The organism is Okeanomitos corallinicola TIOX110 (assembly GCF_038050375.1).
GTDB lineage: Bacteria > Cyanobacteriota > Cyanobacteriia > Cyanobacteriales > Nostocaceae > Okeanomitos > Okeanomitos corallinicola.
This window is the reverse complement of record NZ_CP150886.1, coordinates 1,614,629-1,845,314: the sequence shown is the minus strand read 5'-3', so window position 1 is coordinate 1,845,314 and position 230,686 is coordinate 1,614,629. Positions and strand designations below refer to the sequence as shown.

At 36.7% G+C, this 230,686-nt stretch carries 207 protein-coding genes and 1 CRISPR repeat array (2 of these 208 cut by a window edge); of the genes, 87 read left to right on the top strand and 120 right to left on the bottom strand.

Annotated elements, in window-relative coordinates; genetic code table 11:
• Nucleotides 1-240, top strand: the 3' portion of a protein-coding gene (locus tag WJM97_RS08020; RefSeq protein ID WP_353932518.1) for a tetratricopeptide repeat protein. It extends 2,172 nt beyond the left edge of the window; the window shows 240 of its 2,412 coding nt (coding positions 2,173-2,412); the start codon falls outside the window, past its left edge; the stop codon is at nucleotides 238-240.
• Between the two features lie 468 nt (nucleotides 241-708).
• Here WJM97_RS08020 and WJM97_RS08015 read toward each other — a convergent pair whose 3' ends face one another.
• From WJM97_RS08015 to WJM97_RS07940, 16 genes are all read right to left on the bottom strand, one after another.
• The gene (locus WJM97_RS08015; RefSeq protein ID WP_353932517.1) at nucleotides 709-1,251 is read right to left on the bottom strand and encodes a nucleotidyltransferase family protein; all 543 of its coding nucleotides are present in this window, start codon (nucleotides 1,249-1,251) and stop codon (nucleotides 709-711) included.
• Between the two features lie 22 nt (nucleotides 1,252-1,273).
• Nucleotides 1,274-2,797: a polysaccharide biosynthesis C-terminal domain-containing protein gene (locus WJM97_RS08010; RefSeq protein WP_353932516.1), complete on the bottom strand. Its 1,524-nt coding sequence runs from the start codon at nucleotides 2,795-2,797 to the stop codon at nucleotides 1,274-1,276.
• Nucleotides 2,798-2,860: 63 nt separating this feature from the next.
• Nucleotides 2,861-3,520, bottom strand: a complete 660-nt coding sequence (locus WJM97_RS08005) for an acyltransferase (RefSeq protein ID WP_353932515.1) — start codon at nucleotides 3,518-3,520, stop codon at nucleotides 2,861-2,863.
• A 13-nt stretch (nucleotides 3,521-3,533) separates the two neighbouring features.
• Nucleotides 3,534-4,202, bottom strand: coding sequence for a methyltransferase domain-containing protein (locus WJM97_RS08000; RefSeq protein ID WP_353932514.1), 669 nt, complete (start codon nucleotides 4,200-4,202; stop codon nucleotides 3,534-3,536).
• A 24-nt stretch (nucleotides 4,203-4,226) separates the two neighbouring features.
• Nucleotides 4,227-5,351, bottom strand: a complete 1,125-nt coding sequence (locus tag WJM97_RS07995; RefSeq protein WP_353932513.1) for a glycosyltransferase family 1 protein — start codon at nucleotides 5,349-5,351, stop codon at nucleotides 4,227-4,229.
• 24 nt (nucleotides 5,352-5,375) lie between these two features.
• The gene (locus WJM97_RS07990) at nucleotides 5,376-6,350 is read right to left on the bottom strand and encodes a GDP-mannose 4,6-dehydratase (protein ID WP_353932512.1); all 975 of its coding nucleotides are present in this window, start codon (nucleotides 6,348-6,350) and stop codon (nucleotides 5,376-5,378) included.
• A 9-nt stretch (nucleotides 6,351-6,359) separates the two neighbouring features.
• The gene (locus tag WJM97_RS07985) at nucleotides 6,360-7,523 is read right to left on the bottom strand and encodes a glycosyltransferase family 4 protein (protein WP_353932511.1); all 1,164 of its coding nucleotides are present in this window, start codon (nucleotides 7,521-7,523) and stop codon (nucleotides 6,360-6,362) included.
• Between the two features lie 14 nt (nucleotides 7,524-7,537).
• Nucleotides 7,538-8,329, bottom strand: a complete 792-nt coding sequence (locus WJM97_RS07980; protein WP_353932510.1) for an FkbM family methyltransferase — start codon at nucleotides 8,327-8,329, stop codon at nucleotides 7,538-7,540.
• Between the two features lie 49 nt (nucleotides 8,330-8,378).
• Nucleotides 8,379-9,506 (bottom strand): glycosyltransferase family 4 protein, encoded by a 1,128-nt coding sequence (locus WJM97_RS07975; RefSeq protein WP_353932509.1) that lies wholly within the window; start codon nucleotides 9,504-9,506, stop codon nucleotides 8,379-8,381.
• Complete coding sequence (locus WJM97_RS07970) at nucleotides 9,503-10,870, bottom strand: hypothetical protein (protein ID WP_353932508.1); 1,368 nt, start codon at nucleotides 10,868-10,870, stop codon at nucleotides 9,503-9,505. Before WJM97_RS07970 ends, WJM97_RS07975 begins: the two co-directional genes overlap by 4 nt.
• 174 nt (nucleotides 10,871-11,044) lie before the next feature.
• Nucleotides 11,045-11,713, bottom strand: a complete 669-nt coding sequence (locus tag WJM97_RS07965; RefSeq protein ID WP_353932507.1) for a methyltransferase domain-containing protein — start codon at nucleotides 11,711-11,713, stop codon at nucleotides 11,045-11,047.
• Nucleotides 11,714-11,823: 110 nt separating this feature from the next.
• Complete coding sequence (locus WJM97_RS07960) at nucleotides 11,824-12,573, bottom strand: class I SAM-dependent methyltransferase (protein WP_353932506.1); 750 nt, start codon at nucleotides 12,571-12,573, stop codon at nucleotides 11,824-11,826.
• A gap of 16 nt (nucleotides 12,574-12,589) precedes the next feature.
• On the bottom strand, nucleotides 12,590-13,711 hold the full coding sequence (locus WJM97_RS07955; protein WP_353932505.1) for a glycosyltransferase family 4 protein: 1,122 nt from the start codon (nucleotides 13,709-13,711) through the stop codon (nucleotides 12,590-12,592).
• Complete coding sequence (locus tag WJM97_RS07950) at nucleotides 13,708-14,919, bottom strand: glycosyltransferase (RefSeq protein ID WP_353932504.1); 1,212 nt, start codon at nucleotides 14,917-14,919, stop codon at nucleotides 13,708-13,710. Before WJM97_RS07950 ends, WJM97_RS07955 begins: the two co-directional genes overlap by 4 nt.
• A gap of 145 nt (nucleotides 14,920-15,064) precedes the next feature.
• A complete protein-coding gene (locus WJM97_RS07945; RefSeq protein ID WP_353932503.1) occupies nucleotides 15,065-16,645 on the bottom strand; it encodes a cyanoexosortase A system-associated protein in 1,581 nt (526 codons plus the stop codon).
• A gap of 29 nt (nucleotides 16,646-16,674) precedes the next feature.
• Nucleotides 16,675-17,412 carry an HpsJ family protein gene (locus WJM97_RS07940; protein ID WP_353932502.1) on the bottom strand — a complete coding sequence of 246 codons (738 nt, stop codon included), beginning with the start codon at nucleotides 17,410-17,412 and terminating at the stop codon, nucleotides 16,675-16,677.
• Between the two features lie 395 nt (nucleotides 17,413-17,807).
• Between WJM97_RS07940 and WJM97_RS07935 the strand changes: the two genes are divergently transcribed.
• Nucleotides 17,808-19,895, top strand: coding sequence for a polysaccharide biosynthesis tyrosine autokinase (locus WJM97_RS07935; RefSeq protein WP_353932501.1), 2,088 nt, complete (start codon nucleotides 17,808-17,810; stop codon nucleotides 19,893-19,895).
• Nucleotides 19,896-19,949: 54 nt separating this feature from the next.
• On the opposite strand, the gene WJM97_RS07930 is transcribed toward WJM97_RS07935, so the two are convergent.
• Genes WJM97_RS07930 through WJM97_RS07915 form a run of 4 tightly spaced genes read right to left on the bottom strand, consistent with a single transcriptional unit; the run spans nucleotide 19,950 to nucleotide 24,366 of the window.
• A complete protein-coding gene (locus WJM97_RS07930) occupies nucleotides 19,950-21,137 on the bottom strand; it encodes a glycosyltransferase family 4 protein (protein ID WP_353932500.1) in 1,188 nt (395 codons plus the stop codon).
• A gap of 17 nt (nucleotides 21,138-21,154) precedes the next feature.
• Complete coding sequence (locus tag WJM97_RS07925; protein ID WP_353932499.1) at nucleotides 21,155-22,294, bottom strand: glycosyltransferase; 1,140 nt, start codon at nucleotides 22,292-22,294, stop codon at nucleotides 21,155-21,157.
• The gene (locus tag WJM97_RS07920) at nucleotides 22,291-23,217 is read right to left on the bottom strand and encodes an FkbM family methyltransferase (protein ID WP_353932498.1); all 927 of its coding nucleotides are present in this window, start codon (nucleotides 23,215-23,217) and stop codon (nucleotides 22,291-22,293) included. The genes WJM97_RS07925 and WJM97_RS07920 overlap by 4 nt, the downstream gene beginning before the upstream one ends.
• 6 nt (nucleotides 23,218-23,223) lie before the next feature.
• On the bottom strand, nucleotides 23,224-24,366 hold the full coding sequence (locus tag WJM97_RS07915; RefSeq protein ID WP_353932497.1) for a glycosyltransferase family 4 protein: 1,143 nt from the start codon (nucleotides 24,364-24,366) through the stop codon (nucleotides 23,224-23,226).
• Nucleotides 24,367-24,466: 100 nt separating this feature from the next.
• On the opposite strand from WJM97_RS07915, the gene WJM97_RS07910 reads away from it, so the two are divergent.
• The 3 genes from WJM97_RS07910 to aspS all read left to right on the top strand — a co-directional run bounded on the left by WJM97_RS07910 (nucleotide 24,467) and on the right by aspS (nucleotide 29,111).
• A complete protein-coding gene (locus WJM97_RS07910) occupies nucleotides 24,467-25,558 on the top strand; it encodes a glycosyltransferase family 1 protein (protein WP_353932496.1) in 1,092 nt (363 codons plus the stop codon).
• Between the two features lie 100 nt (nucleotides 25,559-25,658).
• Nucleotides 25,659-27,023, top strand: coding sequence for a tRNA (N6-isopentenyl adenosine(37)-C2)-methylthiotransferase MiaB (gene miaB, locus WJM97_RS07905; RefSeq protein WP_353932495.1), 1,365 nt, complete (start codon nucleotides 25,659-25,661; stop codon nucleotides 27,021-27,023).
• Between the two features lie 294 nt (nucleotides 27,024-27,317).
• Complete coding sequence (aspS, locus tag WJM97_RS07900) at nucleotides 27,318-29,111, top strand: aspartate--tRNA ligase (RefSeq protein WP_353932494.1); 1,794 nt, start codon at nucleotides 27,318-27,320, stop codon at nucleotides 29,109-29,111.
• 51 nt (nucleotides 29,112-29,162) lie between these two features.
• Here aspS and WJM97_RS07895 read toward each other — a convergent pair whose 3' ends face one another.
• The 5 genes from WJM97_RS07895 to aroA form a co-directional block, all read right to left on the bottom strand.
• Nucleotides 29,163-29,396 carry a type II toxin-antitoxin system HicA family toxin gene (locus tag WJM97_RS07895; protein ID WP_353932493.1) on the bottom strand — a complete coding sequence of 78 codons (234 nt, stop codon included), beginning with the start codon at nucleotides 29,394-29,396 and terminating at the stop codon, nucleotides 29,163-29,165.
• Nucleotides 29,393-29,611, bottom strand: a complete 219-nt coding sequence (locus WJM97_RS07890; protein ID WP_353932492.1) for a type II toxin-antitoxin system HicB family antitoxin — start codon at nucleotides 29,609-29,611, stop codon at nucleotides 29,393-29,395. The genes WJM97_RS07895 and WJM97_RS07890 overlap by 4 nt, the downstream gene beginning before the upstream one ends.
• Before the next feature lie 337 nt (nucleotides 29,612-29,948).
• Entirely contained in the window at nucleotides 29,949-31,388 is a 1,440-nt protein-coding gene (locus WJM97_RS07885; RefSeq protein ID WP_353932491.1) for a peptidylprolyl isomerase, read from the bottom strand.
• A 151-nt stretch (nucleotides 31,389-31,539) separates the two neighbouring features.
• The gene (locus WJM97_RS07880; RefSeq protein ID WP_353932490.1) at nucleotides 31,540-36,852 is read right to left on the bottom strand and encodes a tandem-95 repeat protein; all 5,313 of its coding nucleotides are present in this window, start codon (nucleotides 36,850-36,852) and stop codon (nucleotides 31,540-31,542) included.
• Between the two features lie 210 nt (nucleotides 36,853-37,062).
• The gene (gene aroA / locus WJM97_RS07875) at nucleotides 37,063-38,412 is read right to left on the bottom strand and encodes a 3-phosphoshikimate 1-carboxyvinyltransferase (protein ID WP_353932489.1); all 1,350 of its coding nucleotides are present in this window, start codon (nucleotides 38,410-38,412) and stop codon (nucleotides 37,063-37,065) included.
• Between the two features lie 427 nt (nucleotides 38,413-38,839).
• Between aroA and WJM97_RS07870 the strand changes: the two genes are divergently transcribed.
• A complete protein-coding gene (locus WJM97_RS07870; protein ID WP_353932488.1) occupies nucleotides 38,840-39,352 on the top strand; it encodes a hypothetical protein in 513 nt (170 codons plus the stop codon).
• A gap of 221 nt (nucleotides 39,353-39,573) precedes the next feature.
• On the opposite strand, the gene WJM97_RS07865 is transcribed toward WJM97_RS07870, so the two are convergent.
• Nucleotides 39,574-40,437, bottom strand: a complete 864-nt coding sequence (locus WJM97_RS07865; RefSeq protein ID WP_353932487.1) for a TetR/AcrR family transcriptional regulator — start codon at nucleotides 40,435-40,437, stop codon at nucleotides 39,574-39,576.
• A gap of 133 nt (nucleotides 40,438-40,570) precedes the next feature.
• On the opposite strand from WJM97_RS07865, the gene WJM97_RS07860 reads away from it, so the two are divergent.
• The 3 genes from WJM97_RS07860 (at nucleotide 40,571) to WJM97_RS07850 (ending at nucleotide 43,819) form a co-directional block, all read left to right on the top strand.
• Nucleotides 40,571-41,860 carry an ABC exporter membrane fusion protein gene (locus WJM97_RS07860; protein WP_353932486.1) on the top strand — a complete coding sequence of 430 codons (1,290 nt, stop codon included), beginning with the start codon at nucleotides 40,571-40,573 and terminating at the stop codon, nucleotides 41,858-41,860.
• The gene (devC, locus tag WJM97_RS07855; protein WP_353932485.1) at nucleotides 41,857-43,038 is read left to right on the top strand and encodes an ABC transporter permease DevC; all 1,182 of its coding nucleotides are present in this window, start codon (nucleotides 41,857-41,859) and stop codon (nucleotides 43,036-43,038) included. Before WJM97_RS07860 ends, devC begins: the two co-directional genes overlap by 4 nt.
• Nucleotides 43,039-43,102: 64 nt before the next feature.
• Nucleotides 43,103-43,819 carry a DevA family ABC transporter ATP-binding protein gene (locus WJM97_RS07850; RefSeq protein WP_353932484.1) on the top strand — a complete coding sequence of 239 codons (717 nt, stop codon included), beginning with the start codon at nucleotides 43,103-43,105 and terminating at the stop codon, nucleotides 43,817-43,819.
• Between the two features lie 23 nt (nucleotides 43,820-43,842).
• Here the strand turns inward: WJM97_RS07850 and WJM97_RS07845 are convergent, their stop codons facing one another.
• The 6 genes from WJM97_RS07845 to WJM97_RS07820 all read right to left on the bottom strand — a co-directional run bounded on the left by WJM97_RS07845 (nucleotide 43,843) and on the right by WJM97_RS07820 (nucleotide 50,540).
• Nucleotides 43,843-44,304, bottom strand: a complete 462-nt coding sequence (locus WJM97_RS07845) for a DUF29 domain-containing protein (RefSeq protein WP_353932483.1) — start codon at nucleotides 44,302-44,304, stop codon at nucleotides 43,843-43,845.
• 74 nt (nucleotides 44,305-44,378) lie between these two features.
• The gene (locus tag WJM97_RS07840) at nucleotides 44,379-46,526 is read right to left on the bottom strand and encodes a KAP family P-loop domain protein (RefSeq protein ID WP_353932482.1); all 2,148 of its coding nucleotides are present in this window, start codon (nucleotides 46,524-46,526) and stop codon (nucleotides 44,379-44,381) included.
• Between the two features lie 65 nt (nucleotides 46,527-46,591).
• Nucleotides 46,592-47,047, bottom strand: coding sequence for a DUF29 domain-containing protein (locus tag WJM97_RS07835; RefSeq protein ID WP_353932481.1), 456 nt, complete (start codon nucleotides 47,045-47,047; stop codon nucleotides 46,592-46,594).
• 103 nt (nucleotides 47,048-47,150) lie between these two features.
• The gene (locus WJM97_RS07830; protein WP_353932480.1) at nucleotides 47,151-47,963 is read right to left on the bottom strand and encodes a DUF2887 domain-containing protein; all 813 of its coding nucleotides are present in this window, start codon (nucleotides 47,961-47,963) and stop codon (nucleotides 47,151-47,153) included.
• Nucleotides 47,964-48,195: 232 nt separating this feature from the next.
• Nucleotides 48,196-49,719, bottom strand: a complete 1,524-nt coding sequence (locus WJM97_RS07825; RefSeq protein ID WP_353932479.1) for an NAD(P)H-hydrate dehydratase — start codon at nucleotides 49,717-49,719, stop codon at nucleotides 48,196-48,198.
• Between the two features lie 14 nt (nucleotides 49,720-49,733).
• Nucleotides 49,734-50,540 carry a hypothetical protein gene (locus WJM97_RS07820; RefSeq protein ID WP_353932478.1) on the bottom strand — a complete coding sequence of 269 codons (807 nt, stop codon included), beginning with the start codon at nucleotides 50,538-50,540 and terminating at the stop codon, nucleotides 49,734-49,736.
• Between the two features lie 319 nt (nucleotides 50,541-50,859).
• On the opposite strand from WJM97_RS07820, the gene mnmA reads away from it, so the two are divergent.
• Nucleotides 50,860-51,912 carry a tRNA 2-thiouridine(34) synthase MnmA gene (gene mnmA, locus WJM97_RS07815; protein ID WP_353932477.1) on the top strand — a complete coding sequence of 351 codons (1,053 nt, stop codon included), beginning with the start codon at nucleotides 50,860-50,862 and terminating at the stop codon, nucleotides 51,910-51,912.
• Between the two features lie 40 nt (nucleotides 51,913-51,952).
• Nucleotides 51,953-52,555, top strand: coding sequence for a Uma2 family endonuclease (locus WJM97_RS07810; RefSeq protein ID WP_353932476.1), 603 nt, complete (start codon nucleotides 51,953-51,955; stop codon nucleotides 52,553-52,555).
• 36 nt (nucleotides 52,556-52,591) lie between these two features.
• Here WJM97_RS07810 and WJM97_RS07805 read toward each other — a convergent pair whose 3' ends face one another.
• The 3 genes from WJM97_RS07805 to WJM97_RS07795 all read right to left on the bottom strand — a co-directional run bounded on the left by WJM97_RS07805 (nucleotide 52,592) and on the right by WJM97_RS07795 (nucleotide 54,308).
• A complete protein-coding gene (locus WJM97_RS07805) occupies nucleotides 52,592-53,011 on the bottom strand; it encodes a hypothetical protein (RefSeq protein WP_353932475.1) in 420 nt (139 codons plus the stop codon).
• On the bottom strand, nucleotides 53,004-53,447 hold the full coding sequence (locus WJM97_RS07800) for a type II toxin-antitoxin system antitoxin SocA domain-containing protein (RefSeq protein WP_353932474.1): 444 nt from the start codon (nucleotides 53,445-53,447) through the stop codon (nucleotides 53,004-53,006). Before WJM97_RS07800 ends, WJM97_RS07805 begins: the two co-directional genes overlap by 8 nt.
• 414 nt (nucleotides 53,448-53,861) lie before the next feature.
• Nucleotides 53,862-54,308 carry a tellurite resistance TerB family protein gene (locus WJM97_RS07795; protein WP_353932473.1) on the bottom strand — a complete coding sequence of 149 codons (447 nt, stop codon included), beginning with the start codon at nucleotides 54,306-54,308 and terminating at the stop codon, nucleotides 53,862-53,864.
• Between the two features lie 226 nt (nucleotides 54,309-54,534).
• On the opposite strand from WJM97_RS07795, the gene sat reads away from it, so the two are divergent.
• Nucleotides 54,535-55,716, top strand: coding sequence for a sulfate adenylyltransferase (gene sat / locus WJM97_RS07790; protein ID WP_353932472.1), 1,182 nt, complete (start codon nucleotides 54,535-54,537; stop codon nucleotides 55,714-55,716).
• Nucleotides 55,717-55,816: 100 nt separating this feature from the next.
• Entirely contained in the window at nucleotides 55,817-57,958 is a 2,142-nt protein-coding gene (locus WJM97_RS07785; RefSeq protein WP_353932471.1) for a caspase family protein, read from the top strand.
• A gap of 90 nt (nucleotides 57,959-58,048) precedes the next feature.
• On the opposite strand, the gene WJM97_RS07780 is transcribed toward WJM97_RS07785, so the two are convergent.
• Nucleotides 58,049-58,921: an S-methyl-5'-thioadenosine phosphorylase gene (locus WJM97_RS07780; RefSeq protein ID WP_353932470.1), complete on the bottom strand. Its 873-nt coding sequence runs from the start codon at nucleotides 58,919-58,921 to the stop codon at nucleotides 58,049-58,051.
• 294 nt (nucleotides 58,922-59,215) lie between these two features.
• On the opposite strand from WJM97_RS07780, the gene WJM97_RS07775 reads away from it, so the two are divergent.
• Nucleotides 59,216-59,419, top strand: coding sequence for a hypothetical protein (locus WJM97_RS07775; RefSeq protein WP_353932469.1), 204 nt, complete (start codon nucleotides 59,216-59,218; stop codon nucleotides 59,417-59,419).
• A gap of 127 nt (nucleotides 59,420-59,546) precedes the next feature.
• Entirely contained in the window at nucleotides 59,547-60,527 is a 981-nt protein-coding gene (locus WJM97_RS07770; RefSeq protein WP_353932468.1) for a folate-binding protein, read from the top strand.
• Nucleotides 60,528-60,555: 28 nt separating this feature from the next.
• On the opposite strand, the gene WJM97_RS07765 is transcribed toward WJM97_RS07770, so the two are convergent.
• From WJM97_RS07765 to WJM97_RS07750, 4 genes are all read right to left on the bottom strand, one after another.
• Complete coding sequence (locus WJM97_RS07765; protein ID WP_353932467.1) at nucleotides 60,556-61,296, bottom strand: DUF5331 domain-containing protein; 741 nt, start codon at nucleotides 61,294-61,296, stop codon at nucleotides 60,556-60,558.
• A 33-nt stretch (nucleotides 61,297-61,329) separates the two neighbouring features.
• Nucleotides 61,330-61,665: a (2Fe-2S) ferredoxin domain-containing protein gene (locus tag WJM97_RS07760; protein ID WP_353932466.1), complete on the bottom strand. Its 336-nt coding sequence runs from the start codon at nucleotides 61,663-61,665 to the stop codon at nucleotides 61,330-61,332.
• Nucleotides 61,659-62,423, bottom strand: a complete 765-nt coding sequence (locus WJM97_RS07755; protein WP_353932465.1) for a peroxiredoxin-like family protein — start codon at nucleotides 62,421-62,423, stop codon at nucleotides 61,659-61,661. The genes WJM97_RS07760 and WJM97_RS07755 overlap by 7 nt, the downstream gene beginning before the upstream one ends.
• A gap of 175 nt (nucleotides 62,424-62,598) precedes the next feature.
• On the bottom strand, nucleotides 62,599-63,573 hold the full coding sequence (locus WJM97_RS07750; protein WP_353932464.1) for a cysteine synthase A: 975 nt from the start codon (nucleotides 63,571-63,573) through the stop codon (nucleotides 62,599-62,601).
• A 265-nt stretch (nucleotides 63,574-63,838) separates the two neighbouring features.
• Between WJM97_RS07750 and WJM97_RS07745 the strand changes: the two genes are divergently transcribed.
• The 3 genes from WJM97_RS07745 (at nucleotide 63,839) to WJM97_RS07735 (ending at nucleotide 68,610) form a co-directional block, all read left to right on the top strand.
• Complete coding sequence (locus tag WJM97_RS07745) at nucleotides 63,839-64,144, top strand: hypothetical protein (protein ID WP_353932463.1); 306 nt, start codon at nucleotides 63,839-63,841, stop codon at nucleotides 64,142-64,144.
• A gap of 12 nt (nucleotides 64,145-64,156) precedes the next feature.
• Complete coding sequence (locus WJM97_RS07740; protein WP_353932462.1) at nucleotides 64,157-66,238, top strand: dynamin family protein; 2,082 nt, start codon at nucleotides 64,157-64,159, stop codon at nucleotides 66,236-66,238.
• Nucleotides 66,239-66,411: 173 nt separating this feature from the next.
• Entirely contained in the window at nucleotides 66,412-68,610 is a 2,199-nt protein-coding gene (locus tag WJM97_RS07735) for a dynamin family protein (RefSeq protein WP_353932461.1), read from the top strand.
• 91 nt (nucleotides 68,611-68,701) lie between these two features.
• Here the strand turns inward: WJM97_RS07735 and WJM97_RS07730 are convergent, their stop codons facing one another.
• The 6 genes from WJM97_RS07730 to glmM all read right to left on the bottom strand — a co-directional run bounded on the left by WJM97_RS07730 (nucleotide 68,702) and on the right by glmM (nucleotide 76,452).
• Nucleotides 68,702-69,340, bottom strand: a complete 639-nt coding sequence (locus WJM97_RS07730; RefSeq protein WP_353932460.1) for a peroxiredoxin — start codon at nucleotides 69,338-69,340, stop codon at nucleotides 68,702-68,704.
• 117 nt (nucleotides 69,341-69,457) lie between these two features.
• Nucleotides 69,458-70,630, bottom strand: a complete 1,173-nt coding sequence (gene hpsP, locus WJM97_RS07725; RefSeq protein WP_353932459.1) for a hormogonium polysaccharide biosynthesis glycosyltransferase HpsP — start codon at nucleotides 70,628-70,630, stop codon at nucleotides 69,458-69,460.
• 104 nt (nucleotides 70,631-70,734) lie between these two features.
• Nucleotides 70,735-71,916 (bottom strand): hormogonium polysaccharide biosynthesis glycosyltransferase HpsO, encoded by a 1,182-nt coding sequence (hpsO, locus tag WJM97_RS07720; protein WP_353932458.1) that lies wholly within the window; start codon nucleotides 71,914-71,916, stop codon nucleotides 70,735-70,737.
• 146 nt (nucleotides 71,917-72,062) lie between these two features.
• The gene (hpsN, locus tag WJM97_RS07715; protein WP_353932457.1) at nucleotides 72,063-73,043 is read right to left on the bottom strand and encodes a hormogonium polysaccharide biosynthesis glycosyltransferase HpsN; all 981 of its coding nucleotides are present in this window, start codon (nucleotides 73,041-73,043) and stop codon (nucleotides 72,063-72,065) included.
• 97 nt (nucleotides 73,044-73,140) lie between these two features.
• Nucleotides 73,141-74,820 (bottom strand): hormogonium polysaccharide biosynthesis protein HpsL, encoded by a 1,680-nt coding sequence (hpsL, locus tag WJM97_RS07710; protein ID WP_353932456.1) that lies wholly within the window; start codon nucleotides 74,818-74,820, stop codon nucleotides 73,141-73,143.
• A 159-nt stretch (nucleotides 74,821-74,979) separates the two neighbouring features.
• Nucleotides 74,980-76,452: a phosphoglucosamine mutase gene (gene glmM / locus WJM97_RS07705; protein ID WP_353932455.1), complete on the bottom strand. Its 1,473-nt coding sequence runs from the start codon at nucleotides 76,450-76,452 to the stop codon at nucleotides 74,980-74,982.
• A 397-nt stretch (nucleotides 76,453-76,849) separates the two neighbouring features.
• Between glmM and WJM97_RS07700 the strand changes: the two genes are divergently transcribed.
• Entirely contained in the window at nucleotides 76,850-77,566 is a 717-nt protein-coding gene (locus tag WJM97_RS07700; RefSeq protein ID WP_353932454.1) for a heme oxygenase (biliverdin-producing), read from the top strand.
• Nucleotides 77,567-77,707: 141 nt separating this feature from the next.
• Here WJM97_RS07700 and WJM97_RS07695 read toward each other — a convergent pair whose 3' ends face one another.
• Nucleotides 77,708-78,805 carry a Gfo/Idh/MocA family oxidoreductase gene (locus WJM97_RS07695; protein ID WP_353932453.1) on the bottom strand — a complete coding sequence of 366 codons (1,098 nt, stop codon included), beginning with the start codon at nucleotides 78,803-78,805 and terminating at the stop codon, nucleotides 77,708-77,710.
• A 135-nt stretch (nucleotides 78,806-78,940) separates the two neighbouring features.
• Between WJM97_RS07695 and WJM97_RS07690 the strand changes: the two genes are divergently transcribed.
• A complete protein-coding gene (locus WJM97_RS07690; protein ID WP_353932452.1) occupies nucleotides 78,941-79,174 on the top strand; it encodes a DUF6737 family protein in 234 nt (77 codons plus the stop codon).
• 28 nt (nucleotides 79,175-79,202) lie between these two features.
• On the opposite strand, the gene WJM97_RS07685 is transcribed toward WJM97_RS07690, so the two are convergent.
• Complete coding sequence (locus WJM97_RS07685; RefSeq protein ID WP_353932451.1) at nucleotides 79,203-79,790, bottom strand: thioredoxin family protein; 588 nt, start codon at nucleotides 79,788-79,790, stop codon at nucleotides 79,203-79,205.
• Nucleotides 79,791-80,073: 283 nt separating this feature from the next.
• On the opposite strand from WJM97_RS07685, the gene WJM97_RS07680 reads away from it, so the two are divergent.
• On the top strand, nucleotides 80,074-80,478 hold the full coding sequence (locus tag WJM97_RS07680; protein WP_353932450.1) for an NIL domain-containing protein: 405 nt from the start codon (nucleotides 80,074-80,076) through the stop codon (nucleotides 80,476-80,478).
• Between the two features lie 100 nt (nucleotides 80,479-80,578).
• Here WJM97_RS07680 and WJM97_RS07675 read toward each other — a convergent pair whose 3' ends face one another.
• Together WJM97_RS07675 and WJM97_RS07670 are read right to left on the bottom strand one after the other, a co-directional pair.
• Entirely contained in the window at nucleotides 80,579-81,139 is a 561-nt protein-coding gene (locus tag WJM97_RS07675) for a phycobiliprotein lyase (RefSeq protein WP_353932449.1), read from the bottom strand.
• A gap of 73 nt (nucleotides 81,140-81,212) precedes the next feature.
• Nucleotides 81,213-81,893 (bottom strand): HEAT repeat domain-containing protein, encoded by a 681-nt coding sequence (locus WJM97_RS07670; RefSeq protein ID WP_353932448.1) that lies wholly within the window; start codon nucleotides 81,891-81,893, stop codon nucleotides 81,213-81,215.
• Nucleotides 81,894-82,162: 269 nt separating this feature from the next.
• On the opposite strand from WJM97_RS07670, the gene WJM97_RS07665 reads away from it, so the two are divergent.
• On the top strand, nucleotides 82,163-82,714 hold the full coding sequence (locus tag WJM97_RS07665) for a DUF892 family protein (RefSeq protein ID WP_353932447.1): 552 nt from the start codon (nucleotides 82,163-82,165) through the stop codon (nucleotides 82,712-82,714).
• Between the two features lie 340 nt (nucleotides 82,715-83,054).
• Here WJM97_RS07665 and WJM97_RS07660 read toward each other — a convergent pair whose 3' ends face one another.
• A complete protein-coding gene (locus WJM97_RS07660; protein ID WP_353932446.1) occupies nucleotides 83,055-83,744 on the bottom strand; it encodes a fasciclin domain-containing protein in 690 nt (229 codons plus the stop codon).
• An 859-nt stretch (nucleotides 83,745-84,603) separates the two neighbouring features.
• Between WJM97_RS07660 and argJ the strand changes: the two genes are divergently transcribed.
• From argJ to WJM97_RS07645, 3 genes are all read left to right on the top strand, one after another.
• Complete coding sequence (argJ, locus tag WJM97_RS07655; protein ID WP_353932445.1) at nucleotides 84,604-85,845, top strand: bifunctional ornithine acetyltransferase/N-acetylglutamate synthase; 1,242 nt, start codon at nucleotides 84,604-84,606, stop codon at nucleotides 85,843-85,845.
• A gap of 154 nt (nucleotides 85,846-85,999) precedes the next feature.
• Complete coding sequence (locus tag WJM97_RS07650) at nucleotides 86,000-87,709, top strand: serine/threonine-protein kinase (RefSeq protein ID WP_353932444.1); 1,710 nt, start codon at nucleotides 86,000-86,002, stop codon at nucleotides 87,707-87,709.
• Nucleotides 87,710-88,041: 332 nt separating this feature from the next.
• A complete protein-coding gene (locus WJM97_RS07645) occupies nucleotides 88,042-88,269 on the top strand; it encodes a hypothetical protein (protein WP_353932443.1) in 228 nt (75 codons plus the stop codon).
• Between the two features lie 83 nt (nucleotides 88,270-88,352).
• Here WJM97_RS07645 and WJM97_RS07640 read toward each other — a convergent pair whose 3' ends face one another.
• The gene (locus WJM97_RS07640; RefSeq protein WP_353932442.1) at nucleotides 88,353-89,942 is read right to left on the bottom strand and encodes a glycoside hydrolase family 57 protein; all 1,590 of its coding nucleotides are present in this window, start codon (nucleotides 89,940-89,942) and stop codon (nucleotides 88,353-88,355) included.
• Between the two features lie 623 nt (nucleotides 89,943-90,565).
• Here WJM97_RS07640 and WJM97_RS07635 point away from each other — a divergent pair.
• The 4 genes from WJM97_RS07635 (at nucleotide 90,566) to WJM97_RS07620 (ending at nucleotide 95,534) form a co-directional block, all read left to right on the top strand.
• On the top strand, nucleotides 90,566-91,930 hold the full coding sequence (locus WJM97_RS07635) for a sedoheptulose 7-phosphate cyclase (RefSeq protein ID WP_353932441.1): 1,365 nt from the start codon (nucleotides 90,566-90,568) through the stop codon (nucleotides 91,928-91,930).
• Nucleotides 91,931-92,118: 188 nt separating this feature from the next.
• Nucleotides 92,119-92,952: a class I SAM-dependent methyltransferase gene (locus tag WJM97_RS07630; RefSeq protein ID WP_353932440.1), complete on the top strand. Its 834-nt coding sequence runs from the start codon at nucleotides 92,119-92,121 to the stop codon at nucleotides 92,950-92,952.
• Nucleotides 92,953-93,118: 166 nt separating this feature from the next.
• A complete protein-coding gene (locus WJM97_RS07625; protein ID WP_353932439.1) occupies nucleotides 93,119-94,447 on the top strand; it encodes an ATP-grasp domain-containing protein in 1,329 nt (442 codons plus the stop codon).
• Between the two features lie 64 nt (nucleotides 94,448-94,511).
• Nucleotides 94,512-95,534, top strand: a complete 1,023-nt coding sequence (locus WJM97_RS07620) for a D-alanine--D-alanine ligase (RefSeq protein ID WP_353932438.1) — start codon at nucleotides 94,512-94,514, stop codon at nucleotides 95,532-95,534.
• A gap of 196 nt (nucleotides 95,535-95,730) precedes the next feature.
• On the opposite strand, the gene WJM97_RS07615 is transcribed toward WJM97_RS07620, so the two are convergent.
• The 8 genes from WJM97_RS07615 to grpE all read right to left on the bottom strand — a co-directional run bounded on the left by WJM97_RS07615 (nucleotide 95,731) and on the right by grpE (nucleotide 103,669).
• Nucleotides 95,731-96,543: a hypothetical protein gene (locus tag WJM97_RS07615; RefSeq protein ID WP_353932437.1), complete on the bottom strand. Its 813-nt coding sequence runs from the start codon at nucleotides 96,541-96,543 to the stop codon at nucleotides 95,731-95,733.
• Between the two features lie 236 nt (nucleotides 96,544-96,779).
• Nucleotides 96,780-97,088: a type II toxin-antitoxin system mRNA interferase toxin, RelE/StbE family gene (locus WJM97_RS07610; protein WP_353932436.1), complete on the bottom strand. Its 309-nt coding sequence runs from the start codon at nucleotides 97,086-97,088 to the stop codon at nucleotides 96,780-96,782.
• Nucleotides 97,089-97,091: 3 nt separating this feature from the next.
• Nucleotides 97,092-97,436, bottom strand: coding sequence for a type II toxin-antitoxin system Phd/YefM family antitoxin (locus tag WJM97_RS07605; protein WP_353932435.1), 345 nt, complete (start codon nucleotides 97,434-97,436; stop codon nucleotides 97,092-97,094).
• Between the two features lie 187 nt (nucleotides 97,437-97,623).
• On the bottom strand, nucleotides 97,624-98,778 hold the full coding sequence (gene rsgA / locus WJM97_RS07600; protein WP_353932434.1) for a small ribosomal subunit biogenesis GTPase RsgA: 1,155 nt from the start codon (nucleotides 98,776-98,778) through the stop codon (nucleotides 97,624-97,626).
• A complete protein-coding gene (locus WJM97_RS07595; protein WP_353932433.1) occupies nucleotides 98,775-99,032 on the bottom strand; it encodes a sulfurtransferase TusA family protein in 258 nt (85 codons plus the stop codon). The genes rsgA and WJM97_RS07595 overlap by 4 nt, the downstream gene beginning before the upstream one ends.
• The gene (gene dnaJ / locus WJM97_RS07590) at nucleotides 99,032-100,162 is read right to left on the bottom strand and encodes a molecular chaperone DnaJ (protein ID WP_353932432.1); all 1,131 of its coding nucleotides are present in this window, start codon (nucleotides 100,160-100,162) and stop codon (nucleotides 99,032-99,034) included. Before dnaJ ends, WJM97_RS07595 begins: the two co-directional genes overlap by 1 nt.
• A gap of 474 nt (nucleotides 100,163-100,636) precedes the next feature.
• On the bottom strand, nucleotides 100,637-102,625 hold the full coding sequence (gene dnaK / locus WJM97_RS07585) for a molecular chaperone DnaK (protein WP_353932431.1): 1,989 nt from the start codon (nucleotides 102,623-102,625) through the stop codon (nucleotides 100,637-100,639).
• A 297-nt stretch (nucleotides 102,626-102,922) separates the two neighbouring features.
• Nucleotides 102,923-103,669 carry a nucleotide exchange factor GrpE gene (grpE, locus tag WJM97_RS07580; protein WP_353932430.1) on the bottom strand — a complete coding sequence of 249 codons (747 nt, stop codon included), beginning with the start codon at nucleotides 103,667-103,669 and terminating at the stop codon, nucleotides 102,923-102,925.
• A 439-nt stretch (nucleotides 103,670-104,108) separates the two neighbouring features.
• Between grpE and WJM97_RS07575 the strand changes: the two genes are divergently transcribed.
• The 4 genes from WJM97_RS07575 (at nucleotide 104,109) to WJM97_RS07560 (ending at nucleotide 109,446) form a co-directional block, all read left to right on the top strand.
• On the top strand, nucleotides 104,109-106,121 hold the full coding sequence (locus tag WJM97_RS07575) for an ATPase, T2SS/T4P/T4SS family (RefSeq protein ID WP_353932429.1): 2,013 nt from the start codon (nucleotides 104,109-104,111) through the stop codon (nucleotides 106,119-106,121).
• 94 nt (nucleotides 106,122-106,215) lie between these two features.
• The gene (locus WJM97_RS07570; RefSeq protein WP_353932428.1) at nucleotides 106,216-107,331 is read left to right on the top strand and encodes a type IV pilus twitching motility protein PilT; all 1,116 of its coding nucleotides are present in this window, start codon (nucleotides 106,216-106,218) and stop codon (nucleotides 107,329-107,331) included.
• Between the two features lie 141 nt (nucleotides 107,332-107,472).
• On the top strand, nucleotides 107,473-108,693 hold the full coding sequence (locus WJM97_RS07565) for a type II secretion system F family protein (RefSeq protein ID WP_353932427.1): 1,221 nt from the start codon (nucleotides 107,473-107,475) through the stop codon (nucleotides 108,691-108,693).
• A gap of 204 nt (nucleotides 108,694-108,897) precedes the next feature.
• Nucleotides 108,898-109,446, top strand: a complete 549-nt coding sequence (locus WJM97_RS07560; protein ID WP_353932426.1) for a hypothetical protein — start codon at nucleotides 108,898-108,900, stop codon at nucleotides 109,444-109,446.
• Between the two features lie 69 nt (nucleotides 109,447-109,515).
• Here WJM97_RS07560 and WJM97_RS07555 read toward each other — a convergent pair whose 3' ends face one another.
• Nucleotides 109,516-110,511, bottom strand: coding sequence for a saccharopine dehydrogenase-like oxidoreductase (locus tag WJM97_RS07555; protein WP_353932425.1), 996 nt, complete (start codon nucleotides 110,509-110,511; stop codon nucleotides 109,516-109,518).
• Between the two features lie 169 nt (nucleotides 110,512-110,680).
• Between WJM97_RS07555 and WJM97_RS07550 the strand changes: the two genes are divergently transcribed.
• From WJM97_RS07550 to WJM97_RS07530, 5 genes are all read left to right on the top strand, one after another.
• Nucleotides 110,681-110,911, top strand: coding sequence for an addiction module protein (locus WJM97_RS07550; protein WP_353932424.1), 231 nt, complete (start codon nucleotides 110,681-110,683; stop codon nucleotides 110,909-110,911).
• Nucleotides 110,908-111,204 (top strand): type II toxin-antitoxin system RelE/ParE family toxin, encoded by a 297-nt coding sequence (locus tag WJM97_RS07545; RefSeq protein ID WP_353932423.1) that lies wholly within the window; start codon nucleotides 110,908-110,910, stop codon nucleotides 111,202-111,204. Before WJM97_RS07550 ends, WJM97_RS07545 begins: the two co-directional genes overlap by 4 nt.
• Nucleotides 111,205-111,288: 84 nt before the next feature.
• Nucleotides 111,289-112,644, top strand: coding sequence for a hypothetical protein (locus WJM97_RS07540; RefSeq protein ID WP_353932422.1), 1,356 nt, complete (start codon nucleotides 111,289-111,291; stop codon nucleotides 112,642-112,644).
• Between the two features lie 98 nt (nucleotides 112,645-112,742).
• Complete coding sequence (locus WJM97_RS07535) at nucleotides 112,743-114,206, top strand: Fic family protein (protein WP_353932421.1); 1,464 nt, start codon at nucleotides 112,743-112,745, stop codon at nucleotides 114,204-114,206.
• Between the two features lie 286 nt (nucleotides 114,207-114,492).
• On the top strand, nucleotides 114,493-114,726 hold the full coding sequence (locus tag WJM97_RS07530; RefSeq protein WP_353932420.1) for a hypothetical protein: 234 nt from the start codon (nucleotides 114,493-114,495) through the stop codon (nucleotides 114,724-114,726).
• Nucleotides 114,727-114,736: 10 nt separating this feature from the next.
• On the opposite strand, the gene WJM97_RS07525 is transcribed toward WJM97_RS07530, so the two are convergent.
• On the bottom strand, nucleotides 114,737-114,955 hold the full coding sequence (locus WJM97_RS07525) for a DUF433 domain-containing protein (RefSeq protein WP_353932419.1): 219 nt from the start codon (nucleotides 114,953-114,955) through the stop codon (nucleotides 114,737-114,739).
• Nucleotides 114,956-115,065: 110 nt separating this feature from the next.
• A complete protein-coding gene (gene tatC, locus WJM97_RS07520; protein WP_353932418.1) occupies nucleotides 115,066-115,857 on the bottom strand; it encodes a twin-arginine translocase subunit TatC in 792 nt (263 codons plus the stop codon).
• Between the two features lie 494 nt (nucleotides 115,858-116,351).
• Here tatC and WJM97_RS07515 point away from each other — a divergent pair, with 494 nt between their 5' ends.
• The 3 genes from WJM97_RS07515 (at nucleotide 116,352) to WJM97_RS07505 (ending at nucleotide 123,196) form a co-directional block, all read left to right on the top strand.
• Nucleotides 116,352-116,588: a hypothetical protein gene (locus tag WJM97_RS07515; RefSeq protein WP_353932417.1), complete on the top strand. Its 237-nt coding sequence runs from the start codon at nucleotides 116,352-116,354 to the stop codon at nucleotides 116,586-116,588.
• Nucleotides 116,589-116,783: 195 nt separating this feature from the next.
• Complete coding sequence (locus tag WJM97_RS07510; protein ID WP_353932416.1) at nucleotides 116,784-118,115, top strand: P-loop NTPase fold protein; 1,332 nt, start codon at nucleotides 116,784-116,786, stop codon at nucleotides 118,113-118,115.
• Complete coding sequence (locus WJM97_RS07505) at nucleotides 118,091-123,196, top strand: hypothetical protein (protein WP_353932415.1); 5,106 nt, start codon at nucleotides 118,091-118,093, stop codon at nucleotides 123,194-123,196. The genes WJM97_RS07510 and WJM97_RS07505 overlap by 25 nt, the downstream gene beginning before the upstream one ends.
• A 2-nt stretch (nucleotides 123,197-123,198) precedes the next feature.
• Here WJM97_RS07505 and WJM97_RS07500 read toward each other — a convergent pair whose 3' ends face one another.
• Nucleotides 123,199-123,345, bottom strand: coding sequence for a serine dehydratase (locus WJM97_RS07500; RefSeq protein ID WP_353932414.1), 147 nt, complete (start codon nucleotides 123,343-123,345; stop codon nucleotides 123,199-123,201).
• Nucleotides 123,346-123,683: 338 nt separating this feature from the next.
• The gene (locus WJM97_RS07495) at nucleotides 123,684-124,091 is read right to left on the bottom strand and encodes a hypothetical protein (protein WP_353932413.1); all 408 of its coding nucleotides are present in this window, start codon (nucleotides 124,089-124,091) and stop codon (nucleotides 123,684-123,686) included.
• 267 nt (nucleotides 124,092-124,358) lie between these two features.
• Between WJM97_RS07495 and WJM97_RS07490 the strand changes: the two genes are divergently transcribed.
• Both WJM97_RS07490 and WJM97_RS07485 read left to right on the top strand, forming a co-directional pair.
• On the top strand, nucleotides 124,359-125,438 hold the full coding sequence (locus WJM97_RS07490) for an RNA-guided endonuclease TnpB family protein (RefSeq protein ID WP_353932412.1): 1,080 nt from the start codon (nucleotides 124,359-124,361) through the stop codon (nucleotides 125,436-125,438).
• A gap of 405 nt (nucleotides 125,439-125,843) precedes the next feature.
• The gene (locus tag WJM97_RS07485; RefSeq protein WP_353932411.1) at nucleotides 125,844-126,440 is read left to right on the top strand and encodes a hypothetical protein; all 597 of its coding nucleotides are present in this window, start codon (nucleotides 125,844-125,846) and stop codon (nucleotides 126,438-126,440) included.
• A 14-nt stretch (nucleotides 126,441-126,454) separates the two neighbouring features.
• On the opposite strand, the gene WJM97_RS07480 is transcribed toward WJM97_RS07485, so the two are convergent.
• From WJM97_RS07480 to WJM97_RS07410, 15 genes are all read right to left on the bottom strand, one after another.
• Entirely contained in the window at nucleotides 126,455-126,988 is a 534-nt protein-coding gene (locus WJM97_RS07480; RefSeq protein ID WP_353932410.1) for a late competence development ComFB family protein, read from the bottom strand.
• A 914-nt stretch (nucleotides 126,989-127,902) separates the two neighbouring features.
• The gene (locus WJM97_RS07475; protein WP_353932409.1) at nucleotides 127,903-129,078 is read right to left on the bottom strand and encodes a hypothetical protein; all 1,176 of its coding nucleotides are present in this window, start codon (nucleotides 129,076-129,078) and stop codon (nucleotides 127,903-127,905) included.
• Between the two features lie 208 nt (nucleotides 129,079-129,286).
• A complete protein-coding gene (mnmG, locus tag WJM97_RS07470) occupies nucleotides 129,287-131,227 on the bottom strand; it encodes a tRNA uridine-5-carboxymethylaminomethyl(34) synthesis enzyme MnmG (RefSeq protein ID WP_353932408.1) in 1,941 nt (646 codons plus the stop codon).
• 98 nt (nucleotides 131,228-131,325) lie between these two features.
• Nucleotides 131,326-132,025: a CRISPR direct-repeat array (repeat unit 37 nt; unit sequence GTTTCAATCCCTAATAGGGAGTAGGTGAAATTTCAAC).
• Between the two features lie 227 nt (nucleotides 132,026-132,252).
• Complete coding sequence (cas2, locus tag WJM97_RS07465; protein WP_353932407.1) at nucleotides 132,253-132,525, bottom strand: CRISPR-associated endonuclease Cas2; 273 nt, start codon at nucleotides 132,523-132,525, stop codon at nucleotides 132,253-132,255.
• Between the two features lie 86 nt (nucleotides 132,526-132,611).
• Entirely contained in the window at nucleotides 132,612-133,616 is a 1,005-nt protein-coding gene (cas1d, locus tag WJM97_RS07460) for a type I-D CRISPR-associated endonuclease Cas1d (RefSeq protein WP_353932406.1), read from the bottom strand.
• A gap of 102 nt (nucleotides 133,617-133,718) precedes the next feature.
• Nucleotides 133,719-134,390, bottom strand: a complete 672-nt coding sequence (gene cas4, locus WJM97_RS07455; RefSeq protein ID WP_353932405.1) for a CRISPR-associated protein Cas4 — start codon at nucleotides 134,388-134,390, stop codon at nucleotides 133,719-133,721.
• Nucleotides 134,391-134,434: 44 nt separating this feature from the next.
• Nucleotides 134,435-134,851, bottom strand: a complete 417-nt coding sequence (locus WJM97_RS07450; RefSeq protein ID WP_353932404.1) for a four helix bundle protein — start codon at nucleotides 134,849-134,851, stop codon at nucleotides 134,435-134,437.
• 80 nt (nucleotides 134,852-134,931) lie between these two features.
• Nucleotides 134,932-135,750: a CRISPR-associated endoribonuclease Cas6 gene (gene cas6, locus WJM97_RS07445; RefSeq protein WP_353932403.1), complete on the bottom strand. Its 819-nt coding sequence runs from the start codon at nucleotides 135,748-135,750 to the stop codon at nucleotides 134,932-134,934.
• 109 nt (nucleotides 135,751-135,859) lie between these two features.
• Nucleotides 135,860-138,139: a type I-D CRISPR-associated helicase Cas3' gene (cas3, locus tag WJM97_RS07440; protein WP_353932402.1), complete on the bottom strand. Its 2,280-nt coding sequence runs from the start codon at nucleotides 138,137-138,139 to the stop codon at nucleotides 135,860-135,862.
• Nucleotides 138,132-138,890 (bottom strand): type I-D CRISPR-associated protein Cas5/Csc1, encoded by a 759-nt coding sequence (cas5d, locus tag WJM97_RS07435; RefSeq protein WP_353932401.1) that lies wholly within the window; start codon nucleotides 138,888-138,890, stop codon nucleotides 138,132-138,134. The genes cas3 and cas5d overlap by 8 nt, the downstream gene beginning before the upstream one ends.
• 3 nt (nucleotides 138,891-138,893) lie before the next feature.
• A complete protein-coding gene (cas7d, locus tag WJM97_RS07430; protein WP_353932400.1) occupies nucleotides 138,894-139,919 on the bottom strand; it encodes a type I-D CRISPR-associated protein Cas7/Csc2 in 1,026 nt (341 codons plus the stop codon).
• Between the two features lie 28 nt (nucleotides 139,920-139,947).
• Nucleotides 139,948-142,641: a CRISPR-associated protein Csc3 gene (locus WJM97_RS07425; RefSeq protein WP_353932399.1), complete on the bottom strand. Its 2,694-nt coding sequence runs from the start codon at nucleotides 142,639-142,641 to the stop codon at nucleotides 139,948-139,950.
• 28 nt (nucleotides 142,642-142,669) lie between these two features.
• Nucleotides 142,670-143,029: a DUF5615 family PIN-like protein gene (locus WJM97_RS07420; protein WP_353932398.1), complete on the bottom strand. Its 360-nt coding sequence runs from the start codon at nucleotides 143,027-143,029 to the stop codon at nucleotides 142,670-142,672.
• Nucleotides 143,026-143,277: a DUF433 domain-containing protein gene (locus WJM97_RS07415; protein ID WP_353932397.1), complete on the bottom strand. Its 252-nt coding sequence runs from the start codon at nucleotides 143,275-143,277 to the stop codon at nucleotides 143,026-143,028. Before WJM97_RS07415 ends, WJM97_RS07420 begins: the two co-directional genes overlap by 4 nt.
• Nucleotides 143,278-143,424: 147 nt before the next feature.
• Nucleotides 143,425-143,628 (bottom strand): hypothetical protein, encoded by a 204-nt coding sequence (locus WJM97_RS07410; protein WP_353932396.1) that lies wholly within the window; start codon nucleotides 143,626-143,628, stop codon nucleotides 143,425-143,427.
• 135 nt (nucleotides 143,629-143,763) lie between these two features.
• Here WJM97_RS07410 and WJM97_RS07405 point away from each other — a divergent pair, with 135 nt between their 5' ends.
• Nucleotides 143,764-144,624: a transcriptional regulator gene (locus tag WJM97_RS07405; RefSeq protein ID WP_353932395.1), complete on the top strand. Its 861-nt coding sequence runs from the start codon at nucleotides 143,764-143,766 to the stop codon at nucleotides 144,622-144,624.
• Nucleotides 144,625-144,948: 324 nt separating this feature from the next.
• Here the strand turns inward: WJM97_RS07405 and WJM97_RS07400 are convergent, their stop codons facing one another.
• From WJM97_RS07400 to WJM97_RS07390, 3 genes are all read right to left on the bottom strand, one after another.
• Nucleotides 144,949-146,115 (bottom strand): pyridoxal phosphate-dependent aminotransferase, encoded by a 1,167-nt coding sequence (locus WJM97_RS07400; protein WP_353932394.1) that lies wholly within the window; start codon nucleotides 146,113-146,115, stop codon nucleotides 144,949-144,951.
• Between the two features lie 243 nt (nucleotides 146,116-146,358).
• Nucleotides 146,359-147,444 (bottom strand): RNA-guided endonuclease TnpB family protein, encoded by a 1,086-nt coding sequence (locus tag WJM97_RS07395; protein ID WP_353932393.1) that lies wholly within the window; start codon nucleotides 147,442-147,444, stop codon nucleotides 146,359-146,361.
• Nucleotides 147,428-147,736 (bottom strand): MerR family DNA-binding transcriptional regulator, encoded by a 309-nt coding sequence (locus WJM97_RS07390; RefSeq protein WP_353932392.1) that lies wholly within the window; start codon nucleotides 147,734-147,736, stop codon nucleotides 147,428-147,430. The genes WJM97_RS07395 and WJM97_RS07390 overlap by 17 nt, the downstream gene beginning before the upstream one ends.
• Before the next feature lie 363 nt (nucleotides 147,737-148,099).
• On the opposite strand from WJM97_RS07390, the gene WJM97_RS07385 reads away from it, so the two are divergent.
• The 4 genes from WJM97_RS07385 (at nucleotide 148,100) to WJM97_RS07370 (ending at nucleotide 151,134) form a co-directional block, all read left to right on the top strand.
• A complete protein-coding gene (locus WJM97_RS07385; protein ID WP_353932391.1) occupies nucleotides 148,100-150,211 on the top strand; it encodes a TIGR00300 family protein in 2,112 nt (703 codons plus the stop codon).
• Between the two features lie 132 nt (nucleotides 150,212-150,343).
• Complete coding sequence (locus WJM97_RS07380) at nucleotides 150,344-150,571, top strand: hypothetical protein (RefSeq protein WP_353932390.1); 228 nt, start codon at nucleotides 150,344-150,346, stop codon at nucleotides 150,569-150,571.
• Nucleotides 150,572-150,657: 86 nt separating this feature from the next.
• A complete protein-coding gene (locus WJM97_RS07375; RefSeq protein WP_353932389.1) occupies nucleotides 150,658-150,960 on the top strand; it encodes a type II toxin-antitoxin system VapC family toxin in 303 nt (100 codons plus the stop codon).
• Between the two features lie 24 nt (nucleotides 150,961-150,984).
• A complete protein-coding gene (locus WJM97_RS07370) occupies nucleotides 150,985-151,134 on the top strand; it encodes a hypothetical protein (protein WP_353932388.1) in 150 nt (49 codons plus the stop codon).
• A gap of 275 nt (nucleotides 151,135-151,409) precedes the next feature.
• Here WJM97_RS07370 and WJM97_RS07365 read toward each other — a convergent pair whose 3' ends face one another.
• On the bottom strand, nucleotides 151,410-152,276 hold the full coding sequence (locus tag WJM97_RS07365) for a hypothetical protein (RefSeq protein WP_353932387.1): 867 nt from the start codon (nucleotides 152,274-152,276) through the stop codon (nucleotides 151,410-151,412).
• Nucleotides 152,277-152,408: 132 nt separating this feature from the next.
• Between WJM97_RS07365 and WJM97_RS07360 the strand changes: the two genes are divergently transcribed.
• Nucleotides 152,409-152,906 carry a DUF2085 domain-containing protein gene (locus tag WJM97_RS07360; RefSeq protein ID WP_353932386.1) on the top strand — a complete coding sequence of 166 codons (498 nt, stop codon included), beginning with the start codon at nucleotides 152,409-152,411 and terminating at the stop codon, nucleotides 152,904-152,906.
• A gap of 97 nt (nucleotides 152,907-153,003) precedes the next feature.
• Here the strand turns inward: WJM97_RS07360 and WJM97_RS07355 are convergent, their stop codons facing one another.
• Nucleotides 153,004-154,755 (bottom strand): N-acetylmuramoyl-L-alanine amidase, encoded by a 1,752-nt coding sequence (locus WJM97_RS07355; RefSeq protein WP_353932385.1) that lies wholly within the window; start codon nucleotides 154,753-154,755, stop codon nucleotides 153,004-153,006.
• 443 nt (nucleotides 154,756-155,198) lie between these two features.
• Between WJM97_RS07355 and WJM97_RS07350 the strand changes: the two genes are divergently transcribed.
• On the top strand, nucleotides 155,199-156,836 hold the full coding sequence (locus WJM97_RS07350; RefSeq protein ID WP_353932384.1) for a CTP synthase: 1,638 nt from the start codon (nucleotides 155,199-155,201) through the stop codon (nucleotides 156,834-156,836).
• Between the two features lie 113 nt (nucleotides 156,837-156,949).
• On the opposite strand, the gene WJM97_RS07345 is transcribed toward WJM97_RS07350, so the two are convergent.
• On the bottom strand, nucleotides 156,950-157,837 hold the full coding sequence (locus tag WJM97_RS07345; protein WP_353932383.1) for an ROK family protein: 888 nt from the start codon (nucleotides 157,835-157,837) through the stop codon (nucleotides 156,950-156,952).
• Nucleotides 157,838-157,940: 103 nt separating this feature from the next.
• Between WJM97_RS07345 and WJM97_RS07340 the strand changes: the two genes are divergently transcribed.
• Entirely contained in the window at nucleotides 157,941-160,526 is a 2,586-nt protein-coding gene (locus WJM97_RS07340; protein ID WP_353932382.1) for a tetratricopeptide repeat protein, read from the top strand.
• Nucleotides 160,527-160,624: 98 nt separating this feature from the next.
• Here WJM97_RS07340 and WJM97_RS07335 read toward each other — a convergent pair whose 3' ends face one another.
• The 10 genes from WJM97_RS07335 to WJM97_RS07290 form a co-directional block, all read right to left on the bottom strand.
• Nucleotides 160,625-160,807 carry a hypothetical protein gene (locus WJM97_RS07335; RefSeq protein WP_353932381.1) on the bottom strand — a complete coding sequence of 61 codons (183 nt, stop codon included), beginning with the start codon at nucleotides 160,805-160,807 and terminating at the stop codon, nucleotides 160,625-160,627.
• Between the two features lie 109 nt (nucleotides 160,808-160,916).
• A complete protein-coding gene (locus WJM97_RS07330) occupies nucleotides 160,917-161,801 on the bottom strand; it encodes an ABC transporter permease (protein ID WP_353932380.1) in 885 nt (294 codons plus the stop codon).
• Between the two features lie 76 nt (nucleotides 161,802-161,877).
• Nucleotides 161,878-163,008, bottom strand: a complete 1,131-nt coding sequence (locus WJM97_RS07325) for a CO2 hydration protein (RefSeq protein ID WP_353932379.1) — start codon at nucleotides 163,006-163,008, stop codon at nucleotides 161,878-161,880.
• Between the two features lie 143 nt (nucleotides 163,009-163,151).
• On the bottom strand, nucleotides 163,152-163,583 hold the full coding sequence (locus WJM97_RS07320) for a hypothetical protein (RefSeq protein WP_353932378.1): 432 nt from the start codon (nucleotides 163,581-163,583) through the stop codon (nucleotides 163,152-163,154).
• Nucleotides 163,513-164,561, bottom strand: a protein-coding gene (locus WJM97_RS07315; protein ID WP_353930221.1) for an IS630 family transposase whose coding sequence is annotated in 2 segments (ribosomal slippage) — nucleotides 163,513-164,166 and nucleotides 164,169-164,561 — 1,047 coding nt in all. Because the reading frame shifts where the segments join, the coding sequence is not laid out codon by codon here. Before WJM97_RS07315 ends, WJM97_RS07320 begins: the two co-directional genes overlap by 71 nt.
• 71 nt (nucleotides 164,562-164,632) lie before the next feature.
• A complete protein-coding gene (locus WJM97_RS07310) occupies nucleotides 164,633-164,884 on the bottom strand; it encodes a hypothetical protein (protein WP_353932377.1) in 252 nt (83 codons plus the stop codon).
• Nucleotides 164,885-164,890: 6 nt separating this feature from the next.
• The gene (locus tag WJM97_RS07305) at nucleotides 164,891-165,418 is read right to left on the bottom strand and encodes a hypothetical protein (RefSeq protein ID WP_353932376.1); all 528 of its coding nucleotides are present in this window, start codon (nucleotides 165,416-165,418) and stop codon (nucleotides 164,891-164,893) included.
• A gap of 2 nt (nucleotides 165,419-165,420) precedes the next feature.
• The gene (locus tag WJM97_RS07300; protein WP_353932375.1) at nucleotides 165,421-165,720 is read right to left on the bottom strand and encodes a hypothetical protein; all 300 of its coding nucleotides are present in this window, start codon (nucleotides 165,718-165,720) and stop codon (nucleotides 165,421-165,423) included.
• A gap of 183 nt (nucleotides 165,721-165,903) precedes the next feature.
• Nucleotides 165,904-167,382 carry an NADH-quinone oxidoreductase subunit M gene (locus WJM97_RS07295; protein WP_353933127.1) on the bottom strand — a complete coding sequence of 493 codons (1,479 nt, stop codon included), beginning with the start codon at nucleotides 167,380-167,382 and terminating at the stop codon, nucleotides 165,904-165,906.
• Between the two features lie 111 nt (nucleotides 167,383-167,493).
• Nucleotides 167,494-169,350 (bottom strand): NAD(P)H-quinone oxidoreductase subunit F, encoded by a 1,857-nt coding sequence (locus WJM97_RS07290; RefSeq protein WP_353932374.1) that lies wholly within the window; start codon nucleotides 169,348-169,350, stop codon nucleotides 167,494-167,496.
• Nucleotides 169,351-170,009: 659 nt separating this feature from the next.
• On the opposite strand from WJM97_RS07290, the gene WJM97_RS07285 reads away from it, so the two are divergent.
• The 10 genes from WJM97_RS07285 (at nucleotide 170,010) to recJ (ending at nucleotide 179,027) form a co-directional block, all read left to right on the top strand.
• Entirely contained in the window at nucleotides 170,010-170,318 is a 309-nt protein-coding gene (locus WJM97_RS07285) for a carbon dioxide-concentrating mechanism protein CcmK (protein ID WP_015153092.1), read from the top strand.
• 85 nt (nucleotides 170,319-170,403) lie between these two features.
• A complete protein-coding gene (locus tag WJM97_RS07280) occupies nucleotides 170,404-170,745 on the top strand; it encodes a carbon dioxide-concentrating mechanism protein CcmK (RefSeq protein ID WP_353932373.1) in 342 nt (113 codons plus the stop codon).
• 7 nt (nucleotides 170,746-170,752) lie between these two features.
• Nucleotides 170,753-171,058 (top strand): EutN/CcmL family microcompartment protein, encoded by a 306-nt coding sequence (locus WJM97_RS07275; RefSeq protein ID WP_353932372.1) that lies wholly within the window; start codon nucleotides 170,753-170,755, stop codon nucleotides 171,056-171,058.
• Nucleotides 171,059-171,157: 99 nt separating this feature from the next.
• Nucleotides 171,158-172,825: a ribulose bisphosphate carboxylase small subunit gene (locus WJM97_RS07270; protein WP_353932371.1), complete on the top strand. Its 1,668-nt coding sequence runs from the start codon at nucleotides 171,158-171,160 to the stop codon at nucleotides 172,823-172,825.
• Nucleotides 172,826-172,988: 163 nt separating this feature from the next.
• Nucleotides 172,989-173,789 (top strand): transferase, encoded by an 801-nt coding sequence (locus WJM97_RS07265; protein ID WP_353932370.1) that lies wholly within the window; start codon nucleotides 172,989-172,991, stop codon nucleotides 173,787-173,789.
• 49 nt (nucleotides 173,790-173,838) lie between these two features.
• Nucleotides 173,839-174,624 (top strand): BMC domain-containing protein, encoded by a 786-nt coding sequence (locus WJM97_RS07260; protein WP_353933126.1) that lies wholly within the window; start codon nucleotides 173,839-173,841, stop codon nucleotides 174,622-174,624.
• A 156-nt stretch (nucleotides 174,625-174,780) separates the two neighbouring features.
• Nucleotides 174,781-175,344 carry a peptide deformylase gene (gene def / locus WJM97_RS07255; protein WP_353932369.1) on the top strand — a complete coding sequence of 188 codons (564 nt, stop codon included), beginning with the start codon at nucleotides 174,781-174,783 and terminating at the stop codon, nucleotides 175,342-175,344.
• 12 nt (nucleotides 175,345-175,356) lie between these two features.
• Entirely contained in the window at nucleotides 175,357-175,560 is a 204-nt protein-coding gene (locus tag WJM97_RS07250) for a hypothetical protein (protein ID WP_353932368.1), read from the top strand.
• Nucleotides 175,561-175,857: 297 nt separating this feature from the next.
• Entirely contained in the window at nucleotides 175,858-176,664 is an 807-nt protein-coding gene (locus WJM97_RS07245) for a PD-(D/E)XK nuclease family protein (RefSeq protein WP_353932367.1), read from the top strand.
• 8 nt (nucleotides 176,665-176,672) lie between these two features.
• On the top strand, nucleotides 176,673-179,027 hold the full coding sequence (recJ, locus tag WJM97_RS07240; protein WP_353932366.1) for a single-stranded-DNA-specific exonuclease RecJ: 2,355 nt from the start codon (nucleotides 176,673-176,675) through the stop codon (nucleotides 179,025-179,027).
• A 163-nt stretch (nucleotides 179,028-179,190) separates the two neighbouring features.
• Here recJ and WJM97_RS07235 read toward each other — a convergent pair whose 3' ends face one another.
• Both WJM97_RS07235 and WJM97_RS07230 read right to left on the bottom strand, forming a co-directional pair.
• Complete coding sequence (locus WJM97_RS07235) at nucleotides 179,191-181,974, bottom strand: DUF3365 domain-containing protein (protein ID WP_353932365.1); 2,784 nt, start codon at nucleotides 181,972-181,974, stop codon at nucleotides 179,191-179,193.
• Nucleotides 181,975-181,985: 11 nt separating this feature from the next.
• Nucleotides 181,986-182,426, bottom strand: coding sequence for a hypothetical protein (locus WJM97_RS07230; protein WP_353932364.1), 441 nt, complete (start codon nucleotides 182,424-182,426; stop codon nucleotides 181,986-181,988).
• A gap of 235 nt (nucleotides 182,427-182,661) precedes the next feature.
• Between WJM97_RS07230 and WJM97_RS07225 the strand changes: the two genes are divergently transcribed.
• The 3 genes from WJM97_RS07225 (at nucleotide 182,662) to WJM97_RS07215 (ending at nucleotide 186,198) form a co-directional block, all read left to right on the top strand.
• Nucleotides 182,662-182,784 carry a hypothetical protein gene (locus WJM97_RS07225; protein WP_353932363.1) on the top strand — a complete coding sequence of 41 codons (123 nt, stop codon included), beginning with the start codon at nucleotides 182,662-182,664 and terminating at the stop codon, nucleotides 182,782-182,784.
• 301 nt (nucleotides 182,785-183,085) lie between these two features.
• Nucleotides 183,086-185,131, top strand: coding sequence for an S-layer homology domain-containing protein (locus WJM97_RS07220; protein WP_353932362.1), 2,046 nt, complete (start codon nucleotides 183,086-183,088; stop codon nucleotides 185,129-185,131).
• Nucleotides 185,132-185,460: 329 nt separating this feature from the next.
• Nucleotides 185,461-186,198, top strand: coding sequence for a hypothetical protein (locus WJM97_RS07215; RefSeq protein ID WP_353932361.1), 738 nt, complete (start codon nucleotides 185,461-185,463; stop codon nucleotides 186,196-186,198).
• 45 nt (nucleotides 186,199-186,243) lie between these two features.
• On the opposite strand, the gene WJM97_RS07210 is transcribed toward WJM97_RS07215, so the two are convergent.
• Nucleotides 186,244-187,896: a DUF1565 domain-containing protein gene (locus tag WJM97_RS07210; RefSeq protein WP_353932360.1), complete on the bottom strand. Its 1,653-nt coding sequence runs from the start codon at nucleotides 187,894-187,896 to the stop codon at nucleotides 186,244-186,246.
• A 289-nt stretch (nucleotides 187,897-188,185) separates the two neighbouring features.
• Here WJM97_RS07210 and WJM97_RS07205 point away from each other — a divergent pair, with 289 nt between their 5' ends.
• Together WJM97_RS07205 and thiS are read left to right on the top strand one after the other, a co-directional pair.
• Entirely contained in the window at nucleotides 188,186-189,229 is a 1,044-nt protein-coding gene (locus tag WJM97_RS07205; protein ID WP_353933125.1) for a thiamine phosphate synthase, read from the top strand.
• A gap of 109 nt (nucleotides 189,230-189,338) precedes the next feature.
• Nucleotides 189,339-189,551 carry a sulfur carrier protein ThiS gene (gene thiS, locus WJM97_RS07200; protein ID WP_353933124.1) on the top strand — a complete coding sequence of 71 codons (213 nt, stop codon included), beginning with the start codon at nucleotides 189,339-189,341 and terminating at the stop codon, nucleotides 189,549-189,551.
• A gap of 32 nt (nucleotides 189,552-189,583) precedes the next feature.
• Here the strand turns inward: thiS and WJM97_RS07195 are convergent, their stop codons facing one another.
• Entirely contained in the window at nucleotides 189,584-190,867 is a 1,284-nt protein-coding gene (locus tag WJM97_RS07195; protein ID WP_353932359.1) for a glycosyltransferase family 4 protein, read from the bottom strand.
• 1,009 nt (nucleotides 190,868-191,876) lie between these two features.
• Between WJM97_RS07195 and WJM97_RS07190 the strand changes: the two genes are divergently transcribed.
• Nucleotides 191,877-192,833: a DUF1517 domain-containing protein gene (locus WJM97_RS07190; protein ID WP_353932358.1), complete on the top strand. Its 957-nt coding sequence runs from the start codon at nucleotides 191,877-191,879 to the stop codon at nucleotides 192,831-192,833.
• 340 nt (nucleotides 192,834-193,173) lie between these two features.
• Here the strand turns inward: WJM97_RS07190 and WJM97_RS07185 are convergent, their stop codons facing one another.
• Nucleotides 193,174-193,443: a hypothetical protein gene (locus tag WJM97_RS07185; RefSeq protein WP_353932357.1), complete on the bottom strand. Its 270-nt coding sequence runs from the start codon at nucleotides 193,441-193,443 to the stop codon at nucleotides 193,174-193,176.
• Between the two features lie 258 nt (nucleotides 193,444-193,701).
• Nucleotides 193,702-195,555, bottom strand: a complete 1,854-nt coding sequence (locus tag WJM97_RS07180) for a bifunctional serine/threonine-protein kinase/formylglycine-generating enzyme family protein (protein WP_353932356.1) — start codon at nucleotides 195,553-195,555, stop codon at nucleotides 193,702-193,704.
• A 322-nt stretch (nucleotides 195,556-195,877) separates the two neighbouring features.
• On the opposite strand from WJM97_RS07180, the gene ruvC reads away from it, so the two are divergent.
• Both ruvC and WJM97_RS07170 read left to right on the top strand, forming a co-directional pair.
• The gene (gene ruvC, locus WJM97_RS07175) at nucleotides 195,878-196,369 is read left to right on the top strand and encodes a crossover junction endodeoxyribonuclease RuvC (RefSeq protein ID WP_353932355.1); all 492 of its coding nucleotides are present in this window, start codon (nucleotides 195,878-195,880) and stop codon (nucleotides 196,367-196,369) included.
• Nucleotides 196,370-196,471: 102 nt separating this feature from the next.
• Nucleotides 196,472-197,950 (top strand): hypothetical protein, encoded by a 1,479-nt coding sequence (locus tag WJM97_RS07170; RefSeq protein ID WP_353932354.1) that lies wholly within the window; start codon nucleotides 196,472-196,474, stop codon nucleotides 197,948-197,950.
• Between the two features lie 77 nt (nucleotides 197,951-198,027).
• Here WJM97_RS07170 and WJM97_RS07165 read toward each other — a convergent pair whose 3' ends face one another.
• Nucleotides 198,028-198,807, bottom strand: a complete 780-nt coding sequence (locus WJM97_RS07165; RefSeq protein ID WP_353932353.1) for a class I SAM-dependent methyltransferase — start codon at nucleotides 198,805-198,807, stop codon at nucleotides 198,028-198,030.
• Between the two features lie 85 nt (nucleotides 198,808-198,892).
• Nucleotides 198,893-202,624, bottom strand: coding sequence for a caspase family protein (locus WJM97_RS07160; protein WP_353932352.1), 3,732 nt, complete (start codon nucleotides 202,622-202,624; stop codon nucleotides 198,893-198,895).
• Between the two features lie 349 nt (nucleotides 202,625-202,973).
• Between WJM97_RS07160 and WJM97_RS07155 the strand changes: the two genes are divergently transcribed.
• From WJM97_RS07155 to WJM97_RS07145, 3 genes are all read left to right on the top strand, one after another.
• Nucleotides 202,974-203,111 (top strand): ankyrin repeat domain-containing protein, encoded by a 138-nt coding sequence (locus WJM97_RS07155; RefSeq protein WP_353933123.1) that lies wholly within the window; start codon nucleotides 202,974-202,976, stop codon nucleotides 203,109-203,111.
• A gap of 67 nt (nucleotides 203,112-203,178) precedes the next feature.
• Nucleotides 203,179-204,465, top strand: coding sequence for a SagB/ThcOx family dehydrogenase (locus WJM97_RS07150; protein WP_353932351.1), 1,287 nt, complete (start codon nucleotides 203,179-203,181; stop codon nucleotides 204,463-204,465).
• Nucleotides 204,466-204,484: 19 nt separating this feature from the next.
• A complete protein-coding gene (locus WJM97_RS07145; RefSeq protein WP_353932350.1) occupies nucleotides 204,485-204,859 on the top strand; it encodes a hypothetical protein in 375 nt (124 codons plus the stop codon).
• A 50-nt stretch (nucleotides 204,860-204,909) separates the two neighbouring features.
• Here the strand turns inward: WJM97_RS07145 and WJM97_RS07140 are convergent, their stop codons facing one another.
• On the bottom strand, nucleotides 204,910-205,383 hold the full coding sequence (locus tag WJM97_RS07140) for a hydrogenase maturation protease (RefSeq protein WP_353932349.1): 474 nt from the start codon (nucleotides 205,381-205,383) through the stop codon (nucleotides 204,910-204,912).
• 201 nt (nucleotides 205,384-205,584) lie between these two features.
• On the opposite strand from WJM97_RS07140, the gene WJM97_RS07135 reads away from it, so the two are divergent.
• Nucleotides 205,585-205,953, top strand: a complete 369-nt coding sequence (locus WJM97_RS07135; RefSeq protein ID WP_353932348.1) for an SET domain-containing protein — start codon at nucleotides 205,585-205,587, stop codon at nucleotides 205,951-205,953.
• A gap of 173 nt (nucleotides 205,954-206,126) precedes the next feature.
• Here WJM97_RS07135 and WJM97_RS07130 read toward each other — a convergent pair whose 3' ends face one another.
• From WJM97_RS07130 to WJM97_RS07120, 3 genes are all read right to left on the bottom strand, one after another.
• Nucleotides 206,127-206,600 (bottom strand): NC domain-containing protein, encoded by a 474-nt coding sequence (locus WJM97_RS07130; protein ID WP_353932347.1) that lies wholly within the window; start codon nucleotides 206,598-206,600, stop codon nucleotides 206,127-206,129.
• Between the two features lie 22 nt (nucleotides 206,601-206,622).
• Complete coding sequence (locus WJM97_RS07125) at nucleotides 206,623-206,829, bottom strand: DUF433 domain-containing protein (protein WP_353932346.1); 207 nt, start codon at nucleotides 206,827-206,829, stop codon at nucleotides 206,623-206,625.
• A gap of 113 nt (nucleotides 206,830-206,942) precedes the next feature.
• Nucleotides 206,943-207,578 (bottom strand): Uma2 family endonuclease, encoded by a 636-nt coding sequence (locus WJM97_RS07120; protein WP_353932345.1) that lies wholly within the window; start codon nucleotides 207,576-207,578, stop codon nucleotides 206,943-206,945.
• A 217-nt stretch (nucleotides 207,579-207,795) separates the two neighbouring features.
• Here WJM97_RS07120 and WJM97_RS07115 point away from each other — a divergent pair, with 217 nt between their 5' ends.
• Nucleotides 207,796-208,872, top strand: a complete 1,077-nt coding sequence (locus WJM97_RS07115) for a D-alanine--D-alanine ligase family protein (RefSeq protein ID WP_353932344.1) — start codon at nucleotides 207,796-207,798, stop codon at nucleotides 208,870-208,872.
• A 334-nt stretch (nucleotides 208,873-209,206) separates the two neighbouring features.
• On the opposite strand, the gene WJM97_RS07110 is transcribed toward WJM97_RS07115, so the two are convergent.
• The 3 genes from WJM97_RS07110 to WJM97_RS07100 form a co-directional block, all read right to left on the bottom strand.
• Nucleotides 209,207-209,410, bottom strand: a complete 204-nt coding sequence (locus WJM97_RS07110; protein WP_353932343.1) for a type II toxin-antitoxin system HicB family antitoxin — start codon at nucleotides 209,408-209,410, stop codon at nucleotides 209,207-209,209.
• 97 nt (nucleotides 209,411-209,507) lie between these two features.
• Nucleotides 209,508-210,152, bottom strand: a complete 645-nt coding sequence (gene tsaB, locus WJM97_RS07105; RefSeq protein WP_353932342.1) for a tRNA (adenosine(37)-N6)-threonylcarbamoyltransferase complex dimerization subunit type 1 TsaB — start codon at nucleotides 210,150-210,152, stop codon at nucleotides 209,508-209,510.
• 200 nt (nucleotides 210,153-210,352) lie between these two features.
• Nucleotides 210,353-210,601, bottom strand: a complete 249-nt coding sequence (locus tag WJM97_RS07100) for a Ycf34 family protein (RefSeq protein WP_353932341.1) — start codon at nucleotides 210,599-210,601, stop codon at nucleotides 210,353-210,355.
• 138 nt (nucleotides 210,602-210,739) lie between these two features.
• On the opposite strand from WJM97_RS07100, the gene WJM97_RS07095 reads away from it, so the two are divergent.
• A complete protein-coding gene (locus tag WJM97_RS07095; RefSeq protein ID WP_353932340.1) occupies nucleotides 210,740-212,014 on the top strand; it encodes a CCA tRNA nucleotidyltransferase in 1,275 nt (424 codons plus the stop codon).
• A gap of 4 nt (nucleotides 212,015-212,018) precedes the next feature.
• On the opposite strand, the gene WJM97_RS07090 is transcribed toward WJM97_RS07095, so the two are convergent.
• A complete protein-coding gene (locus WJM97_RS07090) occupies nucleotides 212,019-212,483 on the bottom strand; it encodes an SRPBCC family protein (RefSeq protein WP_353932339.1) in 465 nt (154 codons plus the stop codon).
• Between the two features lie 101 nt (nucleotides 212,484-212,584).
• The gene (locus WJM97_RS07085) at nucleotides 212,585-214,174 is read right to left on the bottom strand and encodes a B12-binding domain-containing radical SAM protein (RefSeq protein ID WP_353932338.1); all 1,590 of its coding nucleotides are present in this window, start codon (nucleotides 214,172-214,174) and stop codon (nucleotides 212,585-212,587) included.
• Nucleotides 214,175-214,354: 180 nt separating this feature from the next.
• On the opposite strand from WJM97_RS07085, the gene WJM97_RS07080 reads away from it, so the two are divergent.
• Both WJM97_RS07080 and WJM97_RS07075 read left to right on the top strand, forming a co-directional pair.
• The gene (locus WJM97_RS07080; RefSeq protein WP_353932337.1) at nucleotides 214,355-214,654 is read left to right on the top strand and encodes a type II toxin-antitoxin system HigB family toxin; all 300 of its coding nucleotides are present in this window, start codon (nucleotides 214,355-214,357) and stop codon (nucleotides 214,652-214,654) included.
• On the top strand, nucleotides 214,638-215,039 hold the full coding sequence (locus WJM97_RS07075) for a transcriptional regulator (RefSeq protein WP_353932336.1): 402 nt from the start codon (nucleotides 214,638-214,640) through the stop codon (nucleotides 215,037-215,039). The genes WJM97_RS07080 and WJM97_RS07075 overlap by 17 nt, the downstream gene beginning before the upstream one ends.
• Before the next feature lie 214 nt (nucleotides 215,040-215,253).
• Here the strand turns inward: WJM97_RS07075 and WJM97_RS07070 are convergent, their stop codons facing one another.
• The gene (locus WJM97_RS07070; protein ID WP_220610197.1) at nucleotides 215,254-215,430 is read right to left on the bottom strand and encodes a hypothetical protein; all 177 of its coding nucleotides are present in this window, start codon (nucleotides 215,428-215,430) and stop codon (nucleotides 215,254-215,256) included.
• A gap of 371 nt (nucleotides 215,431-215,801) precedes the next feature.
• On the opposite strand from WJM97_RS07070, the gene trpS reads away from it, so the two are divergent.
• From trpS to WJM97_RS07040, 6 genes are all read left to right on the top strand, one after another.
• Nucleotides 215,802-216,809 (top strand): tryptophan--tRNA ligase, encoded by a 1,008-nt coding sequence (trpS, locus tag WJM97_RS07065; RefSeq protein ID WP_353932335.1) that lies wholly within the window; start codon nucleotides 215,802-215,804, stop codon nucleotides 216,807-216,809.
• 122 nt (nucleotides 216,810-216,931) lie between these two features.
• On the top strand, nucleotides 216,932-217,846 hold the full coding sequence (locus WJM97_RS07060; RefSeq protein WP_353932334.1) for a methylenetetrahydrofolate reductase: 915 nt from the start codon (nucleotides 216,932-216,934) through the stop codon (nucleotides 217,844-217,846).
• A gap of 151 nt (nucleotides 217,847-217,997) precedes the next feature.
• Nucleotides 217,998-219,116, top strand: a complete 1,119-nt coding sequence (bchI, locus tag WJM97_RS07055; protein WP_353932333.1) for a magnesium chelatase ATPase subunit I — start codon at nucleotides 217,998-218,000, stop codon at nucleotides 219,114-219,116.
• A gap of 69 nt (nucleotides 219,117-219,185) precedes the next feature.
• The gene (locus tag WJM97_RS07050) at nucleotides 219,186-219,503 is read left to right on the top strand and encodes a hypothetical protein (protein ID WP_353932332.1); all 318 of its coding nucleotides are present in this window, start codon (nucleotides 219,186-219,188) and stop codon (nucleotides 219,501-219,503) included.
• A 72-nt stretch (nucleotides 219,504-219,575) separates the two neighbouring features.
• Nucleotides 219,576-220,868, top strand: a complete 1,293-nt coding sequence (locus tag WJM97_RS07045; protein ID WP_353932331.1) for a glycosyltransferase — start codon at nucleotides 219,576-219,578, stop codon at nucleotides 220,866-220,868.
• Nucleotides 220,869-221,252: 384 nt separating this feature from the next.
• Nucleotides 221,253-222,077 carry a D-alanyl-D-alanine carboxypeptidase family protein gene (locus WJM97_RS07040; protein WP_353932330.1) on the top strand — a complete coding sequence of 275 codons (825 nt, stop codon included), beginning with the start codon at nucleotides 221,253-221,255 and terminating at the stop codon, nucleotides 222,075-222,077.
• 33 nt (nucleotides 222,078-222,110) lie between these two features.
• On the opposite strand, the gene WJM97_RS07035 is transcribed toward WJM97_RS07040, so the two are convergent.
• On the bottom strand, nucleotides 222,111-222,302 hold the full coding sequence (locus WJM97_RS07035) for a type II toxin-antitoxin system HicB family antitoxin (RefSeq protein WP_353932329.1): 192 nt from the start codon (nucleotides 222,300-222,302) through the stop codon (nucleotides 222,111-222,113).
• A gap of 284 nt (nucleotides 222,303-222,586) precedes the next feature.
• Between WJM97_RS07035 and WJM97_RS07030 the strand changes: the two genes are divergently transcribed.
• Complete coding sequence (locus WJM97_RS07030; RefSeq protein ID WP_353932328.1) at nucleotides 222,587-223,162, top strand: TIGR04376 family protein; 576 nt, start codon at nucleotides 222,587-222,589, stop codon at nucleotides 223,160-223,162.
• A 253-nt stretch (nucleotides 223,163-223,415) separates the two neighbouring features.
• Nucleotides 223,416-223,994 (top strand): nitrate transporter, encoded by a 579-nt coding sequence (locus WJM97_RS07025; RefSeq protein WP_353932327.1) that lies wholly within the window; start codon nucleotides 223,416-223,418, stop codon nucleotides 223,992-223,994.
• Between the two features lie 116 nt (nucleotides 223,995-224,110).
• Here the strand turns inward: WJM97_RS07025 and WJM97_RS07020 are convergent, their stop codons facing one another.
• A complete protein-coding gene (locus WJM97_RS07020; protein ID WP_353932326.1) occupies nucleotides 224,111-225,532 on the bottom strand; it encodes a collagen-like protein in 1,422 nt (473 codons plus the stop codon).
• A gap of 135 nt (nucleotides 225,533-225,667) precedes the next feature.
• On the opposite strand from WJM97_RS07020, the gene WJM97_RS07015 reads away from it, so the two are divergent.
• Nucleotides 225,668-226,144, top strand: a complete 477-nt coding sequence (locus WJM97_RS07015) for a hypothetical protein (protein WP_353932325.1) — start codon at nucleotides 225,668-225,670, stop codon at nucleotides 226,142-226,144.
• Nucleotides 226,145-226,206: 62 nt separating this feature from the next.
• Here WJM97_RS07015 and WJM97_RS07010 read toward each other — a convergent pair whose 3' ends face one another.
• The 4 genes from WJM97_RS07010 to WJM97_RS06995 form a co-directional block, all read right to left on the bottom strand.
• Nucleotides 226,207-227,598: an amidase gene (locus tag WJM97_RS07010; protein WP_353932324.1), complete on the bottom strand. Its 1,392-nt coding sequence runs from the start codon at nucleotides 227,596-227,598 to the stop codon at nucleotides 226,207-226,209.
• Between the two features lie 65 nt (nucleotides 227,599-227,663).
• The gene (gene map, locus WJM97_RS07005; protein ID WP_353932323.1) at nucleotides 227,664-228,491 is read right to left on the bottom strand and encodes a type I methionyl aminopeptidase; all 828 of its coding nucleotides are present in this window, start codon (nucleotides 228,489-228,491) and stop codon (nucleotides 227,664-227,666) included.
• 143 nt (nucleotides 228,492-228,634) lie between these two features.
• Nucleotides 228,635-229,351, bottom strand: coding sequence for a Uma2 family endonuclease (locus tag WJM97_RS07000; protein ID WP_353932322.1), 717 nt, complete (start codon nucleotides 229,349-229,351; stop codon nucleotides 228,635-228,637).
• 80 nt (nucleotides 229,352-229,431) lie between these two features.
• Complete coding sequence (locus tag WJM97_RS06995; RefSeq protein WP_353932321.1) at nucleotides 229,432-230,238, bottom strand: ADP-ribosylglycohydrolase family protein; 807 nt, start codon at nucleotides 230,236-230,238, stop codon at nucleotides 229,432-229,434.
• A gap of 398 nt (nucleotides 230,239-230,636) precedes the next feature.
• Between WJM97_RS06995 and WJM97_RS06990 the strand changes: the two genes are divergently transcribed.
• On the top strand, nucleotides 230,637-230,686 hold the 5' end (the start) of the coding sequence (locus tag WJM97_RS06990) for a class I fructose-bisphosphate aldolase (RefSeq protein WP_353932320.1). 1,033 nt of this gene lie beyond the right edge of the window; the window shows 50 of its 1,083 coding nt (coding positions 1-50); its start codon is at nucleotides 230,637-230,639; the stop codon falls past the right edge of the window.

The following is a 230,686-nucleotide window of genomic DNA, read 5'->3' as shown; positions in this document are numbered from 1 at the left end:
GGAAAAGATGACGAAGCAATTATTGATTTCAATAAAGCATTAGAAATTAAGCCAGATTATGCTAGTGCTTATTATAATAAAGCGGCTTGTTATGCACTACAGAGAGAAGTTGAACTAGCTGTAGAGAATTTGCAAAAAGCAATTGAGCTTAAACCAAGTTATAAAGAAGATGCTGCGACAGATATAGATTTTGATGAAATTAATACGGAAGAAAGCTTTCAACAATTAACTAGAAGTTAGTTGTTATTAATAAAAAATACCCCCTATAGTTTCTATGTTCACGAGAAACTACAAGGGGTAATTTGAAGTCATTAATGCCTCTTTTGAAGAGAGGAATATTTACTAGAGAAATTAGTGTATGGGTAAGCTGCAATTGGATAAAAAAACTTGTTTACAACACCCTAGCTTCCAGTGATGGAAATCTTATTAATATCTCACTATATGAAGATATTACATATTTCTATTATAGTAAATCTATCTAAAGATATAAAAAAATATGCCTCAAGAAAGGTTGACTAATATCTATAATTGTGGTTCGGCTTGATTATTTATGATTTTTATTTGACTAGGATAAAAAATATAGGAAATTACTGATATTGATAGAATAACATATGTGGGAATATATGGGAAATTACAGATTCTATCTGTAAGTTGTCTATAATCACTAAACAAAAACAAGATAAAATACGTTTTTATCTTTGCATCATTTCATAAAGATATAAGTTTCAGTCTATTACACTTTTCTATAAATCCATCTGCTTTATCTATTGCTTTGATATCATTCATATGCGTGGGGGTTGGTCTAATAATACCACTGAATAAATCATCTAAACCATAGGGTGCGAAGAATTGTAATTCTCCTTTCTTATTTATAGATACACCTACAGCAGTTGCAGTGTGCAACCAATCTTTAATACCATCTTCTGTACTATGATATATTGTTGTACCTGCACGCCAGCGACCAAAACTAGCTTGATTTTTGACATCAAATTCATGGTCAGAAAATTGTGTAGTTAGAGTTGATTTTGCTCTCTGTTCTTGTTCACGGTGGCCTTGTAAATCAAAAAAGGCAATATCAAAGTCTTTAATAAATAACTGGCATTCTTCACCAAATAGGTTACACCAAACAGTATTTCGTACTGCTCCCCCTGCTAACCACCAGTTAGGTAAGTTTAGTTGAGAAATATGTGGTAAAACAGTCCCGATAATTGAATTAGAGAGAATAGTTTGTAAATGGGTTTGATGATTCATGGTGGTAAAAATGAACAATAGACTAACGCTTAAATCTAGAGAACAACATACTAAATCTATCAATCCATTGTTGACGTTCAGATTTATTCAAAATTAACAACCAAGCTACAACAAGATAAATAGACGCAGTTAAGCTCATTTCCGCAGCTAACCCTAACCACCCCCAAGGAGTGTGATTTTTAGCAATCAACCAAATTACTAAACCGTAAGGAATACCAACTGCTAGAGGTTTGGCAACTGCTATAAACAGTTGTTTTAAAGATGTACCAAAACCTTCCCGCATTAATAAAGGTAACTGCCACAAACTAACTGTTGTAAATGCAATAAAAGTACCTAATAGTGGTCCAATAATGCCGAAAACTTGAGTACAGATAATACTGGTCACGAAATTAATGGCAGCGGAAAGTGTAGCAGTACGAACTAATTCAGGTTGCTTCCCCGTACCACTAAAACACCATGACCAAAGGGATAAAAGTCCTAGTAATAAACCATTACAGGTAGCAAGTAGGGTAATTCCATCACCACCAAAACGGTCTTCTCCGACCCATAATTTAATAAAGTGATGGTTATAGGCCGCAATACTCACCATAAACGTTACACCCATTACTGTTACTAACCTGGTTAATTCAATCAACCGAGCATTAAATTTTTCCATTTCTCCTTTAGCATGGAGGTCAGCTAAAGCTGCCCAGGTAGCATTACCAATACCTTGTATTTGTGTTTGTGCGATTGATGCTAAACGTTGAGTAACAAAAAATGGTACAACTGTTGCCGGATTAAGAATATAAGAGATGATAATGTTATCTGTAAATAAGCCAAATTGACCTGAAAGTCTGAGGGCAAATGTTGACCAGTTGAGTTGCCAAAGTTTTTTTTCTATAGGTTTTTGGGCTTTTAAATCTTTAATTGCCAATACAACATCAGGATAGCGATGCAACCCATCCCAGGACATCAAGAGTTGAAAAGCAATATTGCCAGCAAGTACAGCTATATACTGACCTGTAATACCAAATCCCCTGGATGCCAGTAATAATGCCAACCCAGTAATTAACAGGCTTTGAAACATGATAAAAACGTTGGCAAAATAACCACGTTGACTGGCATCTGCTAATAGTCTAAAGGGATTTAATGGTAGTAGGAAAATTGCCAGAAATCCTAACCAGTAGCCTGTTTGTAGTTCACTGACTAAAACTCCTTTTACAGGTACAAGTTGGGTGATGAATATACCTAATCCTAAACCTGCCAGTATCATGACTATCATGATTTTCAAGTAGGTTGTGATTCCTGTGGCTAGGGTAAGGCGGATTTGTTGACGTTCTCCAATACCTACAGCTTTTGCTAGTAGTGCCATTAATGAGCCACTAATACCTAATTCTAGGAGATTGAGATAATTACCCCAATCAGTGGCCGCGCGAAAGGCGCCAAAGCGTTCATCACCTAGCCAACCGAGTAAAAGAGGTGTACTAAATATACCTATGCCCAGTGTCATCACTTGTAGCATCAGTCCTGTGGCGAAGTTGACTACTGAGCGTCCGGTTCGTTGCATTGTATTGGTATTAAATTGATTAAATATTAGGAAGAATAACAGAAAAAATGAGTAGCGAAATGTTTACATTAACGATTGCTCAAGTTTAGATTTATCAGTCCAATTTACTCCTTGTTTAATTACTTTGGCTGGCACTCCTCCTATCAAAGAATGAGGTGGACAAGATTTGGTTACAACTGCACCGGCGGCTACAACTGAACCTTCACCAATTGTCACGCCTTTTAAAATAGTTACATTACAACCAACCCAGACATTATCTTCAATCACTATTGGGGCTGAATAAGGAGGTAAACCAAATCCATGGCCATCATCATCAATAATTGTGACTCCAAAGGATATAGCACAGTTTTTGCCAATAGTAATTGAGTTTTGAGCAGCTATTCTACTGCTGTCAGTAATATAAGAATTACTTCCTATACTCAGATATGCAGAATTTCCAACACCCAATTTTACACCCCTGCCTATAGTACATTCATTTAAAGTTAATATGGCATTAGAGCCAGCGACAATTACTGTTGTATCATTTATTGGTGTTGATTTTCCTAATAACGGAATGCCAACATAACAAACTTTTTTACCTGCATTAATAATAGTATTTGAACATAGACTAAGTTGAATCCTACCCCGACAGGCAAATATACCAGATTTTCTGGCACAACTGTTGAGTTGCAATTGGGAAAGCCAGTTAACATTTAAGGCTTTACGAATCAAACGATATACCATATCAATATTTAATTTATTGAATAATTTTTGATTTATAGGCGACGATAACTATATTATCTGCGTAGTCTAGACCTAAAATTCGAGTAATTATATATTTATTGATTAATTCTAACCCACGCTGAATCAGGTTGGTATTTTCTCGTTCAAAAGCTACTCTGTATCCTTCTACTTTTAAACCCATAGAAGTTAGGTAAGTCCATAAATCAGGTAAGTTATAACAATGCAAATGGGTCATATCTGAAATTAAGGGACTTCTCACACACCGAGCATTAGGAGTTTGTAAAATTAACACACCATTTGGTGATAAAAGATTGACCATTTTATGAATCAAAGCTAAACCTTCTGGTAGTTGTAAATGTTCAATGACATCTAGACATAAAATAGCATCATATTGATGATCAATGACATCTAAGTTTTGATAATTATATGAAAATTCTTCACCTATATCTTGTGTGTGGTATTGTCCTGAATAACCTGCTTTTTGAAACTTCTCCATGATTTTGAGATCACCAGCACCTACATCAAGCAGAGTATCTCGATCTTTGAATTTACTAAAAATTACTTTTTCAACTTCGCACAGTTCCGACGTAGACCACCATCTCAATACAGGAAATTTTGGGACTCCTGATTTTAATAGATCTTTTCTTTGCCAGTAATTCAAGTAAACTAGGTTGGTTTCCATAAAAATGAATATCAATATTTGTATTTATATTAATTGCTGGTAAACATTAATAGTTGTTTGAGCAGTTAATTGCCAATTGAATTTACAACTCCGTTGTTTAGATTTATTTACTAAATCATTGTAATAAGATTGATCATTAAATAAGCGACGTAAACAATTAGTTAATTCGTTAGTTTCATCAAGTGAAAAAGTTTCACCCCCATCACCTAAAACCTCTGGTAAACAACTACTTCTAGCTGCTAAAACTGGACACCCTACCCCCATAGCTTCACATAATTGTAAACCAAAACCTTCATATTCACTAGGGTAAACAAAACAAAGAGCTTCACCATATAGTGCTGGTAAGTCTTCGTCATCTACCCAACCTAATAACCTTAAACGATTTGCAATACCTAATGATTCTGCCAATTTTAAAAGTGGTTCACGTTGTTCATCTTTGCCACCAGCTAAGACTAATTCTATACCATCTAAGTTAGCCTCTGCAAAAGCTTTAATCAAAAATGGGATATTTTTACGTTTTTCCCAACCTCCAATGTAAAAAATATAAGGAACTTGTAGTTGATATTTATTTCTGACTTGGACTCGTTTTTCTGAAGTTATTTCGTTATGAAATTTGTCATCGGCAGCTTCATAAATAACTGTTATTTTATCTTCTGGAATTTGTAGATGTTTGACAATATCTTGTTTTGAATATTGGCTAACAGTAATAATATGATCTGCTCTATGTCTAGCCACCCAATGATAAAATTTGTTTTGCAGATTAGCGAGACTTAACTGTTGATTCCAAGGTATATTTTGAGAGTAATAAATTTGGTCTATGGCATCATGTAAAGTTAACACACGCGGACAAGGACTAGACCAAGGTAAACCAAAATTCATGGGACAATGGAGGATGTCTATTTGATCTTCTTTACACTGTTTTGGTAGCCAATATTGCTCCCATAAAATATAACGCATGGGGGGAGAGATACGGACTTGGTAACAGTCTTTTGGTAGTTTTGATAGATGACTTTCATGTAATGGACTATCAGAGTAGAGAAAAAGCTCTATGTCTAATGAGGACAATTCTATTAAAAGATTAATTGTATAGCGATTCCATCCTCTGAGAGTTGGAGAGTTTAAGAGTCTAGCGTTGAAGGCAATTTTCATGATTATAAAAATATCACATATATATCAGGTGATAAGATTTTCTTGTGTACTATCCTCAATCATTAATAAATTTTTTAACCCTCGATATACATCAGAATGAGGAGTCCAGCCAATCAATTTTTTTAATTTACTCACATCAGCTTGTAAATGACTCCTTTCTACTGAGCGAATTTTAGCAGGATCTATTTTTACTTCTATAGGTTTACCAAGAATTTTACCCATTATTTCAATTAATTCTTCCATGGAATGGGCTACGCCAGATGCAATATTAACAGTTGTTATTCCTATAGGTGCTTTTTGTATAGATTCAATTACTGCACTAGCAGCTTCTTCTACTGGCACCATATCTCGAAGCGGCCAAAGATTACCTAAAAATAGAGGTTTATTTGGTTGCTGACGTATCTGCTGGATAATCTCAGGAATTATGTGAGGGTTCGTTTCCCGAACACCATAAAGATTAAACAACCGACCTATAACAAATTTAGCTGAAGGTTGATGTTTAGATTCTAATTTAAGTAACTGTTCACCCATCAGTTTAGTTAAACCATAGATGTTAAATGGTTCGATAATGCTATCTTCTTGATGAGGCAATTCAGATGGTTTATAAACATCACCTGTGCTGGCAAACCAAAAGTTTTTTACTCCTGCAACACGAGCCGCAGTTAAAACACATTGAGTACCGTGGACATTTAAGCTAACTGTTAGAGTGGGGTCGGCCACTGCTGCTGGAATAAAATGTATGGCTGCTAAATGTACTACTATACTAGGCTGATGATTTTGAAATAGGACTGTTAGCTCATTTACATCTCTAATGTCCATTTCATAAAATATAAAATTGGGATTGTCTAAAAAAGGCTTGATAAACTCTTTGCTACCTGAAAAAAAGTTATCAATACCAATGACTGATTCACCACAATTTAGTAATTTTTCAACTACATGAGAACCCAGAAAACCTGCGGCACCTGTGACTACCCATGATTGAGAATAATTCATGTTCATTGAAATCACCTAAATATTGAGCATATTATGATAGATTTTTTCGATGGCATCCACTGTAACTTGAGAATTACAGTGTCTTTCTAACATTTTCCTTCCTTGCAATCTTTGTTGATTTTGTAATTCTGGGTTTTTTAGTAGTTTCACGGTTCTGGAAATCAATCCTTCGTCTTCATCACAAATAGCTGCATGAACACCATCTTCAGCAGGTAACCCTTCAGAACCTTCGCTTGTTGTTACTACTGGGATACCAAAGGCAAGTGCTTCTAATATTTTGATTTTCATACCACTGCCTCTAGCGGGTGCGTAAAGGAAAACGCTGGTTCTTTCAAAATAAGGTTGTATATTTTTTACATTTTCTTCAATGGTGACATCTGGTAGATTAATATATTGGGATAATGCTGATTTTGCAGACCAACCGACAATTTGTAATTGGCCATTAGGCACTTGCTGTTTTATTGCGGGCCACAGTCTAGTTAGCAATCTTTCAGCTGCAGAAAATCCTGGATACCAACTCATATTACCTATTAAACTAATAATAGGTTCTGTTGTTCTCTGCTCATTGGGAATATATGTATATTGGTTCAAGTCTAAACCAACTGGAATTGTTTCTACCTTGGCATTAGGATTAAATTTGTGAATTTTATCAACTAAACGTGGTGAACAACTGCGAAAATATTTATACTTTTGTATTAAACGTCGTTCACTAGAAAACATCATTTGTTTTTGGATATAACTATGAAGTGTTTCTGATTTAATGTGTTCCTGGTCAATTAAAATCAAATGATGTACATTCAGTAGGGCTTTATTTATATATTTTAATCCTAACCATCCACACCATAATTGTTCTAAATGTAGAATATCAAAGTCTTTTTTTAATTCTATGTCTAAATCTTGGTATAGTTGTGGGTTAAAAATTCGTGAGTATGGACGATATAAGGTTTGTAACTTTTCTTTCCATCCAGATTCTGTTGGAGAAGGATAGCATCGTAAATTATATTCTGGTGCGGGAAAAATTGCTTCTACTTTGGGAATATCTTCTATTTTGCTGCACGTTGCAAATGCTTTAACATCATAACCTCTGACGACTAAGGTTTTTAGGAGAATATAGTACCATCTGGCAGGTGCGCTACCAAAAGGTAAGGGGGGTTCTTGCATCACTAATATAATACGCATTGATTTATCCATGATCAAAGTAAGGGTATAAAAAGAAAGTTGTTTATATAAATAGGTTGCTTTTGATGAGATTGATCATCTAAAAAATAATTTTGTTTGGCTTGAATTTGAGGGTAGAAATCAGCTAATTTATGGAAACTACCTTCATGTATGAAGCCACCTTCATAGCCAAAGTCAGATATTTGCTCAAATACATCTGTGATGGATTTACCTTCTAAGTGTCTATTTTCAACTTCTATGAGAATAATTGGTTTCTCTCTGAAAATAGTTTGACTAGCACCTAAAATCACTTTAGATTCAAAACCTTCAACATCAATTTTCATAAAACCAACATCTTGAAAATCATAGTCATCTAGTTTATGAACTGGTACTTCAACGGTTTTTTGCTCTCCTTCTATTTGTCTAAAACTGCCTAGTCCAGTAGTTAAATTACCCACGTCTTTAACTAATTGTGAATAGTCACCTTCACTCACGGGAATATGTAAATTTAATGAACCATGAAAATCTGCTAACCCTACATTGTAAATGTTAATATTCGCAGGAGATATTTTAGTATATGAAACTATATCTTCTGTACACCATGTTTGTGGTTCAAATACTTCAACTACATTAGATAAATGGGAAAGTGCATAGGTATAAAGTCCTGAATTTGCGCCTATATCAATTGACCGTTTTTTATTAATTTCTAAATGTTGAAGATAAAATATTTCTTTTTCTAGCCTATTTCTAATTTGGTGATAGTGATACTTTACCGGGAGACGCAGATATTTGGGGCATAAGTTTAACAGTGTTTTTTCCAATTTCATGGTTTTATTAACTAATTAGTAATTTTAAATACGTTATTATTTTATTAGTTTAGGAAGTTATTTCCCAAATAGCTTTTGCCATATCATCCCAAGTATAATTTCCTAATTCCTGGGAGACTGAATATACTAAATTACTGTAATTTTCTTTATCTTTATACCATTTTTGTAGTTTTTTAACCAACTCATTTACATCGTCATAATTACTAATTAATAAGTCTTTTAACTTCTGTGGATACCGTTCAGCAACTCCTGCATTAGCACTGACCAAAGCTGGTAAACCACAACACAGGGCTTCATGGACTCCTAACCCATAAGCTTCATAACGAGTGGGAGCAACTAAACAATCAGCAGCTTGTAGTAATTTTGGCACATCGGCACGGAAACCCAAAAAACGAATATTGGAAATATCAGCATCAGCAGCGCGACTTTGCCAGAGTGGTAATTCTGCACCAGTGCCAATAACTACCAAAATACCATCCCAATCAGAGGATTTACATAATTTTTGCCAAGCTGCAAACAGAGTATCAAAACCTTTGCGGCGATCGCCCAATGCACCAATAAATATGACAACTGGCTGATCTTCTGGCCATCCCAGCTGCTGACGCAATGAAAATTTTTCTTCTGGTGTGGGTGGGTAAAACACTTGGGGATCAATACCGTAGTAAACAGTGTATAGTTTTTGTTCAGGAATTCCTAATTTCTCTATTAAATCAAATTTAGTGCGATTTGAATTAACAATTATTACCCGTGCTGATTGTAATGCTTGTTTTTCTTCATTTAAAAACAGCCGTCGAGAAAATACCCCTTTGAGTTGACGTAATAATCCTGTTTGCTGACTGGGTTCGTAAGCAGCATGAACATAATGTACCCAGTTTACATCTGGCCATTGACAGTTACCGCCATTTACCAACACCCTCCCACCATCAGCAGTTAATTTTTTTGCCCAAACTCGTCCGGTTTGAGCAAGTAAAGGACTACTTAATAGATAAGAATCCAGTATTTTAGGAACTTGATGGAACTGCACATGAGGATATGCTAACAATTCAGGTGCTACCCGATGAGCTACTAAGTGAACTTGTTCACCTTGCTTTGCTAAATATTCCGCTAAAGCAAAATTAGCTCTATCCATGCCACCAGTTTTGACAAAATCACCTGTTACTAGCAAGTAGGATTTCATGATTGTATCTCTGAGGATTCTTGATTGAGAATATGATTAGCAGCTACAAACAAAGCTGTATTTAGTAACCAGAATTCCATCCCTCCCTGACTCATAAAAATGGGGTAGTTAAAAGTCAATGCCACTACCCCAATATCGTAAGCAAAAATTAAACCACCCCACAGAGCAAAATCTCCCAATTTACGATTGATAGCAATTTTCCAGGCAGCATGACAAGCTGAGTAAATCGTCAAAATATAAGCAAATATTAGTGGTACTCCTCCATCTAGTAACCATCCTGTCCATTGAATTTCTACCCAAATTGGTTGAGATACTAAATATGTGTTATCTCCAAAATAGCTGTTGATCATTCCCCAACGTCCTAAACCTGCCCCTAAAGGATATTTAGGTAACAACCTCTCAATAGTATCCTGTAAAAACAAACCCCGGTTTTGTTGGTAAACTTCTTGGGGGGAATCGGCAAATAAACTATTGATTCGTTCCATGGTTGACTGTCCACCAATGGCGATCGCCCAAGCAAAAGAACCCACAAACAAACCTGTCACACCAAAGATCATTGCTGTGGCACGGGCAAGTTTTCCAACTCTTAACAACACCACTATCAACACAACCATAGTAATAGCTGCCAATACCAAAACAGAACGAATCTGAGTTAGGTAAATACAAAATAAACCCAGTCCACCACTAACAACACCCAAAATCTTCAAAATCGGGTTTTTGTGTTTGAGAGCAATTACAATCCCGAATAAAAGAGCATATAAACCCGAATTAGCAGCACCACCAGGCACATCTGTCAAACCCATCGGTCTATAGGTTTGTATCCCATTTGCCAAAGTGATCAATAAGTTCTCTCCACCAAAGGGGTTATTTTGGACTACAGTGGAAAGACCTAACTGGAATTGCCCAGGATAGTAAACCTGTAAAACACCAACAACCGCGCTCAAGGTATTAATACCCCACATTAAAAACATCAAGCTTTCAAAAGCAATTGATGTAATCTCTAGTCCTCTCACCCAAAATAGGGGACTGAGGATAGCCAGATACATCATTCCTTGCGCTAATCCCGCTGTCACTGAATTAATCGCAGGATGGAGACAAAACTGTAACAGCATAATTACTAGGACAATAATTGCTGGTGCTGTTGCTGGATGTTTCTTGGTTTCTTTTGTAGGTAGCCAGACTAAGAAAAATAGACCAACCCCAAAAGCGGCAACCCTGATGGGCGCTCGGAATACACCTATAGCTGGGAATAATAGTAATATTTGTAGGGCAAACTGTAGTAAAACAAAGGTGTGCGCCCATGTCCAGTGTAGTTTTTCCCAGAGAGATGTATTTGATAATTCCTTATTTGTATTTGTAATCACTATATTTGCCTATCAATCTAACATTATCTTAGGATTATTTTCCATGAACTAAATATTTAAGTTTTTATTTTGAGAACTTCCCAACCTGGAGTTTCAATTTTGAATTTTTATCGTAATTTTTAATCATTAAACAAGACTTTATTCAATATTTAATTAATCATTGAAATCTGATAATTACAGGTTTACGAATTGGTATTTTTTACCAACACACAAAATATTGTCACTAAACAACCGACCATGAAAACCTAAACTTTGAGGCCAGTGCCAAGGTGTAAACGGCAAACGACCAGAGTTAGTGTAATCTATTTTGATGTCAGTTAATCCACACTCCGTAAAAATTCTGATTAAATCAATTTCTAATAAAGCTGTAATATGTGCAGGGTAAAGACCTGGTGCTGTTTGAAAAGCATTGAATTGATTTTTTAGCACTAAGGTCAACTTACTCAACAAACTTAACTGATTAGGTGTAGTCACAATTACTAACCCACTTGGTTTAGCTAACCTGACCAGTTCTCTCACAAAAGCTCGTGGATTTTCCAAATGTTCAATAGTTTCTACAGCACAGACTACATCAGCGAAATGATCGGGTAAAGGTGCTTTACCAATATCTAAATTAAAAGGAATAAATTCTACTTCTGCGGGTAATTCAGGATAGCGGATCACATCTACACCAATATATTTATCAGTGCGATCGCTCACAAATGACCTAAGTTTACCACCTCCACAACCAACATCTATAAATACACTACTAGGATGAAATTGTTGTACTACTCTCCTCACCATTTGGTAAACAGGTTCACTACTACCACCAAGGCTTTGTCGCGCTCGAGTTTCTACATTCATTGATGCTGTTTGTTTTTGCTCATGAGATGACATCATGCTACAGGCTTTTGCTGAAAAAGTTACAATAAAATATTTGATTGATCAATCTTAGCTACTTAAATAGAGTAGCTTTACAATGGTTTTCTTCCCACAATTCCCACACTCAGATGGGGGTAGTTTAATAACTTTGTTAGTGGTTGATCGAGGAAATGAAAAATCCGCAAGGGAAGGGTAACTGCTCTGGATAAAAGCGTGTTATATTTTCTCAGTCCAAACTCCCAACTGGCTAGTTTTTGAGAAACAATCCCGCTGATATAGTCTTGATGAAGAATTTCTATACCAAATTTTTCCAATAGTGTTACTAGATCCTTTTGACTGTAACCCCAACGTACATGGCCTCCATCTTCATACTCAGATAGCTTTTCTCCCCATAGTGGATAATGGTCTATTGATGGTGTTGTCACCAATAAAATACCACCAGGACGCAATAGCTGGTAGATATCTGCCAGCACCTTAGTATCATCGAAAATATGCTCTAGGGTTTCTAGCAGGAGAATTTGGTCAAATGTACCTAACTGATCTGTAAATTCATCAAGATGTCGCAGATCCACTACCTGAAATTCTATATCAGATAAACACAGAATATCAGCCCGAATTTGAGCATTATGGATGTCTTGACTACTAAAAGCTAGTCCCACAGATTGGTTTCCTAATTGGGAGCAGTACATCGTAAATTGACCCTGTCCGCATCCTGCATCCAGAGTTCGTTTTGCTCCTGACTGAATATAATTCTGAAGCCAGCACCAACGATCTGTTACCGTTGGATCGCCCTGTATAAGTATTGCTTTCCATCCAATTAATTGCAAAAGTATGTTTTTCATCAAATCAATTAGTTAATTAGTTTACAAGAGTAATACTGGCTAATACATCATGGAGTTGCCCCAATATTTTGGTTGGATCAGATAATTCTCGCGCTCTTTGTAGTCCTTCTACCCCCAAACGATACCGTTTGTTTGGATTTTTAATCAAGTCGGACAAAGCATTGGCTAAGGCAATAACATCCTCTGGCGGAATGAGTATACCGCAAGATTCAGTAATAATCTCTACTGCCGCTCCAATTTCTGTTGTTATCACCGGTAAACCTGCATAAAGAGCTTCTATGAATGCGATTCCAAATGGTTCTGCTCCAATATTGGGCTGACAATGAATATCAGAGGCCATTAATAAGTTAGGTATATCAGATCGTTCACCTAAAAACTTGACACGATTACTAATTCCCAGTTCTACGACCCTCTTCTTGAGTTGAACAAAGTATTCTTGTTCACTGGGCTGTTGTATACCACCTGCAATCCACAAAATCCAGTCTGGTAATTTTTGTAATTGTCCAAGAGCTTCCAGTAATACTAAATGACCTTTATAAGCAGCCATCCGGCTGGTAATCACGATAACTATAGCATTTTGCTTAGTTTGGAGAACCTCGCGAATACTTTCTCTAATGAGATTCTGTTCACAGTTCAATGGCTGTAATTTCACTGGGTTGTATAAAACATGACCTATATATCCAGGAAAAATTAGCGGTAGAGTCTTGTTAGTATAGTGGCTGTTCACTATAGCCAGATCAGGTGGTATCCGCCTTGCTAGAATTTCATACCATCGGTTACCAACACCCCAACCATGCATCCAAAAGACCAAAGGTAGTTGTTGGCGACTAATAACTGGTGCAGCTAGACAGTAAGTCCATAATTCATGGCAGATTACAACATGAGGACATAAATGTTTCAGTGATTTCTGAAGTTGCTGTCTAGCTCTGCACACTGTCCAAGGACGACTAAACCTCACTTTACCCAGAATTTGAACATTTGCCTCTAAACTTCTGAGTTCATCAGCTAATCTCCCTTCAAAACACAAAGCGAAGTAGTGTTGCATCTGCGGACACAAATTTTGCTCTCTTGCCAGTGTTATCAACAGAGTCTCAATACCACCAAATAAGTTTCCTGCATAAATGTGTAATACTCTCATAACAAGTCTACAGGTTTTGGTATTGATCCATAATTTTCCCCTTGACTGAGGACTTGTTCATAGAACTTAAAACTTTTTTCTGCCATAGTTTTGTGGTTAAAATACTCTGCTCTTTTCAGGGCAGCTTCAACGAGTCTCGTTCGTAAACCCTTCTCATTTAGTAATCGTTGTGAAGCTCTTGCTAACGCTACTGCATTATTAACGGGTACAGTCAGTCCTTCTTGTTCATGCCGACTTACCCACGGTACACCACTACAGGTAATATTGGCATTGATTACAGGACAACCACTAGCCATGGCTTCTACTTGAACTAAACCAAAACCCTCACTCCGAACATTGGAGGGAAACCACAGACTTGTAGCAGCATGATAAGCACCGACAAGTTCATTTTCACTGACTCGTCCCAGCCACACAATTCTTTGATATACGCCTAATTTTTTGGCTAGAGTTTTGAGTTCTGATTCTAAAGCTCCAACACCGATGATGATTAATGTTCCTTCTACCATACTCAGAGCTTGGATAGCTATGTGTAAGGCTTTGTAATACACTAATCTGCCAACTGCTAACCAAATTGGACCAGGATATTGATTTTTCAGTTTGTCTCTGAAAGCAAGGGCTTTTTGATTAGGCTGACTGTAGTTAGTTGCATCTAAACCTAGTGGTAAGTAACTAAGTTTATGATGATAAAAACGTAAGAATTTTGAACCTTGAATATAAGGAAAACTGGTTGTTAAAACCTGTGAACTTTTGCTATAAACTATATGCTCAAATGGCCGTAGCCCATACTTTAAAATTTTTTGTTTGATGACATCACTGTGGTGTGTAATCACTAAAGGTAAAGAATTTCCCAGTATAGTCAGAGCTATTAACATTGTGGGATTTGGCGTGTGCAGGTGTAGTACGATATTTGGTTCTTTGACTATTTGAAACAATGTTTTAGGCAGTTCTGGACACACATCCAATCTTGCTAATGATAACAGCCTCCCCATACGGATAACATGAACATCACCATCCATTTCTTCTACAGTGTGGGTGCGTCTAGATAAGTTGCCTTGTTCATCAAAGGCATTGACACAAACTACATGAACTTCTGCACCTAAAGCTGCTTGAGTTTGGGCTAGGGTTTGCACATGAGTTTCTATTCCACCTCGATCTGGAGGATAATATTTAGATAAATGGATAATCCTATAATCTGGTTTTTTAGTCATAGTTTTTGGAATTAACAGATAATGGCATAGTTAATTAAGGAAACATGATTTTTGAATATAAACCTAGCCAAGTCTTATCAGATAAATTGTGTATGGTGAAAGTAAATTTTAAAAAGAGTTTAAGTAATTTATATATGTGAAATACTTAATAGCCTTTTCTTAAAAAATACTGCCATGTAATGTAATTATCTTGCCAAACTAATTTTAACATAGGGTAAATTTCAGTAGCAACCTTGTCATTGAGAGGTAAAGATATTTGTGTCCATATACAGCGATCATCACGGAGAAAATCCTTTCCTAAAATCCAAGGTATAATTCTATTGATATTAATATCGTAGTTATATCTATTCTTCATGAATTGAGATGAATTGACAGTGCTACCTCCACGTGGATTAATGCAAGATGTTAAGTAAGCTTGTTTTCCATCATTATAAAGTGAATAGTAACCAACTTCTGGTAAATATTCGATAATTTGATTAGCTTTTTCTTTTAGTTCTTGATTGATCTGAAGTAAAAAAGGATTAATTTCACCTCTAGTATTTACCACATAACGCATTTGTATTTGCATTTCTTGATTTTTCTGATAATAGGTATAATTATGCCCTGCATCTGATAAAAAATGTTTGTTATCATCAGGAATATCATATTTCTGTTTTCCTAAAGATTGAGCTTTTATTTGTTGCCAATTTTCCACAGCTATTTGTTCACTAAAAATATTAGTACCAATAGTTTTTTTACTGACTGTTAAATAAAAAAATGTCAAGATAATTCCTAACCAGGTAGTAGTTAGAAAAATTACCCTTTTAGGTTCTATTTCTAAGTTTTTTGACTCAGTTTGAACTTGATTAGATAAGATGTCTACTGGTAATATCCAATTAGATAGAGTAGCAAAGGTAACAGTGGCGATCGCCATGAAAATGCTTCCCCCAGTATAGCTATGCCAGTAGTCAAACACACTCTTATTATTCACAACCACAGCCAACAAAGCAACACGGATACATCCAACCAAAAATCCCGTAGCAAAAGCAGATACAAATAATCCCCATTGTTGTTTCCAATTCAGGGGAAAAACAACCACGATCATTAGTAGAGTAAGTTGTAATAACCACACTATTAATAGTCCACCAGTACAGTAGTAAAGAACCTCTACTTGTCCAGTAGGCAATTTCACTAAAGCACCTGTATGAGTAGCGCCAAGACCTATATAATGAAGTAAAAAAGCAGAAGTAGCCGCAGTTACCTCTGAAAAATGTAAACGAGAATTAAAAATTTCATTAATAAAGCCATAGGGACAAAGCATCAATAACAATAACAAAAACAATCGCCAGTAATGCTTCAATCCAGAAAATCCAAAGGATAATAAACCTAAACCTAAACCGGCTATCACCGGACCAAATCTAAATAGCATTAGGTCTAAATGCCAAAAATTAATAGGTCTAAGTATCACCAAAAATAGTAAACCACAACCTAAATAACTAGAAACTTGGTTAGGGTTTGTTATGGTTGGCGGATTTTTGAATAGTAAATATAATATACCTCCCCAGTAAATAGCATAAAAAGCGATATTTTCACTTTCAATTCGGTGGTTTATAATGATATTTAAATGCAAGACAGCTAAAGTAGTAAAAATTCCCAGCAAAAAAAAATGCTGGTTTTTTAGTAATGGTTTAAATTGGAGCAGAACTGTTTGTGTTAATTTGTCCAGCTGCTGACGATTGATAAACATTTTTAATCCTAATTACTACCTTGACCATCCTAAATTTTATCAATTACTCTGATCCAGCGAGTCATGTTCCAAATAGCAATTAGAAAAACTGCTGATAGTATTGCCCCTAAATTTATTCTGACTGCATTTTTAATCAAACTGTTGACCTGTGATTTCTTGGTAGCTTTAGCGGTAGCAGTAGAGTTATCCGCAGCTTTTTGTATTTGTTGAGATAGCTTAGTTTTCAACTCTTGGGTTGACTGACTAGCAATATTTTCAGCGGGTATGTTTAATACTCTTGCTAGGGTATTTAATTCTTGCAGAGAATTTGTTGCTTTTAATCTCTCGTTTACTTGTTGTAACTGCTCTTGTTGTTGTCCCTGTTGATTGATGAATTGATTATTTAAACTCCTATACAGTGTAAGACTGTTATTTATACCCAAAGGCAGCATTAGCAGGTAAAATATACCTACTAACAAAGCAATCCAAGATAAAGACTTTAAAATAGTTATTTCTCTGGGTTTGATGATGTTGCCCTTACTATACAAAAATATAAATGTCAACCCCAATAGAATAGACCACACGTGGTCTACCATTCTACTAATAGCTTGAAACTCCCATGATGGGTTAGTCAGTTGAGGGGGAATAAGTATGGCTAGATAATCAATGACAGAAAATATTAAGAGAGCATAACCTAGTAAGCGAAATACAGGAAAAGAGAGATTTTGAATTACTTCTGTTACTTCTAGGGGATCTTGGGACTTTTTTTTCGGGCGTTCTGCTGTCATTGACCGTATTTTATATGGATGTGTACGTTTAATACATAACATACATTGTGAACTTATTGTTGTCTTCCCACAAAATTTATTTACCTCTTCATAGCGATAATTTCTAATGTCAACCTCCTCACTAGCGATTGTTGTATTGACAAAGGCATAAAATTTAGACAAACTAAACATCAACAGCCTGTTAAAACAAAGTTTTTGAAATGGTATAGTATTTTTACTAGGATTAACTTTTACCCTCAACCCAAAGCCTTTATTGTCAGGTCAGCAATATTACTTGCAATTATCCTGTTCAACATGGGTAGGCAGTGTATTTACGTACAGTAACAATTTTTTAGGTAGACAAGTTTAAAACCTAAAGCAGTAAACATAACATATCAAAATCTCTCAGTAAAAGTATGGAAGAGTATCTACACTACATATCAATAATTAAAAGACGTTGGTTGCCGACTTCTATTGTCTTTTTAACTCTTGTAGCATTAAGTGTAATTAAAACAGTTACGGAAACTCCTATTTATCAAGCTGGGGGACAGCTAGTTCTGAAAAAGAACTCTACATCTTCTTTGACAGGAGTGGGAAATCAATTAGGACAATTGGAGAGTTCAGTCAGCGGTAGACCTTTAGGAACGGAGGTAGCTGTCTTGAGTTCTATACCCCTAGCGGAAAGGACTATTAATACCCTGGGATTAAACATGAATCCATTGGTATTTCTGCAAGACCTAAAAGTCAAAAACATTGAAAATACAGATATTCTGGAAATATTCTACACAGATGAAGAACCCGGAAAAGCGGCTTCTGTGGTTAACACTTTGATGAAAATTTATATAGAAAACGATATTGAAGCCAACCGCGCTCAAACCAAGTCAGCTAGGGATTTTATCGCTCAACAATTACCAGCTAGAAAAGCTGCACTGCAAGCAGCTGAACGTAGATTACAGCTATTCAAACAACAAAATAGGGTTCTAGACCTGACAGCAGAAGCTTCATCCAGTGTGAGCATTCTAACTGCTTTGGATAAACAAGTGGCTGATACGAGATCAGATTTATCATCTCAAACAGCAAGGATGCAATCAATTCAGAAAATTTTTGGGGTTACTTCCCAGGATGCTGTACTCTCTGGTTTTGTGGGTGAATCTCCATCAACGACAGAAGTGCTTGGACAGTTACAGAATCTCCAACAAAGGATAGCTGTGACAGGGTTGCGTTTGACAGATACTCATCCAACGATGATTGACCTCAAAAAAGAGGAGATTATTCTTAGAGAAGAATTAAAGGAACGAATAGAACAAAGTTTTATCGGTAAAGCTGGGCGTTTAAATCAAGTCAAAAATCCCGAAAATATTGTCCAGTTGAGGACTTTAGGCTTACAACAGGGTCTTTTGGGTCAATTTGCTAGTGTGGAAGCCGAAAGACTCAGTTTGCAGGTAAGACTGAAATCTTTAGCAGATGTAATTGAGTCTTACAGACAAAGAGCTAACACCTTACCACAACTGGAATTACAACAACGCCAATTAGAACGGGAAATAGCTGCTAGTGAATCTAGCTACCGGTCTCTTTTAGGTAGGTATGAAGAACTACAAGTGGCTGAAAATCTGCAAGTCAGTAATGCGAGGGTTGTTACACCTGCTTTAATTCCCGGAGTACCAGTCAGAAGTCGTCAATACATTAATTTATTGCAAGGATTCATTGGTGGTATCGTATTGGGTGTTGCTACAGCATTTGTATTAGAAAGACTAGACAAAACTATCAAAACTCCTAAATCTGCTAAAGATTTATTGGGTTATGCCTTATTAGGTTATATTCCACCTTTCCCCAATGGTGCTTTTACTCCAGAAGTAATTGTCAGAAAACAACCTGATTCTCATATCAGTGAAGCTTTTCGGATGCTGCAAACTAATTTGAGATTCTTCAATTCAGAACAATCAATTAAGGTAATTGTAGTGTCTAGTGCTGTACCCAAAGAAGGTAAATCAACGGTGGCAGCTAATTTAGCCTTTTCCATATCTCAATTAGGACGCAATGTATTACTGGTAGATGCAGATTTCCGTAATCCTAGTCAACACAAAATCTGGGAAATATCTAATGAAGTGGGCTTGAGTAATATTCTCAAAAGTCAGATAGATGTTGAACAGGCTGTTACTGAAATTACTCCTGGTTTAGAAGTTATGACTGCTGGTGAATCAAGCAATAACCCAGGGGCTTTACTTGATTCTAGTCAAATGGCTGTGTTTGTGGCACAGGTAGCTCAAAAATATGATTTTGTAATCATAGATACCCCGCCTGTAACTGTAGCTGCGGATGCTACTATTCTGGGTAAATTGGTAAATGGAATTTTGTTTGTAGTTAGACCTGGAGTTGTTGATTCTACCAGTATTTCTTTGTCTAAGGAAATGTTGGAAAAAGCAGACCAAAATGTTTTAGGTATAGCCATGAACGGTATCAATGCTAATCAACAATACTCTGCTTACGCAAGTAGTACAGTTTAGTTATTGATGGTTTTCTTGTAAAGATGTTTTTGAATAATTTCTCTACATCATTAACTATTCAAGTTGTATTTTTTGATAAACCGCTAAAATTTGCCCACCTAAACGTTCATAATTGAATCTCTCTGTTGCAGTTTGCCTTGCTTGCTCTGAAATCAATTGACGTTTTTCTGGCTGATTTAATAAATCTAAAATAGCTACTGCTAAAGCTTTGGGTTCTCCAGGAGGGACACCAATGGCATCATAATTATGGGTAAATAATTCTGCTGCACCACCAGCTTGAGATACTATGACTGGTTTACCACAAGCCATTGCTTCTACTATTGCTAAACCAAAGGGTTCTGGTTGGGTGCTGGCATGAACTACAATATCTAAAGCTCGATAAGCTTGGGCTATATCTTGCTGAAAACCAAGAAAATCTACTTTGTCTAAAATATTTAGATGCGTGGCTTTCTCTTTTAATTCTTGTTCTGAAAATTGAGAACCACGGGTTTTATAAATTGCTCCTCCGACTATACAAAACCGGACGTTTAAATTAGGGTTGGTTTTGATAATCTCTGATGCTGCTGCTAAGAAAATATCATGACCTTTCCAACGAGCAAAAGTAGCAACTAATCCTACTCGCATAGGAAAATTAGAGAGTGAATTTACAGGAGAGAAGTAATTAATATCTATAGCACTGTAAATTACTTCTACTGCTAAACCAGGTAATGTTTTTTTGACATCTTCAGCTACCGATTGGGAAATTGCAATCGCACTTGTTGCCCTTTTACTTGCCCATTTTAGCACTTTTGCCACTAAAGGACGCGCACCATAAAAATCTTGAATATGCCAAATTATAGGTATATTTTTGATGCCAGATAAGGCAGTAATTAGATTAGCTTTAATTCCATTTGTATGAATTATCTGAGGTTGTATTAGTTCTATTGTTTGGCGGAATTCTTGGAGATATTGCCATAAACTAGGAGTAAGACTGACTAACTGCAATAGTAGTTTTAATCCTCCTATAAATTTACTACTTTTTTTTAAAGCACTATCACCTAATTGGTTAAATTCTTCTGGCAATTTTAATACTTTAACTTCTACACCCAATTTTTCAGCCTGTGCTATCATCGGTCCATCTGTACCAGCAATCAGGTAGATTTTTATATCTGGTTTGGTGTTAAAAAGTGCAGCCATGATAGTTAATAAAGCTCTTTCTGCCCCACCAATAGCTCCTACCGGGTTAATAAATAAAATTTTCATACTATTCAATTCTATTTTTAGACTAATTTTAAATAAGATTGGGCAATAATTTGAGTATGATGAGACCAAGAATATTTTTGTGCTTGACTGCAACGAATATCAAGAGTAGGGGCAATATTTGGGTTGGCTAATACTTTTCCTACTATTTCTACCCAAGCTGAAATATCAGCAGTAGGACAATATATTATACTTTTTCCTCCCACTTCACGCAATACAGGAATATCACTAGCTATAACTATTGCACCACAAGCTAAGGCTTCAATTATAGGTAGTCCAAAACCTTCTGCTTCACTGGTTAGTAACACTGCTGATGCTCGTTGGTAAAGAGATGCTATTGTTGCACGTTCTAATCCATACAGATGAATTATTGACTCGTTAATATTCAAATCATTAATTTGTTGTTTTTGGCTTGGTGTCCATTCTCCACTAACTTTAATAAGTCGTAAGTCTGGATAAATATTTCTGACTTGTGCAAATACATCTAATAAAACGTCAATCCGTTTTCTAGGAATACAGCTACCAACGTGAAGCAGCAAAGGGTGATTACCTATTTTTTCTAAAATTGCTGAATCTAGATTACTGGTATTCTCAGTATTAACACTAAATTCAGGAGCAATACCTAAAGGAGCTTCAACTAACTTTGATGGTTCTACCAGTTGATAATATTCAATTTGTTTCCTAACTTCTTGATTAGAATAAAATACTACCGAACAAGATTGTAAACCACGTAAAATCCGCCGCGACATGGCTTGATACCAAGCTGGTCTAGGTTCTTTTTCCGGCTCTAAAAGGGAGCGGAAAGCGTCTATATCATGACAGTATACTCCCGTACGTTCTGGGGGTAAAACCAAGGCTATTTGGGCGTAGGAATGGTCAGCAATGTGATAAAAATCAAATTCTGTTAATCTCTTTTTGAGATATTGGGGATAGTACCAAGCTCGGTTAAGTAAACGGTCTGCATTATATGCAAAGTGCTTTTTACCCAGTCGGGGGATGTATTGAAATCGTTTTTTAAATTTGGGAAGAACCTGTATAGTTTCGATAGATGCAGTGTGTTCAGTTTGCAGTTGTTTAATTAGCATCTGCGAGCATAAATCCATACTATGCCATTTTTCTTCCAGATAGTCACAGATAATAGCGAGACGAATTGTTGTCATCTTAATAATGTATTCAATTGAGAATAAATACCAGTTAATTTTTCTTGAGGAATCATTAATACATCACATATACCTTCTTTCAATTCCGTAATTTCTACAAAACTTTTACGCCCTACTTGCTGATAAAATTTATATTCCCAAGGCATGAACAATTTTGCTACATCTACAAATGAATATCCAAAATGCTTAACCCAGAAAGGATTAAACTCTCCATAAATTATGGGTCTGGTTTTCTGAATAAAACTCATTCCACCTAATAGAAACTCCATTTCTGCCCCTTCAATATCAACCTTGATGAGATCGCATTTAGTAATACTATTTTGTTGGACAAATGTATCTAATTTTGTAATTGGTGCTGTGCAGGTAGCTTTCTCAAGATTAGGTAAACCTTCTTTTAACCAAAAAGCATTACCAGTAGATGAATTGTTTTTTTCATCTACCAGACAAAGTTGAATATTTCCCTCGATGTTACCTAAAGCAGTATTAATGGGATAAACAGTATTGTTTAAGTTGTTTATTTCTACTAAATTAGATAAGCGTTGAAAGTTGGTAGGTGTAGGTTCAAAAGCCCATATTTGTCCATTATTGGAGATTTGTTTGAGTTTTTCAGCTAGAGCTATAGAATAAAGTCCAATATTTGCGCCAATATCTAATATGACTACCCCAGGGTGTAAGGTTTTAGATAGAATGTGGATAATATCGCTATCATATTCTCCTGTAAAAAATACTTTTTGCTCTAATAAACTACGTAAATCCAATTTGATAATACTACCATCTTGCATCTTGACTGTAACAAGACATTCTTGTTCAACTTGATAGTTAGTAAGTAGGGGAACAAGTGCAGAAGCAAGTCTATACTTGCCTTTAAAATATGGGACAGAACGACAGAAAGAAGCTAGTGAATCACGTAGGGCTGTTTTCATGTAAATTTAATTCTCCATAATTTCTATGAAAAACTGTAAATGTTGTTTAGCTACAGATGACCAAGTATAGAATTTATGGACTCTTTCTAAACCTTTTTCTCCTAATTGTTGACGATGAGATGGACTATTTAGTAAATCTGAAATAGCTTCTATCCAAGCGTTTTCATCATTTTCAGCAACTACTATACCTGCATTTTCAATGACATAGGGAATTTCCCCACTGTCGCTACCAATGACAGGTATACCACAAGCAAAGGCTTCTATTAACATTCTGCCAAACTGTTCTCGCCAGTTGGATACAGTTTGACTAGGGGCAACAAGTATATCCATTGCGTTGAGGTATTGGGGAACTTCGCTATGTTTAACATCTGTACAAATTCTTACCTGTTCAGGATAGCGTTTTGCCCAATTTTGTAATGATGATTCCATCACTCCACTACCTACAAATAATGCTCGCCAAGGAGTTTCTAATTTATCCAAAACAGAAATTAATAAATTTAATCCTTTTTCGGGTACAAAGCGACCTAAATAGCCAATAACAGGTGTTCCTGCTTCTTCCCAATCTAAAAAATGACGAATTTGTTTTTTAGCTTCTACTGAGGGGTAGAAATGCTGGATATCTACACCAGGAGGAATAATTTGCATGGGTAGTGAGTAACCAGGACGAGATTTTAAAGCTTGGGCTACAGTTTGCCCAAAGGCTATCCATGCTGTGGCGCGGTTCATGGCATATTGTTCAATCCAACTAAATGGAGGTGGATATTGCTTAGACTTATTTTGAAATGTAGAATAAACCAGTGGAGTTGTCTCTTTGTTCCACCATGCTACTTGTCCACCTGCGAATATATAGGGTTCTTGCCAACAGTGTACTAAATCCCAGTCTTGTTGCAAAATTTCCCGCAGTTGCCAACTGTATGTCATGATGTGAGGAATTTTACTGTTATAAACAGATACCGCTTTTAAATCACACAGTTCATTAGGATCAGTTTCTAGGGTAATGGGTCGTAAGTCTCCGCGCACAAACTTGGGTGCAACAGCTGTTACTTGCCATTCATCTTTTCCTAAGCGGGCTATTTCATTAACTAAACGGCGGTTAAGTTTGACTACGTAGGAGTGACCAATGGAGAGTAGTTTTCTAGTTTTCGGCATAAATAAATCTGTTTGTGTAAAAATGCAAATAAGATCATAGTATTTTCTATTATAAAATCATTATTCTCTAGTAGATAGGATAAATAATTAAAGTATCAATATGGTAATCACTGCGATTGTACCTCGTTTGCCTCCTGCTGTTGATGGTGTGGGAGATTATGGACTAAATTTAGCCCAACAAATGCGTCAAGACTTCAGTGTAAATACAAAGTTTATCATTGGTGATGACAATTGGACTGGAGAAAATTCTCTAAAGGGATTTACGGTAAAGCAGGTAACAAATAAATCTGCATCTACTTTATCAGAATTATTACCCAAAAATCAGGAATCAGCACAGGTCGTACTTTTACACTACGTTGGTTATGGTTACGCTAGAAGAGGTTGTCCGGTGTGGTTGGTGAAAGCTTTGGAAACATGGCGCAAAACTGGGAATAATCGCCGTTTGGTGACGATGTTTCATGAGGTTTACGCATTTGGTGCGATTTGGACTAGCCAGTTTTGGACTTCACCTCTACAAAGAAATTTAGCGGCACGTTTGGTAAAATTGAGCGATCGCTGTCTTACCAGTAAACAAGGATATGCTGAGAAAATTAGTAGGTTTAGTCAGGGAAAACATTTAGATATTCCTACTTTACCGGTTTTTTCTAATGTGGGTGAACCTGAATACCTTACCCCTTTATCACAACGTCCCCGCCGGTTAGTCATATTTGGTGGTGGTGGTCCCCGTTCTCGTGTTTATCAACAATCTCAGTTAGCTTTACAGCGGACTTGTCAAGAGTTGGAAATTGAGGAAATATTAGATATTGGCCCTGGTTTAAATTTTGCAATTTCCCCAGTTAATAATATTCCTGTCACTTGTTTAGGAATTAAGTCTGTTTCAGAAATCAGCGATATATTATCAAATTCTTTGGTGGGTTTTTTTAATTATCCGTTGGAATACTTGACGAAATCAACTATTTTCGCTGCTTACTGCGCTCATGGGGTCTTGCCTGTGGGAACATGGTATGCAGGAGCAGATTTAGATGGTTTAGTAGCTGGGAAACATTATTGGTTGGGAGACAAGCAGGAAAAAAAGATGAATTTAGCTGATGGACAGCTAGTTGCAGATCATGCTTATACTTGGTACAAAAAGCATAATTTATCAGCCCAAGCTCGGATTTTTACGAGTTGCACTAGCTTTGAGAATATATAAATTCTCATTTAATCCGCTGTTCCATTTTCTGATGGCGATCGCTTTCGATAGAATGGTAAATAGACTTAAAATACATGATACTCATTAAGCGTAATTTCCCATGACCACTTCACCCCGTCGTTACCACATTACTACCTTCGGTTGCCAAATGAATAAGGCCGATTCAGAGCGCATGGCTGGCATCCTAGAGGATATGGGCTTTGAATGGTCAGAAAATCCTAATGATGCAAATGTAATTCTCTACAATACTTGTACAATTCGAGATAACGCCGAACAAAAGGTTTATTCTTATTTGGGTCGGCAAGCAAAACGCAAACATCAAGAACCTGATTTAACTTTGGTGGTTGCTGGTTGTGTGGCCCAACAGGAAGGTGAAGCATTACTGCGTCGTGTGCCAGAATTAGATTTAGTCATGGGTCCTCAACACGCTAACCGTCTCAAAGATTTGCTAGAGTCGGTTTTTGATGGTAATCAGGTGGTAGCGACGGAAGAAGTACATATTTTAGAGGATATTACCCAACCCCGGCGTGATAGTAAAGTTACAGCTTGGGTAAATGTGATTTATGGTTGTAATGAACGTTGTACTTATTGTGTAGTTCCCAATGTGCGCGGTGTGGAACAGTCTCGCACCCCTGAAGCTATTCGTGCGGAAATGGAAACTTTAGGACAACAAGGTTACAAGGAAATAACCCTTTTAGGTCAAAATATTGACGCTTACGGCCGCGACTTACCGGGTTCAACTCCTGAAGGCCGTCACCTGCACACATTGACAGATTTACTCTATTATGTTCATGATGTACCGGGGATTGAGCGGTTACGCTTTGCTACCAGCCATCCCCGTTATTTTACGGAAAGGTTAATTAAAGCCTGTGCCGAGTTGCCAAAGGTGTGTGAGCATTTTCATATTCCTTTTCAGTCTGGGGATAATGAGTTATTGAAAGCAATGTCACGGGGTTACACCCAGGAAAAATACAGACGGATTATTGATACTGTTCGTAAGTATATGCCAGATGCGTCTATCAGTGCAGATGCAATTGTGGGTTTTCCTGGGGAAACAGAGGCACAGTTTGAGAATACTTTGAAACTGGTGGATGATATTGGCTTTGATTTGTTGAATACTGCTGCTTATTCACCTCGTCCGGGTACACCTGCGGCTTTGTGGGATAATCAATTGAGCGAAGAAGTCAAGAGCGATCGCCTCCAAAGATTAAATCATTTAGTCAATGTTAAAGCAGCCGAGCGATCGCAGCGTTACTTTGGCAGAATTGAAGAAGTTTTGGTTGAAGATCAAAACAGCAAAGATCCAACTCAGGTGATGGGACGTACAGGTGGAAACCGCCTTACTTTCTTCACAGGCGATATTAACGAACTGAAAGGAAAAATCGTCAAGGTAAAAATTACTGAAGTTCGCGCTTTTAGCTTAACTGGTGAACCTGTGGAAGTAAGGGAAGCAGTAACGGTTTGAGGTGACAGGTGACAGGTGACAGGTGACAGGTGACAGGTGACAGGTGACAGTTAATAGATCACCCGACGGGGAATGAATTCCCAGTCTAATAGCAAAAGTCATCTAAAGATGACTAAGCACTAGGGAAATTTAGCAGTCCGTTTTAACGGACTTGTGCTATGAGACAGAGAATTTATTCTCTGACGTGCTTTACTGACTCCTGAACTCCTGTAACGCCTGAACTCCTTTTTGCTTATAATGGGAAAACTGTGACAATTATTAACCAATCTAGCCCGGAAAAAAGAACGAATAACTATGCGAACTCACTATTGCGGCAAACTCCGAAAAGAGCATATTGGAGAAACTGTTACCTTGTACGGTTGGGTAGACCGTTACCGTGATCATGGGGGAGTAACATTTTTAGATTTACGCGATCGCTCTGGGCTAGTCCAAATCGTTAGTGATCCTCAACGTACACCCGATTCATATCAACAGTCAAATCTGCTGCGAAATGAGTATGTTGTCGCTATCACTGGTAGAGTAACCCAACGACCAGAAGAATCTTTAAATCCCCGTATTCCTACAGGCGAGGTAGAAATATACGCTGATAAAATTGAACTACTTAACGGTATCCGTAAGCAACTACCTTTTCAAGTCGCCACTGGTAATAATGATCCTGTGCGGGAAGATTTGCGGTTAAAATATCGTTATTTGGATTTACGACGGGAACGGATGGCGCAAAATATGCAACTGCGTCACCAAGTTGTGAAAGCAATGCGTCGTTATTTGGAAGATAATGAAGGTTTCATAGAAATTGAAACCCCAGTTCTTACCCGTTCCACTCCTGAAGGTGCAAGAGATTATATCCTTCCCAGTCGTGTGAATGAAGGTGAATGGTTTGCTTTACCCCAGTCACCCCAGCTATTTAAGCAATTATTGATGGTATCCGGTATGGATAGATACTATCAAGTTGCGCGGTGTTTCCGGGATGAAGACTTACGCGCAGACAGACAACCGGAGTTTACCCAGTTAGACATGGAAATGAGTTTCATGTCGGAAAATGAAATAATTGAACTCAACGAAAAGTTAGTTTGTCACATTTTTAAAACTGTGAAAGGAATTGATTTACCTCATCCTTTTCCGCGTCTGACCTACAAAGATGCGATGAATAAATATGGAAGTGATAAACCAGATACCCGCTACGGTTTGGAATTGGTTGATGTTTCCGATCTTTTAAAAGATTCAGGTTTTAAAGTCTTTAAAGATGCCATTTCCAAAGGTGGAATCGTTAAAATTCTCCCCATTCCTAACGGTAACGATGCAATTTCTAATGTTCGCATTAAACCCAAGGGTGATATTTTCGGACAAGCAGCAGAAGCCGGTGCGAAAGGTTTAGCATATATTCGCGTGCGGGAAAATGGAGAACTTGATACCATTGGTGCAATTAAAGATAATTTAACACCAGAACAAAAGCAAGAAATTTTAACTAGAACTGGTGCAAAACCTGGACATTTATTATTATTTGCCGCCGATGATACTGGAATTGTAAATAAAACATTGGATAGGTTACGCCAATTTGTAGCTAGGGAATTTAATTTAATTCCAGAAGGGAAAAATAACTTCCTCTGGATTACAGATTTCCCGATGTTTGAATGGAATGCAGATGAGAAAAGATTAGAAGCTTTACACCATCCATTTACTGCACCTCATCCTGATGATTTAGGTGACTTAAAAACCGCTCGCGCTCAAGCATATGATTTGGTTCTAAATGGGTTTGAAGTTGGTGGTGGAAGTCTGCGAATTTATCAGCGAGAAATTCAAGAACAGGTGTTTGAAGCTATTGGTTTATCACCGGAAGAAGCACAAAGTAAATTTGGCTTTTTGTTAGAAGCTTTTGAATATGGTACTCCTCCTCATGGTGGTATTGCTTACGGTGTAGATCGGTTGGTAATGCTGTTAGCTGAAGAAGAGTCAATTCGTGATGTCATTGCGTTTCCGAAGACTCAACAAGCACGTTGTTTGTTAACAGATGCACCTGCAAATGTGGATGCTAAACAGTTGAAAGAACTTCATGTTGCTTCGACTTTTAAACCGAAAGTTAAAGAGTAGGTTTGATTATTCCCTCTGCTAAGTTTTTAGTGGGGGGTTTATTTTTTTAACCTATAAGTTCTCTAATTCTTTGACAAAATCTTCTGGATTTAACTCAATTTCTCTGATAATTTCTCTAATTAAAGGACGTGCAATATCTCTACCTTTGTGATGAGGAACAGTTGTTGTTCTACCATCAGAATGACGATAAAAAACATGACTGTCTTTTTGTCTGACTACATGAAAACCTAACTTTAGCAATAGTTTTTCCATTGTCTGATAATTAACAATTGGTAGTTTGCTCATGCACTCACCTCTATTTGCTGAATTCCCACAAAACGAGGTAATTCCTCTAAATCATTACCATACTCAGCTAAACAAAGCTCAAGCACCTCTTTTAAATTTTCCTGTAATTCATCTAAAGTTGCTCCTTGTGTGTGCGCTCCTGGAATACCTGGAACAATACCAACATATAATTTTGTAGCTGAATCATATTCTACATAAGCAGTGAATGTTTTCATAAATTGTTAAACCTCACTAAATTTAAGAATGTTGCTGCTTTTATTGTAATATTTATCCTGTGATAAAAAATTGCTTAAAACTAATAATATATTTATTTCACGCAAAGACGCAAAGGCGCAAAGAAGACCGCAAAGCTATGGTATAAAAGTAAATATCTTATTTGTTAGCTTGCGTATAATGTCTATTCCTGATTTTCAATCTATTATGCTTCCTTTATTGCACACTGTTGATGTTTATGAGATTAAGAAAATTGATTCTGATTATTTTACAGATGAATAATAATATCATGTCCGGTTAATTACTATCAGACATGATATAAGGTCAGATAATCTAAATTTAGATTTTACTCATTGCGTAGGATTCAGGATATTTTTTCTCAACAACTGAAAAAGCATAGTTGAGGTTGCGTTGATATTCAATTGTTTTTTGTTGTGCTGTAAAATATTCAGGATGATCAGATGTAACAGCTTTCATAGATGCGATCGCATTTTCCCAATGTTTGATGATTGTTTCCCATTCTTCCCCAGAAGTAGCTGTTTGTGTTAAGTTAGCTGCTTTTGTGGCATGATTGACAGCAATACGAAAACTATTTTGTAGATTTTGGCTATTTTTATTTGAGTAGTTTAAATTACGTTCGTACTCTTGAATTTTTTGGGTAGCTAAAGCATATTTAGGATGATTTTTGGGAAGAGAACTTAATAGTGCGATCGCATTAATCCAAGATTGTGATACTTTTTTCCATTCACTAGGAGATTGAGCAGTTTGAGTAAGATTTGCTGCTTCAGTTGCTTGGGTGATAGCGTCGTAAAATAGATCATTCTTTGAAGTCTCAGGAGCTAAATTAGCATAGGATAATTTCGAGAATCCTGATAAATAAAAACCTCCCAAACCTCCTGTTAATAAACAAATAAATGAGGTTGTTAATAGTTGAAGATTTTTCCATTTATAATGAGTATTCAATGAATAAGTGTCTTCATGTTCTAATTTTGTGTAACTATCAATATACTCTTCTGATGACTCCTCATTATCTGTAGAGTTACTCTCTAATTCTTCATCTGTACCTAAATTGGAATCACTGATAGTTAAATTAGGTACAGACATTTTTGATAAATCTACACCATAATTAGCAATTTCTGTTGTTAACCATTCTTCAAACATTTGTTGAAGTATTTCTTCTTGCAGTTGTTCAGTTAATTGTGCTGGGAATACTTGTTCTAATCGGACAATAATAAACATTTTATCCAGGTAAGTGAGTGATGGCATTTCACCTGGTTGTAAATTACGCATAATTTTTGCTAAATTGGGGTTAAGATTACCTAATCTATATGGACCTACCCAACCACCATTTTTTGCTTCTGCTCCTTGAGAATATTTTTTAGCTAAATCTGCAAAACTTTCTTCCCCTTCTTGAATCCGAAAGTATATTTCCTGAGCAATTGCATCATCATTAGTTTGAATCAGGGAAAAAGAAACTTGATCTAAAAGAGGTTTTCTTTCTAAAAAATAAGGTTCAACTTGATGTCCCCATGTTAGATGTTTAAATTTCCGAATTTTAAATTGCCGGAGAATAATTGAGGGAATGATATTAGCATTTTTCTGAACTTGTTTAAATCTTTGATGATAGTTGTTAAATTCTTTCTGTGTGTATTGAATATTAGCGATCGCTTTTTCAATCACTATTTCTCTCACCACTTGCGGTAATAAACTAGAAGAAGAAATTACAGATACTAATTCTTCTCCGGTAATTGTATTTTTATTAGGTTCTTGGGTAGTCATATTGCATCTAATAATTTATGTTAATTCATGTGTGGTTTTATAAAAATGTTGTGACTTTTAATTGTGAGTTTTAGATTGTTTGGGTGATATGATATTTGGTTATCTTCACCCAAAATTCAATCTTTTAACTAAGTTATCACATCCTGATTATCTAGGTAAAATTCACTTGCATAATGATGTCATTGAAATCCCTATCACCACCATTTTCTAAATCTTCAAAACCGAAGGTATTATCTCCTAGTTGAAGGATGTGATCTACACCATCGGGGTTAGCTGCGGAAAAAGCAAAATAAGCTAGAGGTCCTTCTCCTGCAAAGTTGAGAGGATTATCTTCTAGGAAATCATCACGGGAACTATCAGCTATTAAATAAGGAGCGAGTAAACCTCTTAATTGTGCTGATTCTATACCATCACGGGTAAAACTAGCGATACTACGTTGAGAAATCGCTATTTGTGCATAACCTCTATCCCCTGGATTTAAACCACCAATACTACCATTTTCATCATCTACAATGTACCAACCAATTGTATTATCAAAAGCTGCTTCACTAGCTATGTTAAATGTAGCTGTTAATGTTCCTAAATCTCTGAGATCAATCAATTCTATTTTACCTTGTAATCCTGTCCCGATGGGAGTAGAATCTGTCTGGAGAATTTCCACATTGAAAACAAAATTATCAAAGGAACTTTGATCACCATCTGTCCATGATAGGCTAAAAGTTCTTTGATCTAATTCTGATATTTCTACAGGATCAAAACCATTGCTATTTGCATTAGGTAAAGCAAATAAAACATTAGCAGTATTTCTCCCAGCAGCAAGGTCAGATAATACAGTTTGGGTGGTACTATCTTGTACTAAATAGAATACCAGGCGATCGCTTCCATTGAAGTTAATTTGTCGAGTAAAATCTACCCCTCCTAAAACATTATTCGGTAATGAAGAAAAGACAACTTGAGAATTTGCTAAAGCAGCTTGTAAATATTCAGAGTCATCAGGAGAAATACCGTTAATAGTTCCCAGTTCATCATCTACTCTGAAAACTCCAATTTCATTAACTAAGTTGGTATTTTGAGAAACAAAACTAATTTTCAACTGCTTAGTTTGTCCTACATCTCCATCTAAATCTAAAATTTGTGCAGCGTTGAAGTTCGCTGGTTCAGGATCACCTTGATTAACAATAACATTTACTGTCGCTGCATTGGAAGTCACACCATTTCTATCTTTAACTGTGTAGCTGAAACTATCAGCACCGATAAAGTCATTATTCGGTAAATAGGTAATTTCTCCCGTGATTTCATCTACACGCACTGTACCATTTTCAGGATCACTATCTACCTCCACAGTAGTTGCATCTATATTATTTTCTGCATCTTCGTCATTACCTAAAACATCAATCACTAAAGCTGTATTTTCCACTGCGGTAACGCTATCATCATTCGCTACGGGACGTGTATTATTCTCATCACTGGGATTCACAAAAATATTCACTGTTCCCACACTAGAAGTTGCACCGTCTGTATCTTTAAATGTGTAGGTAAAACTATCTCTTCCGAAGAAATCACTATCAGGTGTATAAGTAACTTCTCCCGTAGTTGGATTAACAGTAGCAGTACCTCTATTGGGATCTCTTACTATTTGTACAGTTGTTTCATCAATACCATTTTCAACATCACTATCATTATCGAGAACCTTGATATTGACAGTAATATCTTCACCTTGTTGAATGATAAGTGAATCATTATTAGCAACGGGAATATCATTAACTGGGGTAACAGTTACATTTACATTTGCAGGATTGGAAACTACACCATTTGTATCTTTAACGGTGTAGGTAAAACTATCTTCTCCTGCAAAATTATCATTAGGACGATAGGAAATTGTTCCCGTTGTTCTATTAAAATTCAACGTACCATTATTAGGATTAGAACCAATTTGTACAGAGGAAAGATCAAAATTAGTATCTACATCGTTTCCTAAAACATTAATTTCAACCGTTGTATCTTCTGGGGTTGTGACTATATCATCATTCGCAACGGGAGGTACATTCCTGGGGGTAACATTAATTCTTACGGTTGCAGAAGTTGAAGTTGCGTCATCTGTATCTTGTACTGTGTAGGTAAAACTATCTTCTCCGATCAAACCAGTAGGAGTATAGATAATTTCACCCGTTGTAGGAATAATTTCTACAGTTCCGTTTGTGGGTAGTGTTCCGATTTGTAATGTAGTGATATCAATTTCACCTTCTACATCACTATCATTACTTAAAACATCAAGGATTAAAGATGAACCTATTTCAGTTGTTCCCACATCATCAACAGCAACGGGAATATCATTAATGGGATCAACAATTACTTCAACTCTTGCAACATTAGAAACTGCACCATTTTCATCTTCAATGGTATAGGTAAAACTGTCTAAACCATTGAAATTGTTATTAGGTGTATAAGTAATTGTCCCATTAGAATTAATACTAAATGTACCATTTCTCGGAGCATTTTCTACTGTAATATTGAGATCATTGATGTCAGTTTCTATCTCAATATCATTATCGAGAACACTGATATCTACACTTTCGTTCTCATTAGTTCTGGAATTATCATTAACAGCAACGGGAACATCATTAACTGGTTGTACTGTAATGTTGACAACTTCATTAATTAATTGTGAACCACCTACAATAGTGTAGGTAAAACTATCATTTCCAAAAAAATTACGATTAGGTGTATAAGTAATTTCCTTGGTGATTGGATCAACTCTGAAACTACCGTTATTTGGTCCAGTAATGACATCAATAACTGAGTTTTCGTTGATATTTTCAGCGTTTTCTTCATCATCTCTGGGATCTATGATAATAGATGTATCTTCCTGAGTTGTGAAGTTATTGTTATCTATGGGAATGGGATTAATGATATCTTCAGGAGTAACAGAAACGTTTACTGTTGCGGTAGCAGTTCCCCCATTTTCATCTGTAATTGTATACTCGAAGCTATCATTTCCAATGGTGTTAACCTCTGGAGTATATGTAATTTCTCCGGTGAGAGGATTAACATAAAAACGTGCATTTGCAGAGTTGTTATTTGCTACACTAACCGTCAAATTACCAAGTTCTACATCACTATCATTATTGAGAACATTGATAATTACAGATTTACCTCTTTCTGTGGTTGCTGTATCGTTATTTGCGGTGGGGTTATCATTAACGGAATTGACACGAATATCAACAGTTGCAGGATTAGAAGTTGCACCATTGCTATCTTGAACTGTGTAGGTAAAACTGTCATTTCCAAAGAAATTATTATTAGGAGTGTAGGTAATTTGTCCGGTGTTGTTGATGGTAAATCTACCATTTAAAGGTCGGTCTACAATTGTAACTGTTTGTGGATCAATTCCATTCTCAACATCTACATCATTTGCTAAGACATCTATAGTAATTGATGTATCTTCATCAATGATAAATGGTACTTTTTCTGTGTCTTCTGGTTGTGTATTGTTATCATCAATTGCGACGGGAACATCATTAACTGAGTTAACAGTTAAATTAACTGTAGCAACATTGGAAGTTCCACCTTCTGTATCTTGAATGGTGTAGGTAAAACTATCTTCTCCAAAAAAGTCTCTATTGGGTGTGTAGACTATTTCTCCTGTACTGGAAATATATCTAGCTGTTCCGTTGTTAGGTTGTACAATTTGCAGTGTGTTGAGATCAAGATTACCTTCTGCGTCGGTGTCATTATTCAGAACTTTAATAATTACTGATCGATCTTCTGATGTGGTTGCACTATCATCATTTGCAACGGGGTTGTTATTGACTGAATCACTGACAATAGCAAAATTCGCTGCGGTTAACGGTGTACCGGATGTAGATTCATGGAAAACATCAATATAGTTTCCTGCACTGAGAGTAAATCGAGAAACATTACTGAAAGGTTTAGTAAGTGTAGCTAAAATTTCTGCACCTGTGGTAAATCCTAAATCTGATGCAATTTGAATAACTTCATTGGTAATGTCAAAATCGTTAATTATATCTTGTCCATTGTTTGCTTCAAATCTGAAAGTATCAATTCCTGCACTACCTACAAGAGTATCATTTCCAGCCCCACCGATAAGAGTATCATTACCCTGATCACCCTGAATTTGATCATTACCACCTAAACCGTCAATCACATCATCAATAATTGTACCAAAAATAGTTTCACCTAAATCAGTGGCAATGGGTGCTACAAAACCTTGTGCTTGAAATCCTACAGTTTCATACCCTATATCAGCTAACATTGCTAAATCAACTGATGTTGGTAGCCTTGAACCACCACTAGGCTCCATTAAAGATATTATGCCATCTGGGGTCGTAAAATTAGCTTCTGTATGACTCAAATCACTGGCTAAAGGAATAGGATTACCTCCATTAATAGTTAATGAATTTGGTCCATCAAATGCTCCATCTTGACCAATTTGATCAAAAATACTGGCTGTACCAATTCCTAAAACATGACCGATTTCATGTAAGGCGGTTTCTAGAAAGTCTACTGTGTTAGTAGGAATATCATCAGCTGTATCTGGTGTGGAATCAAAGAACCAATCCGCAGAACTTCCGTTACTAAATGAGGGCGTTGGATCAAAAGAAATATTACCAGCAAAAGGTTCAAAATCTGAGCTATTATATCTATTGCGAAAAATGTCTCCTGCGGCATCATTTCCTCTTGGACCACCTCTTCCTAGAGCATTACCGCTAATACCAAATGGAGGAGATTGACTACCAACAAAAATTAATAGATCATCTATTTCATTAGTTAAAGTAATTGATTCTTCTTGACCAGTTTGAGGATTTTGGATAGTAAATTGAATACCAGCGGGAATATTATCAAATTCATCCTCGATTAAATTTGCCCAAATTTGACCTGCTGCTTCTAAGGTTGCTCTTCTAGCAGCATCATCAAAGAATCCGTTAGTATCAAAACGATAATCAAATACTATATCAAATGATGAATCATCTTTCTCAATCTCAACGGTTTCCCCACCTAAAACAACAGTTGCATGATCATCTTCATTATCTAATTGTCCTAACTGAGATACACTCAAATTTTCCCCACGTACAAAAGCCGCAAATTTAGCGCCTTCATCCCCTTTTGTATCTACATCATTAATAAAATTATCAAGATAATGCCCGTATTCTTCTAAGACTGTTTTAACAACAGCATCTAAATTATGCGTATTTCTACGTAAAAATTCCTGGGCTAAGTAAATCCTATTTGTTGTTGCTGCAAAAGCACCATTTGCACCGTCAATTTCCCCACTGGATACAAGCTCAATTTCTGGCATAATCACCATACCGTTTGCCCAAGCGCCTTGTAAACCTGCTGGGGATGTACCAAAGGTCTGCATCATTTTGTCACTAAAATCTGCTCTTTGAGCAAACTGCTGAAGTTGTGATTGAGCAGAGTTGATTAAGGATTCTATGAGTTTCATCTGTTTAGGTGAATGCTTAGTGTAGCAATTATAAGATTATTTCTAATCCACAATACTCTAAAGCGTAACCACGAACAAGTGCTACTTTTAACAATTTACATTTATTTACCGACTAAGTAAATATACAAGGCTAAAGATAAATCCCCTACTTCTTAGAGAAATAAGGGATCTGAGGATGTTATTCAGCTATCAGTTATCATCTGTTATCTGTTATTGACATACTTTTACTAATGTATCGGTAAAATTGGGGTAAGAAATAGCTGCTGCTTCGGCACGGTATATAGTGGTAGTACCTGTAGCATTGAGTGAGGCGATCGCTAAACTCATACCTATTCGATGATCCGTATAACTATCTACGTCCGTACCCACCAACGCAGTACCACCAGTAATTTCCATACCATCGGGTAATTCCGTAATTTTTGCACCCATTTTATTAAGTTGTTGTGCCATTACGGTAATGCGATCGCTCTCTTTGACTCGCAACTCTGCTGCATCTTTAATCACTGTTGTTCCTTCTGCAAAGGTCGCAGCTACCGCTAAAATAGGAATTTCATCAATCAATCTGGGTATAATATCCCCAGCAATAGTACAGCTTTTTAACTGACTAGAACGCACCCGCAAGTCTGCAACCGGTTCACCAGCAACTTCTCGCTGATTTTCTAGTTGGATGTCTGCACCCATCATTGCTAATGCTTCTAAAATTCCTGTCCGGGTGGGGTTGACACCAACATTTTCCACCACTAATTCAGAACCAGGAACAATAGATCCAGCAACTAACCAAAAAGCCGCAGAACTAATATCACCGGGAACAACGACTTTTTGACCGTATAATTTCGCATTACCTGTCACTGTGACACTGTTAGTTTCCGGGTCTATACTTAATTCTGCTCCGAAAGCCCTTAACATTCTTTCACTGTGATCTCTGGATAATGCAGGTTCGGTAACAGTAGTTTTACCTTCAGTATTTAAACCTGCTAAGAGAATACAAGATTTAACCTGTGCAGAAGCGATCGGTGAGTGATAATGTATGGGTTTGAGTGCTTGACCTTGAATTGCTAAAGGTGCTAGTGTGTTACCCTTGCGTCCCCAAATTTGGGCGGCCATTTGTTGTAAAGGTTTGACTACACGAGACATAGGACGCGATCGCAATGATCCATCACCAGTAACGGCAAAAAACCGCCCTGGATGGGAAGCTAACAACCCTAGCATTAAACGGATCGTTGTTCCCGAATTACCCGCATCCAGAATATCTACAGGTTCTTGGAAATTACCTAAACCAATACCCTTAACCTTGACTAACTCCGTGTTTAACTCGGAAATTTCCGCACCTAAAGCCCGAAAACAGTTAGCAGTGCTACGGGGATCTTCACCTAAAAGTAGTCCTTGAATTTCTGTTTCACCTTGGGCGATCGCACCCAACATCAAAGCGCGGTGAGAAATAGATTTATCCCCAGGAACTTTGATCCTACCTTGTAAAGATAGACCAGCAGGGGAACGCTGAATAATTAAGTTTTGAGAAGCGTTTGCTTGAGTTTCTAAATTTATGACAGCAGCCGACATGAGGATACACAGGCTTTTAAATGAACTGGAAATCTTGACAGTGACTTCTTATGCTGTCACTGATGAATTCTTCCCTAGTATCCTATCGCTTTTCGTTATCCAATAGTTAATACTTTATATTTCGGTATCCCGTATTTTATTGCATTTAATTTGTATCAAAAATATTTTATCTACTAATAAAAATCATAAAAGTGCAGTAACAAATCTTCTTGATTGCTGAATAGAGGCTAATTAACCCAGAAAAAGTATCATTGTAGTAGTCTAAATTCAAAATCTCATTTTTTGCATCCTGATTTATCTAGATTAATAAATGAATAAATTCAGTTAATATTAAGCAGGTTTTACTATTTAGTTGCTTAAAATAACTTTTTAGATCACCTAGTGTTAATTTGATTTTATTCAACAGCTTCTCACACTCATTCTTCCCATGCTCACTCATCATCGTAAACCTGTGTGTCTATCAATGATTTCCACTGATTTACCAGTTTGGTCTGTGGTGGAAACGTCTGGAACATTATATCAGAAAGATACTGATAGATTCCATTTACTATTGACTGCGCCACCTCTAATTACTTGTGAAATAGGAAGTTTACTAACCTCTGAAGATCCTCCTCCTGCAACTAAAAAACCTCTTGATCTTCCTACAAGTCCTAGAATTGTCTGGTTAGAGATTTCCCCCTACCGGATAATCATGACCATGCAAGGTAACACTCAAGTTAGTTATCGGCATTTTTGGGAACAAGGAGTTTATGGTGTCAGTCGTTACTGGCTACCTAATGAATGTTTACAACCAAACAAACCTATTCGCTTACGTAATTTCACTAAAAGCCTACATTTGATCGGTAAAAACATACCAGAAAATTTGCGAATTGAGTATGAATTGTGGTCAGAAAAAGTACAATTAGGACATTACATACTTAACTTGGAAATTCATAACTAATTATCAATTAGCTAAGTAATGCGACAGAATTAATTACACAAAAGTAAAATCACTCCCTGTCTGTTTAAGGTCGTGGTGATGTCCCATCCCGACCATTTCTATATTTTTCGATGCGATAGTTGAGACATTTAACCTTTAACCTTATTTATTATATTTATTGACTATGCGATCGCTCTAATTATCTCTCAATTTAGATTATTTCCACCATGTATATACATATTTCAACTATCTCCCAATCCCTGACGGGCAAAAATTTCAATCATTTCACTCCTAGTTAAATTCTTTTCCTGTGCTAATTCATCCAATTTTGCCCAAGCCGTATCTGTCAACCGGATAGACCTTAATTTTTTGGTTTCATCACCATAATCAGCCTCAAATTTACCCCCAGATGTGCGTTTACGTCTACTAGCTTTACGTCTAGTTCCTGAATACTGACTACCATGTATATCTACTTTCTTACTGGTCATTAAATTGACTAAATTCTCAACCAAGCGATCGCTCTCCATTGGTAAAATATCCGCACCATGTAATAAATCCTGAATAATCCGAAAATGTACCAAAGTCCCCATAAATACCCGTGCTGATACCTCTGGATCAGGTAGTTGTAATTCTGGATGTGCAGCAAAATAGTTACAAATCACATCCAACGCTGTTTTATGGACATTGCGGACGAAAATTTGCGCTAGAGGCGGAAAACGCCCAGATTCTCCAATAATTAGCCGGATAAAACTCAATAACTCCTGTGAACAACCAACTCCATCTAAAATATTGTTGGCAATTCGACGTAAAACTAATTCTGGTTCTGCTGCGAGAAATTGCGGATCTTCCGAGTTAAAAACTGCCATAAATTTTTCCTTAGCTAATTTTTCAATCAGCGCAGTAAATAACCCTTCTTTATCCTGAAAATAGCTATATACAGTTGCTTTTGATACTCCTGCTGCTGCTGTCACCCGATCCATGCTAGTTGCAGCATAACCATGAGTGAGAAATTCCTGCATAGCACCAGCCAGAATAGCATCAACTTTATCTGTTAACAGCAATCTTTCTCCAGAACTTTCTTCTACTTCTTTGCTCTTTTTTCGCATATCAGCTATCCAAATCAATTATTTTAGCTATTTTAGCGATCGCCCTTGACATTATTGTAATGGACGGTTTAGTTTATTAGTAGCACTAAACTGATTAGTTTAGTTAGCATCTTCAATCAGAAAAGGTTACTCTATGATGCGTGTTCTAGAATTTAAACCTAGCCCAAAACCAGTCATTATTCTGGGAGCAGCAATCATTTTAAGTATTGGTGGGTTTCAAGGATACAGAATATTACAAAGCCAAGCGGAAACAACTAAAAACGCTCAAGTTTCCGAAATTACCACACCGGAAATTAAGACAGTGACAGCATTGGGAAGACTTGAACCCAAAGGAACAGTCATTCAGCTTTCTGCACCTACATCTAATCAAGGAAGCAGGGTAGAAAAACTTTTAGTCCAGGAAGGGGACAAAGTTAAAACTGGACAAGTTATAGCCATTTTAGATAATCTACCACGACTAGAAGCAGCATATCAAGAAGCACAAGCAGCGGTGAGAATTGCCCAGGTAAACCTGGAAAAAGTTCAACAAGGGGCAAAAACTGGAGAAATAAACGCTCAAAAAGCCGAAATTGCCAGAATAGAAGCCCAAAAGCTAGGAGATGAAACTGGACAGAGAGAAGCCGTAGCGAGATTAGAAGCACAATGGCAAGGAGAAATCGCAGCACAGCGAGCAACAATAAACAGACTACAAGCAGAACTGAAAAATGCCCAAGTTGAATTGAAGAGATATCAGCAACTTTACCGAGATGGGGCAATTTCTCAGTCATTATTTGATAGTAAAAACCTGACTGTTGATACCATTACCCAGCAGTTGAACGAAGCAAGAGCAAACCTCAATCGCATTGACAGCACTGGAAAAAAGCAAATTAACGAAGCCAAAACCGCATTAAACAGGATGCAATCCACTGGTAGCAAACAAATCACATCTGCGAAAGCCACCTTAGACAAAATCGCCGAAGTGCGTCCGGTAGATGTTGCAGCAGCAAAAGCTGAACTAAATCGTACCATAGCCGCAGCTAAACAAGCAAAGGCTAATTTAGATCAGGCTTATGTAAAATCACCCCAAGATGGTGTAATTTTTGATATCTATACTCATGCGGGGGAAGTAGTATCTAATAATGGAATCGTAGAAATTGGGCAAACTAACCAGATGTATGCAGTAGCGGAAGTTTACCAAAGTGACATCAGTAAAATTAAACCTGAACAAAAAGTAAAAATATCTAGTATTTCTTTAGCGGAAGAATTACAAGGAACGGTAGAAAGCATTGGTTGGAAAGTGCAACGGCAAAATGTTGTGAACTCAGACCCTAGTGAAAATATTGACTCAAGAGTTGTAGAAGTGCATATAAAACTAGATCAAGAATCAAGTAATAAAGCAAAACAATTGACTAATTTACAAATCAAGGCAGTATTTTTACTATGATAGGATTTATTCAAGAATTACAAAGACGTACACCGTTGGGATGGTTACAATTAAATCATCAAAAGAGTCGGTTGTTAGTTGCGATATCCGGTATTGCATTTGCAGACGTGCTAATTTTTATGCAGTTAGGTTTTCAAAATGCTTTATATGACAGCAACACCAGATTTCATCGCGCTGTCAATGCAGACATAATATTAATTAGTCCCCAAAGCAAAAATTTACAAAATATGTCCACCTTTTCCCGCAGGAGACTATTACAAGCTGCGGATGTACCCGGTGTCAAGTCTGCCGACTCCATGTATATTGGTTTAGTAACCTGGAAAAACCCACAAACAAAACGCAAAACATCTGTACAAGCAATAGGTTTTCATCCTGAAAAATCTGCATTAAATATCCCGGAAATTGATAACCAATTAGACACTATTAAATTACCAAATAACTTTATTTTTGATCGGGGTGCAAGGGGAGATTATGATCAAGTTTTTGCTCAAATAGAAGCTGGTAAAACAGTTAGTACAGAAATAGAAAAACGGACAATTAATATTAGTGGTTTATTCAAACTAGGTGCTTCCTTTGGTGCAGATGGAACATTAATTTCCAGCGATGAAAACTTTTTAAGAATCTTTCCCAGAAGATCAGTAGGAAGCATTAGTTTAGGTTTGATAGATGTAAAATCAGGATATGAAATAGAACAAGTAGCAGCAGCATTAAAAACACATTTAGAAAAGTATGAAGACGTAAAAGTTCTTACCCACGAAGAATATGTAAACTTAGAAAAAGCATATTGGCAAAAAGAAAGTCCCGTAGGTTTTATATTTAGTATGGGTGTAGCAATGGGATTCATTGTTGGAGTTATAATAGTTTATCAAGTATTATCAACAGACGTAAATTCCCACCTTAAAGAATATGCAACATTTAAAGCAATGGGATATAATAACTCATATTTATTAGGAGTAATATTTGAAGAAGCAATCATATTAGCAGCATTAGGATTTATCCCTGGTTTTGTAGTTCCATTAGGACTTTATAAACTTGCCGCAAATGCCACAAACTTACCCCTATACATGACATTAGCTAGAGCGATATTCGTCCTGATTTTAACCATCATTATGTGTGCAATTTCCGGGACAATAGCCACAGGTAAACTACAATCAGCAGACCCAGCAGATATGTTTTAAAAACTCAAAATTTCTCTCTGCGACTCTGCGACTCTGCGTGAAAAAACTCTTAAAATACTCAATCATGCAAACCATTAATACTTCCAAACCAGTAATTGATGTCCAAAATATTGATCATTACTTCGGGACTGGACAACTAAAAAAACAAGTTTTATTTAATATCAACCTCACCATTAACGCAGGTGAAATTATCATCATGACAGGACCATCTGGTTCTGGTAAAACCACCTTATTAACCTTAGTTGGTGGGTTACGTTCTGCACAGTCAGGAAGTTTAAAAATATTAGATAAAGAACTATGTAACGCAACAGCAAAACAACTCACCCAAGCCAGAAGAAATCACGGTTATATTTTCCAAGCGCATAATTTACATGGGAGTTTAACAGCAATTCAAAATGTGAGAATGGGTTTAGAAGTACATCCCAAAATCTCAACAATAGAAATGATGAACCGTTCCCAAAAAATGTTAGAAGATGTAGGTTTGGGAGAAAGACTAAATTACTATCCAGATAGTTTATCAGGTGGACAAAAACAAAGAGTTGCTATTGCACGTGCATTAGTTAGTAACCCAAAGATTATTTTAGCAGATGAACCTACAGCAGCACTAGATAAACAATCGGGTAGAGATGTAGTAGAATTAATGCAGAAATTAGCTAAAGAACATGATTGTACAATTTTACTTGTTACCCATGATAATCGAATTTTAGATATTGCTGATCGGATTATTTATATGGAAGATGGTCATTTAATTAAAGATGGTGTGGGTGTGATGAGTTCATGAAAGGATAAGAATTAGGAATTGAATTAACCAGGTAAAAAGTCTGGATTTAAACATTCATCGGTATTAAAAGGAGATTCTAAAGGAAAAATATCTAATTCTAAACCAGTTTCTATAGATGCTTGTTGACGTGCATCTTGATAACATTCTGCAAATGTTTCTAAAAAATATTTTTTGAGACTAGGACTATCTTGGAATTGTTTATTTAATCTCCGACGATGTTCAAATATAGTCGAAAGCCAACTTTTAGAGCGTTTTTCTGGCTGATATTTATATTTTAACAGGTGCATTAACAGCACTACCAAATTACTTTCTAATGCTCTTTTTTCACTTCTTCCCATGCTTTCGATTTCTTCTATCAGATTTTCTAAATCAATTTCTGTAAATTTACCTGCTTTTAATTTTTTGGCGGTTATTTCTATCCACAGGTAAAAATCTTGTTCGTAAAGATTGGTGTTTGTGGTTACTGTTGGTTGAGGTGCTGTCATATATTTTTTAACCTCCTGTTACTCTATGATAACAAATCAATGAAGTTTTAACTCATGTGCATGAAATATACTATTTAAGGAAATGGGTAATTTGGATTTTCTCCTCGTTCCCGCATTTCGTATTCTTTAATATATTGCTGTAGAGCTACTGTTTGAGTTTCCGTTAAACTTGTATCTTCTGCTAAATTCCTAACTCTTTCAATAATTTCAAATGCTTCTAAATAAGGTGATAACCACTGAGAATCTAATCTATAACCCTCTCTATTTTTAACGACATAATTTCCTAGCAATTCTACTAAATCTTGGTCTTTTTTAATAACATTTTGTACCCATTGTTTAATTTCTTCTAAACCACCTAAATCACGCCAAAAAGCTAGTATTGCTCTTAGTCTTGGCACTTTCAATAAATCATATTGTATTTTGTCTTGTTGTGCAGCCTTTCTTATCTTATCTAACGCTAGTTGCTCTAATTCTTCCAGTTGTTGTCCATTAACAAGTCTTTCTTCTTCTGGTTTACTTCTTGTAGCTTCAGACTTACCGTGCTGTTCTCTCAGAGAAACAACTTGCCAAACTATGGTAAATATTGCTTCTCCATTTTGCATTGTTTCCTGAAGAATTATCCCACGTTTCTCTTTTTCTATTCTTTCTAAAAGCTGATGAATCAAAAATTCTATTTCATATTCATTACCCATAGCAAAACTTGAGTTTATTTGATCTTCTAATCTCAGCAGATTATCACCAACTTTAAATAAAGCTTCTAAAATTGAAGGGACACAATTTAAAGGAATATCTTTTTCATCCAAATCCCTCAAACAACTCAAAAACAATTTTACTCTACTTGTACCATCAGGGCGTATTTGATTGGAAAGCTCTAATAATTTTTCAGCAAATGCCTGAGAATCATTTGCTAATGCTGATATGGCTTTCATTTCAGCATTTGATATATCACCTTCTGGTATTGCTAGACGAAAATAACGAGGGAATATTTCTCCAACACATATACGGAGTTTGTTTCTATATTTTACTAACCCCTCACTTGTTGTTATCATATTTTGTTGTCTTATAGCCTTTCTAATTCCGGGAAAAATTAGCACCATTATATTCTTTATTGATTTTCTATCTTTTTCATCAATTTGGTTAATCCAAGAATCATGAAATATTTTACGTTCTTCATCACTCATAAAACTAGAGGATGTCAGATTGAGATGATAAGGAGAAAATAATTCTGAATTATAGCGGACTATATTGTAAATAAATGGACAAAATACTCGGATAGTTTCAATCGCAATAAAATCAACAAAGTTAACTTCTCCCTTGACTGCTGGATATGTTACCATCAAGGTATTTATTAACCTCCGAATACTGCGAGGTGTAGTTATAAAATGTTCTATACCTTGCAAATAAACTTCTCGCCAATGGTCTTTTTGAAATAGCTCTTCTGGAGTATCGGCAAATATTTTCTGTAAGTCTGCCTCAAATAATCTGCGAAGTGACAATTTATCTGGAAGAGGTAACTCGAAGGGAACTTGAACTATTTTCTCAAGGTAGGCTTCACCATCTATTTTCTGTATATCTTCGAGTGCTTTGACGACAACTTCTTTGTCGAATAGCAACAGATAAATAACATTAGGAAAATTAGCGACTGCTTTTATTACTCGAAATAGTTGTCTAATCTCTTCAGCAGTCAGCCTATCAATATCATCAATAACAACCAATATTCGCTTGTTCTGATCTCTCAGTGTTTTCTCAATTTCTTCTTTTAATTTGTATATATCCTTTGGCTGTCTAAGTGTTTTTACTATTGTCGCAAATATTTTGGCTTTGGCATCAGGAATTGTAGATACTCTATCAGCTAAACTGTCTAACTGCTTTAATAAACCATTCCCCTGTGATTTCCATTTTTCACTTAAAACACCTCGCAATTGATCAAAAAAGCTTTTCGTGAGGTCTTCCTGTCCTGAAAACCACCAGGGATTAAAAGGTACAATAATCGGCTGTTCTTCTTCTGGCTTTTGTTCCAGGTAGTGAACTATAAAATTCAATAAAGTTGATTTACCTGAACCCCAAGGAGCATAAACAGCCATCACTAAACCATCTGGAGGAGACATTTTACAAATGCTGTTAGCCAGATTTTCAGCGAAGGAAGCATATCCTAATTTGTCATCTTTCGGATTAGTTAAAGGGTTATCTGCTGACAAAATATTTAAATTTTCATTTTCCACGTTAGAATTACTCCTTATATTTCTTGATTATTTATCTATATTTTATTTTTATTTGTTAATATAGCTTAATTCTTTAAAAAATAATCATTCAAAGTCTCATCTAAAGTAAAAGGAGATTCTTTAGGAAAGAAATTCAACTTAATTCCTGTTTCATCAGACGCTTTCAGACGAGCTTTTTCATAACAATCTGCAAATACTTCTGTAAGTAAAGGTTGCAAACTAGGACTATCTTCTAATAATGCTTCAATACAAATCCTTTGTTCAGTAATCGTACTGCGCCAACTTTCACTGCGTTTTTCTGGTTGATATTGCCATTTTAGTAAGTGCATCAATAACACAATTAAACGGCTTTTTAACTCCCGTTTTTCACTTCTACCCATGCTTTCAATTTCTTCAATTAAATTAGGTATATCTATTTCATTAAATCTATTTTCTTTCAACTGCTCAACAATTGCTTGTGTCCATAAATAAAAATCCTGTTCATAGAGAGTTTGAGTATTGACAAAAGATTGATTTATCATTTATGTCCCTCCTAGTTTTTGATCACTTTCATCAAATATTGATCTAAACCACACCTTTTCGGTGTGGCAATATTCAGACATCAAATAGAATAAAAAGAGTAATTTATTGCTGCTGTAACCACCCTTCCAAATCTGCTACAGTGGTAAAATCCAAAAGCACATCACATAAATTTTCAATCTGTGCTAAAGATAAACCCCGAACCTGCGACAACAACTCATCAGGAACATTACCCAAACGCCGTTTTAAAAAACGCAGAGCGATTATTTTTTCTCCCTCTTCTTTCGCTTCCCGTATAGCTTTTGGTTCTTCTAAATCTAATCCCAACATGGTTATAATCTCCTTGCGACTTAGTTTAGTAAACTTGTAAACAATAATAGTCGTGATTAAATCTATTATCGCTGCTTCCCACTGTTTCCGTGCCTCAGCTAACAAAAACTTTGCTGTTTCTATTGCTTCAGTCTCTTCCTGAATTGTCAGCAACATCAAACCTAACCCCAACGGTTGCTGCTGTACATCTCCCAACTCATCTAAATATACCCGACGAATTTGATCACCTGCTAACAAAGACCGATGAATCTTTAAATTTGATGGTTCTAAACTCCGCGAACCAAAAATGATCACCCCATACCAATCATCATAACGAATAGTATGGCGATGCAGAAACAGCGATAATTCCGAAAAGAAGCGAAAATATAAATTTTCATCTTTCTGAAACTGCACCTCTGCAAAAAACACCATTTGAGAAACCGCATTAGCTGGAGGTAAAAACACCCCATCAATTCGGAAAGCTGTTTCTTTTACTTCCACCGATTCAAATACATAACTATCTGCTTCTAGTGGTGGTTCATCTACTAATTCAAACAATAAACCGGGAAATTGTTTGAACAATTTATAAAAAATAGAATCCCGTCGCATTGTTAATGAAAATTCAACTGTATTTATTCATTATTTCTACATAATAAATGATAAATTGTTGTTTTTCAGATGATGAGCAAACTATCAATAGAATTACTATTTGATTTTTGAAAAAATTAGGTGTTGTAGGGTGTGTTAGAACGGAGTTCCTAACGCACCATGATCAAGGTTTTGGTGCGTTACGCTATCGCTAACACACCCTACATATCTGTTATTTCAAATAATTAACAAACTACATATCAACCAAAACTCTCATCAAATATTGCGTTAAAGTAAACGCATCAACACCTAATTCTGTCCTTTCTTTTGCTGCTAAAATACCCCCTTGAGAATGCCACCAAGAAGCAGCAGCTACCACATCTTCAATATTCACTTGTTTATTAACAACCCGCGCCAAAATTCCCCCCATTAAACCAGTCAACACATCACCACTACCACCACGGGCTAAAGCTGGGGTACTTTCAGGATTGATCCAAACGACACCTTCAGGGTTAGAAATAGCTATTCTTGCCCCTTTTAACAGCACTACAGCCCCCGTTTGTAATGCTGCCGTTTGTACTGCTTTTACCCTATCTTGATAATTAATATCAGGAAATAAACGATGAAATTCACCTGTATGGGGTGTAAGAATTGTTGTATTTTGGCGTTTTCTTAAAGTAGGAATAGTCCCTAATTGTGCTAAAATATTCAAACCGTCAGCATCCAAAATTAAGGGAACTTCACTATTAATTACCTGTTCCACAATTGGAGTAGCATCAGTTGTTAAACCGGGTCCACAAGCAATAGCACTAAATGAACTTAAATCAGTTTTTGGAGGTAATTGTAAATCAGAAATTGCCCCAGTTTCGGTTTCAGGACAGCCAATAATTAAAGCTTCTGGTAAATGGGAAACTAAAAGCGGTTTAATAGATTCAGGTACAGCAATTGATAACATCCCCACACCGGAAGCACGCGCACCCAAACCTGTTAAAATTGCTCCCCCTGCATAACGTTTTGAACCACAAATTAATAGTAAATGTCCAGATTTATATTTATGGGTTGTGGGGGGAAGAGGTAAAGATAAGGTATTAAATACTGTTGTTTTAGTAATGCGTTTAATTTTGGGAACTTCACCTAAAATTACATGAATATCAGCTAAGGGAATATCAAAATCAATTAATTCCGCTTTACCAATATACTCTAATGCTTGTTCTTGTAATAAACCCTGTTTCCATAAACCTAAACAAAAGGTATGAGTAGCGCGAATTGCAGTACCTAAAACTTCCCCTGTATCTGTGTGTAAACCCGAAGGTAAATCAATACTAAAAATCTGACAATTCCAATCATTAAAATGGTTAATTGTAGCAGCAATATTTCCGGTAATTTCTCTTTCTAAACCAAACCCAAATAACCCATCAATTAAAAAATCACAACTTGGTAATTCTGCAAGTTCTTGATAACAAGGAATACCCAAACTTTGAGCATATTGTAAATGTTGAGAAGTTAATTCTTTGAGTTTAGGAAAAGGTTGATAAATCCAAACTTGATAACCTTGAAAATGCAACTCTCGCGCTACAACTAAAGCATCACCTCCATTGTGTCCGGGACCAACTAAAATTCCGATAGTTCTATCTTTGGGAATAATAGATTTTAACCTGTTGCTAATTAAACCTGCTACCTTTTCCATCAAAGCAGCAACCGGCATTCCCCCAGCAAATATTCGCCCTTCAATGTCACGCATTTGGGCAGATGTAACTACTATTTGTTCTTTAATCATTAGTTATTATTCACCTATTTTCCATAATAAACTCTGGCATTACCATAACCTAAACTTTTTAAATAATCATTCCATTGTTCAGCATCTGAACGTTCTCGAAAAGCACCTACAGCTATATGAGTTCCTCTGGGCTGATTTCTGGGAAAAACATTAGCATTACCACCTATTTTTTGTTGTATTTCTTGTCCCAGAAAATTCAAATTATTTAAGCTAGTGGGAATAACCACATAGTAATAATTAGCTTGTTTTTGAACAATATTAGGACTAGGATTATTGCTATTAAATGAACTACTGTTAGGATTTTTATAAAAATAATTATAATCAGGCATTACTCGATCAGAGTAATAAGACATTTGACCTGAATTAGAAGAGCCAAAAATACCAGCGCCAGTGATACCATTTAACTCCAATTCTTTGACCCTGCGTTGAGCATTGTCTGGTCTAGTAAATACACCTGATTGAATAATTTTCTTACCATTAACTTCTCGAATATAAGCAGTGCTTTCAATTTGTTTAACTCTTTGCAAAAGTCCTCTATTATCACTATCAATATAGACAATATATTTATCAAAATTTTGTTGATTTTGATTTATTTGTGTAGTTGGGTTAGTTTGATATATCTGGTTATTTGTGTCAAAATCTACAATTTGAGTAGGTTGTGGTTGCAACTGTTGTAATGTTTGTTGATAAGGATCAATCTGATAGAGATTAGGTAATGTTTGTTGTGCTTGACTAGAGTGGGGAATTAGCACCAAGCATCCACCTAAGAACAAGGAAAGTATGGGTAAATTAGAAATTCGCTGTTTGATTAAATTAGGCATATTTTTTAACTCAGTGTTATGCAAGTCTTCTTTTAGGACAACACGGCATTAATAAACATTTAAAATACTTGAAAAGCATGATTTACAAGTATTTTGAATTTTGACTTGTGAATTTAGTCATGCCGTATTTTCATTGTAATCAGCTAAGGGAAAATTACGGAGATGGGTGAAACCCCAAATAGCAGAAAATTTAATGAGACTTGAGTCAAGCTTAACGCATATCGCACTTGTGCTACAATTGGAAAGTATTTTGCTTTGTACTGAAATCAAAAGCCTTTACTAAAAAAATCAGTAGCAAGCACTTTTACAAGTGTGAATTATGAAAAAAGTTGTTGTTGGTCTTTCTGGTGGCGTTGACAGTTCTGTAGCTGCCGCTATTTTACACAATCAGGGCTATGATGTCATAGGTTTGACCCTTTGGTTAATGAAAGGTAAGGGTCAATGCTGCTCTGAAGGAATGATTGACGCAGCAAGTATATGTGAACAATTAGGCGTTCCCCATGAAGTTGTGGATATGCGGGATGTCTTTCAAGCCAATATTGTTGATTATTTAGTCTCTGGTTATAGTGTGGGAATTACGCCATTACCTTGTTCCCAATGTAACAAAACTGTGAAGTTTGCGCCAATGGTGGAATATGCACGGGAAACATTAGGTAGCGATCGCATTGCTACCGGTCATTACGCCAGAATTACTTACGATGAAACCAGCGGACGTTATCAATTATTACGCGCCGTTGACCGTAACAAAGATCAATCTTACTTTTTATATGATTTGTCTCAAGATATACTAGGTTCTTCAATTTTTCCCCTGGGAGAATTAAATAAAAGTGATACTCGCAGAATAGCTACAGAATACGGTCTAACCACCGCAGATAAACCAGAAAGTCAAGATTTATGCTTAGTTGAAAGTAACGGTTCGATGCGGGCATTTTTAGATAAATATTTAGCACCCAAACCCGGTGATATTGTGGATACCACTGGTAAGGTTTTGGGTCAACATGATGGTGTCCATCATTACACCATTGGTCAGAGAAAAGGTTTAGGAATTGCGGCCGCTGAACCTTTGTATGTAATTGAATTGGATGCAGTTAATAATAAAGTAGTTGTAGGCGATCGCACCAAAGGAACAGAATCAGAATGTACAGTCAATAGAGTTAATTGGGTTTCTATTGCTGAACCTGCAACTCCCATTCGTGCAGAGGTGCAAATTCGCTATCGTTCAAAACCTGTACCTGTGACGGTGATACCTTTGGAAAGCGACCGTGTGCGGTTAGTTTTTGAGGAACCCCAATTCAGTATTACCCCAGGACAAGCAGCGGTTTGGTATCAAGGGGATAAGGTATTAGGTGGGGGAATTATTGAGCAGTTTTAGTTAATTCCCAAGATTTACCTAATCGTGAGGAAAAATAATCATGGTACAATCACCCCCAAAACTGATCACAGTCAATGAATTTATTACTCAGTACGGTGACAGCGACAATTATGAACTCATTGATGGGGAATTAATCAAAATGGAACCAACAGGACCCCATGAACAAGTATCATCTTTAATTGGGAGAAAACTGAATGTAGAAATTGATCGTCAGGACTTACCATATTTTATTCCCCATCGCTGTTTAATCAAACTATTGGGAACAGAAACAGCATTTCGTCCCGATGTTATTGTGTTAGACCACACACAACTAATTAATGAACCATTATGGCAACAAGAACCTGTAATTACGTTAGGAAAATCCATTAAACTAATTGCAGAAGTTGTGAGTACAAATTGGCAAAATGACTACGCTCGTAAAATAGAAGATTATGCTTTATTAGGTGTACCGGAATATTGGATTATAGATTATTTAGGCATCGGTGGGAGAGAATATATTGGTAGACCTAAACAGCCAACTATTACAATTTGTAAGCTTGTGGGGGATGAATATCAAAAGCAATTGTTTCAAAATAATAAAAAACTCGTGTCTTCCATGTTCCCTCACTTGCAATTAACAGCAAAGCAAGTATTTATAGTGTAATTGTTATATAGAAAATTTACTATCTACAAACAGCAATTAACCATGATCGTAAAGAGTACAATTTCTATCTAACCAAATAACATAAAATATAGCACCATCTCTATAGCCTACCATTGGTTTCATCCCAGAAAAGCGAAAAGCAATAAAATTTACATCTTCTGTAATTAACTTGGGAATTGGTGCTTTGATAGCATTCCTAGAAATTTTCTCATAACCCAGTTTGTGTCTACCTTGTGAGTGTATTTCATTCCATGTTAATTTACTCAGTCTATGCAATTTTAAAGCAAATGCAACCTGATCATCTTGCTTACACTTAGTTAAACAATATTCGCCCTCTAGGTAACGTAGAGAAAATACAGGTGGAGCTTTTTCTGGAGAAATTTCTCGTTGATCATTTGGAGTTGTTAGCTTATTACCCCTATCTTTTTGGGGTTGTTTAATTTTTTTCTTACTCATCTTCATCTAAAAGCTGAGTTTTAAAATATTTTTTCAGACATTCATGAGTAATAACACCACTTACATCTGTGTCTTTCCAAGGTTCTTCATTATGGGTCATATTCCGCAATTTCCAAGCTGAAAATTGACCATATACGCTATAAACTTCATCTAGTAAATCAACAGTTTTTTCATCGTATATCGAAAAATCAATATCTTCAGGAATGGGAATTGCATTAGAACCGAAGTTTTTATATTCATGATAAACTTCCGGTACAACTGGCCCATGAATCCAAGCTTCAACAAGCTCAGGAAACAAAGGTTCGTTATACAGTGCTAAATGAAAACCTTGTGCGTAGTACAGTAATTTCTGTAGTTTCAGATTAGAAATTAAATCCCCAGCATCTTCATCTGCTCGAGATAGAAAATACTTTGCAACATCATGACAATTAAGCATATTTTTTTCCTGCCATTTTGATAATTCCAACAACTCTTCTTAGTAATAAAAAGTATCTTACATTTCTTCCTTCGAGCGAGTAATATTTATAGTATTGAAATACTATTGTACTATATAATATTGATTAAAACAACAGTTCAGGCAAATAAATTATAAACACATCAAATCTGAATAGAGTAACTACATGAAAGTATTGTTGGGAAGTTAATACACTCCCCTTTATTATACAAGTTTAAAGATTAAATGTCCAACAACTTACAGCAAGTATAATTTTTTTATCTTACATTCTAGGTTCCCCTGTTTAAATCTTTATGTGTTTATACGTGAAACAAAAAATATTGATAATTCATAATTCATAATCCCAATTAATGAATTATTAAACCCTCTTAATTACGAATTACGAATTACGAATTATTATCCCTTATTTTTAATCAACATCACATCAATAATTTTAATCGCCGTTTCTTCGGGAACTTCCAAAACCCGACACAAATCATTTAAAAGTTTTTCTTCCTCTTCCGTCACTTCCCCATCAGCTAAAACAATATCCGTAGCCACAGCAAAAGCCGTTTCTGTGAGATCATGGGGTAAAGCAGTAGTCGCAGCATTAAACAAAGCATCCAAACCTTCCCGCTGCATAATACTCAAAAGTTTATCAAACATCTTCCGCATCACATCGCCAGGATAGCTTCTGAATAATTGCATCCTGCCCAAAATTGTACTCAGTGCTTGCGCTTCCGTATCGCTAATATAACCATCAGACGCAACCGCAATTAAGGCTATAGCTGCAAACGCTTCCGCCGGTCCGAGTGTAGTCGAAGCCTTTTTACGACTACCCGCAATTCTATCAAACAAACCCATGCTTTTTGTTCCTTACAAATATGAATGTATGAGCCTGTTTATCAATTTAACAGCTACCAATCAGGATGTGCGATAAATTACAGTATTTAAAGTTTTGTACCCCATCACCCCAATTCCGACCGGCAATTAGCAAAATTTTTTAAAAATCCGTAGCACAAAGTACCGACAATTTGATAACTTAGTACATAGTTTGCAACAATATTTATAAAATACGGAAGGAATCACGTTGAGTTACCAAGATGCCATCGCCCCCCACGGCGGAGAGTTAATTAACCGAATTGCTTCATCAGCACAAAAAGAATTATTTCTTTCCAAAGCCGAATATCTGCCATGTGTCACACTGGATGAGCGAGCCGTTTCCGACTTAGAAATGATTGCCATTGGTGGTTTTAGCCCCCTGACTGGTTTCATGAACCAAGCAGACTATGATCGTGTGGTAGTAGAAATGCGACTGGCTAACGGCACTGTCTGGTCAATCCCCATTACCCTATCTGTCACAGAAGAAATCGCCGCACCCTTAGAAATAGGTAGTTTAGTCCGTTTGGATAACCCCAAAGGAGAATTTATTGGGGTTTTAGAACTGAGCGAAAAATACACCTACGATAAAAAACGCGAAGCTATCAATGTATATCGCACAGACGAAGCCAAACACCCTGGAGTACAGGTAGTATACAATCAGGGTTCTGTGAATTTGGCTGGGGATATTTGGTTACTACAACGTGATTCCCATCCCCAGTTTCCCAAATACCAAATAGATCCCGCCGCCTCCCGACAAATGTTTAGAGAAAAAGGCTGGAAAACAATAGTTGGTTTCCAAACCCGTAACCCCATCCACCGCGCCCACGAATATATTCAAAAGTGCGCCTTGGAAACAGTTGATGGTCTATTTTTACACCCATTAGTAGGGGCAACCAAACAAGACGATATCCCCGCAGATGTAAGAATGCGTTGCTATGAAATACTCATGGAACACTACTATCCTTTAGATAGGATAATTTTGGCCATTAACCCAGCAGCCATGCGTTACGCAGGTCCCAGAGAAGCCATTTTCCATGCTTTAGTGCGTAAAAACTACGGCTGTACTCATTTTATCGTCGGTAGAGATCACGCTGGTGTAGGTGACTACTACGGTACTTATGACGCTCAATATATCTTTGATGAATTTGAGCCAGGAGAAATGGGCATTGTGCCAATGAAATTTGAACACGCGTTTTATTGCACACGCACCAAACAAATGGCCACAACTAAAACCAGTCCTAGCAAACCAGAGGAACGGGTTCACCTCTCAGGAACAAAAGTTAGAGAAATGTTACGTCGTGGAGAATTACCACCACCAGAATTTTCTCGTCCTGAAGTAGCGGCAGAATTAGCCAGGGCAATGTCCATCCCTCAACCAACTTCAGTTTAAAGCAGTTAAAAAACTAGCAAAAAGTGTAATTTCAAACTTTACTCTCCAGCCCTCAGCCCTTTAAGCTGTAAGCTAATGGACTGATGGCTGATAGCTAACTATGAAACGGCGTGCGTTTTTAGAACGAATTGGCTCGATACTGGCATTGTTGGGTTTAACTCAAGCTGAGTGGTTAACTTTGGGAAACCGCTACCACCAAGCTTTAGCAACACCTAACTCTCGCAAATTGGCTTTGTTGGTGGGTATTAATGAATATCCACAAAGCTCTGGTTTAAGCGGTTGCTTAACAGATGTGGAATTGCAAACAGAACTGTTAATAAACCGCTTTGGCTTTGCAAATTCAGACATTCTCACCCTCACAGACGAACAAGCCAGTCGAGAATTTATTGAGGCTGCTATTTTAGATCATTTGGGTAAACAAGCAAAAGCCGATGATGTGGTAATTTTCCACTTTAGCGGCTACGGCACTCGTGTGAAAACGGGAAATTTACCAGAGACTGTAGAAAATGCCTTGATTCCCGTTGATAAAGATACATACAATGGTATAGTTGTCAACTATTTATTAGAAGAAACTCTTTTACAATTATTGCGATCGCTGCCCACGGCAAAAGTAGCAGCGGTTTTAGATACAAGTTACAATGTTAGAACAACACCACAGCCATCAGGTTTGCGATTTCGTTCTCGTCCGGAATCACTGACGGCAAAATTAACAGTTAAAGAATTGGAGTTTCTGAACAACCTCCAAACCGAAAACACAGCCATTAATAATTCAAATTTAATGGTGTTAAAAGCAACTTCCAACCCAGAACAACCAGCGGGGGAAATGTTATTCTCTGGTTTCACAGCAGGTTTGTTTACCTATGCCTTAACTCAATATCTATGGGAAACTACACCAGCAACAACCATCCAAGTTTTATTTTCCCACGTTAGTAGTTCCATGTACAAACTGGGTGGTGAGCAGCAACCAGGATTATTAACAGAAAAGAAAAATCCCCAAAGTAGTTTAGTAACTGATATTTTTCCCCTAGAACGTAGTCATGCTCAAGCAGTAATTAGAGCTAAGGACGAGGAAAGTAAAACAGCCCAGTTATGGTTAGGAGGACTACCCCCCCACGTTTGCCAATATTATGGTGTAGGTTCAAGACTGACTACACTAAGTGGAGAACAGTTAATTGTTAAGTCACGGACTGGTTTAAGAGCAAAAGCCCAAATATTAAACCAAAACCCTAACCAACCTCTGCAAATTGGGCAACTGGTACAAGAAAATGTCCGAGTTCTGCCACGAAATATTAATTTAACAGTTGCTTTAGGTGGAGGACTAGAAAGAATTGAGCGTGTAGACGCTACCAGCGCCTTTGCTGCTATTACCAGAAAGGTAAATATCGCTGCCCCAGAACAGGGTGCTGATTATATTTTTGGTAAACTCCAAAGCACACCTAGCCGCTATAGTATTTTTTCAATTGGTGGCGAACCAATATTGAATACTGCTGGTGAAGTGGGAGAAGCGGTGAAAGTTGCAGTGCAAAGATTAACGCCTAAGTTTTCCACACTGTTAGCAGCAAAGTTATGGCGACTGACAGAAAATGAAGGTTCTTCTCGCTTGGCTGTAAAAGCTAGTTTGGAGATAGTTAATAAAATTTCATCCCGTCTAGTCATGCAGCGCCAAACAAAGGGTAGTGTGAGTGGGGAAACTATAGCTAACAAAGTAATTGCTACCCCAGGAACATCTGTTCCCACCGTTCCTGTCGGTAGTAGGATGCAGTACCGGGTAGAAAACTTGAGCGATCGCCCCATCTATTTAATGCTGGTAGGATTAAATAATAATAGAAGTGCCGTAGCATTTTATCCTTGGCAAATTCCTTCAGAAGAGGATAACCCCAACAGCAAACCCCGTTTAGAAGAAGTTGTCATTACTCCAGGACAAACTTTAAAATTCCCGGAAAATGACAATACTTTTGGTTGGTTGTTGTCAACAAGGGCATTTTTTGCTGAACATCAACTAATTATTTCCGCAGCCCCTTTTACTCAAACCTTGACAGCTTTGCGAAGTGTTAAGTATCCCACCGCTGATCAACAGCCCATTAGTCCTTTAGTTAATGATTTAGAAGTTGCCCAAGCTTTACTACAAGACTTACATAATGCGAGTAAAGTGAAAGTAGATACAAATGGAACTACTAACGAATCCTATGTATTAGATGTGAATAATTGGGCAAGTCTAAATTTTAGTTTCCAGGTAGTTTAAGGGTATTGGGTGATTGGTAATTGGTAACAATCTTTTCTTCTCCTACCTCTCCATCACCCCATCACCCCTGACTCCTACTTTACAAAAATTTTACAAATATTTCTCCAACAATAACCGTAATTTCTCCTTGGTTGCTGCCGGTGCATTTGCCAAATTCGTTAAAATTGCGTACTGTAGAGCGGAATGGGCATCACTGCTGGGAGGATTTTTACTTAATCTCTTCACCGTTTCTTGAATTACTTTTTGAGCGTTTACCCCATTGCGTTGTAAATTGCCAATCACCATTTCTACAGTCACACTATCATGGTCAGGATGCCAGCAATCATAATCCGTTACTAATGCTAAAGTTGCATAGGCGATTTCTGCTTCTCTAGCTAACTTTGCTTCTGGTAAATTGGTCATGCCGATGATTTTAGCGCCCCAACTTCTGTAAAGATTTGATTCAGCTTTGGTAGAAAAAGCTGGCCCTTCCATGCAAACATAAGTACCATCACGGTGGAGAGTTACATCTGATAAATTTAAGTCTGCAATAACATCTGTCAAAACTGCTGCTAAATTTTGGCAAATGGGATCACCAAAAGCTATATGGGCAACAATTCCCTCCCCAAAAAATGTAGAAATCCGGTTTTTGGTTCTATCAATAAATTGATCAGGAACTACCATATCCAAGGGTTTTACCTCTGCTTGTAAAGAACCAACTGCACTGGCAGAAATCAAATATTTTACACCTAATTGCTTCATGGCGTAAATATTGGCACGGAATGGTAACTCAGAAGGTAGCATCGTATGATTACGACCATGACGCGCTAAAAAAGCTACTTTTATGCCATCTAAATTTCCTAAAATAATAGCGTCAGATGGTGAGCCAAAGGGGGTTTTGACCTCTAATTCTTCCACCTCTTTGAGAGCTTCCATTTTGTATAGACCACTACCGCCAATAATGCCAATTTCTGCTACTGCCATTTTATTAAACTTGGTATTTTGTGCATTTCTAAGTTATTCTACCGAAAACATGAAAGTAAAATACAGCAGAATTCAGGAGTCAGGAGTCAGGAGTGAAACTAGCTTGGTGTCTAGGTTTCAATTTTGATTTTGTACCTGATTGATCTGCAATCTGCTGTATTTAAAGTAAATATTCAGATAGAAATTATGCTGATATATCAGTTTCCGTAAAGCTACGATTGGAAACTTTATCAAATTTTGATAATTTACAGTTAGTTAGCAACAGAAATATATAACTAACTGTGAGGGATAAATATGCAACTTACTGCCAAACCAGATCCAAGCAACATAGAAGCTATATTGGAACGCATATTTGCTAACCGTCGAATTACACGCCAAGACCAAAACATCATGATGTCTAATCTGATGAGGCAAGAAGGTCTGAGCGAAAAAAACATTATGCAAATTAATCAGGTTTTTGATGCTCTCAAAAGAGGAATAATTAAGGTTGTTGATTAACCAAAAAAATAGTCCTCCCCGAATTCTACCCGAAACCTAGCATGAGTTAGTAGTAAGAAGGTATCCCTATTTGTTAAGATTTTTGAGACAAAAACAAAATATGAAAATAGGGAAATTTTTTATAACTATGACAGCATCCATAATTAATCATCAAGATAGAGAAGCTATTCATGCAGTGACAAAAGGGGTTGTTGTTTGCGATCGCTCTCATTGGGGTAGAATCAGAATTGGTGATGATGATCGGCTACGTTTTTTACATAACCAAAGCACCAATGATTTTCAAAGTCTCAAACCCGGTGAAGGTTGTGATACTGTGATGGTGACATCCACAGCTAGAACTATAGATTTAGCAACAGGATACGTTCTTGATGATGCCGTGTTGCTATTAGTTTCACCCCATCGGCGAGAATTTTTGATGCAGTGGTTAGATCGTTATATATTTTTTGCCGACAAGGTAACATTAACAGATGTGACTGATGAAACTGCAACTTTGAGCATCATCGGATCAGCAAGCGACGCTATTATAGAGAAGCTAGGGGCTGGTGCGCTCATTGGCAAACCTCAAGGCAGTAATATTTTCATAAATCAGACAATTTTTGCGGTGGGTAGCGGTTTAACTAACCCTGGATATACTTTAATTTTCCCCGTCACGGAAAAACCAAAGCTTTGGCAACAGATATTAAATTACGGTGCAGTAGAATTAAGCGACCGCGCTTGGGAGACATTGCGAATATTACAAGGTCGTCCCGTACCAGATGCAGAATTGACCGATGATTATAACCCCTTAGAAGTTGGGTTATGGCAAACTGTATCCTTTGATAAAGGTTGTTATATTGGTCAAGAAACCATTGCTAGGTTAAACACTTATAAAGGCGTAAAACAATACCTGTGGGGAATTCGTCTCAATAGTCCCGCAGAACCAGGAACAGTCATTACCATCCAAGAAGAAAAAATCGGTAAACTCACCAGTTATACCGAAACTCCCGATGGTCATTTTGGGCTAGGTTATATTCGTTCTAAAGCTGGTGGAGTGGGTTTAAAAGTGCAAGTAGGAATAAGTGAAGGGGAAGTTGTTTCCCTCCCCTTTGTATCTCACGAATATCCGTAATTAGTCATTAGTTATTAGTCATTGGTCATTAGTTCTTAGTGATTGGGTGATTATTCTTCCCTTGTCTGTCATGTATAACCTGTTCACTGTTTACACCTGGGCAAAATTCGTCCATCCAAGCGGGTAAACTACGGGCATTAGTAGTTGAGGAAATATAGGAAATTTCCTTGACTGGAATGCCCGTATATTGGTATTTGAAGTTAAATTCAGAGATTGAGACGGAAGCAGGTACGGGTTTAGTTGCAGTGGGTACAGGTGCAGTAATGGTTGGCGATCGCCCCAGTTGTAAGTGCTTATTTTCCCTAACAGTTTCTGCTTTTAACAAACTAGAATGATCATTTGCTGATTTATTGATGGCAACCACAGAAACAGATTGACATTTTTGTTCAACATCTGAAACTATTCTAAGTAGTACCGGTTTATTTTGTTGTCCAACTCCAAAAACCTGGACAGAAGGCTTACTAAAAATCTGATTTTTAGCAGAAGAATTTTTTAACCGTAATAAACGTAACTCTTCATCAGGATTAAAATTCAGACCTAAAGCTGCAACTATTTGATCAGGATTATTATTTAATTCCAGCAGAAACGGGAGTATTTGTTTTAAACGTGGTTCTAAAACAGATAAAGTTGCCAAAATATAACCAGATGAAGGTCTTCTGACACGATCATAAGATCGCCAAATCTGCATTTTGTCCAGCCAAGAAATATTTTCTTCGCAATAATTCAACCACTTTAGTTTTAAAGCTTGGCGTAGCTGCTTAATGTCCATCCGATGCCTCACTTCAGTGAACAAGGTGCAGTTTTAGGAGATTTTTTCATCAGCATTATCTCTAAGCATGAAACGATGATAAAGCATCTGTTTGACTATTTGACCACTTAATAAATGTTTTTCAACCAGTATTGGTACTTCTTGAGCTAAAACGCGAGAATACCAAACCATACCTGGTAATACTAGCACCATTGGGCCGTTACCACACTGTCCTAAGCAACCACTAGCTGTAACTTTCACATTGGGAACTGGTAAAGCCTGAAAAGCAGCTAAAACTGCTTCTGCACCTTGTTTTCTACAACTACGATGTTGACACACCTGTACACATTTGCTAGATTCTACTTGATCTTCAGTGGTGAGATTTAACATAAAAAAGATAGAGGTTGACTCATATTAGCAGCAAAACCTAAAATTCCTGGATCTCGATGTTCATAAAGTAACTCACCTTGATGATCAAACAAAAAAGTACCGCCTCGCTGGGTTATGTGGGCAGAATCGGGTACATAGGTTGACCAATTTTTGAGAACTTCTACCATATTTCTGAGTCTCAGAGTTGCTAATTCAAAAGGTCTTTGAAAACCATGACCACCAGCTAATTTAAAAAATGAGCCTTTAAAAGCGGGTAAGGGAGTACCTTTGATAATTTCTTCATCTGCGAAAAGTTGGGGTGCGTTTTTATCTCCTTTATATCCCCGAAACACTTCTTTTAATGTCCCAGGACTGCCAATTCCTGCACACATTAATAGTAAGTTAAACCATGCTTTTTGAGATGGGGAAAGTCCAGGAATTGCAACTTTTAAACCTGAATAAAGATTCAGCTTTTGATGTAATTCTCCATCAGGATCAACAAATAAATTTTCTGGAGGAAACCCTGTATATGCACAGAATTTATTGCCTGAATCAAGATGACCAATTCCTACTGCACGAATGGCAATTTTTTGATTTGCTAAATTTTTAGCTTCCCGTTGTAACCACCAGGCATATTCAAGACTATCAAAATCTCCCAGTTGTGGTAAAACTAAAACTAGGATTTTTGCCGCACTTTCACAATTTTCTAACAAGGTTTTGGTAGTGCGATCGCTAACACATTGCAGTTTGGTTTCAGAAAGAATATTGTAGGGATTCATAAGGAAAAAATAACGTTTGCGTAGCGTGTCCAAGAAATATTGTAAAGGAGACTGAGAATTTATATTCAACTCTAGGACTCCTATTGGACATCTCCAGAAATTAAATATGCGTTTTTAAAAACCCTTTTAGAGACGTTCCATGGAACGTCCCTACATTCATATACTGGAACAAATCCTAACTCACAACCAAGCCTTTACTAGCCAACCATTCCTGGTTAAAAATACGAGATTGATAGCGAGAACCATTGTCACAAAGAATAGTAACAATAGTATGTCCGGGGCCTAATTGTTTTGCTAAAGCTACGGCAGCACCGACATTAATTCCCGTTGAACCACCCATCAGTAAACCATCTTGATGTAATAGTTGATAAACAACTCGTAATGCTTCTTGATCATCAATTTGAATGGCATCATCAATGGGTGCGCCTTCCATGTTAGCTGTAATTCTACTATTACCAATCCCTTCTGTAATAGAATTACCAGAAATTTTAATTTCTCCGGTTTTCACATAGCTATATAACCCGCTACCCATAGGATCAGCAATTACACATTTAACGGCTGGGTTTTTTTCTTTTAAACACATTGCTACACCTGCATAAGTTCCACCTGTACCAGTTGCAGCTACCCAACCATCTATTTTACCTCCCGTCTGTCTCCAAATTTCCTCTCCGGTGGTTTCGTAATGAGCGCGACGGTTAGCTAAATTATCAAATTGATTTGCCCAAATTGCGTTTTCTATCTCGGTGGCGACTCTACCAGATAATTTAACGTAATTATTTGGATCTTTGTAGGGTACAGCGGGAACTGGACGAACTTCTGCACCCAAGGTAGTTAGCGCATCTATTTTTTCTTGGGATTGGGTATTGGGAATAATAATCAGGCATTTATAACCTTTAGCATTGCAGATATGTGCCAGTCCAATACCTGTGTTACCAGCAGTCCCTTCCACTACTGTGCCACCGGGTTTGAGTAAACCCTGTTTTTCTGCGTCTTCAATGATGTAAAGTGCTGCACGATCTTTAATAGAACCACCAGGATTGAGAAATTCTGCTTTGGCTAAGATTTCACAACCTGTTTGTTCACTAAAACTGTTTAAGCGAATTAAGGGCGTGTTGCCAATTGTACCAACGAATCCTTGTTTTATATCCATATCTAAATTTACCTGTGTTCTACTCTCTCAAATTTTGCCGTACAGGTGAATATATTCACAATCTTTTACATTCTTCCCGTTGAGAAATTTACTCACAATTTCCGAAAAGTAGAGAAAAAATATTGAATTTGACAGAGTGTAGCAATATCAACTCTTTAGCAATCATTTGCTGAAAAATTTAACTCTACAACTATGTTTTTCAAGTATTTGCTATGATTAGTGTAAGTTAAAATACAACATAGAAGACAACATGAGGTAGACAAAAATGACATCACAAGATGAACATAATAGAGAAATGCAGCGTAGAGTTGAAAAACGTCTGCGAGAAATGGAAAATATGATGAATATTGAAGAAACACCTTTTTATGAAACTCAAAAGCATCAACCAGAAAAGAACCAAAAATCTTGGATGAGGAAAGTTATTTTAGGTGCAAAACTTTTTGGTCTTTTAGTTGTCACCATTGTGGCAGTTCGTGTGGCTACATTCATAGCTGGATTTGTAATTTTTGGGGCATTAGCTTTTTTAGTTTATAAACTTTTTCTAGAATCTAAATTTAAAAACATTAAATAGAGTGTAATTACAATGAATTATCAAGTTGATACTGATAAATTTATCAGTGATTTAGAGCGAGTTGCTCAAGCAAAGTCAGAAATTGCTGCTTGTTTAAGTAAAATTGCAGCCACTATTAATCAAGCGGAATTAGCAGGAAATAATTCTTCAGGGAAATTGAGTTTATCCAGGGATATTGAAGATATAAACTTAGCGAGTCAAAACCTCCGTCAAGGGGTATTTAGACTTTTGGTTTTAGGTGATATGAAACGGGGGAAAAGCACATTTTTAAATGCGTTGATAGGAGAAAATATATTACCTAGTGATGTAAATCCCTGTACGGCAGTATTAACCATGTTGCGGTATGGCTCAGAAAAACAAGTTACCATTCATTTTAATGATGGTAAAGATCCACAAAAGTTAGATTTTCAAAGCTTTAAAAAAGAATATACAATTGATCCAGCAGAGGCTAAAAAATTAGAACAGGAGAAAAAGGAAGCTTTTCCTAATGTTGATTATGCAGTGGTTGAATATCCCTTAACTTTGTTAGAGAAAGGCATTGAAATTGTTGATAGTCCCGGATTAAATGATACAGAAGCACGTAATGAATTATCCTTAGGTTATCTGAATAATTGTCATGCCATTTTGTTTGTGATGCGTGCTTCTCAACCTTGTACTTTAGGGGAAAGAAGATACTTAGAGAACTATATTAAAGGTCGGGGATTATCAGTTTTCTTCTTGATAAATGCTTGGGATCAAGTGAAAGAATCATTAATTGATCCTGATGATTTGGAAGACTTAGCAGCAGCAGAAGATAGATTAAGACAGGTATTTAAGGCAAATTTAGGAGAATATTGTTACTTAGATGGACAGGATATTTATGATGAGCGTGTGTTTGAAATTTCTTCAATTCAAGCATTAAGACGTAGGTTAAAAAATCCCCAAGCTGATTTAAGTAAAACTGGTTTTCCTGAGTTTATGGGAGCTTTAAATACCTTTTTAACTAGGGAAAGAGCGATCGCTGAATTACGTCAAGTGAGAACTTTAGCCAGACAAACTATCAACCATACCCGCGAAGCTATTGAGAGACGCATTCCCCTACTTGATCAAGACGTAGCAGAATTAAAAGAACGGATTGATTCAGTCGAACCAGAATTTAATAAACTCAACAACATCCGTGATCAATTCCAAAAAGAAATTCTTAGCACTAGAGATACTCAAGCACGGCAAATATCTGAATCTTTTCGGAGTTATGTTTTAGATTTGGGTAATACCTTTGAGAATGATTTCTTACGCTATCAACCAGATTTGAATATGTTGGATTTTCTCAGAAGCGGGAAAAGAGAAGAATTCAATGAAGCATTACAAAAAGCCTTTGAAGAATACATCACAGATAAATTTTCAGCCTGGACTTTAACCGCAGAGAAAGAAATTAATAGTGCATTTAGAGAATTATCTCTTTCTGCTGCTCAATATGGTGCTTCTTATAGCAAAGTCACCAATCAAATTACCGAAAAACTAACAGGTAAAAAAGTCAAAGTTAACGCCAACAGTAGCACAGAAAATGATAACTCACCGACCTGGGCAAAATGGGCTATGGGTTTATTATCTTTATCAAAAGGGAATTTAGCTGGTGTAGCTTTAGCTGGGGCTGGGTTTGATTGGAAAAACATTCTGTTAAACTATTTTACTGTCATTGGTATTGGTGGAATCATGACAGCAGTAACAGGTATTTTTCTCGGACCTATTGGCTTTGCATTGTTAGGTTTAGGTGTAGGGATTTTACAAGCTGATCAAGCTAGAAAAGAATTAGTAAAAACTGCCAAAAAAGAGTTAATTAAATATCTTCCACAACTTGCCCATGAACAATCACAAACTGTTTATGATGCAGTTAAAGAATGTTTTAATGCTTACGAAAGAGAAGTTACTTTCAGAATTAATGATGATATCAATTCACGTAAATCTGAATTAGATAATCTTCTCCAACAAAAAGAAAACCAAGAAATTAATCGAGAAACAGAATTTAAGCGGTTTCAAACTTTACAGGATAACATCATTGAGGAAATGCAAAAAATCGAATCTACATACAGTAATTTATTAGCTGATTATGGTTAACAAGTAGTTGCATATCATGTCTTCATTTCTCGTTCCTAGTCTCAGACTAGGAATGTTAAATAGAGGCTCTGCTTCTACTCTAGTTGAATAAGGGTAAAACCTTATACATTCATTTTCATACAAAGTGTGGGAATGAAGAATTGAGAAATAATTAGAAATTAAATCAAAAAAATATGCACCAAAAACCAGATTATATTCAACTAACTAATTCTCTTAAATCAGCTTGTCAGTCATTAGACTTAGATCAAGAATCCACATTATATAAAAATATCATTGCTGTTAGTAATTATTTAGCTAATCCTAATTTCCAGATTGCGGTATTTGCTCCCTTTAATTACGGTAAATCAACTTTGTTAAATGCAATGTTGGGAAATCGCACTTTACCTATTGATTTAATCCCTACTACTGGTGCTGCAATTACTGTTAAATATGGTGCTACTCTGCGAACGAGAATTATATTATCAGATGGAACAGAAATATACCGTGATGGTACAAATATTTTAGAAAAGTTTGCTGTGTTAGATCGCAACAGACAGATGCAGAAAAATGTAGTATCTGTTGAAGTTTTTTGTCCTCATCCATTCTTAGAAAAGAATGTAGAATTAATTGATTTACCAGGAACTAATGACAGAGAAGCACAAGATAATTTAGTCCAAGATAAGTTATTAGGTGCAGATTTAGTCATTCAAGTATTAGATGCTCGCAAATTAATGACTTTAGGTGAGAGAGAAAATTTACGGGATTGGTTATTAGAAAGGGAAATTAAAACTGTTATTTTTGTCGCCAATTTTTTAAATTTACTCACACCGGAAGAACAAAAACAAGTTTATCATCGTTTATTATTTGTGGCTGAAAGTTTCCGTGCTGATTTACCTCCAGGGTTTAGTAATTTATATCGAGTTGATGCTTTACCTGCTTTACGTGCTAGATTAAAAGGTGATATTGCTCTTACTAACAGTAGTGGTTTATCTGCTTTTGAAACATCTTTACAGCATATAGTGGGAATATTACAGCAAGATTGTGGTGGAGTCCGTTTACCAAGGGTAGAAGCAATAACTTCTCAAATTCAATCTTTATTAGCTGATAAAATTGGTAAAATTAGTCATGAAATTAAAACATTTGATGAAAATAAAACGTCTAAAATAGCAATTAAGGAAAAAGCTAAAAATATTATTTTTCAAGGTTTTAAAAGCAGTATTTATGAATTAAAAGAATGCTTGAAATTACCTAATCTTTTAGCTAAATATCAATCTGATCTTGCAGTTGTATTAGCAGGAAATGATTTACAATCTTGGCAAATTGGTACTTTAAAACAAGATTTGACAGAATTACAGTTATCTGTGATGGGATGGTTATATCAAGCTTACGATTTTTTCCAAGAAGAAAGACCAGAAGATTTAACAATTCCTTTTCCTGATGCACCTAAGTTAAATTTACCACCCAAACCCAATCACACTAATAGTCATGATTTAAGAGAAACAGGTTCAATCGCTGTAGGTGGTGGTGTGGGATGGTTGTTAGGTGGACCTGTGGGTGCTGCTGTGATGGGGAGTATTTCCTATTTATTAAATAAAAATATCCAAAATAATGAACAACAATCTAAAGATGTTTATCATCAACAAGTAGCGAATATTTGTATAGCTGCGGCTGAAAAATATTTATCTGATTTGAGTGTGCAAGGTTTATATATTTTGACTAAATATGAACACAAAGCCAGTAAAGTAATTAATTTTCAGCCTGATCAAGAACCACTGGAAATTAGGAAAAAACGAGAGATTTTAAGAAATTCACAAAATGCTTTTAATCAATTCATAATAGAGTTGGGAAAAGTCAATATCAAAACTAAATATCCACCCTATCAACAAAATCTAGAAACTGCTAAATCTGCAAATATTCAAGCATCACCACCAGGAAATAGTACCGAATCTACACATACAGAAATTAAAACAGAAAGGAAGGTAGAAGCACAAGCAAAAGCAGATATTAATACTAATTATAATCCTCAAAAAAAAGTAGAAATTCCCTTTCAAAAAGGTTCTAAAAATCCACCTAAACCTGTCAATGTAGAAGCAAAGTTTCGTGCTTGGGAAATTGATGAGGAAATAGCACAGATGAAAGCTAATATGAATTCTGCAAGTACACAACAACAAAGTAAAACTCAAGTTGATAAAAATAGAATTACCCGTGCTTATCAAATTTTAGGTTTAGAACCTACTGTTTCTTTTGCAGAGGTGAAACAAACGTATAAAACATTAGTAAAAAAATGGCATCCTGATTTATTTGTTAATCAACCACAGATGCAAAAACAGGTACAAGAAAAGATACGATTAGTGAATGCAGCTTATAATATTTTAGAGGCTTATTATCAATGAACTCTAACTTTAATGTTTTTATATCAATAAAAAATGGTAGGTTACTCTATTGTTAACCCACCATATCAATGAATATTAATGTGACTGAAAATTATTTGTTAGGTTGGGGAGTCATCCGCAAATAAGGTTTAATTTCTTTGTAACCTTTGGGGAATTTCTCTTTCAGCACTGCGGGATCTTTTAAGGATGGAACAATGACGCAGTCTTCACCATCTTTCCAGTCTGCTGGAGTAGCTACACTATGGTTATCCGTTAACTGTAAAGAGTCAATTACTCGTAATAATTCATCAAAATTACGTCCAGTGCTGGGGGGGTAAGTGAAAGAAAGACGCAGTTTCTTGCTAGGATCAATCACAAATACGGAACGCACTGTAATATTTGCAGCTGCGTTAGGGTGAATCATATCATAAAGGTCAGAAACCTTTTTGTCTGCATCTGCCAAAATGGGGTAGTTGAGTTTGGTGTTTTGGGTTTCTTCGATATCTCCCACCCAACCATTATGAGAGTCTACATCATCAACACTCAGAGCGATCGCTTTTACGTTACGTTTGTCAAATTCAGGTTTTAACTTCGCAACTGTTCCTAATTCTGTTGTGCAAACAGGTGTAAAGTCAGCAGGGTGAGAAAATAATACTACCCAGCTATCACCTGCCCATTCGTAAAAGTTGATGTCGCCGTGTGTAGAGGCTTGTGTAAAATTAGGTACTGTATCACCAAGACGTAATCCCATGTTAGATTCCCTGTAATTAGAAAAGATGTTTATTTTACTGTGCCATCATGACATAAATCAACTGTTATCCTATCGAGATTTCGCAGGTGGCAATAAAATTTCTTGTTTGGTGTTTATTCAGTCAACCCTAATTATCTGATTATATGCTTGGATTATCTGTTGTGCGATCGCATCCCAGCTAAAATTCTGTAAAGCATATTCTCTAGCATTTAACCCCCGTTTTTGACATTCTGGCAAATTAAACAAAGCTGTTGTTAATAATTCAAAAATTGATTCTACACTGGTTTTACCCACCCAACCAGACTCACTATCTATGATTTGTTGATAAATATGCACTTGATCAGAAATCACCACAGGTGTACCTGCTACCATCGCTTCTGCAACCGCAATACCAAAATTTTCATAATAAGAAGGTAACACAAATAAATCCGCAGTTTTTAATAAACCAGTTTTTATTTCTCCTGTCACAAAACCTGTAATAGTAGTATGAGATTTTAAAATTGAACTTTCTATTTCAGATTTAATTTTTTGCTCATAAATTGGATCTTGGGGATTTGTACCTGCTAAGATAAAATGAAAATCAAAACCCTGATTTAACAACTTTTCTAAAGCCGCAATTAATAATTCTAAACCCTTCTTAGGATCAATCCGTGACATAAATAAAATCAAAGGTTTATCCTGGGGAATAGAAAACTTACTTCTCACATCTTCAGTGCTTACTTTAGGAGGAATAACACCCAAAGGAATCACCAAATCTTTTGTTTTTACACCAAACCTTTCAGATACCTTTGCTTCCTGTTCACTGGTGAAATGAATTGCTGCCGCACCCGCTATATTATCACGTTCTAAAACAGCAGTATATATTTTTTTTAATTGTTTTTTCTTTTGTAAATCAGCCGGATCAAGAGTTCCTAAAGGACGTAAAATATAAGGTAAATTCTGCTGACGACAAATCATCGCCGCAGCACTAATTACAGGAGAGTATAAAGCATGAAGATGGGCAATATCAAACTTGTTAGCATTATTTTTTAACCATTTTAACAAATCAATCGAAAACTTATATCTGCGAAATGGCGCACAACGGAAATAAATGATTTCATAACCATTTTGTTGAATAGGTTTATTTAAAGGAACATCAAGTGATTCTTGTCCATTATCACCATTAGTATTAGTAGTTAAGATAGTAACTTCTGCACCTGCTTTTGCTAAGGCTGGTGATAGTCCTAAAATCATTTGACTAGGACCACCATAAATAAGAGAAATAGAAGGAACAATTTGTAATATTTTCATTTAATGGGTAATGGGTAATAGGTAATAGGTAATGGGTAATGGGTAATGGGTAATGGGTAATAGCTAATTATCCCAACTTCTGAACTTCTATTTTATTCTTACTTTCACCAGTCACCTTTAACTTTTAACTCTTGATAAAATTCATATTGTTGTTGAGCTACCGCTTTATTTGTATATTTAATCATTGCTTTTTCATAACCTTTTATTCCTAATTGTTCACCCAAATTTGGATTATCAATTAACTGTAATAAACAATTAGCTAAAGCCTGATCATCGCCTTCAGGGAAAATTAAACCGTCATCACCAATAACATGAGGAATTTCTCCAGAATCAGAACCAATTACAGGAACTTTACAAGCCATTGCTTCAATTAAAACATGACCAAATTGTTCTTTCCAACCCACAGCAGTGAGGGTTTTAAATTTATAAGTTGTTTCAGAAGGAAGTACCAATGTGTTCATTAAATTTATATAATTAGCAACTTCATCATGAGGAACACTTTCAACTATCACCACTTTTTCTTGAAGATTATTTTCCGTAGCTATTTTCAATAATTCTGCTCTTAAATCTCCTCTACCTAATAGTAATAATTTCCAGGGTTTATCTTGAATATTCACTAATGCTTTTAACAGAGTAAGTAAACCTTTTTCAGGCACAAATCTACCGACAAAACCAACAACAAAATCATGTTCATCAATTCCTAATTTAGCAGCTAAATCTGCCTGTGGGTTAGGTTTAAATAAGGTTTCATCTACACCCAACTGGGGTAAAACTTTAATAGAACCATTATATCCCCGTTGTCTTAAAATATCAGCCCCATCTTGATTACCGGAAATAATCCCATCACTATTCTTGAGATTATATTTTTCTAATAAGGCAATTGGTAATTTCAATTCATAAGGTAAATTCCACCAGGTAAAAAATACATTTTTAGATTTTAAACCTAACAATTGATTCAACAAAATCATTTGTGTATAAGCTAAACCCCTTGAACCTTGTTCAACATGAATAATATCGGGACGAAATTTATTTAATAACCCGATTAAATCAGTCCCAAAAGTTAATAATCCTTGATGATTTTGACTAAAATTAGAAATAGGAACTATTTTAAAAGCACCTTCATCTCTATATTCTGTTTCAATAATTTTGTTTTGTACTCCTCCCGGTTGCCATTTTTTAGGAACTACAACCGTAACTTCAATGCCTGATTCTAGTTTTGCTAAAGCTCGTAATTTTTCACAGTTTAAGTCTACTATATAGGTGTGACTAGCAACTAATATTTTCATGGTAAATTTTGAATATAAATTGATAAATTTTAGAACTCATTCAAAATTACAAAAATAGATGAACACCGACATAATTATAATTAGAGATATGTTAAATTTATCCATAATTTATCTGCGTCTATCTGCGTTCATCTGCGTTCAATAAATTAAACCTGTTGATCTAAACGACTGTAAATTTGCCCATCATTCCACGCTGATTGAATCATAGTCCCTAAAGCTTTAAGAAAACCTAAAAAATAGAAAACTCCACGACTGGCAATTTTAATAGGTGAACCACTTTTATAACAAGGAGGGTTGCCGAGAACATGGCAGTCAAATAAACGACCATAAAGTCGCAAAGATTGGGTAAATGTGAGGTTTTTTAAACCTAATAAAAAATGATTGTGATAAAAGGTAATTTGATATTTAAGCGATCGCATACTAATATCATGACAACCGCCTGTTTCTTCTCCTAAATGTACTAAATAAGATTCTGGATCATACCAAATTTTATATCCAGTTTGTCGAAACCGTAAACAAAAATCCGACTCTTCCCTGACTGCACTACCCCGAAACCTCTCATCAAATTTAATACCGTACTTAGTAAACACATCTCTACGAAAAGACATATTACAACCTCTAGCGGTTAAAACTTGCTGAGGTTTGGTCGTATGTACTAAATCAATATGATACCAAGCAATACCAGGATCCATTGCTTCCGGTGGTAAGTATTCAATTTCCAGTTCTCCCCCAGAATCACCTAATTTCATTCTGTCAAAGACGCGGCCTGCAACTGCACCTATTTCTGGATTTTCTACGTAGTTTTTGGCATGAGCAGCTAAAAAACCAGGTGTTAACTGCACATCATCATCAATAAATAAGATAATTTCACCCGATGATCTGCGTACACCGTAGTTTCTTGCACCTGGTAAACTTGCCCAATCTAATTTAAACAACTTGATTTTACCAGATGCAGACATTTTATCTAGAAAAGCTTGAGTTTCTGGTTCGTGGGTTTGGGTTTGATCTACTACCAAAACTTCAAAATCGGGATAATCTTGTTTTAAGACATCCACAATACTATCTTGTAGCAGTTTTTCTCTTCTGTATGTAGGGATAACTACGGAGATTAATGGGTAATTATTCATAAATGTGATAGTTAAAATTGTAATTAATTAAGCTGATGTTATTTAAGTATAACCTTACAGTGGCTGTATAGAGATCATCCAATAACTAATTTTGATTTTATATTTGTATGTTTTTATTATATTTAGATGATTTTTTACCTACACTTTTTTTATTATATTTTGATTGTATTTCTTGAGGGTCATGTTTCATTTCTTTATCAAGTTCTGATAACTTGAATAACATTCCTATGGATAACCAATAGTAAACACCTACTGGGTCAACATCTAAAGGATAATAATAGGTGTTATAACTAATAAATAAAATAAACACCCACATACTGGCAGCATAGGTTCTAAGATTACGATTTTTGATTTTTTTATAGGTCTTAAAAGCAGTAACTGTGATTGTAGTAACAAAGATCAAAAAAGCCATTACTCCCACAATTCCCACTTCATAAAGAACTTTAGGATAATATGTTTCTATTAACCTAGTTGAACCTAAGATGCGGGCTGAGTTAGTTGCCCGACCTAAACCCTTACCCAAAGGACTATCATCAACCTGGTGCCAGCTTTCCTCGAATTGCTGAACTATAAAATTTTGAGGAGGTGAAGCATTCCATCTATCAACAAAACTGTCTGTTCTTTCTTGTACGACTGTGGGGTTAGCTGCCATTGCAATTACTAAAATTAAAGCAAACCCACCTATAACAGGAATAAACTTTTTAAAATTTGCAAATTGACCCGTAAATAATAATAGCATCACAAAACAAACTGGTACTAAAGCTAAAGCAATTCTTTGTCCAGAAACAACGGCATTCATAAACACTAAAGCTAAAGCTGGTAAACTGATAATTCGCCAAATAATGGATTTATCGCTAAAAATACTAGCAAAGGTAAAAAACGTTCCCGAAATCAAAAACCATGACCATTGCCAAGGAGCAACAAATGTTCCAGGTAAGCGAATTACTCCCTGCTCTGGAGTATACAACAATGCACCGCCGACATAGCAGCGGGCATCTAGTGAAGCTTTAAACAATAAGTCTCCCTCAACACCTACAGTTCCTTTACATACCCCAATTGTGAGTAGAGCATACTGCATAATTCCGAGAAGACCGCAGATTAGTATGAGGATAACTTGAAGCCGTGAGAGTAACCAAAAGTCTTTTTCATCACGGATTAAGTAGTATACACAGCTAATTAGGGGCAAATAGCCTATTAAAACTTTTAATCCTAAGATTCCGACTCCTATAGGTACTTCTCCAGAGGCACTTAACTCCGGTTCACTATTGACAATTAATTGCTGTTCACCATTGACAAATAGTAGAGTCATGATACAGCAGCCAAGGAGAATCATAAATGGAGTTTTAATGCCTTTAGGAACAAGAAAGGGCTGTCTTTGTTTGTTACAGGTTTGCCAAACTGCGATCGCCATAGGGATAAAAAAAGCATCTTTGGCTAACTGCATAATGGGACTACCACCCAACCAGTAAACCACAGTCCCCGCAAAAGGTAGGTAGATCACAAAAGCAAACAAAGCAGGGCGTGGATATTTGTAGCACAGAGTTAAAACCATGAGACCTAATGCCCCTGGAACAGCTAATTTAATGCCACCTACAAAAAAAAGCACTATACCCAAAAATATGCCACTGCCTATAAGTTTACTAACCAAGCCAGTAAATTCTTTACGTGCTTGCATAGCTTTGCGCTTGAGAGCTAACTCTTCTTTTAAACTCAGGACTGGTTTATTTGGTGATGACTGCTGTTTTCCGCGTTTGGATTTTCGCTTTGTTTTCGGCATAACTGTTTAGGTTACAGGTGACAGGGAAGAAGAGGGTGTAGGATTCGAGGTAGGAGGAGTAGGGAAAGAAAAATTAAAAGAAAAATTAAAAGAAAAATTAATTCTTTATCCTGACTCCTGACTCCTGACTCCTTAAATTCCTGACTCCTGAATTCTTCTTTAAGCTATGTGTTCCTGAACTTGGGATACTAATTCCTTTGTCCAATAGTTTACCAATTCAGTATCAGCAGCCTCTACCATAACTCTAATCACAGGTTCTGTCCCAGATGCACGAACTAAGATCCTGCCATGATCACCCATGGCGGTTTCGGCTTTGGCGATCGCTTTTTGTACTGGTTCGCAATTTTCCCACCCTAACCGTTTTTCTCTATCTTCTACTCTCACATTTTTTAATAGTTGTGGATAGGTTTGAAAACTTTGATCTACCATTTCCCCTAAAGAAATTCCCGCCGCTTTCACCACAGCAGCCAAATGTAAAGCTGTCAGTAACCCATCTCCAGAGATGCCATAATGACGACAGAGGATATGTCCTGATTGTTCTCCCCCCAACATTCCTCCGGTTTTCAGCATTTCAGCTTGCACGTACTGATCACCAACAGCGGTGCGAATTAATTTACCTCCTCTTTTTTCCCAAGCCTTCTCAAAGCCTAAGTTCGCCATCACAGTGGAAATAATCAAGTTATCTGGCAATTGTTGTTGTGTTTGCAGATGACAACCCCAAATATAAAGAATGTAGTCACCGTTAACTTGTCTGCCTGTATTATCTACGGCTAATACTCGGTCTGCGTCGCCATCAAAGCCAAAGCCCATATCCGCTTGATACTCTTTGACTGCTTCTGCCAAAATATCTAGATGTGTAGAACCGCAATTGACATTAATGCGATCGCCATCCGCCTGGTTATGTAAACAAATCACATCCGCACCCATCTGGGTAAATACTGTCGGTGCTAACCCCACAGCCGCCCCCCAAGCCACATCTAACACTATCTTCATACCCTGAAGATTTACTTGGGGTTGTAACGGTTGTTGCAGAGCTTTTCCGTAATCTGCTATTAATTCTGTCCGTGAATAATGTCTACCACAATTACTTACATTGCTAGTAGTAGCAACGTCACCCCGCAAACCCGATTCAATTTTGGCTTGTAGTGCTTTCGACAACTTTGTCCCATTCCCACCAAAAATTTTAATGCCATTGTCTTCTGGTGGGTTATGGCTGGCAGAAATCATGACTCCACCAATAGCATCAGTAATACTCGTCAGATAAGCTACGCAGGGAGTAGGACATAAACCTAAATACCAAACTTCTAAACCTGCGGCAGTTAATCCTGCACTTAAGGCCATAGCCAGCATATCACTGGAATTTCTGGAGTCTTGCCCCAAGATAATCGGTCCTATTTTGGCAGCATGATCACGTAAAATAATACCAGTCCAAAAACCTACTTGTAAGGCTAGGGGTGCTGTGAGTAATTCTCCCACTTTGCCACGGATGCCATCTGTACCGAATAACGGCGTTTTTGGCAGGGATATGAAGCTAGGGGCAAAATTACTTTCGTTTCCTGTTTTCAATCTTTCAGTTTTAGCCATATAACCTTCAGATATACGGCCTTGAGTCTTAGCCATAGAAGAAACCATATTTTTCTACACTCCACACCATCACAATGGAGGATAACACTTTAAACCTTGTTCAACAATTCTGATGAAATAGCCTGTCAACAGAACATCTGCAATTTCTTTTCTTAACCACAATTAATTTTGACGATCTTGTATTAAGTAAAATTACAGATGATTGTGAATTATTTACTTGACATCCCCCAATGTCTTTGATAAATCAGGCTTATAACCCAATGATAACTGGAAAAAGCCTACAGAACCTTATTTTTATAGTATAAAAGAATACTTTTCGACAGCAACTTCATGAATTTTAATATAAATTCTCATCAAAAAGTTCTAAGGTAACGTTTTAATGGCATTTTTTCGTCATTAGTGAACAATTCTCACAAGTTGACTTTTTAAAGTAGAGAAATTTAACATGAGCAGCAATTTAGCCTCTAAATTACGAGTAGGTACAAAAAAAGCGCATACAATGGCAGAAAATGTAGGTTTTGTCAAGTGCTTTTTGAAAGGAGTTGTAGAAAAAAAATCGTACCGGAAACTGGTTGCTAACTTTTATTTCATCTACTCAGCAATGGAAGAAGAGATGGAAAAGCACAAACATCACCCCATTGTGAGTAAAATTTATTTTCCTGAACTAAACCGCAAGCATACATTAGAGCAAGATTTAGCTTACTACTACGGTTATAATTGGCGGGAGCAGATCAAATTATCCCCTGCTGGTGAGGCCTATGTAAATCGCATTCGGGAAATTTCCGCTACAGAACCCGAATTATTAATTGCCCATTCCTATACCCGTTATTTGGGTGACTTATCTGGGGGACAAATCCTCAAAAATATTGCTGTCACAGCAATGAAACTGGGTGAAGGTGAAGGTACTGCTTTTTATGAGTTTGCAGATATTAGCGATGAGAAGGCATTTAAAGCTAAATATCGGCAAAATTTAGATGAAATGCCCATTGATGACGCTACAGGCGATCGCATTACCGAAGAAGCAAATGCTGCTTTTGGTGTGAACATGAAGATGTTCCAAGAATTAGAAGGTAATTTGATTAAAGCAATCGGGATCATGGTTTATAACACCTTGACACGGAAACGCACTAAGGGTAGCACTGAATTGGTGACTGCTGAGTAATCATTAACTACTGTTGAATTCTATAGGGGTGATGTCCCTGTGATTGTTTTCTGTGCATGAAAGCAACCGGAGGGAGATTACCCCTAAATTTTGTGTTTATGCGTTTAATTATAGAGTGGGAATTTCCCACTTTACAGGTAATTATGCCGCTAAAAATGACTCTAAATTTGGCACATCTACCCACATTCTCCCATCATTGGATTGATGGGATAAATCCATCAATAATTGTGAATAAACACCTGCTTTTAAAGATGGTGTAATTTCTTGTTTTGTCTCAATTCCTATCACCCATTGATCCACAACTCTTAAAAATGCACAAATTCGACCATCAGCATAATGTTGAGGAAACAATAAATGTGGAGGAATTTCCATTTCTGTTAAAGTTTCACCAACTTGAAAACCCCAAACTTTAAACCCGTGAATATAATCTTTTTGATGTTCACTTCCTAAAACTAAAGTTCCTTGATCACCATAAACTTCTATCCAATGAGGTCTAGGTGCATGAACCACAGCACTAATAGAAAGTTGACATGGTGTACCATTTGCTAACTCTAAAGATATCAAACAATTGTCATCGGTATTTACTGCTTTTACTTCCCCACTTTGAGGATCATTTCTTTGGGTAATAGCTGTATTTAAATAGGCGTTTAATTTACTAACTGGGCCAAATAACCAATTAATATAATCAAAAGCATGAGAACCTAAAGAACCCAATACACCACCACCTTGATCTTGACGAGAATACCAATTCCAAGCGCGGGATGTATCAGCACGGGAAGCACCTAACCAGTCAATTTTGATTAAGCGAATATTACCAACATAATTAGAAGATAAAAGTTGATGAAAATATTGCCATGCAGGAATAAAACGAAATTCAAAATCAACAGATGCAATTAGACCTTTAGTTTTTGCTAATTGATATAATTCTTTAGCTTCATTTGCATTTAAAGTAACTGGTTTTTCTAATAACAGATGTTTACCAGCTTCTAAAACTTGTTTACCCATGTCATAATGTAGAAATGGCGGTGTGGAAATACTCACAGCTTCTACTTCTGGTAAGGCGAGAATTTCTGCCAAATTATCACTAGCATGAGAGATATTATTAGCTTCAGCGATAGATTTAGCTTTATTTATATCTCGATGATAAATAGCTTTAATCTCAGTTTTATGGTGTGCTTGAAATGCGGGAATATGTACTTTTTGCCCAAATCCAGTACCGACAATTGCAACTCCAACCATAATTTATATTTTAATTTTTGCTAAATTTAACTACAATGATTGTACTAAATATTGATGATTTTTAATAAAATAAAAGTCTGTAATTGGGACTTAGTCCTGAAAAAAATCAACAAAACAACAAACTTCAAAAAAATTATGTCTGAAAAACAAACAATAAATCCTTGGAATTATAAACCTTGGTGGTGTCAACCTTGGTCAATTATGCTCACAGGTTTAACATTAATTAGTGGTAGCTGGTTGATATTTCAACTAATATGGTTAACAATTTTTGTCGCTATTCCTGTATTAACTTGGATGGGTTTCTTTTTATTAATCTGGCCAAAATTAATGATTGAAAGTGGTGTTTTAGAAGGTAAAAGTAATGAGTAACCACCCATTACCCATTACCAATTACCTGTTAATTAACAACTTGACTACCATGACTGCGAGGATCATCTTGACTACCCGCTGATATTGGGGCGGAAAATGTGGAAGTTTTGCCACTACTTTGGGCATAGGGTAGGGGAGAATTGGTCACTAAGGCTTCTAAATTACTGGCCATGATGGAACGAGGTATATCACCAATTGCCTCGGCTATACCTTCTCCTTCGTTGCTTAAAAAGACAAAATGGGGAATACCATCTACCCGATATTTGAGCATTTCTGGCAACCATTTGTTATTGTCCACATTCAGCATGACAAAGTTGAGTTTGTTTGCGTATTGTTGTTTGAGTTCTGCCATATCAGGTGCCATTTTTTGACAGACTGTACACCAATCTGCATAGAACTCTACTAAACTGGGCTTATTATTACTGACTGCAACTTCTAGAGGTGTGGATGCTTGATCTAGTTGGGTGAGAGAAACAGAGTCAGTTTGAGTTCGTAGTCCTAAAAATAGTGAAGCACTCAAGATGACAGCTACCATGACAATGAGGAAGTTTCTGACACGTCCTCCAAGGTTAGATTCTGACTTGGTAGGATCATTTACAGGTGTTTCTGTACTCATAATTTATTTATTAAGACTTATTAAGTAGTTTACTGATCTAGTTTAGCAAAACCTGTTTTTTACTTAGGGCTTGCTGAATAAATCTCAAAACATTACAGGTAAACGATTTTAGCGATTTTGACTTTCAAAAAATGCAAGCTTTGATGAGGTGAGAACTGAAAAACCTTGCATTTAATTCCTGCTTCAAGGAAAAATAGTTCCCATCCAACTCTTGAAACTGTCACCTGTCACCTGTCACCTGTCACCTGTCTCCACGACAAGACTTTATCAGCAAACCCTACTTATGAAAAAACGCGTCACCCTGACTTTTCCCAAACGTGTCATTCAAATGCCGGTGACTTACCGACTAGCCAAGGATTTTAATGTTGCTGCTAATATTATCCGCGCTCAGGTTGCTCCCAATCAAATTGGTAAATTAGTGGTGGAATTATTGGGAGATATTGATCAGTTAGATGCAGCTATTGAGTGGATGCGATCGCAAAATATCAATGTTTCCCATAATTTAGGTGAAATTGTCATTGATGAAGAAGTATGTGTTGACTGTGGTTTGTGTACAGGAGTTTGTCCCACACAAGCCCTGACTCTCGATCCGGAAACATATAAACTCACATTCACGCGATCGCGCTGTATTGTCTGTGAACAGTGTATTCCCACCTGTCCAGTCCAGGCAATATCTACAAATTTGTAATCAGAAGTCAGGAGGGGCGAACGGCCGTTCGCCCGTACAGGAGTCAGAAGAATATCAGAATAAAGAGTTAATTTTCCTTTCTATCACTCCCTCTCCCCAACTAACCCGCATTAGCTGCTTCCATCGCTTTTTTAGATGCTTCTGTAGCACCCATACGAATCTCAGAAGTAAAGGAAGCCATACTAAAACCACCAAACCGCTTGAGAATACCTACCCGCATCCGGAGGTTAGGACTAGCAAACCATAGCCTTTCCTCGGAAGACATAGTTTCATACTCAGTGATTAGAGTTAAAGCCCCATCATCACCAATTTTGTAAGTTCCTGCGACGGGGGCTTTTTCGGCATAACCCATTTCCCGCAGTAATTTACCTTCACCAGGTTTATCTGCATCAGGAACTGTAACTAGAACTGTAGAACCTTCGTGTTTTTCTTCATCCCATTCCATTGTTCCCTTCCAGGTGACTCTTGCACCACAGGAAGCGTTACTAGGTTCAACTTTGTGCTGTTCACACAGTTTAATTACTTCGGGATGATCTGCGGCCAACATCTCAATTACGATGTCTGACTTACCATCTTCTGATTGTTTAAAGGCTAAATGGTGACTGGTACGGTGAGAGAACCATTTTCCCGCACTTAACTCAAAAAATTCTTCAATATTCATGAATCAAACTGTCCTGGAGCAAAATACAAAGAATTCAACTTTTATTATTAAAAAGGTAGCAGGAAGTGTTAACCTAATTTTGATTTTCTATTTCTGCAAGTCTTTCCAGAGAAATTCTCGCAGCCTCAGCAACGTGAGGATGACTGTCTTTTTCCAAATATTTCAAAGCAGAAACACTTTTAGGGGTGGGAAGATTACCCAAAGCTTCTGCTAGACGTTGCCGTACTAGCCAATCTTCAGCTTGGGCAAAACGGAGGATATGATCTACAGACTCAATATCTTGTATTTCTCCTAAAGCAGAAATGGCAGCTTGTTGGATAACTACTTCTTGACTATCAAGTGCTTGAATGAGAATATCATGGGCGCGGGCATCTTTGATATTACCCAAGGAAACAGCAGCACTAAATCTAACTAGCCAATCTGTATCTTCGTAAAATGCCCTGGATAGTGCTTCTAATGCTCTGTTATCACCTAAATACCCTAAAGCACCAGCAGCATCAGCCCGGATACCGTAATCTGGATCAGTTTCTAATATTTTGATCAGGATAGGATAACATTCGGGAGTTTGCTTGATACCTAATGCAAATACCGCCATTGAGCGTAGTTGCATGGATTCATCATTTAATACCTTCTTAATTAAAGGTACTGCATCTTCTGAGGGAATATCACGCAGGTTAGCTAAAGCTACCATGCGATCGCGTAGGTTTGTACTTTCTAACTGGGTAGAAATTACTTCTAAACTGGGAGTAGTCATTATAATTGACAGCAATTGCTTTACTTATCTTTACTTTAACTTAAATCTTAGCCATCAGCGGTCTGGAGTCAACCATCAGCAATAAACTATCTTTATTGAGTAAAGCTAAATATCTTCTATTCCCTATCTACAGGATGATACTTATATCCTTAATAGTAGTCAGATTTAACATCAAAACTGTGTCCTCAGTGTGACGAGAATACGAAAAGATCAACATAGGTTTAAAAGGTAGGAAATAAAAGTCACTTTAAACCTTCAGGAGAACAAAAATGGTTCAACTTAGTGAACGTCCGGGAATCAAAAAACTCTCTACTTTATCAGATAAGTTTACCTATGCAATTAGCATGGTTTATGATGCGGAAAATCGCTTTTTAGAATCACAACAGATGATGGTTCAATGTTGTCAAAATAAACAGTTAAGATCAACATTAGAGAACCATATTCGAGAAACTGAACAACAAGTCAGAAATTTAGAACAGGTGTTTGAACTTCTAGGAGAAGAACCACAGAGAATTACTTGTGATGCGGCGGTTGGCTTGATTAGTGATTGTCAAAAATCTATGCTACTTACGGCTGATCACCAGGAACTTATCGAACCAGGAATAGCTGGTGGACAGTTAATTATTGAACATCTAGAAATTGCCTTTTATCACTGTTTAATTAAAGGTGCGGAAAAGATGGGTAAAAGCCAAATTGTACAACTTCTGCAACAGAATTTAGAACAACAAGAGCAAACAGCGAAAAAATTAGAGCCTTTGATGTCACAGCTACTGGCAGAAATAAAATCTGTTGATGGTAAGACTGCGGCTAGATCCAAGTAATTTCATGACTTTTTGATTTCACTTTTTTAGGGGTTTAGCAATGCTAAACCCTCAAAAGACCCAAATCCCAATATTTATCTAAGTACCTGGGCAAAATTAATTGCACATTTGGGAAAACAATAGAAATCTCTGTATCTCTTGTCTGTCACCTGTCACCTTCCCTAAATATGAAATTTATTTTGCACGACTACTTATAACGGATTGTTTTTACATTTAATGTAACTCAATTTTCTACAATTATGATTTGATTTGTACATAAATTATGAAAAAATAACCCCTTGCAGATAAACAAATAATTGATTTATCTACAAGAGGCTAATTATATCAATTTATATCAAGTCTACAAGCTAGGAGGCAAAATCACATTATCAATTACATGAATCACACCGTTACTAGCAGGAATATCTCCTTTAATTACTTGACCATCATTCACAAATACATCTCGACCAGAGTTGATTTTTACATTTATCGGATCACCTTGTACGCTAGTTACTGGACCTGCTTTTAAATCACCGGACATGACCTTACCAGGGATAACATGATAAGTTAAAATCTTGACTAAAACTTCTTTATTTTGTGGCTTTAACAAATCCATTAGTGCATCTTGTGGTAATTTAGCAAAAGCCTGGTCTGTGGGAGCAAAAACTGTAAAAGGACCATCTCCTCCCAATACTTCTGTTAGTCCAGCTGCTTCTAAAGCTTTAACTAGAATTGTAAAAGAACCCGCTGATTTAGCTACTTCTAGTACATTTTGAGTTTCTGTTGCTTGGGTTGGTTTTTCCATGGGTTGAGTAGCTGGAGTTGGAGTTACACTGGGTCTCTCACCACGGTTATAAGGAGGTTCGTTGAAAATGCTTGGTCTAGGATTGAGTATGCCATTGTCCATAGACTGTGCTAAGAATATCTCATTCTTCTGCTCAGTATTTCTGATTTCTTCTGCGTGGATAGGTAAAGTAGTTAAGAGGCTAACTCCTGTCAATCCTACTATACCTGTGATTTTGGTCAACAATTTGCTGTAATTAGCGTTCATAAATTTGGTTTGTCTTTATTTTGATCACCTACATACAAACTTATAACATTTCCTTCACTCAAAATCTAACGATGATATTTTAGTTGCTGGCAAAATTTTGGTGCTTATTAATGTTAGAATGGTTGTTTGCAGAATTTATTGCCATCAATTCTCTTGACTATTGTCTTTTCTATAAAATTAGATATTAAACTTCATTTTATTTATTGCGAAAATTAAGGTTTAGAACCATGATAATCTCGTAGGTCTAGCATTTTCTACCACACTTATTGAGAAACTGAACGATATAAATTAACTCTGGTTTTTACTCACACATACTCAACTATTAATTTCTGATTACATTTCTTATTTTGTAATCAATTCAAAACTCCAATTTGAATAATTTATCAGCATATTAAATAGAAGCCAGGGTATATTTTACATTATTTTTTATACGATGTCTGAATTAAACAACTATGCTATATGTTTATATATGCTTAATCTAGCAATTATGTTGTTGTGATTAAATCCTGAAAATCAGCTTGACAAAATATTAACTCAAACTGTAACTTGAAACACTCAAAAACTCAGAAAAGTTTGGTAATTTTCATCAAAAAAATCTAAAAAGGGGTTTCACCCCCTAAGCCAAAAATGTTATAGTGTGATAAGTAGATGCACCCTGATGATTTGGAGAGCTATATTAGTAGCTCTCTTTTTTAGTTTGATCATAGTTATATTTTAAACTTAGTAATATTACAGTTATTTATTCATACTGTCATCCCTAACCTAAAAAACCATCACCAGTTGTCTGGTGCAAGATGACAATCAACAGATAAACTCACAATAACGATAAATACTAAATATCTACCCGATGGGGTGAACTATGGGAGACTGGAAAGAAATTACAGGTGGTGTGACAGCAGCGAGGGGATATCGTGCAGCTGGAATTAAAGCTGGACTTAAACCATCAGGACTGCCAGATTTAGCCTTGATATTATCAGATGTAGATGCGATCGCAGCCGGCGTATTTACCACTAGCCAAGTTAGAGCCGCTTGTGTAGATTATTGCCGTCAACGTTTACAAGCTAAACACAGTGCTAGAGCGATATTGTGTAACGCTGGTCAAGCCAATGCAGCTACTGGCAGTCAAGGAGTAAAAGATACCCTAGAAAGCGCTGACCTATTAGCAAAGGAATTAGGTATTTCCCCGGAATCAATTTTACTAGCTTCCACTGGGGTAATTGGTCAAAGAATTAAAATGGATGCTCTACGAGATGGTATTCCCAAGGTGGTAGCGGCTCTTTCAACCGAGGGTTCAGATGCGGCAGCGGGAGCAATTGTGACTACAGATTTAGTCACAAAATCTATCGCCTTAGAAACAACCATCAACGATCGCCCGGTGCGAATTGGCGGCATTGCTAAAGGTTCAGGGATGATCCACCCCAACATGGCCACCATGCTGGCATTTGTTACCTGTGATGCGTCAGTTTCACCTACCCTGTGGCAACAAATGTTAGCCAGAGCAGCAGATAGAAGCTTTAATTCCATTACAGTTGATGGAGATACTAGCACCAATGATTGTTTAATTGCCTTGGCCAATGGAGAGTCTCGCACCCCAGCTATTACAGAAATTGGTCCAGAGGCAGAAAAATTAGAAGCTATGTTGACAGCAGTTTGTCAGCATTTAGCCAAGGCGATCGCCCGTGATGGCGAAGGTGCAACCTGTTTAGTAGAAGTACAAGTCACAGGTGCAAACGACGAAACCGCAGCCCGACAAATTGCCAAAACCATCGCCGGATCTTCCTTAGTCAAATCAGCAATTTTCGGACGTGATCCCAACTGGGGCCGAATAGCCGGTGCTGCTGGCCGTGCCGGAGTTCCCTTTGAACAGGACAATCTGCAAATTAAAATGGGCAACTTTCTGCTCATGGAAAATGGACAACCTTTACCTTTTGATAAAGCCGCTGTGAGTGGATATTTAAAACAAGCCGCCGCAGGTGCTTACATGAAAGAAGATACAGTCTTAATTTCCGTAAATATCGGTAATGGTAACGGTACTGGTAAAGCTTGGGGTTGTGACTTGAGTTACGACTACGTAAAAATTAACGCCGAGTACACAACTTAAGTAAGTTGGTGATTGGGTTATTCATTTACCCCTACCTCCTATTTATTTTCAACCCAAACCACAACAAACCTTGCAAAAATTTACGGAAGCAGAGGCTGAGATTGAGAAAAGAAAACAAAATAGGCGTTAAAATCAATTCAGCCTTTGTATTTTTGTGGTTTTGTTCCAGATAAATCAGAGTGCGGTTAACTGCATAAATCCTAACTGCCAACGTCCCTATCCCCAACCTGGGGGAAACAAATTCTGTAACAGCTGTGGCACTCAGTTACAGCTGCAAGACCGTTATTACCCCCTTCAAGCTTTAGGTTCAGGAGGTTTTGCTCAAATTTACACAGTTTGGGATGCAAAAACCCAAACAGAAAAGGTGCTAAAGGTGCTAGTGGAAAATTCTCCCAAAGCCTTAGAATTATTTATTCAAGAAGCTGAGGTATTAAGTAGTTTCCGTAATCCTGGTGTACCTGAAGTTGATCCAGATGGGTATTTTCAAGTCAATTTAACCAATCCGAAACAACACCTGTTGGCCTGTCTGGTGATGGAAAAAATTGATGGGCAAAATTTGGAAGAAATTAGAAGAAATTACCCCCAAGGATGTCCAGAAGATTTGGTGTTAAATTGGTTTACTCAAGCTGTCAAAATCTTACAAGAATTACATAAACGCCAAATTATTCATCGAGATATCAAACCTTCTAATCTAATGCTGCGTAACCCTTCAACAAATGCAGCGATGCAAACAGAACAATTAGTATTAATTGATTTTGGTGGAGCTAAACAATTTAGTGGAGCAATATTGCGATCGCCAAGTTCTTCTACCCGTCTATTTTCTTCTGGTTACAGTCCTCCAGAACAAATTGTTGGTGGTAATGTTGGGCCTGCGGCTGATTTTTACGCTCTAGGAAGAACAATTATTGAATTACTCACAGGTAAACATCCCCAAGAATTAGAAGATGCTATTACCGGAGAATTAAAGTGGCGTAATTATTGTCATGTTAATTCCGATTTGGCAGATTTATTAGATGAAATGATCCAGACGGAAGTGCGATCTCGTCCAGCCCATGCAGCTATAATTCAAAAACGTTTATTAAAAATTGCCCCCAAAACACCTTTTAGAAGATCACAACCCAGATTATTTATTCAACTCAAAAATAGTATTATTCAAAGCTGTGTACAATTTACCCAAGCAGTCGGTAGCACTACTCTGTTAACAGTACAAATAATTTTCAGATTTTTATTTGCTTGTTTCTCAACTCTTTGGGCCACGATTTTAGTTTGGATAGGTTCTACTATAGGAACTTTAATAGGTTTTCTACTGGCTTATGAAACTAAATTAGGTTCTTTTCTGGCAGAATTTATTACAGTTAAATTACCCGAATTAATTCCATCTTTTCAAACTTCTTATCCTCAAGAAATCATTATTTATGGAGTTGCTGGTTTAGGTACTGCTTGGGGAATTACTATATCTGGTAGTTTTGGTCAAAAACGCAGATTTCTTATAGCAGCACTTATGGGTGTAATCAGCTATAGTTTAGGTTGGATGGTTTGTCAATTTATTAAACCAGAAGATAGTCCGGAAGGGTTAATTGCCTGGATATTAATTTCAGTTTTCTTACTAACTTTAGGTTTAGGTCTGCGGACACATTACATTGCTTATGCTTTTATCACAGCATTTGGTACTGCTAATATTGTCGCAGCTTTAATACATTTAGGAATTGATATTCCCTTACTTAATTTTTCCAGTCAACCAAGTGTCTTTTATTTATTTCATCACATCGCTTTTTTTGGATTTATTGGTGTTTTAATTAGTCTTTGTTTAAGTTTCAGTTACTATTTAGTTGTTCCTTGTTTACGATGGTTAGGATGGCGTTAAGGTTAAGATAATTCCTAATTCTTAATTAAGAAAAACTATTACAGCACGACGTAAATAAACAAACTATTCCAAATCCCTTGCATAATTTTGATATATCAACGGAAAAGGCTGTTAGGACATCAACTAAACCTAAAGGCTCATAGCACTGTCACCTGCTATATATCAAGGTTTTAGTCTTTTCCAGTCAGTCCTACATAGCACCTACCAGTGTGGAATACCCTACTTAACCCATCGGTTAGCACAACTGGGGAGCATTTGACATTTTTTGTAAAAATCTGTTACATTGATTTACATAAGGCAAAGAAAGTTAAAACAAAAAACGAGGTTCAAATATGGTTATCTTAATTACATTATTGGTTGTAGGCTGGGTTGCAGTTTCTACCATTGGTTCTTTGGCTTACTTCATGGGTGAGCAAAGTAAACCCATCCACGAACGTAACTGGCGTTCTGAATCTTTTGCTAAACTAGCTAAGGCGATTACAGGTAAGGAAATAAATTATAGCGATCGCACTCCTGCATATAGAATGGATGCTTACGCTAGTAGCAATTTGGCTCAATAGTATTTAGATGGATATAAATCCAATCTTGATCAAAATAACCCCCAGTACCGTTACTGGGGGTTTTGACTGTTTTTAAAGGAAAACTAGACGGGCCGATAAACACGATAATTAATGTTGGGGAAAATGTTATCCATCAACTCTACTTTTTCCAACCAACCGCTATCCACCTTGCCAACCTTCACATCTTCATACAATTTATTAAACCGCATTAAGTGCGATCGCGTTCTTCTCACCGCATAAGGAACCATTGTTCCCGTTCGCATAATAAACGCCCAGTCAGAAGATTGAGCTAACAATAACTCCCGCGCTGCTTGGTTTAAAGCCTTCCACTGTAACTCATCCTCTGGTTCTAACTGGGAAATCTCGATCATTCGTTCCGCAGCCTTGTGCAAATGGGGATAAATCCAAGCATTAGTTTCATTCAACCAATATTCATGGAAACCCTTATAACCCCAACTAGACTGGGAAGGACGACAGACCTGTTGACTTGGATTAACCCGCAAATAATCAGCTAAATGAGTCATTTCATAAGTGCTTTGGTCATACCAAGATTTACGGAATAGGTAATCAATAAACCAAGGGCCTTCATACCACCAGTGACCAAATAACTCTGCATCATAGGGAGACACAATAATCGGCGGCCTTCCCATTACTCCATGGAGATGCTCTGCTTGTCGTTCCCGATTATACATAAAATTAGCAGAGTGTTCCGCTGCCTTTTCCCTTGCCCAATAAGGATCATACAAAGCTTTATCAGAAAGTCCTAAACCACGTCCAGTAATTTTATGATACTTAATACCAGTATTTTTACGTTGTCCGTTGGGCATGATGTAGGGCTTAATATATTCATATTCAGCTTCCCAGCCCAAATCCTTGTAGAATTCCCGGTATTCTGCCGCCCCAGGATAACCGACTTCTGAAGACCATACCTGTTGAGAAGATTCATGATCTCGCCCAAAAGCAGCTACACCTGGTTCTGTAAAAATGGGGGCATAAGTACCAAAACGAGGACGAGGACGAGCATATAAAATCCCATGTCCATCTGTGAGGAAATAGCGTAAACCAGCATCTGCCAGCATTCGCTCTAAACCCTCATAGTAAGCGCATTCTGGCAACCAAATACCTCTAGGTGCTTGACCAAAAGTTTCCTCGTAATGTTCACAAGCTACCTGAATTTGCGCCCAAACTGCTTGGGGATACATTTTCATCAATGGCATATAGCCGTGGGTAGCACCACAAGTAATAATTTCTAGATTGTTACTATCTTGGTATTCCTTAAAGGCTGTAACCAAATCACCATTGTATTTTTCCCAAACCTGACGAGCTTCATTAAATTCTGTGGCGTAATGTTCGGCCAGATAAAGCATATGGCCGTTGTGAACATTGCGTTCTGCTTCCAGTTCTATCAGTTCTTCCAACTGGGAAAGGTGAGCATCATAACGTTCTTGCAGCAAAGGATCACGCAACATAGACACCAGGGGCGGTGTCATACTCATAGTGATTTTAAAGTCTATGCCATCTCGTTTTAAGCCTTCAAATACTTTCAATAAAGGAATGTATGTTTCTGTAATGGCTTCATAAAGCCATTCTTCTTCCAGCACGTAGTCACTTTCTGGGTGACGAACGAAGGGTAAATGTGCGTGAAGTACAAGTGCGACGTAGCCTATAGCCATAATAGTTTCGGGTAGGTTCTAAATTGAAGGTCGAGAATTGGGCAGAAATTAACAATATTTTAAGATGATATCGGGATCGTGAAGGAAGTTTTATTATTCAAGCTCTACAAGTGTTTTGATTACAAAACATCTGAACTTAGATACTTGTCATTAAGCTATCCCAAGTAATTATGCTTATTTACCTAATAATGCTTGCATTGTCTACCACAATAAATAGTATTTAGCAAGTATCTATATCACTAAATATAATAGAATTTTCTTGGATTGAGTAATTTTACATTAATTTAATAAATATATAAGGTTGATATAAACCATAAGTAAAAACAAAGTGTTACTCTTTGTTAAGAACATTAAACAAATCTAAAGATTTACTCACGATCCACCGCACCAGACTTAGAGAAGTTCATATTTTGTCACATTCTCAGTAACGGTGTGAGTAGATAAGCTTTCCAGCCGACTGGTTGGTAAAGAAGATCCTGTCAAAACAAAAAGACGGTCTCATCCTGGTAATTTTGTCAAGATTTTTGCAAAAAAAGACCTGTTCAAATTGATTTCGGTTCAGAACAGCAATTTTTTCCACTCCATATTCACAAATACCAACAATCAGAATAAGGCCTGTTAACATGACACCACAAAGCATATTACAAAACCCAGAAATCTCAGAGAAGTTGCTTGTAGATTCGGAAGAATTAGCCAGTCAAGTAGAAGACGATACCATTAGACTTACCCATGGGGAAAAATATCTCACATCCCAGTGGTACACAGGTTCGGGGGAAATAGCGCATAAAAAAGATGGACGTTCCTTTGAAGTTTCCGCTACTTTTACCTTGACAGCAGAAGTAAAGGTAATAGAAGGAGTATTTCAACCAGGAAACGAGACCTTAGCTAACATATACAATAGTCGTGGCCGCTGTGTTGCAGTCATAGACCAGACAGTAAATGAATTGTATGGTGAGCAGGTTCGTAAATATTTTGATGCTCATGAAATACCATTAGAAATAATGGCTTTTCGAGCTTGGGAAGCAGATAAAACCCCAGAAACAGTACATAAAATTTTAGGGTTTTTAGGTAAAGATGGTTGTGATGTTTCCCGCAACGAACCCGTATTAATTATTGGTGGTGGTGTTTTAAGTGATGTTGCTGGTTTAGCTTGTTCTTTACAACACCGTCGTACACCTTATATTATGGTGGGAACAACCGTAGTTGCAGCCATTGATGCTGGGCCTTCACCCCGTACCTGTACCAACGGAAAACAGTTCAAAAATAGTATTGGTGCATATCATCCCCCTGTATTGACCTTAGTAGACCGGAGTTTCTTCCGTACCTTAGCAACTGGTCATATTCGGAACGGGATGGCAGAAATTATCAAAATGGCCGTGACTGATGATCCAGTCCTATTTGAATTGTTAGAGAAGTACGGACCCCGGTTAATAGAAACTCATTTTGCGACTATAGACGCAGATGAGAAACTAGCGGAAATTGCCGACGAAATTATTTATCGTGCTTTGTTTTCCTACATGAAACATGAGGGAACAAATATGTTCGAGACTTATCAAGATCGTCCTCATGCTTATGGACATACTTGGAGTCCTCGGTTTGAACCTGCGGTGAAAATGATGCACGGTCATGCGGTGACAACAGGAATGGCTTTTGGTGCAACCTTAGCGGTAGAGATGAATTGGTTAAAATCAGAAGACCGCGATCGCATTATCGCATTATGTCAGTCTTTGGGTTTAACAGTTTATCATCCCGTCCTTGAAGACATGGATATCATGATCGAAGGACAAAAAAATATGCGTCGGAAGCGGGGAGATGGTGGACTATGGGCCCCCGTTCCTAGAGGTGGTATTGGTGCTTGTGATTACATCCAAGAAGTCCCCCCAGAATTATTAGAAACAGCGGTAGCAGCACATAAAGCTGTGTGTCAAACATTAACAAATCAAGGTGCAGGGGAAGAAATGTATCTAAGTGATTTGGGTTTGGAGTAAATCAGTTATCGGTGGTCAGCTATCAGCAAAAAGTTGTTCATAAGGTTTTTGTTGGTAGCATGACTTTTTTTATTTCACGCAGAGACGCAGAGAACGCAGAGGAAGAAGAATGATAATTTTTTCTCTTGATTTTTTGGTGTCTTTTGTTGGGTGTTAGAACTTTTTGTAAATCTATAATCTCAAATCAAATGACTGAAACACTTACAAAGATTAATCAACCTCGGCCTGTTACACCCTTGGGTATTTTAGTTGAAGAATTGGAAACAACTTTAAAACTAGCTAAACAGGAAAATATATCACCTGAACTTGCAGTTTCTCTGCAAAAAGTTTATGAATTAGCTGCGGGAATAGATCCTTATTTAGAGGAAAATACCACAAATGAATCTCCGGAATTAAAAGCATTATCAGAAAAAAGTGCTGCTGAAGATTGGAGTCAAAGATTTGATGATGGTGAAACAGTCCGTCAATTAGAACAAGAAATGTTATCTGGTCATATTGAAGGACAAACTTTAAAAATGTTTGTGTCCATGACTAAAGCAAAACGGATTTTAGAAATTGGAATGTTTACCGGATATTCTGCTTTAGCAATGGCAGAAGCATTACCAGCAGATGGTGATATAATTGCCTGTGAAGTAGATGAATATGTCTCAGAATTTGCGAAAAAATGTTTTAAAATATCTGAACATGGTAAAAAAATAAAAGTTAAAACCGCACCTGCAATAGAAACACTTAAAGAATTAATTGATGCTAAACAAACATTTGATTTAGTATTCATAGATGCTGATAAAGGTGGGTATGTTGATTATTTCAACCTGCTGATAGAAACCGACCTATTAGCAAAAGATGGATTTATTTGTGTAGACAACACCTTATTACAAGGACAACCATACTTACCACCAGAAAAAAGAACAGCAAACGGAGAAGCAATAGCGAAATTTAATCAAACAGTCACCCAAGATCCCAGAGTAGAACAAGTCATATTACCATTAAGAGATGGTTTAACAATCATCAAAAGAAAGTAAATTCTTCGTCATTAGTTATCAGTTTAAAAACTCAAGCAATAAATAACAAACTCCCACATAAAAACTCTCTCAAACCTCTTACCTACCCTATCCCTACGGGACGCTACGCGAATGGGAATACCTTCGGTGAACGCTCTCTTCCTTCCTTCGTGGTTCAATAAAAAACATGAAAAAAATAAAATCCCTACTTCAAAACATAGGAACATTAACATTACTCCTCCTAATGTTCCCTATCAACCTCACCCTAGTCATCACCGCATTACTTACCAACATCATCACCCTACCATTTCAGAAAAAAATCACCTGCGAAAAACCCAAAAAAATCCTATTAACTGGGGGAAAAATGACAAAATCATTACAACTTGCAAGGTCATTTCATCGCGCAGGACATAAAGTATTTATGGTAGAAACCCATAAATATTGGTTATCAGGACATCAGTTTTCTAATGCAGTTTCTAAATTCTTCACAGTACCTGCACCAGAAAAAAATCCAGAAGGATATATTCAAGGATTATTAAATATAGTAAAACAAGAAAAAATAGATGTATTTATTCCCGTTTCTAGTCCTGTTGCAAGTTATTATGATTCCTTAGCAAAACCAGTTTTATCACCTTATTGTGAAGTGTTTCATTTCGATCCAGAAATGACCAAAACATTAGATGATAAATTTAGTTTGTGTGAACAAGCGCGGATTTTAGGTTTAACAGCACCCAAAGCATTTTTAATCAATTCCCCTGAAGAAATTCTCAACTTTGATTTTTCAAAAGAGCAAAATCCATACATTATCAAAAGTATTCAATATGATTCTGTAACTCGTTTGGATATGACGAAATTTCCCTGTGAGGGAATGGATGAATATGTAAAAGAATTACCCATTAGTAAAGAAAGACCTTGGGTAATGCAGGAGTTTATTAAAGGTCAAGAATATTGTACCCACAGTACAGTTAGAGATGGGGAAATTCGTTTACATTGCTGTTCTCAATCTTCTCCTTTTCAAGTTAATTATCAACAGGTTGATAACCCAGAAATTTTGCAATGGGTACAAAAATTCGTCAAAGATTTAAATTTAACCGGACAGATTTCTTTTGATTTTATTCAAACAGCAGATGGTCAGGTTTACCCAATAGAATGTAACCCTAGAACCCATACTGCAATTACTATGTTTCATGATCATCCAGGGTTAGCAGATGCTTATTTAGAACCTGGTAAAAATCAACCACATATAGAACCTTTACCGACAAGTAAACCAACTTATTGGTTATATCATGAACTATGGAGATTGACGGGAATTAGGTCTTTTAGTGATTTAAAATATTGGATTATTAAAGTTACTAAAGGTAAAGATGCAATGCTGCAAAAAGATGATCCTTTTCCATTTTTAATGGTGCATCATTGGCAAATTACTTTGTTGTTAATCCAGAATCTTTTGAAATTTAAAGGTTGGGTAAAAATAGATTTTAATATTGGTAAGTTAGTGGAAATTGGTGGAGATTAGGTAATTGGTAATTAGTGTTTTAAAAACTTTGTAAATTGGGAACTTTTAAAAAATCTAAAAAACTATGTCAAAACTACGTATTCTTTACTTAACTGGTTCAGCGGAAAGTGATTTTTACTGTAATTTATCACGTCTTTATGCTGAAGATTCTATCAAGGCGATCGCAAATCAATCATACTATGATATTTTGATTGCATATATCACACCTGATAGTCAGTGGAGATTTCCAGCTTCCTTCAGTCCTGAAGATATTGCTAACAGTCAACCTATGCAGCTATCTCAAGCTATGGATTTTCTGATAGCGCAAAATATTGATCTGGTGTTACCACAAATGTTTTGTATTCCGGGAATGACCCACTACCGTGCTATTTTGGATCTGCTGAAAATTCCCTACATAGGTAATACCCCAGATTTGATGGCTTTAACAGCACATAAAGCTAAAGCTAAAGCTATTGTAGCTGCTGCGGGGGTAAAAGTTCCTGATGGGGAAGTTTTGCGTGCTGGAGATGTTCCTACTATTCAACCTCCAGTTATTGTTAAACCAGCAAATGCTGATAATTCTTTAGGAATAGCTTTAGTTAAAGATGCTGCTGAATATGAAACTGCTTTAAAGGAAGCTTTTAAATATGCAGAGGAAGTAATAGTAGAAAAGTACATTGAACTGGGTAGAGAAGTTAGATGTGGTGTTTTAGTTAAGGATGGGGAGTTAATAGGTTTACCACTGGAAGAATATCTAGTGGACTCTGAAAATAAACCCATTCGTAGTTATGCTGATAAACTCAAACAAGGGGATGATGGTAATTTAGATTATGCTGCTAAAGATGGCGTGAAATCTTGGATTGTAGATATTAATGATCCTATTACTGAAAAAGTGCAAGCAGTAGCTAAAAAATGCCATCAAGCATTAGGATGTCGTCATTATAGTTTATTTGATTTTCGGATTGATCCGAATGGAGAACCTTATTTTTTAGAAGCTGGTTTATATTGTTCTTTTGCACCTACAAGTGTAATTGCATCTACGGCCAAAGCAGCGGGAATTTCTCTGGATGAGTTGTTAGAAATAGCAATACAAGAAACATTAAAATGAGGATTCGGGACTATCTCTCCCAACAGAAAATGCCCTGCTTGTTTTCACAATTATATCAAAAAGCCGTTGCTCAGGATTGAGAAAGAGCTTTCCGTTCTCAACATAATCTATTGGAATTAAAATCAAGCGATCGCTCTTGAGGAAAAATCAGGGCTATCGCTTTATCATCAAAGATGAATAATCAATTTTTATCATGTCATACACCCGAATTGTTAGTTGGCTGGGAGTTGATATTTGTTAATTTATCCAACCCTTGTTCAGCACCATGTGCTGCATCATCACGCCAATACTTCAATAGACTAGTGTAATTAGGTAATTCTTGATAAACGTAACTATTTTGCTGACTCAATAATAGTTTTTCAATTTTAGTTCTCCCTGTTGCAGTTCCATAATCTCTTAAAACACGCTCTTCATCACCAGTTTTAGCAATTGCTAAAGCCAGAAGAATTGATTCTGAAGCAGCACCACACATTACGCAACAAGCGAGATAGGTATGAACACGATAACAGCTAACAGCTTCTTGGCTTCTGAAATGATAACCTGTTCCAAATCTATGAGCATATCCAGCCAGTAATTGAGAAAAGCGTCCATACTCAGAAGGAATACACTCATAACCACTGGTTTGATTTAACCACCGCTTTCCATAAGGCGTTAGGTTAAACCCTGCCCCAATAATTCCTATATACTCAAACTGTCGCTGTGGATATATTACACCCGGACGCAAAATTCCCCGTGTACACAAACTCCATGCTGCATCATAGAAAGGTGTAGAGTTTGTTTGAGTGTCCATTTCAAAAGAGATAGGGCCTACATCTTGGCTACTTCTGGGATTTTGCTTGTGCCATTGTGCTTGGACTTCTTTAAGACAGTCCAAAATTACATTCGGAATGTATAAGTCGTTTCCATAGTCAGGACGACTAATCGGATCACGTCTTGGATTTCGGAGATTAGTAAGAATCCATGAAAGAGCTTCTTCTTCGGTATACTCTGGCAACTGTAACTTTTGCATAATTTACTTTATATGCTCACTCGGATATTATACCGGATTTTCCGTATAACCACCCTTCACGGAAGGACTATACAGAATAGTTTCGTATATCCGAAAGTTATTTACAAAAAGAGTTAAAACAAATGGTTAATGTTGATGAAAAAAGTTGTGATTAATTCTTTTGTAAATGATGTACAAATTTCATTCACAAAGCTTGATGCTAAAAGACGTTCAGGACTATTCCTTGCTGTAACTGATTATTCTTCTTCTAACTCAGTTTCTAGAACTTTATAAATATCTTGTCTATCACACTCTCGACGCATTCCCACACCAACAATAACCACAATAATTCTATCTTGATCAATTCGATAAATAATACGATAGCGTTGACCAACTGCCCTGACACTACGATAACCTTGAAACTGACCTGTTAGAGCTTTACCCTGTTTTTCTGGTTCTATTTTGAGTTTTTCTATTTTTTGACGAAGTGCTTTTTGTTCTCGTTGATCTTTGACTTTTTTCAGTAACTTAATAGCTAAAGGAATAAACTCAATTTCATATTCCATAATTTACCATTCTAATTCATTCATTGCATCTGACCAACTTACTCTTTGATCTTGTTGGTCTTCCTTAATCCCAGCTATTAATTGTTCTTTAAATTCTGGATCAGATAAGATATCCATAGTTTCTAACATAGAAATATACTGATCATAACTAATGGCTACCATTACTGGTAATTCTTCATTTGTAATAATAATTGCCGATTCATTTTCTAACTGTTTCGGCAATTGAAGAAGTTGATCTTTTGCTTCGTTAATATTAATTGATTTAGACATAGGAATACATTCTGTTAATAATAAACTTAGGCTATCATAAAAATTGTCTTTTGTCAGATTAACTTTACTTCTCCTCATTTTCACTCTTTCAAGGGTTGGCAATATTAGGATATCAACGATAAGTAGTCGTGCAAAATAAATTTTATATTTGGGAGAGGGAACAGGGAACAGCTAAGGAATATAGACGTTTTTGTTTTCACTCAATATGTTAAATTAATTTTGCTTGGGTACTTAGCACCTGTTACCTGCTATAAAAAAGATAAAACTACTCCTCACCCTCTAAATCCAAATCTTGTAAATTTTGCACTTGTACCCGACGAGAAACCCGACGATATTTTTTAGTTTCTAACTTAGGTTCATATTGATTTTGACCTTTTTTACTTTTTAATTTCAAAGTAGACTCAGGATCAGATTGTTCCTTCAAAAAAGTTTGATAGGATATTGCATCATTTAAAAATTCCAAATAATGTTCGTATCTTTCCCAGTCATCACCCACCACACAACCCGGTTCATCCCGATGTAAACAATCAGTAAACCGACAACTTCCATTTTCTAACAGCTTTCTAGCTTCTGGGAAATAATAGATTAATTCCTCTGGAGTACAATTCAAATCAGGTTGATTAAAACCCGGAGTATCAGCTAACAAACCACCATTGGGCATTTCAAATAATTCTGTATGACGGGTAGTATGACGACCACGGGCTAATTTACCGGAAACTTCCCCTACCCGCAAATTAGCATCAGGAATTAACATATTAATTAAACTGGACTTACCCACCCCAGAAGGCCCGGCAATCACAGTAATTTTATGGTTTAAATAATTAGCAACTTCGGTAATATTAATGTGATTTTGGACACTAATAAAAATTGGTTTATATCCCCAACTTTGGAGGCGATCGCTAATTTCCTGTTTTTCCTCTAGGGAAACTAAATCACATTTATTGAGACACAGAATTACATCTACACCCGTAGATTCAGCCTTAATTAAAAATCTGCTTAACTGGAAAGGTTCTAAAGGTGGATCAGCAACAGCAAAAACCAACAGAATTTGATTAACATTAGCGATCGCCGGTCTATCTAACTCACTATGACGGGGTAAAACATCAGATATTGCCCCCCGTTTCCCACTCCAGTCAGGTTCTTCCACAACCACGCGATCGCCCACCATCACCTGCTGACCGATTTTCTTTAACCGAGTTCTGCGAGTACAGAGGAGAGTGGGGGGAGGGGGAGAGGGAACAGGTGACAGTAAAGAATCACTTTCTATGATTTCTGACTTCTGACTCCTGTACGGGCGAACGGCCGTTCCCCCCTCCTGACTCCTGACCCCTTGATCTAACTGCACACGGTAAAAATTAGCCTGTACAGCTAACACCGTACCCAGTAACTCCCCAGTAGTACAAATAGAATCTTCCTTCATGCAGCAGTCACAGGACGACGTACCAACAGAGAAAAATAATCAGCACAGTCAGTAATTTTTTCCACCTGAAATCCTGCCATAGTTAGACTATCGGGAACTTGTTCAATCGGTTCACCCCCATCTAACCAGACTTCCAACAAACTTCCATCTGGCATTTGTTCCAAACGTAACTTTGTCTTCACAAAATTAATTGGACAAGGAGTACCGCGCAAGTCCAATTGAGCATCAGGAACTAACAAAGAAGATATACTCATCACTTAAATAAACTTCCCAAAAAACCTTCTAAACCACCCTTACCAGTTCTATCTCCTTTGATTTTAGCCAGTTTTTCCAATAACTCTCGTTCCTCTGGGGTGATCTTAGTAGGAATATCAATTAAGACGGTGAGTAAATGATCACCCCTACTCACAGGGTTTCCTAACCGGGGAACACCGCGATTTTCCAATTTCATCACCGTATTAGGTTGAGTTCCCGCCGGCACAATCAACTCCACCGGACCATCTACAGTATTCACCTCTAAACGGCAACCTAAAATAGCTTGTAAGTAGCTTAATTTGATTTCCGAAAGGACATTAATACCATCCCGGTGAAATTCCTCATCCTCATTGACAAACAAGTAAACATATAAATCTCCTGGTGGTCCACCCCGTTGACCAGCATCACCTTCTTGGGAGATCCGTAAACGTGTACCATTATCTACCCCAGCTGGAATAGTAATTTTCAGCTTCTTGGTAACTTGATTTGCCCCTCTACCATCACAGGCATCACATTTATCCTCCACTACTGAACCTGTCCCATTACAGGTAGGACAAGTAGACACTTGAGTAAAACTACCAAAAGGAGTTCTAGTCACTCGTCTTACCTGACCAGAACCGCTACAAGTGCTACAAGTGCGGGGACGAGTTCCAGGTTTAGCACCAGAACCACTACAAACTTCACAAGTTTCTAAATGGGCAATGCGAATTTCCTTTTCACCGCCAAATACAGCTTCCTGAAAATCTAACTTCAGGTCTAGCCGTAAATCATCCCCACGTGCGGGAGCATTAGGTCTTCGCTGTTGGCTAGGGCCACCCATTCCCCCAGCAAAGCCACTAAAAATACTTTCAAAAATATCAGCAAAACCGCCCATATCTCCCATATCTTGGAAGCCAGCACCAGCAGCACCAGAAACCCCAGCTTCACCAAAACGGTTGTAACGTTCGCGGGTATCTGGCTCAGACAGCACTTCATAAGCGCGGTTGATTTCCTTAAACCTTTCTTCAGCACCAGGTTCTTTGTTCACATCAGGGTGAAACTTTCGAGCCTGACGGCGGTAAGCCTGTTTAATTTCCTCTTTGTCGGCATCACGAGAGACACCTAGAATTTCATAATAGTCGCGGGCCATAGAGCAATGGTAAAAGTTAGAACTAAGAAAGCAGAATTACCTAAACGAATCAGGTAAAAGAATATAGACAAAACTTAATTTTTGTTAAAAATTAATTGTACCTTTGACCAACACCAACGGCAAATTTTGGGTAACAAGTGCTTATTGGGTAGTCAAGCACAAAAACAGTGAACTTATCAATAAATCTATTGGTATCGCTATTGAGACGATTTAACTTGCCTCTTTTACAATTGTGATACCTATACAGACAAAAATAGTCCCGTTAAATAGAGCGACTAACCGTACCCTTGAGTGCGGAAAACCACCATATACATTATTTTTCATATTTAGTATGGCGGAATTTATAGTCAAGGATTTTGCAGAAATTGGGAATCGGGTTTAGGCAGTCAGGAATTAGAAGTCTGGAAGATTAAAGGTGTGTGAAAGTTAATTATTTTACCCATTACCTGTTACCTGTTACCCATCACCCATCACCTAGTCTATCTGTTCATAGTCAGTTGAAGCAGTATTATCCTCATCAAAATCAAAATTGAATTGTGGTATGGATGTTTCTGTTGTGGAACTTTCTTCAACAAAAGTTAAGGAAATCTCTGGGACTTGCTCCTCTTCAATGTCTTCTTCACCCTCCAGTAATTGACTGTTAGGCACAGTATTAGCTCGGTTGTAAACATCTTCTCCGATAGAGAATAGAGCTTTTTGGAATTCTTCTAAAATAGATTTAAATACCTTCGTGGAGAGACTAGAGTCATTCATAGCAGTTTGGAGATTAGCTAATTTCTCCTCTGCCAAGACTTTAATTTCTGCACTGATAAACTCGCCATTCTCCTTCAACGTAGATTTATAGCTAAACACAAGATTATCTGCTTGGTTTTTCAGTTCAATCATTTCTCTACGTTTTTTATCTTCTTCTGCAAACAACTCAGCTTGTTGTCGCATCCGTTCTACTTCTGCCTGACTTAAACCACCTGTATTCGTAATGCGAATGCTTTGCTCCCTACCTGTACCCTTATCTTGAGCCGAAACCTTGAGAATACCGTTAACATCAATATCAAAAGCTACTTCAATTTGGGGTACACCACGGGGAGCCGGAGGAATACCAGCTAATAGAAACTTACCCAGAGTTTTGTTATCTTGTGCCATAGCCCGTTCTCCTTGGAGAACGTGAATTTCCACAGAATTTTGTCCATCCACAGCGGTGGAAAAGACCTGGGATTTGCTGGTAGGAATAGTTGTATTCCGTTCAATAATTTTCGTAAATACCTCTCCCAGAGTTTCCAGACCTAAAGAAAGGGGCGTTACATCTAAGAGCAGTAGGGTATCAACTTCCCCACCTAATACACCGGCTTGCACCGCTGCACCCAGAGCCACTGCCTCGTCAGGATTGATAGAACGATCAGGAGTTTTACCATTGTAGAATTCAATCACTGCATTCTGGACAGCGGGAATTCGGGTTGAACCACCTACCAAGATAATTCTGTCAATATCCTCTGCTTTGAGGTCAGCGTCTTTGAGAGCTTGAATCATTGGCTCAATGGTAGCGGCTATTAAATCGGCTGCAAGTTCCTCAAATTTGGCACGGCTCAGTTCCATTTCCAGATGCTTTGGTCCATTTTTATCAGCACTGATAAATGGCAAATTAATGGAGGTATTGACCATACTGGATAATTCCACCTTAGCCTTTTCTGCTGCTTCCCGCAGACGTTGGAGAGCCATTTTATCTTCAGCCAGGTTGATTTTTTCCTCTTGTAGAAACTGCTCTAAGATCCACAGGACAATCGCATTATCAAAGTCATCTCCACCTAGTTGATTATTACCACTGGTAGCTTTAACTTCAAAGACTCCATCTCCGAGTTGCAGAATAGAGACATCAAAAGTACCACCTCCCAAGTCAAAGACTAAAATCAATTGTTCTTGGTCTTGTTTGTCTAACCCAAAAGCCAAGGCCGCAGCTGTTGGTTCATTAATAATCCGCAATACATTCAAGCCAGCAATAGTACCGGCATCCTTGGTGGCTTGTCTTTGGGCATCAGTGAAATATGCGGGTACGGTAATTACAGCTTCAGTCACTTCTTCACCCAAAAAGTTTTCTGCTTCCTGCTTGAGTTTTTGCAGGATCATCGAAGAAATTTCTTGAGGTGTATAACTACGTCCACGAATTTCTACATCCACGGTATCATCTCGACCCTTGACACATTTGTAGGGTACACGAGTGCGTTCTGATTGCGTATCATCCCAACGGCGACCGATAAATCGTTTGATACTGTAGACCGTGTTTTCAGCATTGGTGATAGATTGGCGTTTGGCTAGTTGACCAACTAAAAGATCGCCACTTTTACCAAAGCCAACAATACTGGGAGTAGTACGTCCCCCTTCAGAATTGGCAATTACTAGTGGTTTACCACCTTCCACAACAGCAACGCAACTGTTAGTAGTGCCTAAGTCGATTCCAATAACTTTTCCCATACTGTCAGTATTTTTAGTGAGTGCTGTTATCGTGATTTTTGCAGACTATATTTTTGGTTCAGGTCTATAAATTCAGATTATGTTCTGAGTAAATCCTGATGTCAAAAATGAAATTACATAAAACTATACAGATGTTTGCTAGTAATAAGAAAGCAGATTGTGAGATTTAACCCGTTGACGGAAGGGCTGATCAACTTTAGCAAGTAGCAAATAGTTGACAGCCTGATCCTTCTTGACAAATGTAATTACTGTCTCAGAATCTACGATTTGTCAGTCAACATGGGGAAGAAATACAACTTAGCCGTTTTCCTCACTGGGTTCATCTTCCTGTTCTACAGCACCATCTTCTTTGGGAGCAGCCACCTTCACCATGGCATGGCGTAGTATGCGATCGCCTAAGAAATACCCACGTACTAACTCTTCTAATACTGTTCCTTCCTGATGTTCATCAGTGGGTTCTCGCATTACTGCTTCATGCAGGTTAGGATCAAATTCCTGACCTTCTGGACGCATTGGCGATACACCTAAACGTTTTAGACAATCCACTAATTGTTTATAAACTCCTTGATAACTTTTGTGAATTGTCATTTCGCCATCATTTTGTGGTTTGAGATGGGCCCGCGCTCGCTCAAAGTTATCCACAACAGGTAACAATTCCATGATTGTATTTCTCTTCACCTGTGTGTCCATCTCTTCTTTTTCTTTGGAGACGCGTTTGCGATAGTTCTCAAAATCTGCGGCGATTCGCATATATTGAGTGCTACGCTCTTCCAGTTGCATTTTCAGAGACTCAATTTGTTGAGTTAGTTGTTCTAAAGCCGCCGTATCTACTTCCGTTGTTTGTGCAGCAGTGACAGTATTTTCTTCTGTCAGTACAGGTTCTCCCGACAGATTGGTTTCGGTCACCTCATGCTCAGTCACTTCGTTACCGGATTCATGAGAATTAATTTCGGCTGGGGAGTCGCTATTCATTGCTTGCATTACCTCTATTGGTTCGCCCAGTTGCTGGCTTGTATTGTTTACTTGTTTATTTTCATCCATCATTATCTACTCATCCCAGATGCTTTTGACGGCAGTTCCTGAAGCAATTGTAGATTTTAGGTTTGACATATTGCTAAAGAAACAGGTGTAATGTGGATTTTAGACTGACTCCATGGCAATAAATACTACGATTAACGTATTTTGCCCGGTTTGCTGTTAACAGTTTGCAGCTAAAGTTGATTTTATAGCCGCAATTTTGCGTAAAGCGAGGTCACTATCCCCTTATTTTGACAAACAGAGAACAAAATAGCCTAGTTTTTTTGCTGCCAGTAGTCAAATAGCAGAAAAAACATGGGAGAACAAAAACTGATATCAGAGACCGTTGACAATAAAAATTTTTACGAAGAAAGATTTTAAAATTGAAATTTAATACACTGACTATGAGAATTATTGACTACAGTGTGGGAATAATGTAACAAGAGGCATTCCCTACCTATTGCTTATGACTTACTCATCACCACAACGGCGCAGTACCGCTCTGACCACAAGAACAGAGTTTTCACCTTTCGGCAACAAGTTGGTGCAATCTGGCTATGTTGACAATGAACAGATGAGACAGGCTTTAGCTGAAAGCCGTAAATCTGGCAAAATGTTGACAGATGTATTGGAGTCAATTACTGGCAAAGAACTCGCTCCTGAGTTTCTGCGAGAATACAAGAAGCAGCATTTATTTGAACTAAAAATACTATACGGTGTTGAATCCATCGATCCCGAAGTCAACGAAGTTGGCAATATAACGGTGGGAAAATTGATTGAAAATTTAATACCAGTAGATGTTTGTCGTCGTCACCGTTTAGTACCTCTGGTCAAACGGGAACAAGAAAACCCGCCTTATGTCCTGGTAGCGATGGTTGATCCAGATAATCTGGAAGCCTGTGATGACCTCAGTCGCATTTTACGTTCTCAGGGGTTGTCCTTACAACGGATGGTAATTACCCAAGAAGATTACCAGCGGTTAATTAACCAATATCTAGATGAGTTTGCTGTTAAACAAGAAAAGTTACAGCAAGAAAAATTAACAGACATTTCTCAGGATATCGAAAGTCTGAATCAAGACATGATTCAGGAAGTTGCGGAAGATTCAGAGGTGGATCTGACAGTAGCCATGAAGGATGCTGATGATGCGCCTATTATCAATCTTGCCAATAAAATTCTGTTTGTCGCTTTGCGAGATGGTGTCTCTGATATTCACATTGAACCCCAGGAAGAAAGCTTACGCATTCGTTTCCGGAAGGATGGGGTATTACGTGAATCGGAAGCTATCCGACCCATGCCTAAGCACATTGTCCCAGCGGTGACGGCTCGATTTAAAATTATCTCTAATTTAGATATTGCGGAACGACGTTTACCTCAAGATGGTCGTATTCGTCGGGTATTTGATGGTAGAAAAGTAGACTTCCGGGTTAATACTCTACCTAGTCGTTATGGGGAAAAAATCTGTTTACGGATTTTGGATAACTCATCTACCCAATTAGGTCTTGATAAATTAATTACCGATCCAGTGACTTTAAAAATCGTCCAGGATATGGTTAGTAAACCTTTTGGGTTGATTTTAGTAACAGGTCCGACTGGTTCTGGTAAAACGACTTCGTTGTATTCTGCCTTAGCAGAAGTAAATGATCCAGGAATTAATATTAGTACGGTAGAAGATCCGGTGGAGTACAGTTTACCGGGACTGACCCAAGTACAGGTAATTCGGGAAAAGGGACTGGACTTTGCTACCGCACTGCGGGCATTTTTAAGACAAGATCCTGATGTGTTACTGGTGGGTGAAACACGGGATAAAGAAACGGCGAAAACAGCGATTGAAGCGGCACTCACAGGTCACTTAGTATTAACTACCTTACACACTAATGATGCTCCTGGGGCGATCGCTCGTTTGGGAGAAATGGGAATTGAACCTTTCATGGTTTCTAGTTCTCTCATTGGTGTGTTAGCACAACGTTTAGTACGCCGGGTCTGTTCAGATTGTCGTATTCCCTACACTCCCACCTCTGAACAATTAGCTCGCTATGGTTTATCAGCTTCTCAAGAAGGTGCTGTCACTTTTTATAAACCCAATACCCTATCCCCAGAAGTAGTAGCTGAAGGTAAAACAAAGGTTTGTCCTAAATGTGGTGGCATTGGCTACAAGGGACGTTGTGGTGTGTATGAGGTAATGCGGATTACGGAAAACTTACAAACCTTAATTAACCAAGAAGCTCCCACAGAACGCATCAAGGAAGTTGCTGTGGAAGAAGGGATGAAAACCTTACTTGCTTACAGTCTTGACTTAGTCCGTCAAGGTGCAACAACCCTAGAAGAAGTTGAACGGGTGACATTCACTGATACAGGTTTGGAAGCTGAATTAAAAGCCAAGCGTAAAAGTGGCTTGACCTGTAAAACTTGTGATGCCACATTACAACCAGAATGGTTAGATTGTCCCTACTGTTTAACACCTCGTTTTCAAGATTAGTTTCAGGACATAGCAGGTATTAGCAAAACATCCTCTCCTGACTCATGGAACTTCTAATTCCCTATTTATTAATTTTCAATTGGAGCAAAATACTATGGAAATGATGATTGAAGACTTGATGGAGCAGTTAATTGATATGGGGGGTTCGGATATGCACCTGCAAGCAGGTTTACCCCCCTACTTCCGTATCAGTGGTAAGCTCACTCCCATCGGTGATGAGATATTAACAGCAGATCAGTGTCAAAGACTGATCTTTAGTATGCTCAATAATACCCAGCGCAAAACCTTAGAACAAACCTGGGAATTAGATTGTGCTTATGGTGTGAAAGGATTAGCTCGCTTTCGGGTGAATGTATATAAAGAACGTGGTGCGTATGCTGCTTGTTTACGAGCATTAAGTTCTAAAATTCCTAACTTTGAAAAATTAGGTCTACCAGATATTGTTCGAGAAATGTCTGAAAAACCCAGAGGATTAATTTTAGTAACAGGCCCCACAGGTTCAGGGAAAACGACAACCCTAGCGGCTATGATTGATTTAATTAACCGGACTAGAGCCGAACATATTTTAACTGTTGAAGACCCTGTTGAGTTTGTTTATGAACCAATCAAAAGTTTAGTTCACCAACGTCAATTAGGTGAAGATACTAAAAGTTTTGCGAATGCTTTGAAAGCTGCTTTACGGGAAGATCCAGATATTATTCTGGTAGGGGAAATGCGGGACTTGGAAACTATTTCTTTGGCAATTTCCGCCGCAGAAACAGGTCACTTAGTTTTTGGTACACTACACACAAGTTCTGCTGCCCAAACCGTTGACCGGGTAATTGACGTTTTCCCCGCAGACAGACAAACACAGGTACGTGTACAGTTATCTAACTCTTTAGTTGCAGTTTTCAGCCAAACCTTAGTAGCCAAAAAAGATCCCAAACCAGGTGAATTTGGGCGGATGATGGCTCAGGAAATTATGATTGTTACCCCGGCTATTTCTAACCTGATTCGGGAAGGGAAAACAGCCCAAATTTATTCTGCTATTCAAACAGGAGGTAAATTGGGTATGCAAACTCTAGAAAAAGTTTTAGCTGATTTATACAAAGCTGGCACTATTTCTTTTGAAGCGGCGATGTCTAAGACTTCTAAACCTGATGAAGTCCAACGTTTAATTGGTGCTACAGCACCACCAGCAGGTGCAAAACCTGGTGCAAGAGCGCGTTAAAACTAATTCGTAATAGTACCTCCGGTACGCTACGCGAACATAATTCGTAATTCGTAATTATGATTTTAATTATGAACTATGAATTATGAACTATAAATTAAGAATCAAATATTACCAATTTATTAATTGTGAATTAAAATTATGCCAACCTACTCTGCCCGTATTCGGGACTCCCAAGGGCAATCTCGAACTGCAAAATTTGTTGCTGATTCCTTAGCGGATGCACGTACTAATTTAAGAGCTAAAGGCTACGTTGTTCAAGAGCTAAAAGAGGCTCAAAGTTTAGCATCACGTTTTGATTTAGAAAAAATTCAGAATTCTTTCGTCAAAGTTACTGTTAAAGACAAAGCGGTTTTTTCTCGTCAATTTGCTGCTTTAGTTAATGCTGGTGTAGCAATTGTGAGAAGTTTAGGTGTATTGTCAGAACAGTGCAGTAATCCCAAACTCAAACAAGCTCTGACTGAAATTAGTAATGATGTGCAAACCGGTGTTAACCTTTCCGACTCTATGCGAAAGCATCCTGAGTGTTTTGATGGGTTGTATGTGAGTATGGTACAAGCCGGAGAAATCGGTGGTGTATTGGATGAGGTTCTAAATCGTCTAGCTAAACTTTTAGAAGATATGGCTAGACTCCAAAACCAGATTAAATCTGCTATGTCCTATCCATTGGTAGTAGGTTTTTTAGCAACGGCTATCTTTGTCGGGATGACAGTTTTTCTGATTCCCATTTTTGCCAATATTTTTGAAGACATTGGGGTAGAACTACCAGCCCTGACTCAGTTTTTGATGACTTGTAGTAAAATCCTACGCAGTTATTGGTCTTTGTTAATTATTGTCGGCTTTATGGCTGCAAACTTTGCCTATAAGCTATATTACAAAACTCCTAATGGCAAAGAAAACATTGACCGTATCGCTTTAAAAGTTCCTTTATTTGGTGACTTAATTCAAAAGTCTTCTGTGGCTAGATTCAGTCGTACCTTTGGTTCTCTTACCCGTTCAGGTGTACCTATCATTACTTGTTTAGAAATCGTCCGGGATACATCAGGCAACCAAATTATTGCTAATGCCATTGATAATGCTCGGAAAGAAGTTCAAGAGGGGGGAATGATTAGTACCGCTTTGAGCAAAAGCGAAGCCTTCCCTGCTATGTCTATTCAAATGATGATGATTGGGGAAGAAACTGGTGAATTAGATGGAATGTTAATGAAAGTTGCCGATTTCTATGAAGATGAAGTAGAACAGGCAGTTAAGTCCTTAACAAGTATTTTAGAACCAGTCATGATTGTAGTGCTTGGGGGGATGGTAGGTACAATTTTGCTGGCAATGTATTTACCGATGTTTAAAGTATTTGAATCGCTCTAATCTGTGCAGAAAGGTAAAATTCACAAGGTAAACATCAATAGTAATTCGACAAATGTTGATGCTAATTATTTGAGGATGCAAAAAATAAGAGTAAAGTAAAAATTTTTCAGCTTTACTCTTTTACCTTGTAGCTGATAAACTTTGAATTTTCCTAGAGTAGTCCCTCTATAAACAAACAGGGTTGTTGAATTTTTGATTAATATTATGTCTGTACAAAAATCACTTTATGAAGCTAGTTTAGCAGAATATAGCAATCACTTAGAGGCGATCGCTCTCCTAAAAAAACATCGTCCCTATTTGGAGATGATTCCTAGTTTGCGTCGTCCTGCTGATAGTGTTATTACTATTCCTTTACCTATTGTTCGTATCCGCGATATTGAAGCTAAAACTTCACATACAATGGAGTTACCTTGTGATATTTCCATTATTATGTGTGATCCAGAATGGAAAATTAAAACAGGTGTAGAAATTTTATTATTTATTCATCGTCCCCATGAAGACTTTTCCGAGTTGTTAGGTAGATGGCGTAAATGTCAAGTTTGTTTAGATAAAGAATACGAATGGATTATGCCATTTCGTCATAGTCATATTTTAAGTGAAGGTGCAAATACAGTATATCCTTTGTTTGTGGTTTTTAATCAAACATCTGAACGGATTCAAAGAGGTTTGATAGGTGCAGAATTACCTTTTGTGATGCAAACACCAACCTTTTTGGAAGAGGAAGAATATCAAGAATCTTATATTAGGGAATAGGTGACAGGTGACAGGTGACAGGTGACAGAGAAGAGTGTTACCCATTACCTATTACCTATTACCTATTACCTATTTAACAAATTTAGGCATAATTTCCGCTGCGGTAAATAAACCTTTAATACCTCTTTGGTGTAATTCTTGACCGGCTTTTAAATAACCAAAAGCGGGACCGCACACATTAGCAGCCATGCTGGTTTCATCGCCTAATGTAAAGGTGTGGGTGGAAATTTTACCCTCAAAGGTGCGTCCGGTAATTTTCACATTGGTACTTAAAGGCTTTTTGGGGTTGCGGGTATCAACAACACCACCAACAGTCACTCTATCCCGTGAACAAATGCCGGCAATTTCTAACATTACATCATCGGCGTGTTCCATGTTTTCCAAAGTTAACACACCGTTGGTTTTATCGAGTAATGCTTCTACCTCTGCATCAGTCATCGCTCTAGCTGCTTCCACACTATAACCAGGCATATGACCAATATCTTCCCGGACAGTAGCGCGGTAAGCTTCCCAGTTAGCAATACCCACACCAAAGGTAATGACAATATTGTGAATTTCGGCGTAACTTTGGGCAGCTAAAGCGGCGGCGGCGGTTAATAGTCCAGGAGTTGCACCACAACCGGTCATGTAGGTAATTCCTGCTGCTTGCAGTTCGTCTTTCATAGCTAACAGTTGTTCTACGGCGCTGGTGCGTTTGATGGCATCAACTAATACACCTTGCCAACCAGCTTGGATGAATTGTTTGGTGACGTTGGGGATAAAGTCGTTAGGAAGGTTAGGTAAGGCGAGGAAATAACCATCTACAGCGTCACCTGTGGCTTGAATAAGGTCTTGAATGCTGTTATTGCTTAGTGTTCCAAAGGGTTCTAAATAACCGACTGTTCCTTGTTTTTGGTAGGTGGTGATGCAAGCATCGGTGTTTAAGCCTTCTGTGGAGTAAGCGTATCCTTTTTGATCTGCGGCAGCTACGAGGATCATTTCTCGTTTGCTGGAGAGGAGTTTTGCTGCTGCTTGGCCGAGTCCACCAAAACCAAGGACTCCGACGCGGATGGGTTGTTTGTTCATTGTGTTTTTTCTCTGTATGGTTAATGGTTAATTATGCTTTATTTTGATTAAAGTTTCGCGCAAAGATGGGAAGGAGCAAAGGCGCGAAGAAGATACCTTGATTTAGAATATAGTGATAATGGGGAATGGCTGATGATAATTAATGTACTATAGGGAGATTTGGTAATTTATGACTATTGAACAATTAGAGGCTGAAGTTTTAGCTTTACCAAAGGATACTCTAGCATTATTAGTAGCTCGATTGATTGAATATTTAGGACAATTGGAAGAAATTGATCAACAAGTTGCTGAGGAATGGATACAAGAGGCAGAATTGAGGGATGAGGATATTAGTAGTGGTAAAATTTCTGGTGTTTCCTCTCAAGAAGTGTTTAGTAAATTGCGTACTTATTTACAATGATAAATGTTATATTTCATCCCTTAGCAGAACAAGAATTAACTGAAGCTATCAATTATTATGAGGAGCAAAGAACTGATCTAGGTTTAGAATATTTAGAAGCGGTAGAACAGGCTGTAAATTGTTTGATGTATTATCCAGAAATTGGGGCAAAGGTTCGCGGTTCTATTCGGCGTTTAGTGATACCAAAATTTCCCTATTCTCTTTTATATCGTGTTTTGGAAGAGGAAGAAATTCGCATTTTAGCTGTAGCGCATCATAAGCGTAAACCATTTTATTGGAGTAGAAGAAAGTAGGTTTCATTTTTTTAGGTAAAATCCTGTTTAAAATATATTAATATAATAATGTTATGTAAGTTTTTATAATTCTTCTCGAAGAATATGGCTAAAAAAGAATCTTTAGTTCAAGCAATTCAAACAATTTTAAATCATTGGCGCAGTTTTCCTAACGTTACATCAGAAGGGAAGTATGAATTTTTAACTCAGACGGTCTTTGCCGATTCAGTGGAATCACACCATCTTTTAGGTATTAGTGAAGACATTACTTTGAATTTAGAGTTAGTAAGGAAAGTACATAAAGTATTTATTCATGAAATTACTCATTGGTTAGATCACACAAGCACCCTATGGGGACAAAAAAATCTCATTACTATTTTTAATGCTTTGAATGCCTGGAAACGCGAAGAAGAGGAAGAACTATGGAGAATCATAGAACTATTTGCAGAAATTGGAAAAAATGAGTTTAACGATTACTATAAGGTATTTGGACCAGCTATTAATGACAGTAAAATTAAAATACCCTGGAGGTATCAATACTCGTTTGGACTACAGTATGGTAGTGATGGAAGAATAAGACAGGATCGGCCATTTGTCACTACAAGATTTTACACTCCTGAAAATATTCTTATCAGTCGAGTTCCTATATCTGTTGTTTCTTTAATCGAAGCTATTGCTACATCTTCAGAATTAGAGCTAGAGTATTCATTTATTTTGCCAATGTTAAAAGGAAAATTAAATGAATTTGAGTTTTTAATCGAATCAAAATTATTTGAGCAAAAAATGATTGATAGACTATATAATCCTTATCTAACTGTCTATTCAGTTGCTACTCATTGTCTTGCAAATTATATAGGTATTGATGAGATTGGTATAGCTTATAAATTATCCTCAGCATTATCTTCTTTATGTCTGAATCTTCCAGATAGTATATTTGATAAATTTAAAATACCAAATTATGATCAGGACATTTTCAAAGAAAGAGCTTATCACATGATATCTAGGAGAGATAGAGGTTTTGCATTCTTTGTACTCTGCCAATATGCACCTAAGTTAAATGACACAGATATCCTTAATTGGCTTGAAAATACTGTAAAGTCTGCTGGGCTTCCATCTATTTCAGAACTACAAAATATGGCTGGAGAGGAAATGTCTAATTTAAAAAATACAATAATAGACGGCTATTTTACATCGCACTTAGAAAATTTGCTAGAAATAGGTCAGGAAAATTATAAAAAAAGAGGAATATATGGTAAACATGAGCCATGTTTAACTTCATTACTTTTAGGAAGCCAAGAAATCAAACTCCCTCCAATTATACTTGGTGATGGAGAAATTTTTGATTTAGATGCAGCTTTTGGTAGAGTTAAACGTACTTCTGATGATACTGAAAAATGGGTTTTTGAAATATGGGATATTGAAAGTAAATTACGAGAATTTCAAAGGGCTTGTACGTTTTAATAATTGATAAAACCATCTCTTTCAAAGCGATCGCATTATCTGATGTAGAGTAAGAGCGATATCATATTAAACTATTGATCCAGTTTTGGAGATTATTCATGCAGTGGCAACCAATAGAGAATTTACCAGCAAATTGGCAAAACTTAGCAAGTGCAGAGTTATCATCTTTAGTAACTTTTTGGAATGAACAAGCAGAACGTCTGCGCTCTTCTGGAGAATTTAAAACCTTTATGGAAAGGTTGTGTAGAGAAATTGCCATTGAAACGGGAATTATTGAAAGATTATATACCCTTGATCAAGGAATTACTCGAATACTAATTGAAAAAGGAATTAATGAAGCTCTTATTCCTCATAATCCTACAAATCCCCCTATCAAACAAGTTGTATCTCTGATCCAAGATCAAGAAGCAGCTATTGAAGGACTATTTGATTTTGTGGGTGGACAAAGAATCTTATCTAATTTTTATATCAAAGAATTACATCAGTTACTAACTCAAAATCAAGATAGTACAGAAGCTAAAACATCATCAGGGCAAATTATTCGTGTTTCTCTCATCCGGGGTGATTGGAAACGACAACCTAATAACCCTGAAAGACCTAATGGAATAATACATGAATATTGTCCTCCTGAACAAGTTGCTTCGGAAATGGATAATTTAATTCAATGGCATCATGAACATAGAAAACAAAACATTCCTCCAGAAGTTGAAGCAGCATGGTTACATCATCGTTTCACACAAATTCATCCATTTCAAGATGGTAATGGTAGAGTAGCTCGATGTCTTGCTAGTTTAGTTTTTATACAATCTGGATTGTTTCCTTTAGTTCTTACTCGTGACGACAGAGCAGTTTATATTGAAGCTTCAGAACAAGCAGATCAAGGAAATTTATTACCTTTGATTAACTTATTTTCTAATAGTCAAAAACAGGCATTTCTTCGTAGTCTTCGTTTATCTGAACAAGTTTTGTCAGAAACGCGCCGCGCTCAAGCTGTGATTTCATCTATCACTGAGAAAATTAAGCAAAGCCAATCTGTTACTATTTCAGATCGCTGCCAAAAAGTTGAAGGATTTGCTGCAAATCTGTTTGAAATTGCATCTGTTCGCTTACAAGATATCGCTACTGAAATTAAGTTATCACTTCAAAATATAGTGAGTGATGCTCAGATTTTTACACGCGCTGCACCTGCACGTGATCCTAAATCATATTATCATCGTTTCCAAGTTGTAGAAACAGCTAAAAAATTAGGATACTTTGCTAATCTTCGTCCCTATCACAGTTGGATACAATTGGTCATAAATATAGAATCAACAACAACAATTTTACTTTCTTTTCATGTTGTTGGACATGAATATCTTGGTTTGCTTGCTTGTTCTGCTTGTGCATATCATAGAGATAATACAGAAGAGGGTGAAAAAAATATTAGTGATATTCAAGCATTAACAGATTCTCTATTTCAATTTTCTTATGCTGATGATGAAATTAATCTGACAGAGCGTTTTAAGCAATGGTTAGAAGATGTAATTGTTACTGGTTTAGAATATTGGAATGAGAGTGTTTAACAAAAGAGTAAGAGCAATACCTTCGGTGCGCTTCGCTAACGCATTTCTGATATAGATTTAAGAGCGATACCTTCGGTGCGCTTTGCTAACGCATTTTCAATATAGAGTAGAAAGAAAGTGTGATAAATTCGGTTAACTTTGTTAACAACGATTTACCAAAAGCTGTAAAATCTCATTGATAACTTACTACAGATTACATTTGACAATAATTACATGAAATTTGAGTGGGACGAAAATAAAGCTGCGAAAAACTTATCAAAACATGGAGAACAGGGATAACTTAGAAATGGAAGACGATCTCAAATCAGAGTATGACTTAAAAAGTCTACGGGTAAGGAAATTAGGTACTGAACGTAAAAGCTTTGCTGGGGTGACAGTGCGTTTAGAACCTGATGTAGCGGAAATGTTTCCTAGTGCGGAAGCAGTGAATGAAGCTTTAAGGTTTTTAATTAAAGTTATGAAAGAAAATCAAATTTCTACAGCTATCAACGGTAATACATCCTTGGAAAAAATGGACTAATTTTTTCATTTTATGCTACCTTACTAATTATTTCTTTCTCAACTTCCTCCAAAAATGTAATTACTTGCTCTTTAGTAACCGTAGGAAAACCATCTAAAAAATCATCTATTGAATTTCCTGCTTTTAAATAATCTAAAAGTGTTTGAATAGGAACTCTTGTTCCGGTAAAAACTGGAGTACCACTCATAATTTCAGGAGAAACGCTGATAATTGAAGTATTGCTAGACATAGTTTTTTATATGTTCAAGTAATATTTTTATTTTAACATTTCATAATTTATTGACAAGATAAAAAAAGAAGTTGGGGATATCAAGAAATTCAACTTTTCCCCATTTCCTATTACTTACCTGTTAATTTCACCAACCCAATACCACCAAAATAAAGCCCTAAAACCGCACCTGCTAATAAACTCTGCGTTAAAGGATCAGTAGAAGGTGTCAACACCGCACCTAAAACCACTGCAAACATAATTATAAACCGCCAACCAGCTAACATTTGAGTTGAAGAAACAATACCTAAATTACTTAGTAATAATTGAATAACTGGAACTTGGAAAGCTAAACCGGTACTAAATAACAGCAAAAGTACAAATTCAAAATATTTTTCAATTGACCATAATTGTTCTACTACATCTGCACCGTAGTTAATGAAAAAGTTTAAAGCTGCGGGGATAAGCAAAAAGTAAGCAAATACTAACCCACCTAAGAATAATATACTTGAGCCAAAAACTACTGGAGCTAATAAACGACGTTCACGACGGGTTAAACCAGGAAGAACAAATTGCATAACTTGATAAAGAATAAAAGGAGTTGCTAGAACTAAACCACTGTAACCAGCAACTTTGATGGAGACAAAGAAATACTCTCCTGGTGCTAGTTGGAGAAATTTGATTCCATTTGCAGGTATTTCGAGAACTTGTACCAGCGGTTTGACGACGATAAAACAACCGATTACACACACCACTACGGCTATTAAACAATAAAAAATCCGCTGTCTTAGTTCTTCTAAGTGGTCAAAAAAGGACATTTCTAGGTCATTTGGTGACTCATCTAAGGGATTTACTGAGTTACTGTATTCCTCTTGGTGAACATTGGGAGTATTTGTAGCGTCTACGTCTGGTAAAGGTGTCATGAGTTAATTGATAAGCAACATTCCTTAACTATTTTATCTGTCAGCGCGACTAGCAACAGAGCTTTTTCAAGATTGGGAAGATTTTCCGGTTATGTGGTTATGTTTTTGTATAAGTGAGTAATCAAACATAAGACAGGAGTGATTTTACTTAAATAAAAACTCGGATCATACAGCATATTTTATGCAAATCAGGCACAACCTTGAAAATGAAACTCTTGTAATGTGGGCATTTTGCCATGCTAGATGTGTACCTAATCACAGCAGGAAATGCTGTACTTTTGACTTGAGATGAGACGGTAAGAGGTAAACACAATTACAAGATATTTAACCATAGTAATTTACAAGTTCATTTTTGGGAACTTTAACCAACTCTCTGCTGAGGGATGTATTTTCAATGGCGGAAAATTAAACTAGATTTTCTGGCCTATTGTGGCAATAAAAACCAATTAAATTGTGAATTTTGAAAAATAATTACAAGTTTGAAGAGGTGTAATATGAACAGTAAACTTTATCAAGCCTTAATGATCTTACCTGTATCTTTCTGTTTCTGTCATGCAGATATTTCAGATGGTAAGTATTTATCTGCAAATGATAGTCTACATCAGATATTATCTCAAAATATATCAGAAAATAATGATAAATACTTTACAGAACTGAAAATTATTAGTGCTAGAGACGATCAAAATGATGAAGATGACAGTTGTTTAACTAAAGGTGAGTGTACAACATAATGTAAAAATTGTTGATGATTATAAATAAAGAAAAACATCAATAACTACAATTTACGATTATCTCAGGATCTGCGGAGATTTTATGATTAAAAATCAGGAATCGGGACTTAAAAATCAGAAGTGATAAGATAAGAGGAATTTATTTTATCTTGCCTCTTTTTGCTATCCCCCGTTTTGAAATGATGTAGATTAATCATGCTCCTAGATTTAGAAAGATTTTATCAGGCTTGTAATCCCAGCAAACCTTTGATCATGGAAAATGCTGTGGATAGCCTATATTATATTGATTTTGCCTCGGTGCGAGGTGGTAGAATTATTGAAGCTTTACTGCGAACTATTGCTAGGATTTCTCCCAATACACCGACTTGTCAATTATTTACAGGACATTTAGGTTGTGGTAAATCCACGGAACTGTTACGTTTAAAAGCAGAATTAGAGGCTCAAAAGTTTCATGTTGTTTATTTTGAGTCTACCCGTGTTTTAGAAATGGCGGATGTGGATATAACAGATATTCTCTTAGCTATTGCTGGCCAAGTGAGTGAGAGTTTAGAGTCCATGAAAATCCGTCTTCACCCCAGTTATTTTGCTAATCTATTTACTGAATTGGTGGATTTTTTGCAAACACCAATAGATTTGGGTGTAGAGGCAGAATTATCAGTGGGAATTGCGAAAATTACCGCTAAAACTAAAGAAAGTCCCCAATTACGACGCAGGTTAAGAGACTATTTAGAACCGCGTACAGAAAATATTTTACTTTCGATTAATCAAGAACTTTTAGCACGTGCTAATAATGAACTCAAGAGTAGGGGGAAAAAGGGATTAGTTGTAATTGTTGATAATTTGGATCGGGTAGCATTTCGTCCTCTTGCTTCTGGTAGATCGCTTCCTGAATACTTATTTATTGAACGTGGTGAACAATTACGAAAACTCAATTGTCATATTGTTTATACAATTCCTTTATCCTTAACTTTTTCTAACGACAGTGCAGAATTGCAACATCGTTTAGGGGGTGGAGTTGCGCCAAAAGTATTACCAATGATACCTGTTTTATTACGTACAGGAGAAATTTATACAGAAGGTTTAGAATTGATGCGGCAGATGGTATTAGCTAGGGCTTTTCCTGACATTTTGCCTGGCGATCGCTTAAACTTGATCCAGGAAGTATTTGATCATCAAAATACTTTAGATCGTTTATGTTTAGTTAGCGGTGGTCATGTTCGTGATTTATTAGGATTATTATTTGACTGTTTGCGGGAACAAGATCCACCTTTTAATAGAGAGTGTTTAGAATTAGTTGTGCAACGTCAAAGAGATTATCGAGCTAATGCTATTGATCCCCATGAATGGGAATTAATTTTCCAAGTTATGCGGGAACAAAGAGTGAGAGGCGATATAGAATATCATACATTATTACGGAGTTTATTTGTCTTTGAATATCGCGATCGCCAAGGAGCTTGGTTTGGTATCAACCCAGTATTAGCAGAAACACCAAAATTCAAATCATGGTTGAACAAAACACAGCAATAGATGTTAACAATCATAATGAGCGTGCTTTCCGGAGTTTAACCAGGGCAATTTCTTTTTCTCAGGGTGAATTCTCTGTAGTTTTAGTATGTTGTAACTATGGGAGGTTACGAGATGCAATTCTAGAAAAACTGACAGCAATAGATTGGAAATCAGGGAATGTTCAAACAATATTCATATCTCAAAATTCCCTCAGTCTTTATACAAATGTTCATTTACAACAATTAGATGACAAACCCGCAGCATTAATAATCTTAGGTTTAGAGTCAGTAGAAAGTATTGATGATTTACTAATTTCTGTTAATCAAATTCGTGATGAATTTCGTAAACATCATCCTTTTCCTATGGTAATTTGGGTGAATGATCAAGTGTTGTCAAAGGTGGTAAAATTAGCACCAGATTTTGCCAGTTGGGCAGCAACACCGATTAAATTTGTCATGACTTCTCCGGCTTTATTAGAATTTTTAAAACAGGAAACAGAATCTTTATTTTCACAAGCATTACATAACGACGCACCACAAAACTACCATCTTAAAACCCATTACCCTACTATCGAACAAGTGTGGGTACATAGCCATGAATTACACTTTGCTATTAAAGATTTAGAAAGTCGGGGTATTACCTTAGAACCGTCATTAAATGCTAGTTTACAATTTGTCTTTGGTTTAGATGATTATGTTGGTGATCGAATCAAGCCAGCATTAAACCATTTTCGCCAAAGTTTATTATTTTGGGATCGGGAAATAGCAGCAGATCAAAACCAGATAGGTCAAGAATGGGAGACAGGAAGAATTATTGAATGGGATAATTTGTCCTCATTACCTGTTATACCTACAGAAGCAAATTCTCATCTACTGAAAAAAGGAGTTTTACTACTTTATATTGGTTTATGTTACTGTCGTCTTTCTGAACGAAATAAAATAGAAACAACTCAGTTTTTACACACGGCAAAAACTTATTTACAGCAATCTTTATATACATTTAATCTTACTGGTAGGGCAGATTTAGTATCTGAATTTATTGTTCATCTTACAGATATTCTCCAAGGTTTAGGAGATTGGCAAGAATTACAAAATGTAGGTGAAAAGGCTTTAGAATTACATCAAAATTATGGTAGTCAAATGCAACTATCTTGTGACTACGGTTTACTATCTGTGGTGGCTACCAAACAATCACGTTGGCGACAAGCAAGCATTTTATCTCACATAGCACTACTAAATTTAAAAGAAGCTCAACAAAAAAATAAAACCGAAAAATGCCTATTTCCTTTACTTTTAAAACAAACTTATTATTTAATATTAGCTAAATCCCAACAAAATATAGGTGATGATCAAGTATCATCTGAATATTTAGAAACAGCTAAAACAGAACTATCATTTGCTTTAGAAAGCAGTGAACATCAATATGATGCTCATCATTATATTCGCTTATTAAAAAATTTGCGATCGCTCTATTTTCAAGCGGGTTGTTATCTTGAAGCTTACTTAATTCGACAAAAACGCCGTTCCGTAGAACAGCAATATGGTTTCCGTGCTTTCATTGGTGCTGGCCGTTTACAACCCCAACGCAAAGTTACCAACCCTGCGGTTATGTCTGCATCGGGAAATAGTAGCGTGGCTTTAGAAATTGCCGCTTCCGGTCGAGAAGGTGATATAAATAACCTAATTGGCAGAATTAGCCGCGCTGACTATAAACTGATCGTTATTCATGGGCCCTCCGGTGTAGGGAAGAGTTCCACCGTCACCGCAGGTTTAATACCTGCATTACAAAACCGCGCCATTGGTGATCAAATAGCCATTCCTGTTGTTTTACAAATTTATACCGACTGGATACGAGAATTAGGTAAATCTTTACAAACAGCCACCAGGCAACATCAAACAGCAGAAATCACAACCAAAAACACATCAGATTCACCACGATCAAATACTGTAAATGATATTTTTAACCAACTAAAAGCAAATGCTGACAACCATTTAATTACAGTCTTAATTTTCGACCAATTTGAAGAATTCTTTTTTATTCAAGACAACCCTGAACAACAACGAAATTTTGATCTCTTTATCAGTAAATGCCTAAACATATCTTTTGTGAAAGTTATTTTTTCTCTACGAGAAGATTATTTACATCGGTTATTAGAATTTAAACATCTTGCCGCTATAGAAGCCATTAATCATAATATTCTTGATAAAAATATTCGGTATCAATTAAATAACTTTTCACCTGAATATGCAAAAACTATTATTCATAAATTAACCGCTCGTTCCCAACTACATTTAGAATCTGATTTAATAGATGCTTTAGTAGAAGATTTATCTTCAGAACTAGGAGAAGTCCGCCCCATCGAACTACAAGTAGTCGGCGCGCAAATACAAGATGAACGTATTACCACCCTATCTCAATATCAACCTTACAGACCCAATAAACTGATTGAAAGATATATTAAAGAACTCATCAAAGACTGTGGCCCAAATAATGAACGGGCTGCATTAATTGTTTTATATTTACTAACCGATGAAAGTAACCAGCGTCCATTTAAAACCCAGGCAGAATTATCCGCTGAATTAACAGAATTAGAAGATTCTAACCAACTAGAATTAATTTTAAAAGTGCTAGTTAGTTCTGGGTTAGTCGTCTTATTCCCCGATGTTCCTGAACGCTATCAACTAATTCATGATTATCTAGTAGATTTAATTCGCTATCTACAACAACAAGAATCTAGTTTACAACTACAACTCAATCAATTACGTGATAAAGTTGAAAATAGTAATAGAGAAATTGAGCGGCTCAAAAGTGAACTCAGACAAACAAAACAACAAGCTGTACTTGTAAATACACAGGATAAACAAGGATCGGATTTACTCACAGAATTACGTAAATTACGTAAACGAGAAGAACTCAGTCAATTAGAAATTGAATATCTGCGTGGAGAACTCAAAGAAAAAGAATTAACTGCCCAACTAGCAGAAAGTCAAGAAAAACAAAGGTTAAGTGAAGCGCGGTTAAATCGAAGTTTAAAAATTGCCTTGACAGCTTCTGTAGTTGCCATTATGGGTTTAACTGTATCCGTTATTACTTCTCTTAATAGTGAAATCCGAACCCTCAGCGCTTCTAGCGAAACTCTGTTTGCCTCCCAAAAAGGTATTGATGCACTTAAAGATAGTTTAAAAGCTGGCAAAAAATTAAAACAAACTCTGTGGGTAAATTCCTCTACCAGAGAACAGGTATTAACAGCCCTTTATCAGTCAGTTTATGGACTCAAAGAGTATAATCGTTTAGAAGGACATTTGTCAGGTATTAACAGTGTCACCTTTAGTCAGGATAATTCTCTAATTGCCTCAGCCAGTGCAGACAAAAATATTAATCTTTGGTATCCCAATGGTAAATTAATGAAAAGCTTATCAGGACATAGAAATGTAGTTAATAGTGTCAGCTTTAGTCCTGATAGTCAAATTATTATTTCTGGTAGCCAGGATAAAACTATCAAGTTATGGAACAGAAAAGGTAATTTATTAAACACATTGACGGGTCATACTTCCGTGGTCAATAGTGCTATATTCAGCCCAGATAGCGAGATTATTGCCTCTGCTAGTACAGATAAAACAGTGAAACTATGGACTCAAGAAGGTACATTAATTACAACTATCCTGGCCCATGAATCGGCGGTTTTAGGTCTAGCTTGGTCTCCTGATGGTCAAATACTTGCTTCAGCGAGTGCAGACCATACCGTTAAGCTATGGAGTCAAGAAGGTAAATTATTACAAACCTTATCAGACTGTGACGATGCAGTTAAAAGTGTTACTTGGTCTCCCGATGGTCAAATAATTGCAGCAGCCAGTCTGGACAACAATATTAAATTATGGAGTCGAGAAGGTAAACTATTAAAAACTCTATCAGGCCATACTTCTGCTGTTACCAGTGTGAGTTTTAGCCCCAATGGTAAAATTATTGCCTCTGCTAGTACCGATGAAACCGTCAAACTCTGGAGTGTAGCAGGTACATTGTTAGGCACTCTTAGAGGTCATCATAACTGGGTAAATAGCGTGAATTTTAGCCCTGATGGACGGACATTAGTATCTGCTGGTCGAGATAAAACTGTAAAAATTTGGCGTTGGGATCATATATTGTTGGGGAACTTCGCAGATCATGATAGCTGGGTAACAAGCGTCAACTTCAATCCTGATGGTAAAATTTTAGCCACTGCAAGTTTAGATAACACTGTCAAGTTACTGAATCAAAACGGTAAAATCCTCAAAATATTGAAAGGACACCAAGACCAAGTGTGGGGTTTAGCTTGGTCTGCTAATGGTAATAATCTTGCTTCAGCTAGTAAAGATAAAACAGTGAAAATTTGGAGTCGGGAAGGTCAACTACTGCAAACCCTGACTGGTCATAAAGATACTGTCTTTGCTGTATCTTGGTCTGCTGATAGTGAAATTATTGCCTCTGCTAGTAAAGACGGTACTGTAAAACTCTGGAGTCGGCAAGGTAAACTATTGAAAACCCTCACTGGTCATAGTCATGCTGTCAACTGGGTAAGTTTTAGCCCTGATGGTAAATTGTTGGCATCAGCTGGTGATGACAAGTTAGTAAAAATATGGACTAGAGAAGGTCAACTTCTATACAATTTAGTAGGACACACTCGACAAGTAAATGGTGTGGCCTGGTCTGCTAATGGTCAATATATCGCGTCTGCTAGTCTTGATAGTACCGTGAACATCTGGCATCGTGACGGTAATTTACAGAAGACACTAGGAGGTAATGGCGATAATTTTATTGCTGTTGCTTTTAGTCCTGATGGTCAAACATTGGCTGCTAACAGTGATGATAAAATTAGGATTTGGGGTGTAGACGGAAGTGTGCAGATGATTTTAAAAGGCGAAAAAGATGAGTTAACCAGTGTGAATTTTAGCCCTGATGGTCAAATCCTGGCTGCGGGAAGTGGTAACGGAATGGTGATTTTACGTAACCTCTCTGATCTTAAATTAAATATGTTATTGGCGCGAGGTTGTGATTTAATTGAGGATTATTTGCAGAATAATCCTAGAGTAACAATGAGCGATCGCTATTTCTGTGGTAGCAAGTAATATTATCGAAACGCTAAATAATTAGCAGCTTCTTCTAGAGTTTGAATCAAATCTTCTAAGGTGTAAATACTGGGTTGATGTTGATTAGAACTTTGTTTGTCGTTAGAAAGCTGTTGCGATTTCTGAGATTGATGGTTGATAAGTGACATAAATTGTTGACCTGAGTGAATAACATGAAATTACTATATATGACATACGTGGGAAAATACTGAGAAAATATATTTTTTATGTAATTTTTACGATCCAGACAAAAGTCTTTATTTCTTCTTTAAACAAAATCACAGATAACTCAGAAATGCAGGACTTATACTACTTGCGTATAAAAACGCGCTAAATTGTGAGACATACTGCAAAGGACACAAACAAATGGTATCACACAAAAGATTCTGCTAACCGTCATTGGCCAGGTAAGGGAGGTACTGGGGAAGGTAGAGGTTATTAAAATTTTAGCGGTCAAATTTCAGCTTTCAGGTAATTATTGACCTTTTTACAAAACCAGATAACTATGCCAAACTGAAGGTTTAGCTTGATTATTATTATTTTCCGGTATTAACAACCGCCAACTTTTACCTTCCTGTTGAATTTGTAAATAAATATCAAAAGGTTTTTGTGTTTGTGATAGTTTTTTTTCTGGTAATTGCACTGTTAAGTCATAATTACCTTGGATATGATAACTGGGTAATTTGCCAATCGTTACAGGCTGTTTTTTAGTTATTGATAAGTGCTGAATAGCGAATTTTTTGAAATCTAAATCTAGCTTTTCTTGCAATTCTTGCTGAGTTTGTTCAACTTGGATGAAAATTGCTTTTTCAACTATTTGATCAGAGGGTAGTAAAACTAGGCTAGTACAGGCATTTAATAATAGTAAAATTCCTATGAAAATTAAGCGAAGCATATTTTTCTAACTAATTTAAACTAATTAAATCATATCAAGTATAGAGAAATTTTCATTAGCAATATTCTAGTAATTAACCGCAGATGGACGCAGATAAACGCCGATGGTTCTGGATATATAGATTCAATTAGCCGTCAAGGTGTGTTAATTTTCTGTTTTCTTTGAGCTAGAATTTTAGCAGTTGAGAGCTTGTCCTAAGTTGACAGTTTACTAAACAAACCTGTACACTCATGGACAAGCCTATAAGTGATTTATTAAGATTCACCAATGCTCTTATCCATTAAAACAAAGCTCAAGTTAAATAAACCTCAAGCAATATTAATGGCTAAACACGCTGGCATAGCAAGGTTTACCTATAATTGGGGTTTAGCAACTTGGGCTTCTTTGTATAATAATGGATTAAAGCCAAACAAATATCTTCTCAAGAAATTTTTTAACAATCACGTAAAACCTGAGTTGACATGGATTAAAGAAAAAGGTATTTGTCAGAAAATCACTCAATACGCTTTTGATAGTTTAGGTGAATCTTTCCAGAGATTCTTTAAAGGACAGTCAAAATATCCCAACTTTAAAAAGAAAGGGAAAAATGATAGTTTTACAATTGATGCAGGTGGTAAACCAATTCCTGTAGGTGGTACATCAATAAAACTACCAACAATTGGATGGGTAAAAACTTATGAAGGATTACCTCACACCACCTGTAAAAGTATTACTATTTCTAGAACTGCCGATAGTTGGTATATAGCCTTTTCTTATGAACAAGAATGTCAACCAACTACTAAAGATCATGCTGTTGTTGGTGTTGATTTGGGAGTAAAGGAACTAGCTACACTAAGCACTGGTGTTACCTTCCCTAATCCTAAACACTATAAACAGAACTTAGTTAAACTACAAAGATTATCCAAAGTCTATTGTAGAAAAGCTAAAGGTTCAAACAATAAGCATAAAGCTAAAATTAAACTAGCTAGACATCATGCAAGAATAGCAAACCTGAGAAAAGATACTCTTCATAAACTTACTACTTACTTATGCAAAAACCACGCGAAGATAGTAGTAGAAGATTTAAATGTTTCAGGGATGTTGTCAAATCATAAATTAGCTCAAGCAATAGCTGATTGTGGGTTTTATGAGTTTAAGCGTCAGCTAGAATATAAAGCTAAAAAATTTGGTTGTGAAATTATAATTGCTGATAGATTTTATCCCTCAAGTAAAACCTGTTCTCGCTGTGGACATAAAAAAGAAAATCTTTCTTTATCCGAAAGAATTTATCACTGCGAGAACTGCGGTTTTGATATAGATAGGGATCTAAATGCAGCAATTAATTTATCGCGTTTGGCTAAAGCGTGAAAGTCTACTGAGGGATAACCGCTCCCATGCTCCCGTTGAAGTAGAAAGTAAAGTCTAGCTTTGTCTAGGTTTTATATAGCAGATGATCTTTGTTAAGAGGATGTTTGAAAAGTCCCTCATGGTGTATCAAAAGCTCTCAGCTTGACTTGGCCTGTCAGATAAGAATTTGCGATAATTCAGTGAAGGTATGGGTTTTTTCTTCAGTCGAACCTTCACACCGTAGGACTACCACACTTGTGAAAGAGTTGGGTAAATGGACTGAGCAGTAAATGCAACGCATAAGCCAGTATCACTGTTCCAAATGTGTGCAGATGCACAGTCAGTGAAAATACTTGTCAAAAAACTTGTAGAGGTTCTAGACTGAAAAGGAAGTAGTGATGAAAAATTAATATTTATACAGGGAATATGTCTAAGCAATTGCCACCATCAAGTAGCTTTCAAAGATCCCCCACAGATGCAGAAAGGGAAGAAAAATTAATGCAAGATGTACTTCTCTTATTGGAAAGTTTAGTAGAGCGAGAGGAATCAACAGTTAAGTTAATCTTAAATTGTCTCTATGATGCAGGGGCAACAAATTTAATTAACCAAAAGTTTCCATCTCGTCCTGTAAATAAAAGCCTAAGATGGGTTTCTAAGATGTCAAAGCCAGTGATCAGGATGATTGCTTGGCAATGGTTTAGGATGAACTGCCCTCAATTAATTACTGATTGGCTGCGAAGTAAGATTGAATTTTCAAGGGTAGAAACTCCTCAAGTAGAGGTAGTAGTGGACAATCCAAAACTACAATGTAGTTCTTTACCCCAAGCAGAATATCCGCTTTATGAAGTTAAACAACTGCGTGGCCAAATAAAAATGCTAACAGGTGTTTTATTAAGTGTAGTTACGGTTTTAACTGGTAGCTTTCTGTGGGCAGGTTATTTATTAGAGCGATCGCATTTACAAGTAGTAGAAGAATTACAAAATCAGGTCAAAACATTAGAAGCTAGTGTTGATAAACGTTAACTAGCTTCCTAAAATTAATGGCGATGATTATTCCAGTCAACGATTTCATCATTAGAAGTAATGTTTTTGCGCCAGGTTATCCTCCCTTTGGAAGTATTTAGAAGTGTCCTTTCTACGACTTCAGGTAATTTCTCCCATGACAAATCTTTGCATTGTAATAAATTCTTTAGCTCTTCTAATGCTATAATAGCTGAACGATCCTCAATGAAGTTGAGAGGATCATTAACACGAAGGGGATCTCTTTGCACAGCAGCAATACCCTGGCGCACAGAGGTACAAATTTTTTGATACAACTCTGTTTTTCCGTAGTGTAATTGTCTTTGCCACCCTCTTTTACTGGTTGCATACAAACTTGGTAAACGATTTAAAGCATAAGCAACCACTTCTGAAACTTTAATATATTTGGCAACTTTAGCAGGTAATTTCTGAACTTGTGTCTCGACTTCTTCTATCACTAAAGTTTCCATGACATTACAGCAATATTTCTGAATTGCCACTCTTTTGGCATCATTATCGGCAGAATGGGAAGATGAACGGTAATTTGTCATAGCAAAAAATTATTGATTGTTATTTGATTTTTATGTGAAATAAGGTTAAACTTTTGGTAAAGATGTTGAAAGTTTGTCAACTTCCAGCTTCTGAACAGTTAAGCCAAACACGATTGATTATCTACGGATTTATAAAGTATTCTGATTCTTGACTTCTGAATTATGATCAAAATCCTAATGATTACTAATTTTTGAGTAAACTTTAATAATATATACACTTTTCTGAAAGTGTAAATAGTAATATCACTATTTTTAATATAAGAATATTATCAATAAATTTAGTCATTTCTGTATGTAGGGCTTGCTGAATAAATCTCAAAACATTACAGGTAAACGATTTTAGCGATTTTGACTTTCAAAAAATGCAAGCTTTGATGAGGTGAGAACTGAAAAACCTTGCATTTAATTCCTGCTTCAAGGAAAAATAGTTCCCATCCAACTCTTGAAACTGTCACCTGTCACCTGTCACCTGTCACCTGTCTCCACGACAAGACTTTATCAGCAAACCCTATGTAAATATACAGCCCCAAATAATATATATTTCTATACAGATAGATTGTTGAAGATATTTAGACTCTAACCATCAAGAAATTATTGGGATTGACTTACCAAATCTGATTAAACAACCCAACAAACCGGAGAATGTTGGGTTTTAGATTGACAATAAAATTAGTAAAGAGGCAGAGAATGAGTAATTTTATTAATGTTTGCACAGATGCAGAAATGATAACTTGTTTATTGAAAAAAATACAGCAGAACACAAGCAAGTAAACCAAAGTATGGCAATACATCCGCTACTAAGTCAAGGAAATAGATAAATTAAGGTAGATATTCCTACTCGTAAGTGGCAGGTTGTCATTGGATAACCTTACTACATTCTACTGTAACTATTTTTACATTTTGTCCAATATCCATCATAATTTCTGACCTGTATAAATTGAGCGTACCTCACCATTACGGCGGATAATTGCCTCACCATTGCTTACATCTACAAGAGTCCAACCTGTCGCACCAATGTTTTCTCCCAGGTTAATTCGGCTAGTCACACCATCAATTTTAAATAAAGCTGCTGATTTTTGACCTAACTCCATCAATCCTTCTAACTGCGCTGAATAGGCGGGTAAATAAATATCTTGAGTTGTTGTAGGTGCTGATGCAGTTGCAGTTGGTAGTTTGGGCGGTGCGATGGTAGGCAACTTAGTAGCTACAGGTGGTTTGACTGGGACAGGTTTGGTGGCTGGACGCTGGTTTTGAGTATTCTCATTCACAAACTCAGGTGGAGATATTTGGGCTGGGGAGTTGGCAACCTCTGGTAGTGGACGCACAGAAGGAGGAGACTGATAAACGGGTACATATATTCTCTCCACAACATTTGTTACCCGACTGGGAACAGGTGGAAGATTATTAGCAGAAACTGGCGGTGTGAGAGTTCCTAGAGATGGGTTACTGGGTAGAGGTAAAGAACTATTGAGGTTGTTGTTTACATTACCGAACTTTGAGGAGAGATTTTTTTGTTGATTGTTGGCATCTTGTTGATCAATGACTGCCAAAGCTTCCAACATATAATCAACCAACTCTGCCCATGGATCTGCTGGCACCACTGCGGCTGACTGGATTTGATTTGTGTGGGTATTGCTAGTCAAACTCTTAATTATACCCGCTTCTGTTAAGTAGGCTGCCCCAATTACTGCCATACTGAGGGTTGAGCCGAGTATCAGCAGGTTATTCAAGCCACCGCTGTTTTTCTGTTTTCTTTTCCGAATTGCAGTGACAGATGGAGGATTGAATACCAGGGTACTCGTCGGTTGTTGGTTGGGAATTGACGAAATAGTCGTCACCGAACGGTTGACAGTTGGTGGTAAAACTACTTCTTGCATTTTCACTGCTACCGCTTGCATGGATGCATATTCGGTTCTTAAAGTTTTGGCAGGATGTTTTCTACCACTATCAAGAATGGTGTCAATATCGGTGAAGAGATCATCTATCAAACCTTCTGCGTAAGCTTCTATTGACACAGTTTCATCAGGAATTAAGTCCTCTATGGCTTCGGAAATAATCAGATGGGTGCTGGCTTCTGGTATCATAGACATTTTCTTTGTGGCTGCTAGGACAGAAAAAGGAAACATGATGTGGCCGGGAAATCAAATTTTTGACTTCACTGCTAATCATTCATTTCCAAGGAAATAAATTGATTTCACAATGGTATTAAATTCTACTGCGATTTGGAAGTGATTGCGAATTTAACTTCAAAAATCTATGTAATACATCATACTGATCCCCCAGCCTATACTATACCTATCATGGAGAAGTTTTTGTATCTCCTAATAGCGACAACTCAGACTGATCCTTGGTTTTACGGATTTCTAAATAAATTAGTAAGGCATTTACATCCGCAGGGTTAACTCCTCCAATTCGCGCTGCTTGCCCAATTGTTAGGGGTTTTACCTTAGCTAATTTTTCTCTGGCTTCTTTGGAAAGGGTATCAATTGCTGCATAATCTAAATTTGCTGGTAGGGGACGGTTGGCTTGACGGGCTATTTGCTCGATTTGATTTTGCTGCCTAGCTAAATATCCAGAGTATTTAATGTCAATTTCTGCTCCTTCTCTTTCTGCTTGGTTGAGGCTAGGATTTCCTAAGCCATATCGGTCTAGGTCAATGTAGTGTATGCCTGGACGACGTAACCAGTCAGCGAGGGTGATTGAACCTTTAATAGCTTGTTGGGTACTTTGAGCGATCGCCTTACCAATGTCATCATGTTCTTTAATTCTAGTCGAATGTAGTCGTTCTTTTTCTGCGATAATTTGCTCTTGCTTGCGGGTAAACAAATCCCAGCGTCTATTATCAATTAAACCAATTTCTCGCCCTAACGGTGTCATCCGTTGATCGGCATTGTCCGAACGTAATAACAAACGATACTCGGATCTACTCGTAAGCATACGGTAAGGTTCACGCAAATCTTTGGTACACAGGTCATCAACCAATGTCCCAATGTAACTTTGCTCACGGGGGAAAATAATCATTTCTTGATTCCGCACAAACCGCGCCGCATTCACACCGGCAACTAAACCTTGGGCTGCTGCTTCTTCATAACCAGTTGTGCCGTTAATTTGTCCCGCACAAAATAAGCCCTGAATTTTTTTGGTCATCAATGTGGGATAACACTGGGTTGCGGGTAAATAATCATACTCTACTGCATAAGCTGGACGTAACATCACACAATTTTCCAAACCGGGAAGACTCCGCAACATGGGAATTTGCAGATTTTCTGGTAAACCTGTGGAAAATCCTTGAATGTATAATTCTGGTATATCCCGTCCTTCTGGTTCAATGAAGATTTGATGACTTTCTTTATCGGCAAAGCGGACTATTTTATCTTCAATACTAGGACAATAACGGGGGCCTTTTGCTTCTACCCAACCACCATAAACAGGGGATAGGTGTAAGTTTTCTTGAATTAAGCGATGGGTTTCTTTAGTAGTTCTGGTCATATGACAGGGAATTTGTTCCCGTTCTACCCACGCTTGGGGGTCAAAACTAAACCAGCGGACTTCTTTATCTCCTGGTTGGACTTCCAGTTTACTGTAATCAACAGACCGCTTATCTACTCTTGCAGGTGTACCGGTTTTTAATCTGCCGGTTTCAAAACCCAGACGGTTAAGGGTGTCTGTTAAACCGACGGCGGCAAATTCTCCCGCGCGGCCAGCTTCCATGGATTTATTCCCGACCCAAATTTTTCCACCTAAAAATGTCCCAGTGGTTAAAATTACGGCTTTGCATTCAAAAGCGACACCAAAATAAGTTTCTACACCGATAATTTCATCATTTTTTCCTAAGACTAAATCTGTGACCATGCTTTCTCGAATTGTCAAATTTTCTTGGTTTTCGACAATTCCTTTCATTATTGCTGCATATTCGCGCTTATCGGTTTGCGCCCGTAATGCCCAGACTGCTGGGCCTCGTGAAGAGTTGAGGATACGTTTTTGTAAATATGTGCGGTCTGCAACTTTACCAATTTCCCCACCTAATGCGTCTACTTCGTGGGTTAATTGAGATTTTGCCGGGCCACCGACTGCGGGGTTACAAGGTTGCCAAGCGATTTTATCGAGGTTAAGGGTTAATAGCAGAGTTCGACAACCGAGGCGAGCAGTAGCTAAAGCTGCTTCGCAACCAGCGTGACCTGCACCGACGATAATTACATCATAGGCATCTTGGAATTCAACAGTATTTTGTATGGTCATAAGGAGTTAGGAATTTAAAAGTTAGCAGACAATTAAAAGTTAAAAAAGCTAGTTACTGTGGGTATTTTAGCGTATATTTCACAAGGCTAGAAGCAAAGGTTTCAATCCCTCATAGGGATTTAGGGAAGTTTCAACAAAAGATTGAAGTGGATGTCCAGTTTTAGACCCGTTTCAATCCCTAATAGGGAGTAGGTGAAATTTCAACATCCAAAAACAGTATAAAACCGGATGCAGTGGCTGTATAGAGTTTCAATCCCTAATAGGGAGTAGGTGAAATTTCAACTGTGTATAGCTGCATCCTTCCAATTGATTCTGTAAGTTTCAATCCCTAATAGGGAGTAGGTGAAATTTCAACAAAAGATATTTCTATTAGTGTTTGGGAATACCAAGGGTTTCAATCCCTAATAGGGAGTAGGTGAAATTTCAACCCAGTCTGTCACCTCATCTCGGATTATTACGTACAGTTTCAATCCCTAATAGGGAGTAGGTGAAATTTCAACTTTAGCTAGTCGTTCTAAACTACTGACAACTGATGTTTCAATCCCTAATAGGGAGTAGGTGAAATTTCAACTCGCTCCTAAATCTCTAGTTGATAAGTTCTTAGAGATTAACCCTGTTTCAATCCCTAATAGGGAGTAGGTGAAATTTCAACGTAGAAAATGGGGTAAAGAATCCAAAAACAGTATAAGTTTCAATCCCTAATAGGGAGTAGGTGAAATTTCAACAATTTCAAAACAATCAATTTTAAAAATCGTCTTAAAGTTTCAATCCCTAATAGGGAGTAGGTGAAATTTCAACTGCGGCACTTTGAAACCCTTAGTATATTAAGTTTTCAAGGTTCGATTGCGCCAACGTCATCATCATAGTCCATTTCAGGAATAGTGTCAAGAGTAAAAAACGCTGAAAGTCTTACAGTGTAAGGTGCGCCAGGGGTTAGGTAGAGAAAAAATCAGCAAAGCCTTGTGTAGAAAAGACTTCAGAGGATTTTTGAGAAACCGAAATTTTTACACCCACCCCCTGGCGCATCAAGCGAAGAAAATAGTGTGATCGCGGGGTTGTTGACCACCGATTCTTTCTATTTTACCGTGACAGCAAGCACACAGAAAATAGAAACGGATGCTATCGGTATCAGACTTAATGAGTTTATTAAGACGCGATCTCAACTTAGCATACTGAGTATCAGTCAATTCACACTCAAAAATACTATACTGCACCCATTGACCATAAGACTTGAGGATATTGTGAATTTTCGTCCTACGTTTATCCTCAGAAACATCATAAGAAACAACAACATTCATAAATTTGTAATTCGTAATTCGTAATTCGTAATTGGTAACACTTCTTCACTGTCACCTGTAACCTGTAACCTGTCACCTAAAAACTGTCACCTAATAAATAAAGGAGGATACTTATCAGTTGTTCCCATCAAATATTTAGCTAATAACCTAGCTTGTAATTCAAAAGATTCTCGATAAGTGCATTTTTTACCCATTACCGGGTGTTTAAACTCCGATTGTTTTTTCTTTTCATAATTAGTCAGAAAAATCTTTCTACCTTCAGCAGTAAGAGAAACAGCATTACTCAAAGGTTCACTAATAAAATCATCCGGCTTTAAAAACTGTTTATTCAACAAAGTTAAAACCAAAGCATCAACCACCAAAGGTCTAAATTCTTCCATTAAATCTAACACCAAAGAAGGACGATTATAACGATCAAAATGTAAATATCCCAAAAAAGGATCAAACCCCACAATATTTACAGCACTTTGAACATCATGACGTAACAGAGAATAACCAAAACTCAATAATGAATTTACCGGGTCAGTAGGTGGACGACGGACACGCTTAGTAAATTCAAAATTAGGATTAATAATTAAGCGATTGAAACAACCAAAATAAACAGCACTACCAGCACCTTCTAAACCTCGTAAAGAATCAATACTTTCTGTTTTATCAATTGCAGAAATTATATTTTCCAGACGAGTAATATCAGCAGCTAAATCAAGATGATCAGATTCCCGTTGCCGACGTACCAAAAGCTGACGATAATTCTTTAATTTACCTCGGACAAAACCCTGGACAATATGAACAGATTGGGGTGTATTTCCTGCTGCTTGCCATTGTGCTTTTCTCACAAAAATATTACCAGACATTTCCGGTTGTAATCTGCCTAAGTAATGACCTCTTTCATCAATAAAAGATAGAGGAATATGACGATTCATCAATTCAGAAACCACAGCAGGAGAGACTGTAGAACGACCCAAAACTACCACACCATCTAACTTAATAAAAGCTACATCTATGATAGTTTTCTTTTCAAACTTGACATGGATTCTTTCATCAACTTTACCAATAAAAGAATCTGCTTGTGAAACGTAAAGAGTACCCATGATAAAATCCTCCAAATAGGTGACAGGGAACAGGTGACAGGTGACAGTAAGAAGGTAAGAGAGTATTTTTACCAATTACCAATTACCCATTACCTCTGATGATTAATTTGCTTCTTGATAACGTCCGACTTTATCAACAGCTTGGGGTAAACAACGAGAAAATAAACTACAACCATTACAGCGTTTTGTTTTTATTGGTTTTGGCATTGCACCTGTAAAAAGCAAAGTTTGTACAGCTTCAATAGTGGCAATAGTATTTGCTCGTAATTCTTCAGTAATTTCTACTAATTGACGTTGATGAGTTTGGGCATAATAGATATAACCAGAATTGATATTTTTACCCGTCATTTCCTCCAAACACAAAGCCTGAGCGCAAACTTGTAATTCATCATTATCCCATTCTCCCTTGCGTCCACGTTTATATTCAATTGGGTAAAATTCGCCATTTTCAAACTCAATTAAATCCGATTTACCAATTAATTGATATTGATCAGATTTGAGATAAATTGCCCTAATTTGGTAAATTTCATCTCTGTTTCCTTCGCTCATTGTGTGAACTCGTTCATGTAAACTTGTACCTTCAATAGTGTATTGATTATCAATAAATTCACCAGCGCAATGAATCAACCAACAACGATGGGGACAATAGGAATATTGGTTGAGTGAAGCAATGTTAACGTAATCATCAGATGAGGTGACAGGTTGGTAATAGGTGACAGGTGACAGGTGACAGGTGACAGTAGGAAGAGAGTGAGTTTGTTTATTTTGAGACATAGTTAATTCTAAAAAGTGAGATTTGATAGTTTGAATCCAGTTATTTATGGAGTATTTAAGATGCGATAACGAAGAGAAGTGAGCATTTTACTGATTTCTATGATTAGAGATAATGTAGGATTTGCTTGTTCTGAAGTGAGATAATTTAATCTAACTGCCAGCATTAAAAAAGTTTCTGTTTCCATTAATGAACCTTTAGCTATAGATAAAAAATGAGCAAAATCGTTTTTATTTGTTCCTCTTGCGTGACCTTCAGCAATATTAGCGGGTACTGATGCAGCAGCGCGAGTAATTTGTGACGTTAAACGATAGATTTCCGTATTAGGAAATAATCCTGATAATTGATAAACTTGTACAACCATATCCATTGATTTTTGCCAGACAATTAAATCTCTATGTGATTCAATCTTCATAAAAAAATCCTCTTCTTCACTTCTTACTTCTTCTCTGTCACCTGTCACCTGTCACCTGTCACCTAAAAACTGTCACCTGTCACCTGTCACCTAAAAACTGTCACCTGTCACCTGTCACCTAAAAACTGTCACCTTCTCCTTACCATTCCCATTCCCATTGTTGTTTTTCTCCCAATACCTGCATATAAAGCAAAATCAGATAAGGCGTTAATTTGTTTAATTCCTGTTGTTTCTACATTGCCAAGAATGCGATAACTAATTTCACCTAAACAACCAATAAATTTACTTTCATAATTGCTGATAATTTCAGTATTGATATTAAAAGCACTAGGATAAATTGCGTCTAGAGGAATATTATTTAATTCAACTCCACTATATTTATTCCAGCGGTTTAGAAGACTATTAAATACAGATTCTTTAGTTGGTAAAACATTATCGAAACCACCTTGACGAAAGGAGACAGGTGTAGAAAAAATGAATTTAATAATTTTATTTTCTGCACTTGCTTGTTGATATAATTGGGGATATGTACACACATTAGCCCAAGGTTGGGTAGACTGGGGTGTACCTTGAATGCTGGTAATAAATAAATTAGCTGAACCTAAATGCCAAGGTTGTTCGGGGTTAAGATTCAACCATAAAGGTGTGAGTTGACTAAATAATTTATCATCTAATAAAGAGATGCGCCACCAACAAGAAGTACCTGCGGAAATAGGGTTTTGATGACTATATTGTAATGTGAAATTTTGCGTTTTATTTTTGTTTTGAATTTGCAAAGGTGAGAGAGTAAAAGGTTTATCTGCGTTGGATTCGTGGAGGTAGTCGCCTAATTTTTTATCAACAGAACTGACTAGATTTAGGAATAAGGCGTGGTAGTGTCTACCGGAGAGGAAATTGGGGTAGATGGGGGATTGGGGGGTGATGTTGAGGATGAGACTGTGGGGCATATTTTTGATGGTTAGGAAGTTTTAATTTAAGGGCGGGCAGGATGCCCACCCCACAAGATTTGTAAGCCCCTCTTTTTAAGGGGGGAATCTGAAAAGTTAAAATTCTGAATTAGGCAATCAACACTTCATCATCTGGAAGTTGTAACTGTTTAAACTTCATAGCAATTGTTAAGATACCTGATAAACCTGTTAAAAATTGATATTCTTTTTCACCATCATTACAAACAATAGTTATAGGATAGGAAACAATTCCTTGTTTACGCAATTGAAAGATAACAGCAGCATTAGTTATTGGACAAATAATTACTCCTGGTAAGAGATATTTTGATAACATCTGTAATGCAGGTGTTGGTCTGACTGCATCTCCAATTTTACGAACGACTTGACAATTAGAAAAAGCTGTTAATTTATTTGGTTCTGTATTAGCAAACTCTCGTTTACTATCATCGTAACGCATTCTAAAACTGATGTTATAAATTTCCTTAGCACGACTTTGGATTTCTATAAATTCACCGTTTTGGAAAAATTCATAATACCGCAATAAGTGAAAAGGATCTAATTGTGTTTCTTCAGATTCATCTAAAATAAATCCATGCGGATCTCGAATCGGGAGAGTGTCAAATAAGCTATAGCGGAAACTGAATAAAGGTGCGTAGCTGGTACTGAATATCTCAGCAAATTTTTTTAACTCACATAGTAAATCATCATGCTTTTTAAATATCTCCTCATATTCTTCTATCGTTGTACGTCCAGCTTCTAAATCATCCCATTCGTCAGGTGATTTCACTTTGATAAATCTTTTAACAAAAGCTTGACCACCTTTAATGTATTTCCACTCTTTTCTTATTTTTTCTAATGGCACTTTAGTTATGTTTTCAGCACCTTGTAAAACTTTCATTCTGTAGCGACATTCTTCCCAAGTCCGTTTACTTTCAAAAATTGTTTTTAATGTATCAAACAGCTTAGGAATTAATTCAACACCAGGTATTTTATCAAGTAATTCTTCCAATTCTAATAAAGGACGTGCTATTTCTAAAGATGCTTCTGAATGCCAATAAATTTTGAGGAAAGGTTTATCTAAACAGGGAAGTTTATCTAATATCTCTTTTAGTGCTGCACGTCCACCAGTAGTATCAAGAGAAGTTATATTTTGTTCCCATGCTTCAGCAGGTAAATAAGCAATAGCTTCTGAATCAATATTAGTTTCAGATTTACCTAAAACACGGCCTACTCTACCTATTCTCTGCCAAAATGCCGAGCGATCGCGTGCTGAAAAAATTAACCAATCTAAATTTTGTCTTGTGGGTTCAGGAGTTCTTTCAAAGTTAAATCCTACATCTACAGTGCTAGTTGCTAAAATGATTTGACGTTGCATAGCACTATGTCTATCTTTTTTCGGTGCGGGTCCTGTGATACGTCCTATAAAATTATTCAGACCTTGCTTTTCTAACTCCTTTTTAAGAAGATTAATATTATCAAGGGAATCAAGAATTACTGCACCATTTTCATTTGGTTTTTCTTGAAAACGTTTAACAACTTCTGCTGTTAGTTCTGTTATCCATTCTTCTTTGCTATCTGGTTTAGGTCGTAATTCTAAATTAACTGCTGTTTGTGATGGTAAAAGTTGACCATTATTTGCTTCTCCGTCAATTCTTGCTATTCTCACACCTGCATTTTGTAAATTTTCTAATGCTAATTCACAAGCTGGTTCAGGTGTTGCCGTCAATAATACTACTTTCCGTCCATGCTGGAAAAATTTAAAAACGTGAGAATAAGCAAGATAAAATAACATTCCTACTAGCTGTTTAGCATCATAAAGATGAAATTCATCAAGGATAACTGTAGAGAATTTAGTGTAAAATCCACTGGCAATATTACCTTTATCTAACCTGTTGTATGCAAAGAAAGTAGCATAGTAAAAAATATCAGGGTTAGTTACTAGCAGAATCGGTGTATTAGCACCCACATCACTAAAAACTGTCGCCGGATTTCGCAAAACATTATATAGCTTTTCTCCCGGACGATTACCAACTTTATCACTAGGCCAACTTTTAATATCTTTAGCTGAAGCTGATTTAACTACATGAGGTAAATTAGCATCTTTAATAAATTTTTGTGCTGCTTCTGTTTGTTGTTCAATTAAAGCATTAGTGGGAGCTATATAAACAGCACTTTTGTCTCTTTGATGTAATAAAACCGTTAGTCCTGCTTTAGTTTTACCTGTTCCAGTGGGTGCTAAATCAAGGATAATATCGGCATCTTTTGATTTTTGAAAAACATCAACCTGATGCTGAAGTGCATTATTTATGAAAGCTAATTCACCTGGTAATAATGCACAAGCTGAAATACTCCGATTTTCTAACCTGATAACTAATTTTTGATTACTCATTTCTGTTTTCTCTACCACAATAATGTAAACCTGCTGGTACAATCATTTCCCCAATTTGCCAAGCTGCACCTCGAAAATGAAGATTTTTTAATATGGGTGCAGGAGGTATAGAGATTAAATCAAAAGCAAATACTTCTATTTGTGTTGGTAAATCTGCCACATTTAGATAAAATTGACTTTGATATTCTCCTGGTGGAAGTAAAGTTACAGGAAACTCTTTTAAAACATTTACTTTCACTTTACTAGCGAATTTTCCCAGGCGAATATAATCTGGTAATTGCTGATTTCCAAATACTAATGTTTGAAATTTATTACCCCTTTCAATCATGCGTAATCTTCCAGTTTGGGGAAAATTACTTGCTCTAAATGAACTAGGTTTTTTACCTTGACGTTGTAATGGTAAATCTTCTCTAGCAGTTGCTACACGATTATTAGTCATGGTGTACCAATAAGCATCAGAAAGAGCGTTAAATCTTTCAAATCTAAATGTAACTCTGCCTATTGGTGAAGCTGGTAAAATGTAGCAAGATTGGGCTATTGTTTGAAAATCTTCTTTGTAGGTTGGTCGTCCTGTAGCCTGACCTTGGAGACGATAGGGGGAATTTACCCAACCTAAAGCATAGGTTAAAGCATAATTCCCAAGTAACCCCTCAGTGTAATAGGTATCAGACAACTCCCTAGAGGCAAAAAAGACTGGTTCAAGACAGTTTAATTCAATAAGTTTTGCCTGTGAAAAAGGAATTGTTGACATAATTTAGTTCTCTACTTCAACTGGAGTATTTTTGTTTTTACCTTTACCTTTACCTTTGTTTTTGTCAGGTGCTACTTGACGGAAAGGTTCATAAGATTGACTTAAACGTTTGAGAAAAGTATCACGTTCTGCTTCTGACCAGTGGGTTTCTACATCACTAATTAAATTTGTTAATTCTTCATCAGATAGTTGCACAGAAACCCCTCTTCTATTTTGCCAATTTGTAATTACTTGCTTGGTTGCGGTAATGACTCGATTAATATTTAAAGGATGTTCTAAAGGTTCACCTAAAGCATCATAGGTAGCTTGTACAAGTTCTAAAGAACTAGGTAATTCGGTAATACTGCCAAAAATACCTAATATTTGATTTTCCATTCTTCCTACACGACTGGAAACAGCACCATAACGACTGGTAAAAAGAATATTTCCAATGATATAACGCAGTTCATCAGTAGTTACATCTTTGAGAGTGACAACATCTAAAAAATGAACTCCTGGTTTGATGTATTCGCTAGTATTTAAAGCAGTGGAAGCATTACCTTTTTCATCTCGCATTGTGCCGTTTTCATAGATGGCGTTAATAGTGCGATCGCCTACTACATCAGTAGCAGGTAAAATACTAAAAGCATCTTCAGTCCAAATACGGCTTTTTTGTGCGCCACCTCCACCAGCAGCAAAACCATAAAGGAAACAATCTACACACATTTCACAAGGTGCATTAGTATTTAAAGAACAAATAGAGTTATCTTTGATGTTAGTGAATAAAAGATCATGCGCTCTTAAATGTTCCCTTCCATAACGTCTTTCTGGTGCTACTTGTTTACGTTTCGTCATCACCAAACGTTGAATAATATTATCATTAGTCACACCAGCCTGAACAAATTCATTACACATTGATTCACCAGAACCCTCTGTACGAAAAATTGTTTCTGATTGCGTTGTTCTGATCACAATTAAAGTAATAAACCGACCTTTGGGAAAATTTTCATAAGTTGTAGCTAGAACAGGGGAAAGTTTTTGAATTGACATGATAAACTCCTAGTTAATAAATAGTTAATTAAACAGTTGTATTTGTTTCGACAGATTTATTATCAGACGTGCTTCTTAGTACAGCATCAGCTTCTTCAAAAAAGAATAGATAAGCTGCTTCCAAAGTTTTGTGGTCAGATAAAAGTTTTTCTGGACGTTGTTGGTAAATTTCTTCATAAATCTTTCTTAAAATCCCATAGTATTGTTTGATGTATTCATACTTAGTTTTACCAACTTTATGTTCACGAATTCTATCTAATCGAGTATGATATTGCTGTACCAAAGCAGCAAACATTAAATCTAAGTCCATATAGGATTTATGAGAACGTACTGCTGCTATAAATTTCGCAAAAGGTTCTACTAAGGATGTACGTTTATCCCGTGAACTTCCCCAAAGTTTCGCTTCGGATGCAATTTTTGCAGATTCTTTGAGATATTGAGTTAATAGTGTGTTGTCAGACATAAGGCTTTTCATTAAAGTATTTAATGGTGTAGAAATTCGACTCCAAATAAGTCGAAAATTTGGTTCATCTTGTTCTCGTAAAATCCAACGTAACAAAACAAAGTAAAGTTCAATTGGTCTATCACAAGCACGAGCCAAATCATACAAACAATCATCAGATTTCTGAATGCTGGCAACAGATATTGCTAATTCTCCAAGACAACGTAATCTTTCAAGAATTTTTTCTGCATCCTGACTTTGATCATATTGTCCATTCCCTAATAATGGTTGCAGTGCAGCAGGAATACCTTCAACTCTGCCATACACATCATCAAATAAATCTACCTCCATATTGCTGCTTAAAGTAAAAGGAAAACCAATATCTAAAGATAAGGATATTTCTAATCCTAACCTCAGTGATTTTAGTAAAGCTAAAGAAGTATTAACATCTCCCCAAACTAAAGGAATAATCACAGATATATGAACAAAATCTGGTCGTTTAGGTAATGCAGCACCAACTACCTTATTAGCTTTAAATTCAAGTTTGTTATCTCGATAAAGTTGTAATTGATCAACAGTAACAGTACCACCTTCAGCGTTTGTGTTTGCAAGTTGTTGTAACAGTTCGCGCCAAATTCTTAAAAGTTCTGGTGCAGAACCTTTTGGTAATGCTAAATGTAAATAAAGAGGTTCTTGTTTGCTAACTTTAGGAAAATTAGCACCCACTGTCATTAGTTGATAAGCTAAAGCAGCAATAGAATCTGCTTGTCTTTTTGGTTCAGCACTAATACCACCTGGTAAACGATTAGAAAAGGCCTGTACTTTTGTTCCAGGAGGCATATTTGCGGAAATTAATTCATCTATTTCACTGGATGTAGAACCTAAAGAACATCTTTGTCTAGGATTTGCTTCTACATAGGAACTTAAATCATCAATTCCAATTAACTGATTAGCAAAAGGTAAATTTACCATTCTATTAACTGCTAAAATCATTTCTTCAGATACTTCTATTTCTTCAGAAGTTTCTGTACTGTTATTTCTTAATTGAAAAGACTCTTTGAGAGCTTCGTTAATGCCTTCAATTCCGTTAATAGCGGCTTTTGCTGCAAATAAAGGTCGTCCATACTGACCATTAAATGGTTCAAGTGCAAGCCGTTGATGTTCAGAAATTCCCGTATGATGAGCGATTTTATCCCAAACTTCTTTAGGATTTAAACCTGCTTCTCTATAACTCAAATAAGCTGCTTTCAAACCTTCAGATATAGCAAATTCTTCTGCACTACTTACAGGTAATAATCCTAGTTCAGCAGCTTTTTTGATTGCGTCTTCACCTGCATTATCACCCCATTTACTGACATCTTTAGCAATCTTATCTGATTTATAACCAGCCTTTTTCTTTTCTAAAAGAGCCTGAACATTGACTAAAACTTCATCAATATTTTGTTGAATAGCCTGATGAGTAACTTTAATACCATCTTTAGTAGGTCTGACAAGTTTCTCAATATTATTACCAAAAACTTGATCAATTTTACTTTGCCAAACAGTAGCGATTTCTTTGGTTAAATCTGCATTTGGTAAATTTCCACCTTCAAAAAGTTCGCTATCTGGAAAAATTGCGATTGGATGAAAGTCATATTTTTGTAAAACTTCTTCACAAGCACCCAGTAACAAGGATGTAATATAACCTTTATCTTCTGATAAACGTATTCTGAAAAGATTACATTTTCTGCCGAAAGCAACGGTTAATTCTGTTTCTATTTTGCGAAATCTTTGTGTATCTGGAATCCCTAAATCAAACAAATCAGCAGCAGTCAGCATAGCTGCCCAACGTTCAATATTTGGGTCTTCTGGTAAAAATCTAGCCCCATCACTGACATTGTGACCTGAATGGCGTTCAATTAGTTTTCTAACTAATTCTAAATCATCATCTGTGTTTACAAAGCTAAGAACACAAGCCTTTTTTAATTCCTCTTTTAAAAAGTCTTTATCTCTGGCTAAAGTTTTTAATTTTCGTTCTTGAGGATCTAATTTATTGAGGTCATGAACAGCAGTTGCAGCTAATAATAAAGGTCGTTTATCTTCTGCTACTTCTGCTATCCTGCTAACTGTTAAAATAAACTGACACGCAGAGTCTAAATGTTCTGCAAGGGTTGTACCCTTTCTCACACCATATTGATGATGATGTGCATGATTTTCATAAAGTTGGGGGCGAATTTCGCTAAAATAACGTTCTTCCAAGGATATGGGAGGACGATTTAAAAGCCGACCAGGTTTAATCATATTAAATGATGGAAATTGTAATGTAATTTCAAAATCTATTTTCAGGAGGTCTAATTCTGACTCGATCTAATTCAGCAGTGACAATTGCACCAGACAATAATTCATTTCCGTAAAGCTGAAGAACCCGTAAACAAACTATTGATTGTTCTTTGGTTGAGAGATTAACTAAACGCAAAATACCACAGTGAGGATTTCCTCTCAAAATTGCTAACTCTCCAAAATCTTTATCAAGGGTGACTAAAATTCTACCTTCACGATATGCGGTTGCTAAAATTTCCTCATCACCTGGATCTTTTGGCCAGTCTCCAGACCAAATCACATCATATCCTTCTGTTTGTAAATCAGTAAGCACCCTAGCATTAATGCAAGTATCTAGTAATATTTTCATCTTGGGGTTTCTATCAATAAAAGTTCAACTCTTTCATGTCCAACTAATCTCCGTGCATAAACTAAACAGGCTTGTATATCTTCTCGTTCTAACCAGGGATATGCTTCTAGCAACGTTTCAATGGTATCTCCTGCTGCTAACATTCCTAAAATATGTTCAACAGCTAGACGACGGCCACGAATAATTGGTTTACCGCCAAATATTTGGGGGTTAAATGTGATTCTTTCTAGTAATGTTTGTTCGTTCATGGTTTACCTATTTAGTGAAAAATTTGTGATTTGGATCAATGGAAATTCAAGCAAGTAAATTATCGGTCATAGTTTTTCACCTCATTAACTCCTATTTTCCAGAAAAGGGAGTAGGAGAAACTACCCCCCAATTTTCATCAATGGTTTTTAAGTGTTACCTGTAGTAAGCGAAGCGATCACTTTTGACTCTATTACTAATCTATACTCATACTTTTGACCATGAGTACGTCTTTTTTCAAATTGATAACCACGTTTTGTAAGGACGTGCATAGTTGCAGAAAATCGGTGGCTAATTTTTTCGACTAGCTCCTCTGTAGAATGCCAAGAAGCATCCGACATAAGCTGAAGCATACGATCTGTTAAGTTGTCTTTCATAAAAACAAGTATCTAAATAAGTTTACCCCAAAAAGTTATCCATTCACCTTGTATACAGATACAATAACTGTAAATCAGCAATATGTCAATAATGTAATTACAGTTTTGTAAATGTCTAGGAAAAAAGAAACAATTACACTGTCAATTCCGGCTGGGACAAAGGAACAACTAGAAGAAATTGCTCGCAAATTGCGAATCTTCTGGGGAAAATCACCCAGTATATCTGGATTACTGGTAGCGATCGCCCAAAAAGAGTTTGAAGTCGGTGAACCTTTCACCCTCAACTCAACACAAGTAACCGCACTCCAGCAAGCTATAGGAATACTCAAGGATTCGGGTTTTATTGAACAAGCGCAAACTGTCTCTAGTTTGTTACTGGAACGCGGACAACTTGAACCTCCAATGCGTCAATTGCTACTCCAACAAGTTAGTCAACCGACGGAAGCATGGCGCATACTTGTAGATCAATTTCGCCAAAGTCAACAACCATTCCACTTACTCTATACCAATTCCCAAGGACAGGACACATCATTTACTGTGCGTTATGCGGAAATTTCCTTTGAAGAGAAGCGTTTTTTCTTAAATATTTGGTGTGATGAAACTGAAGATATTGTCAAACAAGACTTTCCAGAACTGATACACAACCGCTGTTTACGTCTGGATAGAATTAAAGGAGTTGTCCCAGTCAACGGACAATGGCGACATGAAGGTTTAGATTTCCTGAAAGTACACTTACACTTTTATAAGGGAATGGTAAAAGCCTATGAACCAAAACCCAACGACATCAGCAACGAGGTAATTGGAGAGGTGCGTCAAGTGGTGAGAACAGTGTCAAACCCTTTCTGGTTAGTGCGGGAAATTATGCGTTATGGAGAAAATTGTGAAATAGTCTCACCGGAAAATGTGCGATCGCTGATTAAACAAAAACTCATAGAACAATGTCAGAAATATGACATTTTAGGGAACAGGTGACAGGGAACAGGTGACAGTTAAGAGGGGAGGAGGGGAGATAGGAAGGTGGGGATAAATATTGACTCTCTATTTCCTCACTCCTGTAGGGTTAAAGCATAAGCTCATTGGTGTCAACTTAACGTAAAACCTCTATCCCACAAGGAACTCAAGTTCCTTGCTAATAGCGAAAGTCATCTAAAGATGACTAAACACTAGAAAAATTGATTAGTCCGTTTTAACGGACTTGAGCTATGAGACAGAGAATTTATTCTCTGACGGGTGTGGAAGCTAACAGATAAACCCCCACGAAAACACTACTTTCTGTCACCTGTCACCTGTCACCTATTAAATTCTCGAACGGACAAACTTCTCTAACCTATCCATCCCCTTTTCTATAGTTGCCATATCCGTAGCATAGGAAAGGCGGATGTTGTTATCAGCACTAAAAGCTACACCGGGAATAACTGCAACTTGATGTGCTTCCAATAAAGCATTGCAAAATTCCAGAGACTTCAAGCCGGTTTTGCTGATATCGGGGAACAGATAAAAAGCACCATCGGGTTTGAGACAACTTAATCCAGGAATAGCGTTAAGTCTGTCAAACATCACCTGACGACGTTTAGCGAATGCTTGACGCATTTCCTCTACACAGTCTTGGGAACTTTCCAACGCGGCGATCGCCCCATACTGGGCAAAGGTACACACATTTGATGTACTATGTCCTTGGATGGTACTTGCCGCTTTAATAATTTCCAATGGCCCAGCTAAATAACCCAAGCGCCACCCAGTCATTGAGTAACCCTTAGCAAAACCATTACTAATTAAAGTCCGAGCAAAAATCTCTGCACCTAAAGAACCAATGCTGATATGTTCAGCGCCATCATAGAGAATTTTTTCGTATATCTCATCAGACACAACTAAGATATCTGCATCAACTATTACCTGAGCTAAAGCCTTAATTTCCTCTGGGGTGTACACCATCCCGGTGGGGTTAGAAGGAGAGTTAAGGATAAATAACTTAGTTTTTGGGGTAATTGCTTTTTTTAGCTGTTCTGGGGTGATTTTGTAGCCTGTGGAAGCATCTGTATGGACTATTACCGACTTACCACCAGCTAACGTTACCATTTCCGGATAACTTAACCAATAGGGTGCAGGGATAATTACCTCATCACCGGGGTCAATTAATGCCACCATTAAGTTGTAGAGAGAATGCTTACCACCATTTGTAACGAGAACATTCTCCGCTTTATAATCCAGACCATTGCTAGTTTTCAGCTTATTGGCGATCGCCTCCCTTAATTTGGGTTCACCTGCTGCTGGACCATACTTAGTTTTACCTTCATCCAAAGCTTTAGCGGCGGCTGCTTTGATATGTGCCGGAGTGTCAAAATCTGGTTCACCGGCACTAAAACTACATACATCAATGCCCTCTGCTTTCATAGCCTTAGCTTTAGCTGCGATCGCTAAGGTGATCGAGGGTGTCACCTGACTTACTCTTGCTGCCAGTTTCATTCTACTTCTATGTGCGAATCTCTATCTTATATAAGAATATCCCACAATCTCTATTGGGATTGATCTTTTTATCGGTGACACGCAGGAGGCAAGTGATAGTTTCCATTAATTCTACTTCCAATAACCGTTATATAAAACCTACTCAAATCTACCTATCTGGCGAAAGGCTGACTTTTGAGCGTCGTTTACTTCCTGCTTCACCCTGAAAGTGTCGGCACTATTCAGTCCACAGGCTAACACTGTCTAACTGACAGCTTGAGCGAGATTCATAGCCGCGTTTAAATCTCTGTCACATTCAAACCCACAGCTATCACACTGAAACACTCTTTCACTCAATAAGAGTGTTTCCTTTTTTACTCCACAGTGAGAGCAGGTTTTAGAACTAGGAAACCACCTATCAACTATCATTAATTTTGAACCGTACAGTTGACATTTGTACTCTAATTGTCTCCTCAATTCATAAAAGCCCATATCAGAAATTGCCTTTGCTAGTTTATGATTAGCTAACATCCCTGATACATTCAAATCTTCTATCACTATCACACCGTGGTTTTTGGCTAATAATGTAGTTAATTTATGTAATGTATCTTTTCTGATATTTACTATCTTTTGATGTAACCTAGCTATTTTGATTTGAGCCTTTTTCCAATTGCTTGAGCCAATGATTTTATGTCTATTTAACCATTGTAGTCTCCTTAATTTTGATTGATATTTTTGATAAGATTTAGCTCCAGGTATGACTTCACCTGTAGATAATGTTGCTAGGTTTTTCACTCCTAAATCTACACCGACAATACTATCTGAACTTAATATTTTTGATTCTACTTCTATTTTGAAACTAATAAACCATCTATCGGCTTGGCGACTGATGGTGACAGATTTGGGTTGAGTTTGAGGCAATCTTTCATAAGTCCTTAATATCCCTATTTTTGGAACTTGAATTTTGTTATTACCTAAGATTTTGACAGTTCCTTCCAGAGTAAAACTATCATGTTTACCTTTCTTTTTAAATCTGGGGACTCCTGATTTTTTTTGAAAACATCTATCCCAGGATTTTCTTAAATTTCTGAGTGATTCCTGTGGGGCTGATTTAGAACATTCATAATACCATTGATGTTCAGGTTTTACTAAAGCTACTAACCATTTATGTAAATCAATTGCTGTGGGAAATTTGATTTTATGATCCGGATTATTTTGGTTATGGTCTAATATTTGTTTAGTTAGAGATAATGCCCAGTTCCAAGCATGACGGGCTACTCCACAGTGTTTGACTATGTTTATTCGTTGAATGTGGTGTAACTTTAACTCAGTTTTAAAGCCTAGTAGCAATATCTTTTAACTCCTCAATAATTTCAAACTGCCAACCATGTTGAGCGCAATATAATTCCACTACTTGTTTTTGACGTTCTAAATCATCTTTTTGCTCATAGCTAGAGACTCTACAGTAACCAATAGTATAAGACAATTCTGATTTGAATCCTAACAATTGAGCCAAATCATAACGTCTATGTCCATTGGGGGTTCTTTTTGGTATTATTTTACCCTCTAATTCCCATCTTCTGAGAGTATAAACACTTACACCTTTTAATTTTGCTGCCTCTGATATAGTTAGTTTACTCATATCTGAAGTATAGCATACTTATTAAGTAGATATGAGTAGATTTAGATATATATTTTGATTCAGTTACTAGCCCTCTTATATCACTAAAAGCTTCTTTCAATCCTTTTTTTCTTGTTATTCATAAATACTTACTTTAAATGTATATTTAAATACATAAGAGTTAAAAATAGCATCACATCTTAACAAAACATATTTTTTCTTTGTACCCTCTCCATTTCCCCATAGCAGTAATAGAATAATAACGATATCCTTGTAAAGCCTACCAAGAACAAAAGGTAGAGGTTAAGTAGCAGATTTGACAGACTTGTCACACCAAAACTCTGTATCCAAGAAAGAATACTCAAAAACGAAGTAAAATTTTTTATGGTTTCCCAAATTCGGTTTTTAATGTGCGCTCCCGATCATTACGATGTAGATTATGTGATTAATCCTTGGATGGAGGGAAATATTCACAAGTCATCACGCGATCGCGCGGTGGAGCAATGGAATAAATTATACAATGTTATCAAAGATCATGCCATTGTTGATTTAGTCGCCCCAGAAAAAGGCTGGCCTGATATGGTATTCAGTGCCAATGCAGGTTTGGTACTTGGTCAAAATGTCGTTCTCAGCCGCTTTTTACATAAAGAACGTCAAGGGGAAGAACCGTATTTTCAACAGTGGTTTGAAAATAATGGTTATCATGTTTACACTCTTCCCAAAGACTTACCCTTTGAAGGTGCAGGTGACGCGCTATTAGACCGAGAAGGGCGTTGGTTATGGGCTGGATATGGTTTTCGGTCAGAATTAGATTCTCACCCCTACCTAGCTAAATGGTTGGACATTGAGGTGATTTCTCTGCGCTTAATGGATGAACGTTTTTATCACCTTGATACTTGCTTTTGTCCCCTAGCTAATGGTTATTTGCTATATTATCCCGGTGCGTTTGATTCCTATTCTAACCGGGTGATTGAAATGCGCGTTGCTCCAGAAAAGCGGATTGCTATTGCAGAAACTGATGCGGTTAACTTTGCTTGTAATGCGGTGAATGTAGAAAGCATCGTGATTATGAACAAAGCCAGTGATAGTTTAAAATCACGGTTAGCAGAAGTTGGTTTTCAAGTTATTGAAACACCTTTAACCGAATTCCTGAAAGCTGGTGGTGCAGCTAAATGCTTAACTCTACGGGTGACTGAACCTGTCAGAGAAGAAATACACGCTATCACTCAAGTAGAAAGTCGTGTAATTCGCTTGGAAGGACATTTATTAGATGCAGGTTTGATTAACCGGGCTTTAGATTTAATTGTGGAAATGGGGGGTAGTTTCCAAGTTCTTAAATTCAATTTAGGAGAACAACGTCAAAGTACATCCGCTGCTGAGGTGAGAGTAACAGCACCATCCCACGAAGTGATGGAAGAAATCATTTCTCAATTGATTGATTTAGGTGCGGTTGATTTACCCCAGGATGAACGAGATGCTAAGTTAGAACCTGTGTTACAAGCGGGTGTAGCTCCTGATGATTTCTATGTTAGTACAATTTATCCCACTGAAATCCGGGTAAATGGGGAATGGCTCAAAGTGCAAAATCAACGCATGGATGGAGCGATCGCCATTTCTCAAACTGCTAATGGTAAAATAGCTCGGTGTAAACTATTACGGGATTTAGAAATTGGTGAACAGGTAGTAGTGGATGTTTTAGGTATCCGTACTATCCGCAAAACCGAATCCCGCGAACAACGCAACTCCCAAGAATTTACCTTCATGTCTTCCGGTGTTTCCAGTGAAAGACGGGTGGAATTAGTTGTAGAACAAGTAGCCTGGGAATTACGTAAAATCAAGGATAGTGGTGGTAAAGTAGTGGTCACTGCTGGCCCAGTGGTAATTCACACCGGTGGTGGTGAGCATTTATCCAGATTAGTTCGTGAAGGATACGTACAGGGACTTTTAGGGGGAAATGCGATTGCAGTTCATGACATGGAACAAAATCTACTGGGAACATCTCTCGGTGTAGATATGAAACGCGGTGTAGCTGTGCGCGGTGGCCACCGACATCACCTCAAAGTCATTAATATCATTCGCCGTTTTGGTAGCATAGCTAACGCTGTAGAAGCGGGAGTAGTGAAAAGTGGGGTCATGTATGAATGTGTGAAAAATAACATTCCCTTTTCCCTAGCTGGTTCAATTCGGGATGATGGCCCTTTACCAGATACGCAAATGAACCTGATATTAGCACAACAGGAATACGCTAAAATTGTTCAAGGTGCAGATATGATTTTGATGCTATCTTCCATGCTGCATTCTATTGGGGTGGGAAATATGACACCAGCAGGGGTGAAGATGGTATGTGTGGATATTAACCCAGCGGTAGTGACAAAATTAAGCGATCGCGGTTCTGTCGAGTCTGTAGGTGTAGTGACAGATGTGGGTTTATTCCTAAGTTTGCTAATTCAGCAGTTGGATAAATTGACAAGTCCTTATGTGGCTAATGTAGGTTAATAAGTATCTCACGCAAAGGCGCAAAGACGCAAAGGGTTTTTCTGGGCGTTTTTGTGTCTTTGTTTCACGCAGAGGCGCAGAGAACGCAGAGAGATATAATATGAGTATCACCAACACAGGAGATAATTCACTATGCTACAAACTGTTAAAGGAATTTACAAAAATGGAACAATTGAGTTAGCTGAAATTCCACCCAATATCTTAGAAAGCCAAGTTTTAATCACTTTTATAGAAACTACAACACCGGAAAATATTGGTGTAAAAAGTTCAACAGCAGAATTATTTAGTCCCCTTCGCGGTAAAGTTCAATATTTTGAAGATATCACCACACCCACAACTGAAGAATGGGGAGATATATGACTGTTGTTTTAGATACTTGTGCCTTAATTTGGTAGAGTCTTGATCCAGATAAACTTTCTCTTCTAGCAAAATCAGCTTGTGAAAAGATGGAAGTTGAGAAAAATGGTTTGGTTGCTTCTATTTCGCTTTGGGAAATCGCCATTAAAGTTAAAAATCAAAAGTTAGATTTAGGAATTTCTTTAACAACTTATCTGGAGACTTTACAAAAATCTGATGTGATTACAATAATTCCCATTGATGAAAATTTATGGTTAGAAAGTGTTGCTTTAGAATGGAGTCATAAAGACCCCGCAGACAGGGTTATTGTTGCTTTAGCTAAAAAATATCAGGCTAATTTAATTACAGCAGATAAAATAATCATGGGATTTTATGATTCAGTTATTTGGTAAATTTTAATATTTTTCAGGTAATATATGGATATTAACCCAGCGGTAGTGACGAAATTGAGCGATCGCGGTTCAATAGAATCTGTAGGTGTAGTGACAGATGTGGGTTTATTCCTAAGTTTGCTAATTCAGCAGTTGGATAAATTGACAAGTCCTTATGTGGCTAATGTAGGTTAATAAGTATCTCACGCAAAGGCGCAAAGACGCAAACGGTTTTTCTGGGCGTTTTTGTGTCTTTGTTTTTTTCACGCAGAGGCGCAGAGAACGCAGAGAGTTATAATATGGGCAATTTCAACAAAGTATTAGTTTATTATTAGTGGGTAAAGAAGAAAGCCTAATTAGAAAGATTAAGAGCAGAACAAGCAGAATGAACAGCCGCAAAATTAGTAGCGCGGTTACGAGAAATGTGTATAGTATAAATCCACATGAGAATCTCTAATATTTTATTAACCCTAATTTCCAGATGTGGAAATAAAATAAAGGTAATCTCTGTAATAGTTGCTAAGAACAACTTTGTAATCAATGGCATAGCTACTTTTGCTTTTAGTGTCCAAAGTCACAGATACTGAACTACCTCGATTGATATTGACGGATTCCGCTGGGTTTCCATCTAAATAAAATGAAATATTTACTTGTTCTAAAGTGGAATTATCAGGAATTGCATAAATGAAGGTTATAATACCTGCATTTTGCGTTATTCTACAGGTTAATGAACGAATATCATCTTTATACAACCGTACACGTCTACGAGGCTTTAAAGGCTTTCGTCCTACTGATATGTCTTCAGAATAATCTTCTGTATCCGTCCTCCCGCTAACCTTTGTACAAGTGCTTGCACTTTGTTTAGCAGGAGTATCAGGTTTAGGTTTAGGAGGAGTATCAGGTTTATCAGGTGTCTGGTTATCTGTAGGTTCAGTAGGTAAATTAATTGTTTGTTTGAGTTTATATTGTTTAGTTGTTTCTGGTTCAATTCCTAAATTTATTGTGCGATTTAAAGTCTCAAAACCTGGTTTACTTAACTTGATATTAATAGCTTCTGTGCTGGGAATTCTAATATCAACATAACCATCACTATTAGTATTCTTAATTTCAGGAGCGCCATTGTTATTGATAAAATATACTTTTACACCTTCTAGGGGTTGAGATTGTTCTGTTTCTATTATTAATTTAATATTAACTAATTTATCTTTTGCGGGACATAGTTCTGATTGTAACCCTAGAAAACACCTAAATTCTGGAATTGTAATAGTAGATACGAGTGTAGCCATAGCAATTCCAGTTCCTAAAATAAAGCTCCATTTAGTATAATTAACACTCATAAAGTTACCTCAAGATACCATCGAGCTAAAAATTAAAGATCATTAATTAATCGGAAACTAGAGTAACATAGGTAACACAATAAGTAAATATTAAATATCCATATCTATGATGTAACCAAAAAAGAAGGTCTAATGCGGGTAGAAGCTTTTAGAATCAAATCACAAGTCAGCTATGTAAGTTTTGTCGCTGATTTCCTATTAGTAGGAATGGTATTTGGACCACCTATTGCACCTTTTCTTGCTGCGTCTGGTGTGTTTGTACTTCCAGGTATTGCGGATATAATTTACTTTATGGGCAATCATGTTTGTCCCCAACCAACAATGGGATTAGAGTTAGCAACACCTCACCTTATGGCAGTGTGTATGCGTTGTTATGGCACAGTTACAGGATTATTAATAACCCGAATTTTGTATGCTGTAACTAACGGAAAAGGCACTTTTTGGTTAAATAAATATGGTTTAATAGGTGCAGCATTTGCTACTGTATTCATGATGGCTTATCCCTTAGAACTCGCAGCCCAAATTTTCGATTTGTGGGATTTTAATAATTATATTGTCACCCCCTTTGGTTTAATAACTGGTTTAGCTTGGGGTTTATTTGCAATGCCGATTTTACATTTGCGTAGATAATTAAGTAGGTTGGGTTATCAAAACCCAACATTAAAAATAATTAGTCTCCTCTTCCTTCGCGTCTTTGCTCCTTAGCACCTTTGCGCGAAACTCTTCCTTACTGAGCATTTCTAAACCACTCAGTCACCCCATCCGCTAAAGTCTTAGCCATCTTCTTCTGTTCTTGCGGATTGATTATCTCCTCAAACTCCTGTGGGTTAATCATAAAACCCAACTCTAATAATACAGAAGGAGCAGCAGCAGGACGAGTCAAAGCTAAATTATTCCAAAACACACCATAATAAGGCTTACCAAGTTTATTAACCACATAATTTTGTAAAAATATAGCTAAACTATGGGCTTGGGGATGATACCAAAAACTCCCAAAACCTTTGGTATTTTCTGCATCACCATCAGCGGGTAAAGCATTGTAATGGATAGAAAGTGCGATTGCTGGTTCTTCTTTTTCAATCATCTGCTGACGTTCTACCAAAGACACATCCCGATCATCTTCCCTAGTCATTACTACTATTGCACCTTTCCTGACCAACTCATCCCGCATCAACTTAGAAACTATCAAATTGACATCTTTTTCTGGTAGTCCTGTAGGTCCAATTGCACCAGATTCCTTACCACCGTGACCAGGATCAAGTAAAATTTTGATACCAGATAAAGGCAGATGTTTTCTGTTGAGAATATTAGGGGCATGACGCAAAGTCAAAACCAGTGTCGTATTATCGTATTTCAGCTTATATCCCCATTGTTGGAGATTTTTGAGGTTAAAAGTATATTTCACCTGTTCCTGGTTCACCTGTTGCCAGTCCAAGCGAGAAATAATAGGATCATCATCTAAACGAATTGTATCTGTTTGAGCAGTGGTATTGTGAAGAGTTAGGCTAAAGGTGCGATCGCCCTGTTCCACACTTACAGGTACAGCAGTTTGTAAAGGAAAACGTATTTCTGTCTCACGGGCCAAGCGACGATATCCAACACTACGAATTATCGTTTTTGGTGGTATAGCACCTGGTATAATTTTAGTCTCCTTGCTATTAATCCAACCCCCATAATCTAAACGTAACCAATCGCCATCCCTACCAGTCACATTGGACCTAGTTCCTTGTGGTAGCGGTGTGAGTCGAGAATAGTCAGTGCTAGAACCCGTGCGAGCTACCCCTGAAGTTGCTGTAACCTCAGCTACTGCTAACTGTGCAGGTGAAAGAATTGTCACCTTACCCTGGCTAGATTCGGTGATCGTTTGACCCTTTAATGTCAAACTATATTGAGGTTGTCCCAAATTAGCAGCATTGGCCACTGTTGTACACCCTTGATATTTGTTAGGACTAGAAGCAGTAGGTTGATTCAGTCCCGTTAGTACACCTGAATTAGCAGGTAACTTTGCCTGTGAAGGTTGTAATGACAAGGGAATAGTTTGATTAGCCAACTTAACAGAGACAATAGCTCTGGGAGGTGCTATTGCACTAAAGCAAATCAATTCTCCCGGTAATCTAGCAACATCAGCAGTAGGAGTCAAAGAATCCTTAACAAATCCTAACCTTGTGGGCAATTCTGGTTGAGTAGAAATTCTTGTTACCTTAATCTCCTGTTCCTGATCTTGGTAACGTACCCTAAACACATTCTCCCCTAACTGTAATGGTAGGCTAGGAGAAAAATGACCGGCTTGACTACGCTTAACAGACTGACCATTGATCAACACCTCTCCATCAGGGGGTGCTGTACCGATAAAAAATATTTTTTCTGTACTGGTTTGGTAGTTGCTTGGGGGAAAAACTACTAGGAGTGGTGTTTGAGCTAAAGCAACAGAGGAGGTAAACAGACAATTAAATAATACTAAGCTAACGAGTTTTTTCACGGCAAAACACAGAAGATTTCAGGATAGTGACTGTGAGACAATAAGCAATATCAGGATCAAGAATGAAGCATGAAAAGTAAAAGTAAAAATTCACAACTCAAGCTTAATCAGAAAACACAAGCTGGATGGAGTTTCTGTCAGTAGAGTCTAGCTTTATAGCTGAAACCATTTTGCTCTACAATAGTAATCCTGGGGATATCAAAATTGTCCATCATCAAGATTTTGTACAAATTATCAACACAATACCAGCAATGATTTTTGATTCCAAATTGTAGATTGTGAATTCTGAATTCTTACACAGAAAAGAGGATAATACATCGGTAAAAAATATGCCGATTGCTTTGAAAAGTAAGCATCATTCTTCATTTTTAACCTTTAGGTGTACAAATTCTCCTTCATCAGATGGGATGTATTTTTAGAAGTTGCTAGAAATTGAAAATACTATGACTAAGTTTATCTTTGTAACTGGAGGCGTTGTTTCCAGTATTGGTAAGGGCATTGTAGCAGCCAGTCTGGGAAGGTTGCTAAAATCGCGGGATTATTCTGTATCAATTCTCAAACTTGATCCTTATATTAATGTTGATCCAGGTACGATGAGTCCCTTTCAACATGGAGAAGTTTTTGTTACCCAAGATGGTGCAGAAACAGATTTGGATTTGGGACATTATGAACGGTTTACTGATACTTCTATGTCCAGGTTAAACAGTGTTACCACTGGCTTGATTTATCAGTCTGTAATTAATAAAGAACGTCGGGGAGACTATAATGGGGGAACTGTCCAGGTAATTCCCCATATTACCAATGAAATTAAAGATCGGATTCTGCGAGTAGCTAAAGAATCTAATCCCGCAGCAGTAATTACGGAAATTGGTGGAACTGTTGGTGATATTGAATCACTACCTTTTTTGGAAGCTATCCGTCAGTTACGGAAAGAGGTGGGTAGGCAAAATGTCCTGTATATGCACGTCACTCTTTTGCCTTGGATTGCTTCCGCTGGGGAAATGAAAACCAAACCCACACAGCACTCTGTTAAAGAACTCAGATCCATTGGTATTCAACCAGATATTTTAGTCTGTCGCTGCGATCGCACTATCCCTGTCGGCTTAAAACAGAAATTATCGGAATTTTGTGATGTTCCCGTAGAATCTGTGATCACCTGTCAAGATGCTAATAGTATCTATGAAGTCCCCATCATTTTAGAACGGGAAGGACTAGCAGAGCAAACCCTCGATTTACTACAAATGGAACAACGTCAACCTAATTTGACCCAGTGGGCAAATATGGTAGAACGGATGTATAGCCCTAAATATAGCGTGGAAATTGCTATTGTTGGTAAGTATGTCCGTTTAAGTGATGCCTATCTATCTGTAGTTGAGTCCTTACGTCATGCGGCTATTTCTACCTATGGTGACTTACGGTTACGCTGGGTAAACTCAGAAGTTCTGGAAACCGAACCAGCAGAAAACTATCTTGCTGGCGTTGATGGTATTCTCGTTCCCGGTGGTTTTGGTAGTCGGGGTATAGATGGGAAAATTGCCGCCATTAAATACGCACGCGATCGCCAAATTCCCTTTTTAGGTTTATGCTTAGGAATGCAATGTTCCGTGATTGAATGGGCCAGAAACGTCAAAGGTTTAGATCATGCTAACAGTGCCGAAGTTGATCCCTACACTAACCATCCTGTTATCAACCTCTTACCCGAACAACAAGATGTAGTTGACTTAGGTGGAACTATGCGATTAGGGTTATATCCTTGTAGCATTCAACCAGGTACACTGGCACATAGTCTCTATCAAGAAGACATCATTTATGAACGTCATCGTCACCGCTACGAATTTAACAACGTCTACCGTCAAGCCTTATTAGACTCTGGTTATGTTGTCAGTGGAACTTCCCCCGATGGACGCTTAGTGGAAATTGTCGAATATTCCAACCATCCATTTTTTATTGCTTGTCAATTTCACCCAGAATTCCAATCTCGTCCTAGCACCCCCCATCCATTATTTAAAGGATTTATGCAAGCTGCTATTTCCCGTACTCATCATACTCCCACTGCACCTAAGCCAGTACAGGTTTCTTAATTATTTTGGTATTGGAGATGGGGAGATAGGGAGATAGGGAGAGGGGGAGAAAAATTAGTTCTTTATTCTTCAATTCTTCTTTCTCTTACCTGTCACCTGTCACCTGTCACCTGTCACCTGTCACCTATTCCCCATGCTAACTTAGCCGCACCTACCATTCCCGCTGAATTACCCAATTCTGCTGGTAAAATTTGCAAACCTAAACGGGATGTGGGTAAAACCCGCTTTTCTATTTCTGCTTGCATAGATGGTAAAAAATATTCAAAACTAGCACTGACACCACCACCAATAATTACCGCTTGGGGTGTGAGTACATATATTAAACTTGTTAAACCGATTCCCAAATCCTTACCATACTCTTGCCAAAATGTCAATGCTTCCAGATCACCATTTTGGGCAAGTTTACCTAATTCTGCGGGTTCTTTTCCAGTCCGACGACGAATAGCAGATATACAAGCATACTGTTCTAGAGAACCTTGATTTCCACTATTACACATTGGACCGTCAGGATTTAAACTAATTAAACCTAATTCTGCTGCTGCACCTTGATGACCAACAAATAGTTTACCATCAAGAATAATTGCACCACCAACCCCAGTCCCTAAAGTTAGTAAAATCAAATTATCGAAATTACGGCCTGCACCTAACCAAGCTTCTCCCAAACCTGCACAGTTAGCATCATTAGCGAGGATAGTAGGTTTACCTGTTTTCGCTTCTAACCAATCTGCTAAAGGTACATCATGCCATCCTGCCAGATTAATCGCCACTTTGGCAACCCTTCCTCCAGCATCAGCAGGCCCAGGAGTTCCCACACCTATCGCTATACTGTGATTATCTGGATCAATTTGTGCGATCGCATCTATCATTTGAGATAATACCGCTGCTGGTGTTGCAGGTTGGGGAGTATCTACAGTGATGGATTTCAAACAACTACCATTTGCTGTAAACAGTCCTAACTTAATCGCTGTTCCCCCTAAATCAATACCGATAACTTGCTGCACAGGTGCTTTCCTAAATTTTAATCAACTTTATATTTTATACTTAATAGTTAGAGATGATGAAAACAATAAAGTTAAAACGATAAAATATTTAACATGAAATTTTATGGATATTCAACAACTACAAAAACAAGCAGACATTTATTTACAACAAGAAGATTTTACCATTGCTATCAATCTTTATGAACAATGTCTGGAGTTAGCACCCAATGAAATTTATTTATATTGGTATTTAGGTTTATCTTGGTTGTTACAAGGAGATGAAGAACAATGTCAGATGACATGGTTATCAAGTTTTGCAAATATAGATTTGGAAAGTGAAGATTTTCAATTAATAGAATTTATTGATTTCCTTGAAAATCAAGCTCAAAGATATTTTGAGATTCAGAAATTTGAAATCTCCCAAAAAATTTACACAGCTATTCTAGAATGGGATGATAATCAAGCCGAAGTATATTATAAATTAGGTCATATAATAGCAAATCAAGGTGATTTAGAAACCGCTATTTCCTGTTGGCAAAATGTAATTCAACTTCAACCAGATTATTTAGAAGCATATATTCAGCAAGCTTATATCTGGCAGAAATTAGGAGAATTTAATCATGCTATTGAAAACTATCAAAATGCAATTTCTTTAAATTCAGATTATTTTCATTATTATCAATTAGGATTATGCTATTGTCATATTCAAGCATGGGAATTAGCCAAAGATTGTTTTTTGAATGTTATTAAAATCCAAAATGATTATGCACCTGCTTTCAGCGATTTAGGTTTAGTATCCTTACATCAAGGTGATTTCCAAGCAGCAGTTAATTATCTACAACAAGCTATCAAATTACAACCAGATTTCTGTCAAGCATTAACCCAAATCCCTGAGAACACTATTATCAATTCAAAACAGACTATTATTGATGGTATGCAACTGATTAAATCCTTGCATAATTCCCATCCTGAAATTAGAGAATTATATTTGTTAATACATAAACTTATTGTAAATATTTATCCAGAAATTTCCTTACAGCTACTGCAAAATATCTTAGAGAATGAACCTAGCAATTTATCAACTTGCTTAGAAATCAGTAATTTATTGTTAAATCAAAATCAACCTATAAAAGCAATTACAATTTTAGAAAATTTGGCTGATGTATATGAACAGGAAGAAATTTATTTTATTTTGGGTAAGTGCTGGTTAAAATTAGAAGATTATCAAAAAGCAATCATTAATTTAGAAACAGCCATAGAAATCAATTCTAATTTAACAGAAGCATACCATTTTTTGGGAATTGCCTTATTTAAAAATGGTGATTTTTTACAAGCAATTAATGTATTACAACAGCAACTTAACCTAGAACCAAATTCTTCCTTAACTTTAGCTTATTTAGGCTTTATTTTGGGTAACAATAATCAAGCTGAAGAAGCAGAGTTTTATTTTCAGCAAGCTATAAAAAGTAATTCATCTATTACACCTCTCGTAGATGAACTTATAACTAACTTATCTGAGGTTGGAAAATTTGACATTACAGAAAATCCTCTGGTTAATAGTCCCAGCAGTTTTTATAAATCCACAGAAGAATGGTTAGATAACAACAATTTATTTAACAGAGAAAATTATATTAATATTTATCCAGAAATAGATGTAAAATTAACCTATCCCAAATCTATTAATAATCAAATACATTATAGTTTTAGATTTGGTAACTCAGTTAAAATCCCATCGTCGTACGTAGTTAAAATTCCCCAAGGTAGATTTTGGTTGAGTTCAGATCAAACCGAGTCTGCTATTATTGTAGATGAATCACATTTTTTAGGTGATATTTCTCCCCATTTCCCTATATTAAGTCCTAACCATCCTGATCAACATCCTAGTCAACATCCTATTTTAGCAACACAAAAATTACCTCCTATTCATTTTATTGATGGTAAAGTTGCTGTTTTAGCAGGATTAACAAATCATGTTTATTTTCATTGGATGTTGGATGTTTTACCAAGATGGGAGTTATTAAGAATTAGTAATTATGATTTTGCAGATATAGATTATTTTGTAGTAGAGAATAGATTACCCTTTCAACAAGAGACTTTAAATAAATTACAAATACCGGAAAATAAACAAATCAATATTCGAGAAGTTCAACATTTACAAGCTAGAGAATTAATTGTACCATCTTTTCCTGGTTGTGTTGCATGGATGCCAAAATGGACTTGTGATTTTTTACAAGCCAAGTTTTTAAAAACAATTTCTGGTCATATTTCTAGTAATAATCAAAAACGCATTTATATTACTCGTAAATTAGCGAAAAGTCGCAGAATTATCAATGAAGATGAAATTTTAAACCTACTAAAATCCTATGGTTTTGAAACAGTAACCTTAGAATCAATGACAGTTGCAGAACAAGCTTTATTATTTTCCCAAGCAGAGATTATTATTTCTCCTCATGGTAGCGGTTTAACGAACTTAGTATTTTGTCAACCGGGTACTAAAGTAATTGAGTTATTTTCACCAAATTATGTATATCATTGTTATTGGTGGATTAGTAATTTAGTTAGTTTGGATTATTATTATCTCATTGGGGAAAGTTTACCTGGTTGGTATTTACATCATTTTATCTATCCTCAAGAATTTGCTGAAGATATTTTTATTAAAATTGAGGACATTGATAAAATTCTCCAAGTCGCAAACGTCAATCTAAAATAGATAAGCAAGCGGAAATAAAAATGATCTATTATCCGCGTTTATCTGTGTTCATCTGCGTTTAATAAAAAATATCCAAAGACATAAATCTTCAGCAATAACTAACCTTGATTTCTGTGATTATGGTTTTTCTTACCAACCATTTGCACATGAGTAATTTGATTTGCACTCAGACTGTGATTTTGTAAACCTGTCACTGGTTCACCTCTGAGAATTCCAGATAAAGCAACAGAAAGCATTAAACCACCAGTAGCAGCTGCAATTAAAGTAAATTTATCGTTCACAATAGTCTCTCAATTTGTCAAATATCAGTTGTAATTTGTAGGGATTTAGCACTGCTAAACCCTGACATTTATTAATCTTAGTTAATTGTACCCAGTCACCAATCACCAACTATCTATTTTCTCTTCTCAGACGAGGATTGACAAACTCATTTAACCCTTCACCAAGTAGTGATAACCCTACTACCATAGTTGTCATTGCTAAACCGGGAAACAGGGTAGTCCACCAAATACCTGTGGGTAAAGCTTCCAAAGCTTGTTTTAAATCATAACCCCACTCTGGGACATCTTCCGGTAATCCTAAACCCAAAAAACCTAAACCACCTAAAACTAATATTGCATCTGCGGCATTGAGTGTAAAGAGGACGGGAACACTTTGAATAACGTTGAAAAATAAATATCTTGACAGTACAACCCAGGTAGAAGCACCCATCGCTTGCGCTGCTTCGATATAGACTTCAGTTTTCACGCTGACAGTGTGGTTACGAACTACGCGATAATATTGGGGAATATAGGCTATACTGATAGCGATCGCCGCATTAAAAATTCCTCTTCCGACCACAAAAGCTAAAGTCACAGATAGTAATAAACCCGGTAGAGTATAAATACTATCCATGAGAAATAGCAAAGCTTTATCTAGTTTTCCCCCCAAATAACCGCTTACCATCCCTAAAGGTACACCCACAACCATACTTAATGCAGTAGCTAAAAAAACTACCTGTAAAGCCGCTTGTGCGCCAAAAATAGTTCTCGAAAACACATCATAACCTAAGCGACTTGTACCAAACCAATGTTTAGCGGAAGGTAAATCATGAATAGGGTTACTTAAAAATTCTTTAGGGTTTTGTAACCATCCCCAACTTTGAAAAACCGGCGCGAAAAAAGCCAGAAAGATAAACGAAATAGTCATAGCTAAACCTATCAACATAAATTTATGAGATAGGTTAGATTTAGCAAAGTTGAAAAAAATCGGGATTTGGCGTTTGTTAATTGTCATAGAAGATTTTTATATCATGTTTATGAATTTTTCCTAGTTTCGTGACTGGGAAAAAATACTTTACTCTATCAACCTCCTATTTATTTACCTCTAATAAACGGGAAGTTTGGAATCTTTCCATCCATTTTTCTAAATAAACAAGATTAGCCGTTTTCTCAGATTGATCTTCCGTATGCACAGGATAAGGCATTAGTCCTAAAATAGCAGCTGAAGTCACGCAAAACATTGACTTTTGGAAACTCATACAAATTTGTACCCGTAAGTCATCTTCACCTCGCAGACTACGACGGTAAACCTCATGTAAATATTCTGGTAAATAATGGCGCATATCTTGCATTAATAATGTGGGAGGAATACCCGCACCACCGATAGGTAAAGGATCTGCGTACAATGCACCATATTGAAATCTTGCCTGATCTGGGGGAATTTGATATGCTTGGGCATTTAAAGAAACCGTACCCAAAAATGGTGTTCCTCGGAAAAATATCGCTTCTACATAGGGAATTGCTGTATCTGCTAAAAATGTTAATCCTACAGATTTAGGAATCAGATCATAAACTTTGCCATTAATTTTGACATCGTAAGTAATGGGTTTTAAAGCATCTTGGACTAACCCAGCTTTAATATGATTGACGACATCAGGAATTGATTTAATTTTACCTTGGTCATACAGGTCTGATAAACTCAGAAAGATATCAGCCATCACTCGCCAAAATTGACCTAAACCACTGTAATAAGCAGATACTCTCAACTGTTCTATGAGAAAATCGGGAAACAGTTTATCCAGTCCTAAAACAAAAGGATTAATTTTAAATTTAGCAGCAATAACTATTTTTGCGCTGTCTGCAAATTCTGGAGTATCTAAATAACTATCTAAACCACCACCACCATGCCACATCATGGTTTTCATACAGTATTCTGCATATTCAAAATTAATCCTATCATGCCACCAATGACGGAATAATGTATTAATAGAAACTTCGCCGTTAAAATATTTAAAGAATGGGAAAAATACTAAAAATTGATTTTCTGCAATGTAAATAAGATTTTTAGAATAGGCATCTAAAACCACACCATAGCTTTTGAGAATGCCAACAACTTCAATTACGTTTTCTGGAGTATCTTTAAGCAATGTTTGCCCGTTTTGTAAGCGATTTATATATTCAGATAATTGATGCTCAACGGGTTTGTTTTTAGTATTTACCATTGGTTTTAGCTCCTAATATTTTCTACAATTAATAGATATCGGTACTTATAGATTTTAACAAAAATTAAGCTATTTTTGGTATAAAAAGACTATAATAGTAATTCTTAATATTGTTTATTTTTTCAACTCAGCAGGAATATCAATTATTCTCGGTTATTAGCAGTTGTAAACACAACATCTAGTGTTACTGGTTTCTCGGAAAAAGCTTTTCTTAATTTAAAACGCATTCTACTTCCTTCCACACGACTAGATATAGTTTGGCAAATATCTGCATGGGAAATATCATGTTTATTACCTGTATCATACACACAAAAAGCCTTGATGTTATCATTAGTTTTTATTGATCGGACATTTTCACAAGTTGTATAAACAACACCTAGAAAATCTCTATCTTTACCTCTCTCCTGATCTAGCTTGAGTTTATATTCAACTTTTTTATTTAATTCTTCGAGTGATGTAAGTAGGTTAACAGAAAAATTTAAAGGTATGTAAAGAAAAGTTAACCTAATTGGCTTTGTTAAATTTAGTACGTTCTGTCCGGTGTTTTCCTTTTTTACCTCTGGTTTCAACACCATCCATAACTGCATACGCTAGTTCTAATTCATCCTCAAACATTTTTCCAGCAATTTCATCTCGTTTAAGATGTTGCCATTCTAATTCAATTGGATTCATTTCCGAGCAATATTTAGGAAGGAAAAACATATATAAACCCATTTGTTCCCACTTTGTCCATAATGCCTGAACTTCTTTACAACAATGTATTCGTCCATTATCTTGAACTATGACTCTCATTCGTTTACTTTCAGATGCTTCTTGCGCCTCTTGTTCCATCATTTTGATGTAAGAACTGCGCTTAACTCCTCCAATTACTAGACCATAAATAAAGCTAATTAATGGCTGAAATAGCCCAATAATACTGATTCTGCGTCCACGTCTTTTTGTTTGTTCGAGCTTTTTTTGTTCTCCTTTTTGATAGTATGTATAACCTGAATCACTCCAAGCTGAAAATCCTGATTCATCCAAATATTTTAGGTCTATTTCTCCACTAGCCGCAGCCAGTTCTAACATATCCATATCTGCTTGTTTATTTGCACGAGTCACTGGATCTTGTTTTGCTTGATGACTTATTCTTATCCGCTTCCAAATCACCCCTTTTTTTTTAGTCCCCGTCTGATTGTGTTGGTACTTACTTTTATCCCACGCTCTTTATCCAGTTTTTCTGCTAATTGCTTACTGTTATAAGTTTGTGCTTCTTCTTTCAAGCATTTTTCTAAATATTCAATGTCAGCTTCCACCAATTTTGGCTTTCTCCCTCGACCTGGTAACTCATGGAGTCCTTCTATTCCTTCTTTTTCCCACTTATTCAACACGACTCTTACTGTTTGCTCTCCCCAATCAAAGTGAGCCGCTATTTTTTCCACATACCAACCATCTGCATTTAATCTGATTACTTCAGCTCTATCTTTTACTTTCTGCGGTACTTTCGCTGTTCTCAGGTCAAACAACTCTCTATCTTGTTTTTTTGTCAGGAATATCCTTAACCTTGACCCCATATTTACATCACCCTAATATATGTTTTTCCGTATTTACTTATCTTTACACACCTTTAATTTTTTTTGTTTACCTACTTATATGTTTTTCTATTTACTGACATACCTTTATCTTTAGCATCATCAAAAGCAAGGGAATTAACTTTCCCGGTTTCTTGATCTATATGAATAGGTGAATAAATTTGTCTGATTAGTATTTCATCATCTTCTATTCTCCCTGGAGAATATTGACTAACTGAAACTTTTTCACAATTACATTGAGAATCATTTTTTTGTACAAACTTACATCTATTAGATGTTACATTGTAAATTTCTGAACAGTTCATAGAAAATTAAATTTTCTTAATTAAATTAATTAATTTTTTTGGTAATTCATGTGTATCTTGAATAGATACAGATTCTTCTCCTATTTCCAAATCACTATCTGTTCCGTAATACCAAAATGTTCCATCACCTTCAAAACATACTTCAGCATAAACATTATCATTTTCCCAAAACAAGCCAACTATTCCTGTACCACTTACCATTGGTTTAGGTAATGATATAAAATCAGGTATATTTTTTACAAAATAAATAGTTTCTTCAATTGTTTTTGATTGAGGCGCAACTCCTTGATATCCGTCCCAATCTTCATTTAAAGACAAATAATTACGTATTTCAATAATTAGTTTAGACTTTTTTCTTAATTTATCAAGTCTAATTTTTTCATCTTCAAAAGCGACAAATTTATGATAGTATTGGTTTGTCTGTACCTTCTGCATCTGCACGGAAATAGAAGTGATCATCTTGGTTTTCCGCAGAAATTCGTAATTATGTTTTAACAAGGGAGATTTTTCTAATTGTGAAGTTATTTTTAACATTTTTATTCTCCATCACTTTCTTGTAATGCTAAACTTGCCAAGGTTTTTATGATTTCTTCTTTATGACTGTCTATGACACTAATAATCTCTTGCTCGTCGGTTTTAATTTGCTTTAAGAATCTAGCGCATACTTTGAGTAAAGTGATTGTAGGAATAGCTATCTGTACTTTCAATTCTTCTATTTGTTTTTCTTCATTATCTTCTGAAATATCTACAACAGAGTAAAAATTTAGTTTACTTACGGTTGAACCAACCATGATACCCGCGCCATCTGCATATATTTCTAAATGTTTTGATTTCATTTATAAAATCCTTTGTTTTGTTTTTTGTGGTTGTTGTGAATCTATTTATCAAAAATAACATGAATAAAGACACTTTAACCATTAAATTATTGATTAATACTGGTTGCTAGAATTGGGAATGTCAAACTAAATTTTCCCAATTTCTAGCATCCATTATTCAACTTTTACTTTTCTCCTCTGATATCAGAGTATTTGAGTTATTAGGTTCTGTGTATTGACCATTCCTTGAATTGTGGCTTGTGTCCAATGTACTAACCAAGCTGGTTGAATCCCGAAAACTACAATTAACAAAGCTAAGATAAAGGCAGGAATGCGATCGCTCCAATAAACTCTAGGTAAGTTGATCAGTGGTGCAGATAAACGCCCAAAAAAGGCACGGTTAAGCAGAAGTAAGAAGTAAACCGCCGTTAAACCAGTCCCTAACATTGATAATAGAGTTTGTACTGGGAAAGCCTCAAAACTACCCCGAAAAATAATGAATTCAGCAATGAAACCCACCATTCCCGGTATCCCTGCGCTGGCCATGACTCCTAACACCATCAATGTACCAATGACTGGCATTCCTCTTTCTGGGTTTAATAGTCCTTTGATCACATCTAAATCACGGCTACCAGCTTTTTTATAGATAACTCCCACCAATAAAAACATCAGTGCAGAAATTAAACCGTGACTAACCATTTGCATCACAGCACCTAAAATGCTAACAGGTGTAGCGGCCGCCGCCGCTAGTAAAATATAGCCCATGTGACCGACAGAACTATAGGCTACCATTTTTTTCATATCAGTTTGGGCGATCGCACAGGATGCACCAAACAATACACTAACTACAGCCCATGTTGCTAAGGAAGGTGCAGCATATTCCCAAGCTGCTGGTAACAAGTTCATCCCAAACCGCAGTAAACCATAAGTCCCCAATTTCAACAACACCCCAGCTAATAAAACAGAGATGGGTGTGGAAGCTTCCACGTGAGCATCTGGTAACCATGTATGGAAAGGAATCAGGGGAATTTTAATCCCAAACCCTACCAAAATCCCGATTAATAGTAAAAGTTGTGTCCCTAGTGGGAGAGTATGAGCGTTTAAAGTCGCTAGTCCAAAGGTAGGAGAGTTACTCAACCACACCATACCCAAGAAACTAGCTAAAATCAGAATCCCGGAAAAAGCGGTGTAAATCAAAAACTTTGTTGCAGCATAACCCCTTTTTGCACCACCCCAAATAGCAATTAAGAGATAGAGGGGAATTAATTCCAATTCATAAAACAGGAAGAATAACAATAAATCCTGTGCTAAAAATGCCCCTATCACTCCTGTACAGAGGAGCAGAATCAAGGAATAGTAAAATCTTGGCCGTTGAATCGTCTCATCACTGCTATAAACAGCAATACAGGTTAAAAGTCCATTCAACAGCAATAATGGCAGAGATAAACCATCTATGCCTAGATTATAGTTCAAGCCTAAAACATCTATCCAAGGTAAAGACTCAGCAAACTGTATCCCTACCTCTGCCGGATTAAATTTCACTGTCAGGAAAATTGTCCACAGAAAGATAATTACCGCGCAGGTTAAAGCCATACCACGGGCTATTTTCCCATTTATGGTAGTGGGATAGAAACCAATTAAGGCTGCACCAATTAATGGTAGCAAAATTAAAATACTCAACATCATAAGCTTGTCAGTGATTATTAGTCGTTATTGGGCATTGTTCATTATTGGCAAGAATAAAACTTGATTACCCAGTCACCAGTCACCAGTCACCAGTCACCAGTCACCTATTCAAAAAGGTAATTTATCCAGTAAACCCAATGACCAACTAATGAAGAAACCAAGTACACTGATCACGACTAAGATGGTTAACATATAGGCTTGGGATTGACCGGAAATACTGTACTTTAAACTTTGTCCACCAAAAATGGTAGCGAAACCGACTAAGTTTACCAAACCATCTACCAAATAGCGATCGCTCCAAGCGGATATTTTCGATAACATTGCTACAGCACTAACAATGGTGAGGCGATAAACTCGGTCAATGTAAAAATCATAACCTAGTAAATCCTGGATAAATCTCCAACCCAAAATTGTGGATCTTGACCAACCTTTATGTAGATACATAGTTGAGCCAATGGTCAAACCTAAAATAGTGGAAGTTAACAAGGCAGATAATACATACCAATCTATACTTTTCCATTCTGGTAGTAAGTACCATTGCTGAAGCATGAGAGGTAACATCAGGGTAATTACGGTTAAAATTACCATTGGTAAAGCCATTGTCCAACCAACTTCCGGAGCGCGGCGTGTTTTTTGCTGCGGTTCTCCCCAAAAAATCAGGCGGAATACTCTAGTTAAATTCAAAGCTGTTAAACCATTAACTAGGACTAAAACTGCAATCACCCAAGGATTAACCTTAACTAAACCATCAGCCCAAGCTAACATTGCCCAAAAACTACCCAATGGCAATAATGTCACCATCCCGGCCGAACCCACTACAAAGGCGGTTGTAGTAGCTGGCATCCGTGACCACAAACCACCCATTTCTGTTAAGTCTTGACTTTGGGTAGTATATATGATAGAACCAGAACTCATAAATAACAGTGCTTTGGCGATCGCATGAGTTAACAGCAACATCAAAGCCACACCACCTTGTTCTAAACCCACTGCCAAAAATACCAGTCCCATATAGGCACTGGTCGAATGAGATAAAGCACGCTTGATATCAATTTGGGCAATTGATACCAATGTTGCCCCCACAGCGGTTACTATCCCCAAGAACACCAAAACATTCAGCGCCACAGGGGATAAAGCCAATATTGGTTCAAGTTTGTATAAAACATAAGCCCCACCACCCACTACCAGAGAATTTCGCATCACCGAAGCCGGGTTTGGTCCCTCCATCGCCTCATCCAACCATAAATGCAGAGGAAATTGAGCGCACTTACCCGCAGGCCCAGCAATTAAAGCTATGCCCAGCAATGTTGATGTTAAAGGACTTAAATCCGCAGTTTGCGCCCACTCATACAAGTCAGAAAAATTTAAACTCCCAGATAAAGTCGAAAGGGTAACAACACCCATTAGCAATAACAAATCTCCCACCCGTTTAGTCAGAAACGCATCCCTGGCAGCCGTTACTACCAAAGGTTGAGCATACCAAAAACCCACCAGCAAATAAGTAGAAAGGGTGAGAACTTCCAACAAAGCATAACTGAGGAATAAAGAATCACTAATTGCTAACCCACACAAGGCAGCTTCAAAAAATCCCAGTAACCCAAAAAACCTGGCTAATGACCAGTCTTTCTCCATATAACCCAGAGCATAAATTTGGGCTAATAGACTCAAACCAGTAATTAAAACTACAGCCCCAATACTCACTGGTGATAGTTCTAGAGCAAAGGTTAACTTAAAATCCGCCGCCTGAAACCAAGTAATTACTAAGTTTTCCTGCGCCCTATTCCAGATATCTTTAAACACAAATAGGCTGTGAATAAAACCTAAAAAAGTTGTCAACAAGTTAAAATAGGCAGCAGGTCGCGGTCCCGTACGTTTAATCAATCCTATGCCCCAAGGCAAAGTCAAAATCGCACCTAGTAAGCTGTAAAAAGGTACAAACAAACTCGTAAAGAATAGAAAGTCATTCATCTAAATTTTCCTTGACGACTCAACCTTTAGTTTATTAAATAAGTTGAAAAAAGTTTTGTTCATAAAAATTTAGCTTCTTAAAATCTTAGTTTTACTAAATATTCTTAGCCAATTTTAACTATGTGTTTTTACTCCCGAATCTGCTACATAAATGGCATTTACAGATAACATTTACACAGCTAAAAGCATCTACTCGTATTCACAAACCCTCTGCTTGTAAATTTGTATTTATACTTTGGAAAAGTAAATTTCTAGGTTACATTTAGTCAACTTATATATTTTTCATGGAATGCATATAAAGATAACAAAATGTCAGGAAAGATTGAGACAGTGGAATATGCAGCCTCTAATCAATCCCAGCCAGATGTAATCAGCACTGGCTATGAACTATGTTTTCTAAATGTGATAAAGAGATTATAAAGCATAAGCGACCACTCCAGGAAACCGTGGATTTTTATCTAAGATTTAGGAGTGAATTAAGTTTTGTTAAGTTTTTTTAAACTTTTTTATTACAAACTATTATAGTAATTTATGTTGCCAGGGATGCCAAGGTTTCCTATGCTTAATTTTAGAAGTAATTTTCTGGGATCAAAATGAGCATCCCCGTCAAAAATTTCCACCCATAGTACTGATTGTATTAAATTTTTAGGAGTTCTGCGATGCCAATTGCAGTTGGAATGATTGAGACTAAAGGGTTTCCTGCGGTAGTAGAAGCTGCTGATGCGATGGTGAAAGCAGCTCGTGTAACTTTGGTAGGATATGAAAAAATTGGTAGTGCGCGTGTTACCGTAATAGTTCGGGGAGACGTTTCCGAAGTCCAAGCTTCAGTATCAGCTGGAATTGAAGCAGCCAAAAGAGTCAACGGTGGTGAAGTTTTATCTACTCACATCATCGCTCGTCCCCACGAAAACCTAGAATATGTATTACCTATTCGTTACACCGAAGCAGTAGAACAGTTCCGTACTTAACCGCTTTTGATAATAAGCAGTTAACGGTGCTACTTGATTTGAAATACTTGTCTGTTGAAAAAATTAATTTAAGGATGAAACCCCAATGTCAATTGCAGTAGGAATGGTTGAAACTCTTGGCTTTCCAGCAGTAGTAGAAGCTGCTGATGCGATGGTAAAAGCAGCTCGCGTTACCTTAGTAGGCTATGAAAAAATTGGTAGTGGACGAGTAACAGTAATCATTCGTGGTGACGTTTCCGAAGTCCAAGCTTCAGTAGCAGCTGGAGTAGATAACGTCAAGAGAGTAAACGGTGGACAAGTTTTATCTACCCACATCATCGCTCGTCCCCACGAAAACTTAGAATATGTACTACCAATTCGGTATACAGAGGATGTAGAACAGTTCCGGGAAGGTGTGAGTGGAATTCGTCCTGTAAGCAGACAATAATTTTTAGATGCAAATTGCAAAAGTGCGTGGCACAGTAGTTAGCACCCAAAAAGATCCTAGTCTTAGAGGTGTAAAACTATTGATGCTGCAACTAATAGATGAAAATGGGAATCTTCTGCCAGAATACGAAGTAGCGGCTGATAACAGTGTCGGGGCTGGCTTTGATGAGTGGGTACTAATCAGTCGTGGAAGTGCCGCTCGTCAAGTTCTTGGTAACGAACAACGTCCATTAGATGCAGCAGTAGTGGCAATCATAGACACCATTCATGTTGAAAATGGTCTTATTTACAGCAAAAAAGACCAGTATAGATAGTCAAGAAATAGGTGACAGGTGACAGGTGACAGAAATATAGTCAACCAACAACTGACCACTGAATAACTGACAAAAAGCATATTCAGGAGGAATCTCACAATGGTAGTCCGCAGCACGGCGGCACCCCCAACCCCGTGGTCAAGGAGTTTAGCTGAACCCGATGTCCATCAAACCGCATTTGTACATTCTTCTTGCAATTTAATTGGGGATGTACACCTGGGTGCGAATGTGATTATTGCCCCAGGAACTTCTATAAGAGCAGATGAAGGAACACCCTTTCATATCAGTGAAAATACTAATATTCAAGATGGTGTAGTCATTCATGGGTTGGAGCAAGGCCGAGTAGTTGGTGATGACGGTAAAAAATACTCGGTATGGATTGGTAAAGATGCTTCTATTACCCACATGGCACTGATTCATGGGCCAGCGTATGTAGGTGAAAGTTGTTTTATTGGCTTTCGTTCCACCGTTTTTAATGCCAGGGTAGGTGCTGGTTGCATCGTCATGATGCACGCATTAATACAAGATGTAGAAATTCCACCGGGTAAATACGTAGCCTCTGGTTCAGTAATTACCACACAGCAACAAGCTGATCGCCTACCAGATGTACAAAATCAGGATCAGGAATTTGCTCACCACGTGGTGGGGATAAATCAAGCTTTGCGGGCTGGCTATCGCTGTGCAGAGGATCTTAAATGTATTGCCCCCATCCGGGATGAATTGAATATTCATGGGGCGAAAAATTATACAAGTATTACAGTTGAAGAATTGGATAGGAGTATTGAAGTGGCAAGCAAATTGGGTGCAGAAACGGTAGAGCAGGTACGCTATCTACTAGATCAAGGTTATAAAATTGGTACAGAACACGTAGATCAAAGACGTTTTCGTACAGGTACATGGGAAAGTTGCCAGCCTATTGAAACACGGTCTTTAGGTGAAGCCATCTCTGCTTTAGAATCTTGTTTAATAGACCATAGTGGCGAGTATGTGCGTCTATTTGGGATTGACCAGGGCAGAAAGCGAGTATTAGAAACCATTATTCAACGCCCAGATGGTGTGGTTGCAAGTACATCTGGCTTTAAAGCTCCTGCGGCAGCATCTGCTGGAGCTTACAGAAGCTATAACGGTAATGGTAATGGTGCAGTTGCTAGTGGTGGACTCAGTGCGGAAACAGTTAGCCAAATTCGTCAACTTTTGGCTAATGGTTACAAAATTGGTACAGAACACGTAGATGAGCGTCGTTTTCGTACAGGTACTTGGCAAAGTTGCCAGCCCATTGAAACAACTTCAGCTAATGACGTGATAGCAGCTTTGGAAGAATGTATGGTTTCCCATCAAGGGGACTATGTACGTTTAATTGGTATTGATAGCAAAGCTAAACGCCGCGTCCTGGAAACTATTATTCAACGTCCTAACGGGCCTGTAGTTGCTGCTAGTAACGGCAAAACATCTGTAGCATCTGCCAGTGTTGGTGGTAGAACTGCAACTGCAACTGCAACCAGTACCCGTTTGAGTGCGGAAGTAGTTGATCAACTCAGACAGTTGTTGACCAGTGGTTTTAAGATTAGTGTGGAACACGTAGATCAACGCCGTTTCCGTACAGGTACTTGGGCCAGTGCAGGTCAGATTGAAGCTAGATCGGAAAGAGATGCGATCGCTGCTTTAGAAGCTTGTATCTCTGAATATCCAGGGGAATATGTGCGTTTAATTGGTATTGATACCGCAGCCAAACGCCGCGTGTTAGAAGCAATTATCCAACGTCCATAATTTAGGTGACAGGTGATAGGTGACAGGTGACAGGTGACAGGTGACAGGTGACAGGTGACAGATATTAATTTATTATCCCCATCACCCCATCACCCCACCTCCCCACCACCCCACCTCAAAATTTTTCTTATTCATTTTTCCGGCTTCCGAGGTAATAAAATTCATGTCTGTGCCGTTGCTTCGCCTCAGCGACAAATTAGATTCTTATATTAGTGGCGAAGTAAATATTCATCCCAGTGCGGTCATAGCACCAGGGGTAATACTTCAAGCAGCTGCTAAAAGTAAAATTATTATTGGTGCTGGAGTATGTATTGGCATGGGGTCAATTCTCCAGGTCAATGAGGGTATCCTAGAAATAGAAGCAGGAGCAAACCTGGGAGCCGGCTTTTTAATGGTTGGTCAAGGCAAAATAGGGGCCAATGCTTGTATCGGTGCAGCTACCACAGTGTTCAATTGTTCTGTAGCACCTGAGCAAGTATTAGCATCTGGTTCAATATTGGGAGATAGTAGCCGTAAAATTGATGAACCTGAAAATTTATCAGCAGTCAAAACTGCCACGGATACAACTACTAAAGATACCCTAGAGTCCCAACAACAGGAAGAGGAAGAAGAAAAGAAAACAGTAGTTAATTCTACTCAATTCTCGGCTGCGGCCTTTATAGATTTTAAACAAGTTAAACAAGAATCTACTTCAGTCTCTCCACCTTCTCCCACCCCGAAAAGCCAGTCACCTCCAGTTACAGAAACTCCTCTGGTTACTGACCCCATTCCCCAAGAAACAAATCTCCCAGGTTCTCCAGAAACTAACTCTCAAGCCCCCGAAACCAGTCCGAATCATGCTGAACCAAATAATACCTTTGGGACACAAATATATGGACAAGGAAGCATTAATAGACTTTTGACTACTTTGTTTCCCCATCGGCAACCCTTGAGTGATGAAAACTCTGAAAATTCTTCAGAGTAAGTATTAATTGTTAGTTGTCTTTCTTTGCGAGTATCCTGGTGAATTTATGATGGAAACATACAATCAACGCGCTCTCAGCACCATCCATGCACCGCGCCGCCGTGACAACCTCAAGGATACTGCCTTGGGTATGGTATCTACTCTTAGCTTCCCAGCAATAGTTGGCACGGCTGATATGATGCTAAAATCTGCTGGTGTCCATTTAGTTGGTTATGAAAAGATTGGTAGTGGTCACTGTACAGCAATTGTCCGTGGTGGTATTGCTGATGTTCGATTGGCTGTAGAAGCTGGTGTACAAACAGCAGAACAGTTTGGACAGTTAGTTTCTAGTTTAGTTATTCCTCGACCTTATCCTAATTTAGATATAGTTCTACCTATTAACCGCCTGACACAAATGATGAATGATGGTAATTATAGTCGTTTGAGTAATCAGGCTATTGGGTTAGTGGAAACAAGGGGCTTTCCAGCCATGGTGGGTGCTTGTGATGCTATGTTAAAATCCGCAGAGGTACATCTAGCATCCTATGAAAAAATCGGTGCAGGTTTATGTACAGCTATTATTCGCGGTACAGTTGCTAATGTGGCGGTAGCGGTAGAAGCGGGGATGTTTGAAGCGGAAAGGATTGGTGAACTCAATGCAGTGATGGTTATTCCTCGACCTTTAGATGAGTTAGAACAAACTTTGCCTGTGGCTAGTTGCTGGGTGGAAGAACGTGAACCTTTAAATATTCCCTTAAATATTAAGGATAAAATTGTTGATGCAGAAGCAGTGGAGTTGCCTGATTTAGCTCAATTGCCTGTTAGAGTTAAGGAAGAAGTAATAATTGATGAATGATGAGTAATCAAAATAGGAATAATCAAAATAGTTCTTTCTATATTCAGCATTCATCTTAGTTTAGAAGGTATCTGACGTTTTTCACTGTCACCTGTCGCTTCCCAAATAACGATAGAATTATATTAGTTAGACATTCATCATCAAGCCAAGATCATCATGCCCTCTGATATTGCTGTAGAGAAGAAAAAGTTAAAAAATCCACCTTTGAAGGTTCATTATTTAGGCGATCGCGTCCTGCGTCAACCTGCCAAGCGCGTCACAAAAATAGATGATGAACTTCGCCAACTGGTGCGGGAAATGCTGCAAACTATGTACAGCGAAGACGGTATTGGTTTGGCTGCACCCCAAGTCGGAATTAATAAACAATTAATTGTCATTGACTGCGAACCAGACAAACCAGAAGCCCCACCGCTGGTATTAATTAATCCTGTAATTAAGCAAGTTAGCAGTGAGCTTTGTGTCGCTCAAGAAGGCTGTTTAAGCATCCCTCAAGTTTATTTAGATGTTAAACGTCCTCAAACTGTAGAAATTGCTTATAAAGATGAATACGGTCGCCCACAGAGATTAAAAGCAGATGAATTGTTAGGCAGATGTATCCTACACGAAATGGATCACCTCAATGGTGTGGTATTTGTGGATCGTGTAGAAAACTCCTTGACTTTGGCACAGGAACTATCTAAAAATGGTTTCTCGTATCAAGCAGTCAAACCAGTAGCATAGGGTGGTCTAGTAGTGTATTTAACTCCAAAAAGCGGTTTATTTTTAGGTGGTTCTTGTTTTACAGCGATCGCTGCTGTGGGTTCTGTGTTTGAACTTAGTTCTGGACAGCCAGATTTAGGTGTCCAAACTACTGCAATTATCCTGGGTTTAAGTATTCCCCTCACCGTATTATTTTTTATTGCGGCTGTTAAGGATGCTAGGGAAAATATCAATTAATTCGCAAATTCAAAACAAGGTAAAAGGATGAAGCAAATATCTTAAAATTCAGCCTTTTACTTTCTGTTATTCAACCACGAAGAACACGAAGGAGCAAGATATGAAAAAAAATTAGACTTTTTGCGGCTCGATAGTATTGCCTTTTTAGTCTCTCTATGGTAAATTTAATATTAGATAATTTTAATAATCGGGTGTCAAAAATTAAAAAAAGTTAAACACACCCCATTATTAGATACTTTAGCAAAAAACCACTTGTAAGTCAACTACCTACAAAAAAAGGTGCGCGGGGAGGAAAAAATGTCATCAACAGCCATAGAATTATTTCGACTTTCCCAAGGACATCTTAACCTACTGGTAGCTTGTCCACGCAAATTCCAACACACATATTTAGAAAAACTGAATACACCTACCAATCCAACATACGAAAAAAGTCAAACTTTAGGTAGTCAGTTTCACTTATTGATGCAGCAGCAAGCAATGAATTTACCTATTGATGGTTTTTTAGCAGTAGATAGTGAATTACAAATATGGGTTAAAGATTTTAACAAATTAGCTCCAGAAATACTAAAAACTGAGACAAATAATCAGATATTTCGAGAGAGTGAACATTATCGAACTTTGCAAATTCAAGATTATCTAATTACAGTAATTTATGATTTATTGATAGCAGAACAAGAAACAGCACAAATAATAGATTGGAAAACCTACGCTAAATCACTAAATAAAGATGATTTAGAGAATAACTGGCAAACTAGATTATATATGTATGTTTTGGCGGAAACCAGTATTTTTTTACCAGAAAATATATCTATGACTTATTGGTTTGTTAATCCTCAAAATAAACTAAATAAAATTCAATTTAATTATAATATTGAACAACATCAAAAAACAGAAAAAACTCTCCAGAAATTATTAAATAACTTAACTAACTGGTTGGTAGCATATCAACAAAATCAACCATTTCCCCAAGAACCAGCATATCCCAAAGCCTGTAAAAAAGATTGTCCATATTATGTACGTTGCTACAATTCAGAAAATAGTTCCTTAGAACAAAGTGATAAAATATTACCAAATCTTGCTACTATCGAAGAGATAGCAATTTAATTAATTCAATGCAGTGGAATTTAGTAGAAACAACACAGATTCCTGAGTGGTTTATCCAAGAAGTTAAAAAGTATTTATCATCATCGGGAATATTTGCAGCACAATTACTTTGGCAAAGAGGGATAAAAACAGAATTAGAATTAGCCAGATTTGTTAACCATAAAAACTATCAACCTGCAAGTCCATTTGAATTTGGACAAGAAATGAATTTAGCCGTAGAAAGATTAAAAAAAGCGGCGACATCTGGAGAAAAAGTAGCAATTTGGGGAGATTTTGACGCTGATGGAATTACTTCCACTGCGGTATTATGGGATGGGTTGGGAGAGTTTTTTATTCAACAAGAAAAGTTAACTTATTATATTCCCAATCGCTTAACAGAATCTCATGGTTTAAATGTAGCAGGAATTGATAATTTAGCACAACAAGAATGTACATTAATCGTCACTTGTGATACTGGAAGTACAAATATTGATGAGATTATTTATGCACAGAAATTAGGCATTGATGTCATTGTTACTGATCATCATACCTTACCGACAGAACGTCCACCTGTGAGTGCAATTATTAATCCTCGTTATTTACCAGAAACCCATCCGTTATTTCATCTTTCTGGGGTAGCGGTGGCTTATAAATTAGTAGAAGGACTATATCAAACTTTGCCAGATGTACCCCAAAAACCTGTAGCAGATTTATTAGATTTAGTAGCGATAGGATTAATTGCAGATTTAGTTCAATTAAGTGGAGATTGTCGTTATTTAGCTAAATTAGGACTGCAAAGATTATACAATGATTCTAAGTCTCCAACAAAAAGAAGACCAGGAGTAGGAATCTTATTAGAATTATGCCAGAAAAGTGGCGATCGCCCCACAGATATTTCCTTTGGTTTAGGACCTCGTATTAACGCCGTTAGTAGAATTCAAGGTGATGCTAGTTTCTGTGTGGAATTATTAACCAGTCGGGATATGCAACGCTGTCAAAAATTGGCACAAGAAACAGAATTAGCCAATACAAGACGTAAGTCTTTACAAAAAGATGTGCAAAATCAAGTATTACAAAAACTCTCCCAATTGGATTTATCAACTACCAGCGTGATAGTATTAGAAGACCCACAATGGGCAGTAGGAGTTTTAGGTTTAGTAGCGGGACAAATTGCCCAAGAAACAGGCAAACCAACAATTTTGTTAAGTACAGAAATAGGTGATTTAGAAGCTAATAAACCGAAACTTGCGCGTGGTTCTGCCAGATCAATTAATGGAGTTGATTTATATCAATTAGTTAAAGAACAGGAACACTTATTACATCGTTTTGGTGGACATCCCTTTGCGGCTGGATTAAGTTTATTAGCTGAGAATATTCCGTTATTTACAGATGCAATTAATCAAAAATTACGGCAACATTTAGCAGGTGTTGAACTTACACCTACGGTACAAGCTGATTTAATAGTAACCGTTGCCGATTTAGGGAAGAATTCAGGTAAAGATTTATTTTTAGAATTAAAACTTTTAGAACCTTGTGGAATGGGAAATCATGTTCCTAAACTGTTAATAAAAAATTGCTGTTTTGAGAATACTTGGCATCGCAATCAAGAGGATTTAAAAGGACAGAAAATACAATATATTAAAACTGAATTTAATATTAGAGATGATTCTAGTAAAATTCCTTTTCCGGGTATTTGGTGGGGACATTACAAAGAGGAGTTACCTGAAGGTAGATGTGATTGTATTGCAGAGATTGATTTTAATAGTTATGAAGATAAAAAACGAAACCGTAAACCCCATTATGAAATTAGATTGATTGATGTTCGTCCTTGTACAGAATTAGAAGTAAAAGCAGAAAAATCAGCGATGATTTTAGATTGGCGAAATCAAGATGATTTAGAATTTATAGATGATGATAATATCTTAATTGTCAAAGATTGTCCTACCAGTTGGGAAGAAGTCCGGTTATGGGTGAGAAAATCAATTTATCATCAAAAAAAATTAGCATTAGCTTGGCAAAAACCAGAACATCAAATACCTCAAGACATTTGGTTGAAATTAGTAGGAATTGCCAAATTTTTAAGTCGGACAAATCAATTAGTGACTCGTGTACAATTTTTAGAAAGATTAGGTATTAGTGATTTAAGTTTATATTTAGGATTTCACTCACTCAGATATTTAGGGTTTAATGTAAAATCACAAGATAGTGATTTACAAATTACGTGGGATGAAATGAATAGTGATGAAACTAAAGCTGAATATGCTATTAGTAAGTTTCTATCTGCAATTCAAGAAGAACAATTTCAACAAGAATATTTTACGACTGTACCAATATCTATAATTGAGGCAATCGCTTTAAATGGGTTACTAACCCTTTTCCATTAAACCGGAAATCATGAAAATAATTTCCTAATTTTCAAATCCAGATGTGATAAAAGTTTGAATATTTTATTATCAAAATATGGCGAACATTTTGAAACATTAATAAATCGCTAAAACCCTTGTTAAATAAAGGGTTGAATTCAGGTATTACCAAGTAGTACCTCAATCAATGGCTATACAAAATACTCATTGCAATAATAACCACAGCGGATATCAAAATAAAAGCACCTACAAGAATAATAAAATCCTTTTGAGCTATTTTATATACTTCCGTTGCCGGAACATAAACAACCTTAGCACCAATAACTGTATTCAATTCCCAACCAAATCCTTGATTAGCAACATATTTGCCTTGTTTATAGAGAACTTGTAACGATTGAGGAGCTTTTTCTAGAGTCGAATGACAACTCAAACAAGTTTTATCAGTAATTTTAATGGGGCGAGATGTATAGAAATAATCTCTATCTTCTATCTTAACATATCCTTGATCAATATTCTGAACTGCTACTTGATCTTGATATCCTTGATCAATGTTCTGACCTGCTGGTTGACGTTGAGTATCTAAATCTTGTTGTTTTAGGGTCTCAATAATTTTGATTTCCTCCAGCGTTGCTTTATCATTGAGATTACTGGGATTAATCATCGCAGATTTATAAATGTAATCTCCATAATCATTTTTATAAGCAGCAGCAAACACATTAAATACTTGATTTACAGCAAAGGTAGGAATTGATTCCATCAAAAGTTTTTCGTCTGCTTCTGTTCTTAATAAAGGTGTAATGTAATCATGATTATATTTACGAACAGCATCCATTGCTGAAATTAGCATATTTGCTTGGGATTTCAGTTGAAACTCCGCAAAATTCAAGCAAACAGTACCATAAATTAGGCTAATAATTATAATTGCTCCCCCTACAAACAAAATTTTTATAGTTTTGTAGGTGTTTCTTATTTCCGATTGTGAAGAATGGATTCGCGTTGCAAAATGTTCTAGTAGTATCCGATGAACAAAGATATAACCACCACCAACTTTTTGTAGAAAAACGCGCTCACTAGCATAATCAAGAAAGCGAGCTAAATTATGAGGAATAAACCCCTTAACCCAGAGGATAAATCTTAAACTAAAGTGTTGAATAACTGATATTCCCCCTCCAAAAAGTAGCCCTAAAATCAGTCCCCAACTGATGATAGAAGTTTTTGATTGTAATCCTTGAGGAAACAAGGTAAAAATAATCAAAAATAAAATTATCCAGCTAACTAATACGACAATCACCGCATTATAAAAAGATTTTATGATACCTTGATTGGGAATAGTTTTGATCTCTATTTCTGAGCCTTTAAAGCTACGAATTAATCCTATAATCAGCGCAAATATTAATCCTAAAATTGTTCCAAATATTAATATTTTTTCATAACCAATTGGCCATTTTGGGTTTTCCCAAGTGATATAACACCACAATATCCCCATTGGAGATAAAATTAAGCTCCAACTTAGTCCATATTTTAAGGCATTAAGCAAATCCTTTTGTGTTTTTTTCCAAGGCCATGTCAAAGTTTCAAAGGTTTCTATTTCTACTTTACCCCTGCCGAAATTCCACCATAAAACTAAACTCCATAGGAGAATGTTTATGGTTAATACATTAAAAAGGTTAATTTTATCATTATCTAAATCTAAAGTTCTACCTAGAAATAAGATTAATCCAATAACTATTATTCCAATCAGAATAATTTCGATTTGATAAAGATTTTTTTGCACATTAGACTGCAACAGATTAGGCTGCATTTTCTCAATTAAAAAGACTGATTGAGATGTTTGATACATCTTTTGTGCTAACCAATTTAGCCAATGTATAACCTGATCTTTTGAATATTGCTGATTAACTTCCTTGCGCTTAAACATCCGCTCAATATAAGTATTGAACAGGTGTTCACGCCGTTTTTCCACAGAAGCTATTTGTAATAGTTCTTCTACTTTTTTACCTTGATAAGCCAGGGTGATTACACTCAGGATTAGGGGTGATTTAACTAATTCTTGGAGTGCGGTATCTTCCTCAAGTAAGGTTTTTACCGCTTCTAATTGACTGCCGGCACTGTCCAAATATTGGTTAACCTGTTGAGGGGTTAAAGATTGGATGTAGATTGCAGCTTGTAATTGCAAAGGGTTAGAAAGAGCTTGATAATCTTGAATCCTGCTACACACTACAATCTCAGTTAACCCATGTTCTTGACTAAATTGGTTAATAGCTTGGACACAGCTTGAACGATATTCAACCTTGACCTCATCTAGACCATCTAATAATAGTATTAGTTGTTCATTTCTCATCCAATCTTTACTAAGTTCTGTAGAAATTTGATATTTACTATTTAATTCTTCAATGAGCCAATCATTAAATTTTTGGGGATTATTACCCCAAGAAGATAAGTTGAGAATTACGGGAATTGGTTGACTCAAATCTTCTTCAGTCCGAGTAATTAAATCTTGTGCCAACTTTAAGAGAGTGATTGTTTTACCTGCTCCTGGTTCTCCCAAAATCAATAAAGTACGTCCTTCTCCCATCTGATTGAAGACATCAGAAACACTTTGGTTTTCAGACAAAGGTTGACATTCATTAGGAATTTCTTTGATAATACTGGAAGGTTGCTCAACTAAGTCTAATCTTTCTTCTATTCCTAGTTCAATTAAAGCCTGATTATGTAGAGATTTTTCTAGTACACCGTTAACCCAATATTGTTTAACTTTATTCAGTAGAACTTTTCGGAAGCGATATTCTTCTTGTTGTGTTGGCAGGTTTACCTGTCTACGACCAATTAATTTAGCTAGACTAAAACTTTCATATACAGTTACATATTGTATTTGTTGTAAGTCATTTCCAGCCTGACCAATTTGTGCTTCTCTAATTGATGTATTGGTAATATCTAGATTGTGCTGATGCGGTGGTTGTTGATTCATAATTTATTGATTTATGAAGCAAATAGAATATTTTTAACTGCGATTCCCAACCAAGGAGCTAATTGTTTGCTGATTGGTTCTAACTTTTGCCAAAGACCTTGACCAGCATTAGCAGTTTCGTTAGCTTCCTTGAGGACTTTAGTAGCTTTCTGTAAACTAATTACCGCAGTGTTTTTGTCTGGTTCTTTTTCCTGAACTGCATCATTTGCATAATCCAGATGTTTAAGTGCTTGTTTCTTTTGTTGTTCTGGTAAATCCGAAGTCCGAAATAAAGATTCAATTTGTGTTATTAATTCAACTACTTCATTAACTGTCAATTGTTTCTCACCCGCTTCTGGAATGTATTGCTGATTCTGAGTGAGATCACTACCTGCTTGTCCAATTTGGACATGGGAAAATGTACCACCGTCAATTTTTAAGGAGTTTTGATGGTGTGATTTTTTATCTTCCATAACTATGAGTTGATTCTAAATCTGAATTATTTCTCAAAAAGATATAAGCAACTAAGCAACTTGATTTTCATTCTGTCCAATTTGGACATGAGAAAACTTATCATTGCTAATGTTTAAGTATTTTTTACTGCAATTGAGATATAATTTTTTTTGCATCAAAGTTATTTTATTCATGATCAATTAAGTATATAGGGAAAATTATTTTTCCTCATCTTCCATAAGGGAGAAATATTTTATGAGTATTTTGTATAATTTATCAATTTCTCCAGAAGAGTTAAAAAGTCAGATTAATATTATTGAGAAAGCCTTTTATGGTTCTCTAACTCAAGCCATAAATCGAGAATTAAATATACCGTGATGCAACGGAATTACTAGACAATAATTATTTAATCAACTCGTACAAATTTACCGTCAACATAATATGAACGAGTGGAAAAGTAATCATAGTTTGCCAATATTATCTCACCCAATTATTGTGATTATTTTGTGATTCTTTGTAGTGAGTCACTGTGATAGTAATATTTAAATCCCTAATTTCTTTGAGAGATCATGTTTTTTAGCAGTTATTTTTACAGAAGTCGGGGATCTATATCTGTAATTTATTATAAATTTTGACTTAATATAATGTATAAATTATGAATTATAAATTCTGAATTATTATGGCTGTTGCGACACTCTACGTAAATTCTGTCACTGGTAAAGATGCTAATACTGGCTCTCGGTTGAGTCCCTTAAAAACAATCACCCACGCCTTAAAAATTACCAAATCACCAGGAATTATTCAACTAGCACCAGGAACTTACAACACTTCTACAGGGGAGATTTTCCCCTTAATTATTCCTGGAGAAACATTATTAGTAGGTAACGAATCTAACAAAGGTCAGGAAATCATCATTTCTGGTAGTGGTAAGTATCAAAGTCCCAGCTTTGGTTGGCAAAATATCACCTTGCTACTATTGGGTGATGCCAGTGTTTTAGGTGTAACTATTACCAACCCTAGTAATAAAGGTACTGGAATTTGGATTGAGTCCACAGCCCCAACTTTAGCAAATAATACCTTCAGTAAATGCTTACGGGAAGGAATTTTGACAACAGGTAACGCCAAACCCGCCATTTTAGATAATATCTTTATTCAGAACTCTGCCAGCGGTTTAATGATGGCACGTCATAGTAAAGGAGAAGTATTAAGAAATGTCTTTGAAAACAACCCCGTAGGTGTAGCCCTGAGTGATTTTGCCGCCCCTTTAATAGCAAACAACAAACTTATCAAAAACAGAATTGCTCTGGCGTTAGCACGTGATGCTAGTCCGGTATTGCGAAGAAATTTAATTTGCCAAAATACTCAAGGAGGATTACTGGTAAATGGTAATGCGATTCCCGACTTGGGTAAACCCCAAGACCCTGCTGATAATATTTTTCGTGAACAAAAAGAATTTGATATTCAAAATTTATCATTTCAAACCGTCAGTTCTGTAGGCAATCAATTAAACCCAGCCCAAGTGAAAGGAGTAGTTGAATTTCTAGCCGCTACCGCCGATACTCCCAGCCAAGTAGGAATTAGTACCAGTTTTGCCGACTTAGATGGACATTGGGCAGCAGAATTTGTCGAAGCATTGGTAAAACAAGACTTTATCAGTGGCTTTCCTGATGGCACTTTTCAACCATCCACACCCATCACCCGCGCCCAATATGCAGCTTTAATTACCAAGACTTTTCAATTTCCAGCTAGTAATAATCTCAATAGATTTAAAGATATTAGAACAGATTTTTGGGCAGCTAAAGCCATTGCCAGTGCTGCGGAGGCAGGATTTTTAAATGGCTTTCCTGATGGCACATTTAGACCAGGACAAAACTTAACTAAAGTACAGGCTATAGTATCCATCGTTAACGGCTTGAAATTTACAGGTAGTAATCCCAATGGTTTATTAGTTTATAGCGATCGCGCCCAAATTCCCACCTATGCCACCAACGCCATCACAATTGCCACTCAAAAATTATTAATTATTAACTATCCCCAGCCAGAACTTTTAGAACCATTACGAGAAATTACCCGCGCAGAAATAGCCGCCTTAATTTATCAAGCTTTGGTAGCCAGAGGACAGGCAGAAGTAGTTGCTTCTCCCTACATTGTTAAACCAGATACAGAAATTCCCTCATTTTCTGATTTAGTAGGACATTGGGCAGAAGCCTACATTCGGGCTTTAGTGAGCATGAATTTAACCCAAGGCTTTGCCGATGGCAGTTATCAACCAGATAAACCCATGACTCGCGCCCAATATACAGCCTTAATATCAGCTGCTTTTAACCCCACTCCTAAACGCCCAGCCACCGAATTTACCGATGTTCCCGGCGATTTTTGGGCAGTTAAAGCTATTCAAATAGCCGCCAGTGGAGGTTTTGTAGGCGGATTTAGCGATCGCACTTTTCGTCCCTATCAAAACGTGCAAAGACTACAGGTCATAGTTTCTCTAGTCAACGGACTAGGGCTACCCCCAGCAAGTCAAGATTTGTTGACAATTTACACCGATAGAAAATCCATTCCCGAATATGCCAGAACAGCAGTAGCAACCGCCACCCAATACAAAATTATTATTAACTACCCCGATCCTCAAATCCTCGCACCTACGAAAGAAGCAACCAGGGCAGAGGTTGCAGCTATGATTTATCAGGCATTAGTTGCCCTCAAACGATCTAAACCGATATAGTCATTGGGCATTGGGCATTGGGCATTGGGCATTGGGTTATTCATCCTCCCCATATCCCCTGTTTTCTTACTGTCACCGTGGCGTAGCACCTGTAACCTGTAACCTGTAACCTAACCTGTCACCTGTCACCTGTCACCTGTCACCTGTCACCTGTCACCTGTCACCTGTCACACTCTCTAAGCATTTACTGGTAACTTTGTCTAGTGGTTGAGTTCTACTATATGATTTTGCATAATAGCGATTGACAAGTAGAATAAAAAACACTGGCTAACAAATAAGCTGCTTGAAAAAAATAATCACGTAGCTAAAAACACGTTAAGCTAGATGCGATGGGTGAACCTTTTATACCTATTGCCTGGAAATTAAACCCCATGCTAACAACACCGCAAAACACCTGTGCCGAACTGGCCATCAACTTATTAATTCATTATAGTTTTGACCTCAATGGGTACAGTGCCAGTGAGTTAGTTAACCATTGGCAAAGAGAGTACCCAATTGACTGGCTACATCTAGCCGTAATTGAAGCCCTGTATCAAGGGCGATATAAAGCGATATCAGTACAGCAAATTTTAAACTTTTGGCAACGGCGAAACCAGGTGTCTTTTCATTTCAACATGGAATTTGAACGCATGGTGTGTAGCAAATTTCCAGAAAATCTTACTAAAATATCCCGTCCTGTTTTACCAACAATCCCCCAACCTACCTATATTCAAACCCCTCCAAAACCCCAAAAACTACCAGCGCAAGTTAGTAGTTATAGCTATGAACGGGAAAGTCAAACGACATCGGGGTATTTAGAACATGACGAACAACAAGTTCGGGCTTTGACAACTCCCTCATTTAAGGTTGCTGCTGATAGTGATAGAAGACAGTTGGCTGTATCCGTCAGTCAAAGGTTGATGACTCAGGGTAGTTTGTCCCCAGAGACAGAATTACCCCAATTAATGCCAGCAAATGCAAATCATCCACCTATTGGACAATTTACACCCCAAAGGAGCGATCGCTCTGAGTCTTTTACATCTAAACTCAAAGCGATGACTATCCCAGAACCAGAATTTGCTATTTAGGAAGTTCGGGGAGATGGGGAGATGGGGAGGATGAATACCCAATGCCTAATAACTAACCATTGCTCTTAAACCTTTACTATTTAAAAGTTGAACCATTTGCATGGCGTTGAATTCATTGCTAAACACACCTGCTTGCATGACTCTACGTCCCTGTACAACCTTGGGGAAAGCATCAGGTACAACAGAGCGGACTATTTCTCTTTGGGCATCATTAGCAACATTTACCAGCACTCGATAACGTACACTAGATCTAGTTGCGTAACTTCTGGGTAATGATACTATTCTAGAATTACCAATAATGACAGGTTGATTAGTTGAGCGAGTATTGGGGATTTGAGAGGGTTGTTGATTATTTTGGAGTTGCGGGGCAACAAATTCAATTACTTTCGGTTCATTGACTTCTGCGGCAACTACTCCTGGTTGGATTCTGACATAATTTAATTGTTGGGTATATTGGGTTTTATCAGTGACAGATTGGGAATTATTCGTAAATAAAGAACTTTGTAAATTAGTAGCTGCTAATTGTGGTAATTGATTACCTGGATTTGTATTTCTAGATAAAATCCGGGGTAAGGAATTCAAATTTTCAGGAATACTAGGAGCAGCAAAAACTATTTCTCCATTTGTAGGAGTGGTTTCTGTAGATACTGCCATAGGTATAGGTAAAGAGTTTCTAGTAATAGCAGTTCCACTGGTAGTATCCACATCACCAACAATGCGACTTTTATTGATTTGATTACCAAAGGCATAAATTACCTGTTTAGCTGCTTTGGCGTTAATATCGTAGCGACGATTTTGATCAAATTTATTACCACCAATTTCTCTACTATTACCCAAATCTGGAGTAGCTTGGGCAATCACAACTAAACCGTCTTCTTGACTACTTTGAATCAGATTATTTCGTAAAACTGGGCTAGTGTTGGCTTGAATTACTACTCCTGTTCTGTTACCAGAAATTTGATTACCAGCAATTACAGGGGCAGCTTTTTCTGCAACGTTAATTCCAAACCCTGTCCCTTGAATCACATTTTCCTGAATTTGCGGACGGGAATCACCAGACGCGGTAATACCATTAGCTCCATTACTGTAAATATAGTTTTTACTAATTGTCGGTGTAGCATTACCAGTAATAGAAATTCCGTCTTGAGTATTACCAGTGAATGTATTTTCTGCAACTACTGTATTAGCAGATTCAATCCATAAACCATAACCACGGAAGTTAGTATTAGTAACTGTAACTCCGCTTAAACTAGATTGATTTGCACCAACAATAGCTATATTTTGACGGCCAAAGCTACGACTAAGATAATCACCACCACCTAAAATTTTGACATTTTTACCTTTGTGATTGTTATCGCCTTGAATAGCGACACCAGGCTTGAGGATGAGGGGAAACTTTTCTCCTGTTTGTGAACTGTATGTACCAGGAGCAACCATAATTACAGTATTTGGTTGTGCAAGTCTCAAAGCCTGGGTAATAGTCCTTAAAGGAGCGTTTTCACTGGCATTACCTGTCTGATCATTACCAAAATTGGAGTTGACAAACAGTAGGTTCAGCTGGGAAATTGTTCCTTCGCTGCTAAAGTTCTGTTCTGTGGAAATGGTAATCTGAGCAATGGCACTGCTAAAATTTGTGTCTAAAAGGGCGATACTGACTATGCCTAAAATTATGCTGGCACTCAAAACTGAGTTCGGCATAACTGCCAATTTAAGTAGGTAAGTACAGGTAAGCTGTTTTAAGAGAATATCTACTATACGCTGATGAAACCATTGAAGAGGAAACATAACTTTGATACGACTCCTGAAAAACACACAATAATATTCAACGCTTAACCAGTCATGCCGATCATATTCTTATAATTTCAGCAATTGGCTATTTTTCATACAGTGTATTTAGTAAATATTTAATGATTTTAATGATTTTAATGATGTACATATTCTGTAATAGGCGGAAAGTTTCTGTGAAACGACAAGTGGGGTTATGTTAATGGTCGCAGCCCACAGCCAAAAACAACAAGTACAACAAGTGGTTTATCGTATTTTAGACGCAAATTTGGATCGCGCCCGTGAGGGGTTGCGAATTATTGAAGAATGGTGTCGTTTTGGTTTAAATGATGCCACGTTAGCTGAAACTTGTAAGCATTTACGTCAAGAGGTTAGTAAATGGCATACAGCACAAATTCGGGCTGCAAGAGATACACCGGGTGATCCTGGTACTGCTTTAAGTCATCCCCAGGAGGAAGAACGTAGCTCGATGACTTCTTTGTTACAGGCGAATTTTTGCCGTGTGCAAGAGGCTTTGCGGGTTTTGGAGGAGTATGGCAAACTTGATGATGCCAATATGGGGAAGGTGTTTAAGCAAATGCGTTATCAGGTTTATAGCCTGGAAAGCACTTTGATGGGTTTTCATCGTCATCAGTTACTTTGGCGATCACATTTGTATTTAGTGACTTCTCCGGCCGATAATTTGTTTGAGGTTGTAGAAGCTGCTCTCAAGGGTGGTTTAACTTTGTTGCAGTACCGCGAAAAAACTGCTGATGATCTGATTCGTCTAGAACGTGCTAGAAAACTCCGGCAGTTATGCCATGACTACGGTGCTTTGTTTATTATCAACGATAGGGTAGATTTGGCTTTGGCTGTAGATGCTGATGGTGTACATCTGGGACAACAAGATATGCCGATTGCTGTAGCTCGTCATTTATTAGGTCCGCAAAAATTAATCGGACGCTCGACTACAAATTCCCAGGAAATGCAAGGAGCAATTTCTGAAGGTGCAGATTATATTGGTGTTGGCCCTGTATATGAAACACCGACAAAAGCAGGTAAGGCGGCCGCAGGTTTAGATTATGTAGGCTATGCAGCTAAAAATAGTTCTATTCCTTGGTTTGCGATTGGGGGGATAGATGCCAGTAATATTAATGATGTCATCAATGCGGGAGCGCAAAGGGTCGCTATCGTGCGATCAATTATGCAAGCTGAACAGCCCACTTTAGTCACTCAATACTTTATTTCTCAACTTTATCGTAAGTAAGAGATAGGTGACAGGTGCTACGCCACGGTGACAGTAAGAAAATAGGGGGTGGTAAATAAATCAAAGACCACTGACTAATACCCAATGACCAATGACCAATGACCAATTAATTATGAATCAAATTAGTTTACAAGTGAATGGAGAAACACGCAGTTGTGGATCTCAAATGCCTTTACCAGAATTACTGCAACAGTTGGGTTTTAATCCTCGGTTAGTTGCTGTAGAGTACAATGGCGAAATTTTACACCGTCAATTTTGGACAGAAACGGAAATTAAAGATGGCGATCGCCTAGAAGTTGTTACCATCGTCGGTGGTGGATAATCAGTTATCAATTATCAATTATTCAGTTATGACTAATGACCAATAACTAAATTTAAGATACAAGAATAACGGGTGTCAGGATTGTATAACCAACGGTGATAGGTTTTGCGTTTAGCTAGTTCTTGTCCTTGACGACCTAGTTTTTCCCGTAGTGGTTGATCTTGACATAATTTTTTAAATGCTTGCAAGACTTCATAACCGGAGTTGGGATTTACTAAGAGGCCGTTTTCTTCATGGTGAACTGCATCTAAAATACTCCCTAAGCAAGAGGCGATGATCGGTTTACCAAAGTATTCTGCATCTAAGTGAAACATTTCTAAATTTTCTAAACGTTTAGCTTTGTCTTCTTCTAAAGCCAATAGTGCGAAAATGTCACAGGCTGCATAATAACTTGCTAATTCTCTTTCGGGTACATAACCAGCAAAATGTACTCTTTTATCTACTCGTAAACGGTGAGATTGAGATTTTAGTTCTGCTTCAAAAGAACCCTGTCCACAAATTATGTAATGAACATCTACACCAATTGTTAATAATAAAGGAATATTATCTATTACTAGGTCAAAACCTGTATTTTGAGATAATTTACCGACAGAAAGAATAACAATAGATGTTTTGGGAATGCTGTAACTTTGACGTAAACGAAGACGTAAATCCTCTAAATGACTGGGACTGCTGGGATGAGCAAATTTTTCAGTTCTGACAACTGGGTTAATTACATGAGTCGGAGTATCTAAACGAAAGGTCTTTCTTAAAGTGTCTCTAACATGGGAATTTTGACACACTATTCCTTCTGCTCTTTTCAGGGTAAGTTTAAATAGCGATCGCCATAATGGAGTTTGAGCAATATCTACTAAGTCCTTACCATGGAGGTAGATGAAAAAGCGAATTGGTAAGATATAACTGAGTAATAATAAGGCTATAAAATCGTAGCCATGACACCATTCTATGTAGCGGTAATGATAACGAAAATATAGTTTTATAGCTAGTATTAAGGAGAAAATAATATCAAATAACCTGACAAAAGATTGTAAGCAAGTTTTAAATAACTTACCTAATAAGTTACTACCAAGTACATTCCTAAACCTATAAAAACTCAACCACCTATATACGGGAAACTGTTGAGACTGATCAAATAATTTATCTCTATTACAACCAGAAGCAAGTACAATTACCCGCTCTGGATCTTGTAAACAACGATTATATACATATTCTCCAATTACAGAACCTTGAGGTTGAAAGATCCGGGAGATAATGAGGATGTCTGGGTAAGCAGTTTTCTCCCTAATCTGTGTTCCCAGTTGTGAAATATTTTCCATGGTTCAGGTTGATAAATAAACTGCCAATCCTTAAACTAATTTTGGGATTTTTATCTTCAATTCTGCTGATTTAATGACAAAATACTTACTGAAGTGACTTTGGCCGTTGCTATAATTCAAGTTCAGACTTTCAAGGTCATAATTTCAAAGTCACAATTTTGAAATCAAGCTATTATCAGGTTTTAAGTTTCCTTATCAATCTATAAAAGTATCTCCTAATCAGAGATGGAAATTTGAAATGGTTTATATCAAGCTTGTCTAAAGACAAATCTTCTTGAAGATTCAATATTCCAACTTAATTAAAAATTGGTCATATCTAGTTAAAAAATGATTTTAATGCCAATTTATTCCGGAGAAAGAAATGTTAACATGATCAAATAAAGCTAGAATTCACTGCCGAATTTTCCATAAGTTTCTGAGAGAGTGATGGATAAATTACTCAATCTAGCTGATATTAATATACTAGCTGAAAATCTGCTAAATTCCATGCCAAAATGCCAGATTATATCTGAATACTCGGTAGTTATTTTATAAATGTTCTACCCAGAGAGTGATTTTTCCATAGTTCTAATTAATAGTTTATGGTAATTCGTAGATAATCTTTAACAATTATTATTTGAGCGGTAATTAAAAAATCACTGATTAGTTAAATCCCTCTTATCACTATGTGCTAAATATAAGTTGTCTATCCGGAAAAATAATTTCACAGATATTTGATGGGTTTATACTCCTATCTTAGTTAAATTTATTACTTATCAGTATGAAATACTTACATTCAGGTAATAATTAATAGATTCCAAAGTTTTGGTAATGCAAAGATGATTCGCGGTACGGTTATCAATGCCAGGAATCCCCACTCTGTTTAATACCAAATCGAGATAATAGGCGTTAGATTGAATATATGGCGGGCAATTCCTGAACAGTTTGCTCATAGCTATTTTCTTCTCAATGGTCAAACTCCTAGCAATAGGAAATAAATCTTAAAAATACTGATTTTGGTAGATTGCTTATGCTAAAAAAATTACAAAGAATCTTCAAGCCCCTACTAAAAATTTCTTTTGTTTTTAGTTTGGTACTGGTTCTGGCTTTAAGTCATGCTGATGGTGCTTTAGCTGCACGTAGTGGTGGTAGAATCGGCGGTGGTTCATTTAGAATGCCATCTAGTCGTACCTATGCACCACGCACTGCACCCCGTGGAGGTGGTGGTTACTATCCCGGTGGTGGGTTTGGGTTTCCGTTCTTACTTCCCTTGTGGGGTTTTGGCGGTGGTTTTGGCGGTTTATTTGGTATTTTAATCTTTTTTGCGATCGCTAATTTCTTAGTTCAAACTTTTCGACGTGTTACCAGTGAAGGAGGGGAAGAAGTAGCTTATAGCAGTAACCCCACAGTATCCGTCACTCGTTTACAGGTTGGTTTATTAGCACAAGCTAGAGATTTACAAACCGAACTGAACAACATTGCAGAAAAAGCAGACACCAATACCCCAGCAGGAAAAGCGGAAATCTTACAAGAAGCGAGTTTAGCTTTACTGCGTCATCCCGAATATTGGGTTTATGCTGGTGGTGGTACACAACAAGCAAAATTAAATGCTGCTGAATCTCAATTCAACCGTTTATCATTAGCAGAACGCAGCAAGTTTAGCGAAGAAACTCTTTCTAACATCAACAATCAGTTAAAATCTGCTCAGGCTAAAGAATTACCTGGTGATGCGGATAACCCAACCCGTTTAATTAGTGAAGGCCCAGGGGAATATATTATTGTCACCCTCTTAGCTGCAACCTTGGGTAAATGGGAAATTCCCAAAATTAATAATACCGAAGATTTACGTCAAGCATTGCGACAAATGGGTAGTCTTCCTGGTGAACAACTGTTAGCAATTGAAGTTTTATGGACTCCCCAAGCGGAAGGTGATACTTTAACGTCTGATGATTTGTTTGCAGAATATCCTGATTTAACTTTGGTTTAAAAGTAGGTTGGGTTGACGTAAGGAAACCCAACAACACCAACCTAAAATCTCAGGGTTTAGTATGGAGATTAAATTGATATTCAATAAAATATATATGCAGTTGTCTCTGTGGTAATCGTTGTTTTCTTGACAAAATTTAGATAAATATTTTTAAGTCATCATATTAGGAATAAGGAGTAAAACCCTCTTATCATGAGAGTTTCATAATCAATTGATGTCCTAACTACTTTGTCTATCACTATCATTGTTCTCAAAATTGAGCTAATAGTATGAAAGTGTAAAGGTTTAGCAGTGCTAAACCCCTACCTGAAGACCCTCTCCCTTAAACCAAGTCACCAAACTACTTACTACAATCCCCACTTGATGTCTTTATAGTAAAACTGTGACTGTCTTGATTACCACTAGCAATTGATTTCAAAAAACCTGCACTAGTGGTAATGTTGTAAACACTAGCGATTGCTTGTACTGGAGAGTTTGAAGTCGTCGCGACACCAATAGCAGCACTACCGACAAATAAGGGCATGATTTGAGCAGAAATGGGAGACAATGTAGCAGCTAAGATAGCAGCAGAACTACCAAAAAATAATGCTAGATTAACGGATAACTTCATCAGAATTTTCTCTTAGGTATATAAAAAGCACAAATGTATTACATGATAAATTTTGCAGAATACTATTGACCGTATATAAAAATACGGATCTTCTAGAAATTTATCAGGTACTCGTATAATTATAACTCGAAGAATTTTCCTATCAGTACTACACTATCTTTAAATATACAGCATACTTCGTGACAATCAGGTATAACTTTAAATCTTATTATACTAAGTTTGTAGGTTCAATAACCTAGAAAAAATAAGAAATAAAATTCAACCATCCACAGAAAACACCACCCGAAACCCAGACATCCTTAACCCACCTTCTGCTTCATTCCAACTGCGACTAGCACTGCGACAAAGTTCCGCATTGAAATTCCAAGCACCACCACGCAAAACTCGACGATAAATATCACCATCATCATCCCAAATATTTCCGTCAGTCGGAGCGCCATAATAATTATTATGCCAGGGGTCAGCGCACCATTCCCAAACTAATCCGTGCATATCATACAACCCAAAATTATTCGCTACTTTAAAACTCCCTACTTTTGTGATTTCTTTACGGAAACTACTTCTAGGTGGAACAACATAAAAATCACCACCACTACAATTAATTAAATCTTCAGTTATTTTTTCCCCAAAATGAAAAGCTGTAGTAGTTCCTGCACGACAAGCATATTCCCATTCTGCTTCACTGGGTAAACGATAATTTCTCCCAGTTTTCATTGATAACCGTAAACAAAATTCTACCGCTTCATACCAAGACACATTTTCTATGGGTAAACTTGCACCTTTAAATTTTGCCGGACTTAATTCTAAAGATTGAGTAACTTTTGGTAATAATGCGACTGCTTTCCATTGTGCTTGAGTAATGGGATATTTCCCCATGAAAAACGGTGCAATATTAACTTGGTGTTGAGGATGTTCATCAGCATTACCCTCACTTTCTGGAGAACCCATGATAAAAGTTCCCCCAGGAATTGATACCATTTCTAAACTGAGATATTTATTTAATTCTTCTCGAAATAATTGGTTACTAGCTCTATCACGGTTAACCTGTCTCCCTGCTCTGTCTAAGTTGAGAACATCAAAATCAAAAGTTTCTAATGGTAAGTTAGGAACAATAATTTTTTCTAGTTTTTCTGCTGGTGGTGTTTCAATGATAGGAGTAATTTTCAAAGTTACTGGTGGTGATATTTCTCCTGGAAAATCACTTTTTAAATCATTTAAAACTTCCGTCGCTGTCTGATATCTATCACCGGGGAAATGTTGTAGTAATTTATCTAAAATTATCTTTAATTTATCACTAATTTCAATTCCTTTAGTGGTTAATCTTTCTTTCCATAACCATTGTGCATTCATGGGATCATAAAGTGGATCTTTTAGTCCATAGGTATCTTGTAGCGGTAAGTCTTGAGTTAATAACCGCACACAAGTTACACCTAAAGCATATAAGTCACTCCCATGACAAGCAAAACCTGCCATTTGTTCTGTAGGTGCATAACCTAAAGTATAAATTGCTGTTGCTTGTCTTGCTATACTTGTATGGGTAACTTGTTTTGCACCCCCAAAGTCAATTAATACAGGTTTTTTATCTGCATAACGACGGATAATATTTTCTGGTTTGATATCTCGATGAATGACGTTTTTCTGATGTACAAATTCTAGAACTGGTAATAAGTCTAGTAAAAGTTGATGAATTTCTGCCTCATTATAGGCCTGTTCTTGAACTTCTTGGCGGAGAGTTTTACCAATAATAAATTCTTGAACTAAATACAAACTTGAACCTTGTTCAAAATAAGCTAATAAGCGGGGAATTTGTGAGTGATTTTCACCAAGTTCATATAATCTAAACGCTTCTTCTTTGAAAAATTCTGCTGCTTTTGCACGTTGTCCTGTTCCCTGAACTTGGGGGAAAAACTGTTTAATTACGCAAGGTGCGTTGAGTCTATCTACATCTTCTGCGGCGTAGGTTTTGCTAAATCCTCCTTCACCTATTAACCGCAAAACACGGTAACGGTTTCTGAGAGTTTCACCAAATTTATCATGTCCACAAACGATGCAAAATTTACTGTAGTCAGGGTTGAATGGATTAGAACAATTGGGATTTTGGCAAATTTGCATGGCTGAGGATTGTAGAGCATTTTGTCCAAAGTCAGTCCCAATATTTAATCAGTTATTAGTTATCAGTTATCAGTTATCAGTGGTAATAAAAAAATAGTTATATATGGGCGCACAGATTTACAATATAATATTACTATTCAAATTTTGAAAATGTTTATTATTAACGAACTGCAAAGCACCCAAAGTGTATGAAGGAAGGTTAAGTTTTTCCGCCAATCTACAAAACTTAACCTCAAGAGTTTTCAGTCTATTTCCTTATAAGCGTAGCAGAGGAGGTAGGGGGCAGGAAATCGAGTTGATGATTTTTTTATGTTTTTATGTTATGGAAAAGCGAATTTTAGGATTAGACCCAGGATTAGCTACTGTGGGATTTGGTGTAATTACATGGTCACAAAATCCAGCTAAGTCTTCAGAGACAATCATCAAGCCTATAGATTTTGGGGTGATTCGTACTTCTGCTGATATGGAAATGAGTCAACGTTTATCTACTTTGTTTGATGATTTACATACGTTAATGGATGAGTTTAAACCAGATTTAGTAGCGATTGAAAAGTTATTCTTTTATCGGATGGCAAATACTATTGTTGTGGCACAGGCTAGGGGTGTTTTGATGTTAGTCTTAGGACAGTGCAAACTCCCCTATGTAGAATTTGCTCCTCCTCAAATTAAACAAGCTTTAACAAGTTATGGGAAGGCGGATAAATTAGAAGTTCAGGAAGCAGTCATGCGGGAGTTGGATTTAGATGAAATTCCTAAGCCTGATGATGCGGCGGATGGGTTGGCCGTGGCTTTAACTGCTGCGTTTCAGTTGTAATTTGGGTTACGTCCAGAAATACGAGAATTACTTATAGTTAAGGAAGTAATTGAATGCTTTAGAAACTTTAAGCCTTTTATAGTTTTCGGAGATATCTATTAAATGATGAGTGATTTAAGCCAGATGAACATTGTCAATATTGGACTGAACGGAACTTTCAGAGAGACAGGGGAACAGCATACTCAACCAAGGGATATTGATAGTTTGTTCGAGCATCTGTCCGCAACAAGACCTCAAAAAATAGTTCTCTACTTTCACGGAGGATTAGTTAATGAACAGAATGGTCGAGAAACTGCTGAGAGAATGACGAACCTTTTCCAAGAAGAGGCTTACCCTGTAGCATTTGTTTGGAAAACTGGTTTTAAGGAAATTCTCCAACAGAAACTGAATGCAATTTATAATTCTGGGCTATTCAAAAAAGTAGAAAAGTATGTAAGCTTTCGTTCATCTAACCATCTCAGTGCAGATATAAAGGGAGGTGGACATAGAGGAGCAGGTCAAGCAATGACTGTAGAAGAGATAGAGAGAGAACTTCAACAAGAAAATCCATTTCAGCAGTTTGATGAAGTAGCTCGTCAAGGGGCAGGACAATTAAATCAACCTGACCTCAAGAATATATACACTCAACTTTTAGAAGAATTACAACGCGATCTCGATCAAGATCAGCAATTTACTGACTTACTTCATAATTATACGTTTGAAGACTTATCACCTCCAGAATTGGCAGGTATTGAGGAGCGAGAGACTGAGCTTGAACAAAGACGAGGGGGTTTTATAACTCTCAGAATACTCGCTACAGTCGCTTTTAATGTCATCAAACGCTATTGGCAAAAGAGAGATCACGGTTATTATCCTACCGTAGTAGAAGAAACCCTTCGCACTATTTATGCAAACTACTTTGGTAAGTTTATCTGGGATCAGATGAAAAATAAGGCTAAGGGAATGTGGCAACCAAATCAAGGAGAAATCAATGGAGATAGTTATGTCGGTACTTACTTTCTTGAAAAGTTAGTTTCATTAAAGCAACAAAGACCAGAACTAATTATTGATTTAGTTGGTCATAGCGCTGGAACGATTTGTATTTGTCATTTAATTAATGCGATTAATGAGCGATATTCTGACCTCAAAATTCGTAATGTTCTATTTATGGCTCCAGCTTGTACCAGTGATTTGTTTTATGAAAATATTGTTACTAAAACCAATCTTTATCAAAATTTCCGTATGTTTACCATGGGTGATGGATTAGAAATAAGAGACTCTTTAGTTCCAGGAATCTATACGCGCTCACTTTTATATTTTATTTCAGGTGTTTTAGAAGATACTGCGGATAAACCTATAGCTGGACTAGAATTTCATTTGAATAGACAATCTTCTGGTGAGCATAATGCTTTTGAAAACTATGGAGATGACGATAGGAAATTGAGAGCTATTAGGTCGTTTCTGACTCAAGATAGCAATCGACTTGTTTTATCGCCAACAACAACAGCAAATCCTGGCTTAAATTCAAATTCCGGGCATCATGGTGATTTTGATAGTGATGAAACTACTTTACAGAGTCTTCGTGCTATTATTTCCAGTTGAATTGTTCACGACTGGTTGTGCCGAAAAACACAGATATAGCTATTGGTGACAGGTGACAGTTTCAAAAGAAATCAAGATTATATCCTCTTTAATAGTGCAAACCAACTAACGTGAGTATGTTCCTCCTCACGGTACTTTTCATGAGGAGGTTCATTCCACGCTTGGCGTTTTAGCTCCAGTAACGTCACTGGTAAATCCTGAAAAAGCTGACGGACTTCATTTTCCGTGTAAAAGTGGTAGTAATATTCTAGGTCTGGTGCAGATTGACTAGGGACAGAAGGGGTGTACCAGTAATCTCCAGGGTTCTCTCCAGGGCGTATTCTTAGTCCTAAACGACAACTATCATCAGGATGAAAAAGGCTGAGATAGAGCAATCCTCCTGATTGTAAGACACGAGATAATTCAACTAAGATACTGCTAGGGTTTTGTGTATGGCCTAATACATCAATACAGATGGCGGCTGGCAATTCACCATCTAAAAAAGGTAATGATTCAAGTTGTTGAGCAGATAAAAGTAAATAGCGACTTTTAAGTCCCTTAGCATTTAAGTAGTTTTGGCAGCGATGTAAAGCAGTGGTGGAAGCATCTACCCCAAGGCCAAAAAAACCTTGCTCTATTAACCAAGCTAGATTTTTTCCATCACCACACCCTGCGTCTAAAATCGTTTTAATTCCTTCTTCTGGCCAATGTTCTAGATTGAAGTTACTAATGGTTGGGTCACTTGGCCAGAGACGTTCTGTTTCAATAGAATGGTATATTGGCTCCCAAGGTATGCTTTCCGTTGTTTGAGTTTGAAAGATTTCCTTTGCTTCTGAGGTATCCATTAGACCGTCTGATGGAGATTTGTGAACTGACATAGTTAATGATCGTTGACAGAATTGTTTTCTATAATAAATAACTTTTAACGTTATATCAAAATCATGGGGACAGGAAAATCATCAATTAAATCAAATCATCGGGTAAATCGTCGGGAAAAATGAGATTAGTTGGTGGGTTTCTGTTTACATGAATAACATTATCAAATTCAATCATGACTTTCCATTGAGGATTCTGAAAGTTTTGGAAAAAGTCATGAAGACGACAAATCATCTCTAATACCTTATAAGCACGAGGGGATAAAGATATAACCTGATCAGTGTCATCAAATTCCTTATGATATATATGGGAACTTTTCGTATATTTATTTCGGTCGGTTTCATACTTTTTATCATATTCTTGTTGGGAATATACACTCCACTGGTTTTGATGATTATTAGACGAATCATTATTAATGTTTACTAATGCTTCCTTATACCGTCTGAAAAGATTAAAGATGTTTTCTACAGACATTTTTTGAGATTCTTGTTTCATATTATTCTCCCATAACTTTAAAGATAAAGAGAGAAACTGTTTATCATTTCTTTGATTTATTGCAACATTATTGATATAGAAGTGGCTGTGATAATCAAAAAAATCTTCATAATTATCATTATTCCCACTATTTTTACTCTTAGCAATTTGAATAATTCTTTCATCTAAGCGATTAGATTCATCACTTGGTTCTAAAATTGTTTCTAGAAGTCCTAATAAATAACTTAGAGGATATTCTTCAAAAGATATCTTAAATTTATTGGCAGTTTGTTCAAAATAAAGATGTTCATTATATTGCCAATCATTCTGCATTTCTTCCCATAATTTTTGTAACTTAGGCAAATCACTAAAGGCTACAGCATGAGCTAAATAAGCAGGTAAAAATAAACCATATTCCCTTCGTTGTTCATTTTCTGCAATGTTGGACAAATCGTTTAAATATGTCTTCACAATCTTCCACATAGCAGGTTTATGACAGTAGTCACTGTAAGGCTCTAATTCATGAATAAGGATTAACGAACTAACTGTTGAATGTTCAATATTTTTGCTGACAGCACGATAAAAAACACATTCTAACCAATCTCTTTGTATGATTTTTGATTGGTCTGGATTAATTGAATAAAGACTTGTAATAGCATTTTTATAAATTGGAAACCGTGGATGATCTAAAACATCAATAATATTGAACTGCAAATTTTGTTTTAATTGAGCAATAGTTTCTTGACCAAAAAATTGACCAAAGAACTGCTCGCAGCTATTTTTAAAACGTTGCACAGGAACGGCAATGTCGTGACTTGCTGCAATTATACCCCAAAAAACTGTAATAAAATCCTCTCTAAGCTCATCAAATGGTTTTGTTACTATATCTCTTCTAAATGTATAGTTATATGGTTTAGGAAGCTGATGAAAATATGATTCTATAACCTTAACAATTTGTTTCTTAATTGTTATCATCTCATTTTCTGTAGAAATTTGGCTTTCTAATATCCAAAGTCCAAGAAGCCATACTGATAAACCATGAGAAAGATCGCAAAAAATTCTTTGATTGATGCTATTCCCAAAAATCCCTTCTAAATTAGCAACACTATCAACATATTTTTTAATAGGAGCTAATTGCTGAAGATATTGATAGACAAGTTCAGATGGGTGTTTTTTTACTTCTCTTAAATCGTCAAGGAGATTGTTAATAAGAAGCAGTATTTTTTTCGACACTTCTTCACGTTCTGGATAATCATCTGGCTCTAAATAAGTTAACTGATCTGCTGCTGAATTTAGAATTGGTTTAGCTATATAACTTTCGAGAGTTAGTTGATTATCAAAATCTTGTACTTCTTGAGGTTGAAGTATTTCTATTATCTTATTGTTAAGATACTGCTCAATTTGAGGATCAGTAGACTCATAAACTTCTTGTTCGATTCGCAAATCTCGCCACAATATAGCAAGTACATAAATTTTAATGATTTCTATGGACTCAGGTTTATTGACATTGACTTGTATCTTTTGTAATTCTTGCTTGTTTAGCCGAAAATGAGTCACACCATTATTTAGACTATCAGCAAAACTTAAAGGTTTTTCATGTTCTAGTCTGTCTGTTTCAACTTTCTGTGCAAGTTTATCAATAAATAGACCAAGTTTTTCTTGAGACAAACTTTCTGGATTAGTTGAGAGTTGAATTGCTTCTTTTATATTTTTAATACTCCTTTTAACTAAACTAGGATGTAACCCTTGACGTAAACTAATTTTTTTAACTGACTTTTCTCTATAAACAGCATTAATACCTTTTAAGTAGCTACGAAAATTCTTGTATTTTCTCCAATTATTTGTTTGAGATCCATCAAGTTCCCCTCGTATTTGTTGTGTAATCAATGAATCATCTTTTGGGAGAGATGTGTCGTTGTTTAGTGGTTTTATACCATTCGACTTACGATTAGCTGCAATCAATACACCACCTAAAGGTTTTCGTCCATATCTTAGTTCTGATAATTCTAATTTAGCTTGTTCGACTTTTTGTTGAATTTCGTCTTTGCTACAATTTAAGATATCAAAATCATCAAAAAATGGTTCTATGACAGGAATATAAAGACAAGATTGCAGGCCTAAAAGTAAATCATAATTTTCATATTCAGAAGGGTAATTATCAAGATTTCCTATATATTGTAATCCTTCTAGAGTGGGTGTTTTTAATTCGTTTACGAAATCCTGACGACCTTGTTGAGTAAAATCATTTTTCTTAAAATATTCTATTAGTTTAATTAGATTTTCTTCAAAAGCATCTCTAGCATTTTTTAAGCACTGTCCTGCAATTCCTAATGTTGAGTCATTTTCTGCTAATTTTTCTTCGTATCTGCTTCTTAATCGATCTCGATCTAGAAATTTTTGTCGAATAAATTCGAGTAGTTGCGCTTCGATACTCCCGTTAATTAGACCATCATAGACTAAGCAACCATCCCAAACATCAAATCCCAGAAAATATATCAATTCAACATTCTGAACAACATTGTCTTTTAAATATTTGCAGAAACCTTGTGTTGTATAACCCAGGGCTGTTTCGAGAAAATCGACTGTATTTTCGGTGATTAGTTTGTTTGTTGCTCTAGGAGGAATAATATCAAGTATTATCGGTCTTCCTCCATTTACTTCAACAGTATATCTAGCCGTTTGATCCTTTTCATTTTTAAGTCTATTTGGTGATTGAGCAAGTATATCTGATAAACAAAAATGTTGGACTCTCTTCTCAAAAATTGCTTTAAGTTCATTTAACACAATTTCTGTAAGCCAACCATGTCTTTGATAATCTTCTTTAGCTGTTTCTGTTCTTTCACAAGCTGCTAACACTTCATATCTAGTTTCTTGCCTAAGATTGGAAGGTTTTAGTTTGTTATAAATCTCATTGGCTTCTCCAGAGTAACAAGTATCCAAAATTAATACATAGTTTTTAAATCCTTGGAATCGAGAAAAGCTACCAACTAATGTCTCTAACTTAACCATTTCTGTATTAGGATCATTTCCACTTTTAGATTCATAAGTTAATAGACCCATTCCTCCGCCATGAAGCTTTTCACCATGACCTGCCCAATAGATAAAGAGAAGATCAATATCGTTTTCGTTTTGTGTTAGGTTTCCAATGTGATCTAATGCTTTATTGACTTCGTTGGGCGTAACTTGTTTACCTTTCAATAGCTGATAGTTTCCATTTTGGATTAGTCCAAACTGTTTAAATATATTAAAGATGGCTTGAGCATCGCGCTCTGCTGCTCCTAGTTGACGATTCTCCTTATAGTGATGATTGACACCAACAATTAGAAATTGGACGTTGTTACTCATAAGTACCTCTACAGAATTAATTACACAAATAATCGGTATTCTAGTTCTTAGCCACTGCTGATTTTTCAGAAAAATAACTTTTAAATATGGTGGGCATTACTCACGATTCCGTTTTTTATTACTCAATCAATCATTTTGATTTTTTACTTTTGACTTGTAAATACCTCCGTAATCCGTTATTTGACTAGCAATAATCAATAATTATGAGTCCAACAAATCCAGCGCAATTAAGTCTAGAAAATAGACGATGGATCATAGCAAAAGGCTAGATCCAGAAGATTTAAATCAACGCGGTGACAACGGTGATACAGCATTGTAGTTTGGTGGTTTTAGCGATCGCTATGATCTAATCAATTTATTATTAGTAACAAACATAGATATTAATAACCAAAATGATAACAGTACAACTGTCCTGATTTATGGTGCATCGGCTCGAAAAACAGAGGTAGTGAAATTGCTATTACCACATCATCCTAACATAAATTGAAAAAAATTGGATGACCATAAAGCAATTGAATTTACCAGCAATATAGAAGTTTTACGGTTACTGAAAAATGCCACACAGTAAACTTTCTGGAAAATTAGTTCACGAAGCAACCAAGCATTCTTACTTATCGGTGCAGATGAATCCAAATTATGTGGATGCGTCTACTCAACCTCGTGCTTTTAAAGTTTATCCTCAATTTTATCGGCGATTGCAATTAAATAGCAATAATTCCACTCATGCTTTTATCAAGTTAACAAGCACTATTACTTTTGAGAAGATTTATAAAAATGTCCCCTATCAACTACGGGTAAATCCCTCTGCGGGGGCGTTATATCCAACGGAAGTTTATATTCAGATTCGTGATGTTGACGGATTTATTAATGGCATCTATCATCTAGAAATTGAGAATAATTGTCTAACTTTAATTTATGAATTAGGCGATGACGGATTGGAGAGTTATATTTTACCCAATAACCGTATCAATGGATTCATTTTTTTAGTTAGTTCTGTTTATCATAGGTCTAGCTGGAAATATCAAGACAGGAGCATTAGATATTGCTTTTTAGATAGCGGACACCATTTGGGTTCGATTGCAGCTTCAGCATATCTTCACGAAAAAAACATCAAATTAATCTTTGACTTTGATAAACTCTCTCTCAATGCTGATTTAGGATTTGAGAATAAGGAGTTTATTAGTAGTTGTGTGATTTCGGGAGAGGTGCAAGCAAAACCAGTCAGACGTTTAAGGTTATCAATTCCTTTTGTCTGTGGGACTGACTACTTCCAAGTAAATCAATTCGTTGAAGATGCCTATAAAGCCACGTCAATGCAACCTAGTCACCAGCAAAAGTTAGATCATCCTCAATTTAATTTTCACCGACAACGGTTTTTAGAGAACGTTTGGAATAGGCGTTCTATTCGACGTTTTCAAAAACAATCTATTTCTCAAGAAATCTATTGGCGTATTTGGGAAAATATTCATAAACCAATCCCCACGGAAAATATTGAGGAAATAGAAATTTATGCAGTGGTGCATCGTGTTGAAGGTATAATACCCGGTATATATAATGGTAGGAATCTCATTCAATCGGGTGAATTTCCAGAAAAAACAGGTTACTTATGTATTAATCAGGCGCTGGCTAAAGACTGCGCTGTAACTTTGTTTTTTGTGTCCGATTATAAGAATTATCAAACTGCTCTGCAATTGGCTGGTTTTATCGGACAAAGAGTGTATTTATTTAGTAATTATTGGGGAATAGATTGTAGTGGTATTGGTGCTTTTTATGATGATGAAGCCCAAGAATTTCTACGAACCAATAAGGATGTCCTTTACGTAATGGCAATTGGTAAATAAAATAGGAAAATCAACGGAAATGAATAGAAGAGAATCAGGATTCAATGCTGATGATAAGCGCCCTATGCAAGCAACATCAGCAGATATTATTCTGCGGCAACAATTAGAATATTCTATTAGTCGGTATTTTTATGAAGGATGCGATCGCATAATTCAAAATTTACTGTCTCATTGTCGTTGGTACATGACTACAGAATCCAGTGTTTTAACTTTAGTAATTGAATGCCCAGATCAAGTTAGCAATTGGAAACTTTTGCAAAAAATCGTACCAATGGCTAGTATTATTTATGGTATTGTTAGCAGTGCAAAAATTCGCGTTTGCCCCCCTGATGCTAATGCTGTACCATTTGAAATGAGGGTAGATGAACTATCAGTTTACCGTGACTGGGCATAGTTTAATTTTGGATTTTGGATTTTGGATTTTGGATGATTAATTAAGCCTCATCAAGCTATCAAATTCTGACTTATAATGGAGATTAGTTCTGCCAAAACTAACTCCGCAGAATGTTGAACAGCGGGACTTAAATCTAGTCCAAAATCAAGACTTGCAGCCTCAATTAAATAGACAGTTACATCTTGGGGAAAATCATCTAAAAAGATTTTTTTCCCTGCTGCTAAGGCATGATCCCAACGGAAATCATGCAAGTTATAACTAGGTTCTGGTAGAGCTTCCAATTCTTTCCCTGGGACTTTAAATATAGCACCTGGTTCTGAATCTGTGCAACTGGCATCCAAAATAATTAATTTTTCACTTCCTTTGGCTTGAAACATCACCTCCATTCCCGCAGTACCACAATCAAAAATGCGGACTTGGGGGTGAGGATTTTGAGCGAGATATTGCTGTAAACGTTGGGCAATAATTACCCCTACAGCGTCGTCATTACGATTGAGATTTCCACAACCAATGATTGTTAGCATGGGATATTTATAATAACATAAACTGCTTAACTTAGATAGCTAATTTATTAAACAAGTCAGATTACTTATTTCCAGGAATTTTTGAGAATTGTTATAGTAAATAGAGTGATGATAAATCATGCACAAAAACATTTATTTTCTCTGCGTTTGGCCTGATTAGTTACAGAAAAAAATCTTGCCCTAATTAGACAGAATTGATTTATGTTAGTAGTTCGTGATACAGAAATTAAAGGTAGAGGTATTTTTGCTGATCAAGATTTTGATCAAGGTGAAATAATTGAAATTTCTCCTGTGATTGTTATTCCTAAACAACAAGTTAAGTTAATTGGTAAAACTGTATTATGTAATTATTATTTTGATTGGCATGGAGAAAGTTGTGCTATAGCTTTAGGATTTGCTTCTCTTTTTAATCATTCCTATCGTCCGAATGCTTTTTATAGAAAAAAGTTTGATGAACAGGTTATAGAAATTATTGCCCATAAGTATATTTTACAAGGTCAGGAAATTACTGTTAATTATAATGGTAAAGTTGATGATTCTACGCCGATTTGGTTTGATGCGGTGGAGTGATTTTTGATTATGCAGAGTCGCGGAAAGGGGAAGGTGTGGGTTATTGCTTAAATTGTATCGTCACTATCAAGAGTACAGTAGGTTTGTTTGACGTAAGGAAACCCAACATTAACCAGTCCTTTGCTGTTGGGTTGCGCTTCACTTAACCCAACCTACAATTATTGATTATCTTTTTATTTTCTTTCTGCATCTCGTCTAGCCCAAAAATCATCTCTTTCTGCTTGTTGTTCAATTAGTTTTTTCTGTCTAATTTCCTTTACATTATCTTCTAGATGGTTGACTATTGACTTTTCAATTTCTAGATATTTAATACTACGAACAGTATGTACTGGTTGAACTAATTGTACTAAGGCTGCGCCAAATTTTGTGACTCTAATTTCTTGTGTTTGTCCAGAAAATCTTTTACCAGTTTTTACATACCAAGCGAACATTTCGCAGTTATTGGAATGTATATTATATTCACCAAATAAATCTGTATATTCATGAACACGCTTTAATTCTTCTTCCGTGAGTTCTACAGTTCCATTCCATTCAACTCCAGCAGAACCCCAACCTACAGAATTATTAAAGTTGCCATCTGCACTCAAATAATAATGACGAGCAATTCCTAATGTCGAATCAATTGCCATACTGTAAATACTCAGCATAATTCTATTATGATTGTATGAGTTAGTGATGTTCTCTATCAGCGGCAAATTCTAAACAAGCTTTAATATCTTCCTCTGTTAACTCTGGGAAATCATCTAAAATTTCTGCATGAGACATTCCCGCAGCTAACCAACCTAAAACATCATATACTGTAATTCTCATTCTTCTAATACAGGGTTTACCACCACGTTTATCAGGTTCAATTGTAATGATATTTCGATAACTCATTTTTCTCCTTGGTTAATTTTATCCCATTAATATCTACCACTTAATTTCACCACTGGCCAAACGTTGTTCATAATCTTCTAAGTTAGATAAATAATCAGTAAAATCAGATTCTACTATATCATCTGCTTTTTTATCCAACTCCTAAAACTACGAATCATCGCCACTTCACCTATTTCTAAACTGGCAGCTAAAAACTTGGGAATCTCTGTATTTAAAGGTAAATTTGCAAAGGTGGGAGAACTATTACAAATCTCATATTTACCATCAGATAAATGATAAATTTGCATGATAGGAGAATCATAACGCCAAACTTCGGGAACACCTAATGCTAAATAAATTGGTAATTTATCAATGGAAGCACTACTATAATCAACTTCTATGACTAAATCTGGGGGAGGATCTTGAGTTAAATCTAAATTTTGTTTGTTTCTCATAATTGGTTCATTTTGAATATAGAAACTAGAATCAGGTTCTACACCCTTAGCTAAATCTTCCCGTTTACAAGTTAATGAACCTGTGCTTTTAACATTCAGATTTAATTCTTCTACTAAAGTATCAATTAGTTTCTCTAGTAATCTTTTATTATGTTCATGAGGCATTAAAGGAGTCATGATTTCTAGTTTTCCCTGATCATAAGTGAAACGATGATGACGATTACTACCTGTTTCTTCTAAAATACTTTCAAATGTATGCCAAGAAAGATTGTTGAGAATGATATTTTTAGTTTCAGTAGGTGCTAGAGTTACCATACAAATCACCTCATTTTTAAGTCAGTTATTTATTATAGCATGATTCAATTCAAAACTCTATTTAGACCCCCTACTTTTGACAAGAATTAATTATTTATTGGCAAGATAAAAAAAGAAGTCGGGGATCTTACCCTAGACAAAATAAAAGAAGTTGGGGATCTGAATTTACCTTCCCTGTGGTACGCTATCTGCTTTAGATAGTGTAGAGGTACAAACTATGTCTAAGTTGCGGGTGGGTTTGTTATTTGGTGGACGTTCGGGAGAACATGAAGTATCAATAATTTCTGCAAAGGCGATCGCTAATGCTTTAAGTTCAGGTGAAAATAGTCAAAAATACGAAGTTACACCTTTTTACATCCAAAAAAATGGGGTTTGGCAAGCTGGAGAAACAGCACAACAGGTTTTAACATCAGGTAAACCCACAGAAAATGATTCTCAAACTGCTAATTTATGGCAATTTCCCCCCCAAGCAGCAGACATTGATCTGTGGTTTCCGGTTCTCCACGGACCAAATGGGGAAGATGGAACAATTCAAGGTTTATTAACTTTGATGCAAGTTCCCTTTGTGGGTTCTGGGGTGTTAGGTTCAGCGGTGGGAATGGATAAAATTGCCATGAAAACCGCATTTGCACAAGCGGGAATACCCCAAGTAAAATACAAAGCTATAACCAGAGATCAAATTTGGTCAAACCCTTGTATATTTCCGAAATTGTGTGATGAAATCGAAGCAAGTTTAGGTTATCCTTGTTTTGTCAAACCTGCTAATTTAGGTTCATCGGTAGGAATTGCGAAAGTGCGATCGCGTCAAGAATTAGAAGCAGCTTTAGATAATGCAGCTAGTTATGATAGACGCATAATAGTAGAAGCGGGGGTAGTAGCTAGAGAAGTAGAATGTGCGGTTTTAGGTAATGATAATCCCAAAGCTTCTGTAATTGGTGAAATTACCTTTAATAGTGATTTTTACGATTATGAAACCAAATATACTCAAGGTAAAGCAGATTTATTTATTCCTGCATCTTTACCAAAAAATATTGTCCCCAAAATTCAAGAACTAGCAGTAAAAGCATTTTTAGCTGTAGATGGTGCTGGTTTATCAAGAGTAGACTTTTTCTATGTTGAAGCTACGGGAGAAATTTTAATTAATGAAATTAACACCTTTCCAGGTTTTACATCTACAAGTATGTATCCACAACTGTGGGAAAAGACAGGAATTTCCTTTACAGAATTAGTAGATCAATTAATTCAATTAGCAATAGAAAGACATTCTAAATTAGAGGAAATCGAGGAGTCATAAGTCAGAATTTCAAGAACTTATAACGGTTGCTGGATCAGCATTCCATCATCCCCAAAAGCGATCGCACTTTCTACATCTCAATAAAAAGGCGATCGCATTTTCCATATCTCAACACAAATGTGATTCATAGGGAGCATTTGTGCGATCACACTTCCATAAACTCAAAAATAAACCCTAATTATAAATCATCTTCTAGTAATTCAGCTATTTTCATAATTGATTTTAAAGTACCAAGCTTTAAATCTTGATTCCGATGTACAAGAATAGGTATAATTTTACTTTCATCAGGCTTTTTTCTCAACAATTTTACAGAGATTTTTTCCTGAAATGGATTTCATACTGCAATTTCTATCACCTGTGATATAGGATCAGGTGTTTGGATTTCATTAGCTACTTCTAGCCAACCTTGTATAGCGTCTTGAAGATTATTAATTAATTCCTCCATTGTATCTCCTTCTGTTATAAATCCAGGTAGAGCAGGTACTTCAGCCCAATAACCACCTTCTTCAGCAGGATAAATAATTGCTTTGATTTTCATCTGGTTTATATTTCTGTTTCTGGTTCTGAAAAGATTTTAACATATACTAAAATCCTCTACAGTCATGGCACTCACCCTTGACTTTTGAATGTTATTCCTAAATATCAACAGGATGCTGTCCATAATAAGGTAAAGCATCAGCCCAATGAGGTTTTTTACCTTGTTGATAATCTAAATAAGCTAATTCTAAAATACTACTAACAGTAACAGCTAAATCAGATTTTGCAGAAATTAAATGATATTCCGTCTGCCAATTTTCTAAAACTTCCTGCCATTTTTCAGGAGTAAAGACAGTATCTTCTAATAAAGCATTAATACTAGAATTATCAGCATTAACTTGATAAATTGCCCCAAAAACTTGACCTCGTTGTGCTGGCATTTCTACTGCAATAATTGATTCTTTTTGATTAAAATTATCCTTGTGTTGCCAAGCAAAAGCAGCTAAAGTAGAAACAGCAAAAACCGGAATTTCTAACTGTTGTCCCAAAGTCCTAGCAGTGACAACACCGATCCGAGTTCCCGTAAACCCACCGGGACCCTTAGCAACGGCGATAAATTCCAAATCTTGCCAACTTTGGGGTTTAATTAAATCAATCAGATATTGATGAATTAAACTAGATAACTCCCTTCCCAAATTCCAAACATGGGTGCGTTTATCACCCGCAAAATTACTAATAACTAAACCTAATTCCGGTGTAGTAGTATGTAACGCTAAAGCGTATTTATCAGAACTAATAGACACTAGATGATTAACCAAAATAACTAATTAAAAAAACTATTGATATATAATCATAATATAAAATCTTCCCAAAACCTCTTCCTCCGTGTCCTCTGTGCCTCTGTGGTTCGTTCCTTCATAACTCATCACCAATTTAACCATTATAAAGTAGAGACATTCTAGAAAACATCTCTACAAAAAATCTTAAATCTAAAATCTCAAATTCAAGTAGGTACTAACTCACCAGGACGTAACTTAGACCATTTACCCATTTCTGATTTAAAACTCAGACAACCAACAACATCCCATTCCATTTCAATAATGTCATCATTTGTGCGAATATTAACATTAATTGAGGGTTCATTGGGGTCAAAATCGGGAGTTTCCGTTAAATGAGGTTGTTGATGCTGTGCTTCTACAGCATTGTAGGTTACACAACGGTCTACATAGTGGCAATTCACGCAAATACACATAATAGAACCAACTCCTAGAACCTTTATATTAATCTAGCTTAGGAAAAAATGTTAAGCATTAATTGGTAGATTGATTTTTATGACAATGTTAATAATTGAAGAATAAAAAGCTAAATGCTGAATGCTAAATTACCTAAAATGAATAATTCAATTGTTGATCGTTTACATCCCCAAAATTGGCCGTTTAGCTTAGAACTTTTACCAAAACCAGCTTATATGGTGGGTGGTGCGGTACGGGATGCAATTTTAGGTAGAAGTCGAGAATATTTAGATTTAGATTTTATTATCCCAGATCATGCGGTGAAAGTGGCGCGGGCGATCGCCAAACATTATCAAGCTGGGTTTGTGTTACTAGATGCAGAACGAAACATTGCTCGTGTAGTATTCCCTCATGCTACAGCTGATTTTGCTCAACAGGAAGGGGAGAGTTTATTTACAGACTTACACAGAAGAGATTTTACCATCAATGCGATCGCCTACAATCCCCACACCCAAGAAATTATAGATCCCCTCCAAGGTTGTGCAGATATCAAAACTGGTATTTTACGAATGATATCACCGCAAAATCTCCAAGATGATCCTTTACGGTTAATGCGTGCTTATCGTCAAGCTGCCCAATTAAATTTTACCATTGAACCCACTACCCAAGCCACTATTCGTACTTTAGCCGCAGATATCAGTAAAGTTGCTTACGAAAGAATACGGGTAGAAATTGGTTATTTATTAGACATTAAACAAGGTACGCAATGGTTAATTAATGCTGGAGAAGATGGATTATTAGCTACTTTTTTTACTCATGTAGTCAGTGAAAACTTGCAGATACTCAAAGTAGTTGATCAAGCTGTTGAGGTCATTAAACAGAACTTTCCTCAGTTGGGTGAAGAACTAGAAAGACCAGTCCGTGATACTATCAAAACCTCCTGGTTAGGTATTGCTAAATTAGCTTGTTTAGTTCACAAAAACCCAGAAATAGCGGAAACAGAACTTTTGGAAATTACCTATAGTCGGGCGGAAATTCGCGGTGTAACTACGATTTTGCGGTTGTTTCCCCAATTGCAAAAAGCTGATCATCTGTCTTTACGAGAACAGTATTTTTTCTTTCAGGATGTGGGTAGTGTGTTTAGTGCTACTCTTGTTTTTGCCTTAGCAGATGATATACTTAAAGTTAAGAATGATACTTTACAGGTTTATGAACCTTTGATCAACCGTTATTTAAAACCTAATGATTTGGTAGCGCATCCTACACCGTTGGTAAGTGGTAAGGATGTGATTTTATCCTTAAATATTCCCGCTTCCCCATTGGTGGGTAAAATTTTAAGTGAGATTGCGATCGCTCAAGCTGAAGGTAAAATTAACACTATGGAGGAAGCTTTAGAATTTGCAAAGCTGGTGACAGGTGACAGTTTTGACTGAACAGCTATTCCACATACTTTGGTAAACAAGCTAATTCTTCTGCGACTCGTTTAAATCTTTTGAGTTGTGCTTTCATATCTGCTTTTGTCCAAGATGCAGCGAAGGTATTAAAACCCCAACTGACAACGGGGTTAGGAATTTTAAACTCAAAGCGGTTAACTAAAAGTGTACCTTTGGGTAGTGGTTGACATTCCCAGCGATCACTACCTTGGAAAAAGCCTTTAAAACCCCAGACTACTAAACCTGGTTGTCTTTCGATCACTACGGTGTTTAAAGTAGGTTGAATTATAGGAATTTGAATCATAAACCGACTGCGACTACCTATTTCCGTACTCCATACTTTTCCCACAGGTTCACAACGGAGAACAGGGTTTAACCATTGGTGCATTAAAGTTAAATCTGTTAAACATTGTTCCACTAAAGTGGCAGGAGCGTTAATTTTAATTGACTGTTCTAAAACCTGGGGCATTTTTGAGTAGAGATGTTATGGCTTGGTTGATTAAAGCTAATATAACAATCCTATCTTATTTATGAAAGTTTCCCCGGCTTAGTGATTCATTTTGGTTAAAATTAATTCACTGTCTCTAACTGTAAACTGGCATTTTCTTGATTCTGTTGTTCTTGTTGCTTTAATACTACCAATTCTGCTTCTAGTTCCGCTTTCACCTCTTGACGCAAAGTAAAGAAATGCTCACCTATACCCAAGGTAATTAAATAATCATACAATAAATTAGGTTTACTCAATCCTATGATTAGTAATTGCCACCAAAAATGAAATCGGGTAGAACGTAAAATTCCTTGTCGCCAACAAATAGCTATTACAAAATGCCATTCTGCTGTAGTTAAAGTGCGATAATGACGATTATATTGAGGTCGCCAACCTTGCATTTTTTGAAAGTGATGAAAAGTACGTTTCAGATAAGGTAAGGGTTCATATAAATTCCAAAAAGTCTCAATAAACTCGTTAACAATTTCCGACATTGGCCGGGTGGGAACAAAATTCATTAAAGATTTTTGAGAAGTAAAATATTTACCTAAACCATCTATTAAACGTCCTTCTTTTTGCAGACGAGTCCACATTGCCGTATTTGGTAATGCTTGTAGTAAACTGAGATGCGCTTGGGGAATACTGGTCGCTTCCACAAACTCTTGAATGCGTTTACCAGCACCAGGTTTTTCACCATCAAATCCCAAGATAAAACCAGACATAATTTGTAAACCTGATTTGGTAATTTTATCACAGGATGCTATTAAAGAATTGCGGGTATTTTGTTCTTTGTTAACTCCCGCTAAACTTGCAATATCAGGGGTTTCAATGCCCATAAATACCGTGACAAAACCAGCTTCCACCATCAATTCTAGTAATTCATCATCTTCTGCTAAATTTAAAGAAGCTTCTGTAATAAAACTAAAGGGATAATTGCGTTTTTTCATCCAAGGAATTAGTTCCTTTAAAAAGACTTTAGCGTTACGTTTATTACCAATAAAATTATCATCAACTATAAATATATAACGATGCCAACCCATTTGATATAATACTTCTAATTCTGCCAGAATTTGGGCTGGTGTTTTCGTGCGGGGTTTGCGACCAAAAAGAGTAATGATATCACAAAATTCACATTGAAAAGGACAACCTCTAGAAAATTGTACCGTGATTGCATAATAGGCATTTAAATTAAGTAAATCAAAACGAGGAATGGGAGTTTGGGTAACATCTGGTTTTTCTGTAGCGCGGAAAATACCCCTTTCTTCTCGATTTTCCAAAGCATTTAAAAACATGGGAATTGTACATTCCCCTTCATCTAAAATTAAATAATCTGCTCCTGCTGCTAAAGCAAATTCTGGTACAGATGTGGGAAATGGTCCACCAACGGCAACTTTTTTACCTAACTTTTTACCTGTTTGAATTAATTCACCAAAATCCTGTTTTTGGATAATCATGGCAGATATAATCACAAGATCGCACCATTGCCAATCTGCATCAGTTTCTAGACTCACATTGCGATCGCACAATCTTATTTCCCAATCACTTGGTAACATTGCTGCTACTGTGATCAAACCCAATGGGGGATTTGTCGCACGTAATCCAGCTAAATCAAGAGTTTCTTGATAAGACCAGAAAGAATTAGGCATTATCGGCCAGATTAATAAAGCTTTCATCAAGCATATTCCTGTGATTTGCTGTATCTTAAAAACCCATTTAGTTGTAAATTATAAAAAATTAGGAAGTTAGGTTTTATCCATCTGGAGATACAGATTTATAAATTTATATATAGACAAAATATGGACAAGGTATTATAATTATCTCAGCTATCGAAAAATATGGGGATTTAAACAGGAGTGAATGTTATTAGTCGGAAAATTTTGCGAGATTTCTGTTTAAACCATGCTGATTCCTGCGACGCACTTTATGACTGGTATAGAGTAGCAAGTAAAGCTCAATGGCAAAACTTAATTGAAGTCCAATCATTTTATAAAAGTGCTGAATCAGTAGGAAATTTTACTGTTTTTAATATTAGAGGAAATAACTATCGTTTAATAGTTGATATTGTCTATGCTAGTCAAAGAATTTATATAAAATATATTTTAAATCATGCTGAATACGATCAAGGAAAATGGAAAAATGACCCTTACTTTTAACCCAGAGTCCTACGGTGCTTTACTTGCTCAATATCAACCAAAAGTGATCACAACTGAAGCAGAAAATGAAAATGCTATTGCTATTGTACAAGATTTAGAACACCGTTCCCATCTCACTCCAGAGGAAAAAGCATTATTGGAATTATTGGTAACATTAATATCCAAATTTGAAGAAGAAAATTATCCCATACCTCAAGGAACACCACATTCTATGTTACTGCACTTAATGGAAGCGCAAAATGTGACACCAGAAGATTTAGTTGAGGTGATCGGTTCACCGGAGATAGTTACTCAGATTATTAATAATCAGTTACCAATAAATAAAAATCAAGCTCAGGCTTTAGCCAAGTTTTTCCAAGTAGATGTAGAATTACTACAATTATGATCATAATTGCTACCCAAAATCAAATAAATTCTATTTTAATGAACCACGAAGACACGAAGAACACGAAGAACACGAAGGAAGAAGAAAGAAGATAGGAAGATAGATAATCTTAGACCGACAAGTCAGTAATAGACTTCTTGCAAAAGTCTAGGAAGAATACAAGAAACTTTAGCAAGAGGTCTAACAAGTAGGGATTATAGATTTAGCTGAAAAGCTAATTTTTCTGAGTTGGTGCAGGTATATGGAAACCTATGTAAGTTCCTACTGCGACTTTGGTCAAATCTGTAAATGTTCCACGAGTTGAGGGATCAATTACTGCTAAAACTAATGAACCAAAAACTAAAGTTAATACAACAAACGCTAAAACTTGCTCTTTTTTGGAAAAGTTCATAAAGCCTCCAAACGTTTTATTAGACCTGAAACGAGAGAAAGGAGGCAAGTAGACTAAAGACTCAGTGCGGACAAGTTAGAACAAAATTAACTACTGCAACCAAATCCTCGTTTCAGATGTAATACATAATCTATTTCTATACTTTATTTTTTTGTGTTACCAAACATACAAAATGCTGAGTAAATTTAATTGTATAGTTTGGAATTAGAACAAAATTAATTACTGCGACCCAAATCCTCATTAGAATTTGGGTCTTTTTACTCAAGTTATATTAACCAATCCCCCATCACGAATCCCCAATGACCACTAAAATAGGTCTTGTAACCGCCAAATTCACAAAGCGGGGAAGAGGAGATAACTAACTAATAATTATGGGTAAGCAGCGCGTTCTGTCGGGAGTTCAACCAACTGGTAATTTACACTTGGGTAATTACTTGGGTGCTATTCGCAACTGGGTGGAAATTCAAGATCAGTATGAAAATTTCTTTTGTGTGGTAGATTTACACGCCATTACCGTACCACATAACCCCGCCACCTTAGCGGCTGATACTTACACCATCGCTGCTTTATATTTAGCCTGTGGCATTGATTTACAACATTCTCACATTTTTGTCCAGTCTCATGTTTCTGCACACAGTGAACTCTGTTGGTTGCTAAATTGCATCACTCCCTTAAATTGGTTGCAGGATATGATTCAATTTAAGGAAAAAGCCGTTAAACAAGCGGAGAATGTTAGTGCAGGTTTGTTGACTTATCCAGTTTTGATGGCTGCGGATATTTTACTTTATCAAGCAGATAAAGTGCCTGTGGGTGACGACCAAAAGCAACATTTAGAATTAGCGCGGGATATTGTCAACAGGTTTAACCATCAATTTGCTAAGGATAAACCATTGTTAAAATTACCCAATCCTTTAATTAGGAGGGACGGTGCAAGGATAATGAGTTTAACTGATGGGAAAAAGAAGATGTCAAAATCTGATCCTTCGGAGTTAAGCAGAATTAATGTTTTAGATCCTCCAGATCAAATTGCTAATAAAATTAAACGCTGTAAGACTGATCCAGTGCGGGGTTTAAGCTTTGATGAACCAGACCGTCCCGAATGTAATAACCTGTTAACTCTGTATATGCTGCTGTCTGGAAAAACTAAGGAAGCAGTAGAGACTGAATGTGCAGATATGGGTTGGGGTCAATTTAAACCCTTATTAGCGGAAACTACAATTAATGCTTTAAAACCCATTCAGGATAAATATAAGGAAGTGATGGACGAAAAAGGTTATTTAGAGTCAGTGTTAAAAGATGGTAGAGAAAAAGCAGAGGCGATCGCCAATCAAACTTTAGCAGATGTAAAATCAGCTTTAGGTTATACAGCGCGGTTGTAAATTTGCATATAAAAGATCCCTTACTTCTTGAAGAAGTCGGGGATCTGGATAATCTAAGGTTTAATCTAGAAAGTGTGACTTGATGTCACTTTTGATGAAAACCTGAAAATTAAAATTGAACTATGCAGGATAGCCATAGCACCAGTGCTTTAAATAACTTCCGTAAAGCCGTAGTAGCAGGAGATTTTCTGGTTACTGCTGAAGTATCACCCCCAAAAGGGGGAGATCCCACACACATGATTGAAATGACAGCGACTCTTAAGGGGAGAGTTCATGCTGTGAATATTACCGATGGAAGTCGTGCTGTATTGGGGATGTCGTCTCTAGCAGCTTCGGTGATTTTATTGCAACAAGGAATTGAACCAATTTGTCAGATGGCGTGCCGCGATCGCAATAGAATTGGATTACAAGCAGATTTAATGGGCGCTCATGCTTTAGGTATTCGTAACATTTTAGCCCTCACTGGTGATCCTGTAAAAGCAGGTGATCATCCCGATGCTAAACCAGTATTTGATTTAGAATCTATCCGTCTTTTGCGGTTAATTAGAAACATGAATGAAGGGTTTAATTTTAACCAGAAACCTTTAAAAGATGGCACCTTAGATTTATTTCCCGGTGCAGCAGTAGACCCCCAATCTAAAAGTTGGTCAGGTTTACAAAGCCGATTTGAAAAAAAAATAGAAGCGGGAGCGCAATTTTTTCAAAGTCAATTAATTACAGATTTTGAAAAATTAGAAAAGTTCATGGATCAAATTGCATCCCGTTACAACAAACCAATTCTAGCAGGAATTTTTCTGTTAAAATCTGCCAAAAATGCTCAATTCATTAATAAAGCCGTTCCTGGTGTAAATATTCCTGATCATATTATTGACAGGTTAGAAAAAGCCAAACAACCATTAGCAGAAGGGATGAAAATTGCCGCCGAACAGATCCAAAATGCCAAAAGTATCTGTCAAGGTGTACATATTATGGCAGTAAAACGAGAAGATTTGATCGCACCAATTTTAGATTTAGCCGGGGTTAAAGCTATAGAATAGACAATTTTCAGTAATTAAAACTACATAGAGGCGTTAAATGTAGCGTCTCTATTCAGTTGGCAATTGGTAAGAATTTATGCCTCGTGTCTAATGCCCCTAAATATGTCAAAATAAGAAGTTGTAATCAGAAAAATATTGTTAAGGTAATTTAGTGACTTCAACTGCTCAAACTACAGCAAGTGCGCGTCGCGCGGTTTTTCCATTTACTGCTATTGTCGGCCAGGAAGAAATGAAACTGGCGCTGCTGTTAAATGTGATTGATCCCAAAATTGGTGGTGTAATGATCATGGGCGATCGCGGCACCGGTAAATCTACTACTATCCGTGCTTTGGCAGATTTGTTGCCAGAAATACCAGTAGTTGCCAATGACCCCTTCAACAGTGATCCCAGCGACACGGACTTGATGAGCGATGAGGTTCGTCAACAAGTAGCGCAAGGGTTAGAAATTCCCGTAGCTCACAAAAAAGTACAAATGGTAGATTTACCATTGGGTGCTACTGAAGACCGGGTTTGCGGTACGATTGACATCGAAAAAGCTCTGTCTGAAGGTGTGAAGGCTTTTGAACCAGGTCTTTTAGCTAAGGCTAACAGAGGTATCCTCTATGTAGATGAGGTCAACCTGTTAGATGACCACTTGGTGGATGTCCTCCTCGACTCTGCTGCTAGTGGTTGGAACACCGTAGAACGGGAAGGTATTTCTATCCGTCACCCAGCGCGGTTTGTGTTGGTGGGTTCAGGAAACCCAGAAGAAGGTGAATTGCGTCCTCAGTTACTAGACCGGTTTGGGATGCACGCGGAAATTCACACCGTGAAAGAACCTGCTTTACGGGTGCAAATTGTGGAACAACGGGGAGAATTTGACCAAAACCCCGCTGTATATTTGGAACAGCACAAAGCTGACCAGGAAGCATTACAACAAAAAATTGTCCAAGCGCAGGAATTGTTACCCCAAGTTAACCTTGACTATGAACTGCGGGTGAAGATTTCTGAAGTTTGTTCAGAATTAGATGTGGATGGTTTGCGTGGTGATATTGTTAGCAACCGCGCTGCTAAAGCTTTGACTGCTTTTGAAGGACGCACAGATGTCACCGTTGATGATATTCGGCGGGTAATTACTTTATGTCTGCGTCACCGTTTGCGGAAAGATCCGTTAGAATCTATTGATTCTGGATATAAAGTAGAAAAAGTTTTTGCTCGCACCTTTGGTGTGGAACTTCCAGAAGATGCTGCACAGAAAAATGGTACTGGTGTAAAAGCTGGGGTACGTTAGTTTCTGAGGTGACAGGTGACAGGTGACAGTTGTTACCAATCACCAATCACCAATCACCAATGACTAATTATGAGAATATGGAATTTTTGGGTAAATACTTTAATTTTATCTAGTCAATATAATCCCCCAAGATTTATTGAACTGTTGATGTTATCATTGGCGATCGCCATGTTAATGATCTCAACAATTACACCAGATAAACCTTATTTAATTTTGGGTTTAAGCTTTGTTTTAGGAGCATCAATTTCTATTTTAATCCGGGAGGCAATTTCTACCACCAACCACGCTCATCCAACTTCATCTCAAAGACTAATTACTATAGTCACATCTTTACTTTTACTGATTATCAGTGTGTATGGTTTTGCAGATTTAATTATGTCTTTGTAATCCGACAGTTTTTCCTTGATTAATAACTAATAATTACGAATTACACATTAAGAATTAATTAATATTAGCATCATGAAACTAAGTTTGTGCATGATTGTTAAAAATGAAGAAGTTGCATTACCAAAATGCCTAGAAAGTGTAAAAAATGTAGTAGATGAAATTGTAGTTCTAGATACGGGTTCAACTGATAAAACACCAGAAATTGCTCAACAATTTGGTGCTAAATTACATTATTTTCCGTGGTGCAATGATTTTAGCAAAGCTCGTAACGAGGCGTTAAAATATGTCACTGGTGATTGGATTTTGGTGTTAGATGCTGATGAAACTCTCACGCCAGAAATTGTGCCACAAATTAGAGAAGCTATTAATATTGACGATTATTTATTAATTAATCTTGTCCGTCAAGAAGTTGGTGCAACTCAATCACCCTATTCTCTAGTTTCTAGATTATTTCGTAACCATCCAGATATTAGTTTTGATAGTCCTTATCATGCGTTGGTTGATGATAGTGTGATGGCAATTTTAAAGAAAGAAACTGATTGGCAAGTTGGATATTTACCAAAAGTTGCTATTTTGCACGCTGGATATCAAAAAGCTGTAATTAATCAACAAAATAAACACGCTAAAGCCGCAGCTAGTATGGAGGAATTTCTTGCTACTCATCCTGATGATGCTTATCTTTGTAGTAAATTAGGGGCTATATATGTGGAAATAGGTAAAGTTAATGAAGGAATTGATTTATTAAACCATGGTTTAAATTTGGTAGTTGGTAATTCTAGAAAATCTGAAAAAAAAGCTTCAGGTTGGTTGAAAGATTCCCAAGCAATGAGAATAAAAAACTCTCTTAATGAAGATAGAGAAGAAGAAAATTATGATATTTTATATGAATTAAATTATCATTTAGGTATTGCCTATACACAGTTAAAAGATTTCTCTCTGGCTATTTCTTATTATCAAGCGGCGTTGAAATTGCCTATTTATCCATTATTAAAATTGGGGGGATATAATAATTTAGGTAATTTATTAAAAGCAACAGGAGATTTACCAGGAGCAAGAAATGCTTATGCAACTGCTTTAAAAATTGATGATAGTTTTGTAACTGGTTATTATAATTTGGGCATGGTTTCTAAGGCAATGGGTTTGTTTGTTGAGGCGATTGATGCTTATAATTGTGCGATATCTTTAAATCCTGATTATGCAGAAGCTTATCAAAATTTAGGGGTGGTTTTGTTAAAGGTTGGTGATTTGGAGAATAGTATGGCAGCTTTTGAATATGCTATTAATCTCCATGAAAAAGATAATCCTGAAGAGGCGAAAAGGTTATTTCAAGGTTTGCAGGAAATGGGATTTTTAGGTGACAGATGACAGTTTTCAGGGTTTGATTATTGATTGAGAGGATGTTTAAAAAGTTTGAGGGAGTCAAAATTTAAGCAAGTCGCCTAACCATAATAAGGTAGATACAGCACTTCCCGTTGTTATGAGGTACACCCTTGGCGGGCAAGATGCCCACCCCACAAGAGTTTTATCATTTATGTCTGTACCTTATTGGTATTAAATCTGCTGTAGTTTAAATTTTGCATTTTTATTGATATATTCACGGCAAATTATCTTATACATTTTATCGTGATTAATTACTTATGATTCCTATATCATTACATCAAATAATAAATCCTGATTTCCTTAATATTCGATGAACATTATTTTGATATAGGATTAAATCACAGTTATCAAAAAAATGTTTTATCAACAATGAAACTGAACCCTGAACTAAAAAAACAATTAATACAAGTAACTCTAATTAGTTTTATCGTTTTCCTTTTTACTGTCTCTATTAGCATTTTTATCAAAAGTCGTCAATCATTACCTAATTCTCTAGTTACTAGAAGAGATAATACCCGGATTTCCTCAACAGAAAAATTTATTCCCAATCAAGAATTAAATGAACAACAAAGATTTTTAGACACTATTAATTATCAATTAAAAAATATACCCTCAACAGATACCTATGAATATATTTTACTCCGTGCCTATGGAACTATATTTATTAACCAAAACTCAGAAATTAAATTACCACCAAAAGTTATTCTAGATAACGAACAAGAAACAGAAACCTTTCAGCAAAATTTACAATTAACCTTAGTAGAAGGTACGAGAGAATGTTACTTACAAACAGCCGCAGCGGAGGCTTTTAACCAAGCTAGAAGTATAATAGATATACCTTTAAAATCAGGATATTCTGGTGATTGTACCCGCAGTTATGCAACTACGTTAAGATTTTGGCAAAAATATACTAATAACAGTACCTTAGAACAAGTAAAACAAGGAAAAGAAACTAATATTCTCAGTTTAGTTGCACCACCAGGAACTTCACAACATCTCTGGGGTTTGGCACTTGATTTAGGAGTATTAAACCCAGCCCAAAAACGAGCATTAAATGAAAATGGCTGGTTTCAAACAGTGGTAAAAGATACTCCCCACTGGACTTATCTTGGTTGGGATGAAGAGAGTTTACCAAAATTCGGTCTTAGGGATAAAACAGTACAAGGTATTACCTATTGGGTGACACCAATTTAAGGTTTAAAAATCAAAATACAATAGAGATTATTACTATACATCTATATAATAAAACTCTGCATTTTTGGTAGTATCATCAAGTCCTTGTAAGTAATCTTTAATGACATATTTTATCTTTTCTAAGGCTTCTTGTTCCGTATCACCAACTGTCCAGCATCCGGGTAAAGCAGGACACCAAATTGCATAGACATGATCTATTTTGTTCAGCTTAACTTGATATCGCATATCTCAATTTTTGCTAGTAGATGCAATTCTATATTATTTTTTAAGATTAAAAGGAAATCCTTGATACTGTAATGACTCACACCGTTAATAAATCCCAATCAAAATGTCAAAATTAGAAAGTATAGCTCTGATACAAAAAATCTCTATATACCTTTACCCTCTACCTCTCTGCGGTTCGTTATTATCTAAACCTAATAAAAACCAATAAACACTATAAACGTGTCACTATTTATAAATATTATTACAATAAAATAATTACATACCTAAAATTTGGAGTTTTCACAGTGGGTTTATTTGATGATTTCAGTCGGTTTTTAGAAGATCGTTTAGAAGAATTCTTGCGTAATAATCCCCATTTAGAATTAGAAATGCTGCTAGAACAGCTACGGGAGCAAGAAGAAGATACACTAAAATTGATTGCAGATTTACAAGCACAGGAAAAGCGATCGCAAGATGATATACTCGCTACAGCGCAAGAAATACAACGTTGGCACATTCGTATTCAAAAAGCTAAAGCCGCAGGTAGAGATGATTTAGTCCAACCAGCACAAGCTAGAGAAGATGCACTTTTGCGGGAAGGTAATCAAAAATGGGGACAAATGCAAGGCTTAAAAGAACGTATTAACCAGTCCCAAGAACTATTAAGCAAAATTCAACAGCGTCGGCAAGAAGTGCAAGCAAAAGCGACGGAAGCACAGAAAGCAAGGGAAAAAAATAAAGCTCAACAGCGTTTAGAAACCAACCCTTGGCAAACTCAATCTAGTAGTTATTATGATAAATTTGACGAACTAGAAGAACAATTTCGTCGTTTAGAAACCCAAGAAGAACTAGAACAAATGAAACGGAATATAGGAAAATAATTCAACCTTAAAATCATGGTAATCAATCCCTGACTTGTGAATAAGTTAGGGTTTTTTATCATTAATTGACAAATATCTATTTTGATACTGTATTCATATTTTTAAGATTTTAACTGTTATTTAATTCACAAACATAATTTTAAACTAATGATAAATTTAATTGAGTTAAAATTCTCTCTTACCTGTTCCTTTCCGCAGTAATTAAATATTTCTGCTTGAGGATTTCCCTGACATTTCAGAGCATAACTGAGGAATGGAAAATAGTATCTTATTAGACATATTAGCTACCTTACAACGTTTATTTGTAGGTTACATACCAGCCGCTGCTTTGGGTATATTTATTGGCTTTGTCATTGGTATAAATGGTATAGTTTATCAATTATTTAGTCGCTTATTTCAAATTCCCAATAGTATTCCTTCTATTGCATTTTTACCCATGGCGCTGATTTTATTTAAAGAGAATGAAACAGCAGCTATTTTTGTAGTTTTTAGTGGAGTTCTTTGGCAAATAATTGTCGAAACTGCTACAGGTATTCAGAAATTTAAGCAACAAGATAATAACTTCCGTGTGGCTATTCATTACATTTTTAGAGCTTTAAGGTCAGGTATGTGGATAGCTTGGTTTACAGTCATTGCTACGGAAATGTTAGCTGGTTCAAAGGGTTTGGGATTTTTGGTTTGGAATGGCTATAAAGCCAGTAATCCTAAATATATAATTGATGCTTTACTTTATATTGCTATTATCGGTGTTTTTCTAGATCAATTACTAGATTTTGTGGGATATATTCTGGCTCAAATTGCTAAGGATAAAAGTAAATCTTCCGATAATTAACTATCAACAAATTTATTGAATAGCTCATCTTTCTAAACTATCTATATTGAAATATTAGGAATATTGTGGTGCGGGCATCTTGCCCGCTATATTGTTCAAATTAAATTCACAACAGCTTATCTATTTCTAGGAATTCTACTTTTCCATCTTAAAGTTTGTTGTGCAGAACGTTCACCTAAAGAACGTATGGCGACTACTTCAATTTCTACATCTGTACCAGAACTAACGGCTTTATTAGGCATTTTTAACTTGCCTAAATCTAGGGTAAAGCGGTTATAGTTACGACTGACTAAAGAATCTGGTATTTCCCCTTCATAGAAAGTTTGATAACCAAAGCCTTCAGAAAAGTTATCTTTTCCTCTGTATTTTACCTTAAACTTAGTATTGATTAAATCTGATCTTCTTGCTAAATCAACTATTTTTAGGTTGAGGTTTGACCCTGTTCCAGAAAATTCTGCTACTGCTAATTTGGTGACTTCTTGTTTAGGAATAGCATAATTAACTGTATATTCTGTTAGCTGATTTTTCAGTTCTACATTCCCGTCAACCCACATATCTTCTGGGAAGGATATTTCTATTTGTTCATTATCATTTAAGGTGAGGGTGACATTTTGATCAGCAAAGTTAGAAATTGGCTGTTTTTCTTGCCAAATTAATTTCAAAGTGCTTTCTAACCGCCGATCAAATTCTCGATATTGATCAGCAATTACAGAACCTGGTGCAAGTAAAGCTGTTGCACCTTGACGCAGATTCCATTTATTTTTAGAAAGGTTAAATTGTTGATTTGTTAATTGGGAAATAGGGGTTTTGATGGTTGGTTGATCACTTTGCAATGGTTCTTGACTATTAATGATGCTTAAAGTCCCTAAACTTCCCTGTTTACCATCACCGCCATAACTACCATCTCGGCCATCCGTGCCATCATAACAACGATAGGTTTTATTAGTACATTGTCTTCCTGTACAGGTTTTTTCTTCCCATCGGGAACGACGACAATTACAACCTCTTGTTCCTTCACCACCACGGCCACCTCGTCCACCTTCTCCCCCAACTGTGCGGACAAAAATATTCTGTAAGTCTGCTAAATTGCGGAAATAAACTGTGAGAGAACCACCATTTCCTCCGTCTCCACCTTTACCACCGTTTCCCCCATCTCCACCATCAGCAGCGCGAATATCAGAGTTGGAATATGCTCGTTCTTCTCTTCCACATCGAGGTCTAAAGGCGTTTTCTCCATCTTCTCCATCTTCTCCATTTGTGCCTGATAGATCAAGATTTACTGGTGAACCGTTAGCGGAAATAGTTTGGTTTTCTCCATTACGTCCTTCTCTTCCTGCACGGCCGTCACTGCCTTTAGACTCATTTTGATTGTAATATCTTCTGTCTCTATCTCTCTGAGTTCGATCAGCTATTTTATAGCTTGCTTTTACTGTGTTCAGTTCGCAAGTCTCCACAGCAGCAACAGGTGAAAAATTCGCGGTATTTAATAAGCAGAAAGTTACTACAAGAGGCAATTTTGTCGCTAAACCTTTAAACATGACAATGTAAATTACACCTAAATTTTGAGTTGAGATACAATTGCTGATGCTAATTTTCCGGTTTTTCTTCCCAGAAACTGCTGTATAAATAAAATAAAGCTAAAAGAAAGCTTGAATTTTGGGGGGATTTACAAAATGTCATCTTTGATTACTACTTTTACCGAACATCTCAATTTTTCTGCATCGGAAATAGAAGCTATTCTTTCGACACCTTTAGATGAAGTTCTTAATTCACCTGTATTAAACCAAGAATTAGCTAGTCTAAATATTACATTATTACGGGAAACTTTACCAACTGCTGGTGCAGTTTTGGCGGAACATTTACCAGCTTTTTATGATTGGTTAAAAAATGAGTTAGGTGTTAAACGAGTTCCTGATAGTCCAGCACATACTACTACTTGGGTTGTGAATTTTTTGAATAATCAGGAAACTCTTAATCATTTAGTTGAGTTACATCATCCTGTTCCAGCAGTGGCTTTAGAACAAGCTGTTCCGCGTTTGGTTAGTTTATTTGATGGTGTGGAAGATGTGAAGGTTCGTCGAGAATGGGAAAAGGCTGTGGCTGCACTTTGTTTAGTTTTAGTGGTTGATAAAAGACAAGGTAATTCGTAATATTTCCTTTGGAAACGCTGCGCGAACGTAATTCTTTATTTTACCCAATCACCAATCACCAACTATAGATTTGGACGATGTTGAATCCAAGGATTAGCTGCTTCTAATTGTGCTGCTAAACTAATTAAAGTAGATTCAGCGGCTGGTTTACCAATTAACTGTACACTTATAGGTAAACCTTTGCTATCAAAACCTACAGGAATGGCGATCGCAGGTAAACCAGTCGCATTGGCTATGGGACAAGGTGCAATCCAGTGAATGATATTGTCAAATATTTCTTCTGGGCTTAAATTTGCCCATTCACCTACACGAATTGGTGAGTGTAAATAAACGGGTAAAACTAAGACATCAAAGTGATCAAAAAAGGCGATTATTTGCCGTGAAAATGTTTGCATTTTGCCTAATGCTTGCAAATAATCAGCCGCAGAACCTGTTCTCGATAATAACCAGCGATTTAATGGTTGTAGTGCTTCTGGGGGTAGTCCTGCTGCTGCTACTCCAGATTGCCAAACTATTTTAAATGGTTCTACTAGACCACTAAAATCAGGATATTTTTCTTCTATTTGATGTCCAAATTCTGTTAACAATTTAATAGTTTTTAATACCCCTTCTGTACAGTTGTCATCTGCTTTTCCAAAAGGTTTAATGTCGGTACTAAAGGCGATTTTTAAGGGAGATGTTTTGACTTGGGTAGAGTCTAAAAATGAAGTTTGTGGAGTTTCTAACCAATAAGGATCACCAGTGAAATAGCCAGACATCACATCTAACATTGCTGCTGCATCACTGACGGTTCTGGCCAAGGGTCCATGAACACCTATCCCTCCCAATTTATCACCTACTGGGGCGCTAGTAATTCTACCTCTGGCTGGTTTGATACCGACAATACCACAACAGGCCGCAGGGCCACGAATTGAACCACCACCATCTGAACCGTGAGCGATCGCAGATAATCCCGCTGCAACCGAGGCCGCTGCACCACCACTAGAACCACCAGGGGTATATTCTAAGTTCCAAGGGTTTCTGGCTGGGGGAAATCCCGTAGGTTCTGTGTATGGATAAGAACCTAATTCACAGGTGGCAGTTTTACCCAAAATTGTAAAACCAGCTTGTTTGAGCTTCATAACTACTCCAGCATCGTAGTCAGGAATATTATTAACTAAGGCTGGATTTCCGTAAGTACAAGCAACACCTGCTACGGGTGTTAAGTCTTTAATGGAAATTGGGACACCAAAAAATGGTGGTAGTTCGGAAGTTGTAGTTAGTAATTCGGTTTTGGCTTTAGCATCAGCGATCGCTAAATCGGCTGTGATAGTAAAATAACTACCTAACTGGGAATTTAAACGTGAAATTCTTTCTAAATAGACTTCTACTAAATCTAAAGGTGAAACTTCCCGACTGCGGACTAATTTTGCTAATTCTAAAGCTGACGTAAAAGCTAAATCTGTTTCATTCATTATTTATGGGTAATGGGTAATGGGTAATTGGTAATTGGTAATATTTCTGCTGACTTTTAACTTGCTTAAACCAACGATCTATCGGTGAAAATTTCATAACCGTTATCTGTTACCAAAACAGTATGTTCAAACTGAGCAGATAAAGCATTATCAACAGTCACCGCAGTCCATCTATCGGATAAAATTCTGGTATTTTTAGAACCAGCATTCAAAATCGGTTCAATTGCTAAAGTCATTCCAGCGCGCAATTTCACATTAGGAATATCACGAGTTCTATAATTAAATACCGCCGGCTCTTCGTGTAAATTTCTACCTACACCATGACCTGTAAATTGTTCAACCACACTAAATTTATTAGCTTTTACATAGTCTTCAATTGCACCAGCAATATCTACAAGATGGGCGCCAGCTTTTACTTGTTCAATCCCTTTAAATAAAGCTTCTTCCGCTACATTAATCAATCTAGCCGCCTCTGGGGTGACATCTCCCACGGCAATTGTTATACAAGAATCTCCATGAAATCCCTGATAGTAAGCTCCGGTATCAACCTTTAAAACATCTCCGGTGCGAATAACTTTTTTACGGCTAGGAATACCATGTACAACTTCATTATTAATACTCGAACAAATTGAACCTGTAAAACCGTGATATCCTTTAAAACTAGGCGTTGCACCCATTTCCCGGATGCGTTTTTCTGCGTGAGCATCTAAGTCAGCGGTAGTCATTCCTGGTTCTACCAACTCAGAAATTTCCTTGAGAACTGTAGCTACAATTTTTCCTGATTGTCGCATAATTTCAATTTCGCGGGCAGATTTAATTTCAATACCTCGGCGTTTTCTGGGTGCTGGTTTGGGTTGGACTGGTTGAGAAAGTAAGTTACTGAAAATGTTCATGATCAAATTTAGTAATTTCTGGGAGTTTACGGTTCAGATTTGAGGTTGTTGAGATTTATTGAGAAAAATATCTACATTTACGTTAACTTATTTTGCGCTGCTAGAGAAATACAAATGATTGCTAATGGGTTCTAAAATAAGTTCTAAATTGTATCTGGATCAATTCCCAATTCCCGCAGTTTAGCAGCGAAACGTTCAGATTTTTGTTTTTCTTGTTTAGCAAATTCTTCTGGGGTAAGAATTATCAATCCTTCATCGGTAAAATAGCGTAGTTGATGTTCATGAATACCTAAATATAAATTTAGCTGCTGACTCCATAACCAACCATGACTATTAGCTTCTATTGGTTGATAAATTCCTCCTACTAAAATAAACCCAGTCAACTCTAAGTTATTAGGATCAAGCAAAAAATATTCAGGAGTACGAAAAGTATCTTGGTAAATTTGTTTTTTAAATTCTTGATCAATGGCTGAACTTTTATCTGTAGTTAATTCAATAATAATATGTGGGTATTTACCATCTTCTTGCCAAACTACCCAACTTTGACGGGGTTTGCGCTCTACATTTCGGACTACAAAAAAATCTGGGGCGGGAAATTTTTCTGGTTTTGGCTGACGGTTGCTGTAGTTAATTGTTAAATTACCAGCAGCATAAAAATCATTTCTATCACCCCACCATAATTCTAAACATTGTAATAGTAAAATTATTTGCCGCAAATGGGAAATATTTTCTAACTGTGGCTGTTCATTAGGTAATTTTTTATCAGGAAAGATGACATCCCTGGGTAATTCAAAATCTAATGGTGGTTCTTCTGCAACTGGTTGATTTTTTGGAGATTCAAAATCTTTGTATATAGACATATCAAGAAATTCGATTGTAATTTAATTGGCACGTTTTCAAGATAATTTCTAGATGCTTTACCTGGAATGAATTGTTAAGTTTAGGCATAATATTGAGTCATGAACTTATCAGTGAGAGTCCAAAGATGATCGTCTAATTTTGTAAATACCCACTCAGCAATATATTCGGGAACACCACCATAAAATGGTTCAGCTATAGCACCTGCAATACAGGCAATGGTATCACTATCTCCACCTAAAGAAATAGCATTCCGAATGGCATCTTCAAAATCAGTTGATTCTAGAAATGCCATAATAGCCTGGGGAACAGAACCTGGACAGGAAAAATCTAATTTGTAAGTAGGTCGAATTTGTTCTAAAGTTGGCTCTAGGTTGTAACTAAAAGTTTTCTGGATGTATGATTTGATAGTATTTTTATCATAACCTGTACGGGCTAAAAAAATAGCAGCGGCTGTTGCTTGTGCGCCTTTAATTCCTTCTGGATGATTGTGAGTAACTTCTGCACTACGTTTAGCTTCTTCTAAGACGATACTGAGATTGTCAAAAGCAGACGCGACTGGACTGACTCTCATCGCTGCACCATTACTAGCACTTTTGTATGGTTCTATACTACTAGAGGTTGCCCATGCTATAAAATCGGCATCATACCCAACAGAAGAATATTCACTATAGTAGGATTTGAATTGTTGAATATATTGGAATTGATCGATATATTTTGTTTGATCCGGGAATTCATCTGCGTTGAGAATGACTTCTGCTACTGCGAGGGTGAGTAGTGTATCATCTGTAAAATGACATCTATCGTCAAATAAGGGAAATTCCTTAGTTTTTATATTATTAAACTCGTAAATTGAGCCAATAATATCACCTGTGATCGCTCCTAACATAACTTCTCCACCCTCTCATATTTAAGTTTTTTTGATGCTCTGGGACTTGAGCCGATGCACCTGTAAATTATCCACAGTAAACATGGTTAATATAGCGACTTGTAGCAGTCAATAATACCATAGTTTATGTAATTTATGTAATTTGTACCAAACTTTCACTAAAATGGTGAAAAATTTAACCAGCTAAAGTGACAGGATAAGAGATTAATGATTTTTTGGGGTTGTGAGATGATGGTAATAAAAATGATTACTAATCAATTATTACTTCTGGAGATATATGTCTATGGGTGGTAGGCAGAACCACAATTAAAAATATTTAAATAGTAATAGTATCTAGGCTCAAATTTTATTTGGGTTTTGTACATTTCTTAATCAGTAAAAAATTCTTACCAAACACCATGACTGCAACTTTATTAAAAACCAGTTCTCTAGAATCTTTGCTAGGTAA

Bases quoted from the DNA above. Each gene is read 5' to 3' on its own strand.
- WJM97_RS08015 (WP_353932517.1), bottom strand. From the start codon at position 1,251: ATGAATCATCAAACCCATTTACAAACTATTCTCTCTAATTCAATTATC.
- WJM97_RS08010 (WP_353932516.1), bottom strand. From the start codon at position 2,797: ATGCAACGAACCGGACGCTCAGTAGTCAACTTCGCCACAGGACTGATG.
- WJM97_RS08005 (WP_353932515.1), bottom strand. From the start codon at position 3,520: ATGGTATATCGTTTGATTCGTAAAGCCTTAAATGTTAACTGGCTTTCC.
- WJM97_RS08000 (WP_353932514.1), bottom strand. From the start codon at position 4,202: ATGGAAACCAACCTAGTTTACTTGAATTACTGGCAAAGAAAAGATCTA.
- WJM97_RS07995 (WP_353932513.1), bottom strand. From the start codon at position 5,351: ATGAAAATTGCCTTCAACGCTAGACTCTTAAACTCTCCAACTCTCAGA.
- WJM97_RS07990 (WP_353932512.1), bottom strand. From the start codon at position 6,350: ATGAACATGAATTATTCTCAATCATGGGTAGTCACAGGTGCCGCAGGT.
- WJM97_RS07985 (WP_353932511.1), bottom strand. From the start codon at position 7,523: ATGCGTATTATATTAGTGATGCAAGAACCCCCCTTACCTTTTGGTAGC.
- WJM97_RS07980 (WP_353932510.1), bottom strand. From the start codon at position 8,329: ATGAAATTGGAAAAAACACTGTTAAACTTATGCCCCAAATATCTGCGT.
- WJM97_RS07975 (WP_353932509.1), bottom strand. From the start codon at position 9,506: ATGAAATCCTACTTGCTAGTAACAGGTGATTTTGTCAAAACTGGTGGC.
- WJM97_RS07965 (WP_353932507.1), bottom strand. From the start codon at position 11,713: ATGAATGTAGAAACTCGAGCGCGACAAAGCCTTGGTGGTAGTAGTGAA.
- WJM97_RS07960 (WP_353932506.1), bottom strand. From the start codon at position 12,573: ATGAAAAACATACTTTTGCAATTAATTGGATGGAAAGCAATACTTATA.
- WJM97_RS07955 (WP_353932505.1), bottom strand. From the start codon at position 13,711: ATGAGAGTATTACACATTTATGCAGGAAACTTATTTGGTGGTATTGAG.
- WJM97_RS07950 (WP_353932504.1), bottom strand. From the start codon at position 14,919: ATGACTAAAAAACCAGATTATAGGATTATCCATTTATCTAAATATTAT.
- WJM97_RS07945 (WP_353932503.1), bottom strand. From the start codon at position 16,645: ATGTTTATCAATCGTCAGCAGCTGGACAAATTAACACAAACAGTTCTG.
- WJM97_RS07940 (WP_353932502.1), bottom strand. From the start codon at position 17,412: ATGACAGCAGAACGCCCGAAAAAAAAGTCCCAAGATCCCCTAGAAGTA.
- WJM97_RS07935 (WP_353932501.1), top strand. From the start codon at position 17,808: ATGGAAGAGTATCTACACTACATATCAATAATTAAAAGACGTTGGTTG.
- WJM97_RS07930 (WP_353932500.1), bottom strand. From the start codon at position 21,137: ATGAAAATTTTATTTATTAACCCGGTAGGAGCTATTGGTGGGGCAGAA.
- WJM97_RS07925 (WP_353932499.1), bottom strand. From the start codon at position 22,294: ATGACAACAATTCGTCTCGCTATTATCTGTGACTATCTGGAAGAAAAA.
- WJM97_RS07920 (WP_353932498.1), bottom strand. From the start codon at position 23,217: ATGAAAACAGCCCTACGTGATTCACTAGCTTCTTTCTGTCGTTCTGTC.
- WJM97_RS07915 (WP_353932497.1), bottom strand. From the start codon at position 24,366: ATGCCGAAAACTAGAAAACTACTCTCCATTGGTCACTCCTACGTAGTC.
- WJM97_RS07910 (WP_353932496.1), top strand. From the start codon at position 24,467: ATGGTAATCACTGCGATTGTACCTCGTTTGCCTCCTGCTGTTGATGGT.
- miaB (WP_353932495.1), top strand. From the start codon at position 25,659: ATGACCACTTCACCCCGTCGTTACCACATTACTACCTTCGGTTGCCAA.
- aspS (WP_353932494.1), top strand. From the start codon at position 27,318: ATGCGAACTCACTATTGCGGCAAACTCCGAAAAGAGCATATTGGAGAA.
- WJM97_RS07895 (WP_353932493.1), bottom strand. From the start codon at position 29,396: ATGAGCAAACTACCAATTGTTAATTATCAGACAATGGAAAAACTATTG.
- WJM97_RS07890 (WP_353932492.1), bottom strand. From the start codon at position 29,611: ATGAAAACATTCACTGCTTATGTAGAATATGATTCAGCTACAAAATTA.
- WJM97_RS07885 (WP_353932491.1), bottom strand. From the start codon at position 31,388: ATGACTACCCAAGAACCTAATAAAAATACAATTACCGGAGAAGAATTA.
- WJM97_RS07880 (WP_353932490.1), bottom strand. From the start codon at position 36,852: ATGAAACTCATAGAATCCTTAATCAACTCTGCTCAATCACAACTTCAG.
- aroA (WP_353932489.1), bottom strand. From the start codon at position 38,412: ATGTCGGCTGCTGTCATAAATTTAGAAACTCAAGCAAACGCTTCTCAA.
- WJM97_RS07870 (WP_353932488.1), top strand. From the start codon at position 38,840: ATGCTCACTCATCATCGTAAACCTGTGTGTCTATCAATGATTTCCACT.
- WJM97_RS07865 (WP_353932487.1), bottom strand. From the start codon at position 40,437: ATGCGAAAAAAGAGCAAAGAAGTAGAAGAAAGTTCTGGAGAAAGATTG.
- WJM97_RS07860 (WP_353932486.1), top strand. From the start codon at position 40,571: ATGATGCGTGTTCTAGAATTTAAACCTAGCCCAAAACCAGTCATTATT.
- devC (WP_353932485.1), top strand. From the start codon at position 41,857: ATGATAGGATTTATTCAAGAATTACAAAGACGTACACCGTTGGGATGG.
- WJM97_RS07850 (WP_353932484.1), top strand. From the start codon at position 43,103: ATGCAAACCATTAATACTTCCAAACCAGTAATTGATGTCCAAAATATT.
- WJM97_RS07845 (WP_353932483.1), bottom strand. From the start codon at position 44,304: ATGACAGCACCTCAACCAACAGTAACCACAAACACCAATCTTTACGAA.
- WJM97_RS07835 (WP_353932481.1), bottom strand. From the start codon at position 47,047: ATGATAAATCAATCTTTTGTCAATACTCAAACTCTCTATGAACAGGAT.
- WJM97_RS07830 (WP_353932480.1), bottom strand. From the start codon at position 47,963: ATGCGACGGGATTCTATTTTTTATAAATTGTTCAAACAATTTCCCGGT.
- WJM97_RS07825 (WP_353932479.1), bottom strand. From the start codon at position 49,719: ATGATTAAAGAACAAATAGTAGTTACATCTGCCCAAATGCGTGACATT.
- WJM97_RS07820 (WP_353932478.1), bottom strand. From the start codon at position 50,540: ATGCCTAATTTAATCAAACAGCGAATTTCTAATTTACCCATACTTTCC.
- mnmA (WP_353932477.1), top strand. From the start codon at position 50,860: ATGAAAAAAGTTGTTGTTGGTCTTTCTGGTGGCGTTGACAGTTCTGTA.
- WJM97_RS07810 (WP_353932476.1), top strand. From the start codon at position 51,953: ATGGTACAATCACCCCCAAAACTGATCACAGTCAATGAATTTATTACT.
- WJM97_RS07805 (WP_353932475.1), bottom strand. From the start codon at position 53,011: ATGAGTAAGAAAAAAATTAAACAACCCCAAAAAGATAGGGGTAATAAG.
- WJM97_RS07800 (WP_353932474.1), bottom strand. From the start codon at position 53,447: ATGCTTAATTGTCATGATGTTGCAAAGTATTTTCTATCTCGAGCAGAT.
- WJM97_RS07795 (WP_353932473.1), bottom strand. From the start codon at position 54,308: ATGGGTTTGTTTGATAGAATTGCGGGTAGTCGTAAAAAGGCTTCGACT.
- WJM97_RS07785 (WP_353932471.1), top strand. From the start codon at position 55,817: ATGAAACGGCGTGCGTTTTTAGAACGAATTGGCTCGATACTGGCATTG.
- WJM97_RS07780 (WP_353932470.1), bottom strand. From the start codon at position 58,921: ATGGCAGTAGCAGAAATTGGCATTATTGGCGGTAGTGGTCTATACAAA.
- WJM97_RS07775 (WP_353932469.1), top strand. From the start codon at position 59,216: ATGCAACTTACTGCCAAACCAGATCCAAGCAACATAGAAGCTATATTG.
- WJM97_RS07770 (WP_353932468.1), top strand. From the start codon at position 59,547: ATGACAGCATCCATAATTAATCATCAAGATAGAGAAGCTATTCATGCA.
- WJM97_RS07765 (WP_353932467.1), bottom strand. From the start codon at position 61,296: ATGGACATTAAGCAGCTACGCCAAGCTTTAAAACTAAAGTGGTTGAAT.
- WJM97_RS07760 (WP_353932466.1), bottom strand. From the start codon at position 61,665: ATGTTAAATCTCACCACTGAAGATCAAGTAGAATCTAGCAAATGTGTA.
- WJM97_RS07755 (WP_353932465.1), bottom strand. From the start codon at position 62,423: ATGAATCCCTACAATATTCTTTCTGAAACCAAACTGCAATGTGTTAGC.
- WJM97_RS07750 (WP_353932464.1), bottom strand. From the start codon at position 63,573: ATGGATATAAAACAAGGATTCGTTGGTACAATTGGCAACACGCCCTTA.
- WJM97_RS07745 (WP_353932463.1), top strand. From the start codon at position 63,839: ATGACATCACAAGATGAACATAATAGAGAAATGCAGCGTAGAGTTGAA.
- WJM97_RS07740 (WP_353932462.1), top strand. From the start codon at position 64,157: ATGAATTATCAAGTTGATACTGATAAATTTATCAGTGATTTAGAGCGA.
- WJM97_RS07735 (WP_353932461.1), top strand. From the start codon at position 66,412: ATGCACCAAAAACCAGATTATATTCAACTAACTAATTCTCTTAAATCA.
- WJM97_RS07730 (WP_353932460.1), bottom strand. From the start codon at position 69,340: ATGGGATTACGTCTTGGTGATACAGTACCTAATTTTACACAAGCCTCT.
- hpsP (WP_353932459.1), bottom strand. From the start codon at position 70,630: ATGAAAATATTACAAATTGTTCCTTCTATTTCTCTTATTTATGGTGGT.
- hpsO (WP_353932458.1), bottom strand. From the start codon at position 71,916: ATGAAAATATTAGTTGCTAGTCACACCTATATAGTAGACTTAAACTGT.
- hpsN (WP_353932457.1), bottom strand. From the start codon at position 73,043: ATGAATAATTACCCATTAATCTCCGTAGTTATCCCTACATACAGAAGA.
- hpsL (WP_353932456.1), bottom strand. From the start codon at position 74,820: ATGCCGAAAACAAAGCGAAAATCCAAACGCGGAAAACAGCAGTCATCA.
- glmM (WP_353932455.1), bottom strand. From the start codon at position 76,452: ATGGTTTCTTCTATGGCTAAGACTCAAGGCCGTATATCTGAAGGTTAT.
- WJM97_RS07700 (WP_353932454.1), top strand. From the start codon at position 76,850: ATGAGCAGCAATTTAGCCTCTAAATTACGAGTAGGTACAAAAAAAGCG.
- WJM97_RS07695 (WP_353932453.1), bottom strand. From the start codon at position 78,805: ATGGTTGGAGTTGCAATTGTCGGTACTGGATTTGGGCAAAAAGTACAT.
- WJM97_RS07690 (WP_353932452.1), top strand. From the start codon at position 78,941: ATGTCTGAAAAACAAACAATAAATCCTTGGAATTATAAACCTTGGTGG.
- WJM97_RS07685 (WP_353932451.1), bottom strand. From the start codon at position 79,790: ATGAGTACAGAAACACCTGTAAATGATCCTACCAAGTCAGAATCTAAC.
- WJM97_RS07680 (WP_353932450.1), top strand. From the start codon at position 80,074: ATGAAAAAACGCGTCACCCTGACTTTTCCCAAACGTGTCATTCAAATG.
- WJM97_RS07675 (WP_353932449.1), bottom strand. From the start codon at position 81,139: ATGAATATTGAAGAATTTTTTGAGTTAAGTGCGGGAAAATGGTTCTCT.
- WJM97_RS07670 (WP_353932448.1), bottom strand. From the start codon at position 81,893: ATGACTACTCCCAGTTTAGAAGTAATTTCTACCCAGTTAGAAAGTACA.
- WJM97_RS07665 (WP_353932447.1), top strand. From the start codon at position 82,163: ATGGTTCAACTTAGTGAACGTCCGGGAATCAAAAAACTCTCTACTTTA.
- WJM97_RS07660 (WP_353932446.1), bottom strand. From the start codon at position 83,744: ATGAACGCTAATTACAGCAAATTGTTGACCAAAATCACAGGTATAGTA.
- argJ (WP_353932445.1), top strand. From the start codon at position 84,604: ATGGGAGACTGGAAAGAAATTACAGGTGGTGTGACAGCAGCGAGGGGA.
- WJM97_RS07645 (WP_353932443.1), top strand. From the start codon at position 88,042: ATGGTTATCTTAATTACATTATTGGTTGTAGGCTGGGTTGCAGTTTCT.
- WJM97_RS07640 (WP_353932442.1), bottom strand. From the start codon at position 89,942: ATGGCTATAGGCTACGTCGCACTTGTACTTCACGCACATTTACCCTTC.
- WJM97_RS07635 (WP_353932441.1), top strand. From the start codon at position 90,566: ATGACACCACAAAGCATATTACAAAACCCAGAAATCTCAGAGAAGTTG.
- WJM97_RS07630 (WP_353932440.1), top strand. From the start codon at position 92,119: ATGACTGAAACACTTACAAAGATTAATCAACCTCGGCCTGTTACACCC.
- WJM97_RS07625 (WP_353932439.1), top strand. From the start codon at position 93,119: ATGAAAAAAATAAAATCCCTACTTCAAAACATAGGAACATTAACATTA.
- WJM97_RS07620 (WP_353932438.1), top strand. From the start codon at position 94,512: ATGTCAAAACTACGTATTCTTTACTTAACTGGTTCAGCGGAAAGTGAT.
- WJM97_RS07615 (WP_353932437.1), bottom strand. From the start codon at position 96,543: ATGCAAAAGTTACAGTTGCCAGAGTATACCGAAGAAGAAGCTCTTTCA.
- WJM97_RS07610 (WP_353932436.1), bottom strand. From the start codon at position 97,088: ATGGAATATGAAATTGAGTTTATTCCTTTAGCTATTAAGTTACTGAAA.
- WJM97_RS07605 (WP_353932435.1), bottom strand. From the start codon at position 97,436: ATGAGGAGAAGTAAAGTTAATCTGACAAAAGACAATTTTTATGATAGC.
- rsgA (WP_353932434.1), bottom strand. From the start codon at position 98,778: ATGAAGGAAGATTCTATTTGTACTACTGGGGAGTTACTGGGTACGGTG.
- WJM97_RS07595 (WP_353932433.1), bottom strand. From the start codon at position 99,032: ATGAGTATATCTTCTTTGTTAGTTCCTGATGCTCAATTGGACTTGCGC.
- dnaJ (WP_353932432.1), bottom strand. From the start codon at position 100,162: ATGGCCCGCGACTATTATGAAATTCTAGGTGTCTCTCGTGATGCCGAC.
- dnaK (WP_353932431.1), bottom strand. From the start codon at position 102,625: ATGGGAAAAGTTATTGGAATCGACTTAGGCACTACTAACAGTTGCGTT.
- grpE (WP_353932430.1), bottom strand. From the start codon at position 103,669: ATGATGGATGAAAATAAACAAGTAAACAATACAAGCCAGCAACTGGGC.
- WJM97_RS07575 (WP_353932429.1), top strand. From the start codon at position 104,109: ATGACTTACTCATCACCACAACGGCGCAGTACCGCTCTGACCACAAGA.
- WJM97_RS07570 (WP_353932428.1), top strand. From the start codon at position 106,216: ATGGAAATGATGATTGAAGACTTGATGGAGCAGTTAATTGATATGGGG.
- WJM97_RS07565 (WP_353932427.1), top strand. From the start codon at position 107,473: ATGCCAACCTACTCTGCCCGTATTCGGGACTCCCAAGGGCAATCTCGA.
- WJM97_RS07560 (WP_353932426.1), top strand. From the start codon at position 108,898: ATGTCTGTACAAAAATCACTTTATGAAGCTAGTTTAGCAGAATATAGC.
- WJM97_RS07555 (WP_353932425.1), bottom strand. From the start codon at position 110,511: ATGAACAAACAACCCATCCGCGTCGGAGTCCTTGGTTTTGGTGGACTC.
- WJM97_RS07550 (WP_353932424.1), top strand. From the start codon at position 110,681: ATGACTATTGAACAATTAGAGGCTGAAGTTTTAGCTTTACCAAAGGAT.
- WJM97_RS07545 (WP_353932423.1), top strand. From the start codon at position 110,908: ATGATAAATGTTATATTTCATCCCTTAGCAGAACAAGAATTAACTGAA.
- WJM97_RS07540 (WP_353932422.1), top strand. From the start codon at position 111,289: ATGGCTAAAAAAGAATCTTTAGTTCAAGCAATTCAAACAATTTTAAAT.
- WJM97_RS07535 (WP_353932421.1), top strand. From the start codon at position 112,743: ATGCAGTGGCAACCAATAGAGAATTTACCAGCAAATTGGCAAAACTTA.
- WJM97_RS07530 (WP_353932420.1), top strand. From the start codon at position 114,493: ATGGAAGACGATCTCAAATCAGAGTATGACTTAAAAAGTCTACGGGTA.
- WJM97_RS07525 (WP_353932419.1), bottom strand. From the start codon at position 114,955: ATGTCTAGCAATACTTCAATTATCAGCGTTTCTCCTGAAATTATGAGT.
- tatC (WP_353932418.1), bottom strand. From the start codon at position 115,857: ATGACACCTTTACCAGACGTAGACGCTACAAATACTCCCAATGTTCAC.
- WJM97_RS07515 (WP_353932417.1), top strand. From the start codon at position 116,352: ATGAACAGTAAACTTTATCAAGCCTTAATGATCTTACCTGTATCTTTC.
- WJM97_RS07510 (WP_353932416.1), top strand. From the start codon at position 116,784: ATGCTCCTAGATTTAGAAAGATTTTATCAGGCTTGTAATCCCAGCAAA.
- WJM97_RS07505 (WP_353932415.1), top strand. From the start codon at position 118,091: ATGGTTGAACAAAACACAGCAATAGATGTTAACAATCATAATGAGCGT.
- WJM97_RS07500 (WP_353932414.1), bottom strand. From the start codon at position 123,345: ATGTCACTTATCAACCATCAATCTCAGAAATCGCAACAGCTTTCTAAC.
- WJM97_RS07495 (WP_353932413.1), bottom strand. From the start codon at position 124,091: ATGCTTCGCTTAATTTTCATAGGAATTTTACTATTATTAAATGCCTGT.
- WJM97_RS07490 (WP_353932412.1), top strand. From the start codon at position 124,359: ATGCTCTTATCCATTAAAACAAAGCTCAAGTTAAATAAACCTCAAGCA.
- WJM97_RS07485 (WP_353932411.1), top strand. From the start codon at position 125,844: ATGTCTAAGCAATTGCCACCATCAAGTAGCTTTCAAAGATCCCCCACA.
- WJM97_RS07480 (WP_353932410.1), bottom strand. From the start codon at position 126,988: ATGACAAATTACCGTTCATCTTCCCATTCTGCCGATAATGATGCCAAA.
- WJM97_RS07475 (WP_353932409.1), bottom strand. From the start codon at position 129,078: ATGTCTATGATACCAGAAGCCAGCACCCATCTGATTATTTCCGAAGCC.
- mnmG (WP_353932408.1), bottom strand. From the start codon at position 131,227: ATGACCATACAAAATACTGTTGAATTCCAAGATGCCTATGATGTAATT.
- cas2 (WP_353932407.1), bottom strand. From the start codon at position 132,525: ATGAATGTTGTTGTTTCTTATGATGTTTCTGAGGATAAACGTAGGACG.
- cas1d (WP_353932406.1), bottom strand. From the start codon at position 133,616: ATGGGTACTCTTTACGTTTCACAAGCAGATTCTTTTATTGGTAAAGTT.
- cas4 (WP_353932405.1), bottom strand. From the start codon at position 134,390: ATGTCTCAAAATAAACAAACTCACTCTCTTCCTACTGTCACCTGTCAC.
- cas6 (WP_353932403.1), bottom strand. From the start codon at position 135,750: ATGCCCCACAGTCTCATCCTCAACATCACCCCCCAATCCCCCATCTAC.
- cas3 (WP_353932402.1), bottom strand. From the start codon at position 138,139: ATGAGTAATCAAAAATTAGTTATCAGGTTAGAAAATCGGAGTATTTCA.
- cas5d (WP_353932401.1), bottom strand. From the start codon at position 138,890: ATGTCAACAATTCCTTTTTCACAGGCAAAACTTATTGAATTAAACTGT.
- cas7d (WP_353932400.1), bottom strand. From the start codon at position 139,919: ATGTCAATTCAAAAACTTTCCCCTGTTCTAGCTACAACTTATGAAAAT.
- WJM97_RS07425 (WP_353932399.1), bottom strand. From the start codon at position 142,641: ATGATTAAACCTGGTCGGCTTTTAAATCGTCCTCCCATATCCTTGGAA.
- WJM97_RS07420 (WP_353932398.1), bottom strand. From the start codon at position 143,029: ATGAAAATATTACTAGATACTTGCATTAATGCTAGGGTGCTTACTGAT.
- WJM97_RS07415 (WP_353932397.1), bottom strand. From the start codon at position 143,277: ATGAACGAACAAACATTACTAGAAAGAATCACATTTAACCCCCAAATA.
- WJM97_RS07410 (WP_353932396.1), bottom strand. From the start codon at position 143,628: ATGCTTCAGCTTATGTCGGATGCTTCTTGGCATTCTACAGAGGAGCTA.
- WJM97_RS07405 (WP_353932395.1), top strand. From the start codon at position 143,764: ATGTCTAGGAAAAAAGAAACAATTACACTGTCAATTCCGGCTGGGACA.
- WJM97_RS07400 (WP_353932394.1), bottom strand. From the start codon at position 146,115: ATGAAACTGGCAGCAAGAGTAAGTCAGGTGACACCCTCGATCACCTTA.
- WJM97_RS07390 (WP_353932392.1), bottom strand. From the start codon at position 147,736: ATGAGTAAACTAACTATATCAGAGGCAGCAAAATTAAAAGGTGTAAGT.
- WJM97_RS07385 (WP_353932391.1), top strand. From the start codon at position 148,100: ATGGTTTCCCAAATTCGGTTTTTAATGTGCGCTCCCGATCATTACGAT.
- WJM97_RS07380 (WP_353932390.1), top strand. From the start codon at position 150,344: ATGCTACAAACTGTTAAAGGAATTTACAAAAATGGAACAATTGAGTTA.
- WJM97_RS07375 (WP_353932389.1), top strand. From the start codon at position 150,658: ATGGAAGTTGAGAAAAATGGTTTGGTTGCTTCTATTTCGCTTTGGGAA.
- WJM97_RS07370 (WP_353932388.1), top strand. From the start codon at position 150,985: ATGGATATTAACCCAGCGGTAGTGACGAAATTGAGCGATCGCGGTTCA.
- WJM97_RS07365 (WP_353932387.1), bottom strand. From the start codon at position 152,276: ATGAGTGTTAATTATACTAAATGGAGCTTTATTTTAGGAACTGGAATT.
- WJM97_RS07360 (WP_353932386.1), top strand. From the start codon at position 152,409: ATGCGGGTAGAAGCTTTTAGAATCAAATCACAAGTCAGCTATGTAAGT.
- WJM97_RS07350 (WP_353932384.1), top strand. From the start codon at position 155,199: ATGACTAAGTTTATCTTTGTAACTGGAGGCGTTGTTTCCAGTATTGGT.
- WJM97_RS07340 (WP_353932382.1), top strand. From the start codon at position 157,941: ATGGATATTCAACAACTACAAAAACAAGCAGACATTTATTTACAACAA.
- WJM97_RS07330 (WP_353932380.1), bottom strand. From the start codon at position 161,801: ATGACAATTAACAAACGCCAAATCCCGATTTTTTTCAACTTTGCTAAA.
- WJM97_RS07325 (WP_353932379.1), bottom strand. From the start codon at position 163,008: ATGGTAAATACTAAAAACAAACCCGTTGAGCATCAATTATCTGAATAT.
- WJM97_RS07320 (WP_353932378.1), bottom strand. From the start codon at position 163,583: ATGGTGTTGAAACCAGAGGTAAAAAAGGAAAACACCGGACAGAACGTA.
- WJM97_RS07310 (WP_353932377.1), bottom strand. From the start codon at position 164,884: ATGAACTGTTCAGAAATTTACAATGTAACATCTAATAGATGTAAGTTT.
- WJM97_RS07305 (WP_353932376.1), bottom strand. From the start codon at position 165,418: ATGTTAAAAATAACTTCACAATTAGAAAAATCTCCCTTGTTAAAACAT.
- WJM97_RS07300 (WP_353932375.1), bottom strand. From the start codon at position 165,720: ATGAAATCAAAACATTTAGAAATATATGCAGATGGCGCGGGTATCATG.
- WJM97_RS07295 (WP_353933127.1), bottom strand. From the start codon at position 167,382: ATGTTGAGTATTTTAATTTTGCTACCATTAATTGGTGCAGCCTTAATT.
- WJM97_RS07290 (WP_353932374.1), bottom strand. From the start codon at position 169,350: ATGAATGACTTTCTATTCTTTACGAGTTTGTTTGTACCTTTTTACAGC.
- WJM97_RS07285 (WP_015153092.1), top strand. From the start codon at position 170,010: ATGCCAATTGCAGTTGGAATGATTGAGACTAAAGGGTTTCCTGCGGTA.
- WJM97_RS07280 (WP_353932373.1), top strand. From the start codon at position 170,404: ATGTCAATTGCAGTAGGAATGGTTGAAACTCTTGGCTTTCCAGCAGTA.
- WJM97_RS07275 (WP_353932372.1), top strand. From the start codon at position 170,753: ATGCAAATTGCAAAAGTGCGTGGCACAGTAGTTAGCACCCAAAAAGAT.
- WJM97_RS07270 (WP_353932371.1), top strand. From the start codon at position 171,158: ATGGTAGTCCGCAGCACGGCGGCACCCCCAACCCCGTGGTCAAGGAGT.
- WJM97_RS07265 (WP_353932370.1), top strand. From the start codon at position 172,989: ATGTCTGTGCCGTTGCTTCGCCTCAGCGACAAATTAGATTCTTATATT.
- WJM97_RS07260 (WP_353933126.1), top strand. From the start codon at position 173,839: ATGGAAACATACAATCAACGCGCTCTCAGCACCATCCATGCACCGCGC.
- def (WP_353932369.1), top strand. From the start codon at position 174,781: ATGCCCTCTGATATTGCTGTAGAGAAGAAAAAGTTAAAAAATCCACCT.
- WJM97_RS07245 (WP_353932367.1), top strand. From the start codon at position 175,858: ATGTCATCAACAGCCATAGAATTATTTCGACTTTCCCAAGGACATCTT.
- recJ (WP_353932366.1), top strand. From the start codon at position 176,673: ATGCAGTGGAATTTAGTAGAAACAACACAGATTCCTGAGTGGTTTATC.
- WJM97_RS07235 (WP_353932365.1), bottom strand. From the start codon at position 181,974: ATGAATCAACAACCACCGCATCAGCACAATCTAGATATTACCAATACA.
- WJM97_RS07230 (WP_353932364.1), bottom strand. From the start codon at position 182,426: ATGGAAGATAAAAAATCACACCATCAAAACTCCTTAAAAATTGACGGT.
- WJM97_RS07225 (WP_353932363.1), top strand. From the start codon at position 182,662: ATGAGTATTTTGTATAATTTATCAATTTCTCCAGAAGAGTTAAAAAGT.
- WJM97_RS07220 (WP_353932362.1), top strand. From the start codon at position 183,086: ATGGCTGTTGCGACACTCTACGTAAATTCTGTCACTGGTAAAGATGCT.
- WJM97_RS07215 (WP_353932361.1), top strand. From the start codon at position 185,461: ATGGGTGAACCTTTTATACCTATTGCCTGGAAATTAAACCCCATGCTA.
- WJM97_RS07210 (WP_353932360.1), bottom strand. From the start codon at position 187,896: ATGCCGAACTCAGTTTTGAGTGCCAGCATAATTTTAGGCATAGTCAGT.
- WJM97_RS07205 (WP_353933125.1), top strand. From the start codon at position 188,186: ATGGTCGCAGCCCACAGCCAAAAACAACAAGTACAACAAGTGGTTTAT.
- WJM97_RS07195 (WP_353932359.1), bottom strand. From the start codon at position 190,867: ATGGAAAATATTTCACAACTGGGAACACAGATTAGGGAGAAAACTGCT.
- WJM97_RS07190 (WP_353932358.1), top strand. From the start codon at position 191,877: ATGCTAAAAAAATTACAAAGAATCTTCAAGCCCCTACTAAAAATTTCT.
- WJM97_RS07185 (WP_353932357.1), bottom strand. From the start codon at position 193,443: ATGAAGTTATCCGTTAATCTAGCATTATTTTTTGGTAGTTCTGCTGCT.
- WJM97_RS07180 (WP_353932356.1), bottom strand. From the start codon at position 195,555: ATGCAAATTTGCCAAAATCCCAATTGTTCTAATCCATTCAACCCTGAC.
- ruvC (WP_353932355.1), top strand. From the start codon at position 195,878: ATGGAAAAGCGAATTTTAGGATTAGACCCAGGATTAGCTACTGTGGGA.
- WJM97_RS07170 (WP_353932354.1), top strand. From the start codon at position 196,472: ATGATGAGTGATTTAAGCCAGATGAACATTGTCAATATTGGACTGAAC.
- WJM97_RS07165 (WP_353932353.1), bottom strand. From the start codon at position 198,807: ATGTCAGTTCACAAATCTCCATCAGACGGTCTAATGGATACCTCAGAA.
- WJM97_RS07160 (WP_353932352.1), bottom strand. From the start codon at position 202,624: ATGAGTAACAACGTCCAATTTCTAATTGTTGGTGTCAATCATCACTAT.
- WJM97_RS07150 (WP_353932351.1), top strand. From the start codon at position 203,179: ATGCCACACAGTAAACTTTCTGGAAAATTAGTTCACGAAGCAACCAAG.
- WJM97_RS07145 (WP_353932350.1), top strand. From the start codon at position 204,485: ATGAATAGAAGAGAATCAGGATTCAATGCTGATGATAAGCGCCCTATG.
- WJM97_RS07140 (WP_353932349.1), bottom strand. From the start codon at position 205,383: ATGCTAACAATCATTGGTTGTGGAAATCTCAATCGTAATGACGACGCT.
- WJM97_RS07135 (WP_353932348.1), top strand. From the start codon at position 205,585: ATGTTAGTAGTTCGTGATACAGAAATTAAAGGTAGAGGTATTTTTGCT.
- WJM97_RS07130 (WP_353932347.1), bottom strand. From the start codon at position 206,600: ATGCTGAGTATTTACAGTATGGCAATTGATTCGACATTAGGAATTGCT.
- WJM97_RS07125 (WP_353932346.1), bottom strand. From the start codon at position 206,829: ATGAGTTATCGAAATATCATTACAATTGAACCTGATAAACGTGGTGGT.
- WJM97_RS07120 (WP_353932345.1), bottom strand. From the start codon at position 207,578: ATGGTAACTCTAGCACCTACTGAAACTAAAAATATCATTCTCAACAAT.
- WJM97_RS07115 (WP_353932344.1), top strand. From the start codon at position 207,796: ATGTCTAAGTTGCGGGTGGGTTTGTTATTTGGTGGACGTTCGGGAGAA.
- WJM97_RS07110 (WP_353932343.1), bottom strand. From the start codon at position 209,410: ATGAAAATCAAAGCAATTATTTATCCTGCTGAAGAAGGTGGTTATTGG.
- WJM97_RS07100 (WP_353932341.1), bottom strand. From the start codon at position 210,601: ATGTGTATTTGCGTGAATTGCCACTATGTAGACCGTTGTGTAACCTAC.
- WJM97_RS07095 (WP_353932340.1), top strand. From the start codon at position 210,740: ATGAATAATTCAATTGTTGATCGTTTACATCCCCAAAATTGGCCGTTT.
- WJM97_RS07090 (WP_353932339.1), bottom strand. From the start codon at position 212,483: ATGCCCCAGGTTTTAGAACAGTCAATTAAAATTAACGCTCCTGCCACT.
- WJM97_RS07085 (WP_353932338.1), bottom strand. From the start codon at position 214,174: ATGAAAGCTTTATTAATCTGGCCGATAATGCCTAATTCTTTCTGGTCT.
- WJM97_RS07075 (WP_353932336.1), top strand. From the start codon at position 214,638: ATGACCCTTACTTTTAACCCAGAGTCCTACGGTGCTTTACTTGCTCAA.
- WJM97_RS07070 (WP_220610197.1), bottom strand. From the start codon at position 215,430: ATGAACTTTTCCAAAAAAGAGCAAGTTTTAGCGTTTGTTGTATTAACT.
- trpS (WP_353932335.1), top strand. From the start codon at position 215,802: ATGGGTAAGCAGCGCGTTCTGTCGGGAGTTCAACCAACTGGTAATTTA.
- WJM97_RS07060 (WP_353932334.1), top strand. From the start codon at position 216,932: ATGCAGGATAGCCATAGCACCAGTGCTTTAAATAACTTCCGTAAAGCC.
- WJM97_RS07050 (WP_353932332.1), top strand. From the start codon at position 219,186: ATGAGAATATGGAATTTTTGGGTAAATACTTTAATTTTATCTAGTCAA.
- WJM97_RS07045 (WP_353932331.1), top strand. From the start codon at position 219,576: ATGAAACTAAGTTTGTGCATGATTGTTAAAAATGAAGAAGTTGCATTA.
- WJM97_RS07040 (WP_353932330.1), top strand. From the start codon at position 221,253: ATGAAACTGAACCCTGAACTAAAAAAACAATTAATACAAGTAACTCTA.
- WJM97_RS07035 (WP_353932329.1), bottom strand. From the start codon at position 222,302: ATGCGATATCAAGTTAAGCTGAACAAAATAGATCATGTCTATGCAATT.
- WJM97_RS07025 (WP_353932327.1), top strand. From the start codon at position 223,416: ATGGAAAATAGTATCTTATTAGACATATTAGCTACCTTACAACGTTTA.
- WJM97_RS07020 (WP_353932326.1), bottom strand. From the start codon at position 225,532: ATGTTTAAAGGTTTAGCGACAAAATTGCCTCTTGTAGTAACTTTCTGC.
- WJM97_RS07015 (WP_353932325.1), top strand. From the start codon at position 225,668: ATGTCATCTTTGATTACTACTTTTACCGAACATCTCAATTTTTCTGCA.
- WJM97_RS07010 (WP_353932324.1), bottom strand. From the start codon at position 227,598: ATGAATGAAACAGATTTAGCTTTTACGTCAGCTTTAGAATTAGCAAAA.
- map (WP_353932323.1), bottom strand. From the start codon at position 228,491: ATGAACATTTTCAGTAACTTACTTTCTCAACCAGTCCAACCCAAACCA.
- WJM97_RS07000 (WP_353932322.1), bottom strand. From the start codon at position 229,351: ATGTCTATATACAAAGATTTTGAATCTCCAAAAAATCAACCAGTTGCA.
- WJM97_RS06995 (WP_353932321.1), bottom strand. From the start codon at position 230,238: ATGTTAGGAGCGATCACAGGTGATATTATTGGCTCAATTTACGAGTTT.